Source organism: Sphingobacterium sp. 40-24 (assembly GCF_001899705.1).
GTDB classification, from domain to species: Bacteria; Bacteroidota; Bacteroidia; order Sphingobacteriales; family Sphingobacteriaceae; genus Sphingobacterium; species Sphingobacterium multivorum.
Genome location: NZ_MKWH01000006.1, coordinates 1 through 214,529, shown reverse-complemented (window position 1 = coordinate 214,529; position 214,529 = coordinate 1). Strand labels below are relative to the sequence as shown.

At 39.9% G+C, this 214,529-nt stretch carries 187 protein-coding genes, 4 tRNA genes and 1 riboswitch; of the genes, 69 read left to right on the top strand and 122 right to left on the bottom strand.

Going from position 1 to position 214,529, the window contains the following annotated elements; genetic code table 11:
- Positions 1-13 precede the first annotated feature (13 nt).
- Positions 14-86 (top strand) — tRNA-Lys (locus BGP15_RS02290).
- A 390-nt stretch (positions 87-476) separates the two neighbouring features.
- The gene (locus BGP15_RS02285) at positions 477-1,514 is read left to right on the top strand and encodes a LacI family DNA-binding transcriptional regulator (protein ID WP_286768597.1); all 1,038 of its coding nucleotides are present in this window, start codon (positions 477-479) and stop codon (positions 1,512-1,514) included.
- 95 nt (positions 1,515-1,609) lie between these two features.
- On the opposite strand, the gene BGP15_RS02280 is transcribed toward BGP15_RS02285, so the two are convergent.
- From BGP15_RS02280 to BGP15_RS02265, 4 genes are read right to left on the bottom strand one after another with little or no spacing between them, the layout of a single operon-like run.
- A complete protein-coding gene (locus tag BGP15_RS02280; RefSeq protein WP_286768596.1) occupies positions 1,610-2,455 on the bottom strand; it encodes a hypothetical protein in 846 nt (281 codons plus the stop codon).
- A complete protein-coding gene (locus tag BGP15_RS02275) occupies positions 2,452-2,835 on the bottom strand; it encodes a GntR family transcriptional regulator (protein ID WP_286768595.1) in 384 nt (127 codons plus the stop codon). Before BGP15_RS02275 ends, BGP15_RS02280 begins: the two co-directional genes overlap by 4 nt.
- 1 nt (position 2,836) lies before the next feature.
- Positions 2,837-3,646, bottom strand: a complete 810-nt coding sequence (locus tag BGP15_RS02270; protein ID WP_286768594.1) for a hypothetical protein — start codon at positions 3,644-3,646, stop codon at positions 2,837-2,839.
- Complete coding sequence (locus BGP15_RS02265; protein WP_286768593.1) at positions 3,630-4,481, bottom strand: ABC transporter ATP-binding protein; 852 nt, start codon at positions 4,479-4,481, stop codon at positions 3,630-3,632. The genes BGP15_RS02270 and BGP15_RS02265 overlap by 17 nt, the downstream gene beginning before the upstream one ends.
- Positions 4,482-5,202: 721 nt before the next feature.
- Here BGP15_RS02265 and BGP15_RS02260 point away from each other — a divergent pair.
- On the top strand, positions 5,203-5,679 hold the full coding sequence (locus BGP15_RS02260) for a hypothetical protein (RefSeq protein WP_286768592.1): 477 nt from the start codon (positions 5,203-5,205) through the stop codon (positions 5,677-5,679).
- Here BGP15_RS02260 and BGP15_RS02255 read toward each other — a convergent pair whose 3' ends face one another.
- The 3 genes from BGP15_RS02255 to BGP15_RS02245 are packed head-to-tail and all read right to left on the bottom strand — an operon-like array spanning position 5,680 to position 8,462.
- Positions 5,680-6,456, bottom strand: coding sequence for an enoyl-CoA hydratase/isomerase family protein (locus BGP15_RS02255; RefSeq protein WP_286768591.1), 777 nt, complete (start codon positions 6,454-6,456; stop codon positions 5,680-5,682).
- An 11-nt stretch (positions 6,457-6,467) separates the two neighbouring features.
- Positions 6,468-7,310 carry a hydroxymethylglutaryl-CoA lyase-like TIM-barrel protein gene (locus BGP15_RS02250; protein ID WP_286768590.1) on the bottom strand — a complete coding sequence of 281 codons (843 nt, stop codon included), beginning with the start codon at positions 7,308-7,310 and terminating at the stop codon, positions 6,468-6,470.
- 3 nt (positions 7,311-7,313) lie between these two features.
- Complete coding sequence (locus BGP15_RS02245) at positions 7,314-8,462, bottom strand: acyl-CoA dehydrogenase family protein (RefSeq protein ID WP_070567729.1); 1,149 nt, start codon at positions 8,460-8,462, stop codon at positions 7,314-7,316.
- 153 nt (positions 8,463-8,615) lie between these two features.
- On the opposite strand from BGP15_RS02245, the gene BGP15_RS02240 reads away from it, so the two are divergent.
- A complete protein-coding gene (locus tag BGP15_RS02240; protein WP_286768589.1) occupies positions 8,616-10,223 on the top strand; it encodes an acyl-CoA carboxylase subunit beta in 1,608 nt (535 codons plus the stop codon).
- An 86-nt stretch (positions 10,224-10,309) separates the two neighbouring features.
- Here the strand turns inward: BGP15_RS02240 and BGP15_RS02235 are convergent, their stop codons facing one another.
- Both BGP15_RS02235 and BGP15_RS02230 read right to left on the bottom strand, forming a co-directional pair.
- Positions 10,310-12,238, bottom strand: coding sequence for an acetoacetate--CoA ligase (locus BGP15_RS02235; protein ID WP_286768588.1), 1,929 nt, complete (start codon positions 12,236-12,238; stop codon positions 10,310-10,312).
- A 122-nt stretch (positions 12,239-12,360) separates the two neighbouring features.
- The gene (locus tag BGP15_RS02230; protein WP_115050681.1) at positions 12,361-13,407 is read right to left on the bottom strand and encodes a ferredoxin--NADP reductase; all 1,047 of its coding nucleotides are present in this window, start codon (positions 13,405-13,407) and stop codon (positions 12,361-12,363) included.
- Positions 13,408-13,668: 261 nt separating this feature from the next.
- Here BGP15_RS02230 and BGP15_RS02225 point away from each other — a divergent pair, with 261 nt between their 5' ends.
- On the top strand, positions 13,669-14,385 hold the full coding sequence (locus BGP15_RS02225; protein WP_115050679.1) for a superoxide dismutase: 717 nt from the start codon (positions 13,669-13,671) through the stop codon (positions 14,383-14,385).
- Between the two features lie 53 nt (positions 14,386-14,438).
- Here BGP15_RS02225 and BGP15_RS02220 read toward each other — a convergent pair whose 3' ends face one another.
- Together BGP15_RS02220 and pyrE are read right to left on the bottom strand one after the other, a co-directional pair.
- Positions 14,439-14,837 carry an SRPBCC family protein gene (locus BGP15_RS02220; protein WP_070567739.1) on the bottom strand — a complete coding sequence of 133 codons (399 nt, stop codon included), beginning with the start codon at positions 14,835-14,837 and terminating at the stop codon, positions 14,439-14,441.
- A gap of 19 nt (positions 14,838-14,856) precedes the next feature.
- On the bottom strand, positions 14,857-15,507 hold the full coding sequence (pyrE, locus tag BGP15_RS02215) for an orotate phosphoribosyltransferase (RefSeq protein WP_070567741.1): 651 nt from the start codon (positions 15,505-15,507) through the stop codon (positions 14,857-14,859).
- A 22-nt stretch (positions 15,508-15,529) separates the two neighbouring features.
- On the opposite strand from pyrE, the gene BGP15_RS02210 reads away from it, so the two are divergent.
- From BGP15_RS02210 to gloA2, 4 genes are all read left to right on the top strand, one after another.
- Positions 15,530-16,117 carry an NUDIX domain-containing protein gene (locus BGP15_RS02210; RefSeq protein ID WP_236560231.1) on the top strand — a complete coding sequence of 196 codons (588 nt, stop codon included), beginning with the start codon at positions 15,530-15,532 and terminating at the stop codon, positions 16,115-16,117.
- A 58-nt stretch (positions 16,118-16,175) separates the two neighbouring features.
- A complete protein-coding gene (locus BGP15_RS02205) occupies positions 16,176-16,892 on the top strand; it encodes a 3-ketoacyl-ACP reductase (protein WP_286768587.1) in 717 nt (238 codons plus the stop codon).
- A gap of 120 nt (positions 16,893-17,012) precedes the next feature.
- The gene (locus BGP15_RS02200) at positions 17,013-18,074 is read left to right on the top strand and encodes an NADH:flavin oxidoreductase/NADH oxidase (protein WP_286768586.1); all 1,062 of its coding nucleotides are present in this window, start codon (positions 17,013-17,015) and stop codon (positions 18,072-18,074) included.
- Positions 18,075-18,163: 89 nt separating this feature from the next.
- Positions 18,164-18,556, top strand: a complete 393-nt coding sequence (gene gloA2 / locus BGP15_RS02195) for an SMU1112c/YaeR family gloxylase I-like metalloprotein (protein ID WP_286768585.1) — start codon at positions 18,164-18,166, stop codon at positions 18,554-18,556.
- Positions 18,557-18,620: 64 nt separating this feature from the next.
- On the opposite strand, the gene infB is transcribed toward gloA2, so the two are convergent.
- From infB to BGP15_RS02175, 4 genes are all read right to left on the bottom strand, one after another.
- Entirely contained in the window at positions 18,621-21,770 is a 3,150-nt protein-coding gene (gene infB / locus BGP15_RS02190; RefSeq protein WP_070567751.1) for a translation initiation factor IF-2, read from the bottom strand.
- 103 nt (positions 21,771-21,873) lie between these two features.
- Positions 21,874-23,115: a transcription termination factor NusA gene (gene nusA / locus BGP15_RS02185; protein ID WP_070567754.1), complete on the bottom strand. Its 1,242-nt coding sequence runs from the start codon at positions 23,113-23,115 to the stop codon at positions 21,874-21,876.
- 5 nt (positions 23,116-23,120) lie between these two features.
- Entirely contained in the window at positions 23,121-23,585 is a 465-nt protein-coding gene (gene rimP, locus BGP15_RS02180; RefSeq protein WP_286768584.1) for a ribosome assembly cofactor RimP, read from the bottom strand.
- Positions 23,586-23,822: 237 nt separating this feature from the next.
- On the bottom strand, positions 23,823-24,599 hold the full coding sequence (locus BGP15_RS02175) for an XRE family transcriptional regulator (protein ID WP_070567758.1): 777 nt from the start codon (positions 24,597-24,599) through the stop codon (positions 23,823-23,825).
- A 102-nt stretch (positions 24,600-24,701) separates the two neighbouring features.
- Between BGP15_RS02175 and BGP15_RS02170 the strand changes: the two genes are divergently transcribed.
- Positions 24,702-25,025 carry a GIY-YIG nuclease family protein gene (locus tag BGP15_RS02170; RefSeq protein ID WP_112376125.1) on the top strand — a complete coding sequence of 108 codons (324 nt, stop codon included), beginning with the start codon at positions 24,702-24,704 and terminating at the stop codon, positions 25,023-25,025.
- 68 nt (positions 25,026-25,093) lie between these two features.
- On the opposite strand, the gene BGP15_RS02165 is transcribed toward BGP15_RS02170, so the two are convergent.
- A complete protein-coding gene (locus BGP15_RS02165; protein WP_353681973.1) occupies positions 25,094-27,355 on the bottom strand; it encodes a penicillin-binding protein 1A in 2,262 nt (753 codons plus the stop codon).
- A gap of 518 nt (positions 27,356-27,873) precedes the next feature.
- Here BGP15_RS02165 and rpoN point away from each other — a divergent pair.
- The 3 genes from rpoN (at position 27,874) to BGP15_RS02150 (ending at position 31,462) form a co-directional block, all read left to right on the top strand.
- Positions 27,874-29,340 carry an RNA polymerase factor sigma-54 gene (rpoN, locus tag BGP15_RS02160; RefSeq protein ID WP_286768582.1) on the top strand — a complete coding sequence of 489 codons (1,467 nt, stop codon included), beginning with the start codon at positions 27,874-27,876 and terminating at the stop codon, positions 29,338-29,340.
- A gap of 80 nt (positions 29,341-29,420) precedes the next feature.
- Positions 29,421-30,296, top strand: a complete 876-nt coding sequence (locus BGP15_RS02155; RefSeq protein ID WP_286768581.1) for a carbon-nitrogen hydrolase — start codon at positions 29,421-29,423, stop codon at positions 30,294-30,296.
- A gap of 89 nt (positions 30,297-30,385) precedes the next feature.
- Positions 30,386-31,462: an agmatine deiminase family protein gene (locus BGP15_RS02150; protein ID WP_286768580.1), complete on the top strand. Its 1,077-nt coding sequence runs from the start codon at positions 30,386-30,388 to the stop codon at positions 31,460-31,462.
- Between the two features lie 108 nt (positions 31,463-31,570).
- Here the strand turns inward: BGP15_RS02150 and agaR are convergent, their stop codons facing one another.
- The 3 genes from agaR to proS form a co-directional block, all read right to left on the bottom strand.
- Positions 31,571-32,332, bottom strand: a complete 762-nt coding sequence (gene agaR / locus BGP15_RS02145) for a transcriptional repressor AgaR (protein WP_046675473.1) — start codon at positions 32,330-32,332, stop codon at positions 31,571-31,573.
- A gap of 220 nt (positions 32,333-32,552) precedes the next feature.
- Entirely contained in the window at positions 32,553-33,341 is a 789-nt protein-coding gene (locus BGP15_RS02140; protein ID WP_286753756.1) for a Rossmann-fold NAD(P)-binding domain-containing protein, read from the bottom strand.
- Positions 33,342-33,356: 15 nt separating this feature from the next.
- Positions 33,357-34,829 carry a proline--tRNA ligase gene (gene proS / locus BGP15_RS02135; RefSeq protein WP_286768579.1) on the bottom strand — a complete coding sequence of 491 codons (1,473 nt, stop codon included), beginning with the start codon at positions 34,827-34,829 and terminating at the stop codon, positions 33,357-33,359.
- Between the two features lie 178 nt (positions 34,830-35,007).
- Here proS and BGP15_RS02130 point away from each other — a divergent pair, with 178 nt between their 5' ends.
- The 6 genes from BGP15_RS02130 to purH all read left to right on the top strand — a co-directional run bounded on the left by BGP15_RS02130 (position 35,008) and on the right by purH (position 42,037).
- The gene (locus BGP15_RS02130) at positions 35,008-36,201 is read left to right on the top strand and encodes a hypothetical protein (RefSeq protein ID WP_084823262.1); all 1,194 of its coding nucleotides are present in this window, start codon (positions 35,008-35,010) and stop codon (positions 36,199-36,201) included.
- 70 nt (positions 36,202-36,271) lie between these two features.
- Complete coding sequence (locus BGP15_RS02125) at positions 36,272-37,864, top strand: hypothetical protein (protein ID WP_286753755.1); 1,593 nt, start codon at positions 36,272-36,274, stop codon at positions 37,862-37,864.
- Between the two features lie 162 nt (positions 37,865-38,026).
- A complete protein-coding gene (locus BGP15_RS02120; RefSeq protein ID WP_286768578.1) occupies positions 38,027-38,782 on the top strand; it encodes a hypothetical protein in 756 nt (251 codons plus the stop codon).
- A gap of 11 nt (positions 38,783-38,793) precedes the next feature.
- Entirely contained in the window at positions 38,794-39,717 is a 924-nt protein-coding gene (locus tag BGP15_RS02115; protein WP_286768577.1) for a LysM peptidoglycan-binding domain-containing protein, read from the top strand.
- Between the two features lie 32 nt (positions 39,718-39,749).
- Positions 39,750-40,388, top strand: coding sequence for a uridine kinase family protein (locus tag BGP15_RS02110; RefSeq protein WP_046675464.1), 639 nt, complete (start codon positions 39,750-39,752; stop codon positions 40,386-40,388).
- Between the two features lie 122 nt (positions 40,389-40,510).
- Positions 40,511-42,037, top strand: a complete 1,527-nt coding sequence (gene purH / locus BGP15_RS02105; protein ID WP_046675463.1) for a bifunctional phosphoribosylaminoimidazolecarboxamide formyltransferase/IMP cyclohydrolase — start codon at positions 40,511-40,513, stop codon at positions 42,035-42,037.
- Positions 42,038-42,091: 54 nt separating this feature from the next.
- Here purH and BGP15_RS02100 read toward each other — a convergent pair whose 3' ends face one another.
- Positions 42,092-42,460, bottom strand: a complete 369-nt coding sequence (locus BGP15_RS02100; RefSeq protein ID WP_053003880.1) for a YkvA family protein — start codon at positions 42,458-42,460, stop codon at positions 42,092-42,094.
- A gap of 326 nt (positions 42,461-42,786) precedes the next feature.
- Between BGP15_RS02100 and BGP15_RS02095 the strand changes: the two genes are divergently transcribed.
- Positions 42,787-43,497: a DUF4397 domain-containing protein gene (locus BGP15_RS02095; RefSeq protein ID WP_070567787.1), complete on the top strand. Its 711-nt coding sequence runs from the start codon at positions 42,787-42,789 to the stop codon at positions 43,495-43,497.
- Positions 43,498-43,583: 86 nt separating this feature from the next.
- Here the strand turns inward: BGP15_RS02095 and BGP15_RS02090 are convergent, their stop codons facing one another.
- Positions 43,584-43,889: an FtsB family cell division protein gene (locus BGP15_RS02090; protein ID WP_070567789.1), complete on the bottom strand. Its 306-nt coding sequence runs from the start codon at positions 43,887-43,889 to the stop codon at positions 43,584-43,586.
- 231 nt (positions 43,890-44,120) lie between these two features.
- Between BGP15_RS02090 and lpxB the strand changes: the two genes are divergently transcribed.
- Together lpxB and BGP15_RS02080 are read left to right on the top strand one after the other, a co-directional pair.
- On the top strand, positions 44,121-45,236 hold the full coding sequence (lpxB, locus tag BGP15_RS02085) for a lipid-A-disaccharide synthase (RefSeq protein ID WP_046675460.1): 1,116 nt from the start codon (positions 44,121-44,123) through the stop codon (positions 45,234-45,236).
- A gap of 57 nt (positions 45,237-45,293) precedes the next feature.
- Positions 45,294-45,929: a hypothetical protein gene (locus BGP15_RS02080; RefSeq protein WP_046675459.1), complete on the top strand. Its 636-nt coding sequence runs from the start codon at positions 45,294-45,296 to the stop codon at positions 45,927-45,929.
- A 66-nt stretch (positions 45,930-45,995) separates the two neighbouring features.
- Here the strand turns inward: BGP15_RS02080 and BGP15_RS02075 are convergent, their stop codons facing one another.
- The 3 genes from BGP15_RS02075 to BGP15_RS02065 are packed head-to-tail and all read right to left on the bottom strand — an operon-like array spanning position 45,996 to position 49,070.
- Complete coding sequence (locus BGP15_RS02075; protein ID WP_286768576.1) at positions 45,996-47,075, bottom strand: DUF3810 domain-containing protein; 1,080 nt, start codon at positions 47,073-47,075, stop codon at positions 45,996-45,998.
- 20 nt (positions 47,076-47,095) lie between these two features.
- Positions 47,096-48,154, bottom strand: coding sequence for a nucleoid-associated protein (locus BGP15_RS02070; RefSeq protein ID WP_070567795.1), 1,059 nt, complete (start codon positions 48,152-48,154; stop codon positions 47,096-47,098).
- A 10-nt stretch (positions 48,155-48,164) separates the two neighbouring features.
- On the bottom strand, positions 48,165-49,070 hold the full coding sequence (locus tag BGP15_RS02065) for a histone deacetylase family protein (protein ID WP_286768575.1): 906 nt from the start codon (positions 49,068-49,070) through the stop codon (positions 48,165-48,167).
- Positions 49,071-49,227: 157 nt separating this feature from the next.
- Between BGP15_RS02065 and BGP15_RS02060 the strand changes: the two genes are divergently transcribed.
- The 3 genes from BGP15_RS02060 to BGP15_RS02050 are packed head-to-tail and all read left to right on the top strand — an operon-like array spanning position 49,228 to position 51,955.
- Entirely contained in the window at positions 49,228-49,869 is a 642-nt protein-coding gene (locus BGP15_RS02060) for a YceH family protein (RefSeq protein WP_286768574.1), read from the top strand.
- Positions 49,870-49,875: 6 nt separating this feature from the next.
- Positions 49,876-51,066, top strand: a complete 1,191-nt coding sequence (locus BGP15_RS02055) for an MFS transporter (protein WP_286768573.1) — start codon at positions 49,876-49,878, stop codon at positions 51,064-51,066.
- Position 51,067: 1 nt separating this feature from the next.
- A complete protein-coding gene (locus tag BGP15_RS02050; RefSeq protein WP_286767145.1) occupies positions 51,068-51,955 on the top strand; it encodes a DUF72 domain-containing protein in 888 nt (295 codons plus the stop codon).
- Positions 51,956-52,076: 121 nt separating this feature from the next.
- On the opposite strand, the gene eno is transcribed toward BGP15_RS02050, so the two are convergent.
- From eno to BGP15_RS02005, 9 genes are all read right to left on the bottom strand, one after another.
- The gene (eno, locus tag BGP15_RS02045; RefSeq protein ID WP_046675452.1) at positions 52,077-53,372 is read right to left on the bottom strand and encodes a phosphopyruvate hydratase; all 1,296 of its coding nucleotides are present in this window, start codon (positions 53,370-53,372) and stop codon (positions 52,077-52,079) included.
- Positions 53,373-53,584: 212 nt separating this feature from the next.
- Positions 53,585-54,685, bottom strand: a complete 1,101-nt coding sequence (gene carA, locus BGP15_RS02040; protein ID WP_286768572.1) for a glutamine-hydrolyzing carbamoyl-phosphate synthase small subunit — start codon at positions 54,683-54,685, stop codon at positions 53,585-53,587.
- A gap of 228 nt (positions 54,686-54,913) precedes the next feature.
- A complete protein-coding gene (locus BGP15_RS02035; protein WP_115050671.1) occupies positions 54,914-55,225 on the bottom strand; it encodes a DUF2752 domain-containing protein in 312 nt (103 codons plus the stop codon).
- Positions 55,225-55,581, bottom strand: a complete 357-nt coding sequence (locus BGP15_RS02030) for a TM2 domain-containing protein (RefSeq protein WP_046675450.1) — start codon at positions 55,579-55,581, stop codon at positions 55,225-55,227. The genes BGP15_RS02035 and BGP15_RS02030 overlap by 1 nt, the downstream gene beginning before the upstream one ends.
- Before the next feature lie 529 nt (positions 55,582-56,110).
- Entirely contained in the window at positions 56,111-57,109 is a 999-nt protein-coding gene (gene obgE, locus BGP15_RS02025) for a GTPase ObgE (RefSeq protein ID WP_204991046.1), read from the bottom strand.
- Between the two features lie 36 nt (positions 57,110-57,145).
- Positions 57,146-57,715: an adenylate kinase gene (locus BGP15_RS02020; RefSeq protein ID WP_046675448.1), complete on the bottom strand. Its 570-nt coding sequence runs from the start codon at positions 57,713-57,715 to the stop codon at positions 57,146-57,148.
- Between the two features lie 74 nt (positions 57,716-57,789).
- A tRNA-Arg gene (locus BGP15_RS02015) sits at positions 57,790-57,863 on the bottom strand.
- A gap of 172 nt (positions 57,864-58,035) precedes the next feature.
- Positions 58,036-58,109 (bottom strand) — tRNA-Arg (locus BGP15_RS02010).
- A 27-nt stretch (positions 58,110-58,136) separates the two neighbouring features.
- Positions 58,137-58,210: transfer RNA gene (locus BGP15_RS02005), tRNA-Arg, on the bottom strand.
- A 188-nt stretch (positions 58,211-58,398) separates the two neighbouring features.
- On the opposite strand from BGP15_RS02005, the gene BGP15_RS02000 reads away from it, so the two are divergent.
- Entirely contained in the window at positions 58,399-59,232 is an 834-nt protein-coding gene (locus tag BGP15_RS02000; protein WP_070567813.1) for an alpha/beta fold hydrolase, read from the top strand.
- Positions 59,233-59,338: 106 nt separating this feature from the next.
- Here BGP15_RS02000 and BGP15_RS01995 read toward each other — a convergent pair whose 3' ends face one another.
- A complete protein-coding gene (locus BGP15_RS01995; RefSeq protein WP_070567815.1) occupies positions 59,339-59,674 on the bottom strand; it encodes a DUF3276 family protein in 336 nt (111 codons plus the stop codon).
- Positions 59,675-59,941: 267 nt separating this feature from the next.
- On the opposite strand from BGP15_RS01995, the gene BGP15_RS01990 reads away from it, so the two are divergent.
- The 6 genes from BGP15_RS01990 to BGP15_RS01965 all read left to right on the top strand — a co-directional run bounded on the left by BGP15_RS01990 (position 59,942) and on the right by BGP15_RS01965 (position 65,351).
- Positions 59,942-60,823, top strand: coding sequence for a LiaF transmembrane domain-containing protein (locus BGP15_RS01990; RefSeq protein WP_083296035.1), 882 nt, complete (start codon positions 59,942-59,944; stop codon positions 60,821-60,823).
- A gap of 3 nt (positions 60,824-60,826) precedes the next feature.
- Positions 60,827-61,873 (top strand): sensor histidine kinase, encoded by a 1,047-nt coding sequence (locus BGP15_RS01985; protein ID WP_070567817.1) that lies wholly within the window; start codon positions 60,827-60,829, stop codon positions 61,871-61,873.
- Positions 61,866-62,606, top strand: coding sequence for a LytR/AlgR family response regulator transcription factor (locus tag BGP15_RS01980; RefSeq protein WP_070567819.1), 741 nt, complete (start codon positions 61,866-61,868; stop codon positions 62,604-62,606). The genes BGP15_RS01985 and BGP15_RS01980 overlap by 8 nt, the downstream gene beginning before the upstream one ends.
- A gap of 31 nt (positions 62,607-62,637) precedes the next feature.
- On the top strand, positions 62,638-64,068 hold the full coding sequence (locus BGP15_RS01975) for a serine hydrolase domain-containing protein (protein WP_286768571.1): 1,431 nt from the start codon (positions 62,638-62,640) through the stop codon (positions 64,066-64,068).
- Positions 64,069-64,221: 153 nt separating this feature from the next.
- Positions 64,222-65,196 carry a 2-hydroxyacid dehydrogenase gene (locus BGP15_RS01970; protein WP_112376107.1) on the top strand — a complete coding sequence of 325 codons (975 nt, stop codon included), beginning with the start codon at positions 64,222-64,224 and terminating at the stop codon, positions 65,194-65,196.
- Complete coding sequence (locus BGP15_RS01965) at positions 65,193-65,351, top strand: hypothetical protein (protein ID WP_286768570.1); 159 nt, start codon at positions 65,193-65,195, stop codon at positions 65,349-65,351. The genes BGP15_RS01970 and BGP15_RS01965 overlap by 4 nt, the downstream gene beginning before the upstream one ends.
- On the opposite strand, the gene BGP15_RS01960 is transcribed toward BGP15_RS01965, so the two are convergent.
- Positions 65,348-66,205, bottom strand: coding sequence for a mechanosensitive ion channel family protein (locus BGP15_RS01960; protein ID WP_070567825.1), 858 nt, complete (start codon positions 66,203-66,205; stop codon positions 65,348-65,350). The two genes, BGP15_RS01965 and BGP15_RS01960, sit on opposite strands and share 4 nt — an antisense overlap.
- Before the next feature lie 145 nt (positions 66,206-66,350).
- Between BGP15_RS01960 and BGP15_RS01955 the strand changes: the two genes are divergently transcribed.
- The 6 genes from BGP15_RS01955 (at position 66,351) to BGP15_RS01930 (ending at position 72,048) form a co-directional block, all read left to right on the top strand.
- Positions 66,351-67,217, top strand: a complete 867-nt coding sequence (locus BGP15_RS01955) for an AraC family transcriptional regulator (RefSeq protein WP_286768569.1) — start codon at positions 66,351-66,353, stop codon at positions 67,215-67,217.
- Positions 67,218-67,219: 2 nt separating this feature from the next.
- Complete coding sequence (locus BGP15_RS01950; protein ID WP_046675442.1) at positions 67,220-67,645, top strand: DUF983 domain-containing protein; 426 nt, start codon at positions 67,220-67,222, stop codon at positions 67,643-67,645.
- A 26-nt stretch (positions 67,646-67,671) separates the two neighbouring features.
- Positions 67,672-68,850: a cysteine desulfurase family protein gene (locus tag BGP15_RS01945; RefSeq protein WP_286768568.1), complete on the top strand. Its 1,179-nt coding sequence runs from the start codon at positions 67,672-67,674 to the stop codon at positions 68,848-68,850.
- 81 nt (positions 68,851-68,931) lie between these two features.
- On the top strand, positions 68,932-69,258 hold the full coding sequence (locus BGP15_RS01940) for a HesB/IscA family protein (protein WP_046675441.1): 327 nt from the start codon (positions 68,932-68,934) through the stop codon (positions 69,256-69,258).
- 291 nt (positions 69,259-69,549) lie between these two features.
- On the top strand, positions 69,550-70,557 hold the full coding sequence (gene asnA, locus BGP15_RS01935) for an aspartate--ammonia ligase (protein WP_070568272.1): 1,008 nt from the start codon (positions 69,550-69,552) through the stop codon (positions 70,555-70,557).
- A gap of 237 nt (positions 70,558-70,794) precedes the next feature.
- Positions 70,795-72,048, top strand: coding sequence for a DEAD/DEAH box helicase (locus BGP15_RS01930; RefSeq protein ID WP_286768567.1), 1,254 nt, complete (start codon positions 70,795-70,797; stop codon positions 72,046-72,048).
- 184 nt (positions 72,049-72,232) lie between these two features.
- On the opposite strand, the gene BGP15_RS01925 is transcribed toward BGP15_RS01930, so the two are convergent.
- The 4 genes from BGP15_RS01925 to BGP15_RS01910 all read right to left on the bottom strand — a co-directional run bounded on the left by BGP15_RS01925 (position 72,233) and on the right by BGP15_RS01910 (position 76,732).
- Positions 72,233-72,961 (bottom strand): menaquinone biosynthetic enzyme MqnA/MqnD family protein, encoded by a 729-nt coding sequence (locus BGP15_RS01925; RefSeq protein WP_286768566.1) that lies wholly within the window; start codon positions 72,959-72,961, stop codon positions 72,233-72,235.
- A complete protein-coding gene (locus BGP15_RS01920) occupies positions 72,954-73,580 on the bottom strand; it encodes a histidine phosphatase family protein (RefSeq protein ID WP_286753744.1) in 627 nt (208 codons plus the stop codon). The genes BGP15_RS01925 and BGP15_RS01920 overlap by 8 nt, the downstream gene beginning before the upstream one ends.
- 13 nt (positions 73,581-73,593) lie before the next feature.
- Entirely contained in the window at positions 73,594-74,793 is a 1,200-nt protein-coding gene (gene mqnE / locus BGP15_RS01915; protein WP_070567833.1) for an aminofutalosine synthase MqnE, read from the bottom strand.
- A 103-nt stretch (positions 74,794-74,896) separates the two neighbouring features.
- Complete coding sequence (locus BGP15_RS01910) at positions 74,897-76,732, bottom strand: ABC transporter ATP-binding protein (RefSeq protein WP_070567835.1); 1,836 nt, start codon at positions 76,730-76,732, stop codon at positions 74,897-74,899.
- A gap of 265 nt (positions 76,733-76,997) precedes the next feature.
- Between BGP15_RS01910 and BGP15_RS01905 the strand changes: the two genes are divergently transcribed.
- Complete coding sequence (locus BGP15_RS01905) at positions 76,998-78,158, top strand: pyridoxal phosphate-dependent aminotransferase (RefSeq protein ID WP_120332598.1); 1,161 nt, start codon at positions 76,998-77,000, stop codon at positions 78,156-78,158.
- A gap of 131 nt (positions 78,159-78,289) precedes the next feature.
- A complete protein-coding gene (locus BGP15_RS01900) occupies positions 78,290-79,129 on the top strand; it encodes a prephenate dehydrogenase (RefSeq protein ID WP_286753742.1) in 840 nt (279 codons plus the stop codon).
- Between the two features lie 56 nt (positions 79,130-79,185).
- Here the strand turns inward: BGP15_RS01900 and BGP15_RS01895 are convergent, their stop codons facing one another.
- The 3 genes from BGP15_RS01895 to BGP15_RS01885 all read right to left on the bottom strand — a co-directional run bounded on the left by BGP15_RS01895 (position 79,186) and on the right by BGP15_RS01885 (position 83,554).
- Positions 79,186-80,406 carry a tetratricopeptide repeat protein gene (locus tag BGP15_RS01895; RefSeq protein ID WP_286753741.1) on the bottom strand — a complete coding sequence of 407 codons (1,221 nt, stop codon included), beginning with the start codon at positions 80,404-80,406 and terminating at the stop codon, positions 79,186-79,188.
- Between the two features lie 49 nt (positions 80,407-80,455).
- Positions 80,456-80,839, bottom strand: a complete 384-nt coding sequence (locus tag BGP15_RS01890) for a hypothetical protein (RefSeq protein ID WP_088162243.1) — start codon at positions 80,837-80,839, stop codon at positions 80,456-80,458.
- A 102-nt stretch (positions 80,840-80,941) separates the two neighbouring features.
- Positions 80,942-83,554, bottom strand: a complete 2,613-nt coding sequence (locus tag BGP15_RS01885) for a TonB-dependent receptor (protein WP_286768565.1) — start codon at positions 83,552-83,554, stop codon at positions 80,942-80,944.
- Between the two features lie 436 nt (positions 83,555-83,990).
- On the opposite strand from BGP15_RS01885, the gene BGP15_RS01880 reads away from it, so the two are divergent.
- The 12 genes from BGP15_RS01880 to BGP15_RS01825 all read left to right on the top strand — a co-directional run bounded on the left by BGP15_RS01880 (position 83,991) and on the right by BGP15_RS01825 (position 94,721).
- The gene (locus BGP15_RS01880; protein ID WP_070567849.1) at positions 83,991-84,620 is read left to right on the top strand and encodes a Crp/Fnr family transcriptional regulator; all 630 of its coding nucleotides are present in this window, start codon (positions 83,991-83,993) and stop codon (positions 84,618-84,620) included.
- Positions 84,621-84,678: 58 nt separating this feature from the next.
- Positions 84,679-85,524, top strand: coding sequence for an NAD(P)-dependent oxidoreductase (locus BGP15_RS01875; protein ID WP_286768564.1), 846 nt, complete (start codon positions 84,679-84,681; stop codon positions 85,522-85,524).
- A 118-nt stretch (positions 85,525-85,642) separates the two neighbouring features.
- Positions 85,643-86,386: a dienelactone hydrolase family protein gene (locus BGP15_RS01870; protein ID WP_286768563.1), complete on the top strand. Its 744-nt coding sequence runs from the start codon at positions 85,643-85,645 to the stop codon at positions 86,384-86,386.
- A gap of 33 nt (positions 86,387-86,419) precedes the next feature.
- Positions 86,420-87,670 carry a hypothetical protein gene (locus BGP15_RS01865; protein ID WP_286768562.1) on the top strand — a complete coding sequence of 417 codons (1,251 nt, stop codon included), beginning with the start codon at positions 86,420-86,422 and terminating at the stop codon, positions 87,668-87,670.
- A 139-nt stretch (positions 87,671-87,809) separates the two neighbouring features.
- The gene (locus BGP15_RS01860) at positions 87,810-88,652 is read left to right on the top strand and encodes a VanW family protein (RefSeq protein ID WP_236560236.1); all 843 of its coding nucleotides are present in this window, start codon (positions 87,810-87,812) and stop codon (positions 88,650-88,652) included.
- A 63-nt stretch (positions 88,653-88,715) separates the two neighbouring features.
- A riboswitch (TPP riboswitch) is annotated at positions 88,716-88,808 on the top strand.
- A gap of 82 nt (positions 88,809-88,890) precedes the next feature.
- A complete protein-coding gene (thiM, locus tag BGP15_RS01855; protein ID WP_286753736.1) occupies positions 88,891-89,694 on the top strand; it encodes a hydroxyethylthiazole kinase in 804 nt (267 codons plus the stop codon).
- Complete coding sequence (gene thiE, locus BGP15_RS01850; RefSeq protein ID WP_286768561.1) at positions 89,684-90,316, top strand: thiamine phosphate synthase; 633 nt, start codon at positions 89,684-89,686, stop codon at positions 90,314-90,316. Before thiM ends, thiE begins: the two co-directional genes overlap by 11 nt.
- Positions 90,313-91,152: a bifunctional hydroxymethylpyrimidine kinase/phosphomethylpyrimidine kinase gene (gene thiD / locus BGP15_RS01845; protein ID WP_286768560.1), complete on the top strand. Its 840-nt coding sequence runs from the start codon at positions 90,313-90,315 to the stop codon at positions 91,150-91,152. The genes thiE and thiD overlap by 4 nt, the downstream gene beginning before the upstream one ends.
- Positions 91,139-91,795, top strand: coding sequence for a thiaminase II (gene tenA / locus BGP15_RS01840; RefSeq protein ID WP_070567862.1), 657 nt, complete (start codon positions 91,139-91,141; stop codon positions 91,793-91,795). Before thiD ends, tenA begins: the two co-directional genes overlap by 14 nt.
- A 242-nt stretch (positions 91,796-92,037) precedes the next feature.
- Complete coding sequence (locus tag BGP15_RS01835) at positions 92,038-92,781, top strand: GIN domain-containing protein (protein WP_159333064.1); 744 nt, start codon at positions 92,038-92,040, stop codon at positions 92,779-92,781.
- 323 nt (positions 92,782-93,104) lie between these two features.
- Positions 93,105-93,683 (top strand): DUF1572 family protein, encoded by a 579-nt coding sequence (locus BGP15_RS01830; RefSeq protein WP_286768559.1) that lies wholly within the window; start codon positions 93,105-93,107, stop codon positions 93,681-93,683.
- A gap of 150 nt (positions 93,684-93,833) precedes the next feature.
- The gene (locus tag BGP15_RS01825) at positions 93,834-94,721 is read left to right on the top strand and encodes a helix-turn-helix domain-containing protein (RefSeq protein ID WP_159333066.1); all 888 of its coding nucleotides are present in this window, start codon (positions 93,834-93,836) and stop codon (positions 94,719-94,721) included.
- Here the strand turns inward: BGP15_RS01825 and BGP15_RS01820 are convergent.
- From BGP15_RS01820 to katG, 21 genes are all read right to left on the bottom strand, one after another.
- Positions 94,718-95,524: a porin family protein gene (locus BGP15_RS01820; RefSeq protein WP_083296038.1), complete on the bottom strand. Its 807-nt coding sequence runs from the start codon at positions 95,522-95,524 to the stop codon at positions 94,718-94,720. The genes BGP15_RS01825 and BGP15_RS01820 overlap by 4 nt on opposite strands.
- A gap of 28 nt (positions 95,525-95,552) precedes the next feature.
- The gene (locus tag BGP15_RS01815; protein WP_286768558.1) at positions 95,553-96,443 is read right to left on the bottom strand and encodes an urea transporter; all 891 of its coding nucleotides are present in this window, start codon (positions 96,441-96,443) and stop codon (positions 95,553-95,555) included.
- Positions 96,444-96,453: 10 nt separating this feature from the next.
- On the bottom strand, positions 96,454-97,251 hold the full coding sequence (locus BGP15_RS01810) for an urease accessory protein UreD (RefSeq protein WP_159333069.1): 798 nt from the start codon (positions 97,249-97,251) through the stop codon (positions 96,454-96,456).
- 2 nt (positions 97,252-97,253) lie between these two features.
- Positions 97,254-97,892 carry an urease accessory protein UreG gene (gene ureG / locus BGP15_RS01805; RefSeq protein WP_046675418.1) on the bottom strand — a complete coding sequence of 213 codons (639 nt, stop codon included), beginning with the start codon at positions 97,890-97,892 and terminating at the stop codon, positions 97,254-97,256.
- 12 nt (positions 97,893-97,904) lie between these two features.
- Positions 97,905-98,594: an urease accessory protein UreF gene (locus BGP15_RS01800; protein ID WP_286768557.1), complete on the bottom strand. Its 690-nt coding sequence runs from the start codon at positions 98,592-98,594 to the stop codon at positions 97,905-97,907.
- Between the two features lie 41 nt (positions 98,595-98,635).
- Positions 98,636-99,211, bottom strand: coding sequence for an urease accessory protein UreE (locus tag BGP15_RS01795; RefSeq protein ID WP_286768556.1), 576 nt, complete (start codon positions 99,209-99,211; stop codon positions 98,636-98,638).
- A gap of 3 nt (positions 99,212-99,214) precedes the next feature.
- Positions 99,215-99,802, bottom strand: coding sequence for a hypothetical protein (locus tag BGP15_RS01790; protein ID WP_286768555.1), 588 nt, complete (start codon positions 99,800-99,802; stop codon positions 99,215-99,217).
- 157 nt (positions 99,803-99,959) lie between these two features.
- On the bottom strand, positions 99,960-101,681 hold the full coding sequence (ureC, locus tag BGP15_RS01785) for an urease subunit alpha (protein WP_286768554.1): 1,722 nt from the start codon (positions 101,679-101,681) through the stop codon (positions 99,960-99,962).
- Positions 101,678-102,052 carry an urease subunit beta gene (gene ureB, locus BGP15_RS01780; protein WP_153845819.1) on the bottom strand — a complete coding sequence of 125 codons (375 nt, stop codon included), beginning with the start codon at positions 102,050-102,052 and terminating at the stop codon, positions 101,678-101,680. Before ureB ends, ureC begins: the two co-directional genes overlap by 4 nt.
- Positions 102,053-102,070: 18 nt before the next feature.
- Positions 102,071-102,373 (bottom strand): urease subunit gamma, encoded by a 303-nt coding sequence (gene ureA, locus BGP15_RS01775; protein ID WP_070567883.1) that lies wholly within the window; start codon positions 102,371-102,373, stop codon positions 102,071-102,073.
- A gap of 176 nt (positions 102,374-102,549) precedes the next feature.
- Positions 102,550-102,900: a hypothetical protein gene (locus tag BGP15_RS01770; RefSeq protein ID WP_070567885.1), complete on the bottom strand. Its 351-nt coding sequence runs from the start codon at positions 102,898-102,900 to the stop codon at positions 102,550-102,552.
- Positions 102,901-103,086: 186 nt separating this feature from the next.
- Positions 103,087-105,621: a TonB-dependent receptor gene (locus BGP15_RS01765; protein WP_286768553.1), complete on the bottom strand. Its 2,535-nt coding sequence runs from the start codon at positions 105,619-105,621 to the stop codon at positions 103,087-103,089.
- Positions 105,566-106,159 carry a GNAT family N-acetyltransferase gene (locus BGP15_RS01760; RefSeq protein WP_236560238.1) on the bottom strand — a complete coding sequence of 198 codons (594 nt, stop codon included), beginning with the start codon at positions 106,157-106,159 and terminating at the stop codon, positions 105,566-105,568. The genes BGP15_RS01765 and BGP15_RS01760 overlap by 56 nt, the downstream gene beginning before the upstream one ends.
- 94 nt (positions 106,160-106,253) lie before the next feature.
- A complete protein-coding gene (locus BGP15_RS01755) occupies positions 106,254-107,096 on the bottom strand; it encodes an ABC transporter ATP-binding protein (RefSeq protein WP_159333073.1) in 843 nt (280 codons plus the stop codon).
- Entirely contained in the window at positions 107,093-108,109 is a 1,017-nt protein-coding gene (locus tag BGP15_RS01750; RefSeq protein ID WP_236586027.1) for a FecCD family ABC transporter permease, read from the bottom strand. Before BGP15_RS01750 ends, BGP15_RS01755 begins: the two co-directional genes overlap by 4 nt.
- Positions 108,106-109,107, bottom strand: a complete 1,002-nt coding sequence (locus BGP15_RS01745; protein ID WP_286753728.1) for an ABC transporter substrate-binding protein — start codon at positions 109,105-109,107, stop codon at positions 108,106-108,108. The genes BGP15_RS01750 and BGP15_RS01745 overlap by 4 nt, the downstream gene beginning before the upstream one ends.
- Positions 109,108-109,638: an urease accessory protein UreE gene (locus BGP15_RS01740; protein ID WP_286768552.1), complete on the bottom strand. Its 531-nt coding sequence runs from the start codon at positions 109,636-109,638 to the stop codon at positions 109,108-109,110. It lies immediately after the preceding gene.
- Positions 109,639-109,793: 155 nt separating this feature from the next.
- The gene (hypB, locus tag BGP15_RS01735) at positions 109,794-110,522 is read right to left on the bottom strand and encodes a hydrogenase nickel incorporation protein HypB (protein ID WP_112376082.1); all 729 of its coding nucleotides are present in this window, start codon (positions 110,520-110,522) and stop codon (positions 109,794-109,796) included.
- An 11-nt stretch (positions 110,523-110,533) separates the two neighbouring features.
- On the bottom strand, positions 110,534-110,878 hold the full coding sequence (locus tag BGP15_RS01730) for a hydrogenase maturation nickel metallochaperone HypA/HybF (RefSeq protein ID WP_286768551.1): 345 nt from the start codon (positions 110,876-110,878) through the stop codon (positions 110,534-110,536).
- Between the two features lie 82 nt (positions 110,879-110,960).
- The gene (locus tag BGP15_RS01725; RefSeq protein ID WP_286768550.1) at positions 110,961-111,362 is read right to left on the bottom strand and encodes a hypothetical protein; all 402 of its coding nucleotides are present in this window, start codon (positions 111,360-111,362) and stop codon (positions 110,961-110,963) included.
- Between the two features lie 408 nt (positions 111,363-111,770).
- On the bottom strand, positions 111,771-114,050 hold the full coding sequence (gene katG, locus BGP15_RS01720) for a catalase/peroxidase HPI (protein WP_286768549.1): 2,280 nt from the start codon (positions 114,048-114,050) through the stop codon (positions 111,771-111,773).
- Between the two features lie 266 nt (positions 114,051-114,316).
- On the opposite strand from katG, the gene BGP15_RS01715 reads away from it, so the two are divergent.
- On the top strand, positions 114,317-114,901 hold the full coding sequence (locus BGP15_RS01715; protein ID WP_286768548.1) for a DUF4126 domain-containing protein: 585 nt from the start codon (positions 114,317-114,319) through the stop codon (positions 114,899-114,901).
- 670 nt (positions 114,902-115,571) lie between these two features.
- Here the strand turns inward: BGP15_RS01715 and BGP15_RS01710 are convergent.
- The 8 genes from BGP15_RS01710 to BGP15_RS01675 form a co-directional block, all read right to left on the bottom strand.
- On the bottom strand, positions 115,572-116,027 hold the full coding sequence (locus BGP15_RS01710) for an Hsp20/alpha crystallin family protein (protein WP_070567899.1): 456 nt from the start codon (positions 116,025-116,027) through the stop codon (positions 115,572-115,574).
- A gap of 75 nt (positions 116,028-116,102) precedes the next feature.
- Positions 116,103-116,396 (bottom strand): hypothetical protein, encoded by a 294-nt coding sequence (locus BGP15_RS01705; protein ID WP_070567901.1) that lies wholly within the window; start codon positions 116,394-116,396, stop codon positions 116,103-116,105.
- 238 nt (positions 116,397-116,634) lie between these two features.
- Positions 116,635-116,973: a hypothetical protein gene (locus tag BGP15_RS01700; RefSeq protein WP_286768547.1), complete on the bottom strand. Its 339-nt coding sequence runs from the start codon at positions 116,971-116,973 to the stop codon at positions 116,635-116,637.
- Between the two features lie 12 nt (positions 116,974-116,985).
- On the bottom strand, positions 116,986-117,543 hold the full coding sequence (locus BGP15_RS01695) for an RNA polymerase sigma factor (RefSeq protein WP_201303555.1): 558 nt from the start codon (positions 117,541-117,543) through the stop codon (positions 116,986-116,988).
- A gap of 326 nt (positions 117,544-117,869) precedes the next feature.
- Positions 117,870-118,850 (bottom strand): FAD:protein FMN transferase, encoded by a 981-nt coding sequence (locus tag BGP15_RS01690; protein WP_286768546.1) that lies wholly within the window; start codon positions 118,848-118,850, stop codon positions 117,870-117,872.
- 85 nt (positions 118,851-118,935) lie between these two features.
- Positions 118,936-121,134, bottom strand: coding sequence for a PepSY domain-containing protein (locus BGP15_RS01685; RefSeq protein WP_286768545.1), 2,199 nt, complete (start codon positions 121,132-121,134; stop codon positions 118,936-118,938).
- A 13-nt stretch (positions 121,135-121,147) separates the two neighbouring features.
- Positions 121,148-121,633, bottom strand: a complete 486-nt coding sequence (locus tag BGP15_RS01680) for a DUF2271 domain-containing protein (protein WP_070567915.1) — start codon at positions 121,631-121,633, stop codon at positions 121,148-121,150.
- A gap of 118 nt (positions 121,634-121,751) precedes the next feature.
- Positions 121,752-123,257, bottom strand: a complete 1,506-nt coding sequence (locus tag BGP15_RS01675; protein ID WP_286768544.1) for an ankyrin repeat domain-containing protein — start codon at positions 123,255-123,257, stop codon at positions 121,752-121,754.
- A 424-nt stretch (positions 123,258-123,681) separates the two neighbouring features.
- Here BGP15_RS01675 and BGP15_RS01670 point away from each other — a divergent pair, with 424 nt between their 5' ends.
- Positions 123,682-124,626: an alpha/beta fold hydrolase gene (locus BGP15_RS01670; protein WP_286768543.1), complete on the top strand. Its 945-nt coding sequence runs from the start codon at positions 123,682-123,684 to the stop codon at positions 124,624-124,626.
- On the opposite strand, the gene BGP15_RS01665 is transcribed toward BGP15_RS01670, so the two are convergent.
- From BGP15_RS01665 to BGP15_RS01625, 9 genes are all read right to left on the bottom strand, one after another.
- A complete protein-coding gene (locus tag BGP15_RS01665) occupies positions 124,618-125,679 on the bottom strand; it encodes an acyltransferase family protein (RefSeq protein ID WP_286768542.1) in 1,062 nt (353 codons plus the stop codon). The genes BGP15_RS01670 and BGP15_RS01665 overlap by 9 nt on opposite strands.
- A 67-nt stretch (positions 125,680-125,746) precedes the next feature.
- Positions 125,747-126,847 (bottom strand): family 43 glycosylhydrolase, encoded by a 1,101-nt coding sequence (locus BGP15_RS01660; RefSeq protein WP_286768541.1) that lies wholly within the window; start codon positions 126,845-126,847, stop codon positions 125,747-125,749.
- A gap of 42 nt (positions 126,848-126,889) precedes the next feature.
- On the bottom strand, positions 126,890-129,364 hold the full coding sequence (locus BGP15_RS01655) for a glutaminase family protein (RefSeq protein ID WP_286753715.1): 2,475 nt from the start codon (positions 129,362-129,364) through the stop codon (positions 126,890-126,892).
- Positions 129,365-129,454: 90 nt separating this feature from the next.
- Positions 129,455-131,299 (bottom strand): glycoside hydrolase family 2 protein, encoded by a 1,845-nt coding sequence (locus tag BGP15_RS01650; protein ID WP_286768540.1) that lies wholly within the window; start codon positions 131,297-131,299, stop codon positions 129,455-129,457.
- Between the two features lie 38 nt (positions 131,300-131,337).
- Positions 131,338-133,383 carry a beta-L-arabinofuranosidase domain-containing protein gene (locus tag BGP15_RS01645; RefSeq protein ID WP_286768539.1) on the bottom strand — a complete coding sequence of 682 codons (2,046 nt, stop codon included), beginning with the start codon at positions 133,381-133,383 and terminating at the stop codon, positions 131,338-131,340.
- 2 nt (positions 133,384-133,385) lie between these two features.
- The gene (locus tag BGP15_RS01640; RefSeq protein WP_046675395.1) at positions 133,386-134,060 is read right to left on the bottom strand and encodes a DUF3823 domain-containing protein; all 675 of its coding nucleotides are present in this window, start codon (positions 134,058-134,060) and stop codon (positions 133,386-133,388) included.
- A gap of 10 nt (positions 134,061-134,070) precedes the next feature.
- Positions 134,071-135,891: a RagB/SusD family nutrient uptake outer membrane protein gene (locus BGP15_RS01635; RefSeq protein ID WP_286768538.1), complete on the bottom strand. Its 1,821-nt coding sequence runs from the start codon at positions 135,889-135,891 to the stop codon at positions 134,071-134,073.
- A gap of 4 nt (positions 135,892-135,895) precedes the next feature.
- Positions 135,896-139,057: a SusC/RagA family TonB-linked outer membrane protein gene (locus BGP15_RS01630; RefSeq protein WP_286768537.1), complete on the bottom strand. Its 3,162-nt coding sequence runs from the start codon at positions 139,055-139,057 to the stop codon at positions 135,896-135,898.
- Between the two features lie 200 nt (positions 139,058-139,257).
- Positions 139,258-140,418, bottom strand: coding sequence for an aldose epimerase family protein (locus BGP15_RS01625; protein WP_286768536.1), 1,161 nt, complete (start codon positions 140,416-140,418; stop codon positions 139,258-139,260).
- Between the two features lie 176 nt (positions 140,419-140,594).
- On the opposite strand from BGP15_RS01625, the gene BGP15_RS01620 reads away from it, so the two are divergent.
- Positions 140,595-143,750: a sensor histidine kinase gene (locus tag BGP15_RS01620; RefSeq protein WP_286768535.1), complete on the top strand. Its 3,156-nt coding sequence runs from the start codon at positions 140,595-140,597 to the stop codon at positions 143,748-143,750.
- Positions 143,751-143,752: 2 nt separating this feature from the next.
- The gene (locus BGP15_RS01615; protein ID WP_286768534.1) at positions 143,753-144,532 is read left to right on the top strand and encodes a response regulator transcription factor; all 780 of its coding nucleotides are present in this window, start codon (positions 143,753-143,755) and stop codon (positions 144,530-144,532) included.
- A 52-nt stretch (positions 144,533-144,584) separates the two neighbouring features.
- On the opposite strand, the gene BGP15_RS01610 is transcribed toward BGP15_RS01615, so the two are convergent.
- From BGP15_RS01610 to BGP15_RS01535, 16 genes are all read right to left on the bottom strand, one after another.
- The gene (locus tag BGP15_RS01610) at positions 144,585-146,048 is read right to left on the bottom strand and encodes a glycoside hydrolase family 76 protein (protein ID WP_286768533.1); all 1,464 of its coding nucleotides are present in this window, start codon (positions 146,046-146,048) and stop codon (positions 144,585-144,587) included.
- Positions 146,049-146,210: 162 nt separating this feature from the next.
- Positions 146,211-146,960, bottom strand: a complete 750-nt coding sequence (locus tag BGP15_RS01605) for a YoaK family protein (protein WP_046675390.1) — start codon at positions 146,958-146,960, stop codon at positions 146,211-146,213.
- Positions 146,944-147,444, bottom strand: coding sequence for a hypothetical protein (locus tag BGP15_RS01600; RefSeq protein ID WP_046675389.1), 501 nt, complete (start codon positions 147,442-147,444; stop codon positions 146,944-146,946). Before BGP15_RS01600 ends, BGP15_RS01605 begins: the two co-directional genes overlap by 17 nt.
- Positions 147,431-147,949 carry a hypothetical protein gene (locus BGP15_RS01595; RefSeq protein WP_112376064.1) on the bottom strand — a complete coding sequence of 173 codons (519 nt, stop codon included), beginning with the start codon at positions 147,947-147,949 and terminating at the stop codon, positions 147,431-147,433. Before BGP15_RS01595 ends, BGP15_RS01600 begins: the two co-directional genes overlap by 14 nt.
- Positions 147,950-148,078: 129 nt before the next feature.
- The gene (locus BGP15_RS01590) at positions 148,079-149,509 is read right to left on the bottom strand and encodes a TolC family protein (protein WP_286768532.1); all 1,431 of its coding nucleotides are present in this window, start codon (positions 149,507-149,509) and stop codon (positions 148,079-148,081) included.
- A 7-nt stretch (positions 149,510-149,516) separates the two neighbouring features.
- Positions 149,517-150,878, bottom strand: a complete 1,362-nt coding sequence (locus BGP15_RS01585; protein ID WP_112376063.1) for an HlyD family secretion protein — start codon at positions 150,876-150,878, stop codon at positions 149,517-149,519.
- A complete protein-coding gene (locus BGP15_RS01580) occupies positions 150,868-151,869 on the bottom strand; it encodes an ABC transporter transmembrane domain-containing protein (protein ID WP_286768531.1) in 1,002 nt (333 codons plus the stop codon). Before BGP15_RS01580 ends, BGP15_RS01585 begins: the two co-directional genes overlap by 11 nt.
- Before the next feature lie 68 nt (positions 151,870-151,937).
- Positions 151,938-152,420, bottom strand: coding sequence for a hypothetical protein (locus BGP15_RS01575; RefSeq protein WP_286768530.1), 483 nt, complete (start codon positions 152,418-152,420; stop codon positions 151,938-151,940).
- Between the two features lie 124 nt (positions 152,421-152,544).
- Positions 152,545-153,903, bottom strand: a complete 1,359-nt coding sequence (locus tag BGP15_RS01570; protein WP_286753706.1) for a HAMP domain-containing sensor histidine kinase — start codon at positions 153,901-153,903, stop codon at positions 152,545-152,547.
- Between the two features lie 10 nt (positions 153,904-153,913).
- Complete coding sequence (locus BGP15_RS01565; protein WP_231585309.1) at positions 153,914-154,678, bottom strand: response regulator transcription factor; 765 nt, start codon at positions 154,676-154,678, stop codon at positions 153,914-153,916.
- A 146-nt stretch (positions 154,679-154,824) separates the two neighbouring features.
- Positions 154,825-157,287 (bottom strand): phosphocholine-specific phospholipase C, encoded by a 2,463-nt coding sequence (locus tag BGP15_RS01560; protein WP_286768529.1) that lies wholly within the window; start codon positions 157,285-157,287, stop codon positions 154,825-154,827.
- Complete coding sequence (locus BGP15_RS01555) at positions 157,287-158,780, bottom strand: SusD/RagB family nutrient-binding outer membrane lipoprotein (RefSeq protein WP_112376555.1); 1,494 nt, start codon at positions 158,778-158,780, stop codon at positions 157,287-157,289. Before BGP15_RS01555 ends, BGP15_RS01560 begins: the two co-directional genes overlap by 1 nt.
- A 12-nt stretch (positions 158,781-158,792) precedes the next feature.
- A complete protein-coding gene (locus BGP15_RS01550) occupies positions 158,793-162,014 on the bottom strand; it encodes a SusC/RagA family TonB-linked outer membrane protein (protein ID WP_286768528.1) in 3,222 nt (1,073 codons plus the stop codon).
- Between the two features lie 118 nt (positions 162,015-162,132).
- A complete protein-coding gene (locus BGP15_RS01545) occupies positions 162,133-163,482 on the bottom strand; it encodes an MATE family efflux transporter (RefSeq protein WP_070567951.1) in 1,350 nt (449 codons plus the stop codon).
- Between the two features lie 15 nt (positions 163,483-163,497).
- Positions 163,498-164,322 (bottom strand): siderophore-interacting protein, encoded by an 825-nt coding sequence (locus BGP15_RS01540; RefSeq protein ID WP_070567954.1) that lies wholly within the window; start codon positions 164,320-164,322, stop codon positions 163,498-163,500.
- A 160-nt stretch (positions 164,323-164,482) separates the two neighbouring features.
- The gene (locus BGP15_RS01535) at positions 164,483-165,469 is read right to left on the bottom strand and encodes a helix-turn-helix transcriptional regulator (protein WP_046675379.1); all 987 of its coding nucleotides are present in this window, start codon (positions 165,467-165,469) and stop codon (positions 164,483-164,485) included.
- 185 nt (positions 165,470-165,654) lie between these two features.
- Between BGP15_RS01535 and BGP15_RS01530 the strand changes: the two genes are divergently transcribed.
- Entirely contained in the window at positions 165,655-165,915 is a 261-nt protein-coding gene (locus BGP15_RS01530; RefSeq protein ID WP_046675378.1) for a hypothetical protein, read from the top strand.
- A 67-nt stretch (positions 165,916-165,982) separates the two neighbouring features.
- Here BGP15_RS01530 and BGP15_RS01525 read toward each other — a convergent pair whose 3' ends face one another.
- The 6 genes from BGP15_RS01525 to BGP15_RS01500 all read right to left on the bottom strand — a co-directional run bounded on the left by BGP15_RS01525 (position 165,983) and on the right by BGP15_RS01500 (position 175,953).
- The gene (locus tag BGP15_RS01525; RefSeq protein WP_286768527.1) at positions 165,983-166,822 is read right to left on the bottom strand and encodes a glycine betaine ABC transporter substrate-binding protein; all 840 of its coding nucleotides are present in this window, start codon (positions 166,820-166,822) and stop codon (positions 165,983-165,985) included.
- Position 166,823: 1 nt separating this feature from the next.
- The gene (locus BGP15_RS01520; RefSeq protein ID WP_046675376.1) at positions 166,824-167,651 is read right to left on the bottom strand and encodes an ABC transporter permease; all 828 of its coding nucleotides are present in this window, start codon (positions 167,649-167,651) and stop codon (positions 166,824-166,826) included.
- Positions 167,652-167,653: 2 nt separating this feature from the next.
- On the bottom strand, positions 167,654-168,895 hold the full coding sequence (locus BGP15_RS01515; protein WP_046675375.1) for a quaternary amine ABC transporter ATP-binding protein: 1,242 nt from the start codon (positions 168,893-168,895) through the stop codon (positions 167,654-167,656).
- A 481-nt stretch (positions 168,896-169,376) separates the two neighbouring features.
- Positions 169,377-171,119 (bottom strand): RagB/SusD family nutrient uptake outer membrane protein, encoded by a 1,743-nt coding sequence (locus BGP15_RS01510; RefSeq protein WP_286768526.1) that lies wholly within the window; start codon positions 171,117-171,119, stop codon positions 169,377-169,379.
- Between the two features lie 4 nt (positions 171,120-171,123).
- Positions 171,124-174,390, bottom strand: a complete 3,267-nt coding sequence (locus tag BGP15_RS01505; RefSeq protein WP_286768525.1) for a SusC/RagA family TonB-linked outer membrane protein — start codon at positions 174,388-174,390, stop codon at positions 171,124-171,126.
- Between the two features lie 663 nt (positions 174,391-175,053).
- A complete protein-coding gene (locus BGP15_RS01500) occupies positions 175,054-175,953 on the bottom strand; it encodes an SPL family radical SAM protein (RefSeq protein WP_286768524.1) in 900 nt (299 codons plus the stop codon).
- Positions 175,954-176,253: 300 nt separating this feature from the next.
- On the opposite strand from BGP15_RS01500, the gene BGP15_RS01495 reads away from it, so the two are divergent.
- A complete protein-coding gene (locus BGP15_RS01495) occupies positions 176,254-177,120 on the top strand; it encodes a cold-shock protein (RefSeq protein ID WP_286753699.1) in 867 nt (288 codons plus the stop codon).
- Between the two features lie 115 nt (positions 177,121-177,235).
- Here BGP15_RS01495 and BGP15_RS01490 read toward each other — a convergent pair whose 3' ends face one another.
- On the bottom strand, positions 177,236-178,996 hold the full coding sequence (locus BGP15_RS01490) for an alpha-L-fucosidase (protein ID WP_286768523.1): 1,761 nt from the start codon (positions 178,994-178,996) through the stop codon (positions 177,236-177,238).
- A gap of 12 nt (positions 178,997-179,008) precedes the next feature.
- Complete coding sequence (locus BGP15_RS01485; protein ID WP_286768522.1) at positions 179,009-180,292, bottom strand: Gfo/Idh/MocA family protein; 1,284 nt, start codon at positions 180,290-180,292, stop codon at positions 179,009-179,011.
- A 348-nt stretch (positions 180,293-180,640) separates the two neighbouring features.
- Here BGP15_RS01485 and BGP15_RS01480 point away from each other — a divergent pair, with 348 nt between their 5' ends.
- Positions 180,641-181,510 (top strand): DMT family transporter, encoded by an 870-nt coding sequence (locus tag BGP15_RS01480; RefSeq protein ID WP_204991028.1) that lies wholly within the window; start codon positions 180,641-180,643, stop codon positions 181,508-181,510.
- 170 nt (positions 181,511-181,680) lie between these two features.
- On the opposite strand, the gene BGP15_RS01475 is transcribed toward BGP15_RS01480, so the two are convergent.
- Complete coding sequence (locus BGP15_RS01475) at positions 181,681-183,360, bottom strand: FAD-binding dehydrogenase (RefSeq protein WP_286768521.1); 1,680 nt, start codon at positions 183,358-183,360, stop codon at positions 181,681-181,683.
- 331 nt (positions 183,361-183,691) lie between these two features.
- Here BGP15_RS01475 and BGP15_RS01470 point away from each other — a divergent pair, with 331 nt between their 5' ends.
- Positions 183,692-184,675, top strand: a complete 984-nt coding sequence (locus BGP15_RS01470) for an aldo/keto reductase (RefSeq protein WP_046675368.1) — start codon at positions 183,692-183,694, stop codon at positions 184,673-184,675.
- A gap of 6 nt (positions 184,676-184,681) precedes the next feature.
- Positions 184,682-185,662, top strand: coding sequence for a cyclase family protein (locus tag BGP15_RS01465; protein WP_286768520.1), 981 nt, complete (start codon positions 184,682-184,684; stop codon positions 185,660-185,662).
- A 283-nt stretch (positions 185,663-185,945) separates the two neighbouring features.
- Here BGP15_RS01465 and BGP15_RS01460 read toward each other — a convergent pair whose 3' ends face one another.
- The 3 genes from BGP15_RS01460 to BGP15_RS01450 all read right to left on the bottom strand — a co-directional run bounded on the left by BGP15_RS01460 (position 185,946) and on the right by BGP15_RS01450 (position 188,483).
- Positions 185,946-186,932: a Gfo/Idh/MocA family protein gene (locus tag BGP15_RS01460; protein WP_286768519.1), complete on the bottom strand. Its 987-nt coding sequence runs from the start codon at positions 186,930-186,932 to the stop codon at positions 185,946-185,948.
- 92 nt (positions 186,933-187,024) lie between these two features.
- Positions 187,025-187,507 carry a YdeI/OmpD-associated family protein gene (locus tag BGP15_RS01455; protein ID WP_046675604.1) on the bottom strand — a complete coding sequence of 161 codons (483 nt, stop codon included), beginning with the start codon at positions 187,505-187,507 and terminating at the stop codon, positions 187,025-187,027.
- Positions 187,508-187,526: 19 nt separating this feature from the next.
- Entirely contained in the window at positions 187,527-188,483 is a 957-nt protein-coding gene (locus BGP15_RS01450; protein WP_286768598.1) for an aldo/keto reductase, read from the bottom strand.
- Positions 188,484-188,791: 308 nt separating this feature from the next.
- Between BGP15_RS01450 and BGP15_RS01445 the strand changes: the two genes are divergently transcribed.
- From BGP15_RS01445 to BGP15_RS01435, 3 genes are all read left to right on the top strand, one after another.
- Positions 188,792-189,832: a sensor histidine kinase gene (locus BGP15_RS01445; RefSeq protein WP_286768518.1), complete on the top strand. Its 1,041-nt coding sequence runs from the start codon at positions 188,792-188,794 to the stop codon at positions 189,830-189,832.
- The gene (locus BGP15_RS01440; protein WP_286753693.1) at positions 189,822-190,511 is read left to right on the top strand and encodes a LytR/AlgR family response regulator transcription factor; all 690 of its coding nucleotides are present in this window, start codon (positions 189,822-189,824) and stop codon (positions 190,509-190,511) included. The genes BGP15_RS01445 and BGP15_RS01440 overlap by 11 nt, the downstream gene beginning before the upstream one ends.
- 154 nt (positions 190,512-190,665) lie before the next feature.
- The gene (locus BGP15_RS01435) at positions 190,666-193,197 is read left to right on the top strand and encodes a TonB-dependent receptor (protein WP_286768517.1); all 2,532 of its coding nucleotides are present in this window, start codon (positions 190,666-190,668) and stop codon (positions 193,195-193,197) included.
- Between the two features lie 78 nt (positions 193,198-193,275).
- On the opposite strand, the gene BGP15_RS01430 is transcribed toward BGP15_RS01435, so the two are convergent.
- The 3 genes from BGP15_RS01430 to BGP15_RS01420 all read right to left on the bottom strand — a co-directional run bounded on the left by BGP15_RS01430 (position 193,276) and on the right by BGP15_RS01420 (position 195,154).
- The gene (locus tag BGP15_RS01430) at positions 193,276-193,986 is read right to left on the bottom strand and encodes an HAD family hydrolase (protein ID WP_159333110.1); all 711 of its coding nucleotides are present in this window, start codon (positions 193,984-193,986) and stop codon (positions 193,276-193,278) included.
- Between the two features lie 99 nt (positions 193,987-194,085).
- Positions 194,086-194,535, bottom strand: coding sequence for a DoxX family protein (locus BGP15_RS01425; RefSeq protein ID WP_159333111.1), 450 nt, complete (start codon positions 194,533-194,535; stop codon positions 194,086-194,088).
- Positions 194,536-194,587: 52 nt separating this feature from the next.
- On the bottom strand, positions 194,588-195,154 hold the full coding sequence (locus BGP15_RS01420) for a Crp/Fnr family transcriptional regulator (protein ID WP_070567992.1): 567 nt from the start codon (positions 195,152-195,154) through the stop codon (positions 194,588-194,590).
- Positions 195,155-195,298: 144 nt separating this feature from the next.
- Here BGP15_RS01420 and BGP15_RS01415 point away from each other — a divergent pair, with 144 nt between their 5' ends.
- Both BGP15_RS01415 and BGP15_RS01410 read left to right on the top strand, forming a co-directional pair.
- Complete coding sequence (locus BGP15_RS01415) at positions 195,299-196,360, top strand: hypothetical protein (RefSeq protein WP_286768516.1); 1,062 nt, start codon at positions 195,299-195,301, stop codon at positions 196,358-196,360.
- Between the two features lie 255 nt (positions 196,361-196,615).
- Complete coding sequence (locus BGP15_RS01410) at positions 196,616-197,467, top strand: helix-turn-helix domain-containing protein (RefSeq protein WP_286768515.1); 852 nt, start codon at positions 196,616-196,618, stop codon at positions 197,465-197,467.
- 58 nt (positions 197,468-197,525) lie between these two features.
- On the opposite strand, the gene BGP15_RS01405 is transcribed toward BGP15_RS01410, so the two are convergent.
- Positions 197,526-199,112 carry a glycoside hydrolase family 16 protein gene (locus BGP15_RS01405; RefSeq protein ID WP_286768514.1) on the bottom strand — a complete coding sequence of 529 codons (1,587 nt, stop codon included), beginning with the start codon at positions 199,110-199,112 and terminating at the stop codon, positions 197,526-197,528.
- 263 nt (positions 199,113-199,375) lie between these two features.
- Here BGP15_RS01405 and BGP15_RS01400 point away from each other — a divergent pair, with 263 nt between their 5' ends.
- A complete protein-coding gene (locus BGP15_RS01400; protein ID WP_070568001.1) occupies positions 199,376-199,747 on the top strand; it encodes a nuclear transport factor 2 family protein in 372 nt (123 codons plus the stop codon).
- 181 nt (positions 199,748-199,928) lie between these two features.
- On the opposite strand, the gene BGP15_RS01395 is transcribed toward BGP15_RS01400, so the two are convergent.
- Both BGP15_RS01395 and BGP15_RS01390 read right to left on the bottom strand, forming a co-directional pair.
- The gene (locus BGP15_RS01395) at positions 199,929-200,762 is read right to left on the bottom strand and encodes a universal stress protein (RefSeq protein WP_286768513.1); all 834 of its coding nucleotides are present in this window, start codon (positions 200,760-200,762) and stop codon (positions 199,929-199,931) included.
- 80 nt (positions 200,763-200,842) lie between these two features.
- A complete protein-coding gene (locus BGP15_RS01390) occupies positions 200,843-202,168 on the bottom strand; it encodes an inorganic phosphate transporter (RefSeq protein WP_286768512.1) in 1,326 nt (441 codons plus the stop codon).
- 724 nt (positions 202,169-202,892) lie between these two features.
- On the opposite strand from BGP15_RS01390, the gene BGP15_RS01385 reads away from it, so the two are divergent.
- Complete coding sequence (locus BGP15_RS01385; protein ID WP_286753678.1) at positions 202,893-203,828, top strand: alpha/beta hydrolase family protein; 936 nt, start codon at positions 202,893-202,895, stop codon at positions 203,826-203,828.
- A 106-nt stretch (positions 203,829-203,934) separates the two neighbouring features.
- Here BGP15_RS01385 and BGP15_RS01380 read toward each other — a convergent pair whose 3' ends face one another.
- The 5 genes from BGP15_RS01380 to BGP15_RS01360 all read right to left on the bottom strand — a co-directional run bounded on the left by BGP15_RS01380 (position 203,935) and on the right by BGP15_RS01360 (position 207,937).
- The gene (locus BGP15_RS01380; RefSeq protein ID WP_286768511.1) at positions 203,935-204,600 is read right to left on the bottom strand and encodes a DUF2306 domain-containing protein; all 666 of its coding nucleotides are present in this window, start codon (positions 204,598-204,600) and stop codon (positions 203,935-203,937) included.
- Between the two features lie 170 nt (positions 204,601-204,770).
- On the bottom strand, positions 204,771-205,763 hold the full coding sequence (locus BGP15_RS01375) for a hypothetical protein (protein WP_286768510.1): 993 nt from the start codon (positions 205,761-205,763) through the stop codon (positions 204,771-204,773).
- 18 nt (positions 205,764-205,781) lie between these two features.
- Positions 205,782-206,456: a hypothetical protein gene (locus BGP15_RS01370; protein WP_286768509.1), complete on the bottom strand. Its 675-nt coding sequence runs from the start codon at positions 206,454-206,456 to the stop codon at positions 205,782-205,784.
- Positions 206,453-206,791: a PadR family transcriptional regulator gene (locus BGP15_RS01365; protein WP_286768508.1), complete on the bottom strand. Its 339-nt coding sequence runs from the start codon at positions 206,789-206,791 to the stop codon at positions 206,453-206,455. The genes BGP15_RS01370 and BGP15_RS01365 overlap by 4 nt, the downstream gene beginning before the upstream one ends.
- A gap of 378 nt (positions 206,792-207,169) precedes the next feature.
- A complete protein-coding gene (locus BGP15_RS01360; RefSeq protein ID WP_286768507.1) occupies positions 207,170-207,937 on the bottom strand; it encodes a pentapeptide repeat-containing protein in 768 nt (255 codons plus the stop codon).
- 597 nt (positions 207,938-208,534) lie between these two features.
- Here BGP15_RS01360 and BGP15_RS01355 point away from each other — a divergent pair.
- On the top strand, positions 208,535-209,584 hold the full coding sequence (locus BGP15_RS01355) for a hypothetical protein (protein WP_286768506.1): 1,050 nt from the start codon (positions 208,535-208,537) through the stop codon (positions 209,582-209,584).
- 221 nt (positions 209,585-209,805) lie between these two features.
- Here BGP15_RS01355 and BGP15_RS01350 read toward each other — a convergent pair whose 3' ends face one another.
- From BGP15_RS01350 to BGP15_RS01340, 3 genes are all read right to left on the bottom strand, one after another.
- Positions 209,806-211,113: an IolE/MocC family protein gene (locus tag BGP15_RS01350; RefSeq protein WP_286768505.1), complete on the bottom strand. Its 1,308-nt coding sequence runs from the start codon at positions 211,111-211,113 to the stop codon at positions 209,806-209,808.
- 12 nt (positions 211,114-211,125) lie between these two features.
- Entirely contained in the window at positions 211,126-212,649 is a 1,524-nt protein-coding gene (locus tag BGP15_RS01345) for a hypothetical protein (RefSeq protein ID WP_286768504.1), read from the bottom strand.
- A 256-nt stretch (positions 212,650-212,905) separates the two neighbouring features.
- A complete protein-coding gene (locus BGP15_RS01340; RefSeq protein ID WP_286768503.1) occupies positions 212,906-214,258 on the bottom strand; it encodes a MutS-related protein in 1,353 nt (450 codons plus the stop codon).
- Between the last annotated feature and the right edge of the window lie 271 nt (positions 214,259-214,529).

Sequence of the window (214,529 nt, the reverse complement as noted above, 5' to 3'; positions counted from 1 at the left end):
CAAAAACAGAAAGGATTCCGTAGCTCAGCTGGTAGAGCAATACACTTTTAATGTATGGGTCCTGGGTTCGAATCCCAGCGGGATCACTAAAGAAGAGCTAATCGCGGGATTAGCTCTTCTTGTTTTAAAGATATTAAGATTCGAAAGAAGGGTCGGCCGGGTTCGATCCAATGGAGGCTCAGGGGTGCGCTTGGGAAATGAGGGGCTGAGCCAATCCCAGCGGGATCACTAAAGAAAAGCTAATCGCAGGATTAGCTTTTTTTGTTTAACACTTGCGGAAAACTTCTTTTTCATCAACAACGCTTTTCTTGATCTCCATTTGAAAACATGTTTTTTATCTTATCTTTATAATTTCAAGAATTTTCGGGCTTAATACATTAAAAACACTAACCGATAATTCAATAATAATTCTAGCGCCATCTTACCATCGTATTGACGCTAGAACAAATTACAATCAATGAAAGAGGATCGAGCACATGAAGAGATTTACGTTAAAAGAGATTGGCCAACAGTTAAACCTATCTCCAGGAACCATTTCCAAAGCACTAAACGATAGCCATGAAATAAGCGCAGAAACAAAAAAGTTAATTTTAGATTTCACGCAGAAAATTAATTATATACCAAATTTCTCCGCAAAAAGCTTAAAAACGGGGCGATCAAACACCCTAGCGATCATTGTTCCATTTATCTCAAGCTCTTTTTTCTTTGATTTTTACGAAGACATCTCCCTCATTCTATCGCAGACGAATTATAAACTCATCCTCTTGCAGACTTTTAACGATGAGAAAAAAGAAAAGGAAGCACTGGAACTTTGCATACAAAGCAATATCGAAGGAATAATCATTTCTCCTGTAAAAAATGATTCAAGTTTATCACTCTTGTTTTATATCATGGAACAGATCTGCCCTGTGATTATTTTTGACCGGATAAACCATCAACTCGACACCTTTAAAATCGGAATCCAAAACAACAAAGTCATCTATCAGGCAACAGAAGAAATGATCAAAAACAAACGCGAAAATATCATTCTTTTATTATGCAAAGATATCGGTGGAAATGTAAGCAGAATAAAAGGATATAAAGATGCCCTCTTTAATGCCTCTATTCCTTTTAAAGAAGAAAATATTGTTGAAATATCCTACTCAAGCCCCAAAGATAATATCGATGACGAACTGGAAAGCAAAATAAACACGTTATTAAATATGCCCTCCGCTCCAAATGCACTCCTCTCAACGACAGACACCTTGTCGCTAAAAGTTTTGCACATATTAAATAAATTAGAGGTGAAAATTCCTGATGACATGAACTTAATTGGCTTTAGCAACACCCCTTTTGCCAACAGTCTCAACCCATCTTTAACAACAATCACCCAGCCAACACAGCTTATGGCAGAAAAATCGGTAGAACTTCTCTTGCAGATGTTAAAGAAAAAAAACAAAAAGAATTATTTCGAATTCGAGACGTATTTTTTGGACTGCAGTATCGAACACCGAAAATCTACATCATCCCTTTAAAGAAAAGGTCAAAACCCCACTATGGAATTTTGACCTTTTCAGAAAATACCGATCTCTACTATTAACGATCGACTGCAACATCCACCAATTAAACCTTACTTAATCAATGATCGCAATGCATGTATAGGCAAATCTATTTTAGTATCATTGGATAGATTCCCGTTCAATGTTCCCCATTGCAAACTATCTAAACGGACAGATGATTTTCCTTCAGTTTTGATATTCAGAAGACCTACTTTGGCTTCAGGTCCCTTCCTATTGAAATAAACTTCTGAATTGTTTGCCACAATATCTGCACTTTGATAATTCGTACGCGGAAGTCCCAAAACACTATTCGTTGTGTTAACAAATAAACGACCGACAAGAGAATTCCCCTTACTGTCCGTCCCGCCAAGATCATCAATAGTGGAATTTGTCAGGTTCAGATTCAATGTATTTATAACGGATTTCTCCGCAAGGGAAAATACCTCAACGCTATCACCTACGACAGTCAATTCGTTCAACCTGGCGGACAACTCGTTAATACCCGCATTTTTTAATTTTAAAACCCTAAGATCAGGTGAAAAAATATAGATTGACTTATACCCCCCCTCTCCTCCTGATAAAAGATCTAAGGTAAGATTGCCAGATTGATCGACATTCGCTTTCACAAAGTCGGCTTGACTTTTATTAACTTTAACCATAAACTTATCGCTTTTCACCCAATACAACCCTACACCGCTTGCATTGGTACCTACAATATAAAGCTTATCGAAAGCTGCCAAGGGGAACGACCGGTAATAAACATCCTTTGCACCTGGCTTGGATACCTCCTGCTCAACATCAGCATTATATTTTTTCGCATCCACTCGATTTATACGAACAAGGTAGGACGCGACAAGCATCGGAACCGCGAATAAGCCTATTGCTAATCCCATTATTATTTTTGTACTTAATTTCATGACTCATTTTGATTAAAATTCTGACTTACAAACCGTCTATAACGTTGCTCTAACTCATCCAGACCGATTTCCAATAAATAAATATTACGAAAAAACAAGGGAAGATCTTCTTCTAGAAAAATTGCCTTTCTATATACCTTCACATTCTTCACCGATTCTTGTGTCAGAAAAAAACCGATCCCGCGCTTATTAGCTATAATTTCTTTCTGCTGCAACATATCATAGGTCCGCATAACAGTATTGGGGTTAACCTCCATCTGAACTGCCAATTCCCTTACTGAGGGGAGTTTTTCATCCACTTTCCAGGTCGCTAGCAAAATATGATCACATACGTACTCAGCAATCTGAAGGTAAATGGCTTTATTTGCATTGAACTCCATATTAAATCTCCTTTTCTTTCAACCTTAAAAAAGCAACCGCCCAAATCATTATGGCAAGCAACACTCCTACAGCGCCGATCAATGCAAAAATATGATTTGAATCAGACCAATAGTTATTATCCATTGTACCTACGGTATCCTGGGTCTGAGTCTTCATTAAGTAAACAAAAAGACACATCCAAACTACACAGTAAAGCACAAGAAAAATAGCCGTCTTTACATATTGATAGTTTTGGTAGACGATCCCACCAAGTAAGAAAATTGCATTCAGAAGAATTGGTACAAAACAAAAATAATAAGCCGGTTCAGGGTATTGAACCTTGAAAAAGTACTGCCATAGATCCACACTGACCGTCTCTCCTGATGGCTGTACTTCATTTACAACCACAGAACCAACGCTCCTCAAATAAGAAACAAATGCCAAATCGATCAAATAAAAGACCAATAAATATGAACCAATACTCACGACAACCGTATAGAATAAGCTGACCAGAAACTTTTCCAATTGTGACGCTGGAATCATCAGCTCAAAAATCGCCCGGGTCTTCTTCCCTAAATCAGCAAAATAACTGCTCGAGATAACCGTTACAAAAAAGAGTCCCAAGATACAAAACAACGGTGCTCTGAAATTTAGCAACGAATAAACAGTATTCTTTTTGATATCATCATAATTTGATCCCAAATTAACTGCATAAAAACCAAAAATTACCCCGGCAATAATCCCTATTGACATCAGATAAATTCGCCCAAAACCAATCCATTGTCTTCGAATCAGTCCAAAAAAACGCGTAGCATTAAATAGATTTGACATATTCATCATGTTTAATAAGGTCCGTAATTTTTTCCTTGCACTGTAACACTGCATTAAATAGCAACTCCAAATCCAGTTTCGAATCTTCTGCCGCCGAGTTTGGAAGAATAACATTAAAACCGCCTACTCCTTCTTCGGAATAGAGTGTATCCAAAGGCAACTCTCTTACTTTTTTAAAGCATAAGCGATCAGTAATCACATGCATCGGAGCGTTGAGTGCAACCTTATGATCATCAAGTAAAATAACAGCATCAATAAGATTATCCAGATCACGCACCTGATGTGTGGAGATAATTACACATCGATCATCAGTAATGGCAGAAGCCATGATCTTTCGAAACTGAATCTTAGAAGGAATATCCAAACCATTCGTTGGCTCATCCATGATGATCACTTTTGTGTTAGACGCTAAACCGAAAGAAATAATATATTTCTTTTTCTGTCCATAACTCATGCTTGCTAATTTTTGCTCAATGGGAATATCGAACTCACGAATAAGCTGATCAAAATATACCTGATCGAAGTTGGGGTAGAACCCTGCATTAGCCTTCAGAAACTCTTCTGATTTTACGGCAGGGAGATAAAACTCTTCCGGAATAAAACTAATCTCCCTTAACAAGGAAGGTTCCCTTCGATTAGGGTTATGCCCCAGCACATCAACTTGCCCCGAAACAGGATATACCAAACCGGCAATATTCTTAAGCAAAGTTGATTTGCCAGCACCATTCTTTCCCAATAGGCCATAGATATGCCCCTGCTTCAATTCAAGATCCATATGAAGAAAAAGGGGCCTTGATTTACTATAGCTGAAATTTAGATTTTGGATAGTAACCATACTACTGTATTATTTAATTAATACACTAATATAGAAACGGATTTTGTATAATTCCAAAAATATTTTAAAAAAAACACAGGCAGAGCTTTGCTTACGCTCAAGCATTATTTTAATTTAATAGCGCAGATCGGACATAATAAAACATATACATTCAATTTATATAATAAACATAATACTATGATAAACAAATTGTTATTATAATAAATTATGAAATTCTTAATCAAATAAAACATCATTTTTATCGATGTGCGTTATCCTTAAAAACAACACGCAAATCGCAACCACCTTCAAAAACCCGAAATAGCCGCATTCTCAGCTAAACAAATCAAAACCACACAAACCCTTCGGGAATGACAAACATCACCTCAGAGAGGCTAAAAACAACTAAAAATAAGGCATACAAACGATCATTAATTATTCACAAGCGAATACCTTCGTTCTCGATCATTTGGACGGCCTATTTGGTCCAGCTAATCGTTATTCTCCGCCTGATAGATAAACGGCGAATTACACATAACAACAGCATTAACCAAGAGTTAAAAACAATACAAAGAAACCTAATAACCAAAACAATAAAGTGCTTATATAAAGTAAAAATACATATAAATACAAGTCCCTTTGATCAGAAGACGTAGACAATTAATGAAAAACCAGCATCTATTCTATAAGCTGGTATAGTTTAAAATAGCTTTAAATCTATTTTATTACCATCTTTGTTTTCATGATGAATTACATTTATCCCTTCATTCTAGCGATGCATTCTTTATGGAGATGGGAAGTACTGATTATACTAGCAATTAGTCTTTCAACCTTTTTTTATAAGAAAAAACAGCAGCTTCTATTCTCCCCTATCGATCAATTTCTTGTAAAAACCACGGTTATTTCTTTCTATATTCAGCTAGTTTTAGGTATTAATCTCTATATACTGAGCCCCATCACACAGTACTTCCTACGAAATTTCGACGAAGCAGTCCACCTGAGGCAAATTCGCTTCTTCGGTATGGAGCACAGTAGCATGATGATTATGACTGCAATTTGCCTGACATTGGGTGCCCATAAAAGCAAAAACGCCGATACAAACGATCGACGTTTTAAAACATTATTAATCTGGTTTGGACTAGCTTTACTGATTATCCTTAGTTCTATTCCTTGGGAATTCTCTCCCTTGACAAGCAGACCGAGTTTTCGATCATTTTAATTAGCTATTTTTCCAGTTAGCTTTTCTTTTATTACGCATGGCATCCATTCCCTCCTTGAAATCATTGGTTTTACGCAAATCTGCCAAGCTCTCTAAGAGAAAGTTATACTTATCATCATAATCTTGCTCTTTTAGCCTTCGCAGTGCAACAAAGCCTCTCGATATAGCCAAAGGAGCATTTTTAAGAATAGTTTCTCTCAATTCAACCAAGGCAGTTTCTTCAACATCCAAAATTCCGGACAGAATACCCTTATCCAGCGCATCTCCCGCAGAAAAAGAATCTCCCCTGATACAAAGATCCATCGCTTTTCTTTCAGGCATATATTCCATTAGCAAGGCCAACACCTGAAATGGAAAGAGTCCGATTTTTACTTCTGGCAAAGAAAAACGTACATGTGGCAGTGCAAAAAAATAAGTGCAAGATAATGCAATCAAAAAACCACCTGCAATAACATCTCCCCTAACAACACAGATTGAAGGCTTATCTAAACAGGCAAATATTTCTGCCAAAGACTTTTCAACCTTTGGAATTGCCGGATTACCAATATCTACTGTAGGATCCTCAAAAGCTTTAAGATCCATACCCGCACAGAACACCGGACCTTCAGCCTCTATTTGTACTAAACGAATATCGGGATTGCTATTCGCCAGATTCAATGCATAGGCAATTTCGTTCACCATAGTCGGACTAAAAGCATTTCTTTTATCCGAACGAGCTAGCGTCAAATTGAACACATGCTGCTCAACGTGCACCTTTATAAAATTCAGTTTTTCCATCTCAAAAATCCCTACAAAATCATTTGCCTGAAGCTATGCTCCAATCCGAGTATTTCAGCATCAGTTCCTCGTCCAAAATAACGCAACAAGAGTTCTGAAGGTATATTGCCAACCAAATCATCTTTTGCAAATGGACAACCGCCATAACCAAGCAATGCGCCTTCAAATTTACGGCAACCTGCGAGATAAGCGGCTTCAATCTTAGCAAGACTCTCCGCTTGCCTCGCATGAAAATGTGCACCTATTTCCAGTTTTGGAAAACTGGCTTTAACAAAAGTGAATAATGCTGAAATCTGATTCGCATCGGCTTCTGAAGTTGTGTCTGCCAAAGAAAATTCCCGGATACCCAGATCGTATAATTTCCCAATCCATTCTTCTACCAAAAGTGGGGACCACGGATCCTTGTATGGGTTCCCAAAAGCCATGCTAATATAAATAACTAAAGATTTATGATTAGCGTCTGCCAAAAGTTTCATTTCTTTTACTTGCTGATAAGAAGCCGCCAAGCCCATATTGGTATTTCGACGTTGAAATGTTTCCGATATTGAAAATGGATACCCGAAAAAGTCGATTTTTTCCTCTAGAACGGCTTCTTCTACTCCCCGAAGATTGGCGACAATCGCCAATAACTTCACTTTTTCATTCTTTCTGATTCCTTCCAGGACTGCTTTTGTATCCGCCAACTGCGGAACTGCTTTCGGCGAAACGAAAGATCCAAAATCAATAACATCAAACAGCTCACTTTCGATTAACGTATTGATATGTTTAATTTTCTTATCTGTCTCAATAAAGTTATGAAGCCCTTGAACAGCGTCTCTTGGGCAATCAACCAATACAACTTGATCCCTCATCATATGCTATAAAATATCTTTCTCAATCTCTCTGGCGATCACCATTTTCTGAATACTTGAAGTCCCTTCACCTATGGTACATAGTTTAGCATCTCTAAAAAACTTCTCGGCAGGATAGTCCTTTGTAAATCCATAACCACCAAAGATCTGCACAGATTCATTCGAGACACTAACAGCAGCCTCCGACGCATAAAGTTTAGCCATCGCTCCAATTTTAGAAACACGGTCCCCATGATCCTTTAAATAGCCCGCCTGCCTCGTTAACAATTCGCTTGCCTCTACTTGTGTAGCCATATCTGCAAGTGCAAAAGAAACTGCCTGAAATTCGTAAATCTTTTTCCCAAACTGCTCACGCTCGTGTGCATATTTCAGCGCACACTCGTAAGCTCCGCGGGCAATACCCAAAGAAAGTGCCGCAATCGAAATACGTCCGCCATCCAATAATTTTAAAGCCTGTACAAAGCCCTGTCCTTCCTCACCGATGAGTTGATCCCGATGAATCCGACAATTATCAAAAAAAAGACAGGCAGTTTCTGAGGCACGCATCCCCAATTTATTTTCTTTCTTTCCCGCAGTAAATCCAGGTGTACCTTTCTCAACAATGAAAGCCGACATCCCTTTTTTATCCCCCTTAGCCCCAGTTCGTGCAATAACGACAGCAACACTAGAACTGATGGCATGCGTGATAAAATTTTTAGAACCATTTAACACGTAATGATCACCATCTCTCTCCGCAAATGTCGTCATTCCACCGGCGTCAGAACCGGAACCGGTTTCTGTAAGCCCCCAGGCACCGATCCATTCAGCTGTCGCCAACTTTGGAAGATAACGTTTCTTCTGTTCTTCACTGGCAAAGCTTAATATATGATTTGTGCACAAGGAATTATGCGCCGCCACAGAAAGCCCGATTGAACCACATACCTTGGAGATTTCATCCAAAACGGTAATGTATTCCTGATACCCGAGCCCTGATCCGCCATATTCTTCAGGAACGATTACTCCCATGAAACCGTGTTCGCCTAACTTTTTAAAAACTTCTATTGGAAATATTTGGGCTTCGTCCCATTCCATCACATAAGGTTTGATATGATACTGTGCAAAATCTCGTGCACTTTGTCTGATCATATCCATTTGTTGTTTATTTTCAATAAACATAAGCATGAATATTAAATTTACAATCGGTAATTCAATTCAAATATATCAAAATATTTAGGAATAAAATTGCAAATATTTTAAAATTTTATTTTAAATTTATCTAAAAATAAGAAATTCTTAATTTAACAGTTTTTAAAACCAAGATTATAAATTATGAAGGAGCTACTCGCATTACTTCGCCAAAAAAGAGAAAATTTAAAATTCGGTGGCGGCATCGATAAAATAAAAAAACTGAAAGAAAAAGGCAAAATGTCAGCCTGGGAAAGAATAGAATATCTACTGGACCCAGACCGTGAGTATCTTGAAATAGGCATGTTTGCCGGCGAAGGAATGTACAAAGAACATGGTGGATGCATAAACGCAGGATGCGCAGCGGTACTGGGTTATGTAAAATCCAAACTATGCGTCATTGTCTCCAACGACGCGACTGTCAAAGCTGGGGCATGGTTCCCAATTTCTGCCAAGAAAAATCTACGCGCACAAGAAATTGCTATGGAAAACAACTTGCCAATTATCTATTTAGTAGATTCCGCCGGTGTATTTTTACCGCTACAAGATGAAATCTTTCCGGACAAAGAACATTTTGGACGTATATTCCGTAACAATGCCCGAATGTCCTCCATGGGAATACCTCAAATTGCAGCAATTATGGGAAGTTGCGTAGCAGGTGGCGCTTATTTACCTATTATGTCCGACTACGCCTTTATCGTCGAAGGAACGGGATCTGTATTTTTAGCAGGCCCTTACTTGGTCAAATCTGCGATAGGTGAAACTGTAGATGCAGAAACACTCGGCGGAGCTTCTACCCATTCGGTGATATCCGGCGTAACAGACAATAAATTTCCCGACGACCAAAGTTGTTTAGATGCTATAAAAAATGTTATCGATAAAATCGGTGGAAATCCAAAAGCTAATTTCGACAGAAAGATAAGCCTACCCCCAAAAACTGATCCGAGTAAAATAGTAGAGATTCTTCCCGAAGACAGGACAAAACCTTATCGCATGCAGGATATCCTGAATGCAATTGTAGACGCAGAGACTTTAGAAGAATACAAACCCGATTATGGAAAAACTATTGTATGCGGCCTCGCCCGCATAGATGGCTGGGCTGTCGGGATCGTTGCTAATCAACGCGAGATCATTAAAGCCAAAAAACCTAGCAACACCATGGAAATGCAGATGGGCGGGGTTATCTATAGTGATTCAGCAGATAAGGCGGCGCGCTTCATCATGAATTGCAACCAACAGCGCATTCCACTTGTTTTTTTTCAGGACGTCACTGGTTTTATGGTAGGGAGCCGATCTGAACAAGGGGGGATTATCAAAGACGGCGCAAAAATGGTCAATGCAATGGCCAACTCCGTAGTCCCAAAATTTACATTTATTGTCGGAAACAGTTATGGCGCAGGAAATTATGCAATGTGTGGAAAAGCGTATGACCCACGACTAATCTACGCTTGGCCTACCGCCCAAATGGCAGTCATGAGCGGTGCCGCAGCAGGCAAAACACTGTTTCAAATCCAAGAATCAGCTTTAAAGGCCAAAGGTCAAGAAATTAATGAAGAAGAGAAAAACGACCTCCTTAAATCCATCGAAGACCGGTACAACGAGCAATTGAGCCCATATTACGCTGCTGCAAGACTATGGGTTGATGGAATTATAGCACCTGAAGAAACACGAAAAGTTATCAGCATGGGAATTGAAGCTGCCAACGAAAAACCTATCTTAGACCGGTATAATGTAGGTGTTATACAGGTCTGAGTGGAGTAAAGTTAAATTCGAAAACCCCTCAAACGGCAAACTTCGTCATCTGAGGGGTTTTTAAATTAGCTATTTTATAGCTATATTTAGGATCTTCTCCAGATTTTGCTAATCGCTTCAAAGTCCAACAAAGATTCTCGATTCCGCATAATGTCTACTGACACCGCTTTTTCTACGGGTATCCCCGAAAAGATTTTCTTAATAGGCAGCTCCAGTTTTTTGCCGCTTAACGTATAAGGAATAGCCGCTACTTGAAAAATATCGTCAGGCACATGTCGCGGACTATATTGCTGCCGAAGCACCCGTTTAATCTCACCTTTTAACATGTCATTCAATAAGCCAGTGTCCAATTGAACAAAAAGCAACATATCAGATGATCCATTTTCATGATCTACGCAAATAACCAAACTATCCAAGACCCCCTCGGTTCTATTTAAAACATTATAGATCTCCGCAGTACCAATACGTACGCCGCCACGGTTCAGAGTGGCATCTGAACGCCCGTACATAATTACTCCATCATGGTCAGTAATCTTAATCCAGTCACCATGACTCCAAACACCGCTATATTTATCAAAATAACTATCGAAGTATTTTTTATTCGCCCCATCGTTCCAAAAATAGATGGGCATGCAGGGCATGGGAGCTAAAATAACGAGTTCTCCAACCTCCCCATAAAGTGGATGACCATTCTCATCAAATGCTTCTATCTTAGCTCCTAAGGTGCGGCATTGAATCTCTCCTGCATAAACATCACGCAAAGTGCACCCCGAAAGAAAGGCGCTGCAAACGTCTGTACCACCACTTAATGAGACAATTTGACTTTTTGGAAACTGTACATTTAGCCATTCAAACACATCTGGCGGAAGTGGTGAGCCTGTTGACCCTATTGTTTTCGGCTGATAAGCCATGGATTTTAAATCTTGATCTTGACAGGAGATGAGATAAGCAGCCCCAACGCCAAAATGATCCACCTTACTTTCTTGTGCAAACCTCCATAAACTCAATTTGTCGGGATAATTCGTAGCTCCATCATATATACACAATGTATTTCCCATTAAAAGGGCCGAAAGCGCATAATTCCACATCATCCATCCTGTAGTAGAATACCACATAAATCGATCGCCGTCTTGCACATTTTGATGCAGTCCAAGTGCTTTCATATGTTCCAGCAGCATACCACCAACTCCATGTGTAATGGCTTTAGGCTTCCCGGTAGTTCCCGAAGAATACAAAATCCATATTGGAGCATCAAAAGGCATTGCCGTAAATTGGAGCTTAACTTGTGTAAGATCCTTTTTCAGAATCTCTTCCCAAATAGGATCATCAATCAAAACACAAGCCACTAATGATGGTAGCCGCTGCGAAAGTTGCTGAATACTTTCCGCCTTTTCAAAAAGACGTCCATTATAGTAATAACTGGAATTTGCGAAGAGTACTTTGGGTTCAATCTGCTCAAAACGTTCCTGAATACTTGCCTCCCCAAAGTCGGGCGAACAACAGGACCAAACCGCACCGATGGAATTAGCAGCCAAAAATAACGCAACTGCTTCGATGCCATTAATCAATACACCAGCTACACGATCTCCACTTTGTACACCTAATTCTTTCAAATAGACTTGGAGTTTGAGAACCATGGATTCCAACTCAGTCCATGACACCTCTCTTTTAGCATGCTGTTCAGATTGAAAGATTAATGCAGGACGCTTTTCCGTTGTGTTCCGAAATACGTGTTCAGCATAATTCAAAGTAGCCCCACTAAACCACTTTGTCCCAATAAAGCTTGTGGAATCTGCCGGTAACTCGACAATGTTTGTAGGAGCTGAATGAAATTTTAAATTAAAATAGGCGGCTATACTCTTCCAAAAATTAGCCAGTTCCGTCGTTGACCATGCCCAAAGGTCCTGATAGGATGGAAAGAATAAGCCATGTTCATTCTCCACATATTGTTTAAACTTATTGATCTCAGCTAGAGATTTTTGCTCTTCTGTTGGGCTCCAGAGTAATTTTCCCATAATAGTTAGCTATAAAACGGTTATATTCAAACTTAGGTAAATTTACGTGTATATGCAATTTTAAATAGCTATAACGCCCTATAACAACACACTGTATTTTCGGATTAAATACAGATGTTAAATTATAATACTTCAATAGCCGTATTCATTTCTACCGGATGCCCCGTGCACAAAAGTATCCTTCCTTGTTCAACTTCGCGATCTGTTAAAACCTCATTATAATCCATTCTTACTTTACCTCTTGTACACTGTGAAATACAGGTACTACACATACCGGATTTACAAGAATACGGCAACTTAATTTTATGTTCCAGCCCGATGTCCAAAATAGATTTGTTATATGGCACTTCAAGATTATAGGTTTTACCTTGAAAATATAATTCGATAGCATAGGTCGTTGTATCAACTTCCTTTTCGGTCTCGTCATCATCATCCTCTTCATTTTCGGGCAATAGAAATGTCTCTCGTTTTATCTGATTGGAATCAAATCCCATCCCCAAAAGGGTAAAACGACATAGATCCATATAAATCACAGGACCGCAGGTATAAAACAAGGCATCTTCCTTATTTCCAAACAAATGATCGTTAACAATAGCATGTATATAATCTCTATTCAACCTGGCCTTCATCAAGTTTTTACTATTGGAGTAAATCCACACAATTGTTAAACGATCAGGAAATCGGTCTGCCCAACCCTCCAATTCGGATCGAAACGGTGTTAATTCCAGCGTACTATTACTGTAAATTAACACTATTTTAGACTTACTTTCCGCAAGAAGCGCTGTTTTGAGAATAGCGTACAAGGGTGTGATGCCAATTCCAGCAGCAAACAAAAATAAGGTCCGAATCTTTTCCGGTTCAGGTTCATATACAAACAAACCCTGAGGTTCCATCGCGTTGACGATATCCCCCTCCACAATAGTATGGTGGAGCAGTCGAGATATTTCCCCATTTTCGACACGCTTAACAGTGATGCTTAAGGGCTCATTATTATCCGGCGAACTATTAAAAGAATAAGAACGACGTACCTCACGGTCACCAAACACAAAAGAAAGCGTAATAAACTGCCCAGCTTTATAGGAAGGATAGTCTCCTGCTATAGACTCAAGCTGAAAAGTAAGGTTATTATTAGGTTGGGGGATGATTTTTGAAATCCTTAATGTATACATAGATCAAACTTAGCTAAATTTGATTTTATAAACAATTATAATTCTTTAGCCAACCTGTCCTATAACTGCCATGAAATGCCTTTAAAACAATAGAAATTAGGGGTAGCAAAATTACCGTACATCAAAATTCGAAACAAAGCATGCTGCTCTACAGATGAATTTATAACAATTTTGTTGTATTACAATTAACAGACAATTCTTGGACAATATTTGCAAAATTTCACGTTATATTTATATCAAAACTAATCACAATAAGATTATATGCAAACACGCAGAAACTTCCTTCAAAATGCAGCAAAAGCTACGCTAGGCATCGCTGTATCTGGATCAATATTACAAGATATTGCTTCCGCGAAAGCTACTGAATTACATGCCGCTACCTTAAAGTTTTCCCAAGTAAAATTACCATTCAGTTATGCCGCTTTGGAGCCTAATATTGATGCGTTGACGATGGAAATCCATTATACAAAGCACCATATGGCCTATATTAATGCCGTTAACGAAGCCATTCTTGCTGAAAACATCAAGGAAGCCTCAGAGGAGCAACTTCTAGCAAACATATCTAAGTACTCTCCAAAAGCAAGGAATAATGCTGGAGGAGCCTGGAACCATAACTTTTTTTGGGAAAGTCTGTCCGATAAGCCGAGCCAGCCATCCGAAAAATTATTGACTATGATCAATAAGACATTTGGTTCTCTAGACAAATTCAAAGAACAGTTTGCCGCTGCAGCAACCTCACGATTCGGTTCGGGATGGGCCTGGTTGCTTTTGGATGACTCAGGTAACTTAAAAATTAGCTCTACTCCAAACCAAGACAATCCTTTAATGGATGTTGCAGAGGTAAAAGGTATTCCCATTTTAGGTCTTGATGTATGGGAGCATGCTTATTACCTGCACTATCAAAACAAAAGAGCTGATTATATTAAAAATTGGTGGAATATTGTGAATTGGAAAAAAGTCAATGAAAGACTAGCATAAAAAAAGCTCGATTATTACTAATCGAGCTTTTTTTATATTCGCTATGAACCAACCTACCCTAGCTTTTCTTTTAATTTGTTGACCTGAAAGTCAACCAATTTTTGAAGCGGCCCAGAAGCGATCATTTTCATCATCATGTTGAGATCAGCATCTATGATAAAGGTTGCCTTTGTCACTGTATCAGCAATAACTTGCAATTCCCAACGAAGAGTTACGTCAAAAGGTGCCTTCTCTAAAGGAGTCAACTTAATAAGATGATTCTCAACACGCTCTTCTACGCGAAGAGCCAATTTTGCCATATTCTGTATTGTAAATCGCGCCTCGTCCGTAGTCGAAGACCAATTGTAGATATTTTCAGGCATCAACTGCTCATGATTGTTGAGATCCGCCAAAAACGCATACACCTCGCCGACATTTTTGTTGATTTCTGTTGTATTCTGAATAGTAGTCATAACGATAAATTAATCCTCTTTATTGAAAATTGTCGCCCCAAGTAGCCGGGTTCAATCGCCACTTTTTCAAGATCTCAATATCCTCTTCCAATACATAACTATTTTCAGCAGCGACCTGAATCAAAGCATCATAATTACATAGACTGAAATAAGGACATTTTGCATCAGCAAAATTATCAGTAGCTTGTTGCAATCCATAAGTAAAAATAGACACCAAGCCAACAACATTGCAGCCAGCCTCACGTAACGCCTTTACAGCCACTAAACTACTCTTACCTGTCGAAATTAGATCTTCAATTACAACTACGCGTTGACCGCTAACTACTTCACCTTCAATTAAATTCTGACGACCATGATCCTTAGCTGAGCTTCTGACATAAGAAAATGGTAGTCCCAAATCCTGTGCTACCAAAACGCCTTGTGGAATACCTGCCGTAGCAACTCCAGAAATCATATCCACTGATCCAAACTCTTCTTGAATAAGCTTAGAAAGCTTTTGACGAATGTATGTACGAATCGCAGGATGAGATAAAGTGATACGGTTATCACAGTAAATTGGAGACTTCCAACCCGACGCCCATGTAAAAGGACTTTTAGGTTGCAATTTTATTGCTTTAATTTGCAATAAGGATTCAGCAACTTTTTGTTCAACCTCATTTAAATTATTCATGGCGCAAATTTATAAAATTTATATGAACGAAACCGTGCTAATTTTAGCAGATTTTGTTCCATCGAAAATCAAAAACCCACAAACAATTAGTTTTCAAGAGATTGACCTCCAAAAACTTTTCAAACAATCTGAAATTGATAAAGTTCCAAAAACATATCTCTACATCAACAAGGATTTTGAAACCGTATTTCAAAACTTAAAAAATAAAATTAAGCTCATTAAAGCTGCAGGTGGGCTGGTGAAAAATGGTGATGGAGACTATCTTTTTATCTACCGATTAGGAAAATGGGATCTTCCGAAAGGTAAAGTGGAAGAAAATGAAAAAATGCGGGAAGCAGCTGTACGCGAAGTTGAAGAGGAATGTGGCATCAAAATCAACTACTTAGGAAAAAAAATCACCACATCATACCATACCTATTTTTTGCGAAATGGAGAATTCGTCTTAAAAGCAACGAACTGGTATGAAATGGGAGTCAACAAAGTCCCTAAATTGATTCCGCAAACTGCAGAAGATATCACAAAAGCAGAATGGCGTCATGTGGACCAATTTGAAGACATACGCAACAATACTTACCCTATTATCGAAAATATCCTAAAAAAGGCAAAATAAATTGCCTTTTTTAGGATCATCTGACAGGAATAAAAAAGATCATGCCTATTTTTATATTATGGAAAATATAACAGGAAAAAGAGCCTTAATTACGGGTGGTGCGCGAGGATTGGGGAAAGCGATTGCCTATGCATTAGCGAAAGAAGGTGTTCATATCGCGATTACCGGTAGAAATGAAGCTGCTTTAAAGGATACGGCCACGGAACTTGCCGAGCTGGGCACTGAGGTCACTTATGCCGTCTTTGACGTATCAAATTATAGTGCAGTACAGGAGGAGATCGAGCGATTGAAAAAAACCTTCGGTAGCTTTGACATATTAGTTAACAATGCGGGAGTAGCATCGTTTTCCACTGTGCTCGACATGGATGTTGCCGATTGGACATCGATAATTCAAACGAATCTCCTGGGTACATATTTTGTTACAAAAACTATTCTTCCGCAACTGATTGAAAAAAATCAAGGCGATATCATTATGGTATCTTCGACTGCCGGATTAAATGGCGCAGCCACCACTTCCGCTTATAGTGCATCAAAGTTTGGCGTCATCGGCTTCGCCGATTCTTTAATGCGGGAAGTACGGAAAAACAATATTCGGGTATGTACACTTATGCCTAGTACGATTGCCTCGGATATGTCCAAAGATCTTGGACTTACCGATGGTGATCCAGAAAAAGTTCTTCAGCCTGAAGATTTCGCGGAGCTGATCATTGCTAATTTAAAACTACCAAGAAGAGCCATGTTAAAATCAGCTTCTTTATGGTCTACAAATCCCTAATAATCGAATAGCTATTCATCAGGGTCAAATACAGCCCTTTTAATAGCTTTCTTTTATGATACAAAGAAATTGATCAAGATAGGAGCTTTCATTGCTCCTATCTTCTATAAACAAGCAATTATGAGTCAATTATTTTCATCAGTAAACATCGGAAATTTAGAATTGAAAAATCGTTTGGTTGTATCCCCAATGTGTCAATACTCGGCAAAAGATGGTTTTGCAAATAACTGGCATTTGGTTCATTTGGGCCAATTTGCAATCGGCGGAGCTGCAGCAGTAATACAAGAAGCAACAGCAGTTAGCCCTGACGGTCGAATCAGTGATGGAGACCTTGGCTTATGGGACGACCAGCATATCGAAAAATTAAAAGAAATAACCGAGTTCATTAAAGCAAATGATTCCATACCCGGCATACAACTTGCCCATGCAGGCCGCAAAGCAAGCAGCAATAAACCTTGGCTTGGCAGGAATCAATTTTCACCAACGGACCCTCAGGGCTGGCAAACAGTTGCTCCATCTGCAATAGCTTTCCATGCAGGAGATTATGAACCACAGGAACTTGATGTTTCCGCCATTGAAAATCTGATTGAACAATTTGGAACAGCGACGAAAAGAGCAATCCAAGCCGGCTATGAAATTATTGAACTCCATGCAGCACATGGATATCTGATCCATCAATTTCTTTCACCACTGAGCAACTTACGAAAAGACACTTTCGGCGGGATCTTTGAAAATAGAATACGCTTTCTTATTGAAATTGTGAAAAGAGTAAAACAAGAAATAACAAGCCAAAGTTTATGGGTACGTATTTCAGCAACTGACTGGGCCGAAGCCGGCTGGGACTTAAAGCAATCCATAGCCTTATCACAACAGCTATATGCATTGGGGGTAGACCTGATTGATGTTTCAAGTGGAGGATTGGTCTCCTATCAAAAAATAGATGTAGGTCCAGCATATCAGCTCCCTTTCGCCATCGCGATTAAGGAGCATACCAAGAATAACGTCGCCACTGTAGGTTTAATTAAAACTGCTATTGAAGCATCCGAGATCATTACGCGAAAGCAAGCAGATTTAATCTTAATCGCACGGGGATTTCTTGATGATCCACACCTTCCATTACATTTTGCCAAAGAATTAGACGCTGAAATTCCTTGGCCTAAACAATATGAAAGAGCAAAATAATAGGAGAGACATGGTAAAATAGTCTGTATATGCTCCATATCCTAAATGAACAAAAGATATAACAAATGCCATGAGATAAGTATTGAAAGATGAAATTAAACCTCAACAGGATACATCATATCGCCATTATCTGTAGTGATTATGAACGTTCAAAGAAATTCTATACGGGCATACTGGGCCTAGAGATTGCTAGAGAATACTATCGTGTGGAACGTGATTCCTACAAACTGGACCTCAAACTCAATGATCATTACATTATAGAACTTTTTTCGTTCCCATCACCGCCTAATCGGCTCAGCTTTCCAGAAGCTGCCGGTTTAAGACATCTTGCATTCGAAGTCGATAATCTCGACCTAGAATTAAATAAGCTCGAAAAAGCAGGTGTATCACATGAAGGGATCAGAATAGACGAGTTAACAAATAAACGCTTTACATTCTTCTTTGATCCTGATCAGGTTCCAATAGAACTATACGAACGTTAAAACAGAAAGCGGCATTGATTAAAATCAATGCCGCTTTCTGTTTTATTAGTGTATCACTAAGTGATTACAATTTACGTTTCACTTCAACTTGTTCGTAAGCTTCAACAATATCTCCTACTTGAATATCATTAAAACGGTCAATATTCAAACCACATTCATAACCCATTGAAACTTCTTTCACATCGTCTTTAAAACGTTTCAACGATGCCAGTTTACCAGTATGAATTACAACACCATCTCTGATTATGCGGATATCATTATTTCTATTGATCTTACCTTCTTTAACCATACATCCGGCAATCGTACCCACTTTAGAAATTTTGAAGGTTTCTCTGATTTCAACTTCAGCAACGATTTTCTCTTCAAATTTCGGTGCCAACATACCCTCCATCGCAGACTTGATTTCATCAATCGCATCATAGATGATCGAATATAAACGTACATCAATTTGCTCGTTCTCTGCCAACTTACGTGCGTTTTGTGTTGGACGTACTTGGAAACCTATGATAATCGCATCGGAAGCAGAAGCTAACAATACATCTGATTCAGAGATTGCACCCACTGATTTGTGAATGATATTAACCTGAATTTCGTCAGTAGACAATTTCAATAATGAATCTGATAATGCTTCAATAGAACCGTCCACATCACCTTTAACGATAATATTAAGTTCTTTAAAGTTACCGATAGCCAAACGACGACCGATTTCATCCAAGGTAATATGTTTAGTTGCACGCATGCCTTGCTCGCGTTGTAACTGAAGACGTTTGTTAGCTACAGTTCTAGCTTCAGACTCGCTTTCAAGAACATAAAGCTTATCCCCTGCTGTTGGTGCGCCGGCCATACCCAAGATTTGCACTGGAACAGAAGGTCCCGCCTCTTTAACACGTTCACCTCTTTCATTAGTCAAAGCCTTCACCTTACCTGAATGCGATCCCGCTAAAATAGGGTCTCCAACACGTAATGTACCACTTTGTATCAACACCGTTGTCACGATACCACGACCTTTATCCAAAGCTGCTTCAATTACTGAACCAACAGCACGTTTTTTCGGATCAGCTTTTAGATCTAACATCTCAGCTTCCAATAGAACTTTCTCTAATAATAGGTCAACATTTTCCCCCGTTTTTGCTGAAATCTCTTGCGCTTGGAACTTACCGCCCCAGTCTTCAACTAAGATATTCATCGCAGAAAGCTGCTCACGGATTCTATCAGGATTTGCTCCCGGTTTATCTACTTTAGTAAATGCAAATACGATTGGAACTCCTGCTGCCTGCGCGTGGTTGATCGCTTCTTTTGTTTGCGGCATGACGGCGTCGTCAGCTGCGATAACAATAATAACAATATCTGTTACTTTGGCACCACGGGCACGCATCGCTGTAAAAGCCTCGTGACCAGGGGTATCCAAGAAAGTGATCTTCCGACCATCCTCCAATTTCACCGCGTATGCACCGATATGTTGGGTGATACCACCCGCCTCACCAGAAGTAACGTTCGCCTTACGGATATAATCCAGTAAAGAGGTCTTACCATGGTCGACGTGTCCCATGACCGTTACAATAGGCGCTCTTGAAATCAAGTTCTCTTCTGTATCCGGTTCCTCCAATTCAGCAGTCTCCTCATCCTCAGGTTTGATAAACTCTACCTGATAACCAAATTCATCCGCTACAATGGTTAAAGTTTCCGCATCTAAACGCTGATTAATTGACACGAACATACCCAAACTCATACACGTTGCAATAATTTGGGTTACCTGAACGTCCATCAAATTAGCTAATTCGTTTGCAGTTACGAACTCTGTAACACGCAATACTTTTGCCATCATTTCTTGCTCCATTGCAGCTTCTTCCGCATGTTGAGCAACATCATCACGTTTCTGACGTCTCAATTTGGCACGTTGCGCAAATTTACCAGATTTACCTGCACCACTCAAACGAGCAAGTGTTGCTTTGATTTGATCTTGGATTTCCTTTTCAGTAGGTTCTTCCTTATTCTCAACAGGTCTTCCCTTACCTCTATTGTCAAAACGATTACCGTGTTGCGGTCTCGTACCTTGTCCTGGTCTACCTGAGTGTTGGTTGTTACCTCCTTGTCCCGGTCTACCTGGGTGTTGGTTGTTGTTTTGCCCTTGACGATTGTTCGGGTTGTTGTTAGGACCATGATTCCCACCTCGGTTACCTCCTTGTTGGTCCCGGTTGTTGGGATTGTTACCATCGCGCGGTCCACGGTTTTGATTATTATGACCTTGACCTTGCCCCGCATTTGGGTTTACTGGACCATTTGGATTCGTACGCTTACGCTTACGTTTCTCATTATTATTTCCAGCATTTGAAGATGAAGCCACTGGTTTGTGGGAAGGTCTAGCAGATGGTAATTCAATTTTACCAATGACTTTAGGACCTGTCAATCTTTCCGCACGAGCAGAAATAATTTCATCTCCTTGTTTTTTCGCAGGCTCCACTATTGGAGTTACTGGCACAGCTTTCGGCGCTGTTTCTTCTTTTTTCTTGTCTTCTACCTTCACAGGTTCAGTTTTTGTCTCTACAACCGGAGTTGCTTTTACTTCAGTTTTATTTACTTCGGGTTTTTCTATTTCAGCTTTTGGTACAACAACTTCCGGCTTCTTTTCAATAACCTTTGGTTCTTCTTTTTTCGCTTCAACAATAGGCGCTTTGACTTCGGCTTCCTTCTTTTCTTCCACCTTAGCTTCAGCTTTAGCCTCTACAGGCGTTTCTTTAATGGTTTTTGGTTCCTCCTTAACAGGTTCTTCCTTCTTGACCTTACTTCCGCCTCTATTCAATGCGTCAAGATCAATCTTACCAACCACTTTCATACCACCTTGATGAACGGGCTCCTCCACTTTTGCAGGAGTAGTTTCCTTAACAGAAGGGATTTCTACTGTATTCTTGACCAAGATTTCCTTGGATTCATCATGATCTTCGAAATCCTCATTCTTAGATGATTCCTTAGGAGAAGAGGACGGCGACTCCTCACGACGAATTTTGCCAATCACAATTTGTTTAGCTTCATCTTTCAGTGATTTGTCTCCCTGAAACTCTTTTAACAGCACACCATACATCTCTCCGCTCAATTTAGTGTTAGGCTTTGCTTCTACATCATATCCTTTTTTCACTAAACATTCCACGGCGGTATGTATCCCGATGTTGAGTTCCTTTGCTGCTTTAAGCAAGTTTGTTCCTTTTCCTTCAGTCATCTATAATATAAACTATTTTAATATAATTACAAAAATATGTTTTTTTCCATCCATAAACAATTTATTCCGAATGTTAGATAGAAAAAAATTAACGAGCTGAATTTTATTCAAATTCAGCTTGTAAAATACGTACAATCTCACGAACAGTATCCTCTTCCAAATCGGTACGTCTAACCAGCTCTTCCTCGCTAAGAGACAACACCGACTTCGCTGAATCCAAGCCGACACGCTTCAATTCATCAATAACCCAGCTTTCAATCTCATCGCTGAATTCTTCGATATCGACATCTTCATCAAACTCGTCATTTTCGCGATAAACATCTATTTCATAACCAGTCAATTTACCAGCCAATTTAATATTATGTCCCCCACGTCCAATGGCTAAAGAAACTTGATCCGATTTTAAATATACAGCCGCAGTCTTATTTTCTTCATCGATTTTGATTGAGCTAATTCTTGCAGGGCTCAAAGCACGAGCGATGTACAACGAATGATTTGTTGTAAAATTAATTACATCAATATTCTCATTACGCAGTTCACGAACGATACCATGAATACGAGACCCCTTCATACCAACACAAGCTCCTACAGGATCAATACGATCGTCATAAGACTCAACAGCAACCTTCGCTCTTTCCCCTGGCTCACGAACGATTTTCTTGATCGTAATCAAACCATCGAAAATCTCAGGAACCTCAAGTTCAAATAAACGTTGTAAGAACGCAGGTGCAGTACGTGAAATAATAATCTTCGGATTATTATTCATCATATCTACTTTATGCACAACTGCGCGAATGCCATCTCCCTTTTTGAAATAGTCAGCTGGGATTTGCTCTGATTTAGGAAGAATTAGTTCATTCCCGTCCTCATCCAATACCAAGATCTCCTTTTTCCAAATCTGATAGACCTCACCAATGACCAACTCTCCTTCTCTATCTTTATATTTCTTAAAGACCTCGTCTTTTTCCAATTCCAAAACCTTAGATACAAGCGTCTGACGTGCCGCTAAAATTGCACGACGACCAAAGCTTTCCAATGTGATCTGTTCAATAAAATCATCACCTACTTCCAAATCTTCATCATGCTTTCTAGCTTCCGCTAATTCGATTTCAAGGTCATCATCTTCTGAAAACTCATCTTCAACAACGACACGCGTCCTCCAAATCTCCAAATCTCCGTTATCTGGATTCACGATAACATCCACATTTTCATCCGTACCAAAACGACGACGGATCATACTACGAAAAACCTCTTCCAATACTGTAATAACAGTAGGTCTATCGATATTCTTAAACTCCTTAAACTCTTGAAAAGAGTCTATCAGATTGATGTTGCTGTTACTCATTATTATTAAAATGAAATTACCACTTTTGTTGCTTTTATTTGATCAAAAGGAAGTTCTTTTTCTACCTCTTGTGCTTTTTTACCTTTTTCTTTTATCTTTTGAAGAACATTGATCTTCATCTCGTCTACGGTCAATAATGTACCTTCAACTTTTGTATTATCGTTCAACTTTACCTGAACTGTACGACCTATATTCTTTTGATACTGTCGGATATTAACAAAATTAGCATCAATACCTGGAGATGAAACCTCTAAACGGTAAGCATCATCAATTACATTTTCCTCCTCCAAGTGGAAACCAACATGACGGCTCACCTGTGCGCAATCATCAATATTCACACCATTATCTCCGTCCAAAAGAATCTCGAGAATTTTATTTGGGCGCATCTTCACATTGACGATAAACAAATCCTCGCGATCTGCAATTTTTTCCGCGATGAGTTCAATAACTCTCTTTTCTATATGCTGCATTGTTCTGTTTCTAGAAATGCTAAATTAATTGAATTAAAAAAAGGGGGCAATACGAGCCCCCTTCCTTTCAGATATGCAAATATAGCATTTTATAAAATAAAAAACAAACTTAGATAGATTGTTTTTATATTCAATATACCTACAGTCCCTATAAAAATAAGCTATCGATCGCTCCTCAGTCCTTGCAATCATCTTCACAGCGTGACTAAATAATAAAAATACGTAGATAATTCTCCACTATTTAGAACCATCCACCACTGCATTAATCGTCTTCTGCATTTGCGCCATCATGCTTGTCAGGGTTTCTATGGTTGGCTCCGGAGTAGGTTCGGGCAGCTGTGTACTGATAAAAGCCTTAGCCTTCCACACTTCAAGAATATCAGCAGTCTCTACCCAATAAGGCTCATAGGTCTTATTATCAGAAACAAGCTTCAAACCTTTATCCTCTTTAAATTTAAAAGCAACGCGTTTATACACCACACCATCTTCTTTCGACACGACAATATAGGTACTTCCTGGTTTAATATCATGCCAATTTTCTACGTATTCGGCCACAATAATAGAACCAGAAGGTAAAGGCAACATCGAATCCCCTTTTATTTCAAAAGCACGAAATGTCCCCTGACCAAACATAGGTAGCGAAAACTTTGGCAACTCAGCAACATATTCTGGATCACCATATCCATTTAAATACCCCGCACTAGCCTTAACCGGAACAAGTTCGATATTTTCACGATCATCTGCATCCACAGTCACACTAAGCACCCTTAAATTTGAGGCATTGCTTTTAGGAACCGGCTTCCATTTGTCATCAATAACATCGTTTGCCAACTCATCCATAGTCAAACCATAGAATTCGGCAATCTTCTTTAATAACTCATATTTAGGCTCTGCTCGATCTTCCTCGTATGCACCGACAGACGCACGCTTAATTTCCATAAGATCAGCAAATTGTTGCTGGGTGATTTTTTTTCCTTTTCGAAGGAATTTCAGATTGGACGAAATATTTGACATATTATTTTTTCAAAAAAATATTTTGCAAAAACTAATTTTATTAGTAATATTGTGCCAATAAAATTAGTAAATATATTTTAAACGTCCAAATAATTTAGCATTATGAACAATTTTATTGTATATATATCAACCGACAACAATCGGAAACACTTTAAAATCGGTCTCAGTTCCAACATCTTTAGTACAGTAATGGAACTACAGCAGTCCAATAATTTTATTTTCAACCAGGGCCCTAGCTTAAATCGAATAATCTACACAGAATCTTTCACAAATTCGGAGACCGCCAATAAGAGAATAAGTGAACTGCAACATTTTACAACCATGCAAGTCGAAAGGCTCATCCGTAAATATAATCCTAATTGGAATAATCTTTTCCCTCAGCAACACCAAACGTTCACCAAGAGAGATTCCAACCACGCAGCCTAGCATAAAAAAAGCCACCTTAGTTAAACTAGGCGGCCATCTTTATTTTTTAGATATATCCTTAACTATTATCAGTTTTGACTACCAAGCTCCTCCAACGAGGATGACCCTACGCTACTCGTTCCGCTATCAGCACCTTCAGTATGATTACGCTCAACAGGATGCTCCGTTCCCTCTTCCTCAGGCCCGATAAATCCTTCATCAGCGGGCTCTTCTACTTGTGTCGAATCACTTTGCTCTGGTTCCGGATCACTATAACGCGGAGTTTCGCATTTGTAAGATTTCGTAATTTCAACAGTAGGACTAGGAAACTTACCTTGCGTATACCCCAATTGTTTGTCTTTATAAACAGACTCCATATACACCCCAAATATTGGTAATGCTGTACGAGAACCTTCTCCCGAATGAGAATTTTTAAAGTGAATACTCCGTTCGTCACAGCCAACCCAAACACCTGTCACCAAATCTTTAGTCACTCCCATATACCAACCATCTACATATTCGGAAGAAGTACCTGTCTTTCCTCCGATTTCATTTTCCTTATCAAATAAATCCCATTCCCACAATCCCTGAGATGTACCTCCAGGTTCTTCCATACCACCCCGCAGCATATACGTCATCAACCAGGCATCTTGTTTATCCACCACTTGTTTACGCTCCGCCTGAAAAGTGGCAATAACATTACCATCATGATCCTCGATCTTAGACACCAATAAAGGTGAGACACGCTCACCGTGATTCATCATCGTCGAGTACCCATTCACCATTTCAAAAACAGAAACATCATTAGGTCCTAACCCCACAGAGGCAACAGGATTTAATTTACTTGTAATACCACAACGATGTGCCGCATCAACAACTTTCGCGGGCGTAACCATATCAGTTAACTGAACCGTAACCGAATTAATGGAACGCGCCATAGCATGACGCAACGACATTTCACGATAGGAAAAATTCCAATCTGCATTTTTAGGCTCCCACACCTCAACAGAATCTCCTTTATCAATCTTGATCGTAACAGGTTTATCCGTGATCTTATCACACGGAGACATCCCTGACTCCAAAGCAGCCAAGTATACAAAAGGTTTAAATGTAGACCCCGCTTGTCGCTTCGCCTGCATCACGTGATCATACTTAAAATATTGGTGGTTGATCCCACCCACCCATGCTTTAATTTCACCCGAGTACGGATCCATAGACATCATGCCTGCATTTAACATCATGGCATAATATTTCAAAGAATCCATTGTAGACATATCCTTTTGGATCTTACCACCATCCTTCCAATTATAAACTTCGATCTTCTTCTTTTTATTTAGGAAGTAATTGATGCTATCAGGGGTATTCGCATATTTTTTACTCAAAAAAGCATAATAAGGAGTTTTCTTTGCCAAATTATCCAAGAAGTTGGGTATAACCTTACCTGATAAATCACGCCAAGGCTCCTGACCCTCCCAGGTGTTATTTAGACGTTGCTGTAATTCAATCATTTGTTTCGCCACAGCCTCTTCAGCATGCTTTTGAAGTTTAGAATTTATCGTCGTGTAAATCTTCAAACCGTCTGTATAGATATCATAATTGTTATCCTCAGACCATTTTTCCAACCATTTAGCTACTGCAGCACGTAAGTAAGAATCTCCACCCGAATTAAGATCTTGACTATTTGTATTCAAAACAATCTTCTCCTTAACCAGTTTATCATACTCTTCTTTTTTCAGAAAACCACCTTTATACATTTGACTTAAAACGGTGTTTTTTCGCACAAAAGCATTTTCGGGATTACGAATAGGATTATATAAAGTCGTACCTTTTAACATGCCAATCAAAACAGCAGCTTCGGTCTGATTCAATTGATTCGCTCCTTTCGAAAAATAGCGCTTTGCAGCAGTCTCAATCCCATAGGCATTATTACTGAAGGATACTGTATTTAAATACATCTCCAATATCTGATTTTTGGAATAACGTTGCTCCAATTTATAAGCCGTCATCCACTCCTTAAACTTCGTGATCACTAGACCCGCCACGGGAAGACGCGTCAACAATCCACCGGCCTTATTATAACGAGTACGATAAAGATTTTTAGCTAACTGTTGCGTAATTGTACTCGCGCCTCGTTTATCCCCTTTTAATGTAGAGATAATACCTGATCCTAGACCAAAAAAATCAACACCATTATGGCTATAAAAACGAACATCCTCAGTTGCAATCAACGCATTAGTAACAGACTTCGGAATACTATCAAATGGAATTGGATTTCTGTCCTCGTCGAAATACCGTCCAATTAAAACACTATCTGCCGTGTATAATTCCGTAGAGATATTAACACTAGGCATAACGATATCCTTTTTTGTTGGAGAATAACCAAAGAGCCACAAAAAATTCAATTGTATAGCACACACCAATATAATGATAAAATATACTGCTATAACAAGATAACGAAGAATCCTATTCTTAATACGTTTAAACATAAATGGAAATTTATCTTATATTCAACACATCCGACCAGCAAAAGGTTTTACACCTGTCCAATATGCCTTTTTATCTATTTTCAGGGGCTAAATATACAACTAAATAAATCGCTGTAATCAACTATTTACATTTTTTAACAATAAAAAACACCTGCCAAACAACTGTAAAATACGACATAATTCGAAAGGGTGGATTTTGGAAATTACAGCCACGATTAAACAACAAAAGACCTATAGGTAGAAAAAGGCCTAGTCTCAAATTTCTTTGCAACTTTTTCCCGCGTTCCACAAATATTATACCCATTTTTTATTTATTATCGATTTTATTTTAAAATAATAATGATATTTGTTTAAATTTAGATGTAAAAAAGTCAACTATTAGCATGTTAAAACAAACATTACAACAAAAGCTATTACAGAAATTGTCCCCGCAGCAAATACAATTTATAAAATTGTTGCAGGTTCCGACTGTTTCATTAGATGCGAGAATCAAGGAAGAATTAGAAGAAAACCCTGCGTTAGAAGATGGTAGCTTGACTAATATGACCGATCCTATAGAAGAATACCCCGATAAAGATCCAGATGACAATTTTGACAATGAAGACGGATTCGACTCAGAAGACTTTAGTTTAGAAGACTATATCCAGGAAGATGATTTCAAAGATTATGGCAATGGCTATGACTACGGAGATGACGATGACGACCGAAAAGAAATACCTGTTGCAATTCAGCACTCCTTTTATGAGCAGTTACAACAACAATTAGACCTTTTAGCTTTAGATGACAAGCACTTTTTAATTGGCCAGCAAATTATTGGCAGTCTGGACGATGACGGCTATTTACGCCGGCCCATCATCAATCTTGTCGACGACCTCGCTTTTGGCCAAAATGTAATGACCGATGAACAGGAAGTATTGGATATGCTAAAGGTAATTCAAGATTTTGAGCCTGCAGGAATTGGAGCACGAGATCTGCAAGAGTGCCTATTGATCCAATTACAAAAAAAGGACACACAAAATCCCACAATCAAACTCGCTATTAAAGTCGTAGCGAATTACCTGGAAGAATTCACTAAAAAGCATTATGATAAATTAGAAAAATCTTTAGGCGTTTCATCAGAGGATTTAAAAAACGTAGTCAACGAAATCCTAAAACTTAATCCAAAACCAGGAGATTCTGGCGCAGTAGCAGGCAAGCAACTACATATTATCCCGGATTTCCATATCAGCAATAATGATGGAACACTGCATTTGACTTTAAATGGCCGAAATGCACCTGAGCTCCGCATAAGTCGTGATTACCAACACATGTTTGAACATTACGAGAAATCGGATCAAAAGGATAAAAAAATGAAAGAGGCTGTGCAATTCGTCAAACAAAAACTTGACTCAGCCAAATGGTTTATTGATGCAATAAAACAGCGTCAACAAACCCTACTAAAAACAATGAATGCAATCATGGAATACCAATATGATTATTTCCTCACTGGTGATGATCGTAAGCTAAAACCAATGATATTAAAAGACATCGCCGACAAAATCGATATGGATATATCAACTGTGTCGCGGGTAGCAAATTCAAAATACGTACAAACAGAATTTGGAACATTTCTCTTAAAATCGTTTTTCTCTGAAGCTATTCAAACGGATTCTGGTGAAGAAGTATCCAATAAAGAGGTTAAGAAAATATTGGAGGAGTGCATCGCAAAAGAAAATAAACGGAAACCCTTGGCTGACGAGAAACTCACTGAGATTCTCAAAGAAAAAGGCTACAATATTGCGCGGCGAACGGTTGCAAAATATCGGGAAGCATTGAACATTCCGGTAGCAAGATTACGAAAAGAGCTCTAAGAGCTCTTTTTGTTTTTCCTACCGACCAAATCCAAATTAAGAATAGTATCTTTGTGCTGTATTAAAATAAGCATTAAAGAATGAGCAAAGTAAAAGTTGGAGTTGTACAGATGAGCTGTACCGCAAGCAAACAAGAGAATCTCGAAAAAGCTATCGCTAAAGTAAAAGAAGCCGCTGCAAAAGGTGCGCAAATTGTGTGTCTGCAAGAACTATTTACCTCTTTATATTTCTGCGATGTGGAAGATTATGACAATTTCGCACTGGCTGAAGCTATTCCGGGTCCATCAACGGACGCCCTATCGGCTGTTGCTAAAGAAACAGGTGTCGTCATTATCGCTTCATTATTTGAAAAAAGAGCAGAAGGACTGTACCATAATACAACCGCTGTATTGGATGCAGACGGTTCCTATTTAGGAAAATATCGCAAAATGCATATTCCAGATGACCCTGCGTTTTACGAAAAATTCTATTTTACACCAGGCGATTTAGGCTACAAAGTATTCAAAACAAAATTTGGAAAAATAGGCATCTTAATTTGCTGGGATCAATGGTATCCGGAAGCATCTCGAATTACCGCATTGATGGGTGCCGAAATTTTATTCTATCCTACTGCTATCGGATGGGCAACAGACCAAGATGAAGAAACCAACAAAGATCAATATAATGCATGGCAAACAATACAACGCTCCCATGCCGTTGCAAACGGCGTTCCTGTTGTATCCGTTAACCGTGTGGGATTTGAACAAAATGGTGCAATGAAATTCTGGGGTGGAAGCTTCGTGACGAATGGACAAGGTAAATTACTCTACCTTGCTTCACATGACAAAGAAGAAATTGAGGTCGTCGAACTAGATTTAAATGAATCGGACTATTTCAGAAAACATTGGCCATTTTTGAGAGACCGAAGAATCGAAACATACGCGCCGATCACCAAACGTTTTATTGACGAAGACTAATATTGGATATGCTAGCCATTTCAGTTTCGAAGGCATACCACTGTGCTGAAACAAACTGAAATGGCTTTTTTAATCCCGCTAAAATAAGTATGGAACAAAAAAAAACATTCACCCTGGACTATTTTGACAATTCCCCAAAACAACAGGGCTTCTCTTTTCCTGCAGAATGGGCAAAGCAAGAAGCCTTATGGTTGAGCTGGCCACATAAAGAGGAATCTTGGCCCGGGAAGATCGAAACAATATACAAACCTTATTGCGAATTTATTAAAGCCGTAGCAGCAGGGCAAAAAGTAAGGATTAACGTCGCTAATGAGGAAATGCAAAATTTTGCTATTACCGCACTCAAAGAAGTGACAACAGATTTTAGCAATATCGAATTCTACTTTAATCCGACTAACGATGCTTGGTGTAGAGACCACGGTCCCGCTTTTATTATTAACCAAGCAACAAATCAAAAAGCAGTAGTCGACTGGGGCTATAATGCCTGGGGTGGAAAATACCCTCCTTTCGACCTGGACGATATTGTTCCGACACGTATTGCCACAACATTCAACCTTCCTCTATTTGTCCCTGATATCGTCATGGAAGGCGGTTCAGTTGAGTTTAATGGCGCAGGAACAATCATGACAACAACGGCTTGTCTATTGAATAAAAACCGAAATCCACACCTGACAAAAGAGCAGATAGAAACTTATTTAAAAGAATTTTACGGTCAGGAACAGGTTTTATGGCTTGGAAACGGTATCGTTGGAGACGATACAGATGGACACATTGACGATATTACACGTTTCGTCAACGAAAACACCGTTTTAACAGTTGTCGAGGAAGATCCAAGGGATGAAAACTACGAGATACTTCAAGAAAATCTAGCAACACTTCGTTCATTTAGACTCTTAAATGGAGAGCCACTTCATATCGTTGAGCTCCCAATGCCAGCACCGGTCATCTATGACGAAACAAGATTGCCTGCTTCTTATGCTAATTTCTACATTGCAAACGATATCGTTGTTGTACCGATCTTCAACGATAAAAATGACCAAAGAGCACTGGATATTATCCAAGGCTGTTTCCCTACACGTAAAGTCATCGGTATAAATTCCGTTGACATTATTTGGGGGCTGGGAAGTTTCCACTGTTTAAGCCAGCAGGAGCCGGCACTGAGCTAAAAAAACTATCCATAGAAAAAATGTCCCCAAAAAGTTAAACACTCTTTTGGGGACATTTTTTATGATAAAAAGTCGAGCATAGTTTTGAGTTTTTTTTGTTAAACTGTGTTAAACAACTATGACGTTTACCCCAGCTTTTTCTAACGATTCCACAAAGCTTGTATTTACTTTGTCATCGGTAATTAATATATCAATTTTATCAAAACCACAAATTCGTCCGAAACTTCTTCTTCCAAATTTGGAAGAATCTGCAAGAACGACAACTTTTTGAGCCGTATCGATCATAATGCGATTTAATTGAGCTTCCTGCGCACTTGACGTTGATACCCCGTACTCCAGGTCAATCCCGTCTACACCCAAAAACAATTTACTGCAATAAAAATCCTGTAATAAATTTTCTGCATACTTTCCCGTTACGGATGTTGAGGTCTTGCGAAGCGTCCCCCCCATCTGCATGATTTCAACCGAAGGATATTTGATCAATTCCATTGCAACATTCAATGCCGAAGTCACTACAGTAATATTTCCTTTAGGAACAATCTGCTTTGCTAGCGACTGCATGGTCGTTCCTGAAGCTATAATGATGGAATCATTTTCCTCAATCATTTCAGCCGCTTTTTTCCCGATCCTGCTTTTATCATCCGAACGAAGTTTCTCTTTTTCAAATACGGTACGATCAGTCGTATAAGGATTATATTGTGTTGCCCCGCCATGCGTCCTAAACAACAATCCACTATCTTCCAACAAGGTCAAATCCTTCCGAATGGTCACAGAGGAAACGCCCAATTCCTCACATAGATCAATTACCTGAACTACGCCGACTTCCTTTAATTGTTTTAAGATATATTGATGTCTCTCTACATTTGTCATGGCTCTATTATAATATGCTGTTAAAATACTAATCTATTATCGGTTTGTTCAAAGGAAAACACCAATATCTGGCAAAAATTTCTCGATATTGGTAAATTCCCGCAAATATGACCCTCTACTTAAATTTCCCATAGTAGAATTGATGTTAAAATAATGAAATTATTTAATTTTTTCACCTTGGTAGTCACAAATTCATTTTTCTTTTTAAAATAAAAATGAATTAAAATTGCAAAGGATCAGGCAGGACATATTCATACTCCAGTTCCTCTTGAAGTAATTCACCCCTAACTATTTTTTGAATCGTATTCGTTGCTTCGAATGCAAGTGGCAAAATATAGCCATATTTTTTTGCCGACGCTAGAATTACGTCCTTTTTTTTAGGATGTAAGGGAGCAACAACATTGTATACAGTATGTTTAAGCACATTGCAAGATGCCGCCTCTAACAGTCTGATCACATCATCGATATGAACAAAATTGGCTGGCTGTTCACCCGTCGTACAAATACGTTCGGAAAAATATTTGGCAAAAACACGGTTTTTACCAAACAAACCTCCTAATCGATAAATTATGGTATCAGCCAATCCCAACATGCATGCTTCAGCAAGCAAGAGTTTTGATGAGAGCTCGGTTGTATCTGCATAGAATTCATCAAATACAGCATCTTTATCCGGATAAATTCCAATAGAGCTCAGAAAGACTTGTTTCTTCCAAGTAATGTGCCTGTAAAATGATTTAATATTCAAAAATCTGTTTTCAAGAATCGCTACACTATTTTTCTGACTTGCCGGAATACTGTTTAATACGAAGTCAAATTGAGTAGGTAAATCTATCCTTGCTGGAAAGTTTTCATAATCAAAGTCTAGAATAAATGAAAAAATACCATCGGCATTAAGCCGATGGTATTTTTCAGATGTTGTCGTACTAGCCCAAACCTCATGGCCTTGATACTTCATATGTAGCGCAAAAGATTCTGCAAGCCAACCACATCCCAAAATGAGTATCCTCATATTCTGATAAGACTATTAATAGGCTTTTGCAAAGAGTACACGACGATTTGAAGGCTTCCCGGTAAAGATACAAACACCTTCCTCTTCTTTCGCATCCAGAGGAATACAACGAATTGTTGCCTTGGTTTCTTCTTTTACGCGTTTTTCTGTTTCTGTTGTTCCGTCCCAATGACAAGAGATAAAACCACCCTTACCTTCCAGCACTTCTTTAAACTCATCATACGAATTCACTTCAGTGAAATGCGATGTCCTGAAATTTAATGCTTTTTGGTAAATATTTTCTTGTATAGTATCTAGCAATTGTACAATAGTACCGGCCAAGCCCTCCTGAGCAACCGTTTCCTTCGTTTGGGTATCACGTCGCGCTAATTCTACCGTACCATTTTGCATATCTCTTGCCCCGACTGCGACACGTACAGGAACACCTTTTAACTCCCATTCTGCAAATTTAAAGCCCGGACGTTGAGTGTCCCGATCGTCGTATTTTACGGATATGTCGTTCACCCGTAATTCTTTTGTCAACTGATTCACGAATTCATCGATCTGTGCTTTTTCTGCATCAGTTTTAAAAATCGGAACAATGACAACTTGAATTGGTGCCAATTTTGGTGGCAATACCAATCCTTGATCATCTGAGTGAGCCATAATCAATGCACCCATCAAACGTGTAGAAACACCCCAAGAAGTCGCCCAAACATGCTCCAATTTTCCTTCTTTAGACGTAAATTTCACGTCAAACGCCTTTGCAAAGTTTTGGCCGAGGAAATGAGAAGTTCCTGCTTGCAATGCTTTTCCATCTTGCATCAATGCTTCAATACAATAGGTATCCAAGGCACCCGCAAAACGTTCGTTTTCTGTTTTTCTACCACGTACAACAGGCACAGCCAATATCTTTTCAGCAAATTCCGCATAGACATCAAGCATACGTTCGGTTTCTTCAATAGCCTCTTCTCTGGATGCGTGAGCTGTATGGCCCTCCTGCCACAAAAACTCCGCAGTACGCAAGAAAAGACGTGTACGCATTTCCCATCGTACGACGTTGGCCCATTGGTTGACCAAAATTGGAAGATCACGATAAGATTCAATCCAACCACGGTAGGTATTCCATATAATCGTCTCAGAAGTCGGACGTACAATTAGCTCTTCCTCCAATTTCGCCTCTTCATCCACTACGATCTTACCTGTACCATCGTTTTTTAATCTATAATGAGTTACTACCGCGCATTCGGTAGCGAAACCTTCCACATGCGCAGCTTCTTTTGAAAAAAACGATTTGGGAATGAATAAAGGGAAATAAGCGTTGCTATGACCTGTTTCTTTAAATCTTTTATCTAAGATCGCTTGCATCCGTTCCCAGATAGCGTACCCGTATGGTTTGATCACCATACAGCCTCGTACAGCTGAATTTTCAGCTAGATCAGCTTTGATCACAAGCTCGTTATACCATTGCGAATAATCTTCAGCACGACTTGTTATTCCTTTACTCATATGAAATTGATAAATTATTGTAACATTATTACGTTAAATCCCGTCTGTAATTCTAATACGAAAAGCGTTCAATAAAAAATATTTGTATTTTTGATTACTTCGATTAAACCCCTTCGAGAAATCTGCGTCTAAGATAGTAAATAAGGCTGTATAATCGAAAATAAGGATTTAGGATATTATGAAAAAAAATAGATTATTTATCGGAGCACTTGCCATAACAGGAGCGTTCATGCTTGGTTCCTGCGGTACAAGTAGGCAAATCTATGGCGACGATGTCTATGGCAATAATGGGCAAGCGAGACAAAAGGTTTATCAAAGCCCAGATTACTATTACACAGATGCAGATCAGTCCCAACCAAACGGACAGGCACAAGGTGGTTACTATGATGACGAATATTCTGATCAGGATTACAACAATGATTCCTATGAAGATCTTGAATATGCAAACCGTATCAATCGTTTCTATTACGCTAGTCCGGGCATGACGTACTTTGACCCATTTTTTGATCCATGGTATGGTTATGGTTTCGGTGGTTGGTATGGATACGGCCCTTCATTCGGAATGGGATGGGGATGGAACTCTGGATGGGGTTCATCCTGGTCTATCGGCCTCGGATGGGGTTGGGGATCTAGCTGGGGCTGGGGCTCTCCTTGGTATGGCGGTTACAGACCTTGGGGTGGCTGGTATGGCGGCGGCTATTGGGGATCTGGTTGGTATGGAAACGGTTACTGGGGCGGTGGCTACTGGGGTAACTCAAGACCACGCTATGCATCAAGTAGATCTGTATACAGAGATAACTATAACACGCGCAGTTCATCATCACGAACCCGAACTTCAGGTGGATATGACCGTAACAGTGTTGCTCGGAGTTCTGGAGGATACGACCGTACTGGCGTAGCACGTGATTCTAGAGGCAGAATTACATCCGTTGCTAGTAGATCAAGAAATTCTGATGGCACGGTATCTTCACGGAGTTCTTCATACGATAGAACTGGAGGAAGAACAAGAACATCAGATGGCGTTTCGAACAGAGCTTACTCAGACGGTATGCGTTCAAGAACGTCAGACAGAGTCAATGGCTCCTATCCAAACAACACACGTAGCACCTCTAGCGGATATTATAATAACGATTCCAGATCACGAAACAGTTCGGGAGAGGTATCTCGTCCGATGAGCCGTTCGATGGAAACACGTTCCAGCAACCCAAGCTCAACGTCAAGACCGTCGTATACTCCGCCAACAAGAAGCTATGATAGTGGTTCATCTTCCCGCTCTAGCGGTGGTTTTTCTGGAGGTGGTAGTTCTAGATCTTCGGGAGGAGGCTTCTCTGGAGGCGGTAGCTCAAGATCAAGTGGAGGACGTACTCGATAGTTAAAAGCATTTAAACAGTAGCACGCAGCATCTTGTGTGCTACTGATTATTATTGACGATATTTTAGCATATGACAATCAAAAAATTACTTTTTGGAACTGCATTCGTTTTAGGTGCAGCAGGGACTACTCAAGCGCAATATACGAAAGATGTACTTTTATTCTCCCAAGGGGACAATGGCGGAACAGCTCGTTTTAAGGCCATGGGAAATGCATCTACCGCATTAGGTGGAGATATAAGTTCGATTACGAGTAACCCCGCAGGTTTGGGTTACTTCAATCAGTCTGATATATCAGTAACTGGCAGGTACCTGAACAATAAAAACAAAACCGACTATTTTGGTCAAAATTCAAACAGTAGCAAGAACAATTTCAACTTAGATAATGCTGGAATTGTTTTTCACTTACCAACTTACCGCAATGGCGGGAACTTAGATCGAGGCTGGTTAAATTTCAATGTTGGTATTGCTTACAACCGAAATTACGTCTATAACAACCTGTTAGAATATCGAGGAGTAAATAATACGAGTTCGATATCAGATGCTTATTCAGACCGTCTTTCAGATGTCGGAGGAACTCAAGGCTGGGGCCAGGAAGTCTATAACAACTCTTTGTTATTCGACGTAGACCCCAAAAATGCGGGCGCCTATATCCCAATTACTGTTGGCGGAACTTTTGATGGAAAAAATGGCTTTAATCAAGTAAACTCGATCTTAGAAAAAGGTAGTAAATCCGAATCTGTTTTGTCATTTGGTGCGAATTATAGCAACAAATTGTATTTGGGAGCCTCTTTAGGTTTCACTGCGTTTACGTACGACAATTCCAGCTGGTTTACTGAATATGGTCAAACAATGACCGCCGACCAATTAAAAGCCATCAACAAAGATTCAGAATTTTTAAAACCAACCAATGCCCAAAAGTATGCCATGTTGGATAAAGATTATGAATTATATGATGATTATGCGCAAGCCACTGATGGTACCGGTGTAGACTTTAAACTTGGGGTAATCTATAAATTTACGCCAACGTTTAGCATGGGATTCACCGCTAAGTCACCTACATTTATGAGCATCCGGGATGAATCATATAGCAATTCTGAGTTCCGTTACTTCAGACCAAATGAAGACAAATCATTTAAAGAGTATAGAACCAGTGATGACGCAGGGCACAGTTACTTGGAGTATAACATGAATACACCCTATAAATTGTCTCTTGGGGCAAGCCAATTATTCTCAAGAGGATTAATAACGGCTGATGTCGAATGGGTAGACTATGCCGCTATGCGTTTTAAAGATGTGGGAAATTACAGTAAAACGTTAGAAAAGAACATGAATCAAAACATCAAAGATACTTACCAAGGTGCATTTAATGCCCGAATTGGTGGTGAAGTGATGTTTGATAATGTATTCAGCGGAAGAGCTGGTTTCAATTACAGTGGTAACCCCTATAAAAATGCAGACTACACGAATTATACAGCATCTTTAGGTATCGGCGCTAAACTTGGCCGCGGCATGTATGTTGATTTGACCGGTGCGTATAATGCAGTCAACTACAAAGAAAGCCCGTATTTGATTAATGAGAACTACTGGAATAATGCTAGTCCGGTAGCCGATATAAAAAATCAACGGACTAATGTTGTACTAACAATTGGTTCTAAATTTTAAACAGTATTTTTCTCAAAAAAAAGTCCAGCTATGTCTGGACTTTTTTTTGAGAAAAATATTGTTTAAAACAAACATAAAACACGATAAAATCAGTTTACGCGTGATTATACTTGTATATAAAAGTAACTTTATCTAAGTTTGTCCCCTTGGATTGAAAATTACATGGCAAATCACACAATTTCAAAAGCATTCAATTTCATTTTTACATACCCCATTTGGCGGATAGAAATCGATGCGGAGAATAAATTGATCGCTATAGAGACAAGAAATCCAGATGATACCTTTCCCTATTTTAATGTCATCACTTTTGAAGGAACTTACGTATTACAAGACTTCAAGGCAATAGCCAAAGAGTGGGTCCTAGCAGGAATTCAATGCAAAAAATTAATACTTAAGAAGATCGCCAATAATTCACCTATTGACGCAGGCATACAGGTAATCGATTGCTACAATCCGCAGCTTCAAGAAACCTGGTTCAACTACATATTCATCGGTATGGTTGATCAAGGCGTGCTTATTAGACCAAAAGTAATAGCAGAAGGCTTCCAATTATTTTTGAACCTCCAATCGATGTCGATTGAAAGCAAAAATGAAATTTTCTTTAAACCTTATGCTAGCGAGCTCGTCTATCCTATTATCTACAATGGTGAAATACCCCTTTTTTTGAAGGATTTCCCAATTGATGGTGAAATCTGGATAAATACAGTGAATGACTACTTTATTTGGGCTTTCTATGAAAAAGACAGAAACAATTGTTATCAAATCAGGCTAGTGCAATCCACAAGAGAAACATTGATAGAGTCTATTATTGCAGTTTCCAAGCTGGAACTAAAGCTCTTCAACATTTATTTTCTTATTCACGAACAAATATTCCTTTTGACAGATAATAAACGGGAGTTTGTTTCGTATTTAGTATAATTGCAAAATATATGAAAGTTTTATTCGAATTAAAGACATATAAAAAGATAGCTATTCTATCCATCGCGATATTAGCTATTCAACAAGTTGAAGCAAAAAACTCAACTTCTTTACGCGCTGATTTTATCCCTGATTCAGTAGGAACAGAAGCAATCAATGGTGAAGAATACGTGCTGTTCAAAATTGAAAAAGGAGATAATTATTACCAGTTAAGTAAAAAGTATAAAACGACGGTAGGCCAATTGACCCAAATAAACGGTAATGGAACATTAAGCCTGGGTCAAATTGTAAAGATTCCAACAGGTCGAAAAGCGAAATCAACAGTAAACAATGGCCGTGGAAATACGACAGTGCAAAATCCGCGTAATCCGCAGCAGCAAGAAGGTTTCACGGAATATATCGTTGGTGAGAAAGAGACACTTTATGCCATATCTAAAAGGTTCAGTATTTCTGTTGAAGACATCAAAAAAGCAAATAACTTAAAAAATAATGTTATTGGCGGTGGAATGAAACTCATGATCCCCAATCAGCCCCTGCCTCCTGAACGGCCAAAATTAGTTGAACCTAAAGGAATCGAAATTATAAGCCCCGATTCTACTGACGGTGATGATAAAGAAGAAAATCAAATTTCAACAAACCGCTACGGAATACGTGAAAAGTCCGAACGTGGTATTGGCGTCTGGATTGATGGGCTATCATCTCAAGGTACAAGCAACCTCGCTCTTCATAAGTCAGCTCCAGTAGGTACTATTTTAAAAATTACTAACCCAATGACCAAAAGTGTGACTTATGCAAAAGTGGTTGGTAAATTTAATGATAATGCCGAAAACCAAAATGCAATTGTCGTGTTGTCAAAGTCTGCCGCCGCGAGCATAGGCGCACTTGATAAACGCTTCCAGGTTGAAATTGCGTATGGATTACCTCTAGAAAATTAACAGAATAAAATAGCTTTTATAGCATAGTAAGAATGAATAACAAACCGTATGTCATAGGAATTGCCGGAAGTAGTGGTTCTGGGAAGACTTTTTTTTTAAATAGCTTTTTAAAACATTTTAACCCACATGAGGTGACCTTAATTTCCCAAGATGATTATTACATCCCTGCCAATACTAAAACTCAGGAGGAAAATAGGCTCTATAACTTCGATATTCCGACATCAATCGACAGAGATGCTTTTTATAAAGATATCAAGGCTCTCTTTAACGGTGAGACAATATATAAAGAAGAGTATACATTTAACAACCCTTCATTAACACCCAAAATATTAGAGATTAAACCGGCACCGATTTTAATTATTGAAGGTCTATTCATTTTCTATTATACAGAGATAAATAATTTAATCAATCATAAGATATTTTTAAGCGCTGATCAGGATATCGCGTTAAGACGACGCTTACACCGCGATCTGGTCGAACGGGGATACTTTGAAGATGATGTCATGTACAAATGGGTAAACCATGTTCTACCCTCCTACAACGAGTACCTACTGCCCTATCAGGACACTTGCGATCAGGTCATATTTAACAATACCGATGAACCAGAGCCAATCTGGGAAATCACCAACCAAATTTCTGAAGAGCTAAAATTAAAGCTCAATTTGGTATAAAATTAAAACAATCTAGAAAGGAGAATCTCGTAAACAGATTCTCCTTTCTATTTAAAGTACTTGATTTATTGATATCAAAATTTTAAATACCTATCTTTGCGCCACGAAACAAATCCATCATAATGAACCATCCTGTAAAGATTAAAAATGCATTGGTTTCAGTCTATTATAAAGACGGCCTCGCTCCTTTAGTTGAATTATTAAACAAATACGGTGTTACCTTCTATTCCACTGGTGGAACAGAAACATTTATCAAAGATTTAGGTATAGATGTTGTTCCAGTTGAAGACCTCACCAGCTACCCTTCTATTTTAGGAGGCCGTGTAAAAACATTGCATCCAAAAGTATTTGGCGGTATCTTGGCGCGCCGCCCGCTTGAGTCGGATCAACAACAGCTTGCTCAGTATGAAATACCTGAGATCGATTTGGTTATTGTGGATTTGTATCCTTTTGAAGAAACTGTTGCTTCCGGTGCATCGGAACAAGATATTATCGAGAAAATAGATATCGGTGGAATTTCATTGATACGCGCTGCCGCTAAAAACTTTAACGATGTGGTTATTATCTCTTCCAAAAATGATTACAAAGAATTGGAAGAAATACTAGCAAACCAAGAAGGTAATACGTCGTTGGAACAACGTAAAGAATTTGCTAAACGTGCATTCAATACATCCTCACATTACGATACGGCAATCTTCAACTATTTCAATCAAGAAAATCCGCTTCAGGTTTTTAAACAATCTGAGCAAAAAGCGCAGGTGTTGCGCTATGGTGAAAACCCGCACCAAAAAGGTATTTTCTTCGGCGACTTAGATAAGATGTTTGATAAATTGAACGGTAAAGAGCTATCTTACAACAATTTGGTTGACGTTGATGCTGCCGTTGCTTTGATTGATGAGTTCACAGAGCCTACATTCGCGATCTTAAAACACACAAATGCTTGTGGGGTTGCCTCACGGTCAACAATCAAACAAGCTTGGTTAGATGCTTTAGCATGTGATCCTGTTTCAGCTTTCGGTGGAGTCTTAATAACGAATGGACAAGTTGATGCGGCAACAGCTGAAGAGATCAATAAATTATTCTTCGAAGTGTTGATTGCACCTTCTTATTCTGAAGAAGCGATTGCTATACTTACCGCAAAGAAAAACAGAATTATTTTGGTTCGTAAAGAGGTTACATTACCTGGACAACAGTTCAAAACTTTATTGAACGGCGTCATTCTTCAAGATAAAGACAATACGATTGAAGGACCTGAACAAATGGTTACGGTAACGCAAGTAGAGCCAACTGCTGAACAACTGGAGGATCTTTATTTTGCAAACAAAATTGTAAAACACACCAAATCAAATACAATCGTATTTGCTAAAAATGGTACTTTGTTAGCTTCAGGCGTAGGGCAAACTTCTCGTGTAGATGCTTTGAAACAAGCTATTGAGAAGGCAATTTCTTTCGGTTTTGACCTTAAAGGCTGTGCGATGGCATCTGATGCCTTCTTCCCTTTCCCTGATTGTGTGGAGATTGCTTCGGAAGCTGGAATAGCAACAGTGTTACAACCAGGTGGTTCAATTAAAGATCAATTATCAATTGATATGGCCAATGAAAAAGGAATTTCCATGGTGACAACAGGTGTTAGACACTTTAAGCACTAATTGAACTTCAATAATAAATAAAAAAAGCTACTTTAGAAAAGTAGCTTTTTTTATTTATCTCGTTTCGACAGGAAACTTTGAACGCTTGTACTGTTCCATCTCAGCGCTGAGTTTGCGAATCGCATAACCCACAATGGCCACATCATCTATCCACCCGCCCACGAGAATAAAATCGGGAATTGCATCAATTGGCGAAACCACATAAAGTATCGTTCCAATAATAATCGATAAATTCCATTTGTCCATTTTATACTTCCCCGTAATGGTGTCCTTACACATCGCAATTAATACGTTGAAGTCGTCCATATAGCCTCCTAGATTCCTCGCTTTTGCCTCCGCCTGTACAAATTCAGATTCCGTAATTTTACGATGCCTAAACTGCTCAAACATTCCCTTCGCAATTCTTTTGATTCTATTGTTCATACTTCAAAATTAGGATTACTAGTTTAACAATCCAAATCCTCGCGCTAAACCAAACACGAACCAGAATCAGAATGCGCAGCGAACATAACCAAATCCCTCCCCTCACACCGACTAAATTTTGCCTAGAAACCCTTATTGATCCGCTGTCGGTCCAACCAACTACTTTATATATTCATTTACAAAGGTCATCGGAATAAAAAACGAGGTCTGAATATGGATTTTTATTATTTTTACAAATCGCTGTAGCAAAGTGTCAGTCATCTCCGTATAATAGACAACACAAGCGCAATGTGAGTCACAAAAACAAATTTTAATATTACACGGTTATGAAAAACTATAGATTATTTAATTTTATTGCTATTGCTTTAGCGGCATTCTTTTTAACAAGCTGTCTAAAAGATAACGATGACCAGCCAATTCCTGCCGCATTGCTTACCATGGTTAATGGATACACGGATGCCAATGCAGTTATATATTTTGCAGACGGCGGCCCGCTTCAAAACCCTAATTATCCATTGGGATTCAAGAGTTATGCTCAAATTGGGCTATTTACAGGAGCACGTAGAATTGCAGTCTCCGCTGAATATAACACGAAATTAACGGATACAACTGTAACAATCAAAGATAGCACCATCTATACATCCTTTTTATTTGGAACTAAAGCCAAACCCGTACAGGTGATCACAACAGATCGAATCAATAAAGACATCAAAAATACAGAGTCTGGTTTACGCTTCTTTAATCTTGCTGAAGGTACAGATTTAGTTACCCTGAAAATAGGCGATCAGGCTTCCCCCTCAGAATGGACCAATAGAGCACAAGAAACACAAAATTCAGCAAGTGCCCATCAGGGATTTATTGCTCAAAAGAGTGGCACATTCACTGTCACCGCTCGTGATAAAGCCGGAAAAACTATCGCAACACGTAGCGACATTAAATTGGTTGAAGGTTATTATTATTCATTAATACTCATAGGCAAGGCTAATGATGAAAAGAAACCTTTATATATTGGTCTAGTAGCCCAAGCCGCAAATTAAAATACCCATATCTATATACTATATAACAACGGCCGTCATGTAAACATGATGGCCGTTGTTTCTCATTTTATACCATATCGTAGATCTTAATGATTCTCTTTAGGTGCTACTTTAGTAATCACATAAATATCTTCATTATCTTTTTTCATCTTATACTTCTCACGTGCAATACGTTGTACTTCCTGCGGATTTGATCGAATATCGTTTATTGTTTTAATGATAGCCGCATTTTCCTTAAGGTAGAAGGAGCGTTCACTTTCCAAATTCGCTTTCTGCTTTTGATAACTATACTGCGTGGCAAAGTCATTTCGATCAAAAAACAACATCCACACGAGAAAAGCCAAAGCGGCTAACAAATACTTATTTCTTATTAAGGACCACAATCGTTGCATAAGACAAAATTACTATTTACCTTTTATACTTCGGATATTTTCTTCAAAACTTGAACATCTTTAATTAAAGATATGGAATAATATGCTCGAATTCATCATATACCTAGAATAATCTTATCTTTAACAGTTCAAAAACGATCATTTGAATGAAATATCCATGGTTAAGACTAAACGCAGTTTTAACGAAAAAAAGATATCTCATAAGATCATAAAGAATAAAATCATTGACATATGAAATACTATCTTATTGCAGGTGAAACTTCAGGAGACTTACATGGTGCCAATCTTATTAAAGCACTAAAAATTGAAGACCCCGATGCGACTTTCCAAATCGTAGGGGGCAATCTCATGCAAGCAGAGGCGGGAAAAAAAGCCTTGATACATACTTCAGAAATGGCGTTTATGGGATTTATAGAGGTTTTAAAAAATCTGCCCAAGATATCTAGGAATCTCAAACTTGTTAAAAATGATCTATTGAAAGAAAAACCGGATACTGTCATTCTTATAGATTTCCCTGGCTTCAATTTGAAAATTGCTGATTTTGCAAAAAAAAATGGCATCAAAACATGTTATTATATTTCCCCTAAAGTGTGGGCCTGGAATCAAGGCCGCGTAAAGAAAATCAAACGGATTGTCGACCATATGTTTTGTATTCTGCCTTTTGAGGTAGATTTTTATAAAAAGTGGCGCATGCCCGTTGATTACGTTGGAAACCCGCTGTTGGATGCGATTTCAGCCTATCAATTCAACCCAAAGTTCAGGGAGCAGCATGGATTTTCAGAAAAACCCTTGATCGCCCTTTTACCCGGAAGCCGCGAAATGGAAATTGCCAACCTCCTTCCCATCATGGCCGAACTTCCATTTTTCTTTCCTGTACATCAATTTGTCATTGCCGGTGCGCCTAATTTTGATGAAGCCTACTACAAGCAATTTTTTAAAGGTATTGATATTCCCGTAATTTTCAATCAAACCTACGACATTCTCCATAACGCAGAAGCCGCAGTCGTAACGAGTGGAACGGCTACACTCGAAACAGGTATCTTGAAAGTACCTCAGGTTGTCGTTTATAAAGCTAACCCAATATCGGTATGGATTGCCAAATTAGTCATCAAGGTTAAATTTATCTCACTAGTCAATCTAATTAACAATTTCTTATCAGTACGGGAATTGATTCAAGACGAATGCACGGCATACGATATCTCCTATGAAGTAGGTGAACTTATCAATAACAAAGCTCACCGTGCAAGTGTGATGGAAAACTATGATATTTTAGCCGAAAAGCTAGGTTCTCCTGGCGCATCAGAGAAAACTGCCAAATTAATTGTAAAATATCTCGCTAAATTTTAAACTCTTTTACCTTTTATTTGTCAAACTACTAGTTAGTTACAATTAATTAAAAGTTTTATGAAATTTAAATTTATTCTAGGCTTTTTTCTTTGCTTTGCAATGACCTTCACTGGGAAAGCACAAGAAACACAACATATTTCTAAACTGGAAATTGGCAAAAAAGCGAAAAAAAATATCGATAATAGAGACTCTACTGTTGTCATGCACATCGATACCTTAATCATGAAAGACAATTCTACCCTTTCGTTCTATGGTAAGAAAAATGTCAAGCTAACAATTGGTTATGCTGAAATTGGAAATAAAGCAACCATCTATGGAACAGATGGAAAGAATAATGGTGCAAATTTTGACATCAATGCTAATTTTCAAAAATTAGGTTCTCTTTATATCATTGCAAAGGGAGATGACGCTTTTAATGGCACCAAAACTTTTCCGAATGGTAACGGAGGAAAAATTAAAGTCAATTTAACAACTGGTAGCCTTAAACCTCAGACAACAAATAAAAAAGCGCCTAATTATATTTATGGAGATGTTGCAGCAGGTGGGCGGGCTGTCAATGCAAACACGGACTTGAGAAACATCTATGATCGGATTAAAACCGCTCCCACCGGATTGAGAGGCTTGCCTCAAGGGCAAATTTATTCGGGCAGTGCCGGAACTGAAGGTACATTTGAACTAATTTCAACACAATAACAAAATTCCTTAATCCATAAAAAAGGCGTATTATTCTCTAATACGCCTTTTTTAATGGACTCATTATTATCTACAACCTCTTCTTTTAAGCTCATAGGCCAACACCAACCGTGTCATCCGATCGTATCGTGCTATGCCTTCCTGTTGATTGTTGTGCTTGAGGTATTGATTATAAAACAATCCCATCACATCGTCGACCCAACCTGTGTATTGACTCCAGAAATACCTTTCTTTTTCCATATCGTTCAATACTTTTGCGCTTAATCTTCCCTTGTAATCTTTTCCTAAATCAGGATACATGCCCTGCAGTTCACGTAACATATACAGTGTGGTCTGTAGATAAGCCGAATATCGGTAAAAGATCTGTGGATGTCGCTGTAAGCGAGCAAAAGCGATAAAATTCGCCTCGTCTTCAAAACCAATTCCCTGTTGATGCGCAAGTTCATGCACTGTAGTAAAAGGTAAAAAGGTTACCGGCATGGCTTTATTAACATGTGCTTCATGAGTGAACGGATTAAAATAACCTGAGACACCAAAAAAAGAAACTATCCTGCTATTTATGGGTGATTTTGCCCTAATTTGACCTCTTGACAGGAAATCTGCAAAAGCCGTATCCTTTTGTACCCATGTATTCAAATCCCTTTGAATAGTTTCTTTATGCTCTTCCCATTCGGATGGATCCACATGTTCCCGCAGATTATTTGTACTGTCCAAAAACCCATTCAAAACCACGAGATAATCCGCTAACTTTAAGCTATCAACTTTCAAATTGGCATTTATACTAATTGGTTCACGATAGTAATTCATACCCCATGATAGGTAAAAGAAAAAATAGAGACCTAATACCAAATTGATCATAGCCATAACCGAACGAAAGGAACTTTTCCATCTTCCTTTCCATAAATTTCCGATCAATTTAGCAATTGAATAGAGTAGAAATGCAACGACTAGGACATAAAATAGGTCACCTAAACTAAAGGGAACATACCCAAAAATAAATCTTGGCACATGACTATAGGAACGGTAAAACCCGCGTGCATAAAACGCCTCAATCCATTGGCTATGTTGCTCAACCAAGGAGAAAATAAAAATTCCAATCAGAAGTAATACTACCGTGAAAACAGCTATTTTATCGCGTTTCTCCATTCAAATAAGCTATAAAACGATTAACTTTCGTTCTCAAAATAGACCTTGTAATAATTCATGCCTTTATCCTCATCGTACCCCTTCTCAAGATATTCACGTTTGCCATGAACATAGATATGAAAATTCTTATCCAGCTTTAAAACAGACTTATAAGAAGATTCCATTTTTTTCACCGCTTTATCTGCTATTTCAAAACTTGCCTGAAATGGCGAGTCAAATTCGTCTTCAAAACCAGCTTTAAAGTCCTGAAATAAAGCAATAGCCTGCGGATTGCCCAATACTTCCTCCTCAAATTCTTCTTGGACAAAAGTTTCTTTTTCCTTAAAGTAATTCATGGATTTGTTCATCAAATCAATTTTGTCCGCTTTCTCCAGTTCAAATGTCTCATCTAGTTTTTCCTGAACAAAGTTCTTATAGACTTTTAGATAATTCCCTGTTTGATTGAAGTTATCGTTACGCACGCGCAGCTGTAGAAACTCATCTTTCCAGTATACTGCCTCCTGTTGACGGTTTGTCTGATCGAGAACCAGCACCTTATAACCTTCTTCTTCTTCTACATTGATAATAATACAGCCTTTGTCCAGTTTATTGATATTGATCGCCTCCTGCTCATATTCCAACATAAAAGCACCTTGCTCCGGATATACTTTCAAATAAGTCTCTTTATTCTCCGATTTGAATATACCAATGGCATCATGTTCTTCCCCTTCGATCTGTACATTCTTTAAGGCAACTACGTACACCTCCCCAGCTTTAATTTTTGGATGGCTGGATACCTCATAAAGGTGTTTTGAAATTTGTTGGGAAAAATCGTGAAATGGAAGCTGCTCCTTAAAATACTGTCTTGCAAAATAGAAAATCTCATTCAGTTCCAGCTCTCCATTCGGATGATATAAGCGATATACCTCATTCACCTTTGCAAAAGGACTCATAAAATACTGCATCAATAGTCCAGGTAACACTTCATCTCCTTCAAGAGATACCGGGGCATCCGACAAAATATAAAATTCATCTTGCGCTTTATTGCCTACACGATGAATGGATAACGCTTCAAAAGTTGCATCTTGGTGAAAAAACATATTTCTTATCTTATAAATTATATAAATCTATTGCTATTCTAAAAGTCTGGCAATGTGCATTGACAATATCTTTAATTTCAGGAGAATAACCTCCGCCCATACTTACCTGAATAGGGATATGGTGTTTATGGCACATATGAAAGACCAATTCATCTCTTCGACGGCAGGTACTGCTGCTTAAATTCAATTTCCCCAGCTTATCTGTTTGTAAAATATCTACTCCAGCCTGATAGAAAACGAAATCAGGCTCAAATTTCCGGAACACATCAACCAAATTTTCTTCCAATAAAGTGAGATATTCCGCATCAGTAACCTGATCTTCCAAGCCGATATCCAAATGGGAACGCTGTTTGACAAAGGGATAGTTTTTCTCGCCATGCATTGAAAAGGTAAACACCTGATTATGCCCCTCAAAAATATGCGCAGTACCATTTCCTTGGTGTACATCCAGATCAATAATAAGGATACGACCTGCAGAGTTATGCTTCAACAGGTACCCGGCGGCAGTCGCTTGATCGTTCATCAGGCAAAAGCCTTCACCAAAATCATAACCGGCATGATGTGTCCCCCCTGCAATGGTAAAAGCAACACCATACTCAAGTGCATATGCGGCGCTTCGGATCGTCCCATCTAAGATATATCGCTCCCGATCAACAAGGCTTTGACTTAATGGAAAACCTATTCTACGGATCATTTTCGAATCCAAAGTAAGCTCAAACAACTGCTTTACATACACTGGATCATGGACCAAACAGCATGTCTCAAAGCTTGCTAGTTCAGGACTGAAAAAACTTGACTCATCTGCCAGCCCTTCATGCTTTAATTGTAAAGGAATCAACTCGTATTTCAGCATCGGAAATCGATGCCCCTCTTTGACGGGATGGACAAATTCTTGACGAAAAGCTATCTTAAGCACCTTAAAATCTTCTATTACTCATGCGAAGATAAGAAAAAGATCTTTTGGAGTTGTAGGAGAAAAAGGGCATCTTTGAGAAGGAACAAACTGCAAGCCAATGTTACATTGCATAACAGCATACTTGTATTCAATCATAAATTTATATTCTTCAAGATAAATGGAAACAACTCATTTGCCCCAATTGTCTGCCATGGAACAACGTGTACTAGGCTCACTAATCGAAAAATCAAAAGTAACCCCAGAATATTATCCAATGACAATCAACAGCTTACAAGCTGCTTGTAATCAAAAGACTTCCCGCAAACCGGTTGTACAATATACAGAAGAAGATATTATCGCTACATTGGATATATTAAAGAAAAAGGGCTTAATCTCAACAGTTGTTGGCGGAGGATCTCGCGTAACAAAGTATAAACACAATTTTGCCATACAATTTCCACTGGTTCCTTCCGAATTAACCATTGTCTGTTTATTACTACTCAGAGGTCCAATGACCGCCGGGGAAATTAATTCAAACTCTGGAAGACTTTATGAATTTGAATCATTGGGCGAAATCAATGAACAATTGGAAAAATTGGCACAAGAAGGCTACTTGAAGTCCCTGCCTAAACAAATGGGGCATAAAGAAGTCCGCTATATTCATTTATTAGGAGATATCAACCTGGAAGCGTATGAAAATAGCGTTCCTGCAGGCAGCTCCTCGAACGACCAGACCTCACTCGAACGAATTGGACAATTGGAACAGGAAGTTGCAGCATTGAAACAAAAATTTCAGGATCTCTGGGATGAATTACATTAGTCGCTCATGTCGCAAACAATAGATTCCGAAAACGAAATATCCAAAGCAACCTTGTGGCTGATGACCATCGCCACAGGCTTGGTTGTCGCCAATAATTATTACAATCAACCACTATTGGACCTGATTGCCAAAGACCTACATATTGACGAGGCCATGGTCAGTAATTCGGCCATGTTAACGCAGATCGGATATGCCTTTGGCCTGTTACTGATCGTCCCCTTAGGGGATATGTTTAAGCGAAAAAAAATGATCTTGATCGATTTCTTTTTCATTATTTTTTCTTTAGTCGGTATGGCCATGTCCACTTCTATCCTATCGATCTTGCTATTCAGCTTTATGATAGGTTTCACCTCCGTTATTCCGCAGGTTTTTGTGCCCATGGCCGCCGAGCTTGCGAGCAAAGAAAAGCAGGCTTCAGCGATCGGAATGGTCATGTCGGGCCTGCTGATTGGTATATTACTATCTAGGGTTGTAAGCGGGTTTGTCGGCTCCTACTTCGGATGGCGCGAAATGTACTGGATAGCCTCAGCAATTATGGTCATTACAGCCATCGCCATAGCGATCAAGCTACCGGAGGTACTGCCAAATTTTAAAGGTTCTTACCAGGAATTGATGCGATCAGTCTGGAACTTTGCCAGAAAACAACCTGTATTACAGTTGGCTGCATTTCGTGGAGCTATGGGATTTGGGGCTTTTTCCGCATTTTTTACAACGCTTGTTTTCCATCTTTCGGCCCCACCTTTTTTTGATGGCCCCGCAACTGCAGGAGCCTTTGGTCTCGTAGGTGCCTGTGGTGCGCTTGCCGCTGCTTTTGTCAATAAACTAACCATTTATATAGGCAAAGCAAAAATCATCTTATATGCGATCTTATTGATGTTATTCAGCTGGTTATTATTTACCCTCTTTGGCTATACCTATTGGGGTCTCATTCTTGGTGTTATTCTCATTGATCTTGGTCTACAGTCGATGCACATCCTAAATCAAAGCGATTTCTATGCGCTGAACCTCGGGGCCAACAACCGACTAAACACCGTATACATGGTCAGTTATTTTATTGGCGGATCAACAGGCACTTTTTTTGCTGCACAAGCATGGCAACACTTCCAATGGCCCGGTGTTATTGTCGTAGGCACATGTTATACGGTATTGGCACTGTTGGCTCATCTATTATTTGATTATAAATTAAGAAAAAACTAATATGAAATTCGGCCAAGTTGAACATCCGGAGGAAATCGATTTTACCCTTCCTCCTACTCCACCGGAAACCTTAACCCTATTACAGCATTTCAAAAACGGTCAACCTTTTGAGGTATTTGTAGGCTGTGCAAAATGGAATAAACAAGATTTAAAAGGCTTTTACCCCAGAGGTACAAAAGACGAACTTGCTTATTACTCCACGCAATTTAACAGCATTGAACTCAATGCCACATTCTACAATTCGCCCGGCATAGACCAGGTAGAAACCTGGAAAAAGAAAACACCTTCCAACTTCAAGTTCTTCCCAAAAATCCCACAATCCATCAGCCATTTTAGCAGATTATTAAATACGGGTGATAAAGTGAAGTTGTTTACAGATTCCATTGTTCATTTCGATGAGAAACTGGGAATGGCCTTTTTACAGATGCACGACAATTATAGTCCAAAGGATATGGCCCGTCTAAAACTATTTCTTCATGACTGGCCAAAAGAAGTCCCTCTAGCCTTAGAGGTACGAAATAAAGATTGGTTTTCCAAACCCGAAGTAACAAAAGAACTCTATGCGCTGCTGGAGGAAACCAACGTGACCAACGTACTGGTCGATACCGCAGGCCGTAGAGACATGCTTCATATGCGCTTAACCACACCGACTGCTTTTATACGGTATGTAGGTGCCAACCACGCGTCAGATTACGATCGCCTAGATCAATGGATCGATGTGCTGAAACTATGGCGCGAAAACGGGTTGCAAAAACTGTATTTCTTTATCCACCAGAATATTGAGATAGAATCGCCATTACTGGCAACACATTTTATCAAAAAACTGAATACAACATTCGACTTGGATTTAACCTATCCCAACAAAAACACAGGAAATACATTATTCTAAGACAGGATATCAGTTCCGGTGCTAAAGCCAACTATAGAAAAAATCATTCAGCATATTTTGCCCACAAAAAAAGCCGAAGTAGAAAATACTTCGGCTTTTTATATAAAAAATAAGCTTTCGCTTATTTTTTAGCGTATTTAAAGTTTTTACCGATGAAACGTGCATTACCACCCAATTCCTCCTCAATACGTAACAATTGGTTGTATTTAGCCATACGATCAGAACGTGAAGCAGAACCAGTTTTAATCTGACCGCAGTTCAGTGCTACAGCTAAGTCAGCGATAGTCGCATCTTCAGTCTCGCCCGAACGGTGTGACATCACAGAAGTGTAACCAGAATTTTGAGCTAAAGTAACCGCATTGATTGTTTCAGTCAATGAACCAATTTGGTTTACTTTCACTAAAATTGAGTTTGCTGTATGAGTATCGATTCCTTGTTGAAGACGTTTTGTATTGGTAACAAAAAGATCATCACCTACTAATTGAACATGGTCACCGATTTTGTCAGTCAATGTTTTCCAACCAGCCCAATCATCTTCAGCCATACCATCTTCTATAGAAATAATAGGGTATTTAGCTGTTAATTCAGCCAAATAGCTTGCTTGCTCTTCGCTAGAACGCACAGCTCCTTTATCACCTTCAAATTTAGTATAATCGTATTTACCATCTTTGTAGAACTCAGAAGAAGCACAATCCAACGCTAAACAAACATCTTGACCAGGTTTGTAACCGGCAATTTCAATCGCTTTCAAAACTGTTTCGATAGCATCCTCAGTACCTTCAAAAGTTGGCGCGAAACCACCTTCATCACCTACTGCAGTTGAAAGACCTCTGTCATGTAAGATTTTTTTCAACGTATGGAAAACCTCAGTACCCCAACGCAAAGCCTCAGAGAATGAAGGCGCACCCACTGGCATGATCATAAATTCCTGAAATGCGATAGGTGCATCAGAGTGTGAACCACCATTGATGATATTCATCATAGGAATAGGTAACGTGTTCGCATTTACACCACCGATATAACGGTATAATGGTTGACGTGACTCTTGTGCAGCAGCTTTCGCTACAGCTAAAGAAACTCCTAAAATAGCATTTGCGCCTAAGTTTCCTTTATTTTCGCTACCGTCTAAATCAATCATGATTTTATCGATGGCATTTTGCTCGAAAACATCTACACCTTCTAGCGCTTTTGCAATTTTAGTGTTTACATTCTCAACAGCTTTCAAAACACCTTTTCCTAGATATTTTGACTTGTCACCATCACGTAATTCTACTGCTTCGTGAATACCAGTTGAAGCACCTGAAGGAACAGCTGCACGACCAACAAAACCATTTTGTGTAGTAACATCTACCTCAATTGTAGGGTTACCGCGCGAATCCAAAATTTGACGCGCATGAACATCGATAATTAAACTCATCTCTTTATTAGACTATAATTTATTTTCATTACTTAGTGTAGATAAGACACACTCTTATCTACAGACATTTTTCACAATCAAATATAATAAAAAATGTATTTATTCCCCTATTTATTATGAAATAAAATATGCTCCATCGGCATAACTGTTCAACTAAAAACAATAAAAAACCCTTCAAAATCTGAAGGGTTTTTTATAGAATATTGTGCAATTTAGTTTTTGATCATTGCTACAAAATCATCAAACAAGTAGCGCGAGTCATGTGGACCCGGTGATGATTCTGGATGATATTGCACCGAAAATGCTTTCTGTCCTTTAATACGGATACCTTCAATAGACTGATCGTTCAAATTGACGTGTGTAATTTCGACGTTCTCAGAATTTTGGATATCTTCAGCCACAACTCCAAAACCGTGGTTCTGCGACGTAATTTCACAACGGTTGGCGATAATGTTCTTCACGGGGTGGTTGATACCACGGTGTCCATTATGCAACTTGCTTGTGCGGATGCCATTTGCCAATGCTAAAATCTGGTGACCTAAGCAAATACCAAACATCGGTTTATTTGCGTTTAAAATAGCTTTTACAGTCTCGATAGCATAATCCATCGGTGCTGGATCGCCAGGACCATTGGAAATGAAATAACCATCCGGATTCCACTGCTCCATTTCTTCAAATGTTGTCTTCGCAGGAAAAACCTTTGTATATACATCACGAGCCTCAAAATTGCGCAAGATATTTTTCTTGATTCCCAAATCCAAAACTGCAACACGCAACGAAGCATTTTCATTACCGAAGAAATAAGGCTCAGCTGTCGTTACTTTCGAAGACAATTCAAGACCATCCATTGAAGGAACCTCCGCCAATTGACGTTTTAATTCTTCAACATCCAATGTTTCTGAAGAAATAATCGCATTCATCGCCCCCTTATCACGAATATGTCGCACTAATGAACGGGTATCCACATCAGAAATACCAACTAAATTTCCTTCCTCAAAGTAGCTTTGGATCGATTCATCAGCCATTTTGCGGCTGTAGTTGATGTTATAGTTTTTACAAACTAATCCAGCAATCTGAATTTGATTTGATTCGGTATCATCCTCATCAATACCATAGTTACCAATATGCGCATTGGTCGTTACCATGATTTGTCCAAAATAAGATGGATCTGTAAAAATCTCTTGATAACCGGTTGTTCCTGTATTAAAACAGATCTCCCCAGTAGTCGTACCAATTTTACCAGCGGCTTTACCGTGATAAACTGTACCATCTTCTAAAACTAAAATTGCAGGCAATTTGCTGTAGTTGGTCATTATCGATGTAATATTATAAAAATGTGTATCCTTACTTTTATGAATTTTAAAGCCTTCTTGACTGGATATAAAAAAAGCCCTCAAATGGGCTAAATATCAATTAACAATGCATCATTACGATTGACAAACCGTTTCCTAAGGCACCTACCAGTAAAGACTCTACTTTAATTTTCACGGGAGACAAAGTTACGACATATCACTTATAAAGTGAAAACATTTTTTATTTTTTTATCCTTCCATTGATTGGACTTCCCGAAACCGAATAAAGTCCCTCAAAATCAGCACAGTCAATAATGGGACAAGCATATAAATCAGCGGGTTTTCTAACCAAGCTTCTTGCCATTCCATCCGCAGCAAGGCGATAAAGGCTCTTGTTAACCCACAACCGGGACAATCAGAACCACTGATACTCTTCCAAAGACAGGGAATAAGGATATGGATATCTGTAAAAAGATACAAGCCAATGGCAATCCCGAAATACCCTAGCACCAACGAATATATCCAATGACATTTAAGGTATTTCAGGACGAGCGAAATCATTAATTATTGTTAATTGGACTCTTGATATAATTACCGTTGGCATCTTTATATTTTCCGACAATAATCATAATCAAATCGATTAGATACCAGATACCACATCCCCCCAAGGTAAGCAGCTGAATAACAGCAGTACCAATTTGCCCCAAGTAGAATCGATGCGCTCCAAAAGGGCCGAGAAAAAAACAAAATAACAGTGCTGGTAACCACCTGTCATCCTGAAAGGTGTTGTTTTGCTGTTGAAAAGGTTGGTTAGCATAAAAAATAGGCTGTCTCACACCACAAAATGGGCACACCTCCGCCTTGATATTGATTAACTTACCGCACTCTACACAATACTTTTCGTCTTCTGTTTTCATTTAGATTTAGTTTGGCGATGGAACTGAAAAACAGTCGTCCATCAGGGATTAAATAATAGGTTGAAATTAATAAAAAAACTTAAAAAACATACATTTTTTGGAGCACAATGCTGTGCGCTAGTTCATCTTCCCGTTAAAATGACCTATTACTACAGAACAGCGATCTTTTTGCTTCGTAATCGCAGCTTTTTTCTTTTAATTTTTAGTTGCAGAAAATTAGAAATACGGAGGAATCAAATTCGTCTTTTTAACAGTGCTTGTTCAGTGTTCGTTCAGTGCTTGTTCAGTGCTTGCTCAGTGAAGACTGAATAAACAGTGAATAAATACTGACTAAAAACTGATTGAAAATTGGGATTAGGGATAAGTTGGTGGCTGAATGAGTCAGTTGTAATGCGTTTCTTAAATCAGCCAGTTGCCGTTACCACTAAAACTGGGGGCAATGAAAGTTTAAGGATAGAAATTCGTAATTAACATAAACAGAAAAGGCGCCCCACGGTGTGGGGCGCCTTTTCTGTTTATGTATTTAAACTTAAGAGTTGATTGCTTTCCAGATCATATCTTTCAATGGCAATATATTTTTACCGGTCACCGACGAAATGAAAATATAGGGTACATTTTCCGGCAGCTCCAGCTCCATTTCCTTCTCCAGCTCCTCATCGAGCATATCAGACTTGGTAATAGCCAGCAATTTAGGTTTATCTGCCAACTCGGGATTATATGCAGTCAGTTCATTCAATAGAATGGCGTACTCCTCCCGGATTGTCCGATCTGTATCGGCCGGCACCATAAACAACAAAACAGAATTTCGTTCGATATGCCGCAAGAAACGATACCCTAATCCCTTTCCTTCCGAAGCCCCTTCGATAATACCCGGAATATCGGCCATAACAAAAGAACGGTTATCCCGGTAGCTTACCATACCCAAATTAGGCACCAGTGTTGTAAAGGGGTAATTCGCGATTTCTGGTTTCGCAGCAGAGACCACGGACAACAACGTTGATTTACCTGCATTCGGGAATCCAACCAATCCAACATCAGCAAGAACCTTCAATTCGAGAATCATCCACTGCTCTTTCCCCGGAAGACCAGGTTGCGAAAACCGTGGTGTCTGTTGTGTCGGCGACTTAAAATGCCAATTGCCCAGCCCGCCTTTTCCACCCGGAACCAATATTCTGGTTTCACCGTCTTCTGTGATATCGAACAATACCTCTCCCGTCTCCGCATCCTTTGCAATCGTACCCAGTGGCACTTCCAAGATCTCATCACGTCCGGTTGCCCCGGTACGCAAAGAACTACCGCCAGACTCACCGTTTGACGCGATAATATGTTTACGATATTTTAAATGGAGTAACGTCCAGAGATTAGTCGTTCCTTTCAGTATAATATGTCCGCCACGACCGCCGTCACCACCATCGGGTCCACCAGTAGCGGTGTGCTTGTCACGGTGCAAATGAGCCGAACCTGCCCCACCATGTCCAGAACGACAACACACTTTCACATAATCAACAAAATTCGAACCTTGCGCCATTACAATTTATTACAGTCTAGAAAATACTTATCTTAATTAATAATTATCGATGATATCAGTCAAACTTTTAAAGATAGAATCGATATCGCCGATACCATTCACTTTAGAAAGCTTGCCTTGTGCCTCGTAATACGGCAACACATGAATCGTCTTTGTGAAATATTCATCGATACGCTTCACCAATTTATCCGCATCATCATCCGCACGACCAGAAATTTCCTTACGTTTAGCGATGCGTGCTTTTAATTCATCCTCATTCACATCCAGTGCGATTACGACCGAGATTGATGTATTGATACCTTCTAAAAAAGCATCCAATGCTTCAGCTTGAGCAACAGTACGAGGAAATCCATCAAAAATAAATCCTTTTGCATCCGGATTTTTCTTTACTTCCTCTTCCAGCATTGCTATCGTAATCGAATCTGGCACTAAATTTCCCTCAGCAATAATCTGGCTCACTTGTTGACCAAGTGGCGTTTGACCTTTAATGTGTGCTCTAAAAATATCACCAGTTGAAACATGAACCAATTGATATTTTTCAATAAGCTTTGCAGATTGGGTTCCCTTACCTGCACCCGGAGGGCCAAATATTACAAGGTTTAGCATAGTTTTATTTAAGAAATTAAAACGAGTTAAAAAATAAAAGCCTAATCACAGATGATGACTAGGCTTTTCAGTTGTGCGCTCCAAGGGAGTCGAACCCCTAACCTTCTGATCCGTAGTCAGATGCTCTATCCAATTGAGCTAGGAGCGCAATAAACCATTACGTTTAGAACTCTGTCCCATGTGTTTTGGTGACGCAAATATAGTCAGAATTCGTTTTTTTACAAATTTTTTTTCAAAAAGAAGTTCCCTTTACCATCGACAGCTTTGCAACAACGTTACTAAAAACAAAAAAGCCAATCAAATTGACTGGCTTTTCTTTGTGCACTCCAAGGGAGTCGAACCCCTAACCTTCTGATTCGTAGTCAGATGCTCTATCCAATTGAGCTAGGAATGCCTTTTTAAGATACAGAACCTGTATTCGTGCGCACCAAGGGAGTCGAACCCCTAACCTTCTGATTCGTAGTCAGATGCTCTATCCAATTGAGCTAGGAGCGCTAGGCAACCAAAACAAATCTGTTATCCTTTTCCGTTTTGGTGATGCAAATATCGTTATATTTATCGATTTAACAAACATTTTTTCTCTTTTTTAAACTTTATACAACAACATTTCTTTTATCTCGTTGATAATATTATATTTAAAATATCAACTTTTTTTTTTCAGACACGGACAAATGTTAGCATTCATGAGCAAAAGAGAATTAAAACTCAGTAAAATTCGCATCGGAGATATCAGTATCTCCTATTATATTCGCCCCAGCAAATTATACCCCGCTCCAAAAACAGTCATTTTCATCCATGGTTTTCCCTTCAACAAAAACACGTGGAAACAGCAGCTCCTGCAACTCGACGAAGATTATACAGGCATCGCCATTGATGTTCGCGGACATGGACTAAGCACCAATGGACATGGTTTTTTCTCCGTCGATGTTTTTGCCAAAGATCTAGTGGAATTTATTCGTAAACTCGACCTCAATCATGTCGTCCTTTGTGGAATTTCTATGGGCGGCTACATTGCACTCAGGACCTATGAACTGATCGGCCAACAACTCAAAGGACTTATCCTCTGTGACACGAATTCCCTTTCCGACGACAACAAAAGCAAACAAAAGCGTTTTGATTCCATTCAGGCGCTATTAAAATATGGCAGAAGACCGTTTGCCATTGGCTTTATCGCGAATGTATTTCACGATAAAACAATCCGTGAAAACCCCGAGGCTGTTGAACTCATCAAAAGCTGTATTCGCAGAAATGAAGTCGCCAGCATTTGTGCGACACAACTTGCTCTTGCTTCACGAACAGATACAACCCATTCGTTGAAGACCATTATTATCCCAACACTGATTATAAAAGGGAAACACGACAAGATGATGAGCGAAGAACAAACAAATATCCTTATCGAAAATATACCCGACGTCCGCTATATGGAGTTTGAAGAATCCGGGCACTTGCCGAATCTCGAGGAACCCGAAAAATTCAATGCCGTGCTAAATGATTTCCTGCGAAATATACCATTGTAACCATCACTTTGGTCGCCAAGTGCAACATCGGATATAAAAAACAACAAAAAAAGCCACGTCAGTGGCTTTTATTTCTTTCTTTCATTCAGATTTCGCTCTACAATTACTAGAACGAAAAATCATCTTTTGACCGAACACCCGCTTCTTCAGCGTATGCATCATCAAAGTTAGGCTCATAACGTTTCTCGATTACTTCCTGATTAGACTTGATGTAATTAACTACATCTGTCAAACCCTCAGCGAACTTTTCAAAATCTTCTTTATATAAGAAAATCTTATGCTTAATAAACTGGCCATCCTCAAAGCGTTTCTTGCTTTCTGTGATAGTAATGTAGTAATCGTTCGATCGAGTTGCTTTTACATCAAAAAAATAAGTACGCTTACCTGCTCTCACCTTTTTTGAAAAAACTTCTTCACGTTCTTTGTTTTCAAAATCTCCCATTGGTTGTTATTTAAGTTTAAAGTAATCTTAATCTTTGATAAATATATAATAATTCATTTTAATACACCAAATAATATTAAAAAAAAAGACAATTACGCATAAAAATGGCAGTTCCCCTTCCTAACATAGGCTAGATAAAAATTAAACAACAAGATTTTTTACCGACGAAATCATTACATTTACCGAAAATATAAGTTGTATTACCTAAAGCAAATATGTAGAATATATTTGTGCCTCTATCTTTGAGTCATAAATAGTAAAAACATTATGGAAAAAGAACCCATCATACCAAACAGCAATAATAGCCGCAATATTGTAGGAGCGATTGTGATCATCGTAGGTATATTCTTATTATTGAATAACCTCAATTTAGGAAGCTGGTTTCCGGATTGGTTATTTGGCTGGCAAACGATATTAATCATTATTGGATTGGTCATTGGCATAAATTCCCAATTTCAGAAAAAATCGGCAATTATCCTATTGATCATAGGCGGAGCGAGCCTTATTTCAAGAATGATGCGTACAGACTTTGGTTCTGTAACGGTCCCTATCATCATCATTTCGCTCGGGATCTACTTTATCATGAGCAAAAGGAAACCGCCGATGGTTCCCCCAACTTACCCTAATCCGCCACAAGGCTCTTACGACTGGGATAAGCGAGTCAGTGTACCTGTAGAGGGCGCAACTGAGAGCAACATTACGGATCAGGAATCAAGACCATTTAATGAACAATACGGTTCAAGCCAACAAGCCTCGCCTAATCAGCAGGCTTTTGGCGACAAAGAGAAAGGTTCCTTTCACCAGTCATTTGAGGACAACCTCAATCTGAACAGCATCTTTGCGGGCCAAAAGAAAGTCATTTATTCCAAAAACTTTAGAGGGGGCAATTTGACCAATGTATTTGGAAGCGTAGAGCTAGATTTAACAAAAGCAGATATTCAGCAGCCAATTGTGATCGATACGTTCCAATTGTTTGGCAGCGCACGTATAATTATCCCCCCACATTGGACAGTATTTAGTAACGTCGCCTCGGTCTTAGGCTCTGTCGATGACCGTCGGTTCCAAACGATTTATAACCCCGATACAGATAAAAAAATCTATATAACAGGCACCTGTATTTTAGGTAATTTAACCATAAAAAATGCTTAATAGATGAAAAGCAAGCTGTTCCTCAGTGTTAAAAGTCGACTAATTGGCATTATCTGTGTATCCGTATTTATCGGATATCTTGCATTACAATACCTATTGATGCTTCGTTCTGGATTTGATCAGCAACTTGCATTCAAGGATTCATTTATAAACAGTATGGTGATGATGTTTTGCTGCTATGGCATGTCATCAGCACTCAATTTCTACACCCCACAACCCCGGGAGATTTGGAAAGTACTCATCATCGGTTTAATCATGGGCGCAATAAGCATCGCATTAAGCCGATTCTTGATGAGTTACTTTATCCAATCGACCTTTACCCCATTGCTGGACTTAACATTACCTTATCGGGGCATCGTTAACTTCCTCATTTTGACTTCTGTTGCCATTATCAACATTGTCTGGAATATTCAGGAAGACAATATCAACAATATCAAACGGAAGCAGGAATCCGAAAATTTACTTCGGGAAGCCGAACTGTATAATCTAAGACAACAGTTACAGCCTCATTTCCTCTTCAATAGCCTCAACTCCATTATAGCACTTATTGGCGCCAATCCGGATGAAGCCCGAAACATGACGTTCCAGCTATCGGACTTTTTAAGAGGAACACTAAGAAAAGAAAATAATCAAATTATCACACTTGAAGAAGAACTCGATCACCTTCAACTTTATCTCGATATTGAAAAAGTACGCTTCGGTCATCGACTCAATACATCCATCTCTTCTTCAGAAGAAATTTTTAACAATAGATTGCCTGCCATGATTATTCAGCCACTGGTGGAGAATGCGATTAAACACGGGTTATATAATGTAACGGATCAAGTAGAAATTAAAATAAAATGCCATTCGAATGATGGCCAACTGCTGATCCAGATTACCAACCCATTCGATACCGAAGAACAGTCAAAACCAAAAAAAGGCACTGGATTTGGACTATCGAGTATTCAACGCAGATTATATCTCCTTTATGGAAGAAATGATCTACTGGAAACTCAAATTCAGGACAACATATTTATTAGCACCCTAAAAATACCTCAATATGATTAAAGTCGTAATTATCGATGATGAACCCCTTGCACGCTCCATTATTGCGGGTTACCTAAAAAATGAAGCCGATATATCCATTGTGGCGGAATGTGGTGATGGCTTTGAAGCTGTTAAGGCTATCCATACGCACGAACCGGATTTAATTTTTCTGGACGTACAAATGCCCAAATTGACCGGATTTGAAATGCTTGAACTCGTTGACGACCCTCCGGCGGTCATCTTTACGACCGCTTTTGACGAATACGCCTTGAAAGCTTTCGAAAAGAACGCCTTGGATTACCTATTAAAACCAGTATCACCAACACGTTTCAAAAAAGCTTTAGAAAAATTCAGAGCAAGCTACTCCGCACCTGAGAAAAAAGTTCAACCCAACTACGAAGTGCTTACAGCGCAGGACGAAACAAAAATCGACCGTATTGTTGTCAAAACAGGCACCCAGATCAAGATTATTCCGATTGATACCGTCAAATACCTGGAGTCTTATGACGACTATGTTAAAATTCATACCAAAGATGGCATGTACCTGAAAAATAAAACAATGGCATTTTTTGAAAAATCTTTGGATCCGAATCAATTTGTCCGTATACACCGATCTTTTATCATTAAAGTGGATCAGTTGGCCAAATTGGAACCTTATGAAAAGGATTCGTATATTGCTGCACTGACATCAGGCGAAAAGCTCAATATCAGTAAATCAGGCTATGCCCGATTAAAACAATTGATTGGAATTTAAACATTCCGTAGATTTGTGCCCATCAATCGTTATGAAACATTTTATTACAATAGTATTGCTGGGCATCACATCTTACTCCTTTGCCCAAACGAATCCTGCAGAACAGATCAATAAAGGAGTTTACAATAAGCTGGAATTTTTTATCAATTCCCAGATGACAGACTCCGCCTATAATTTGGCCAGTGACACCTTCAAACAACAATTTAGCTTAGCCAAATTCACGCAAGTACTACAGGAACTCTATCCCTTAGGACGAGTAAAAAGCTCAACGATAAAAGAATTTGAAAAAGGACTTGCAACCTATCAGATGGACTTCGACAGCAAATCGTATGAGGTTCTTTTTGCAACGGACACAACCTTAAAATTCAATACATTAAAATTCACTCCTCTGGCAATCAAGCCTCAAGTTGAAAAAACTATTGTGGTACCTGCCACACAGAAATCAGTCGATAATGACGACCTTTTTGTCGATTCTGTTGCAAATGCTTATTTGAAACAACAAAATACGCAATCACTTGCAATTGGCATTCTAAAGAATGGACAAACAAAAAGCTATTTCTATGGTGAGACTGCCAAAGGCAACCAAACAGCGCCTACAAAAACGTCTACCTATGAAATTGGTTCGTTAAGTAAAGTTTTTACCGCTATACTTTTGTCAAATCTTGTCGAAGAAGGAACGATAACCTTAGATCAGCCTATTGCGCTATTTCTTCCTGATACACTCAAGAAAAATGAAGAACTTTCAAAAATAACGTTTCAAATGTTGGCCAATCATACCTCTGGCTTACCAAGACTTCCTGACAATCTCGACAAAGTCAAAGGATTTAACGAAAACGATCCTTACAAAACATACGATAAAAAAGCACTTTATAGTTTCCTCGCAAGCTTTAAAAATAACAAGAAACCAGGTGAAGAGTATGAGTACAGCAACCTTGGTTACGCCGTATTAGGAGACATTATATGCAGTATCTATAAAAAAAGCTATGATCAGCTCGTAAAAGACATCATCTGCAAGCCACTCGAAATGAGTAATACCTTTCAGGTATTGGATCCTAAAAGAAAAGATACCTTTAAAGTATACAACAAAGATGGTCAAGAAGTAATTCCCTGGTCGTTTGACGCTTTTGGTCCCGCTGGCGGATTAAAATCGACTCTTGAGGATCTGCTTAAATTTGCGAATGCGCAATTCAAGATGCCGCAGACCCCATTGGAAAACGCCATGGCAAACACCAGATTGTTTACTTTTTTTCTGCCTCCAGACACCGACTTGGGACTCGCATGGCATATGAACCTGATTGACGACCTAACGGTCTATTGGCACAATGGCGGAACTGCCGGAAGCAGCTCCTATCTAGCCTTATCGCCCGATAAAAAAAGTGGCGTTATCATCTTGTCCAATTCTGCCATCTCTGCCGATGATAAGGGTAAAGCTATTTTAGATTACATACTCCGTAAAAAATAAAGTTCAAAAAATAGAGAATAATGAGCCATATTGAAACAACAATATGGTTTTTTTTGTTGTTATAGCGATGAGTGATCATTAATTTTGACTAGAAGAAAACACAAATTGGTTTACCAAAATCAATCACAAGAAAGCTAAAGAACAGCTATTTGCATGAAGATATTTATCACTAAAAAAATACCACAAAAAGGTATAGATTTATTAAAATCTGCCGGTCACGATCTAACGATACACGATTCAGCTGATCCCCTATCCGAAAGGCAGCTTATCGAAGCGAGCCAACAGGCCGATTACGTGCTGAATGGTGGGATGCAAAAGTTTGATGCTAATTTTTTCCAAAACTGCCCAAACCTTAAAGCCCTATCCCTCATGAGTGTCGGCTATGACAATGTGGATATCGCTGCCGCAACACAGCATGGAATACCTGTAAGCAATACGCCAGGCATACTTTCGGGAGCAACAGCTGATGTCGCATTCCTTTTAATGCTATCGGTATCGCGGAAGGCATTTTTCAACCACAAGAGAATTTTGCAGGGCGAATGGAAAGGTTTTGATCCAACGGCAAACCTAGGCATCGAGCTCAACAACAAAACACTGGGTATTTATGGACTGGGACGAATTGGCTTTGAATTCGCGAGAAAAGCCAAAGCAGCGTATAACATGGATATTATCTATTACAATCGGAGCCGTAATGAGGAAGCAGAGCAAATTCTTGGCGCACGATATGTGAATTTCGACGATCTGCTCACGCGGAGCGATGTCCTTTCAATCCATGCGGCGTTGACAGCGGAGACTAAAAACCGGTTTGACAAAATGACATTTGCGCGCATGAAAAACTCCGCTATATTGATTAATACCGCCAGAGGCGGATTGGTCAATGAAATAGATCTAACAGAAGCTCTAGAGACTGGCCAACTATGGGGTGCCGGACTTGATGTGACAAATCCTGAACCGATGGATCCGAAAAATCCACTGTTAAATATGGAAAATGTCTGTGTACTGCCACACATCGGGTCTGCTACAGAAGAAACGCGGGATAATATGGCAATGATGGCCGCCAGTAACTTACTGGCAGCAATTAAAGGCGAAAAAATGCCGCAGATTATCAATAAAGAGGTATATCAATGAAACGAAGATTTTTTCAGCTTTTAAACAGCTTAAATAAAGCCATCTTACCAAAATATGGTAAGATGGATCCCTTGAAATTAAAAAAGTACCAGCAGGCTATCATTGCCTACCGGTACTTTGTCCTTTTACACGCCTTGGGAACAGATCAGGACTAAGCTTTTGCAGTCCCTAGGTCGCTTGAATTCGAAACAATGCTAATCTGTGTCGGATTGGAAGATAAACTAATATCGTTCCTTTCCAGCTCCAACATAATCTTTTCCTGCATTGAGTTTCGAGCAGCGACATAATGCTCTCTTTTCGTCCACGCACGAACGGTTAAAACCATGGCACTGTCTCCCAATTCTTTGATAAAAACAGTTGGCTCTGGAGTTGTCAACACATTTTCATTCGAACGGAGAACTCTTAATATAATATCTTTCGCTTCTTTCACATTTTTATCATAAGAGATACTGATGGTATATTCAAACATGCGTTGCACAATTTTCGTATAGTTTTTAATAACCGAATTGGCCAAAGGGCCATTTGGGCTAAAAACACGTACACCATCATCGCCTATTAAAGTGGAATACAAGATATCAATCCTCTCTACAGTACCTGCGGTACCATTTGCACTCGAGATGGAATCCCCTACCTCAAATGGTCTAAACATCAAAATCAGCACTCCGCCGGCAAAATTACTCAGACTTCCCTGCAGCGCCATACCAACGGCCAACCCAAAGGCGGATAAAGCAGCAATAAAAGAAGTTGTCTGTATTCCAATCTGACTTGCGACGGTGAGGAGCAACATCACCCACATGACGATCTTTACAATACTGGAGATAAATGCCCGAATAGAGGGATCTACATTCTTCTTTTCGAAACGTTTATGTAATAAGCGATCTACAAAATTGATCACATATTTCCCAAGAATCAATAGGATAATTCCACCTATAATCCCCGGAATAGACTCAATGACAATATCGGTCAAACGACCAAATCTACTCCCCAAACTATTTAAATTACTTTCCATGTTGTAAAATATATTTTAAACCTCTAGGCACAAGGATTGTTCCAACATATCGTATACCGTATCAAAATATAAAAATCATTGAAAAACACCATAAAAGACCAAATAAACACCACTATTAAAAGAATATTTAGCGTAATTTTGCTATATGAATAGAAAAAATACCATTCCGATTATTGATAGTTGTAGCATTGATCTCAATAACAAAACAACGATTCATATTGATGATCTAAAAGAATATATCATCAAGCATCAGGATATGGTATTTCCTCACAAACATAATTTTTTCCATTTTGTGCTATTCACCAAGGGCTCAGGAGAACACATTATTGATTTCAATCATTACAACATTGAACCTTATCAAATCTATTTTATGGTACCAGGTCAAGTTCATACCTGGAACTTTACAGGTGACGAAGAAGGCTATGTTGTCAATTTTTCCATTGACTATTTTCAGTCTTTTCTCTTAAGAACCGATTACCTGGAACGCTTCAGCTTCTTACAGGGTAAAATTGAGCAGCTTATTTTTGTTATTGCGGAACAATTTCGCAAGCAGGCTATTCACATTCTTGAACAAATTGCTTCCGCAAAAGCGGTAGGTCAATCGGAAGACTATATCCGTACACTTCTGCTCCAATTTATATTGTATATCTCAATTTCTACAGAAAAAGATCATCAAGAGCACAGTACGCCATATAATCACAAAATATTCAATAGTTTTCAGCAATTGGTTGAACAGCAATTCAGATCTACCAAATTGCCCAGTGTGTACGCAGATCAGTTATTTATTACACCCAATCATCTGAATGCGATCTGCAAATCCTACATCGGACAATCAGCAGGTGAAATTATACGAAACCGGATTGTACTCGAAGCGAAGCGACTATTGGTCAATCGAAACTTAAATATCAATGAGATTGCAGATGAGCTGCAATTCAATGACAACTCATACTTTACTAAATTTTTCAAAAAATCCGCTGGGCTCACACCAGAAGAGTTCAGAAAACAACTATAACTATGGAAGAGGTTAAATACGAATTATCTGAATTTAAAGCTGCATGGCAAGCGAAATGTCCAAGATGCCGGATCGGCCATGTATACCAAGGTCCTGCCTATGGTCTTAAAGTACAAAAAATGAATAGCCATTGCGAATACTGTGGACTTCGTTACGAGCGTGAGCCAGGTTACTTTTATGGTGCCATGTATGTTACCTATGCGTTCTCCATAGCAGAAATGGTTACGGCTTGTATGGCAACCTATATCCTGACAGGCAATGATTCTTCATTTATACTGTATGCAACCGTTGCCATCATGAGCGTTGTTTTAATGTCGCCATTCAACTACCGTTATTCCCGTATCATACTGATGTATTGGTTGACCCCGGGCTTAAGATATGATCCAAATGTCAAAAAAAAGGAAGTTGATGTGAAGGCTTCAGCATAACCTTCATTATCCTTATCTTTATCCTGATGAAGGATATCATTTATTTGGACAACAACGCAACAACACGAATTTTGGATGAAGTATGGAATACCATGACCCCCTACTTCATCCAAAACTATGCGAATGCATCTAGTGTTTATCACCAAATGGGGCGTGAAGCCAATGCCGCCGTCCAACTGGCTAGAGCGCAAATAGCTGAAGCACTTAATTGTTCACCAAAAGAACTATTTTTCAATTCAGGTGCAACAGAAAGTATTAATACCGTAATCTGTGGCATATTTGACAAATATCAATCCAAAGGAAATCATATTATCACCGTTTCAACAGAACACAAAGCTGTATTAAGCTGCTGTGAACAACTGACGAAAAAAGGAGCGCAGATCACCTATCTCCCCGTCGATGCACAAGGCGTGATTCGTATAGACGATTTAAAAAATGCGATGAGCTCCCAGACCATACTCGTTTGCATCATGGCGGCAAATAACGAGACAGGAGTATGCACATCGCTAACTCAAATCGCCACTATTTGTAAGGAGAAAGACATCTTATTTTTCTGTGACGCTACGCAGGCTATTGGAAAAATCAACATTGATCTACAAAAAGTCCCGATTGACCTTTTATGCCTGAGCGCGCATAAACTTCATGGCCCGAAGGGAGTCGGCGCCTTATACATCCGTCGCAAATCGAAGCCGATTCAGATTACCCCGCTGCTTGTAGGTGGTGGTCAGGAAAGCGGATTTAGAGGCGGCACGTACAACGTTCCAGCTATCGTCGGCTTTGGAAAAGCCCTGTCTCTGATTAATCCAGCATCTTATGATACGGTCGAACGAAACCGCGATCTATTGGAAGAACTTTTAAGTGATATTCCTGAAATCATCATTCATGGAAAAAATGCATCCCGCCTACCCAACACCAGTTACATTAGTTTTAAACACATCCTAGCCAGCGAAATAATGACTGCCTGTCCTGCTTTGGCCCTTTCCTCGGGCTCAGCCTGTGTAACCGGATCCAGAGAACCGTCCCATGTTTTAATGGCTATGAATGTTTCCAAAGAAGATGCATTATCGGCCATTCGCTTTAGCTTAAGCATATTTACGACTCAAGAGGATATTATACAATGCGCTCAATTGGTCACAGATGCGGTTGGCAAAATCCGCGATCAATCCCCCATCTGGCAACTTTTCAAAGCTGGCCTGATCGATTAATTTATGACATTCTAAAAACTTTAGAACAGGCGAAATATAACAAGATTGTACGTATCTTTGTGCTATACAAAGGATATTACTATGATTACAGTTACTGACAAAGCAAAAACTCGTATCGAGGAAATCATGAAGGATGAGCAATATGACAGCAATTACTTTGTGCGTGTTGCTGTGGAAAGTGGCGGTTGTTCGGGCTTGAGTTATAAGCTGAACTTCGATAACGAAGAAAAAAAAGGTGATCAATTTTTCGAAGATAAAGGCGTGAAGGTCTGTTTGGATATAAAATCGTTTTTATACCTAGCAGGTACAGAACTGGATTATTCCGATGGTTTGAACGGAAAAGGTTTTGAATTCCATAACCCTAATGCGAGCCGGACCTGTGCATGCGGCGAAAGTTTCTCCGTTTAATCAATCACGTCGATCCACCATAAATAAAAGAGCCCTGAAATATTCAGGGCTCTTTTAGTAAGTAACCAAACACTTTTAGTTGCACCAACAAATTATTAGTTTTATAATTAAATATTGACCTACCTTCATTTTGTTAGAATTTTTTTATTTTTTCAACTTTTTAATGGATAAATATTAAAAATCACAACCAAACAGATTAACCAGTGATATTTTCATACTTTTGTAGGAAATAACTGAATAAAAAATAAAACCATGCGTATCAATCCGCACATGGTATTTCATTTAACTCATATGGAGGGAAGAAAACTTTTAAATACCGAAGTTGCTATCAGCTTCGTTAAAGATACATTTGTCCAACAACTAAAGAAAGCATTAAACTTAATTCCGATCTCATCGCCATTGGTGGTTTTAGACGGCACAGGATTAAATGATGACTTAAATGGAATTGAGCGCCCGGTATCATTTCCGATTAAATCATTGAATGAAAAAAGGGCTGTCGTCGTACATTCATTGGCAAAATGGAAAAGAGTCCGTTTAAAAGAACTTGAAATGTTACCCGGGGAAGGCATCGTGACAGACATGAAAGCACTGCGTCCTGATGAAGATTACACCCCTATTCATTCGATATATGTAGACCAATGGGATTGGGAAAAAGTAATCGATAAAGATCAACGTACTTTGGCCTTACTGAAAGATACCGTATTAAAAATTTACGATGCATTACGCTATACAGAACAACAGGTTGAAAGCAAGTATCCACAGATAAAAGCTATTCTTCCAGAAACCATTACATTTATTGCAGCAGAAGAACTTCTGCAAAAATATCCTAATCTAACTGCAAAAGAACGTGAAAATACCATCACAAAAGAATATGGTGCAGTATTTTTATATGGTATCGGCGGGGCACTCAGCAATGGTGTTGCACACGATGGGCGCGCAGCAGACTACGACGATTGGAGTACTGCAAATGAGGCTGGACACAAAGGATTGAATGGAGATATTCTCGTATGGAACCCCATCTTAAATTCAGCCTTTGAGCTTTCTTCCATGGGGATTCGCGTCGATAAAACCGCTTTGGCACATCAAATGGAAATCAGAAATTGCACTGAAAAATCCAAACTGACTTTCCATAGCATGCTTCTCAATGATCAATTACCGGAATCTATGGGCGGTGGAATCGGACAATCCCGTGTCTGTATGTTTATGCTCAAAAAACAACATATTGGAGAAGTTCAAGTCAGTATCTGGGAAGAGGACAAAAAAGAAACATTAAGACAAGAAGGTATTGATATCCTATAAAACAATACTTATGGAAAATTAATAACTCGGCAACTATACCGCGTGTTTCAGTATACCGATAAAAATCAAGGCAAGGTAATCATCTTTTATAGACTGATTACCTTGTTTTTTTAATTACAAAATGCCTAAAAAATTTTCATTCGAGTTTGTTCCTTTCAAAATAGCGGTATTTTGTATTTTTGCTGAATGCAGCTAGAAGCTATTTTAAATAAATTAGGTATCTCATCCTTAAATGAGATGCAAGAAAAAGTAGTGGAATCGTACCAAAAAGATCATGATTTCATCTTACTTTCACCCACAGGATCTGGCAAAACCTTGGCCTTTTCATTGCTCATTTTAGAGCAACTGAAGGAAATCGTTCGGGAGGTTCAAGTACTGATCTTAGCGCCGACCCGCGAACTGGCCTTACAGATAGAGCAAGTGCTTCGCAAGGTAGCCACTGGCCACAAAGTCACCTGTGCCTATGGCGGTCATAGTACCCGTATTGAAAAAAATGAATTCAAGGATGCTCCCGGAATTATTATAGGAACTCCAGGACGCATAAAACAACATATCGAAGAAGGAAATTTTGATCCTTCCGGTATTCATACCCTCGTGCTAGACGAATTTGATAAATCGTTGGAACTGGGATTTCAGCAACAAATGGATTTTATTATTCGACATATACCGGCCATCAGATCGCGGATATTGACTTCTGCAACGATGATGGATGCAATTCCGCCTTTTACACAGATAGAGGAGCCTATTCTTGTCGATTTTTTGAATAATTCACAAAATATACCCCGCATTACAATTAAAAAAGTAGTTGCCCCTGTTCAAAAGAAATTGGAGGCACTACTAAAACTTATCTGCAAGATTGGGACGAAAAAAATGATTATCTTCTGTAACCATCGCGATGCCGTCGATCACATCAGCGAACTACTGGATAATCGCAATATTATTCACGACACCTTTCATGGCGGACTTGAACAGCAAGATCGTGAACTGGCGCTTCTCAAATTCCGTAATCATTCCAACAATGTTTTGATCACGACCGATTTGGCTGCAAGAGGGCTGGATATCCCCGAAGTTGATGCCATTATTCATTATCAGCTACCGCATAAAGAAGATGGCTTTATTCATCGCAATGGACGTACTGCGCGTATGCAGGCAAAGGGTGATGTCTATGTCATCTTAAAGCCGGAAGAAGCGTATCCCTATATAGCGGAGGAAATACCTGAAGAGGAATTTCCCGAATACTATGATCTTCCTGAAAATTCACCTTTCGCCACACTTTATGTTAGTGCTGGAAGAAAAGACAAAGTCAATAAAATTGACATCGTAGGTTTTCTCCTGCATTTGGAAGGTGTTGAAAAAGACGACATTGGTATAATAGAAGTGAAAGATAAGGTCGCTTATGTCGCCGTTAAAAGAAAGCTTGCTCCTTTTATTATCAACAAGGCAGATGGGCAAAAAATCAAAGGACGTAAAGTAAAAATTGGACGTACTTAAAGGTCCAAAACATTGGTTAATTGGAATTCAAGTGTAAAACGGTGGCTTCAATTCTTGTATTTTCTTCTTTGGAAATCAATCGCCAGGTAAGCCTTCACAATACCGTGTAAGGCTTACCTGGCGATTCTGATTTAAAATTTTTCAGGGTATGTCATCGTTCCTGTTCAGGCCAAGCGCCCCCAGGTTAATCCAATTCTTTTAAATACCGGAGATACAATTGCACAGCTTCGCGCTTCTTGGCTGTCAAATGGAAATTAAGATGCTCTGTCAGATATTTGGTATAATCAAAGTCCTCAAATTCTGGGAGACCGGCTATCACATCGGTTGCATGTTCAACGCCATACGCTAAAGCTTCATTGAATTCCTCTACAAAAGAGTCGGGAAGTTTTTTGTTACTTACCCATAAGGCAAAAGCGAAAGGTAATCCGGTGAAGTTAAACCATTCTTCCCCCAAATCATAAACATAGGGTACTGCATTCTTCTTACCGAAAGTACGATCCCCAATTAAAACATAGGCATCTGGCTCGATAGATTCATCAGCGATCAATTCCACATCCTTTTTCCAATAATTTTTTATCAATACACGTGCTAAACCATTTGAAGTGCGCGATTGCTTATCTAAACGTAAAGTTTTTACCTCTTCAATGGGTTTATTGGCAAAAATAAAGACAGAATCGACAGCACCTTCCGTGCCGATACAAAAATCGGTATTAATATAGTACTCGGGTAGACTTAATAAGGCAGCTGTCGGTATAATCCCGATATCAGCTTGATCGTCGATTACTTTCTGTGCACAGGCACTTGGATAATCGACGCTCAAGTCGATTTGCTCCATCACTTTCGATTTACGTATTCCATTCAAAAATGGATAAGTATTGGTATACGATACGGCAGAAACTCTAATTTTATTCATTTATCAATGCTTCTAAGTGTGCGGTATTGTAATGGTCTACAATCTCAAATTGACCATTATCATACAGCAATTTATATAAAGCAGTATTTGTATGCGGGAAATCATCCATATAACGGGCATCGACACCAGTCATTAGACAAAGCATAATCCGTAAAGCACGACCGTGCATACAGACTAATATGTTTTTTTCATCTGTCTGAGCGAGCATATGATCCAAGGCGATTTGTTGACGCGCCATTAATTCATGAGGAGACTCTCCGTTTTCGATACTGACATCCAATTCTCCATTGCGCCATGCTGCGACCAATTTTTCAAAACCAGCTAGCAACTCCGGTGTTTGTTCTTTTCCTTCATAAACTCCCCAGCTTATTTCATCCAAACCAACAAGCTGTTCCCAAGGTAAATCCAAATCAATGAACCCCTGTACAGTTTGATGAGTACGCAATAAAGTGGAGGTATATATCTTATCAAAAGGCACCGTATTGTAGCGATCAAAGAAAGCCTGAGCTTGAGCTATGCCCATTTTATTGAGTGGGGAATTAACACCCCGCCCCTGCACAATACCTCTTAAATTTAGATCAGTCTGTCCGTGTCGTATAAAATAAAATGTCTTTTTCAACGTGCGATATGAGTTATGAATTGACAACAGGTAATGCGTAATAGCTTTTCTTTTGATCAACTTGATCAAAAACAACATCATTATAATCGGTTACCACATTGTAGAGGGTATCTCTTTCAATCGGATGGCGTCCAACATTTTTTATCAGCTCGACAACCTCTTGTGTGGTCATCCCCGGTTTTTGCTCTTCTGCTCCTGCCATGCTGTATATTTTTGTCGTATCATCCAGTGTTCCGTCTATATCATCGACCCCAAAAGCCAAGGACAACTGGGCCGTATCTCTCGATATCATTGCCCAATAAGCTTTAATATGATCAAAATTATCCATGTAAATTCGAGCGATCGCGTAATTCCTGAGGTCTTCAATAACGGATACCTCCGGAATATGGGACATTTGATTCTCCTTGTTTCTAAATTTTAGTGGAATAAAGGTCTGAAAACCACCAGTCTTATCCTGTAGCTGTCTTAAGCGCTCCATGTGATCGACACGATGCCAAAACTGCTCTATATGGCCGTACAGCATGGTTGCATTGGTATGCATGCCCAGCTTATGCGCCTGCTCATGAATATCCAGCCATTGTTCGGCTGTGCATTTATCATGTGCAATCTGCTCTCTGACTTCTGGATGAAAGATTTCCGCACCACCGCCCGGCATAGAATCTAATCCGCAGGATTGCAGATACTTCAATCCGTCGTAATGGCTCAATTTTGCTTTCTTGAAAATATAGTAATACTCTACAGGTGTAAGTCCTTTGATATGCAACTCGGGACGATGTGCTTTACATTTGCGAAAAAAATCGGCATAAAATTCGAGGTTCTGCTTAGGAACAACCCCTCCGGTGATATGAACTTCAGTAACAGCCTCCTTGTCGTACTTTTTCACAATATCCATCATGCCGTCGACTTCCATCTCCCAACCTTCAGCCCGTTCTTTTATTAAGCGGGAATACGAACAGAACTTACAGTCATAGACACAGACGTTAGTCGGCTCGATGTGAAAATTACGATTGAAAAAAGTATGATCACCATGGCGTTTCTCGCGAATATAGTTAGCAAGCACACCAAGGTAGCCTAACTCACCTTTCTCATACAAAAGTACGCCGTCCTCAAAAGTGATACGCTCCTCTCGCAAAACTTTCTCCGCTATATCTCTCAATTCGACAGCTAAATTCTTATCGTTAATCAAGAAATTCAATTTATCTATTGCGTTCATTAAATGTATCTCCTATCTTAAATCAAATGTACCGAAAAGGCAACAAAAGTTATAATAAAAAATGTGACAACAACTAATTTGACATAGCTCTTAGAAAAGGAGCCTAATCTGTAAATTGTTGCATTTCGATTAATTTACGGTATAATCCTTCTTGCTGTATCAGCTCACTATGGCTACCTGCTTCTACAATCTTTCCGGCTTCAATAACCACAATTTTATCCGCATTCTGAATGGTACTTAAACGATGGGCAATCACAACCGTTGTTCTATTGTCCATTAATTTATATAAGGAGTCCTGCACCAACTTTTCAGATTCGGTATCTAAAGCAGAAGTCGCCTCATCAAGAAGCATGATCGGTGGATTCTTCAAGACAGCTCGTGCAATACAGATCCGCTGACGTTGGCCACCAGATAATTTACCGCCCCTATCACCTATGTTGGTCTGATAACCCTGTTCCGTTTTCACAATAAACTCATGCGCATTCGCAATCCGTGCAGCGGCTTCTACTTCCTCTTGACTGGCCGAAAGATTAGCAAATGCAATATTATTGAAGATCGTATCATTAAACAAAATGGACTCTTGATTAACGACACCGATCATGTCCCGTAAAGAATCCTGGTCTAAATCCCGTAAATCAATACCGTCAAACAAAATTTGCCCCCCAGTAACGTCCATAAAACGCGGAATTAAATCAACTAAAGTTGATTTTCCCCCACCTGAAGGTCCCACCAACGCAATAATCTTCCCTTTTTCTATAGTCAAATCGATGTTCTGTAGAATCTCTTTATCTTTGGTATACGAAAAATTCACCTGATTAAAGACAATATTCTTCTCAAAGCTTTTCACAAGCTTCGCGTCTGCGCGATCTTTCACTTCCGTCCGTTCATCGATAAGTTCCAATACACGCTCACCCGCAGCAAGACCATTATGAATACCGCTGAAAGAATCTGTTAACGCCTTTGCCGGACGCATCACCTGTGAAAAAATAGCGATATAGGCAATAAATGCGGGCGCAGTTAAACTCTTGTCACCTGAAAGCACCAAATGGCCGCCATACAAAAGAATAATAGCCACCATAATTACCCCCAGCAATTCGGACACAGGTGAACTTAACTGTTGTCTTTTAGCCATAGCACGACCGATATTGGCGTAACGTTCGTTCTCATTATGAAACCTGTTCTTAATAAATGAAACGGCATTGAAAGCTTTGATAATTTTTATTCCAGACAATGCTTCGTCCAAATAGGAAATCATATTTCCATACGATTCCTGTGCCGCATGCGCTTGGCTTTTAAGATTCTTAACGATTCTAGAAATAAAAAATGCAGAGACGGGAATGACCAAGAGTGAAAAGAATGTCAATTGCGCAGAGATATTAAAAAGCATCACGATATAAGCGATCAATTGCAAGGGCTCTTTAAAAACCACCTGTAAAGTCCCCGTCACAGAATACTGCACGACCTGTACATCAGACGCAACTTTAGAAACAATATCTCCTTTTCGTTGTCCTGTAAAATAACCGACATGTAAATCCATTACACTGTCAAATACCGCTCTACGCAATTTGAGCAAAGTATGAATACGGAAATTCTCCATAATGCGTTGACAGAAGTAGCGAAACAGATTACTGATAAATACGGAGATCACAATTGCAATACAGACCCTTTGCAATGCGCCATAGGCACCAAACTGCTCATTTGCCATCGATGCATAGTAATTGAACCAAGCTAAAATATCTGTGTACGCTTCAGGTTTCACGACTTCAATAGCTGCTTCACAAGCCTCTTTTCCGGTTTTAAAAAGTGTATGGAGTAAAGGAGCAAGTAATGCCAAATTCAACGTGCTAAAAACAACCGTGATCAGCGTGCAAATTACATAGGGGATTGCAAATTTCTCAATGGGTTTAGCAAACGATAAGAGCCTAAAATATGTTTTCATTTATGTTGAACTAAGACAAATTACTTTTACATCAAAAGTAATTCGTCGGTCTCTCCTCTAACTTCCAGATTTTTGACGAGGAAATTGAACAAAAATAACAAATTAATCAAGAAAAGCACATATCCTGGCAAGGGACTATAAAATTGTTGCATCGCAAGAATAAAGCATTCAGCTTGTTCAGCTTGAAAAATCGATAAAAAAATCTCCTTTTAATAGATAATTCCCTAATTTAGCCTTATTCAAATACCAAATTTATTAAAATAAAATGCAAATAGACGTTGCCAAAAGATTGCAGCATACTGAAGAATATTATTTCTCCAAAAAATTAAGAGAAATAGATGAATTAAACAAGCAGGGTGCGCGTGTAATCAACCTAGGAATTGGAAGTCCAGACTTGCCTCCACACCCGGAAGTGATCGAGACATTAAATACGAATGCCCAACTTCCAAATGTGCATGGCTATCAAAATTATAAAGGCGCCCCCGCCCTACGACAAGCCGTTGCAGATTGGTATCAACGTTATTATAACGCGACTTTTAATCCCAATACCGAAATATTACCCTTAATAGGGTCAAAAGAGGGTATTGTGCACATCTGTATGACCTATCTTCAGGAAGGAGACCAAGCGCTTATACCCAATCCTGGCTACCCAGCTTATGCTGCTGCAGTGAGATTGAGTGGTGCTGAAGCGATCACCTATAATCTTACACAAGAGAAAAATTGGCTTATCGATCTAAATGAGCTCAAAAAACAAGACTTGTCAAAGGTTAAATTGATGTGGATAAACTATCCTCATATGCCAACAGGTGCTTCAGCACCCGATGCATTTTATCAAGAGCTGATTCAATTTGCTAAAGAGTATAATATCCTGATTTGCCACGATAATCCGTATAGCTTTATTTTGACAGATACGCCAAGAAGCATTATGAGTATCCCTGGCGCGAAAGATGTAGCCATTGAGTTGAATTCGCTGAGCAAGTCTTCCAATATGGCGGGATGGCGAATTGGTGTGCTCGTGGGTGCCGAAGAACGTATAAACCAAGTACTCCGTTTCAAAAGTAACATGGACTCAGGTATGTTTTTACCTGTTCAGCTGGCTGCGGCAAAAGCCTTACAACTTGATGCCTCCTGGTATGCTGATCTAAACAAAATTTATGCTGAAAGACGTCAACAGGTGTATGAAATTATGGATTTGCTGGACTGTTCTTATCAAAAGGACCAAGTAGGTCTATTTGTATGGGCACGCATCCCTGAAAAATACAAGGATGGTTATGCCCTGAGCGATGCTGTTTTGGACAAATCACGGGTATTTATTACACCGGGTGGAATTTTCGGAGACAAAGGCGATCAATATATACGCATCAGTCTCTGTGCCACAGTAGAGGTGCTCAAAGAATCAATCCAGCGCATTAAAGATAATTTCTAAGACATTCGATATCGGGGCAGCTTAACTGCTTTGAAATTATCGATAGAATAATTGATCGACAAACAACCAGGGTATAAAGCGTTCGGTGTATAACATTTGAACAAAAATACGCTTAATATAATTGTTTACATATGAACATTGCCATTGTAGGCGTAGGCTTGATCGGCGGCTCAGTTGCCATTCGCCTAAAAGAAACAAAATTCTGCGACAAAATTATCGGTGTAGATAAGAGTCAAAAGAACTTAGATAAAGCGATGCACATCGGCTTCATTGACGAAACAGCAAGCTTAGAAGATGCGATTAAGAGCTGTAAAGTATTAGTGCTCACAATTCCTGTCGATGCCATTTTACATGTTGTTCCTCAAATCTTGGATTTGGTTACAGATCAGGTCGTCATTGACATGGGATCGACAAAAACAAATATTCTCAACAAAATCAAGGATCACCCTAACCGGGGGCGTTACGTTGCAGCCCATCCCATGGCCGGAACCGAGTATTCGGGGCCTGAGGCTGCAATAGCAGGCTTATTCAAAGGCAAGATGATGGTGTATGTCGAAGCATTTAAAACGGATGAGGATGCTTTCGAAATCGCCGATGCCATCACCGACCAATTGGAGATGCGCAGCTGTTTTATGAATGCGGACGAACATGATGTACATACTGCTTATGTATCACACATCTCCCACCTGACCTCTTTCGCCCTCGCCTTAACGGTATTGGAAAAAGAGAAATCTCAGGGACGTATCTTTGAGCTGGCAGGATCGGGATTTGAATCTACAGTACGTCTTGCCAAAAGTTCGCCCGATATGTGGACACCTATTTTCAAGCAAAATCGCGAAAATGTACTCGAAGTGCTCGAAGAACATATCAAGCAGCTTCAATCCCTGCACGATTCTATTGCCACGGAGGATTATGACAAATTGCACAAACTTATTACCCGTTCCAATAAGATAAAAAGGATCATTAAATAAAGGCTGCTCTAGTTAGAGCAGTAGGTATAAAAAGTCCACCAAAAGGTGGACTTTTTTTATTCATCTTCCAATTCATTGAATTTATCCAGGTCGGCTTTTGCCCCGATAGGATCACCCAATTTTTCACGAATTGCTGCGCGATATGAATACAAATCAGAATAATATGGATTCAAATCGATCGCTTTCGAGTAATCTGCCAGTGCGCCTGGTAAATCCTCCAACTTTTCATTCAAATCGGCTCGTAATGAATACACATAAAAATCTTCCGGATTGAGCGTAACAAGGCGATCAAAATCCAATAATGCTTCCTCAAAATTTCCCAACCGCTCAAACAAAGATGCCCTTTCTTCGTATACGATCGATGAATCACGATCTATTTCCTCCGCCTTGGCATAGTCTTCCAGCGCACTTTGGTAATTACGATAGGATTCAAACACTTTTGCACGAAATATATAGGCGGCAGAACGATTCTCATCAAGAGCAATAGCCTGATTGAAATCAGACAATGCCAATTCAAAACAGGTCAATTTCAGGTACAAACTTCCTCTAAAAACAAACAGGTTGCTATCCTTGTTGTCGGATTCCGCAATAGCAGAAGAATAAAGACCGATTGCTTTTAGATAGCTATAGCAATGAACATATTCAAGTCCCAATGAATTTATTTCGTCAGTACTGAGCGTCCTAGACTTCGATTCCAGCTCTTGTATGACCAAATTTTCAGCTTCAAAATACGTTAATTCAGCTTGATTTTCCTGCCATTCCAAAACGCTATGGTAATTAAAATCCAGTCTCTTGGCAATCTGATAATCATAGAAAGCACCTTCGTCTTCATCGATGAGTCGATAAACTAAACAACGGCTCGCATAAAAAAATGGCTCCTCTTTATACTGTTCGATTGCGCTTGTAAACGTTGCAATAGCTTGGTCATATGCCGCTATTTTAAAATAATAAAGCCCCAAATAGCTATAGGCAAGTGCATGATTGGTCAAAGCAATCGCCTGCTCAAGTAAAGCGACAGGATTACCATCGCCACTGATTCCGACATTAAATCCTTCCAATGTAGATCTAATCGCGCTCTGTTGGACGGTGTCTAACCAATCAGCGGAAAAAGATGAACTCGCTTCCGGAAAAAATGATGAAATAGGTAAAAAAGAAAACTTAGCAAGAAGTACGGGTACTGGCAGTGTAAAATCTGATTCCACAAAAGTATTGTTTTGTAGAATGACAGCTAGATTTGAAAACATATGCTTCATGCCCAAAACTAAGCTAAATTTCATTACAAAAGAAATCTAACGGGAGATCAGGTATTATAATCGGGTATTCTTATCAACTAATTTCACCTGTCAGGTATAAGTATTTATAGCGGACAATATCCCTCGAATTTGTAAATTTGATTAATTTTTCCTTTTTGAAAACATAATTGGAAACCTTCTCTTCCATCAAACGCAGGAATTCAACAAATTCAGCAAAAAAGTCTTGACGTTCTCCTGGTGTAAACTGGCTGTTTTTTACAATCCAAAAGAATTGCTCTTCATTTACATGGAAAGATACCTCATTTTTCTTTTCTTTTCGAAAAATAAAGATTGGGTCATTTTCTTGGTTAATAAATAAAGCAAAGCCTGTATTTCCACCATCCAAATTAACAACAAAAGCAGAAAAATGGACAGTACCGATCTGTAAATTTTCCAGACAAATTAATTTATGCAACATCAGGTTGACAATTAGATCACCTAAAATTATTAAGTTTTTATTAAAAAACAAAAAAAGGCCCACAAAATAATTGTGGACCTTTTGTATTCGACGTAAATCTTATTAGAATGTAAATTTCACAGATGCATTCCAAGTTCTACCCTGTCCGATCAAAACAAAATTGGCAGTATCAATACCATTCCAAGTATTGTTCACATCTGTCACCAAGTTACTCGAAGTAGCTTCCGAAATATAGAACTTATTCAACACATTGTTCATGTTAACACGGAAACTCATGCTGTTCTTGTCACTTACTTTGACATTGTAAGAAAGACCGGCATCCAAAAGATTAAAAGACGGTAATTTCATATAACGTCCATAAGTTTGGCCATCTATTACTTCTCTACGATAATTCGATGCATACAAACGCTCATAATATCTGTAGTTTGCGTCAACAGACAAACCCTTAAACACTTTATATTTAGCACCAAATCCATAAGAAGTTTGCGCTGCGTTACCAACATGTTCACCGGTTAAGTTAACCTGAGAACGTCCCAATTCGACGCGGTTATCGTTACGTATAACAGAGTTTACTGCACCATCGTATTTCCAGTCACCTATCGATAAAAACCCTGTTAGGCTTAATTTTTCGATTGGGCGGGCCTCAAAATCAACTTCTACCCCTCTATGCACCTGTTTTACACCGTAATTTGTTGTATATAAATAGGCACCTTCGACCAAAATACCAGGATCATTTGTTGGGTTGTATTTTTTCACATCATCTGCCGTCGCTAAACTCGAACTACCCGTAACACGGTTTTCCCAAGTTGTGCGGTAAACATTCACATTCACATCCAAGAATCGAGAAGCAAATTTATAACCAGCCTCTAAACCAAGGATTTTTTCATTTTCAGCATTTTCATTAATATCATTTGCAAAGTTCATGAAAATATTGTTTTGATAAGGCTGACGGGAATAGTACCCCGCATTACCAAAAACACTATGATGTCCCAATGTATAACTTACACCACCCTTCGTATTGTAGCCAAAGTTGTTCACGTCTTTAGAATCCTCATTACCTGGTATGTATTGAAAATAATCAGAACGTTTGTTTTGTTGTTCGGAAACCGATCCTTGGAAAAACGCTGTAAAGCCATTTTTCGCATATTCCAATTGACCGAACAGACCGCCATAACGGATGTATTGATTGTAATCCCAAGCTAAACGATCTTCACGCGAATCAGGTTTGCTTGAGAAAGCTTTCCAAGGATTTGTTGAGTATGTATTGGTAACCAATGGCTTATTAGGGAAATTAACATTACCGCCCAATACAACACCATTTGTATTTCCTAGTGGATCTGTCAATTTACGATAATGTGTACCCTTATAATCTCTCACATCAAAACCCACATTAAAATTCAGGGACTCTGAAAGCTTACGGTTATAATTGGAAACTATACCAAACCACTGATGATTGTTCACATCAGCAGCCAAATATTTGCCTTTGTTGTATTTATCACTTCTTAACGATTGACCGCCCCCAGCAGCTAACGACGCATAAACGACAGTTGACAAAGATGATTTATCATCGATGGTCCAATCCCAGTTCAAGTTGGCTACCGGCTTATGATAAAAGTTCTTTTGCGCATTCATCATCACGCCATTTGCATCCTTATAATTGTCGTTGTAACGTCTGCCATTAGCAAGATAGTTAGACAATTTTGAGGTATATCCTTGGTTGTGCCACTGTGGTGCACCGGTTACCATGAAGTTCAGGTTGTGCTTTTCATTTGCTTTGTATCCAACGGACAAGAAATAACTTTGTCCAGCACCTTCCGTATGATCCATATAACCGTTACCTGACCATTGCGTAAACATAGCCGAAACAGCAAAACCGTTTTTCATCAGACCGGTATTGTAACCTACTGTTGCCTTCATAAACATATCGTTACCAACAGTAGTGCGGACAAAACCACCTTCTTTCATTGCGGTAGATTGTGTCACGTAATTTACGGTACCGCCGACAGATGAAATCGCTAATTTAGATGATCCCAAACCACGTTGAATCTGCACTAAAGAAGCAATATCTGTAAGTCCCGACCAATTCGACCAATATACACTTCCATTGTCCATACCATTGATCGGCTGACCGTTCAACAAAAATGCGGTATTGGACTGATCAAAACCACGTGTTGTCATAGAAGACTCACCAAAACCTTTTGCCTGACCAGTGATATAAACCGACGGGGTATTAGCTAGTGCTGAAGTAATATCCTGTGCGCCTACCCTTTCCTCTAAATCCTGTTTACGGATCGTCGAAACGGCAATCGGCGTCTTTCTTCCCGCAGCAATATCAATAACACCATGACCGACAACAACAACCTCATCCAAATTTGTTGAAGATCCAGCCGTAAAAATTGGATTGATATTCAACGATTCCCCCGATTTCAGCATGATGTTTTCGAAAACAACAGGCGTTTCGCCAATGTAAGTTACCTCTACTTTGTAGGGGCCTCCTTCTTGAAGATTTGAAATTTGAAATTTTCCTTGGGCATCGGCTGAGCCACTTACAACTTGTCCACTTGGGATGTGGGTAATTTTAATGGTTGCTCCTTTAACCGTTTGTCCAGTAGCTTCTTTGACAACTCCTGAAACCGAACCAGTATTTGCTGTTTGACCATGAACGGCACTATAACTAGCAAAAACGAGGGCAAAAAAAAGTAAAGACTTTTTCATGTTAGATGTGATTGTTTTGTTTTTGTGGCGCAAAATTAGGAATTGATTGTCTTTTTAACTAATTTTAACAATAGGATTATCAGACCCTAGCGCTATACAAAACAAATCAGTTTTAAGCTTCCACAGAAAAACAGCTACTTCTAAAACAAAGAGGCAATAAAAAAACAGATTAAATAAAATAAATACAACACATTCATCACATTCTTAAAAAAACACTAAAAATAATCAGAATAACATTTTGTCTGTTTTGAATAAATCAAAATTTATGAATTTCACGATTTTATATGTTAGCTGCTGGATACGCCACACACAGCACAAAAAAACCGGTCTTTCTACACATTATTTCCACCAACATTCTTTTCCACCAACATTCTTTTCCACAGCCACGGGATAAAATAAGCCCGTAAATAATTAACTTTAACTAAAATAATACCGTATGTTGTCAATCCAACAAGCTTATACAGGCATTCTTGAGCCAGAGTTAATTACTGCAATAGCCAAAAACGCACACATCAAAACGTTTCATGAGGGGGATCTCATCATTGATACCAATCAATACATCAAGTCGATGCCCCTTCTCCTAGATGGAGCAATAAAAATTGTCCGGGAAGATGAAGACAAAGGCGAACTGCTGCTCTACTATTTGGAAAAAGGTCAAACCTGTACGATGTCAATAGCCTGTTGTCTCGGAAATAAAAAAAGTGAAATTCGTGCCCTCGCAGAAAAAACAACAACGGTTGCCATGATTCCAAATGAGCTTGTCAACCTTTGGATGGGAAAATACCCCTCTTGGCGAAATTTCATCATATCAAGCTATTCAAGCCGTATGGACGAAATGTTACAAGCTATTGATAGTCTAGCCTTTTCCAATATGGAAGAACGAATCATCCAATATCTGAAAGCCAAAGTAAAGCTGAACAACGACCGAATACTTACCCTTACGCATCAGGATATTGCTTCTGACCTAAACACATCCCGGGTAGTTGTCTCCCGAATTTTAAAAAAACTGGAACAGGAAGATAAAATAGTGCTCCTTCGTAACGAAATCAGGGTATTAGTGGAATGACCAAAACATTTGTATCTTTAATAGACGTAAATTTCAAGAGCTATTAATGTAATTTTAGATGAAGATAGAAAAATTAGGATTTATAGGATTAGGAAACATGGGGCACCCCATGGCTAAAAACCTGGAAAAAGCAGGATTCCCCCTTTCTGTTTATAATAGAAACCGTGCAAAAGCAGCGGGCTTTGAAGAACAATCAATGATCAGAGAAGGTATAGCCGAATTGGTCGAACATGCTGATATTGTATTCTCCATGCTCACCAATGATGAAGCTGTCAGTGAAGTATATGAAAAAATCCTTCAAGGAGATATCAAGGGCAAATTATTTGTCGATATGAGTACCATATCCCGTGAACTCACCCTGTCTATCGCATCCAAACTCAAAGAAAAAGGAGCCGCATTTATAGATGCACCTGTGGCCGGCAGTACCAAGCCCGCGGCAGAGGGCACCCTGATTATTATGGTCGGTGGTGAACAGGAGGATCTTCATCGCGCCCGGCCATACCTCGAGCAGATGGGCAAGTCGATCAAACATGTTGGCGAAAATGGCCAGGGAATTGCCGCCAAACTTGCGATCAACTATTTTCTTTCAACGATCTATCAAGGTCTCGCAGAGACGATCTTATTTTCAGATAAACTGGGAATTCAACGGAGTGATATGCTCGAAATCATCAATGATAGTGCCAGTGGCAGTGGCGCAACAAAAGTCAAAACGCCTTTACTGGTGGAAGAGAACTACAGTCCTGCTTTCGCGCTAGATCTTATGCTGAAAGATATTCGACTGGCGCAACAAGCCGGTGCCGAATATCCCCTCCTCAAGACATTACTCGATACCTACGGGAAAGCACACGACAAAGGTCTCGGACAACTCGATGTTATTGGTATTATTGAATATATAAAGTCGTAACTTCAGGTTGACGACAGCGGAAAAAATGTACATTGAAAATTATATTTAGTTGAGATGGACTCCAAATTAGGTTCATTTCTGATCACACAAAATAATGAGCGGAACAAATTATTGACAGATGAAAACAGTTATGACACTATTGATGCTTACTATGGTCACGATGACTACGCAGGCCCAACAATTAAAACAGGTTTCTTACCAGGATGGTGAACAAAAACTCAACGGCATGGTAACCGCCAATAGGGCAAAAAAAGGCCCTGCTGTCTTAATTCTTCCTGCGTGGAAGGGAATTGACAACGAAGCGAAACAAGCGGCATTGCTTCTTGAAAAAGAAGGTTACATCGCGTTCATTGCCGACATCTACGGTGAGGGAAATATTCCTGCGGACAACACCGCAGCTTCGAAAATTGCAGGCCACTACAAGACGGACTATAAAGCTTATCAGCATCGCATCAAGCTCGCATTAGAACAACTGAAAAAAGAAGGCGCAGATCCGACAAAAATTGCGATCATTGGCTATTGCTTTGGAGGTTCAGGAGCATTAGAAGCGGCGAGAGCCGGCTTCCCCGTCAATGCCGTGATCAGTATCCACGGAGGCCTATCCAAAGCTGCCGATAGACCCAATGGTTCCATTAAAACAAAAGTACTCATTGAGCACCCTGCAGCCGATAAGAGTGTATCAAAAGAAGATTACGATGGGTTGGTCAAGGAATTAAATGAAGGAAAAGCAGACTGGCAAATAATTACCTACGCAAATTCTGGACATACGTTTACGAATCCCGAGTCAGCGGAATATAATCCCGTGATGGCCAAACGTGCCTGGGAGCACACCTTATTATTTTTGAAAGAAGTATTAAATTAAATAGCAAAGTCAGCAACAGCAATATCGACCCAAATGAATTATAACGCGAAACTGCACATTTATCCGATTATCATTCAGTTGTTGATATTGCTGTTTTATAGTCCCATTGCAGCATCGCAAACAGTAAAATCGTTAACAATAGCTAGCCCTACACAGGCAGTTCTGTTTGTAACCAATGAGTCCGATAAATCAACTGATTTTATCATGCGTTTACACGAAAAAAATGCTGCTGCGATTTTCAAGCAAGTACCTTTTAGCACAACAAAGTTACTGGTCACAAAAACCGATGCAAAAAAACTTACATTTAGCGTTAAAAATCAACAATGGACCATCGATGTATTGTCATTGAAACAACGTCATGCCATGATCTTGTTTGATGGCTTAGGCAAACCCAAGATCATATACGATAGTAATACCTATGTGGCAGCAGCCAAATCCATATTAAGCAACAGCACACAAGTTGCGTCAAAGAATCCTTCGTCACAATATAATGCCCAACATTTCTTTGACTCCATTGCACAAGTGCAATTTATTCCATCCAGGCAATATGCAGCGGCTATTATCGCCAATACAGCTCTCCCTCTTTACTACAGTCAGCGTAAAAATCAATGTGACGGCACGTATGTCATGCAGCAGTTTTCCGATGAAAATGAGGTGGAAACTGGAGCAATTGTGACGACTGTATATGAAGAAGGCAAAGAGCTCACATCCAACAATCTTTCCGGCGGAAATAATTATTTCAGCAAAAGATGCTATAATCAGTTCGGACTTATCGACTCCATACAGTACCTTCAAAACAGCAAATGGAGCAACAGCACCATTTACCGTTATCTCCCAAACGCCATTGTTTCCTACGATCCAACATTACAAACAGCGACAATAGACCACTTGAACAGCAAACTCCAGGTTGTAAAAAGTGAATCCATTCATTTTTTATACCAACGGATAGATTGGACCATTTACAGTTATGACAAACAGAATCGCATGAGTGAAGAGCTGTCGGGCAGAAATGATCAAAGGGAAAGTCGGGTCCGTTATGCGTATAGCGATCCGAAAACAAGTGATTATATACTACGCCAAACCTTCGATCAAAATGACCAACTCACAGCGGAAATCAAGCGATCCTACCGGGCCAACGAAACAGTTGATGAATTCTACTTCAAGGGGGTATTGCAACAAAAATCAATTGTAAAAGATTTGGGAAACTGTACGTATGAAAACCTGAACTATAACGGGCATGGGAAGCTCACGGGCAAATACGTACAAACAAGAAAACAGCTATAGACATAGAGCGAAAAGCCAGTATACACCCGATGGAACAAAAGTTCTACCCCCTATACAGTAAAAACACAGGACAAAATCAAAAAAAGCGGCAAAAGATAGATTTCTGCATTAATTTTGATAGCGATAAATAAACATCGTATTGAAAAAAAGAAAACTGATCAGTCAACAGCACCCCTTGCTCTATTTTTTTGCAGTATGGGTAAGAAGGATGCAGCGAAAAGCCGTCTGGCTATTTGACGACAAAAAATACAGCAAAGTTAAATCAGCTGAAAAACTTCCCTTTCGTATTAAAAAGCATCAGTCTGTATTATTAAAAAAGCTGGGCGAAAATAATATGCAATTGCAGATCAACAAAGTGACCAACCTGAAAATTGCAGCAGCACAGATCAATAGCATTCTGATCAGACCGAAGGAAACCTTTTCATTTTGTAAACTCGTGGGGCTCCCCACCGTAAAGAAAGGGTATCTGCCCGGCATGGAGTTATCCTTCGGTGAAGCAAGGGCGGGTATTGGCGGTGGAATCTGTCAAATATCCAATCTCATCCATTGGCTTGTTATCCATAGTCCACTCACCGTCAGCGAACGTTATCATCACTCCTTTGATCCTTTTCCTGACGATGGTCGTGTTTTGCCATTCGGCAGTGGGGCTACCGTATTTTATAACTACCGTGATTATCAATTCACCAACAACACGCCTTACACCTTCCAGATCAACCTCTGGTTTACAGAGAAATGTTTAGAGGGCGAATTGAGGATCGATCAGGAGCTGGATTTTGCATACCATGTCGTTGAAAAAGAACATCAATTTCTTAAAATAGACAATCAGTTCTTTCGTAAAAATGAGATTTGGCGCGAGAAGTTTTTAAAATTTCAGGGTGGAAAGATTTTAGAAACAGAACTTTTGACCAAAAATTTTGCCCGGGTTACTTATACCCCTGTTGAATATATTGAAATTAGTGCCGATCAAAATCCGGCCGATTAATTTAACAAGCTAAGTGATCGAAAAATGATGGATATGAAAAGTCCTCTTTTTTGTTTAAATTTGGTCTGGCTTTGGGGGTATTCTGTATAGAATTGAGATAGTCCCTTTGAACCTGATTCGGTTTATACCGGCGTAGGGAAAAGCAAAAATCCACTGTACAGCATACTCCTTTACTGCGCAGTCTATCGCTCTTCTTCCCTCCAAGGCTACACCGTACATCTTAGCATATGTAAAAAGAATGGAAGATTCAATTATCAATTTGTTAGCGCAGCTGAGGGTCGAAAAACCCCTTGTACACAACATCACAAACCTAGTCGTGATGAACAATACGGCCAACGCACTGTTAGCCCTAGGAGCGTCCCCCGTAATGGTACACAGTCCTTTAGAAGTACGCGAAGTTGTCGATATTGCGCAAGCTCTTGTTATTAATATCGGCACTTTGAGTGAAGATACAGCCGAAGCTATGCTGGTTGCTACCGAACATGCCAATACCATTGGACGGCCATGGGTACTTGATCCTGTTGGTGCTGGGATATCAGCATTCCGCAATGATTTATTAGCCAATCTACTGGATCTCAAACCAACGGTTATTCGTGGAAATGCATCAGAAATCATGACGCTGTACAATTTCAACCAACCGAACACAAAAGGAGTCGACAGCACGACAGCGAGTAAAGATGCGCTCCGATTTGGCCAATTATTGCAAGAGCAAACCGGTTCCATTATCTGTATTTCCGGAGAAGTAGACTATATTCTTTCCGAACAATACAGGGTTGAAGTCTTTAATGGCAACCCTTTAATGACACAGGTAACTGGACTTGGCTGTAGTGCTACTGCACTTATTGGTGCATTTCTAGGTGTTACAGACCAATATGTTGAAGCAGCTGTTGCCGGCGTTTCCATTTTGAGCTTGGCGGGAGAACTCGCAGCCCAAACAGCAGCTGGCCCGGGTACCTTGCAATTGAATCTCTATGATGAACTCTATAAGCTCAATGCAGAACGTCTAAAATCAAAGCTCAAGATCAAATGTTATGCGCATTAATCCGCTTTTTCCCTACCCTTTATATTTGGTAATTTCTGAGCGGGACTGTTATCCTCAACATTGGCTCAATGTCGCCGAAGAAGCCATCATTGGTGGAGTCGATCTTATTCAATTACGCGAAAAAGCTGACGATCCCGCTACATTTTTGGATAAAGCCATGCGTTTGAAAAAACTGACCGATCGTTATGGTATTCCGCTCGTGATCAATGATGCCGTAGCAATCGCTGCCCAAATCGAGGCATGGGGAGTACATGTGGGTCAAAATGATTTGCAGCCGCTCCCTATTCGCGAAAAATATGGCGATAAATTAAACATAGGCTGGTCCATAGAAGATATGCAACAACTGGAAAGTCCACAAATGTACGCCGTCGACCACCTTGGTGTAAGTCCCATTTTTTCTACGAGAACAAAAATGGACACGATTACTGAATGGGGAATTGCAGGTTTAAAACAACTTCGGAGTAGGACGGAAAAACCATTGATCGCTATCGGAAGGATGAATTTACAAACAGCAGAAGAGACCTGGAATGCCGGTGCAGACTCCATTGCAGTCGTTTCGGCCATATGCCAAAGTCAAGATCCCAGAGCTGCCAGTGCACAACTAAAAGAACTATTAAAATGACAAAAGATAAAAAATACCGCGTCCCTAGCGTACTCAGCATTGCGGGGTTCGATGGTAGCGGTGGTGCAGGTATACAAGCAGATACCAAAACCATATCTGCATTAGGTTGTTATGCCATGAATGTGTTAACTGCCTTACCCGTTCAGAACACACAAGGTGTAAGACGTATTTATGACATTCCTACAGCAGCCGTCCAGGACCAATTAGATGCTATTTTTGACGACATCTATCCCGATGCAATTAAAATAGGCATGGTACACCATATTGAACTTGTGGAGCTTATTAGCAGCTATTTAAAAGAATATAAAGGGCCTATCGTATTTGATCCAGTCATGGTCTCGACCAGCGGGCACAAGCTCATTCACGATGATACAATTCAGGCCTGCATTGAACTTCTTTTTCCTTTGGCAACGCTGATTACACCAAATTTAGACGAGGTAAGTGTTTTAGTAGACCAAGTTATTGACGATGTCGAGAGGATGAAAAAAGCGGGAAATAGCCTACTGGCGAAAGGTTGTCAATCCGTTTTGATTAAAGGCGGGCATCTCCAAAGTCAAGAATTAACATCCCTATTGTTCCAGCACAAGAATCCACCAATTGAATTCAAATCTCAAAAAATTAACAGCAAAAATACACATGGTTCCGGTTGTTCGCTTTCTTCAGCAATTGCGAGCCATTTGGCACAAGGCGTTGGTCTCGATAGCGCGGTTGAATTCGCATTGGCCTATATACACGCAGCAATAGCTGGTAGCAAAGACCTCATCATTGGCAAAGGAAATGGGCCATTAAATCACTTCCACAATCCGATTAAACTTATTCAATATGAACTGGACTGATCATGCCTGGGATTCAATAACATCAATTTATTCAGATATACTCACTATGCCGTTTATTGTTCAGCTTAGTGATGGTAGTCTTCCCCTGGATAAATTTCAATTTTACATGCAGCAGGATGCTTTCTATTTAGAAGAATTTGGCCGTGTGCTCGCCTTTATAGGTGCAAAAAGTACGGATAACCAACAAGCATTGGACTATTTCGAATTTGGTCGCAATGCGCTACTTGTTGAACGGGCATTACACGAAAATTACTTTCGGGAATTTGGTTTAAGTCCTGCCGACAAGAGCAACAAAATCGAACCAACCTGCCATCATTATGTTCATTTTCTTAAAAGCGTAGCCGCTTTCGAGAGTATTGAGGTTGCTATGGCGGCAACACTCCCCTGTTTTTGGATATATAAAGAGGTCGGAGATCACATTGTATCGACAGCAAATACACAGGGAAATCCCTATTCCAAATGGATAGCAACTTATAGCGGTGAGGATTTTGCACAGGGCGTTATCAAGGCGAAAAACTACGTTGACAAAATTGCAGCAGAAACTACTGCAACAAAACGGGAGAAGATGCGACAAGTATTTATAACAGCTTCCCAATTAGAGTATCAATTCTGGTTAGCGGCCTACAAACGAAGAGTCTGGTAAACAAACTATTGTCCGATACCGAACAGTTGATGTTCAAAAATGAGCATGAACGAAAATAGCACTCAGGAACAAAACTAGTGTTTAATCAGTATTTTAAACGGATTTAAAGTTTTGGCATTACTATTATACTATAGGTGGCAGTTAACGATAGAGCGTATGCATAAGTGCATAAGAAACGATAAAAAGGGAAATTAAAATGAAACTTTCAGTAAAAATAAATTTAAACTAATAACAGAAAAATAATGAAAAGAATCTTAACCATTGCCTTTATTTCATTTTTATATGTAGCTCAGGCACAAGAACGCGAAACACGTAAGATCACTGCTCCAGATGGCATTTCATCGGCAACTTCATTACGTGTAGATTATATTCACTCTAATCGCAACGAGGTTATTGTTGAAGCAGATAATCCCGAACATTTATCCCTTATCGAAACGACTGTAAAAAACGGTACACTGTATGTACAGTATAAAAGAAACAGTTCAATCAGAAATGCGAGAAACAATCGCGTAACTGTTTACTCAAGCAAGATACCGACACGCTTTTCGGCATCATCCAGCAGTTCGATCTATACCGATGAAACGATTAAGGCAAACAAAATTTCTGTAGACGTATCCTCCTCCGCAAAAATATCGCTTAAAAAATTAATTGCTGATGATATCAACCTTTCAACGAGCTCTTCTAGCAAGTTAACGACAGATGTCAGCAGTAAAAATTTGCAAGTATCGGCAAGCAGTTCGTCTAAGCAGGAAATTGCGGGTAGCGCTTCAAATTTAAATTTGAACACCAATTCATCCGCATCGGTTGACATGAGCCGTTTCTCGACAACAAATGCCCAAGTACAAGCCAATTCGTCTGCAAATGTTACGCTCAGCGTGAAAGAAAACTTACAGGGAAATGTTTCTACATCGGCAAGAATTGCGTTAAAAAATCAACCAAAAAATGTCCAAGTTGACAAATCAACAAGTGGCAGAGTAGTATTGTAATTTTTAGTGTGGTCTTTAAAAAAGACTGTTTATTTATGTTTAATGTTTAGTTAGCTTAAAGGTGATACATACCCCAGTATCACCTTTGCTTTTATTAGCATTTTTGCTCACACTTCTCCTTCTCCTTCTCCTTCTCCTTCTCCTTCTCCTTCTCCTTCTCCTTCTCCTTATAAATTCACACATTTATCACCTCAAAAAACTTTATCAGGAAATTAATGACATCGATAGCAAAACCAGATTTCAGCTAAAAAAATTATTTTAGGTCCCGGTTTCAGGACATTTTTGTATATTAATATTCATATAAATGCCAAACTTTCGACGCAATGGACAATTTTTTAGCGACTTGTATCAAGCAATTTCAATATTATAAATCTTTGGGTGATAAAACATTGGCACAGTTAAGCACTGAACAACTCTTTTGGCAACCCAATGATTCGAGCAATAGCATTGCATTAATTGTTAAACATTTAGGTGGAAATATGCTTTCCCGATGGACCGATTTTCTCACCACAGATGGCGAAAAACAAAATAGAAACCGTGACCAGGAGTTTGAGAACAGTTGGGTAGATCGCGATGAGCTTATTACCTATTGGAATGCTGGATGGTCCTGTCTGTTCCAAGCAATTGAATCCCTCGAAGAAGAAGATCTCGCTAAAATCATTTATATCCGTAATCAAGGACATACCGTCATGGAAGCGATCTTGCGGCAGCTAGCACATTATCCCTACCACATCGGTCAGATGCTCTATATTGGGAAAATATGTTTGGATGATAAATGGACCTCCTTATCGATACCCAAAGGTGGTTCAGCGTACTATAATAGGGAGAAATTCAGCCATGAAAAACAGCAACAACATTTCACGTCGGAGTTTATAAAAGGGAATCAGGACAATTTGTCTTAAATAAGCTTTTTCACTTAGTTAACACAATAATTACTTGATTGGAAAGCATCGGATGCTAACCTAATTTCCGCAAACTTTTAAGTATATTTGTCATACATACAACTATTCCTTTTTTTTGATTTCATTGGTAAGTAGGTTGTCTTTAAAACTATGAAAAATTCGATTAAGATCATCAACAATTACGAGTACAAAAAGTTATTTTTACCGGATGTTTCTGAGCACAATTTATTCAATGAGAATAAAATTCAAGTCTATCGAATCGAGAATTACCTCCGCAGTATCCTGATGCCTGTCATCCCCTATCGTACGACGTTTAATTTTCTCATTTTTGTAACGAAGGGGTCCCTGACCCAACATCTCGAAAGCGCATCCTATACCTTAACCGAAAATCAAGTCATTAACATCAAACAAGGTAATATTACGGCTACGCTGGCAATCTCTGATGATGTAGAAGGTTTTTTCGTGGTTTATGAAAATGAAATTGTAACTGATATTGAGCTTGGCATAAACGATATTAAATTTTTCAATTCCCATCCTTTTACCACACTTAAACCACATGTAGCACATTGGATCCAGCAAATGTTGATGTTATTGGAAGAGGAACTTTTTACCGAGGGCCGCGTAATGGAAGTCTGCATATCCATGATGCAGTGTATCCTATTGAAGGTGATAAAATCGGATATAGAGACTAAGGCGCCGATGAGCCGACAGCTCGATATTGCTTTCCGTTTCCGCGAATATGTACAAAAATTTCATATCGATCATAAAAACGTGTTATTCTATGCCAATTTATTGCATATTTCAGAAAACTACCTCAATAAATGTGTAAAGGAAGCGACAAATAAACCTCCGAAGCAATGGATTAGTGAAATAAGTATCTTACATAGTCAGATTCTGCTGCAGGATGCTACGAGAGATATTGCCGGTATAGCCTTTGAATTGAAATTTCAATCGCCCTCCTATTTCACCAGGCTATTCAAAAAAATCACTGGGTATTCACCCAGTGACTATCGGAAACATAAGTTTATGGCGGGCTAATGCTTTTTACGGTAAGGTAAATTCCAGATTAAATCTACGGCTAAATAATGAACCCCAAAATCTACTTTGTCATAGCCTTTAATTAAGTCATTCATATAACCCAGATCCAATCGCAAAGGTGTCTTTGGAATATCTGTCATGTAATAAAAACCCAAACGGGTCTCTTTATAGCCAAAGCTAGACCAAGTACTAACAGGTTCGTAGAGCTTGCTGATTGCAAAAAGTCCTTCAGCGCTCAACGCCAATTCCTGCTTATTTTTAGCCGAAATTTTGAAATTTAGCTGCGACTTCAAGCGGGTCCTAAATTGAAAATTCTCTTCTGTCTTTTGAAAATCGGCTGTAAAGAACTTTCGGAACTCTTGCCTTAATGTATTTTTCCATTTCAAACGATCATTAAGGGTCAATGTATACGCATATCGTCCATACAACCTAAACTCTTGCTCAACACCTTCGTTATGATATGGGGCAGCCTCATCGTAAACGTTTTGGCGACGATAACTCAACGCATAACTATATTGTTGATTTTTAGCAAATTTATGATAGACCTCATGGTTTAACACCCAAATAGCCTGCTTGTGAAATGGATTTGAATCGTCGGGTGTACTTTTAGTTCCCAAACCAATATAGGTCAATGCTTCCTTCGTTCCAGCACTGTCTAACTTCCTACGCAAGCCCAAAACCGACCAAGATGCGGTCCTTGCTTTTCCTAATCCCGGCGGACTGACTTGTCCGTACACCGTATTTACATGAATTCCCAATAAGAGCATTATTGGGAATAGTTTTATTAAACGAAATTTAAACATACATAAAATTTTAGTTCACAAAAAAGGACTAGGAAGTCCCTTCAGCTGATGAAAACCTATTCACCAACCATTGATCGATAAGTTTGACAGGGTGCATAGCCCACATCGCAAAAACAAATGGAAAAGTCAATGTTGTCCATCCGTTGTGAATCAAAAAATGATCGAAATATGTTGCGATAATTGTTCCGATTAGAACATATACACCATCTCTAACGCGGGGGCCGCTTAGGGCAATTCCAACCAAAACCGCATTGAAGCTAAAAATGCCATTATTGGTCATATCTACAGATTCATGGCCATGGTGTGATATATAAACACTGATGATAACAGCAGCGAAACCGTAAAGTGCGCCCATGGGATTGCTCAGGAAAACCCCGATGAAAAAGATCAATCCAGCAATTAAACTACCCTGAAAAATAACCTGACCAAAGGCATGGCCTTCAATTAGGAAGTCATCCATTTCCTGAATATCAACAAAATGCTCGGGTACAGTCCGCAAGGCCAGTTCTGGAATACTCAACACATACAATGCGATCCAGGTAATTAAGATAAAAGGAAATGTAAATACCGGCAGATTCTTCTTTAATGCAAACCCCATCAAAATGGTGGTCAACGCAGATCCTACGATTAAGGCTCCCCATACCCAAACGTTTGTCTGGAAATAGAAAACCAAAGCAATACCGTAAAGCGTAGCATTAAATCCGAAAAGTCCATCATTGATATGTTCCTCATCAAATTTCATCAACTTGGCCGTCAATACGCCTACGATGTTAGCGAGAACCCCTGCAAAGCCCATAAGTGCCGAATCATAAATAATGGCTCCGATAAATAAGATACCCGTCCAAATGTTACCCTGTAACATAATCTGCCCAAATCCTTTAAAAAAAGCTTTTATAAAAGCTAGGATGTTATTTTTCATTGGAATATAATTAGTTGTTATTCAAAAATATGTTGCCCCATAGTGCGCTTTGCATTTCTTTAAAAAGAAGATAAAGCTGTTCGGCACCGTTACCTAAAACACGAACCATAAAACCGTCATGCTGCAATTCGCTAATCCCAAACGCGACGTCTTTGGTTTCCCCGTACTGTTCATGGAAAGCCTCGATCCAGTCGCTTGGATTCAAGCCGGCACTATTCAGATAGATCAACGTTCCCTGGTGCGTATAGCCTTCCAAAATACCCAGACCTTGTATAGGCATACGATCTGGCTGAAGCAATACATTATCCTTCACCACGAGCCTACCATTGACATAACATTCTGTCAGATTTTGAAAGTGATTGTACATAAACTCTTCACCGGACATTTTCCGGCCACAGGTCACGATTTCACTCAGCAATAAGTGACAATTTGAAGCAAGATGTACAATGTTATGGCTCAAAAAATGAGACGAATGCTGAGGTACGACGGGATGGGGTACATAAGAAAAAACAGCATTTTCGCCTACATTCACTTCCATCGTTTGGGACGAATGACCTTTCATATGAAACAAACGCTGATAAGCCTGCGTTTGTAACTGTAACTTAGACCCCGGAGCAATATCAACTTGAATACGATGGTCATCTCCATCCAACAAACCAGGCGATGAACTCATAATCATCAAGTACGCTGCATTGTCTTTTTGATATTGCCCAACAGGAACGATACGAAACGGTTGTGTCGCATATGCATCTTTTAAAAAGGATTTTCCTTCGCGATGTGCTATCTTAATAGCTAAAGAACAAATCATAATTAACGTAGTAAATTAGGCTCCTCAATATCTTGAAGGAGTGCGTATTTTTTAATCCAGCCTACGATCTCTTCCAAACCATCGCCGGTTTTTAGATTTGAAAACAGGAATGGAGAACCTTTACGCATTTTACGCGCATCATGTTCCATCACTTCTAGGCTTGCGCCCACATAGGGTGCCAAATCTTTTTTATTAATCAACAACAGGTCTGATCTTGTAATTGCCGGCCCACCTTTACGCGGCATTTTTTCACCTTCGGCAACATCAATGACAAAAATGGTGATATCGGCAAGATCCGGACTATAAGTAGAAGTCAGGTTATCACCACCACTTTCAATTAAAATCAACTCCAAATCCGGGAAACGGCTAGCTAGTTCATCTACAGCTTCGAGATTCATACTCGCGTCTTCCCGTATCGCCGTATGGGGGCAACCGCCAGTTTCCACACCGATAATTCGTTCACGGGGAAGCAAACTATTTTTGGCCATATATTCCGCATCTTCCTTGGTATAAATATCATTCGTAATTACGGCAAGATCAATTTCATTCATCAACCGTCTGCTCAATCGTTCCAATAATGCTGTTTTACCAGACCCTACTGGACCACCAACCCCTATTTTAACATATTTTCTATTTTCCATTTTAATTGTTTTTTAAGAAATATAAACTCTAGAATATAATCGTTCGTGTTGCATGCAACGGATGTCAAATCCAATGTTGCATAAGCCCACTAAATTCCGTTCAACGGTTAAGGTCTCTTTGCAGAGATCAAGTATATCATCATGTAAACCAAAAAGTATATCTTGGCCATCCAACTGTCCTAATGGCACAAGTTTTACAGCGTTGGTCACCATCGTAATGGCGGCATTATAATAAAAGCCGTGTAATGCTTCTTCCAAAGGAATTTCTAAAAGTGACGCCAACATGCCATACATCAAACAGTAATGGCTATCTACTTCCTTCTTTTGGATTAATTCACCCCAGGATAGCATAAAATCCTGCTGTTGATAACGACTGAATATTTTATAAATACGTACACCCAGTTTTTTACTGGCATCGCGAATTTCTCTTGGGCTTTTTAATGCTGTACATTCTTGATCTAACGCGATCAATGCATCTATGTCCTGCGAAGAAGTTGCTTCATAGGCCAATTTCATCAAAGCAGCATCATTGTACTTCAGATTATACCAGAGGTTATGACGCACATAGTTGTCCGCCGTAACTTTATCACAGACCAAGCCCTGTTGCACATAAGTCTCCAGTCCATTTGAATGGGTAAACCCTCCAATTGGTAATGTAGGATCTGCGAGATGGAGTAACTTGCCTAGAAATGTATTTTTCATTGACATTATTTTTTATATAAGTATATATCTTCAAGGATTTATCAGCTCCTTGCGTAATCTTCTCTATCATTGGGCATTAAAGCGATACCGGCTGTTGCCGCTTGCAAATTCACAAAGGCCTTGTCGTTGATCAAGAGCGGTATATTCTTCGTTGAAGACTTCATCTTCTGATGATGCTTGGGATCGACATTTGCATTGAGCTGACGTAAAAGTTGGCGCTCGCCACGCTGCGGGTCAAATCCTTGTTTCTTTAGCCATTCGTACATTGACCGTTCATAAGGCATAAGCAATTCATTTGCCTCCACAAATAGAGGCAAATGTTTATTTCCAATTTCGCTGCTTACAAAAGCAGTTCGCAGGAAATCAATTGCCATGACACGGATGACTTCACAAGGTTTGATCGTTACCACAACAATTTTCTCTTCGTCTTCGTACAAGACATCACCATCCTGCAAGCTGGATGTATTACCCAACAATTTGACGGCAATATCCATTCCCTCCGCTGTACGTAAACGTTGAATACGTTTGGTCGACTCATACCATTCAATAGCAAGCAAATCGAGACGCTTAGTGATCTGCTCCCCCTGAATATTACTTGTGATTTCCGTGATTATCATTTTTTAATTTTTAATAAATAGATTTTTAGACAAGCCTAAACCTACTGTAGATCCATTGATTCCCGTAATGAGTTCGTGATCATTGGGAATTGCAGCATCTTTACTATTTCTCTTTTTATAAGACAATTCTGCTACTTTAGCTTTTAATGCCCAGCCTTTTCCCAAGGCGATACCCACAAGCGGGTACACTCTGAATAGATAGCCATCGTATTTACCATCTACCATAGTACCACCGGTAGCGACATGTTGATCGCCCCACAAATAATGCACATCAACCTGGCCAATTAACATAAAATGCTCACTCAGGGGCCAAGTATTGCTATAGAAAGGTCCTATTTCATGCGAATGATCCGTAAAATCCAGTGCTTTATCCTTAACAGAATTGAATCCATAGTTTAGCCCCGCATTCATGTTGTCAGTGAAAAAATAAGCAGCACCCACCGGAGCGGCACTAAATTGATGCCCAGCTGTTGTTTCGTGGTAATTCAGTGCCCCATAAACCATGATACCTCCCTTTTGCGCATAGGCTGATTGTATGGTTAAGCACGCCATTGCTATACAACAGCCTAAAAATGTCTTCAAATTTTTCATTAGCGTAAATCGTATTTTAGCTTAATGAAGCATCATGAGCAATCAGTATTCCCTCTCTTTTATGCGCTTTTGATAAGCCCATGATGATTCATCAACCTATTGTTTTTCATAGCTTATGGCGTGACATCGGATCACGCCATAAAAAGTAGTTATAGGGTTAAAACAAGAAGTATCGTTGTCCCAACGAAACTGTATCAACAGGTTTTGACCGCAAGATCTCGCCGTCAAGACTTACCTCATAATTCTCTGGATTGACGATAATTTCAGGTGTGGCATCATTGTGGATCATATCTTTTTTGGAGATATTCCGACAATTTTCTACGGCAAGTAAGGTTCTTTCCAGTTTATACTCTTCTTTAATTCCCTTTTCCAATGAAATTTTAGAGACAAAGTCAAAACAAGTTTGGTGAACGGCTTTACCTAAACCGCCAAACATGGTTCTTAAGATGATTGGTTGTGGTGTAGGAATAGAAGCATTCGCATCCCCCATTTTTGAAGCGATAATCATCCCGCCTTTAATAATCATTTCTGGTTTTGCGCCAAATAAAGCTGGACGCCAGATCACCATATCGGCAATTTTACCAGGCTCGATAGAACCAACGTACTTCGAAATACCGTGGGCAATTGCTGGATTGATCGTGTATTTCGCGACATAGCGACGTGCACGGAAATTGTCGTTGTCCTTACCTTCATCTTCAGGCAATGGACCTACTTGTTTCTTCATCTTGTCTGCAGTCTGCCAAGTACGTATGATGACTTCACCTACACGTCCCATTGCCTGCGAATCGGAACTCATGATACTGAATACACCGCGATCTTGTAGTACATCCTCAGCTGCAATCGTTTCTGGACGGATACGAGAATCGGCAAAAGCCACGTCTTCCGGAATTTCTTTGCTCAAGTGGTGACAAACCATCAGCATATCCAAGTGCTCGTCAATTGTATTTTTTGTAAATGGACGTGTTGGATTTGTCGATGCTGGCAATACATTTGGATACATCGCAGATTTGATGATATCCGGAGCGTGCCCACCGCCAGCACCTTCCGTATGGAATGTATGGATCACGCGTCCGTTGATTGCCTGGATCGTGTCTTCCAAGAAACCCGCTTCATTCAGCGTATCGGTATGGATAGCCACCTGCACATCATATTGATCAGCAACAGTCAACGCTCTGTCGATTGTTGCTGGTGTAGCACCCCAATCTTCGTGGATTTTAACACCTAAGGCGCCGGCTTCAATTTGTTCAACAATAGGTTGTTCAGTACCGACGTTTCCTTTACCAAAAAAACCAAAGTTCATTGGAAGATCTTCAACAGCTTGTAACATGCGGCGTAAATTCCATTTACCCGGTGTTACTGTAGTTGCATTTGTTCCATCCGCTGGACCTGTACCGCCCCCGATCATTGTTGTAACACCACTATATAAGGCCGTTTCAACTTGTGTTGGACTGATATAGTGGATATGGGTATCAATACCACCTGGAGTTAAGATGTATCCTGATCCACCATGCACCTCCGTAGAAGCACCGATAATCATATTTGGTGTAATATTATCCATGGTATCCGGATTTCCAGCACGACCAACACCAACAATTTTACCATCCTTAATACCAATATCACCTTTCACGATACCCCAGTGGTCAATAACAATAGCATCAGTGATCACCATATCCAGTGTACCTTCATCACGTGTATGAACGGAAGATTGGCACATCCCGTCACGCACGGTCTTACCACCACCAAATTTGGCTTCATCGCCATAGTAAGCGTAGTCTTTTTCGACTTCAATAATGATATCTGTATCTCCTAAACGGATTTTATCTCCACTTGTAGGGCCAAAGATGGCGCTATAATTTAATTTGCTAACTTTTAAACTCATGACACTTTGTTTTTAAAGCCTTGTTCTTTTACTTTTTTCATTGCATTTGCTTTCGCAACTTCGGTTTCGGTATCTCCATTTGCCAAATCATTGTGGCCATAGATCCTTCTTGCACCTGCATACGGAACCAATTCGACATCTTTTGATTCGCCTGGTTCAAAACGTACTGCAGTACTTGCGATAATATTTAAGCGCTTACCAAAAGCTTTCTCGCGATCAAACTCCATCATTTTGTTCACTTCAAAGAAGTGGAAATGTGAACCTACCTGAATGGGCCTATCACCTGTATTTGTCACAGTGATGGTTGTAACTTCTCTACCTTCATTGCAGATCACATAGCCATCTGCAATAAAAAATTCTCCTGGGATCATAGATTATATTTTTAACAATTAGCGAATCGGGTTATGAACAGTAACCAGTTTTGTACCATCTGGAAATGTTGCTTCTATCTGTACATCATGAATCATTTCGGGCACACCTTCCATAACATCTTCACGTGTCAACAATGTTGCACCAAACTGCATCAAATCGGCAACAGTACGCCCGTCACGAGCAGCTTCTAAAAGTTCACTACTGATCAATGCAATAGACTCCGGATAGTTTAATTTAAGTCCTCTAGCTTTACGTTTTTTCGCTAGTTCGCCGGCAAGATGAAGCAATAGCTTCTCTGTCTCTCTAGGTAATAAATGCATATAAATATTATTTAAATTGTTGTTATTCGAATTAAAAACAAGTCACGGTGGGTACAGGTCACGACAAGGTCATACGACTTAAAAAAATCGTTCAAAATCGTGATGAATAGGACAGATTACACCCCTACATAGCGCAAGGTCTGTCTTTTCTCAACCCTTGTAAGAAATGGAAATTTTTACCCCAGAAATGGGATCTTTAAACTTTGGAAAAGAATATATTTTGGCGGAAGGATCAATCGATCCATATAAGGCCTTCTGTTATTCTGAATTTTGAGACGTACAGGATAACAGAATACAAAAAGACAAATTGAAAGCACGCCCCAATAGAGCAGCTTGCTCCATTCATCTTTGAGGTCCATCTGTTCGGTGATATCATAGACATCATGATCTTTAACCGCGGCTAACAGATTTTCCCGTTCTGACTGTCCTAAAGCTTTATCTACATGAGAAGGAAATACAGACAGACTTAGGCGGACGAGGGGTAAATGCTGAACAGTAGAATGTGATGGCATAGCTATTCCTTTCATGAGCAGGGTGCTCAAAAGAAAAACTAAAAAGATTAAACTATACCTCATTCTTGCGTTCACAATACTATTATTTGTTGTTCAAATTTACAACCAAAGCGGGCTACTTGACTAGCACAAATCTTGAATTAAATAGTCCAAATTTGTTGAAAAAGCCCGCTTTGGCGGTTTTAGATTACTATTCCAGCATTAAAAAGAGTAACCCACTGATACCATGACATTTCGCGGTGCACCAGCAAAGGCTCTCGTGTAGTCAAAACCACCTAAAAAGTAATATTTATCGAATACATTGTTCAGATTTAAGGCCATTTTCATCGCACCAATGTGGTAATAGGCAGCAGCATTTACAGTGGTATACGAAGGCCATTGCCCCCAGAGTGCATTTCCTTCGCTATCCTTTCCGATACTGTTATCCATCCTTTTACGATCTACATAATAAACACCGGCACCAAAACCCAAACCTTTTAATGTACTAGCTGAAAACACATATTTCAACCAGGCACTCGCCATATTTTTAGGTGCTCCCGGTAGGGACTGCCCGATTTCAGAAGGAACAGAAGATGATTTTACCTCCGTATCATTATAGGTATAATTGGCCATAATCTGGAACTCACGTGTCAACTGCCCACGCACATCGAGTTCGACACCCTGCGATAGCGCTTTGCCAGATTGTCTATACTCCGGCAGCCCTGAATCGTTGATAGCCCCTGTGGCAATGAGCATATTCCGTCGTTCAATTCGGAATAAGGATAGATCAACTTGCAATTGCTCTTTAAAAAAACCAGCCTTCATCCCCGTTTCCACCTGGAAACTCCGCTCGGCATCAAAGGGTTTATCGGCACCATAATCTTTATAGTTCTGAATAAAATTGGCGCCCACAGGCACAAAGCCCTGTGAATAACTTGCAAAATAGTTAATTTGCTTATTTATTCCATAGGTTACACCAAAACGAGGTAATAAGGCATTTTGCGTTGCATGAAAGCGATTTTGTCCGTCAAGTGTTTCAGAAGAATAGTGCTCATGACGAAGACCTACAATAAGTTTCAATCGCTCGTCAATGCTGATTTGATCCTGAATATATTTACCCGTTGTTTTATAAGGGCTCAAAAAAGGATAAGCGACTCCCGTGCGCCACACATAATTCGTTAGATCATGCGTGGTATAAGTGGGATTGTTCAAATCAAAAGTCAACGGGACGACTTTGCCATCTACAGTTTGCTGCCGCGCCTCCCGCAATTGATTTTCTTTGTCGCCCCGATATTGTGCAAAATCAACTCCTGCAACAAAATGATGATCGACTCTATCGCCCAAAAGATCCCACTTAACATAACCCACAACATTATCTGTATAGTCACGTCCATGACGATCAAAAAAACGCATATTCATAATGGTATTATGTGGCGCATCAGCAAAGGTGTTCATTGTCCGATGTTCGTTGACATCCTCCTGATAGATGGATTTCATGTAGCTCAGATTCAAACTAACATGTTCTGCCAGACGCTGAGACAAGCGGCCGCTTAACGAAAAAGTCTTGGAATTATAAAAATCGGAAGGCTGGCTCAACGTAAATGATCTTGGCAAAGCATAAAAGTTATTTTCCTTAATACCCATTCCCCGATCAAGATAACCGTTGAACTGATTATACACCATATCAATATCCACCACCGTGCCCTCAGCTGGTTTAAAGGTGAACGAAGGAGCCACCATGATTCGTTTCTGGCGATTTACATCGCGGAAAGTCTTTGTATCTTCGTAACCCGCATTAAAACGATATAAAATACGTTTGGCACTGTCCAGAGGTCCACCGAGATCCACAGTTGTTCGCATCGTTTCAAAACTACCACCTGAAAAATTCACATGCCCTCTAAAATCTTCCAAAGGCTTCTTGGTCGTCATATTAATTGTACCACCCGGTACGATATCTCCAAACAAAGATGCTCCTGGCCCTTTCAAAACCTCGATATTTTCAAGATTGATTGTTAAGGGAGAATTATAATAACTGTTACCATAACCATACCCCGAGCGTAAGCCATTGACAAGCCGTACACCCGTTTCATAACCGCTTTTAAAGCCACGAATGACAACATCATCATAGGAAGATGCTTCGGTCACACCAGCCAAATCCTGAACCAATGCCCCTGTGGTGAATGCCTGCTTATCCTCTATAAATTCCTTACTTAAAACAGCAACAGATTGTGGAAGATCTTTTAATTTTCCAGCAAATTTTCCGCCCAACTCCATGTCGTTTGTCAGATAAGAATTGTTGCGTCTACCTGTTACCAATACCTCATCCAAGGTATTATCACCGGCCACCATCAGTAATCGAACTCCTTTTTTTGCATTCCAGCTAGCGGCGTTCAAATCCAGCAATACAGGCTTATACCCAATTGCATCTGCACGTAACTGTATAGGAAAGGAAATTATTCCGGTAAAACTAAATTCGCCCTGAGCATTAGAACTTGTCTGTTGTTGTCCATCGACTAAGGTCAGTGTAACCCCAGCGATGGGATCACCGTTTTCATCCTGAATTTTTCCAAATAATGCTACACCTTGTTGTGCATATACGGCTCCCGGTACGGAAGCGCTTGTCAATAAAGCGAAAGCTAGCGCTTTCATCATGTTGTTCATTAGAATAATTTTTCTTTTTTTTGGATTACCCAAATTGGGTTTAAGCAATACGATCAACGAATAATTCCATGTGTATCGTTGGAAAATTCGATTCATTACAATAGTCCTTTAATTGAAAGCCTTGTTTTCCCCAAAACTCATAGGCTCCTGTCAAGAATGGGTGCGTATGTAAATAAAGCCTTTCTATACTTTTCTCCTTAGCTACAGCGACCAAACTTTTGAACAAGGCTGTTCCTAAACCTGACCTACGGTAACTCGGATCCACAAAAAGCCGGGCAACTTCCACCGTTTTCCTTCTGTCTATATCCAAATGCGGAAAACGGTAGTCATAAGCCGACATACCAACCACGCCGATCAAATTACCCCGATGATCTTTTGCCTGCAAGAATGCAGCAGCTTCAGCCTCAAGATACACTGCTGAAAATGCGAGTAGATCCTTAGGAAGCTTATTGGAATCCAACATCGGAAACAACTGTTTCCGAAATTCAATGACATAAGGTAATACGACATCAATATCCTCCTCTTCAACACGAGATATGGTTATATTTTTCAACTGAGGTTGAGCGGGAAGAGATCCCTTACTCATCCGTTTATTTTCAATCAATATATGACCACTGTCTTTAAATATATTCATAGTGTTATCGCTATTTTAAAATAATCGCCCCGTAAACTGGGCATTTCACCTACAAACCATGATGTTTTTACAAAGGCGCTTACTCCACACTTCATCAGGGTGTATTCAGCTCAGTGACGGTTGCTGGACTATGTTCTGCCCCCTCAATGGGTTCAAATGCCGCAGCACCACTCAGCATCGGAACAAACATCCATTTCTTTTGATTTTCCAAACTAATCAAAGGAAGTTGATAGGTCTGTTCCAATAAATTTCTTACTTGTTCCCGATCCAGACCATGGAGGTCCACGAGCCTATTGTCTTTCATCAGATAAAACTGATCACCAAAAAGAAACGCCATGTTAGGGTCGTGCATTACACATAACACGGTTGTCCCCTCCTTGACCAGCTCTTTGGCGGTCTGCAGAACCGCAATCTGATATTTCAGATCCAAATGATTCGTAGGCTCATCAAGCAATAATAAATCAGGTTGCTGTACCAATACCCGACATAGTAACACCAATTGTCGCTCCCCTCCAGACAACGACGTATAGGGTTTGTCCTTTAAGTGTGTGAGGTTAAATTTATCCAAGATCTGTTCTACTGCCTCGAAGTCTTCTTTACTTGGTGAAAAACGAGAAAATGAAGCCCGTCCCGTCAGAATAACATCAACAACGCTAAAAGGAAATGTGGTCTGATGGAACTGGTTCAGAAAACCCAATTTCAATGAATTAGCCCGACCAACCTTCCAATCGCGACGCTCCGTTTCATTAATAAGAACCGATCCATCATATTTTTTTTCCAGCCCTGCAATAATATTGAACAGCGTAGATTTACCACTTCCATTCCGACCGAGAATAACAGAAAGCTTTCCTTTTGGGAATGACATGGTTACATCATTTAAAATGATATCCTTACCGTAGGCAAAAGAAAGGTTGTTGATATGAATCGAATTACTCATGAATTCCAGTTGATTTCATTACGACGCATCAGGTAAATAAACAAGGGAGCGCCAATAATCATTGTAAATACACCGATCGGAATTTCAAATGGCATGACCGCCCTAGAAAAATCATCGATCAGTAGAAGAAAAGTACCACCAATACTGATATTTGCCCACACAACAATATTGTTATTGGGGCCAAAGATCATCCGGCTGATGTGTGGAACAATTAATCCAAATAGACTTATTACCCCTACAGCTGCAACGGCTGATGCTGTAATTAGTGTAGCTACAGCAATAAATCCCAGCTTCAATATTTTCGGATTGACGCCAACAGCAATTGCTTCTTGATCGCCCAAGGCTAAAAGATTCAGCTTCCAACGAAACAGGATCAGGATAGCCAATCCTATTGTTATCGGCAGAAAAGCATGCTGTACTTTCGACCAGGAGGCCGTATGCAGATTCCCCATTGTCCATTGTACAATAGCTTGTAATTTATAGGGATCACTGATGTATTGCAACAAGGTTAACATGGCTGTAAATACTCCGGAAATAACCATTCCTGCCAATACCATCCCAATAATCGAGGTTTTCAAACCAGCATTTGAAACAAAATAAGTCAACCCCACAGCACATACACCAAACAAAAATGCGGATATATTGACCGGCAATAGCGGAAACAACATAGCCAATGCAGCCCCAAAAGCAGATCCCGAAGAAATACCCAATGTAAAGGGATCAACGATTGGATTCCTAAAAATGGCCTGCAAGATTCCGCCAGAAGACGCTAGAGCAGCTCCGACCATAAAGGTCAGCAGAATCCGTGGTAAACGTACCTGCCACAATATCGTATCCATATTATCCTTCAATACCGCAGTAGGGTGACCTAAATATCCCCCCACTTCCGATCCAATGCGTTGGCAGAGCTCAACAAAACCAATGTTCTGGCTTGAGCCCACCAATAGGGAAAACAATAAAACCAACAATGGCAGAACAACGAGCAATAACAGCTTTTTTAATTGATGCATCATTGAAGTAGTCCTGCTTTACCGTAAAGTTTTTCAAAAGCGATAGCCATATCCTGGTCAAGTTGCTGTTTCGTATAATCCGAAAAACACCAATGCCTTATCTGTTTGGCAAAAAGCATAAATTTGACGGTATGTGGGTCGAATGGAAACGACGGTGACATCACAAATACCTGTTTATTTCGCACTGCAGGTAAGGCCGCGAGTTCCTTTAAGTTATAGACGTCTGCCAATGTAGAATTCCAAAGAATAATGAGGTCCGGATTCCATTTATAAATTGTCTCTGCGCCGACATTTGGGGCTTCCATTTCCAACGGACAGGCGTTAGCTGCGCCCGAAAGGCGGATCGCCATATCAATCAAACTACCACGACCGGATGTCGAAAGTACCCGACCTTTAGACCAAGCGTAATAAACCTTCTTCTGTATTTGATCCTTGGGAGCAGTCATTTTTTTGATCTCCGCCGAAACAAACTGAACAATTTCTTCCGCTCGCGCTTTCTTTCCGAGTAATGCTCCCATCCCTGTCAGTTCATTAAAAATACTTTTTTCATCCTGCGAAGAAAAAGTGAACACTGGAATTCCAAGATCTTCTAGTTGGGAAATATTATCCTGATCGGTATTGAATGTCAAAACAAGGTCAGGGTTTAAGCTCACTATGCTTTCCACATTATTTGCCTGGCCTGTGAAAGTAGGTGTCGCCAGTGTTTTTTGTGCGATCCTATCATCCAATTTGGATAAAAACTTATAGGTATCTTCGACCTGATAAACCTGTTCAGGAATACCAACAAGGCTATTTTCAGCACCCAACATGTAGACTTCATCAACAAGGGACGGAAATAATACAACCACACGTTGTGCCGTATGCGCTAATACCACTTCTTTTCCACGGCTGTCGACAGCTTTCACTTGATTGCTGACCGCACCTGCTTGCCGATTTTGGCAGGCGCTCACCAAACACAAACATGCCAAAAGCAATACAGATATAATACGATTCACTTTCATCTACTTATTTTTTAGGACTTGCTTACGCGGATCAACATGTTCATCTGTTCCGCTTAAATCTGCTTTCTTTTTATTTCTCGCCTGCAGTCGAATCAAATTCTCGGATAACAGTAAGGCTTCCTCCAATTGAATCGAGGTTCCATACTTTGCCAGGACCTGCTCATAGAGCCGCCCATCGTAAGGAAGACGAAGTGATTGGGCATCTGTTACGTTGAATATGGGCAGATGTCTGTTTCCAATAAAATAACCAAAATCTGCAAGCTGCACCAAATCTATTGGATTGAATCTTATGGTCAACGTAGGCTTGACAACCAGGATCGCCTGTAGCGTTTCCTGATGAAATAAAGCATCGCCATGACGCCATTCCGCACCTTGCTCCAATTGCATAAAGATTGTCTTTCCGCCCGTTGTATTGCGTGTTAGGCGCCTTTTGTGGACTTCATACCATTCAAGATACACTTGATCGACTTCACTAAGAGCAAACTCATGCTTTGCTACAATTTTATCTATTGGTACAGGTAGCTCATTCATATTGTAAACCTATCTTCTTCATTTCGTTAACGGCACTGACACAGTTTCCTTCTCCGTCAAATCTATTTCCTCTAAACACAAATAACATGTCAACATATACAGTATAACAATGAAGCGCGGATCATTGCTATACCACTCTTTTTATCAATTGGCCGTTATTTTACTTCAAGCGCCTTATATTGATCTTTTTTCGCCTGAACTCTTTCTTTCAACCAATCACACCAGGTATCAAGACCGTCACCATTTAATGTACTGATTGTAATAACTTCCAAATTGGGGTTCACCTCGCGCGCATCTTTCGTTACCGCATCTACCGAGAAAGGTACATATGGCAATAAATCAGCTTTGGAAACCAACATCAATTCGCTTGTTAAAAACATACGTGGGTATTTTTTCGGTTTATCGTCCCCTTCTGTGGTCGCCAATAAGGTCACGCGGTAATCTTCACCCAAATCAAACGCTGATGGACACAATAAATTCCCAACGTTCTCAATAAACAACAGGTCTATTCCTTCGATATCGATATGATCCAGGGCTTGTAAGATCATTTGTGCCTCAATATGACACATTCCACCAGTGACAATCTGCAATGCATTAATGCCTACCTCACGCATACGAACCGCATCACGTTCGGTTTCCGGATCACCCACCAAAACAGCAATATTCAGATCTTTGGCCAAACGTTTTCCCGTTTCTTGCATCAAGGTAGTTTTACCCGAACCCGGAGAAGAACATACATTGATCACACAAACGTCTTTCAGTCTATCGCGGATGGCTTTTGCGACAAAATCATTTGCTTTTAATAAATGTAGCGTTGTATTTTCACATTGAACCGAACCTACACGGTTACCTAAACTTTTAGGATTTGAAGTATTGTCTGACATGATAAACGATATTAGTCTTGTTTAAAAATTACTTTTGATATATAGAGTTCATTCCCTTGAGCAATTGTACTAGAAGCCTGTCCGCAATCACAGACAAATCGATGAAAATGAACCGGAAAATTTTTCTGACAATGTTCACAATATGCAATGATATCGTTTACAACGACTTCCATTTCCATATCTTGGTATTGCGTATTTTCAGCAATAAAAGCATCAAATGCATTTTGGATCAATACAGGCTGGACGTTGGATAACAATCCTGCTGTGACCTGAATTTTTTGAATATCATCTACCCTAGCCTCATAATGCGAGGTCAACGTATCAAAAATATCCTTTACTATACTTAGCTCGTGCATTGGTATATTTTAAGAAATAAATAAATTTAGAAAAGAAATGACAGTTCTCTTTGCCTGTATGATGTAAAGAAAAGCGTACGCTTTAGCATGGAATTTTGATTTGCTCAAACAGCAAAAATCGAGCGATGGGTATATGCTCTAGATCAAGGGTATGTTCATACCGATAATCTTTCTGTTGTGGGGATGGCAGTAGTTCATGCCATAGCAAATCAACCGTAACCAACCAACGCTCCATCAACCAATCTTGTGCCACTTCGGCGTCCAATTCCGCAACAATGGATTGAAGCGATGGGTAAAGCGAACAAAATTGACTATGATCTTTATGAAAATGGACGATGTGTGTATGGTCCGCATTGTTGGAAGGATGTTTTGCAGATAAAAACTGGGATTCGACACTTTCACTTTTCAGTACAAGACTGTTTGCATTTAAATTCTTAAATGATAACAACAGTGCTGCAAACAGAAAAATAAAGTGCTTCCACATAGCTTTAACCTAACAATGTATCAAAGATTCCTTTGAAACCATTACAAAGTTACTACCGATCAAAGAAGAAAAAGTAGCACAAATCTTGAATTTTATTTCACAAAATAGGAAACACCCAAAGAAAATTCCATAATTCTTCATATATTAAATTAAAATTTGGTTAAAGTGAGATTAAAATGATATTAGAGGCAAAAATTGGTTCTTTTTTGGCTGCTATTCTCATTAAATAAATTGGTCCATGTCGTAGACCATAGCGATAAATATTGGTCAGGTACATCATAAAAAATCTGAGCCAATCTTAGCGCCGGAGCAAAAGGTTAATTTCAGGGTTATCTGGATAAATCTAAAATAACAAGAAGCCAGGTTCGCGTCGGACCTGGCTTCTTGAAAAACTGATATTCTTAACAATTAGCGATGCAGATCAAAACGGTCTAACTCCATCACTTTAGTCCATGCCTTCACAAAATCTTGTACGAATTTATCTTTTGCATCGGCACTGCCATATATTTCAGCAACAGCTCTCAGTTCAGCGTTGGAACCAAAAACAAGATCTGCACGTCCGGCTTCCCATTTTTTAACACCAGATTTACGATCTGATCCTTCAAAAACTTCCCGGTCCGGAGAGATTGCTTTCCAAGCTGTTCCCATATCCAATAGATTGACAAAAAAATCATTCGTCAATTGGCCTGGCCTATCTGTCATCACTCCTAATGCAGAACCATCAAAATTTGCCTGAAGAACACGAAGTCCGCCGATTAATACCGTTAATTCCGGAACAGATAGCGTAAGTGATTGTGCTTTGTCGATCAATAATGATTCCGTAGACACGGTGTAAGCACCTTTACGGTAATTTCTAAATCCATCCGCAATTGGCTCAAGATAGCCCATGGATTCTACATCCGTCTGTTCCTGTGATGCATCCATACGCCCCGGATGGAACGGTACGTTGACAGCATGTCCAGCTGCACGAGCGGCCTGCTCTATCGCAGCAACACCACCTAAGACAATTAAGTCTGCCAAGGAAATCTTCTTTCCGCCCTGTTGCTTTCCATTAAAGTCCTGTTGAATTTGCTCAAGCGCAGTAAGAACTTTTTGCAATTGTGCTGGATTATTGACTTGCCAATAACGCTGCGGAGCCAACCGTATCCGCGCACCGTTTGCACCACCTCTCTTGTCAGACCCACGGAAAGTAGAAGCTGAAGCCCAAGCGGTCGTTACGAGCTCTGCAGTGCTGAGCCCCGCGCTCAATAGGGTAGATTTCAATGTGTTAATATCATTAGCATCGACCAAAGCATGATCGACAGCAGGAATAGGATCTTGCCACAATAATTCCTCAGCAGGAACTTCGGCACCTAAATAACGCTCTCGTGGTCCCAAATCACGGTGCGTCAATTTAAACCAGGCGCGAGCGAATGCATCGGCAAATGCGTCTTGATTTTCGTAAAATTTACGCGAGATCTTTTCATAAATTGGATCAAGACGCAAGGACAAATCTGTCGTCAGCATCGTTGGCCTACGTTTTTTAGTTGGATCAAAAGGATCTGGAATAGTCGAATCAGCTCCTTTGGCTACCCATTGATGCGCTCCTGCAGGACTCTTTGTTAATTCCCATTCATTTTCGAAGAGATTTTTAAAAAAGAGATTGGTCCATTCTGTCGGTTTCTGTGTCCAAATAACCTCCAAGCCACTCGTGATCGCATCTGCTCCTACTCCACTGCCATAGGTACTTTTCCAACCAAGCCCTTGTTGTTCTATGCCGGCTGCTTCAGGTTCTTTTCCGACATTGTCGGCAGGACCTGCTCCGTGTGTTTTTCCAAACGTATGCCCTCCAGCAATCAAAGCGACAGTTTCCTCATCGTCCATCGCCATCCGACCAAAAGTATCCCGTATATCTTTTGCAGCCGCGATAGGATCTGGATTTCCATCTGGTCCTTCCGGATTAACATAAATTAATCCCATCTGTACCGCTGCCAACGGTTTTTCAAGATTGCGCGAATGTTGTTTACCATCTGCATCATCATCGGCAGATAATACACCGTGTGATTCCACTACGCCTTCTGAACCATGAGCATAGCGTACATCACCGCCCAACCATGTTTTTTCAGAACCCCAATAGACATCCAATTCAGGTTCAAAAGCATCCACACGTCCACCAGAATAACCAAAAGTCTTGAAGCCCATAGACTCTAAAGCAACATTACCTGTTAAAATCAATAAATCTGCCCAGGAGATATTTTTACCATATTTTTGTTTGATAGGCCACAACAGGCGACGTGCTTTATCCAAACTCACATTATCAGGCCAGCTATTCAGTGGTGCAAAACGTTGTTGCCCAGACCCAGCTCCGCCTCGACCATCGCTTACCCGATAGGTTCCTGCACTATGCCAAGCCATCCGGATGAATAATGGTCCATAATGTCCAAAGTCAGCAGGCCACCAGTCCTGCGAATCGGTCATCAAGGCATGCAAATCTCTTTTTACGGCTTCTAAATCCAATTGTTTAAATGCTTCCGCATAATCAAAGCCCTCGTCCATCGGATTTGACTTGCTCGCGTGTTGTCTCAACAGATCTACACGAAGTCTATTTGGCCACCAGTCCTGATTTTGAGTTCCCCCTCCCGCAACGGCGTTGCGCATTGTACCATTATGAAATGGGCATTTGCTAATGTCTTTTTCGTTGTTGTCCATATGAAAAGAAAGTTTATTTATATAATATCTTAAGTGATCAAATTGTTTGACTCCCACTTTCATAAAATTACACAAATGAGATCCCACTTGTACATCGAATGATTCGATACACTATAATCAAAATCTATATACACAATATATAATTATATAAAATACTAAAAATCATCTTTTAATGAGCAGCTAGAATATGACGATTTTTGGAAGTCTGAAAAACAAAAGCGATTCTTTTACTATTCTATAATTAGGTTGTATCAAAAATATTGACCATGAATGAGCTATCCACATTTTTGGTAAGTGCTTTTATAGGCTTGAGTCTGGCTGCAGCTACCGGCTTCCGGGTTTTCATGCCGCTATTCTTATTGAGCCTTGGCTGTCGGCTTGAACTGTTCCAGGTTGGCAATGAATTGGCCTGGGCGGGCTCACCTATTGTTTTGGCAGCGACAAGCCTAGCCATGATCCTAGAAATAGCGGGATATTACATTCCTTTTATTGACAATATATTGGACAGCCTTTCAATTCCTCTCGCGACGATAGCAGGTACCTTACTTTTTGCCATACAGTTTGCAGATATTTCACCCTTTTTCCGCTGGGCTATGGCAATCATCGCTGGTGGCGGTACCGCGGCGACCATCAGTACAGCGCTAGCTGGCACCCGGGCAGTCTCGTCTGTTGGAACGGCAGGTTTTGGCAATTTTATGATCTCGACCATGGAAACCATCGGTTCAACCATTTTGACCATACTCGCCATATTTATCCCCTTTATGGCAATTATAGTTGTTATAGGCTTATTCTATTTCTTTTGGCGATTTGGCAAAGAACAACTCAAAAAAAAACTTAAAAGAACGGAGTAGCTTTCACAACATAACATCTAAATAAACTTCACACAGTGCCATACGAGCGACAATAAAGCCAAGCCTCACCAGCACAGGCGTAAGCAAATTTAGCGCAGACAAACCAACTAGGGATATTGTAAACATCTTATAGCCCTAGCTGATCTATAGCTGCGTAAACTCCAAATCCCTAACCTTTATACCTTTCAATCAAGCGAATACCTGGCAGGTATCATGTTATATTTTTCGACAGTGTTTATTCAGTGCTCGTTCAGTGCTTGTTCAGTGATTACTCAGTGATCGTTCAGTGTAGACTGAATAAACAATGACTGAGTACTGTTTAAAAAATGATTAAAAATTGTTGTTACCTACAATCTGGTATTAGTTTGTTTCCGTTTTGAAATTATCTTGATCTAGGCCCTTATTGAGCAATTATGGCACTCGTCAACAATCGAGACAAATTTTGGGAATACTTAGAAAAGTAGTACGGATATAAGGACCATAGCGCCAAACAGCTATTCGAAATTCGTTTACTGTTCACTGCTTTTGGGCACCGGTTGGCGGTAAATTAAGAGACAGAAAAAGGACAGCAAAATTCGATGCTGTCCTTTTTCAACATCAGCTCTTACGCTGATTTAAGGCTACGCACATCAGCAGCCTTGATGTGCGCCCAGATCAAAACTGGTTTTTACTAATCAATAACAACCTCTTGTGGCCGTTTTACTTTTTCAAGATCTTTTGGAAGGATAACCGTCAATACCCCATCCTCGAAACTTGCATGCACATTATCTGTAAGTACTTGTTCATTTAATTGGAATTCACGTTCAAATGCCAATCCATCCTGCTCTTTATAGATATAATCTATGGCATTGTCCTGGGTGTTTTCTGTACATGAAATCTTCAGTATCCCGTCATTTATGCTGACTTGGAATTGTTCTTTCTTACGTCCAGCGGCAAAAAGCTGCACTTCATAGAATTCTTGATTTTCGGCAATATTTACAGGAACAGCTTGCTGTACGCCAGCATTGTGCCCGGCTTCACCATCAAAAAACTGTTGTTGGAATTTTTCAAAGCGGTCTTTGAAATGTTGTCCGCAAAATTTATTATGATTTGAATATCCGTTGGTATAATGATTTCTTTTAAACATGTCTTTAATTTTTTATATTGAATAATACGTGTAAACTGATGTGGGATGAATTTCCTCGTCTTGCAATTTTTAACCTTAGTAAACTGGAACTATTGTTGCTTTCTTAGCACGTTTTTGCCCTTGTAATGGAACAATTGCAACCACAGTGTTATAATGACGGTGAACGTTCGGATATACCGGAGCCCTATCCATTTTGAATGCTTGTCTATCTCTTCTACGCATTCTTGCCGCGGCAAAGCTTCCTATACCAAAGAGAATTGTCCCAAACAACAAGAGCTTAAAGATCGTCCCAATAATCAATGTTGCTAATCCTGCTATTGCCGTAAGCACAATAAGGCGTGGCAATATAAATCGAAGTTTATTTTTCATTTGAATACATTTTTTTAAAAATGATTGCGGATTATATCTATTTTCAGCACATTGCACATAGAATTTTCCTAGATCATTTGTATGTTTTAATTAACTATTTGTTTTATCCAACATCCCTGCTGACAGATCCTCGCGTTCTGTTACTTGTTTACCATCAGGATATCGGCATAAAAAAAGGCGCCTTTATAGAAGAAGACGCCCAACAACAGTTTTTACTTTAAAATTTTTATTCTTTTTTTCAGAACCCGCAACGCCCTCCAAAACGACGCTTCCATTCCTCCCGCAAACGTTCCCTTTCCTCATCGGAAAGATCTTCTCCTTTTTCCATCTGAGGCGGAACATCCCGTCCGAATCGGCCACCTCCCGGTTTACCGAAGCCCCTGCCGAACAAGATTTTCGACAAGACAAAGAGTCCCAGCGCCTGCCAATAGGTAATTGCTTTCAGATTGAAAATATCAACCATTACTGTATTCCACAAATATTGTAGTAATGCTACCAACAAAAAAACACCAACGATGATAGCGACAACCATAAAAGCGAATTTACCCTTCCGCTGTCTTTTCATTCTTCCATTCATAGCTTAATCCTTTTAAAATTTTAATTCTTCATACAAACTTCGCAACCGTATTCTCAGGTGCTTCACTGCATACCCTTTTCGGCTGATAATCGTCTTTAGGTTCTCATTTTCCATGACTGCAATTTCCTGAAGAGTTTTCTCTTCCAGTTCATTGAGCACAAAAACCCGACGTTGTTTTTCCGGCAATTCCTCCAATGCTTTCATCAGCTCATCCCAAAAAATATCCTTAAATAATTTTAGCTCAGGATTATTGGAGTCGTCAGCTAAAAGGAGCTGACGAATAGGAAACGTACTTTCGCTATCCTCGTCACCCGCTATAAGCTCATCAAGCGATTCACTTTTCTTTTTCCGGTAGCTGTCTGTAATCTTATTTCGTGTGACAGCATAGAGCCATGCTCCCGCATTCTCCAATTCGTCCATATTGGTCAAACGGCTAAATTGATACCAGACTTCCTGTAAGATATCTTCTGCATCCTCCGTTTTCTTTACCCTTCCCTTAACAAAACGTAGCAGCTGACTTCCATAAGTCTTAACGATATCCGTAAATGATCTGGAATTTTTTTCTGCCATATGATTTTGGTATGCAATGTCCATAGCAGCATAGACGAACTAGTCAAACTTTTACTTTAAATTATTTTCATGAATCTTTCTTCTTGCTGACTTCAACTTTCTGACCAATAAGCACACTTTCGCTACCGTCTTCTTTCGTATACGCTTTGTTAGGATAAAGATACGAGATAATCAGCTAATAGCTGATGCATTCAACCTACTTTATCGGGAATAAAACAAAACCTTCATGACTTCGCAGACACCAACAGCAATGAAAGCAAACTGAAGGTTCTTTCTGGCCAATAAGATTAGACACTTTCAGAAAAAAAATGATGCTGTGTGGTCTATTACTTCCACCGCTGCTGAATGACTTTACCTTTATCGGTAATAAAAATATAACGGTATGCTGGGAAACGCTGAATTAATTTTTTTCCTTCTTTCTCACCAAGTACCATGATTGAGGTACTGAGGGCATTTGCAATCTCGGCGGAAGGTCCATAAATCGTCACTGAAGTTAATCCCGTAGCTGGATAACCTGTCACTGGATTTATAATATGTGAATACCGTTTCCCATTGATCTCCGCGTATTTCTCATAGCTGCCTGAAGTTGCTACGGCCATTTCATTCAAATGAAGAACTTTGACCATTTGATGGGGTTTGAACGGATTGTTTACACCCACTTTCCAGGCGTCCCCCCGGGGTGGGTTTCCCCAAGCCGAAAGATCTCCGGAAGCATTAACTATACCTGCTTCAATTCCCTTTGCCTTCATTATGTCCCTGCCACGATCAGCAGCATAGCCCTTCCCGATCGAGCCGAAACCGATCTTCATACCGGGCAATTCCAGAAAAATTGTCGAAGATGCACTGTCGAGACGGATGTGTTGATAGCCCACCTTGGCGACAGACCTTTTAACCAGATCTTCCGTAGGCATCGTGGTCATACTACCATCAAATACCCAAACTTTATCCAAGGCAACAATACTAATATCAAAGGCTCCGCCTGAATTTTGAGCATACTGGATCGCTCGCTTTGTTAATTCAAAAACTTCCCGATCCACCTTAACGGGCTTAATCCCTGCATTGCGGTTCACCGCTGCTATTTGGGTTTGCGGACGCCATTCTGAAATCAGGTTTTCTATTCGATCTATTTCGGAGATGACTTCATCGATATGCTGATTTGTAATCGCGCTATCCCGATCTACCAAGCTGATTTCAAAAACAGAGCCCATAAGGGTAACCTGCCGCTTGACCAAGACCTGCGCAATCCCCGAAGTAATGGACACAAAGCAGAGCATTAAAAGCAGGACACATTGTTTATTGTTCTTCATGAGATTGATCCAAAAAGGAATTATAAAGTCGATCTATACCAAAAGTAGTCTTCGTGACGGGATTTACCATTGTACCATCAATTTACTAATAACAATCCGTTAAGATTTGTCCACTTTCTTTGTAGTCGGCAATAGTTTTGCCGACATGCGCCAGGAGAAGTTCATTTAAAGTATGTTCAACATCATGCTGCATACGCAATGCACCACAAAGCAATACACAACCTCCTTTTTCAAGCAATTCGACAAAATATAGCGCATCCCGACGGATCAGGTCCATGACATATTGTGGATTTTCCTCGCGCGAAAAAGCCAGTTCAAGCTGCTGCAGATGCCCTAATTTCAGCTGTTGATCAGCAAAATCCACATAGTGCGCAGTCATTTCATTTCGATGGCGAAAACCTGCATACAGACGCAAAGGAGCCCTACTTTCATTTTCTGAAATCATGCCAAGAAAGGGTGCTACCCCTGTACCATTCGCAATTAAAGCGACTGCATTTGCTGCTTTCGGGAAATGAAAACTTGGATTAACCATGACACGTGCCTGGAGGGTTTGATTAGTTTCCAATCGATAGAGGAAGCTAGAACCAAATCCATCAGGAAACAATTTCACCACGAGCTGCACCATTCCATCTTTGTAGCCGATCGAATAAAAACGTTCACGTTGATCTTGCGCGGGATAGATTGCCAATAAATCGCCCGATTGCATGTTAATTTTACTTGCAGGCTTCAGCACTAAAGTAAAGGTCGTGTTAGTCGCTGAAACAGCAGACTTCGCTACCACCTTAAATTTCGTCAGTCCGACAACTTTAGCACTATAAATAGCTGGTGCAGAAGCGAGTGCAATAGTGGCCTGCGAAGACCAGTCATGTATCCATGAAATAAGTTCATCAACATCCTTATCATTAACGGTATGTAAGTCTGTTAAACGCGAAGCCCAACCTTGTTTTTCTAGTAAACAATCAATTTCGCGCGCATAAGCACAAAAATCGGGATAGGCTTTTGAACCAAAGCCGAGAACCGAAAATTGTACATCTTGTTTTTGTGGATGGCTATTGAGCTTTTGTTCAAATTGAAGTGCATTGGAGGGTGCTGTTCCTAGCCCGTATGTCGAAGTAAACACAAGCAAGTGTTTTGCCTTTGGAAAGCACTGATATTGATTCATTCCGAGCAGCAACGATTTTTGCCCATCCGCCAAGAGCTGTTTATGGATCTGATTGGCGAAAAACAGCGTACTTCCATTTTCCGTTCCGAAAAGAATAACAATCTCCGCTTCTTCAGGTTTATATTTATTCTTGATTTTTGTACGCGTGCGCTTGAATGTAATGACGAACCCTGTATAAATAAAGAACACAATATTCAACGATGCGAGCCCCAGTACAATAGCCCATATAATATTGGTCTTACCCGTATGAAGGTCCAAAGACAACTCTTCGGCCAATGCAGTAAAGGGGTACTTGACTTCTTTATGCAAGCTTCCATTCAACTGGTTGATGGTCAATTCCCGATCGCGAAGCTCCAATACAAAATATTCGTCAGGATCGCCTTCCATAAATGGAAACTCCAAGGTCTTCAAATCAACAAGTTTTGTATTTTGGAATATTGAAAATTTTGCCACCTCCAATTCGATATCTTCCTTCATCTTATTGGGATATTCGATGGTTTGATTCGGCTTCTTTAAGATTTCAATACGTACCAGGAATAAATAGGTACCAGTTAGGGCCAATATCAAAATTGGTATCAAAAATAAACGTCCTGAAACAACGTGGAAATACTGGGCAAAAAAGTCCCGATTGATTTTGGCAAAGAAGTGTCGAACGCCCTGTTGACGCTTAACAATCAGAACAATTCCTGAAATAGTAATAAGAAACAACAGAAATGAAACCACACCAATAATCACCCGGCCGGTCACTTTCAGAAAGAGCGAGCGGTGTAAAGCTGTAACCCATTGAATAAATTGGGACTTATTCAATTGGGGACCAAGCAGACGCCCGGTATTCGGATCAATATAACCCTTCACGGTATTGCCATCAGCGTCTATGGCATCAATACTCACAAATTGATTGTGATCTACCGAAATCGCTATGATTTCGGGATAAACCTTGCGCAAGGCTGTTACGGACTGCGCAAGGTTTAAAGTTTCAATATGTTCAACCCGATAAGGTGGAATTTTTTCGTTGACAGCGTCAACGGCCAATATTACGCCAGTTATCGATAATAAAAGTAAAAAGACAGAAGAAACAATAGCTAAGGCTAAATGTGCATACCTCCAAATAGATACCAGCATTTTTACCCCTCTTTTATTGTATTTTATTTAACTTGACAAGTTTGATGTATCCCTTGCCGTTCGCTTTTTCGGTAATGGCTTCTTTTGTTAAAGGGATTTCAACATCGGCAGTATGATATTTTTGTTCCTCTACAGCAGATTCAAAACGGAGTTTATACCCTTTGTTGAACTTCGATTCGTCAATATCCAAAGTGCGCATGGCACGGTCACCGCCACCAACTGACGCACCCGTCACCGCATTTAGCTTCTCTTTGGTCTTATTTTGAAACTTGTACCATTCCTTGATCGTATTATACCATTGCTTATCAGATCCCAATACGGCGAGTGTTTTTTCGTAAGCTCCACTAGGATTAATCAGTGAAATCACGACGTAGGCTTTCTCACCTTCGTAGGCATTCATTTGGATCATGCACTTATATTTAGCTGCCTGTGCGAAAGAGCTTAGGGCTGCCATTGAAAATAAAAGAGTGGCTATCGTTGTTTTAAATATGTTATTCATCTTCAATTGTATCTAATTTTAAGGTATCCGTAGTCCGTTCAGCGTTACCAATATTTCTATTATTTATCGGGATATTTCATCGATATGATTAGAGATACCACTGGAATACGATGTTGTCTTATTTCAAAAAGTCAAGCTGCACATTGGACTTAGCTAAGAAATCGTTCTCTTTCGCCAGGTCATAAGCTGTTTCATCGAATTCTGTTTTCAATTCCTTTTTTGCACCAAGCGAAACCAATGTTTTTAATATGGAATCGTCTTTAGCTAGGAGAGCTGCCTTATGTAGTGCCGTCGTTCCTTCTTTATCTTGTGCGTTAATGTCTACTCCAAGTTCGCTAGCTTTCTGGATAAGCTTCACATTCTCTTTGGCTACTGCCAAATGATACAATGTACTACCATTTTTTTGCGGAGCAATAACGTCCAATCCGTTCGTCTTAAGGATCGCTAATTTTTCTTTAAACTCATCCCCTTGTGACACATTTCCCTGACCACCTGGTCTGCCCCCCTGTGGCAATTCCTTGTAAGAATTAAACCAATAGAACGCTAAGTTATTGCCCTCCTTATCCAATACCTTGGTATCGGCTCCATTTTTAACCAATGCCGCAGCTACTTCAGGAGTTCCATTTGCTATTGCTTTAGTCAATGCAGATTCTCCTTTTTCATTTACAGCATTCACATTTTTCGCTTTAGTAAGCAGCAACTCGACCAATTTAGTATCTTTACCACTAGCAGCCACCATAAGTGCCGTATTTCCTTCGTTGTCAGCTTTTGCGACATCTACACCTTTATCCAAAAAATAATTGATCACATCCATATCTGGCCTACGAACCAAAGCATGCAGTACCGTAGCACCTTCCTTATTTACCGCCTTAGGATCCAATTTGAACTTTTCAACCAAATAGGTATAAACCGCCAAACCGTTAGAAGCTTGTCTAGAACCTTGAGTCGCAAAAAACAACGCATTGTTGGTTGGCTTTACACCACGGGCGATGAATTTCTCCATAAGCGCGGTATTTCCAAGTTTAGCAGCATAATCCGTTACCGTACGGCCCGACTCATCTTTATCTTGAATAGATAATCCTTTTTTTATGAAATAATCCGTCAATGCCAGGTCCTTGTCTGCAGACGCTGCAAGCATCATCAAAGTTGCACCACCTTCATATTTCTGTTTGGGATTCACACCTGCTTTAAACAAGGCATCATACACAGCAGTATTTGTATTTCCTGTTGAAGCTGCATAAGCGACAATTGGGTAACCATGGCTATCTTGGTAATTGACATCAGATCCCTTCGCTATTAAAAAATCGACCAATTCAGCATTTCCACTTGACGCTGCCCAGTGTAAATAACTACGGCTGTGATGTGTCTTCTTGGTTACACTATTCCCTTCTTGTTCGATCATGAATTTGACGACATCAGTCGGAGCACCATTTAATATAGCCATAGTGACCGGATCAAAGGATGCCGCATTCGGCTGAGAAGGGCTATTTCCTTTGCTGATTTCTGCTTTAACAACGGTCAATGTAGGTTTGCCCTTCCAGAACTCGCCGTTCATCAACGAGTTTGTCTGCGCCTGTGCATAAGATGCAGCGAATAATAAAGCTGCCAAAAGTGTCTTTTTCATTCTTTTATTTGTCTTTTGAAGGTGATGGAGCAACATAACCTATTCATTCCCTACTCAATTATTCTGCAAATTGAGCTTTAATTATTCGATAACACGGGTCGGAATATATCGTGTTGGTTTCATCAGAATATGTGTAAAAGCGTATATTTTTAGAACATGGATGCGTTCCGAATTCGATGTTTGCAACAATTTCTGCATACAGACAAGCCCATGTTTAAAATAGATCAGCTACTTTATTTAAATTAATTCTAAATTAATGCAAATCTAAAAAATATTCCCAAACCACAAAAATTAATCGTGCTAATTTTTATTGATCAATTGCCCTGAAAGGCTTTCGGCTTCATCCGAACAACATCTGAAAGAAGATTGTTAAACTTGTAAATGCACTAAAATTATCTTACTTTACTTAAAATAAAGTGGTATAATGAGCAAGGTAGTTTCCAATTTTTATACAATCAGCGCAACGACTGAACCTGAACATAAAATTTTCTATCGTCTGTATGTACCCGACGACAATCAAATAGTGGCAACATTACTCTTGGTTCATGGCATGCAGGAACATAGTGGTCGGTACGAAGAATTGGCCAGTTATCTGACTACACAGAATTTTGCGGTTTTAACCTACGATCAATTGGGCCATGGAAAAACGGCGCTACAGGTCGATCAATTGGGTTATTTTAAAAAGCATGGGGCTAAAAAACAACTTATTGATGACGCCATTACAATGAGTAACTTCTTACGTGAAACCTATCCGCAACTGCCTCAATTTATTTTAGGGCATTCCATGGGATCCTTTGTCACACGTTGTGTTTTACAAAAAATTGGTCGGCAATTTAAGGGGGCCATTATCGTGGGGACAGGCCAACGTCAAAAAGGATCCATGGCCTTTCGCCTTTTACTCACTCTTCTCAATAGTATTGCCCCTAAAGGAAGAAGTAAATTGATCAATCGCATTTTTGACAAACGTAATAATGCTCGGTTTAAGAACGAGCCTAACCAAAATAACAGCAATTGGTTAAGCATAAGCAAGACAAACCGTATTTCATTTTTGGAAGATCCTCTTTGTGGGGGATTGTTTACCAACAATGGGTTTCATACCGTATTAGACCTTTCCTTGCAAGCGACAGCTATCGAGGCTACCAAGAATATCCCAAAAAACTTACCAATTGTATTTATCAGCGGACAGGATGATCCAATTGGAGATTTTGGCATAGGCGTTGAAAAAAGTGCGGCACAGTTAAGGGCACAGGGACAGACCGATATAACCCTTAAATTATATGCAGGCATGCGGCATGAAATTCTTAATGAAGACTGCAAAATGGAGGTATTCCAGTTCATCAGTAGCTGGCTTCATCGCCATTTACTTTAGTTTCCGACTGTAATATTTCCGAATAGGCTCATCTAAATAGTTAAAGACTAATAAAGATAAAAAAATCAACAACAGCATTCCAATAACAATAATCACAGCCATTTGCTTATTCGATGGGTGATTAAGTTCTACATAGCTCATAAAAATCCAGATAAATGGATAATGAATGATATAGAGCGGATAGGAGATATCACCTAAAAACTTGCATAACTTCTTGACCCCTCCAAACACAGGCTGCCCTCCTATCCCCAGTAAGAGTAATAAAGGAAAATAGAAGATAACGACAATAGGATCAATGTATTTACCATAAGCTTCAGAAAATGGAATAAAAAATACGGCGGCAAGTAGACCTAGAACACCGAAAAAAGGAAGCTTGTTGGAAATGGTCCAGTTCGATCTAAAAATAAGTAGTCCCATTGAAAACGAAAACCATAAACGAATTCCACCAGCCCAAAAGTTGTCTGCTCCAAAACCGACAGCTAAATAGCCCGAACGAAATGATTCGGCACATAGCGCTGCTGCACCAAGGAGCACTATCCCCCAAAGAAACTTTTTTGGAATCCGTACCAGTACCAAAGCATAGGCTATATTGGCGATATACTCCCAAAATAGCGACCATGTAGGTGGGTTTAAATGAAAAAGATTAAAATAGCGTTCTGGTACAACCGGGTATGGAATCAACGTTATCCCACTGATGAACATCCCCATCTTTTGCAAAACAGAAAATGAGCCAGCCAAACTGCTGAATGGATCGTAAATAAATGCGAATAAACCAATCAACGTACCGATGATAACCAATGGGTGCAATCGCAGCAAACGCAAGAGAAAGAATCGTTTTAGACCGATTGCGGCCAGCTTCTGATCGTAGGCATAGGCAATGACAAAACCCGATAAACAAAAGAAAAAATCAACGGCTAAATAGCTATGTGGAATAAAACTATTGCGATAATCCGGTTGTGCAATTTCCATAAAGTGAAACAGGACGACTGCGATTGCGGCTACCCCACGCATGGCGTCAAGAAGTTCAAAATGTTTCTTCGTTTGATGTATCATATTTTTTATTGGCAGCGAAAATTAAGACCGACGAAGATCGGAGATCCGCTGCTAGCTATTGAAAATTCTATTTAGTATTAAACGTTGGTGCCGGTTGCGGAGCAACACTGCTGGTTGCCCCTTCAATTTTGGGCCAGTCCCTATCCCAAACAACCTCATCCAACAATAGCATCCGGCGATTTCCCCCCGTAGCGACACGAGGCTGCTTTGGATCAATACCATGATAGAGTATCCAATCTTTTCCTTTGTCGTCTGTAATAATGCGCGAAGTGTGACCTGTCCCCACAAATTGATCATTTCCTTTTAACAACAGCGTTCCACTCCCCCGCTGTGTAAGGTTGCGGCCTTCTTGATCCACATAGGGTCCTTTCAGATCACGAGAGCGCCCCACAAGAACATGGTAGCTGCTTTTTTCTCCTTCACAACAGGAGCCTTTGGATCCGATAAAGTAATAGTACCCTTTCCGTTTATGAATCACAACGGCTTCAAAATCTCCTGCAGCGACTTTAAATTTCCCATTTAAATCAGGTATACCGGTACCATTTTTATCGAGTTCAACACCATAAGTGCCTTGCGTATTCGCATCGCTAAAACTGCCCCAGAATAGATAGTTCTGCCCATTTTCAGTAAAAAAATAAGGATCTATTGAATTAGGCACATCGATCTCCTTGCTATCAAAAAGTTTACCTTGATCGATAAAGGGGCCTTCCGGTCTAGCTGCTAGGGCTACACCGATGCCGGGATTGGAATCACCCCATGTGGAATAGGCATAATATAAAAGATACTTACCATTTAACTGCACCACATCGGGGGCCCAGATTCCGCCTTCTGCTTTCCAACCCGGTTTAGTTGGGAAGGCGGTTCCGATCCATGTCCAGTTTACAAGATCGGTGGATTGTAGAATAGACACCAGACGTTGTCCCTTTCCGTCGCCCCAATTGTCGGCTGTCCCATATGCATAGAACATTTTGCGCTGTGGATCTCTAACGACTGTAGGATCAGCAAGTATGGGCTCAAAAACCGGATTGCTATAGGTTTTATGCTGAGCCGTGGCATTTGCTATTTGTTCCGACGGCTTCACTGAACCTGTAGCGCTTCCACAGGAGCTCAACAGGTTCAGTACGACAACTCCGCCAATCCAATATCTGAACAACATTGCATTCAACATCTTATTATTCTATTTATATTATTTTCTATATCATAGGAAAAGCTATTTTGCTTTTCCCAATTTCTCTTCCAACATTTTGATAAAATACCCGCCAACAACAGATCGTGCTTTAAATCCTGCTCTTTTAGGACGGTCTGTATAAGTCCAATCCGACATGGGAACGCGATCGGTTGTTTCGTTCATAAAACGGTAGACTGGCTTCAAAAATGCCTCAAAGGTAGGCTTATCATCTGCCATAGTCGCCGTCCAAATAATCCAATCGGTTTTGGTATAAGGCTGACGGTTGTCCAGGGGAAGTCCGTATTTATTTTGTTTGCCGAGATAGTATTTAATTTCAGTTTCACGGATAGAAGGGTCGAAAATATCCATCTTAAGCAATTTATCCCAGACCATATTATACTTTTGACTCCAGGTTCCACTTTTATCAAAAGTTAACTTGTAGTGATCCCCATCTTCGGCCATCTTTTTCCATTTCATCGCCATTGCTTTTGCTTCGGTCAAATACTTTTTCGCCGTAGCCTCTTCACCAAGCATTTGGGCCAGATAACCGTAAGATGCAATACCCAAAATAGCTTTAATGGATAAATTGGCATTATGCGCAAAATGGCCTGCAAAATCATCTGTACACAACTGATTTTCGGGGTCAAGACCTTTATCGACTAGATAATCTACCCAGGTAGACAACACTTTCCAATGTTTTTTGGCATAAGCGGCATTGCCTTCCACCTTCGCTAAAGCATAAGTTAATAGCAGCATATTTCCCGATTCTTCGACAGGCATATCTCCACCGTAAGTTTGGCCATTCGCTAAAGGATAGGTCCCAACATCATGCGCAGCAAAAGGTTTTGTCCACTTATTGCTTTCACTATAATAAAAAATGGCGTTCATTAGTGCTTTTGCCAGTTCTGGATTATAGTAAAGGAAAATCGGAGCCGAAGGATAGGTTACATCAACAGTTCCTATTGACCCATTGCTATCATTTTCCTTGGACAGTAAAAGCAGATCGCCATTGGGTGCTTTTACAAGTTTATGAGCGGCGATTGCCTGTCTATAGGCCAAGGCACATAATGCAGCATAGTCCTCACCTCCGTTGCGCAAAGCTGTACCCCATAATTCGGCATCAAATTTATCAGCAGCCTTTTTGAGAACAGTATACTCTTTGTCGGCCAGTTCAAATTGTTTCTCAATGGAACTATTTCCATTGGTATTCCAATAAGGTCGTAAATTTTGTCCAAAATATTGGATCGAGTACAGGTCATCATAGCCCAACAAGATCTTATCCTGGTAGCTTGATGAGACATCAAAAGTTTGCATCAGTGCCAATTGTTGCCCTCCATTTGGAGAAGAGCTATTTTCACTCTTCAGAAAATTAGAGCGTAATTGATGGCTACTTCCGACCGCTGACTTTGTCTTTGATTTTGCACCTGCCATATAGAAATACCCCCAATCTATCCGTAGGTCGTCACCTTTCTTTCCTAGAACCTGCTGGCTTTTGCTTCCTGTCTTTACAAATTGGAGATTTCCGGAAATAAAGGAACTGCTTGTCGCATCTTGAAGAGGAGAATTCAGTGCCCAATTTGGTGCCGCCTCCAAATAAAGTTGTACCTGGTGTTTCTTGCCATCCTTCGCATGGACTGTATAGGAAAGATAATTTACGGGTCTAGCCATTAAGTCCAATTTATCCAAAAACATCGGCGCAGTAAATGTAATATTTAAGTCCACGGGCCCGCAGTTAAACGAATAATGTGTTTGTGTTGCCTGCACATTGGAAGTGATCTGATTCGCTTCATTGTCGAATTGAATACTACCTTCTTTTTCTGTAAAGAGTCCAAAATCAAAATATCCATTCGCTACCCTATTATAGCAATAACCCGCGAGTATATTTTTTCCTTTCTTCAATGTTTTTACGACATGTTCGGGCAGCTTGACCCGACTATTTTTACCTGTCGAATTGCCTGTATTAGCAACCTCAATACCGTTGACGTACAAAATAGCGTCATCGTCATGTGTAAATTCGATATATACGGATTTGCCCGTAAGATCCTCAGTCAGTTCAACTTCCCTTCTAACCCAAATTTTAGGTTCCTGCCAATCAGTCTCCACATTGGGTTCTTTGTCCTTGGTACCGAATGGCGCTGCCCCCATTTTCCATTGCCGTGCATCAAATGAAGGTTTCATCCAGTCTGAGGCAGGTTCGCTGACAACGTAACTTCCCGTCCAAGCCGCATGTTCGCCCATCCGGGCCAAAGGCAAGAGTTCAGCCTCTTCTTTGCCCAGGAAGCGATAGGGTTTTCCATCCACTTTAAGGACGCCCAATAAGGGAAAGGATTTTCCGGTCCAATGGCGTACAACATCTGCATTCAATTCGTTGCTATAGGACCAGGCACTTGTATTCGGGTCAATTGTTACTAAAGGATAGGCAGGCGCGCGAAGATCATTCTTAAGGACTTGTTTTTGTGCAAACGACGATACCGATTGACATACAATAGCCGTTGCAATTAGTAATTTTAATTTCATTGATTTCGTATAAAATAGGTTTAGGTTGACAGGTATACTTTCAGCTATAAATTTAGGCCGCAACCCGTGTTGCGGCCATATCGCTATCAATTATTTGGTAGGTGCATTATAAAGCGCCTGATGTGCAGCCTTCAATTCTGCTTCAGGCATTTTTACAACTTTACGATCATAAGTCATCAAACCATTTGTTTCTACTTCCACATCTGTTGTCTGTGTATAAACAGCGGCCGACAATCCCATCGGAATTAGACGTGTCAAATCATGGATAAGACGTTTGTAACGCTCCAATAATTCCGTTTTATTCTTGAAACTTTGGTATCCCCAGTTGTCTTTCTGTTGCCATGAATGTCCGTCTATCGGTAATCCCAAACCACCGAATTCACCCAATGCAAGCACTTGTTTAGCACCAAACAAATTTGGATCAGGCATGGCTGCATCCGGATAATTATGGATATCCAAGATATGTCCAGTTTCCATAAAGTTACCACCACTGGCGCTATTTACGAGTCTTGACGGGTCATTAGCCATGGTCCATTCCGTAATATCCTTCGTTTTGAATTGCCCCCAAGCCTCATTGAAAGGCACCCAGATGACAATACTTGGATAGTTGTGCAATACCTCCATAATGGTTTTCCACTCTTTCCGGTAGTAATTCTCAGATTCCTGTGAACGTACTTTATCCCGATTGCCACCTGAAATCTTTCCCGGTTGCATATCCCAATGATTTCCACCAAGATCGCCGCTAGGCATATCTTGCCAGACAAGCATACCTATACTATCACAGTACCGATACCAACGTGCCGGTTCTACCTTGATATGCTTACGGATCATATTGAATCCCATTTCCTTTGTTTTGACGACATCAAACTTCAGCGCTTCATCCGTTGGCGCGGTATGTAGACCATCCGGCCACCAGCCTTGATCCAATGGACCATATTGGAAAGTAAACTTATTGTTTAACATTAAACGTTGAACGCCGTTTTCATCTTTCTGCATGGCTATCTTCCGCATGGCGAAGTAGCTTTTCGCCTGGTCTACGATTTTTCCTTTTCGAATCAGCTGAATTTCCAGATCATAGAGTTTAGGGTTACTCGGCGACCAGGGCTCCAAATTGGGTACCGAAAGATCAAAAGATGTATTGGGTTGTCCTATTTGTTCTTTAATAAGCTTTCCGCCATCCAATGCACGCACCTTTATTTCGTCACCGGCTTGGCTTCCCTCTACGGAAGCTTGAAAGGCCAAGACAGCATCGTCCAATCGCGGCGTCTGTTTGGTACTTACAATATAAGCTTGTGGAACACTTTCTAACCAAACGGTCTGCCAAATTCCCGTCACTGGTGTATACCATATTCCATTCGGCTTGTTCACCTGTTTACCCCGTGGTTGTGGACCATCATCAGTCGGATCCCATACCCGAATGGCTATTTCCTGTTTCGCTCCTTTCTTTAGGAAGCTTGTCACATCCATCGAAAATGGATCAAAACCACCTTCATGTCTTCCGACCAATTGATTATTTACATACACATCACATTGCCAATCTACGGCACCGAAATGCAACAGGACCTTATTTTTATGGACAGACTTGTCCAATGTTATGGTATTGTTATACCATAAGGCTTTATCTTTTCCAACCTCTTTACCAACACCGGACAATGCCGATTCAATAGCAAAAGGAACAAGGATGTTGCCGTCCCATTGCCGAGGAATCTCTTTAGTACCTACCGGAGTGACAGCATATTTCCATAGTCCATTTAAATTCTGCCAGTTATTGGTTCTGATTAATTGTGGCCTAGGGTATTCAGGATGTGGCTTTTGGGCCGTTACTTTCTCGCCCCAGGGGGTTAATATATGTGATCCGGCGGGTTTCCAATCCTGAGCAAAGTTCAATTGTGCTGCCATCATCAAACTGGCAAAAAATAAGGTTTTCTTCATCATAAAAAATCGTTAAGTCATTTATTTATATCGTATTTATATTATTTCACCGTGGGAAAAGCAGCAATGCGCAAACGTGCTGCTCCCATTGGAATTAGTTCAACTTCCTGTACCTCGCTTTTGCTTTCCACGGGGCTCAGAGGCAATACCCCCGTTAACCCGTTTTCATCAATTTTCCACCCATCGATACGTTTCGCTTTCACAAGAATCGAAATAGGTACTGCTTCTGCGTCGAAAGGAAATGCATCTTTAGGCCATGGTCGTTTGACCACTTTTAGGTGGTCAACAGCTTGCAATTGATTTTGTACAAGTCCGTAATTCCAATCACTTGCAGGAAGGATTTCATAGGATGGCCACTTGGATGGATCTGCAGTCTCCTGCCATTTGGAATCTCCTATTGCCGAAGCCTTACTATCTTTTTTCACATAATTCTCTTTGATTTTAAGGGCATAGGTCAATGGTCCACGCTGGATACTCACTGAATTTTTATTGGCTGTCCATGTTTTCAGATCTATGGTCATTGGTAAGGAAAGTTCGACCTTGTCGCCGTCTTTCCACTGCCGTTGAATCCGAATATATTTTGCACCAGCTTCCACAGCTTGGCTTTTACCATTAACCGTTACTTTCGCTTGTTTCGCCCAGGCTGGAATACGGAGATAAAAGGGAAAATCAACCGTTTTACCATGTGTTCCTATTTCAAATCGTAGCGATTCTTCAAAAGGATAATTGGACTCTTGCCGGATCTGAATAGCCTGCTTGTTTCCGACGTTGATTTCAGCCTTTGATGCGGCATATAGTACTGCCGCAACACCGTTATCATTCGTTGCCATATACAAATGCTCAGCATAATATGGCCAGCCCTGACTGTGATTATGCTGACAACAGCGTGAACTGAAGGGATTCATCATTAAAAATGGCCCGTTATTATCAATTCCAGGAGCATGATTATGGCTGTCGCTGATGGTCATATTTGGACTTGTAATATACCTTAAGGCCTTGAAATCTGCTGTTACGGCTGCTGGATAGGTATTGAAAGCGACTTCCTCCGCATGATCTGCCCAAAATGGATCTCCTGTTATCCCAAGAAGGATTTCATTGGACGCCATCTGTTCGAACATACCACAGGTTTCCACCCCTTGACGGGGATCGGTATATCCTGGACGTGCATTTTCATCGGCACCGAACATACCGCCTGGAACCTGACCAAATACCTGCCTGACAAAATGAAAATTAGCGTAGGTCGCATTCAGGTCTTCACTCGATTGGCTTTTCAGATAATAGGTTGCCGGCTCTCTGAAACACTGCGCTACATTAACATTATGCCAATTCGGCAAATCATCTTTCTGGCGCCAATTGGCGGTATTCCGATGGATTTTATCCGCTAAATCCATCAGCCATTCATTCCCCTGTGTTCTATTATAGAGCCAATAAACCGAGAGCAGATTGTCACCACCCCGACTATTTTCCCAATAGTCTTTAAGAAAAAAACTATCCGGCAAATTGGCCTGCCATTTAAAATAATTGGTCATCAAGGTTAAGACACGTTGGTCACCGCTATATTCATAATAAGATTGCAGGCACCACAACATCAACATATTCCCCCAAAGATCTGGTTTGTTGTTACGCAGCATCAATGGCCCAAAGTATCCATCAGGACGCTGGCTTTTTAGTGCGGCTTCCAACCATATCTTTGACTCCGCTAGGATTGTAGGATCTTTTAAGATGTAGCCCAGATTAGCATAACCTTTTAGCCAATAAGGAACTTCTTCCCAGCCATAATCTCCTTTCCCATCCGTGCTTAACCAAGCATTATTTTTTTTGGATAGCCAAGCGCTAATTTCACCCAAATGACCTGTGAGACCATCTTTTTGCAACGCTAGGTACTTCCCTAACCAGCCTTCAGGCACTATACTGCCTACCGGCAATTTCAGCAAGGCATTCTGTCTTAGTGGAGCCCTATTGTTCACGTATTGTGTATTCTTACCTGTCAACGGCAATTGGTTTACGGAAGTTGCTATTCCTGATTGAGCCGACGTAGCTAGGCCAAACCCCAACAATAAGCTTAAAAAGCCAATTCTTTTAATCATTTTTATTTTAGTTTCTTTGGTTCACTATCGTACAGCGCCTCGGTAATCCCATTTACCCGTAACCCTACGCGCGCATACACCGCTGCACTCTTGGTCAAAATATCTTTGATATCCAGTTCCAATTCGACATGGCCGGCATTTAATCCAGTTTTTTCCATCTTATATGTATATTGGCCCAAATCCACAAATTTTGTATCATTGACCAATAAGGTGACTAAATCAATCGTTCTTGAAGCATCTATTGTTTCGATATCAAAAGATGCTTTAAGGATATTTCCTTGTGTGTTATAGGTTATATTACTCATCATGTAGTAGGGTTTCACCTGATAATCCACTGTGGTATTGCCCTTCACATCAACCAGCAACGTATCGGCGCTGCTCACCCATGGTCCATTTCCACTGGTTGTCACCAATTTGTACTTTCCATCGAAAAGTTTCGTAGAAAACGAACCATCTTGAGTTAAATAAACATTAATAGGAGACCGAAATTGATAACCATCCTGCCAGAGTTGAAGATAGACCGATTGATTGGATCCTCTCAGCCCCAAAGGTTTGGAATTATAGGTTACATGTCCGCTTAATGTGCTTTGTGGTGCATCATAATTATCTTTGCCACAAGCAAAAACACCCAAGAGTAAACACAAACCGACTATTAATTTACAAAAAAAAGTTTTCATAAGAATAATGCTATTGATAAGGATTTCGGACTAGCTTCGGATTGTTGTTAATCCAATTTTGGTCAATGAAATTATAATAGTTCTGATATTTAAAATTTCGCGGATAGAGCGTATGGCTAGATTTCTGTTTCTCGAAAACCCACTTGCCATTGTTAGGATCCCCAGGAGCATATATTTTATACGGAAATAGGGCATAGTGCACCGCATTGTAATTATCAGCACTTCCGTTCCAGATTTCATGGGCGATGCGCAAACGTTTCAAATCCCAATAACGATGATCTTCGAAAGCAAATTCAACGCGACGTTCCTGAATGATATCATTTAAAGAAATAGTCGTCAATGCTTGTATTCCCGCGCGCTCCCTGATCTTATTGATATATCCAGTCAACTCAGCTTGCGGTTTACCAAGTTCAAGCCCCGACTCTGCAGCGATCAACAGAAATTCAGCATAACGAAAACGGACAAACCAAATATCCGAACCGCGCCCGCGTGTAGAGGCATCTTTATTTTCGTCAATAAACTTCCGGATATTAAATCCAGTTTTATTGACATACATATCGTTGGAAGTCGTAGGGCCATCCTCACTCGTAACAAGTCCGCCAAATTTATCATTTGAGGAACCAGGCGAACCTGTTACTGTCTTCCATGTACCATTTTCTTTATACCGAACCCCCGCCTGATAAGTTATTTTCGTTCCAGCAAAATCTGCTCCGGAGTAAATTACCGTACCATACAAGCGTGCATCCTTATTGGCAAAAAGATCTTCGGGATTTGTATAATAAACATAGTCACCAGCAGCAGTCTTCGTTTTCAGATCCCCTTTTCGATCATTTGTATATTCAAATGCTTCCACCAAATTGAGTACTGGAGTTACGAAATTGGCATCAATATCACCGCGGACAGATGAGGCTATATTATTATTGGTAAAAGAATGGGTCTCACCAGGATAAGCATAGTCTTTTGCCCAAATTACTTCATTGCTTGATTTTGAGGTTACGGCAAGATAAAAGTTCTTGCCCTTATCCGGATTTGCATTATACAGCGCATAAGGACTATTATTTATAATATCCAAAGCAGTTTCATAAGCTGTCTGATAATATTTAATTGCTTCAGATGCAGGGATGCCCACCTCATTTCCTGCAGTCTTCACGTCTGGAGTTTTATAGTTATACTTGGCTATGGAAGCAGCATATAAACTTGCGCGGGCTTTTAACGCCAAAGCTGTCCATTTATTGGCTCTCGCCGAATTGATGGTTTTCTCTGTACCGAGCATTTTAGCCGCTTCAGTACATTCACTGATGACATAATTATAGCTCTCAGCTTCCGTGGCTCTCGATAACTGCAGTTCGGCCGGATCCATCCCGCTTGTATAATCATATACCTTATCTCCCACCAATGGCACACCGCCCAAACGCTTGATCATATTGAAATACGTCCAAGCACGTATAAAACGAGCCTCCCCTTCTATGCTCTTCTTATTATTATCGTCCAGTGTCGATTGACGGACACCCACAATAAATTGGTTTAAATTGCGGATCAATTCGTAATCATACATCCGCCAAAAATCATTCGGAAACTCCTGCATATTGTTAGGAGAACCACTGGAAAATCCGGCTTCATCTAGCATTGCGAAGGAGCCGTTGTCGCCAAACTGCTGGCCCCAGCTGACTCTTCCGTAATAATTGGCCAACACTGACTTCACCATATTTTGATCTGAAAATATCTGATCATCGGTAAAAATTGCCTGTGATTCCCGGTCCAAGAACTTATTACAGCTTGAAAATGTACATACTAAACATACACTCCATAAAATAACCTTCCTCTTTATCATGTTATTAAAAAGTTAAATTAACACCCACATTTATAACCCGGTTTGTTGGGTATTGAACACCTGAATCACTTGTGATTTCCGGATCGATCTTCATATCACCCAAATTATCTATACTGAAGAGATTCTGCATCATCGTATATATTCGTAATTTTTGGATTCCACGAGCTTTCATCCACTTATCTGGCAAGGTATATCCAATCTGAAGATTTCTTAGTTTTATATAATTGACATTGGTGAGCCAAAAATCGCTATGCCAATAATTACTATGGTTTTGATTTCCGCGAATCAATGTTGGATACTTGCCGGGAATCAATGTACTATTCGGGTTGGTAATATCACTGAGCATCCATTGATTCTCCATGTAATATTGCGGATTATTTCCACCATCGTGGAAAGGGTTCATCGCTTCGTAATTGGGACGATAGGATGCAAATGCTGCTCCTGTCAAATCCATGGCCAGATCAAATCCCTTGAACTGTCCGCCCAGATTAATTCCAAAATTGAAATAAGGAAGTCCGCCTTGCCGATATCCTATTGGCCGCTGATCCAGCTCATTGATCACTTTATCCCCATTGATGTCTTCATATTTTATATCTCCTGGTCTCAAGGTAGAATTACCTTGACGGTCATTGTCTACATCGTAATTGGCAATTTCTTCCCAGGACTGAAACTGTCCAGTAGCATGTAAGCCCCAATTTAGATAGGCGTAGCGGTCAAAAATGGAGTTCCGATACTGATCCCAGGAATTCCCAAACCGGGGTTTATATTGTTCACCATCAATCTGACGGGCAAATGTAAAATTACCACCGACAAAGTAATTGAAATCGCCAGCCTTACTCCGCCACATAATTGAGCCATCGATACCCTTATGCATATCGGAGTTTAGGTTTTCATAAGGCAGACTAAAACCAACCTCATTTGGTATCAATACATCATTTCTGGAGGCCGGTAGACCGCTTCTTTTCCGTCGAAAGAAATCCAAGCTACCAGTCAATCTTCCCTTTAATGTGCTAAAATCAAGCCCCACATTCAACATGTGCGCCTCAATCCAGGAAAGCGTTTTGACAGGAAGTCCACGGGGTTGGGTGCCAATAACATATTTTCCGTCAATCGTCGAACCTTTGGAATTATAGGTATATCCGCTCAGGTAACCAAAAGCATAATATTTCCAATCATCCAAATTGTCATCCCCCAATATCCCGTAAGATCCCCGAAGCTTAACATCATCAAGTACCTTCCGCATGCCATCTGTCCAAAACTTTTCAGAAGAGATCCGCCATCCCGCGGATGCTGAAGGAAAAAATCCCCATCGACTTCCAGGAGCAAACTTCCAGGATCCATCATAACGCGATGAAAGTTCTAAAAGATATTTTTGATCGTAGTCATAATTGACCCGACCTGCAAAGCCGGCTCTTGCTTGCGTATTTACTCCAGTATCATTATAGGTATCCATCGTTTGAAAATAGATCAAACTCAATGCATTTGATGCTGGTCTGTCGTGGACATAAATATCGGGGTTATCTCGTTTTATTGACTCCGCGGCTAATACAGCATTCACACCATGCTTTCCAAAACGTTTGTTATAATTTAAAGTGAATTGTGTTGAAATTTCTTCGATTTGAGCGATAGACCTCTCCCGCCAAGGGTTATCCATGCTAAATATAACTGGATAGGTATCCGTTTTTTCATCATAGCCATACAATTTGTAAGTGAACTCCTGATTATCCATCCATTTATTTGCCAGATAATAGCCTACTGTACCCTTAGCGATCAGATCATCCGTGATCTTATATTCTGCATTAAAATTTAGTTGCATCACCCGCCATTTTTCCTGATACGTACCAGACAGGTCATAATTCAACATCGCAAAATTCGTCTCGGTGTTGGCTGCAGTTTGTGTTGGATAGAGCGGATTGTCGTTAGCAAATGGCCGCGCAGTAGGTAAGTTGCGATAAATGGCAAATAATGCTTGCCAGGTATCATCCGCTCCTGGTACGCCGGGTTGTTTACGTTGTTCAATACGGCCGTTTAAATTGGCTCCTATCTTTAATCGTTTAGATACGCTCGCGTCAATGTTCATCTGTACATTTGTACGATTGAAACCACCATAGTTACGGATAATGGATTGTTGGTCGAGGTGCCCGGCACTTATGTAATAATTGATTTTTTCAGACCCTCCACTCACATTTCCAGAAATATAGGTTTGCGGACTAGTTTTTAAGATATAATCGTACCAATCAAAAGGACGGTAACCTTTTTCCGTCCCCTGCTGCCATTTTTCAAGGTCACTTATTGTGTATTTTGGATCCTTCACACCAAGAATGGCATCCGATTGAATGTAGCTCTTCACATAGGTACTTGCATCTGCAGGTTTAGGAAAACGAAACATACTTTGCCAGCCGTAATAGGAATTGATATTAAAGGTATTGTTATCACCCCGCTTTCCTTTCTTTGTCGTTACAACCACAACACCGTTGGCCGCACGTACACCATAAATAGCAGCCGACGCATCCTTCAAAACCGAAACAGATTCGATGTCATTGAAGTCCAAATTATTGAATTGGCCTTCATCTTTTTGAACACCGTCGATCACATACAAGGGAGTTCCCATATTCCGGATGCTGATCCCCGTCCATGCGCCAGGGCGTCCATCTGACATACGGCTATTGACCCCGGCAATCTTCCCGACCAAGGCTCCTGAGGTTGTTGTAGCGACAGATCTGGAAATATCCTGCGAAGATATAGCGGTGATTGCACCCGTAACAGATTCCTTCTTTTGTGTACCATACCCCACAACAACAACTTCATCGATACGTGCATTTTCATCTTCCAATGTAATGGCTAAATCAGCACTCGCTACGACTTCTTTGGAGAGGTAGCCTACAGATCTTACGGTCAAAAGTTCACCGGCATTGACACCCGTCAGATTAAAATTACCTTTTGCATCCGTTGAAACGGCAGTGCTTGATTTGGATTTCAATGCGACTGTCGCTCCCACGATCGGATTGCCCTCTTTATCCTTAACAACTCCTTTAATTGCTTTTTGCAAAGCAATGCTTTCTGCAGGAACTGGGAATAAATTTGCTCCCTTTGCTAAAGGAATAAAACTGCTCGCACAGCAGAGTAAAGTAGCAGAAATTGGCAGACATTTAAGACCCTTAAACATACCTAGATTGATTAGTTTGTATAATTGATTTGTCCAAAATTAAGGTATATTCAATCGGACAGGCTTTCGTTTTTTCTCAAAAAACTGCCTATTTGTATCAAATAATTAAAACAACCTAAAACGTTTTAAAGTCTATTAAACAGAGAAAGTACACCTCTTTTCAGTGGTATACTTTCAAACCAATCATTATTAAATATGTATTATTTTACCGAAAAACGATACAGGGATTCCGTTTGATATACTTGTCCGGGGTTCAAGACTGTTGTTGGGAAAGCGGGCTGATTTGGAGCGTCTGGAAAATGCTGCGGTTCGAGGCAAAAAGCCGTACGGAAGGAGTCTTTTTTACCGTTCTTCAACTGTACCTGTTCATTCATAAAGTTGCCGCTATAAAATTGAATACCAGGTTCGGTCGTCAGAATATCCATGACCACCCCTGATTTATCACCGATCACATGTGCCGCTTTAAACCAGTCGCCATCTTTCTCTTTACTTAAGACAAAATTGTGGTCATAGCCCTTTCCAAAACTAAGCTGCTGGTCATTGGCATTAATATCTTTTCCTATCGGTTTCAAGGTTGTAAAATCAAAAGCTGTTCCCTTTACCGGTGCTAATTGCCCTGTGGGTATTAGTGTACTATCTACTGGTGTGTATTCATTGGCAAACAATTGAAGTTGATGATCCAGAATGGTACCACTTCCTTCACCGTTTAAATTAAAGTAAGCATGGTTGGTCAAATTGATCACCGTCTTTTTATCGGAAGTAGCACGATAAGCTATCATCAATTCATTATTATCGTTCAGCGTATAAGTCACCTCCATTTGGATGTTTCCTGGAAAACCCTCGTGTCCGTCAGCTAAGGTGTAAGCAAATGTAAGGGATGATTTATCTGACGATTTTAATGTCCAATTGGCAAAATGCACACCTTTAAAACCGCCATGCAGCGTATTAGGACCGTTATTTACCGCCAATGTATAGGTTTTATCATCCAACTTAAATTTGCCTTTGGCGATCCGATTACCAAAAGGCCCTACAATAGTACCAAAAAATGGTTCTTTGGGATTATTATAATCAGCCGCTTTAGAAAAACCCAAAACCACATCGCATAACTCCCCCTTATTGTCAGGCACCCATAATCCCACTAAACGTGCACCAAAATTGGTAAAATAAGCTTGTACGCCATTTTTATTGCTCAGTTCATATAGATACGCCTGTTTTTGATCAATAGTTCCGCTGAACTGCGCGGTATCCATGAAGGCCGATAAAGAATCTGCTTTGGGAGTTTTAGAACCAGTTTGCTGCTGGCAAGACACACTAAAAGCAAGTATTGCAGAAAGACCCAGCAAGGTCAATTTTCCTCTCATTCGTAATATTTTAAAGGGTTTATAATCTTTGTTTAGATAGAACTTACGTCCTTTTCTAGATTTTTTATAATTTTAACGATTACAATCTATAAGCTAAAGTCTTAAATTTTTTAGAAATTTTAAGATTAAATTGTTTCATTTTAGCTCTATTTTGTATCAATAACCAAAAAATGATCATGATCAACCTGAAGCCTTTACGATTGCTATTTATCCTGTTACTCCCTTCCTTGCTATATGCGCAGCCCTACTATTTCAATCATTATCAAATCAATGAAGGTTTGTCAAACAATGCTGTCATTTGTAGCATGCAAGATAGTCAGGGTTTTCTTTGGTTCGGCACAAAGGATGGATTAAATCGCTTTGACGGTAACAATTTCAAACATTTTGATGCCACCCAATCTGGGAAAAACAGCTTGGGTGGTAATAATATCATCTCCTTGAAAGAGGACTTTCGAAAAAGAATTTGGATTGGAACAGATCAGGGAATCTATTGCTACGACCCCGTCGACGAGCAATTTAGATTACTGAGCAAACAATTTGAAAATGCGGACGTACCCGTCATTGTTACCGATCAACGCAAAAGGATCTGGTTTATATCCAATGGAATGCTCTATTGCCATGATTTGGTTAGTCACGCAATTCAACAATTTACAAAATCGGACCTCTATATTACGTCGATCAGCTGCACAAAAAATGGAACTGTATTTTTTGGAACTCCTGAAGGTAAGATCTTCCAGATAGGTTCTTCTGGAAAACCCGCACTCATGCTTGACTTTCAAGCAAAATATGGTCCTAAAGACTGGTTTAGTATTGAGAAAATAATGGAAAACCGCAATGGAGACTTATTGATTGGCACGTCGAAAACTGGGGTTTATAGCTACAATTTTAAAAACAAGTCCCTCAAGTCAATTCTTGGTCCGGACAAGCTGCATCAATTTCTCTATGTAAGAGATATTATACAGCCAAACGATCATGAATATTGGTTTGCAACGGAATCTGGCCTCTTCATTTACCAAATAGCGAGCGGAAATTACATCAACATTCAGAAAGAACAAGAAAACCCTTGGGGGATATCTGACAATGCCATTTATAATATCCTACAAGATAAGGATGAGGGTATTTGGCTGGGAACCTACTTTGGTGGGATTAACTATTATCACAAGAATAATAGTATAATCGAAAAATTCCTCCCACAAGATCGCCCGGGGAGCTTAAAAGGCTCTGTCGTTCGGATTATCAAAAAAGACATCAACCACGATATATGGATAGGCACCGAAAACGGAGGCCTATCTAAATTGGATCCTAAATCGGGTTATATCCAGAACTTCTCCGATAAACAGGGGAATCTGGCAAATAACAATATTCACGGTATTCTCCCTATTGGCGACAAACTACTGATTGGTACTTTCGTCAATGGTCTGGACATTTTTTCGCCAAAGCTTCAAAAAGTTATCTATCACATCGATCGTAACAGCAATGTATCAACATCCGATCTCCAAAGTAATTTTCTTTTTTATCTCTATAAAACTCGAAAAGGAGAAATCATGGCTGCATCCACACGCGGCCTATACCGCTTTGATCTAGAAAAAAAATCTTTCCACCTTATTGATAATGTCCCAGAATACATGTTTTATACAAGCATTTTGGAAGATAAAAAGGGGAATATCTGGGTCGGAACGTGGCGTGATGGACTATTCTGTTATCATCCGACCACACGTTATTTTAAACACTATACGCATCATCAGAACGATCTCAATTCCTTGCCCAACAATAGGGTCAACAGTATATTTGAGGACTCAAAAAATCAAATTTGGATAGCTACCGAAGGTGGGATGGCTAAAAAGAAATCAAATCAGGATGGCTTTGAAAACATTGGCCTGGAAGAAGGAATGCCCAGTAATGTGACACTCGCCTTTTTAGAAGATAAACAAAATAACCTTTGGGTGAGTACTTCCAAGGGCCTGGTACGCTACCATCTTCCCAGTGGGAAAAAACGCATCTTCAACTTGGAGTCTGGCCTACCGACGATTCAGTTCAATTACAATTCATCCTTTAATGATGACAATGGAAACTTTTATTTCGGCACCATCAATGGACTGATACGTTTCAATCCCGAAAGGCTCAACCAAATCAACTACAAGAATCAAATTCCGATTTACATCACTAATTTTTACATCAACAATAGGGCGATCAATCAGTACACCGATACAAATATTCTGTCCAAATCAATTCTGTTCACGGATAAAATCAAACTGAAACACGACGAGTCATCCTTCAGTCTTGATTTTGCGGCATTACACTACCAAGCCCCCCATTCCATTCACTATAGCTACAAAATGGATGGTCTCGACGACAATTGGATAGACATTACAAGCAATCAACGGGCTTACTTCACCAAGCTAGCGCCCGGAAACTATGTTTTTACTGTAAAAGCAGAAGATCCAAATGGCAATACAATCCCCACTTTTGCTAGTCTTAAAATCACTATTCTTCCTCCGATCTGGGCAAGTATACCGGCCTTTGTTTGCTATGCTCTAATCCTTGTGGGGCTGATTATATTTGTTATTCATCATTTCAATGAAAAGATCAAACAACGCAATCGACAACATCTTTTAACCGTACAAAATCTACGCGAGCAAGAACTCTATCGCTCAAAAATCAATTTTTACACCGATGTTGCGCACGAAATACGCACACCGTTGACATTGATCAAGGCCCCCTTAGAGAAGCTTATGGACAAAGTCGATCACAATCCTGTAACCGACAAGCTACTAACGACCATGCAAAACAACACGGAGAAGTTGATTGCCCTTAGCAATCAGCTATTGGATTTTAGACAGGTCGAAACGGAAGGATTCAAATTACACTTTGAATCAGAAAACATAAGCCAAACGGTCCAGGAAATTATCAACAATTTTACAGTCACACTGCAGGCGCAGGACAAGCAGATGGTATCGCACATTATGCCAGATATCATAGGTCAAGTCGATATCGACGCATTCGACAAGATATGTTACAACCTATTGAATAATGCCCTTAAATATTCTTCATCCTATATTGAAGTGAATTTGAATATGGATAAACAGAAAAATATCTTTATATTGACCGTGAAAAACGACGGAGCTTTAATTCCTTCAGAAGAAAGGGAAAGAATTTTTGAACCATTCAATCGCTTAAAACAAAATAAGAATGTTCCTGGAAGCGGCCTAGGCTTGGCATTGACAAGGTCCTTAACGTTAAAACACCAAGGTACCCTGTTATACAGTACAAACGACCTCCAATTGAACGTATTTAGTTTGACATTGCCTTTGAATCACAATACAAACCCATAATTATGAATGCCAAATCCAATTTATTATTAGTAGATGATCATACTGAACTACTTGAATTCATTGCGGATGATCTCAATGAGGATTATCAGATAACAACGAGTTCCAATGGTAGGGAAGCGCTGGATGTATTAGCCACTGAATATTTTGATCTGATCGTCAGCGATGTGATGATGCCAGAAATGGATGGTTTTGAACTCTGTCAAAAAATTAAAGAAGATATCGCATATGCACACATTCCAGTTATACTCTTAACGGCAAAAAATAGTATTGAATCAAAAATTCAGGGTTTGGAGTATGGTGCCGACGCTTATATTGAAAAACCTTTTTCACCTGCCTTTTTAAGAGCACAAATCGCGAGTTTATTAAAGAATAGAGTTAAAGTCAAGGAATTTTTTATTAAAAATCCGATGTCGCAAATACAGCAAATCGGTCAAAATCAAAGTGAACAAGAGTTTTTGTTGAAGATTGAAGAAATCATCATGCAACACCTCGATGACCCACAGTTTAATGTCGATCGGATGGCCGATATTCTCTGCATGAGTAGACCTACCCTCTATCGCAAAATTAATATGGTATCGAGCCTATCGCCCAATGAACTGATTAATTTAACGCGGCTCCGAAAAGCAGCAGAACTGCTCATCCAAAAGCAGCATAAAGTCTACGAAATTTCTAATTTACTAGGCTATAGCTCCGCGACTCATTTCTCTCGTAATTTTCAGAAGCAGTTTGGACAGAGCCCTACTGAATTTCAAGACGCCCAAACTGCTTTATCTAAATCATAACGATGCAGACAATTCTATCCCAACCAAAATAAGTGCCTCATTAGGGGAGCATCTATTTTGGTTGTTCAACTTGCGCAAGTGTAGCATACTGTGCCGCAAAAGTGAACATAAACATTCCCTCCAGATCATTCTTGCTTTTATCTTTTGCCCAACCTCCGAGCAAATCATTTGGCAAAAATCCTTCGCTCAAGAAATGCGTATAGCCATAATCCAAGTTTTCCTGAAAAGACTTCACATACATCCCAGCCTTACTATAATTCGGTAATATAGTGGTATAGCCTCTTAACAAAACACCGTTAAACCAGTTATTAAAACCGTCTGTCGCATACGTATAATGCTCAGGAATCTGCTGCCCTAACTTTCCAAAATAAGTAAAAGTCGCATCGGCCAGTTTCTTGCCATCTTCTAAATAGCTTTTAGCTTTCGTAACACGATATAAGTCTGCTGCTCCGGAAATCATCGTTCCACTATTATAGGAAAATGCAGTTCCGACGGCTTTTCTGAGTTCGGTATTTTTTCGGTATCGCACACCGTTGACCGTTTCATAAGCTATCGAACACTCTGGATAACAATCACCCATCATATCCGCATAGACACCTTTTTCATTAAGAAGATTTGCCTTTTGCCAGTCGTAAATCCTTTTAGCAAAACGGAGATAAAAATCGGCCTTCCGCTCTTTTTTAGCAATACGGGTTAGTTTATCTTTCTGATCGATCGAATGTGCAATAATTTGGTCTCCTTTGTTTTTATAGATTTCATACAATGTAACAAGCGGACTAATGATCGGTGCATTACTACAGGCATGCTTCGTTACATATCCTGGTCCCCATGGAATTCCGCCATGCTCTTTCCCTTTCTCATCCAAAGTACAATCCCAACCATCAAGAACATAAGCCGTAAGGTACTCCGCTTCTTGCAAATAGCGATCTTGCCCGGTCAAATGATAAGCTTCCAATAATTCCCGTACCAACCACATCTGATCATCATAGACGTTCAATACGCCCGTTACATTTGCTTTTCCTTTTTCTCGAACGCGATCGACAGCATACACTGTCCATTCTTTATGCTGCGTAAACGACGTTAGCGTAAAGGTCCCTAAATAATAGGCTGCATTTGCATGAAGCTTAGCCAATAAATCTACATAGCGGGAATAATACATTTTATAAAGCTTGCCGTTATCTACCTTCTGTTGCTTTTTCAAGCCACTCAACACAGCGTTTACAGCTTCTATGGAAGCAGAATACATCCATACACTAGCTGTTTCTTCGGATCGAACCTTCGTAAATGGGTTATAAAAACGATGCATTTTGAAATCTTCACCGGAAAAATAGACGTCCATTGATCGATCAATCAATTGGATTGCACGTAAAAGATTCTGCTGGCTTTTATTTTGATCATGTACTGATCTTGGGGTTTGCATTTCTTGCGCGCAAGCCTGTTTTACGCAGAGGGGTGATACTGACAGCGAAATTAGAGAAAGTGCCCAAAAAGGCCGGATGGAAAAGAATTTGATCATGATACGGTTTTAAATTGATTAAGTAGTCTTTCATTCGCTTCGGTAGAGCGTGATAACTGCGGATGAAGATAAGCATTTTTTGGACAAAAAAAATCGCATTTTTTGAAATGCGATTAAACTATTTGCCCTTTTGCTTAGCTAACCAAGAACTTGCTCAGTCAACTAAGCTGCCACTGGTTGACGATGACGATTCACAAATTGCTTTTTCAACAGATACAATTTGTAGTGATCGTATAAACCGATGACTAAAAGAACAAAACAAACCACGTAAAATGTTTTATTTGATAGGTAAGTGAATGAAATACCGCTCACAAGTCCGCCAACGACATACGCGCTCACGATGCTCAATAGCAAATGGAATTTGTCGACCAATGCCTTATTGCTCCGGTTAGACTCCTTGGTGAACATCGAAATCAATATGGCCAAATCTGTCGTTAGCCCGGTCAAATGTGTTGTTTTCACAACAGAATTCGATATGCTCGCAGTCAAACCGTTTTGTAGCCCCATCGCAAAGAGCAATGCACCGACAAGTATCTCAGTTTCTTTCAAAGAATCCTCATAAAATACATCAAGATATATCCCAACAAATAATATACTCAATATTTCCAATACCAAGGGAATGGAATGTGTCAAATAGGAGCTAAAACGTCCTTTACCATGAATGATGATCAAATTAGAAAGCATACTCCCTACTAGAAAAAGTAAAATCCAAAAAAGCACCACAGCACCTTGGTACCAATTCCCTTTCGCTATCTCCTGTGCAAAAACAGCATAATAACCCGTTACATTCGAAGTAAACGAGAAAAAGACAATGACAGATGCGACATTGACCATTCCTGCAGAAAACGCGGTAATTCCCCCCAGCCTAATGTTATCTTGAATCGTCCTATGGTTACTATATTTTCTCAGCATACTTTTCCTTTCCTCCTTTTTTCAGCACGATACGTGCAATTCCTTTCGTCTGCATATCCAAATTAAGATGCAGCACCAACTGGTTTTTATTCAACTTTTGGATAACGAAACTCTCTATTAGCTCGTCATTCTTACGAAGCTCAAGAATATGGCCTCGTCCCTTCAAAAACCAATTGTATTGTTTGTCCTCATGATGGGCAATAAAATTTTTATCACCCATTTTTTCAAAATGCCATAATCCATCCTGCAGGGGTGGAAGGTGCGCGATTGCAGCATCTTTTATTCCTTCATGGATAACCGCCTGTTTTTTGAATGTTGGAGACTTCTCCACTTTCTCAAAGTACCAACCCTGCTCTTCCCACTCCCCTTCTAAAAGCCGCTCAGGGTTTTCATAAAACATAACCATTGAACTAGCCCCTAAAAGCAAAAAGGACAACAAGACAAAGTTGAATTGTGCCAATATTTTTCTCTTAATAATTAACATCCCATTTCTTGTTAAAAAATAAATCCGCCAAGACATTTCTGCCGGTTTTGTTTGTCCCGGGTTTTTCTACGATCGAGACATTCTTCTGCTTACTTTTACTCAAGTGAAGCAAAGCCCGTCCGACGTCAAAAAAATGCCTTGTTCTTTTTTCAAATTCATAATCTGTGGGAACCTTGACTTCATCAATCCGAGCTCCGCGCAAATAATGTTGTAAATAATTGAGATTGTCAGAGCCGATAATATCTGTATAGATATTTAGCTTACGATTTTCATAACGATGACAGATCATCTGGCAGGCTTTCAAAAAATCTTCTGATTGCAGCTTATTAAGCTGATCTTCCAGTGTAATCCCTAATAACTCACTAATCGAAGTACTGCTCTTATTGCCATAGACCAAAATAATGTCTAGCTCTTCAGCTGACGATTGTTCTATACTATGAATCACAAAAAAGAGCGAATCAATCGTAAAATCACTTGGAATCAATACACGCGTTGCCTTTGCCATATCCAATTATTTTTATACAAAATTAACAGGTCATCATGGCAACCGAATGAATCTGAAATTAACTTTCTATTAGAATTTTAGGACTTGTATTAAAATGAGATTAAAAATAAAATGTAGATTAAAATGAGATTAAAATTTAGTTCCGGCCTTGTAGTATAACTCTGCCAGTGCCTTCCGATAGTCCGTAAAAAGCTTCTCTTGCTTGATACGCATTTCAATCAGCTTGTTTTCCCTGCTATTGACAACAAACAAGGTTGATTCACCCAGCTCAAACTTATTTAATTCACCCTTAAGGAGCAATTCCTGGTTACTTATATTGATCGATTGAAGTTCAATCTGTTTACTGTAAGCATTTAAATCATTGTACTTTTTAACGACGTCATTGTAAATATTTCTTTCAGTCGCTACCTGCTCAAATCGTAGTTGATCTTGCTTAATCCGTACCTCTTTGAGCTTCCCTCGTTCGGCGCGAATAAAAAGTGGAAATGCAAATTCAAAACCTAGCTTATAGTTCTGCCAATTAAAATCATACTGCGGTGGTACAAAATCATTTAAACCGCGACGGCTAGAAATGAGCGTACCCGACACATTCAATTTAGGTTTAAGCATTTCTTTTCGATAACGTTCTTCAAATAGCAGTTGCTGATTTTTACTAGCCAACTTGATCATTTCGGGATGAGCAATTTTTGCCGAATCCAGTAGTGCCTCGATCACACGATTATCCGGCAAAATAACTTGGTCTTCGAGCTTATGTGGTATGGCGTGATCGGGAAGTTCAACCGGAAATTGTTGATCATTCCACAAATGATTGGACAATACAATTTTCGCATTTTTAAGTTCTACCTCATACTTTGAAAGTTCTATCCGTCGTTCTTTTACGATGACCGAAGCTTCGATAGAATCGATTGCAGGTTTGTCCCCCAGCATAGTCTGCTCACTGATTGCGCTAAACCGCTGATCCGCTAATTTAACGCCCTCTAATAAAAGTTGGTATTGCTGGTAAGCAAAATACCAGTTCCAATAATCTGAAAGTGCCTGAAACCAAATGGCATTAATTTGCTTGATCTTTTCGCCTTCCAGATAGCTGATCATCGCCTTTGCCTGCTGTAACGTATTCCTTCGGCTATCGACGATTAAACCTTGCCCCAAAGGAATACTTAAACCGATTGCAGAGAGCCCCGCATTATTCGTTCGGGATTGTGGGTTTGTATATTCACCTACATTTCGATCATAAGCTATTTTCAGATCAGCTCCTGCTAACCAAAGTGGGATTTTCAACTCGCTATTCCACTGATTGTAATAATCCGTATGACCGAAATGCTTATTTTTAAAGCTCGAATTTAGTGTTGGATCAAACTTCCCTAACGCTTGTGTTACTTGGGCTTTTGCAGTTTCACTCAGTAGATTTACTTGTTTAACAATGGGATGATTAGCCATTAAAAGCTCTTCCATGTCATCAACTGTAAAAGTCTTCGGTGCTCCATATTCCTTTTCCTGAGCCAAAAGATGAGAATAGAAAAAAAAGCAGAACACGATAAAAATAAAATTCAATTTATTCATATAACAATTACTTTTTCTCACTTTCTTTTGGTTCTCGTTCCAAACTCGGGGGAAAACCATTCAACTGTCGCCATATCTCATACCACAAAGGAACTTTGTTTAAAATAACCCTTCCATAAGCACCTGAACCTTGGTTTAACTGGATTGGCCAAGGCTCGTCACCCTCAGGAACCGGATCGGTCGCGCGTATCAAAATCCTAAATCGACCATTCGTACTGCTCACTTTATCGATGACTGAAACTTTTCCGGCAAAGGTACCCACCGCGACAGAAGGCCATCCGGAAAATTGGATCGATGGCCAGCCATCAAATTGCAGCCTTACATCACTCTCCGGCTCAATCAATGGTACATCCATCGCGTTTACATAAAGCTCTACGGCCAGCAGTGGTTTTTTAGGTTGCAATGTCGCAACGGACTCCCCTTCCTTCATATTTTCACCGATTCCAGCTTTAAAGGTTTTTACAATAAAACCATCTTGTGGAGCTCTCACGACATATAATCCTCGTCGGACATCGATATTGGAGATCTCATTTCTCAGTTTAGCGATATCGCCCTGTACTGAGGCCTTGGAAGAAAAAGCGGAACTTAAATCAGATTGCGCTTTCGCTAATGACTCATTATACTTTGCACGGATGTTGTTTAATTCGATGCTCGCATTTGTTAGTGATTGTCTTGAATTTGATAATTTGTTATCCGCACTTACTACTTTAGCTCGATCATTTTGTAGATTTAAGCGTCTTGTCTCAATATCCGTTAACGAAAATAAGCCATCACGATACCCTTCTTCGTACCGTTTAAGCCGCTTTTCACTGGTCTCAAAAAAGCTCATAACAGCGACAAGTTCTGCACTATCTATTTTTACCACATTTTGTGCTTGAACCACCTTATTTTTAGCTGATGCAAGCTGAAAATCCAGCCCATTTTTCAATGCTTCAATCTGTGCTTGGGTAGCTTGCATCTTTTGATTAGCGGCATCTTCTCCACTCCTTTTGGCATGCAATTGTTCTTCTAATCTCACAGGTAGCATGGGATCAAAATAGGATTGTGCAGTCTCCGAAAGGACCAAAATTGTGTCACCTTTCTTCACTTCCTGCCCTTCGGTAACTGCCCAATACTCGATGCGGCCACCAATCTGATTTTGGATAGTCTGCGGTCTATCTTGTGGACGTAAAGCAGTAACCGTTCCTACTCCGAGAATTGTTTGCCGCCAGGGGAGAAAAAGTGCCAGTACAAAAACAATCCCAGATAACACAAGGATCCGCCCCAAAACTAAGGATCCCCGCTCTTTCAATAAGCTATCAACAGCATCATGAGAAAGATCTCTCCAAGAGAGCGTTGTCCGATTCGAATGATCCTTATTAATCAACATAAACCGCAGCGTCCTCCTCCAACGCAAGATCGGTTACAGCCGCCAGTTTGACAACTCCCGTAAGCATATCAAAAATCGTATTTAAGTTAGTCATCAGTTTTTCAATGGCATAACCAATTTGAACGATCACAACTTCAGCAGCTACAAATTGGCCAAAAGTCATTTGCCGCTCGACAACAAAATAGGATCCAAGCAAGAGCATCGCTCCAAACAACAGGGTCCGAAGCAGGACAGAACCTAGAAAAAAACGCTTTAAAACCTTAAAATGATCATTCCTCGCCGCTAAATATTTACTGACAATGGAATCTGTTGTTTTTGTCACTTCATTCATTTTCATCTCATCACCGCGATAATGGTCGATTTGTCCGGCAACAGCTTCCAAATAAGCTACCATTTCATATTTGTATTCAGACTCTTCAATACTTGTTTTCAAGCCTCTTTTATAATATAAAACAAGTATCGTAATGACAGAAAAAATGACAATAAGGCCAAAGGCCAAAAATGCGGGATGATAAAAAGATAATAAAACCACGCTGAAGAAAATTGTCACGACCGCGGCGATGATATCGATCAAAAGTTTGATAATTCCCTTTTGAATAATGATGACATCAAAAAATCGGTTGACCAACTCCACTAGGTTTTTTCCAAGTAACTCTTTAGGTTTAATTCTTGGCAGTCGATACGAAAATTCAATCGCTGATTTTAGAAAGATTTTCTGCTCCAAATACTCGACCAAGGTCAATTGTCCGATCAATAATACTCCACTCACGATCACGCCAAATAACACAAAAGCAATTAAGATATAGGTAGAGCTATACATCGCTCCATTGCTTAAAAAATTAAAGATTGCTGTTATCCCTATTGGAATAGTCAAACTAAAAATACCGATCACAATAGCGTAAATAAATATATAATTGATCGTTTTCCGTTCAGTATGTAATAGGCTTGCCAACCGCTGTAAGGGGGATGGTCCGCCTTGTATATGCCCCATAAAAATAGATAGAAGATAAGTTAGAAATGATAATTTCAGCTAAAACAATAGTAAAAAACTCCCAGCGATCATTCAACTAGTCCGGTTGCTCTGTTTCCGATACTTGATTGCTCTTTAAATATAATCGTAGAACAAATTTGGCCCTCAACCTTACGGAGTGCATTAGCGACATTAAAAAAATTGCGTGTTTTCTTTTTGTAGATATAATCTTGTGGTATTATGATCTCATTTACAGACTGGCCTCTAAGATAATGCTGCAAATAATGACTGTTATCGGTACCCAAGATATCTGCAAAAATACTGAGCCCACGGTTTTTATAGCGCTGATAGATTACGCTGCAGCCTTTTAAAAAAGAATCCGATTGAAGTGTCTCCAGTTGATCTTCCAATCCAATTCCGAGTAATTCACTCGCAGAAGTACTGCTTTTATTGCCATACACAAGGATAATATCGATAGAATCTGCCGTTGACTCTTCAATACTTTGACGCACAAAATGAAGGGAGTCAACTGTAAAATCACTGGGTATTAATATACGCGTTGTTTTAGCCATGCTTTTTTTTAGCAAAGTTAAAACGCACATATGGCAACGGAATGAATCTAAAATTAGCTTTCCATTAGAAAGCTCGCAACTGTATTAAAATGAGATTAGAAATGCCATCTAAATTAAAACTACATTAGAATCGAAGGTAAGTGGGTAGTTCAATTTCTACAGTGGTGCCTTCACTCACAACAGAATTGACTTTCAATGTCCCACCATGCAGCTTAATAATATTTCTAGCTAAGGGAAGTCCTATACCATAACCATCTATCCCACTCGTATTGGAAGCTCTAAAATAGGGATCGTAAATATGGTCCAATTCACGGGAAGGTATTCCGATACCTTTGTCTTTTATTAGAATAAAGACTTTATTGTCCAATGCACCCAAAGCAATGTATGCTGTTCTATCCGATGAATACTTACATGCATTGCTGATAATATTGGATAGCGCAAGTTGTAGCAAAATTGCATTTCCATTCACCTTAAGTCGCATACTATCATCTGGTAATAGACTGAAATCTGTAATAATCTTAAACTTGTCGTTGATGGCCTTAACTGTTAGTTCTGCATCCATCACAATCTGATCAATACGAACGGGGCTAAATGCAGTCGCATTATTAACAAAACCTGTACGCGCCAGCAATAAAAGTGCTTTTGTTTTCTTTTCCAAATGCTCTGCCGACTCAATGATCTTAAATAATGTTCGTTGGTACTCCGCTGTTGTTCGCTCTTTGGATAAAGCAAGATCTGCCTGTCCTATGATGGATGTCAAGGGTGTATTTAGCTCATGTGACGCATTGCTGATAAAGTTCTTTTGTGTTTCGAAAGAAGTTTCCAAGCGCGTCAACATCCGATTAAAGGTGAGTGCCAGGCCATGAAGCTCACCTTTATATTTATCCTCATCCAATCGTTTATAGAGATTTTCAGAACCAATCTCCTGCACCTCTTTCATCATGGTCAATATGGGCTTTAAAAACGAGCGCTTCATAAAAACCGAAACAACGAATATAAAGAGAATTCCCAAAATCAGACTTATAATAAGGAGATTACGAAGATAGGCCAAATGGTGTGTATAAAAGTAATTTTCAGCAGAAGCGCCCACGATATACTTTCGACCATTTTGCGAGAAATATTTGGTTGAATAGAATTGATTGCCCGACTTGAAATTTGAGCTTCCGTTTTTATTGATTTTATCCCAAAGCTCTTTATGGAATCCCTGGCTTCTTACAATAGCACCATTGCTATCAAATTCCACCAAAAATTCATGCTGATTATTGAGATTTTCAATAAAATCAAGGCTCCACTGATCAGTTTGGGAGGCAGATTTACTATTCAGAAATTTCTCTGCAGCAATATTTCGCCGCAGGTCCAGCCGCTTATAAAAATCTGTAAAAGCAAAATTCGTAATGGAATAAAAAATAAAGCCAACAAAACAACTCACATAAATGACTAGAATTGCAATGAGATAAGTAAGCTTTCGGTTATAATTGTGCATGTTTAAATATTCAGTCTTCTATTTTTAAAACATATCCCATACCAATAACCGTATGGATCGCTTTTTTGCTCGTTACTTTTTCAATCTTTTTTCTCAGATAATTCACATAAACATCGACAACATTTGATCCGATATCGAAATTTATACCCCATATTTTGTCCAAAAGCTCCGTGCGCTCAAATACCTTTTTGGGGCTCTGAATAAACAACAAAAGCAAACGATACTCGGTACTTGTCAAATTGAGTTCCTGCCCGTCACAATAGGCTATTTTTTTATAATCATCGATACGCAGAAAACCATAACTAAATGTGTCTTTCGAAGGTAGCAATTCACGTTGCGTTGCCTGTACGATAGACTGTTGTCTGCGGATCAATGAACGTATCCGAGCCTTCAATTCAATTAGCTTAAAGGGCTTGGAAAGATAGTCATCGGCACCATTATCGAGTCCGAGCACCACATTTTCTGGAGTACCAAGTGCAGTCAGCATCATAACAGGTAAATCGGTATACCCCCACTGTCTGATCTGCTTACAAATATCCAGGCCATTGGTTCCCGGCAAAAGAATATCCAATAGCACAAGAGAGACATCTTGCTTCGCCAAAAGCTGTTCCAGACCTTCCGAACGCCCCAGATGAATGACCCTATAGCCATCCTCGCCTAAGCCTTGTACGATCAAATCAGCAACATCCTGTTCATCTTCAACCAAAATAATTTTTTGCTCCTCCATATTCGTCATGATGTGTAGCTCTCTGTAATGAACTACGATCCAAACCATAAAAATAACGTTTTGACACAAGAGACACAAATCCCATTTTTGCCCGAATCCACACAAAAAGATCCTTGCTTTATTTTGCAAAAGCGAAAGCGCTGTGTTCATCGATCGTGAAACAGCGCTTTCGTCCTAGTATTTAATTGGTTCAGTTATAATTTTACTTTACCCATCAACGGATCCGTCTTACTTGATTTACCAGTCTCTATATGTCCAGCATAGCAGAATTTGACCGCATGATCTTCTGAACACGTTATTTCGATATCATACCAACCTTCACTCTTGCTGCAATCGATTTCAACCAAAGCAGGATCATCCTTGCGCATTGCCTTCGCATGGAAAAGATCATAGGAACAGTCTTTAAGATATAAATCCCAATTTAGCGACTCTGATTGTACACAAAGAATAGGCTTTCCAGCAACTACTTTCGTATACACATCAATAGCTGGAATATGTGACTTTGCGCCTTCAATCGCACGATAGAAACCATTAGGGCCATGCAATGCAAATGATATGTACTCTCCTACAATTTTATCGAGTTCCCATTCATACGCTAATTGATCCCCTTCCCGTACCGTAAAATTCCAAACTTTACCCGCCTGATGGCCATCATACGCCACATAGGAAATAACATAATAAGGCATGCCCGCTCCCGCTTTAGCTGTATTGAGCCTTCTTTCCAAGGTTGAGCTGATGGAAAGCATCGTTGGTGTATGTCGTACTTTTAGCTGCAATTCATAAGGTAAAGCACAAGCATCCTTCCATCCCTGCTCTTGCATCTGCATAGCTGCATGATACTGACCTGTCGATTTGATTTCCTCCAGTTTTTGGCTGTCGATTTTCACAAAATCTGTTGGGAGTTTTTTATTCCTGGCGGAAAATATACGTTCAACATACCCGTCTCTGTCTACCGGATTAAGCCTTGTTTTGGAAATGTTATCTACAGGACGAAAAGAAGTTGTTAAGTCGCCACAGACCATTCTTCGCCATTGACTGATGTTTTCTTCCCGTATCACCTTACCCGTTTTCTTCTCCAAAAAATATTCTAAAAATTGAAGACAGGAGGTGTGGTCAAAAACTTCGGAATTGACCCAACCACCCTTAGACCAGGGTGAAGCTATCACCATTGGTACGCGATAGCCCAAACCAATAGGACTTTCAAAACTTACATTATTACTATTTCTCCTTTTTCGCTCCTGTTCTAGCGTAACATATTCATCCGAAGTGTCGATTTCTGACACGGCACCCTGATCTTTGTTCGTGCTCAATGGCGGAACAAAAGGAGCGATATGATCAAAATATCCATCATTTTCGTCATAAGTTAAGATGAAAATCGTCTTTTTCCAAACCTCAGGGTCTTTGGTCAATATATCGAGGACTTCGGATACGTACCATGCCCCATACCAAGGTGAGCCCGGATGATCCGAAAAACGACAAGGTGCCACTAACCACGACACTGTAGGTAATTGGCGATCTTCAACATCTTTTCTAAACTGATAAAAAACATCTCCGGCTGGCACCTCAACTTCCTGCCGCTTTCCACCTTCCTTATAACTTAATTTATCAAGTTTGTGAAAGTTGGGATCAGCTAGATTAGTCACAAATGCATTGTGATGGATATCTTTTTCGAACTGGGATAGCTTTTCAAAATTCTCGGGCGTATAATGAATGACATCCCTTTTCAAATCCTCCAATTCCGCTTTGGCTTTGTGCAGCAATTCTTCTTTTGGATTTGTTTCCAAAAATTTATGCAGCTCTTTTACCCGTTCTTTCATCCACTGATAATGTGCCAAATGATATCTTACACCATATTGTTGGTGAAACTCCAGGTTGTTATCTGTAAAATTGGCCAACCAATCTTCCTCTTCTCCTTTAAAGCCTACTGGTAAACTTAGTTCATTTTGATAAACTTTCCACGAGACCCCTGCTTTTTGCAGTCGTTCAGGATAGGTTTTCCATTTGACATCCTTGTAGTTGATCTGACCATTGTCTACATGCGCAACAGATTCGGGATTACGGGGTTCTTCGCGCACTGTACCAGTCCAAAAATACGATCGATTAGCGCTCGTTCCCGTCAGTGAAGAACAAAAATGCTGGTCACAAATTGTAAATGCATCTGCAAAAGCATAATAAAAAGGAATATCCGCACGGTTATAATAACCCATTGTTAAAGGCATAGCCTTATATTCTGAATTGCCAGAGCTCTTTGCTTCCAACCAATTATCCATTTTCCCGTCATGACGAGCAGCAACCATATCACGCCAACCATGCGGAAGCGACCCCATCCAAGTCGATTTACTATTGACGATATCTAAATGGAAAGGTGCAAAATATGCACCTTCCTTATTTCCTTGTATCCATACAGGTAGACCATTCGGCAATTTCATCGCGCGGGGATCGTTAAAGCCACGTACACCCTTCAAAGTTCCAAAACAGTGGTCAAACGATCTGTTTTCCTGCATCAAAAAGACAACATGTTCGGCATCCAAAAAAGTTGATCCTTTTGGAGCTTCAATCGCCAAGGCTTTTTGTATTGATTCAGGCAGCCAGTTTATGGCGACTGTACTCCCTGCCAGCATGGCTGCTTTTTTTAAAAATACCCTCCTTGAATCCATTATTTCAACCACCAAGTCTGTAAATTAATATTGTCATTTCCGCCAAATTGTGATTTGATCGCATCAGATACATTCGCCGTATTATTATTGTACTCATCTTGAGGATACATCCAGCGATAGGCTGTTTTCACATTCGCCGATTTACGGAAACTCGGATATCCCGTGCGCAAATGATCAAAATAAGCCGAGTATCCCCCCTGATGAAATGAGCGCAGGTATTTCTGCATCAAGATACGTTCGAGCTTTTGCTCATTGGAGCTAGCCCCGTCAAGACTTACCGAATTTTGTTCAAGATATTTGGCAGCTTGTGCTTCATTTGTATAAGTTCCTATATTTTTCGCATACTTTTCATAAAATTTGAACGATGCCTGTACTCCTTTGGTATACGTTGCATTGAGATCGCCCGTTATCCAACCTTTCAAAATGGCTTCAGCCAAAATAAACTGCATCTCCGAACAGCCCAATAAGACCAATGGCTCAGCTGTGGGATCTTGATAAAATCGTTCGTGGACTTTCGATAATTTACCTAATACAGCTTTTGCATTCACCTGTGCATAAGGAACAATCGGATCTCCGCCTTCATAAGCCGTAAAGTCATTAATCGCTTTACCCGCTTCTTTACCCAGTCTTGTTTGTGTAGCGACGGCAAATAACCGCGGATCTTTCAGGTCCTGCAATCGTTGGATAAAAGTGGAATCCATATACATTCCCGATCCATAACCGCTAGAGTTAAATTCAGGATAGCGATTACCCTCTTGATTCAAAAAGATGAGTTGCCCATCTTCACCACCACCAACATCAGTGATTCTAGACTCATTGGTAAATATTTTTGAAAATTCTGTTGCTGCATTAAATGGAAGATCAGTCGTTTTCTTCGAAAGCGTCAATAGTACTTTTAGGCGAAATGAATTGACTAACTTGTTCCAATTGCCACTATTTCCACCATAAATAATATCCCCATTTATGGTGTTATTGTTCTTCTTCAGAATAATACTTGCTTCCTCGAGCTCCTTCAATACACCCACCAAAACGTCTTTCTGTGTATCGTATTTCGGCGCAAAAATTGCTAAATTTTCACCCTTTGCTGCTTCTGAATAAGGGACATCACCAAACGTTAAGGTAAGATTATAAAAATAATACGCACGGAAAAATTTTGCTAATGCCAAATAACTTTCAGCGCCAATACGTTCAGCTTCTTCGGTCATCTTGGTAATATTGCGAAGATTACCATATTGCTCAAAGCTTCCCCTTTGCCAATTATAAATTTGATTCGCATTTTCACCATCTGTTTGCACAATCATTTTCAAGGCATATAGTGGTGAGGTACCGTGCCAGGTCCGAAAAGCATCCCATTCTACCTTCGTCAATAAAGCTTGCGGGTGGGTTGTTGTCGCTTCATTTGGATTAACATTTACTTCCGTCAATTTCTGACAAGAAGTCATGATTGAAAGAGAAAAGAATCCAAGAAATATATGTTTATTAAATAATTTCATCGTACTACTTTATTAAAACTTAAAATCTAGAGAAAAACCAATGTATCGCGTGGAAGGATCTTGTAAGTTTCCATCGTTTCCAACACCAAAATCAGGATCGATATAAGGTACTTTCTTCCACATAGCCAAATTATAGCCAAATAGTGATGCATTTAAGGCCGTAAGCTGTTTTAATTTAAACACCTTATTGACATCATAACCTACCGACAGTCTACGTAGTTTTACAAATGATCGATCAAATACATTGGCAAACAGTTTACTTTCAGACTCTGTAACTCTGGCCTGATAAGGATAATTTTGACTCCAAGCCTGCCAATCAACAGCTTTTGTATTACTTGTATACGTTCGGGTATCTGAAGTAATATTACCGTTCACGTCGCGGGTAAGCTCACCTCCTGTTACGATCACCCCATCTGGCACAAAAACTGGTTTCCCTGCATCGTATTGTTCCTGACGATATAAGACCGAAGAAGGATGCTTTCCACCCCACCACATTTTTTCTATGGTTGTCGAGTTCATCACGCCGCCAATAGATCCGTCGAAATCAAGATTTACCTGAAATCCCTTAAATTTAAACTGGTTTGCAAAACCAAATTGCCAGTCCGGTTGAAAGTAACCTAAATACTGTGGAAATGGATTTTTGGTCGGCATACCCGTATTCGGATTCAAGATAACCTTACCATCAGCCGATTTTTCCCAGACAGTACCATAATAGCTGTCTGCACGATCGCCTTTTTTAAGATTACCGTATTTCGCTTGGTTATTGTAAATTTCTTCCAAACGCTGAATTGCACGGGACCAGTTTACAGTCGACGTCCACGAAAATTGTTCATTTTTAATTATATTTCCTGTCAAAGAAATTTCCAGTCCTTTTGTACGGTATTTATTTCCATTCACCTTGCGCGAAGTAAAAGCGGATGCTTGGGAAATACTCAAATCGATAATCTGATTTTTATCAACAACATTATAGTACGTTACATCAGCCGAAAGCCTATTTTTAAAGAAAGCCATAGAAGCACCAATTTCTAAAGAAATGGACTGCTGTGGAAGGATATCAGGATTAATAATACCTGCAGGATAGGTTACTGATGGCGTCGAACCATAGGTAACATCTTTTTTATAAGTCGCAGCAATGCTATAAGGATCCAGATCAGAAGATACCGATGCCCAGGAACTGTACAATTTAACAAAGTCAATTTGCGCTGGCAGTTTAAAATAATCGGAGATAACACTACTTAGCGAAACCGATGGATAAAAGAATGACTGATTTGCTTTTGATAATGTGGAAGACCAGTCATTTCTTCCCGAAAAATTCAGATAGGTGGACTTAAACACATTTAAGTTTACCGACGCATAAGCACTTCGGATTATTTTCTCAGTTGTTGTATTTGTTGCCTTAACTGGACCTTGGGTATTGCCTAAGTTGTAGACAAATGGTACAACTAAACCATCAGTAGTTTGATAAAGCTCACGATAATCTCTTTTGAAAGTGGAAGATCCCGCATTAACGGTTACACCGAAATTATCAGACAACTGCTTAATATAGGTTGCTAAGACGTCCGCATCAAAATTGAGCTGCTTGCTATCCCAGTTTTTATAATCCCCATTCCGTGAATCGCCATAATTCATGTAAGACTTGGGACTCTGCATGTCCTGGAATAGATTTTTTTGTCTTGCTGCAGCACGACCTTTGATGGTAAATTCAGGTGAAATACGCCAAGTTAAAGCAGTCTGCCCGGCCAAAATATCCTGATCGTATACTTGGTTCAGCTCATTAGCTGCAAAATAAGGGTTGTTGTACCAAGCATAGTTATAGTTTGCTTGACGATAGCCTTCCTGTCCCGGAATATAGAGGTGATCCTTTAATTCCTGTCCATTTACATCATTTCCCATCCACAACAGAATCGTATACATATGATTTTTAGGTCCATATCCATACCTTGGATAATTTGGAGATTTCACTTTGTTATAGGATAAGTTAAGATCTAATTGTACCTCAGGAGTAAAACGGTAAGAGGTATTCAAATTTAATCCACCTGTAGAAAGCTTTGTATTGGGCACCTGACCTTTTTGATAGGCATATTTTCCTGTTCCAAATATGCTTACCTTTTCCGAACGATACGATAATGTCGCATTATTCTCGGTAATCAGTCCAGTTCCAAGGAAATCCTCTAAATTGTTATGTGCGACCCAATCAATCGGCACTCTTTCGTAACGTGACTTATCATTATACTTGGTTCCACTCACATCGCCCCACCAAGGAATCACTTCACCAGTTTGCTTATCACGAATCGGACTGTTCCATTGTGCCACCTTTATTCCGGAGTTCAATTTGGGTCCCCATGTCATATCTCCATCTGAAATCCCCCCATCAGCACCATCCCAAAACTCATATTTACCGTTGGATCCACTTCCGAACTCCTTTTGCGACTCAGGAAAAACTGTAAATCCAACAGAAAACATATTACTGGTTCCAACCGAAAACTCCAGCCTATCACTTTTTGCACTTTTGGTTGTAATTAAGATCGCGCCATTTTTACCGCGCGATCCATATAAAGATGAAGCAGCTGTTCCTTTCAGCACATTGATATTTTCTATGTTTTGACTGGACATGTCGTAAAAATCAGATTCTACAGGAATACCATCTACGACAATAAGTGGGCTCTTACCACGCAATTGAAAAGATGGTGCCTGAAAAATCCCCGTTGGATTATTAACGATAAGACCAGATACTTGTCCCGTTAGCGCTGTACCAATATTCATTGTTTTAGACTCTTTAAGTACGTCTAATTTGACTTCTTGGGTAGCGTAACCAATTTGCTTCTTTTGTTGCTTGATACCAATTGCCGTGACAACAACCTCATCCAACTTTGAATCATCCTTTTCCAAAACCACCACAAGATCCCCATCTGTAGCAGTTATTGTAGCTGTTTTATATCCTAAAGAAGAAACACGGATTTGGTCGCCAACCTGACCTTTCAGATTGAATTTACCATTAAACTCTGTACGCGTACTCTGTTTGCTGGTTTCATTGATGATCGTGCCGCCGTCAATAGGTTTGCCGTCCTGATCCTTAACAATCCCTTTAATAATAGCTTGATCGGCAATTTCGAGCTTGGTAGTTTCATTCGCAAAGTTTGCCCATACGCTATCGACATGTGCCGCATTCAGCAATGCAATAGCTAAGGTCACCTGAGCTGTTTTCCTAAATTGAGGTAGTTTAATAGGTTTCATTATTTTGAATTTTGCCCAAAAAAATGAAACCTATATTACTAGAAGATGAGTAGTATATTAACAATGCAATCTTAAAGATTGCTTAACTTAACATTAACATCGTTCGCGCTGCAATGTCTTATACATCAGTTTGCATATTGAGCTTCCGCGTGATTCGTCGAACCGCATAGATGACTATAATGAAAATAATCCAGTCTATCGCCGCGCTCGCTACATAAATGCTGTGTACACCAAAATATTTTGGCGCAATAATTAAGATAGGAATATAAAATACAACCTGTCGCAATACACTAATAAAAGTCGCAGGCTTGGCATGATCAATGGAAGGAAACCACACCATCGCCATAAAAATAAATGGAAGAACCAATAAAACACTCATGTAAATTCTGAAATCCATTAGCTGCTGTATTGAAAAAATCGCTCCTGGGATCATGATCGATATCACAGCAACGGGATGCAGCATCACCAGCAACCAGAACGGGAGCAGAATCAGCAGCCCAGTAATGGCAAATAAACGGTACGAATTGATACTTCTCGTATACTGCCCAGCACCATAATTCATCCCCGTTACAGGCTGCAAAGCCCGCATAAGCCCCCATAGTGGGGTATTTAATAAAATATAAAGCCGATTGATCGCCGTAAAAAACGTAATATCCATATTATTTCCGTAATTGGCCAATGCGTTGAAGACAACAATATTCTGGATTACAATCATGACCATCATGACAAAGCCGGGCATTCCTAATGAAAGCGTTTCTTTTAAAATCGATAAATCCCAAGATAAAGACCAAAACTTTGTTTTGAACGAAGCCTTTCCCCCGGCGTAATACCATACACCTAAAAATGTGTAGATGATCATCGATATATTGGTTGCCCAAGCTGCTCCTGAAACACCCCAACCAAAGTGTTCTATAAAAACCGGTTTAAGTAGGACATCAACAAGCAATCCTATTGCAATCATCCAGGCCGCAGTTTTCATACGACCCTCTGCACGAATAATCATGTTGAGGGACAAACCATAAATCCAGAAAAAACTACCCAATATGGTTGCTCGAAAGTAATCCACCCCAAGAGCCAATAAATCACCTCTACCCCCCATCATGTAGACTAATTTGTCGGCAAATGCATAGCAAGGGAGCGTAATTATAAGAGAGAAAATAATAGCCAAAAAATGCACCGTACCAAATGACCTATGTAATTTCTCCTGTTGATCCCCACCTATCCAAATACTAATTGCTGCCCCCATACCTGTTCCGATCAGGGTACCAAAACCTTGTGCAAATTGGGCTAAAGGATAGGTTACACCGACAGCTGCCAACGCTGTATTGTTAATCAGATGACCAACAAAAATACCATCCAGAAAATTGTTCAGACCATACAGGACCATTGCAATCACGGCAGGCCACGACATCTGCCACATCACCCTACTTAACTTACCGTTTAAGATCAGTTGTTTCTGTTTCTCCATAACCTATCGTAAACGTTAGGCCTGGATTTCTTCACTCTCACTACGGCGATCTGTAGCAGATTTATCTTCAGCAACTCCAGCTTTCCAATACGAATAAGCATAAAGCTCCTCTCTTCCCCAACCGAGATCCTTACGCAAATAATTGCGAATCTCCTTAACTGTCGAAAATTCAGCAGCTACATAAGCAAATTTATCCGCTACAGGCAAGGATCTGATCTTCACCAAATCCGCCAAAAGGCTACCTTCCTGTGGCGTATCATTATGTAACCAAATAAAATCAATAGCAGCCTTAGTCTTCAATTGCTGTATATCTTCGCTACCATGTACTTCAATCATACAGATTCCCTTTGCCAAAGGTGGCAAATCTTCTAAGATTGCCCCCAGAACAGGAATTGCAGTTGCATCCCCAACAAGGAGATAGTTAGCTGCAACTTCATATAGAGACGTCTTACCTGCTTTCATCAGAATCCCAAGCACGTCGCCAGGTTTTGCAGCCATAGCCCAAGCTGAAGCTGGCCCCTCATCACCATGGGCAACGAAATCAATCCATACTTCATTTCTATCAAGGTTGATACCGCGATGTGTATAAGTTCGAACTGTTGGCCTAATCGCCTCATCCATCGGCTTCCACTGCCCTCGTTCATAATCAAATTCTGGAAAATAAATGCGATCTACATGCTTTGGCGGAATCAAGATCTTGTTATTGACTCCGACGGTCGTATTAGCGATTTGATCTACACCATCACCAGTCAAATAAACACGAATATAATGTGGCGTCAGGTATTCTTTTCTACTTACAGTCAGGGCGAGCTGTATTACTTTCATTTCAGTTTTTCCCATGATTTTCTAATTACGTACATATTTGATCAAAAGACCATTATTAAGAATCTTTCTAAACAAAGGTAATTATTCGACTTTTATCAAACCCGATTCATGCGCTATTAAAACTTCCGTAAGAAGGAATAAAAGGTCCGTAAAGTGTAAAAAAAACTATTCCACATTACAAGGTATTTTTTAGCTTACTCGGTGGGATTCCAAATTTACGTTTAAAGGCGTCCGAAAAATGGCGTTGATTTTTGTAACCAACCAAATCAGAAACTTCACCGATTGTTCGATCTTCATCTAAGATCAGTTTCTTGGCATGTTCCATTTTTGCGTCATGCCAAAAACCAAAAACAGTCGTACCAAATAGCTCCTTAAAACCTTTTTTCAATGTGAATTCATTGGTACCCACCAGATGCGCGAGATTGACTAGTGTACTATTGGTATCCATATTTTTTAGTAGAAACTCACGAACGGCATATATCTTATCGATATCGGCTTTTTTTAACGAAACTGCTACAAAATCCTCTTCCTGAAACTGTTCCAATTGAAGAAGCAAGAGCTCCATAATCTTTGCTTCCAGGAAAATTTTCTTAAAAATTCCCTTTCGTTGACAATTGATTACATCGTCGATAATTTCATACATATCGTGGGTAATCCGTCTATGCATATTGGTCAGCAATCCCGATTTACCACGGTCAATAGCATTCCGAAAATCTGCAAAGAATTTAGAATCTTCGGGCAGGAATCTTTTAAAAAATTCGGGCGATAAGTTTATTTCACATAACTGAAACTCCTGATTCCCCCACTCCATTTGACCACACATTGAATTTCCGTAAATAATATTATGCTGGTATGTCTCAAAATTTACACCTAAGGGCATCATTTCGCCACTCGCCTGACTATTGCCTTTTAAGGCAAAGTGCATTTCAACTGTTTCAAAATCACTTTCAAAACGAAACCGCATCCGTTTAAATAACTGTGCATGACCGTAACCAATATGAATACCATCGAAGAAAACCTCCTTATAAAAACCTTTTCCAAATGTAGTATCTAAATGTGTTACAGATTCATAAATTCCAGTGTCGACAGAAAAGTAGGTACTTGGGTAAGTCCGCTCCAATAATAAATTGGGTGAATCAATATCATATAATCTTAGTGCCATTTTTAATTCCTTTTAGGATTCAAATAGTCTTACGCACATTAGGCAATATACCTTAACAGAAATATTCCCTTCGACGGACATTTTACTCCTTTATGCAGACCCCATAACAATAGAATGCCTGCTATCTTTGACTAAAGTATAAAATTATTTAGAATCATTCTTAATTATTTGAAAAATAATTCACTATGGATACAAATAGAAATCAGGATATGGCAGACAACTTTCCACTCATCCAGGATAGCATTTATAATAACATCAAGATTGCCAATCCAAATGCAACGAAACATGACATTATTTTAGCCGCAGAAAAAGCGAAAGTCTTAGATTTCGCCTGGGAATTTCCAAAGGGGCTCGACACATGGATTGATGATAGCAGATATCCTTTATCCAGCATACAACAACAACAAATTCAACTGGCCCGTAAATTTTTAAGGGCATTGTCGTAATGACAATGCCCTCCTTATGCTATGCCGGGTAGCGTACTGGGGGAGCATAACTATTTATCACCTCAGTTTACAATAACCAGCCCTTTACGAGATCGTTATGTTTCTTGACCCATTCTTTTGCCGTAAATGCTTTGTCCTGGCTTCCCTGCATTTTTGACAACAAATCAGCCATTGTTGATTCATCGAAGTAGACTTTGGAGAAAAATCGGGCTAGCTCAGGCTGCTCAATGTTAAAGTTTCCCCGTGCAAAAATTTTAATTTGCTCGGCATCACCCAATGTCTTTTTGGGGTCATCCAAAAACTTCAATTTCATTTTAGCAAACATCCAATGCGGCTGCCAGCCAGCTACCACAATCCAACGTTTTGCTTTGATTGCATTTTGCAATTCCGTGATCATAGCTACGGTAGATGAGTTCACATGCTTATAATCGAGGCTATAAACTTTGATCACCTGATCCACGGCACGTGTTATTCCAGCCCCTTTTTCTATTCCAATGATCCGTTTATCAAACTCTTTTTCATGTTTTTTCAACTCTTCAATTCCATCAATTGTTACGTAATCCGGTACAACAAGTCCATTTCGCGCATGGTTATAACTCGTTCCAAGCTCTTCAATATTGGGGAATTTAGCCACTTTACTTCCATGGGTCAATGGCAGCCAGACATCCATATATAGATCTGTATCGCCATTGTTCATGGAGGCTAAGATCATATCTGGCGTAGCCCGCTGGACAACAACATGATATCCCTTTTCTTCCATAATAACTTTTGCGACCTCTGTCATTGCGACCCCTTCGGCCCAGCCATCGACCATACCGATATGAATAATATTTTTATTCCGACCTGTGCTGCATGACGCAAGCAACAACACCATCAGACACAATACCATACTTTTTATTTTCCTCATACTATGCTTTCTTTTTTACAAAGCCCTGCGTGATTCGATCCAAAATAATAGCGAGAATCACAACGGACAAACCACTTTCAAAACCAAGACCAATATCCAAGTTATTAATACCCTCAAGCACTTTTTCTCCCAAGCCACCAGCAGCAATCATTCCGGCAATAACAACCATCGATAAAGACAGTAATATGGTCTGATTGATCCCTGCTAAGATTGTTTTTGTAGCCAAGGGCAGTTCTACTTTAAATAAGATCTGACTATTGGTCGCGCCAAATGAACGTGCAGCTTCAACGATATCTTTTGGAACCGCATCAATCCCTAAAGTCGTCAAACGGACGGCAGGTGGCATAGCGAAAATAATGGTCGCAAAAGCTCCCGGGACTTTACCGATACTAAAAAATAACACCGCTGGAATCAAGTAAACAAAGGCAGGCATCGTCTGCATTAAATCAAGTAAGGGCCGAATGATTTTCGCTGCTAGTTTATTCTTCGCGGCCCACACACCCAAAGGAACTGATATAACCAAGGCTGTCAAGGTAGCGACCAATACCAGCGCCAAAGTCTCCATCGTTGCAATCCAAAATCCCATCAGATAGATCAATGTTAATCCCAACAATGTCGTCAGTGCGACCCCTTTCCCAGATTTCCACCAGGCTAATGCTGTAAATAATGCGATGATAATAAAAAAAGGTATCGTTGTTAACACCCATTCCAGTCCAATAATGGATGCATTCCCTGTATTTTTTATCAGGTTAAAAAATGGCTCTAAATGATCTGTCAGCCAATTGACGGCTACAGCGATGTATTGTCCTATATCGATTACTTTATTCATTTCTACTGATTATTTGCTTTCTCTTTTAATTCAATAATTTCTTCTTCATTATACTTTGTCGCTTCGATAATCAACGATGTCTGTGTTACGATCCCCAACAAACGATTATGTTCATTCACTACAGCGATTGGCGACCGGATCTCCGATATCAGGGGCAACATTTCTTCAACGGTCACCTCTTTTGATACGGTTGGAACGTTGGCATGTATAATGGATTCTACGGTGGGTTCCCTACGCTTTGCCGATTGAATGACTTCACTCATATGAACAAAACCAAGGAAAGTATCATGCGCATCGACTACAGGGAGAATTTCAATTCCTGTCGCCCGCATTTTCCGCAGTGCCCCCTCAGGGCCATCTTTTTTGAAACGTACAACAGTAGGTTTCTCAAACATCAGTGAACCTGCCGAAATGATCGACTTGCGATCCACTTTTTCAACAAAGGCTTTAACATACTCACTTGCTGGATTTGTCAAGATATCTTCCGCAGTACCGATCTGTTCGATGACACCATCTTTCATAATAGCAATACGATCGCCCAATTTGATCGCTTCATCGAGATCATGGGTAATAAATACGATTGTTTTTTGTAGATTATCCTGCAACTCCAGTAACTGATCTTGCATTTCTGTTTTAATCAGGGGATCCAGAGCTGAAAATGCCTCATCCATCAGTAGTACTTCAGGATCATTTGCAAGTGCCCGAGCCAGTCCAACCCGCTGTTGCATACCACCCGATAACTGAGAAGGTAGCTGTTGTTCAAATCCACTGAGCCCGACGACATCAAGCGCTTGCTGCGCTTTAGATTCCCGTTTGTCCCGTTCTTCCCCTCGTAGTTCTAAACCGAAAGCAGCATTGCTCAACACGGTATGATGTGGCAACAGACCAAACTTTTGAAAGACCATACTCATTTCTGTTCGACGGACTTCAAGAAGATCTTTATTATTTTTCCCTGTTATATCCTCACCATTGATATAAACCTTTCCTGATGTCGGTTCGTTCAATCGATTCAGACAACGGAGCAGGGTAGATTTCCCACTTCCCGAAAGCCCCATTATAACGAAAAATTCCCCCTCGAAGATTTCAAAATTAGCTTTGTTAATCCCAATAGTACAGCCCGTTTTCGCTAAAATATCCTTCTTCGAGAAACCCTCGTTCAGTAAGTGCAGAGCTTGTTTCTTTTGCTTTCCGAAAACAAGTACCAAGTCTTCAACTTTTACTTTTACCTTGCTTGTTTTATCCATTCTTTAATTTTTTTAAACATAAATAAACCAAAAGGGCATAAGTGATCCACTAAGGCCATACGCCTACGCTATTTTCTTACAAATAAAAAATATCCCTACAGTTGAGTCCGTTTGATCGAAATCTTACTCGTACAGTTCAATCAACTTATTAACTAACATACTTTACTCTCGGTTCGGTAAGAGCAATGATGAAAAAGAAACTAATCTTTTAAAGACGAAATGCTCCATTTATAAAGCATCTCCAAAATATACTTCAACAAGTATAACGAACAACCTAGGCTGTGCCAAAGGCACAAAGCCATAGCGGAATAAACTCACGCCATTCTGTCTTTTGACGATACAAAGGTACGAAAAATAAATTAAACGCATTTTTCACAACCTATATAGTTAAAATACAGCTAGTTAAAAAAACATATCGTAATATTAAAAATACGATCAGCGGGAGAAGCACTCGACCACTGATCGCATTTTTTAAGGTGTATTATTCTCCCCAGTTTGGATTTTGGGTAAGGTTAGGATTTAATTGTCGTTCTTGGACAGGAATTGGATATAAATAGTCTTTCTTTTCATCGAAAACTTTTTTGATATGCGCATTAATAATCACATTTCCTTTATTCCCATTTTCCAATAAGATTTCCGAGCCCAATTTCAATAGCTGAATTCCCGAGGCACTCGGCTTGTCACCTTCATAAATCCAAACGTCATCTTTACCATCATTATCTAAATCAAACTTGCCTGTACCCGGAAAATACATCCCTTTAAATTGTCTCGTGACCAACTGGCCGCTTTTCCATCTTAAGATATCATCCCAACGAAAAGATTCCATCACCAATTCAATACGGCGTTCTCTTCTTATTTCCAATAGTACCCCCTTCATATCACCAACTACATTCGGATAGTCTTTCGCTAAAAATGCATCTGGATTTGATTTAGCCGCCTGCAGATTTAGATTTGGCATGCCTACACGATCGCGCAATAACTTAATTGATTTGTCCAAATCGGCCTGGCTCAATGTGCCTAACTCTGCTTTCGCTTCAGCATAATTTAATAAAACCTCGGCATACCTAAAAATCGGCATATCATTTTCAGAACGATTGAAGTTATCATACTTTACATCTCCCACAAATTTGATCAATTGATATCCCGTCACTGAATTCCCAAAGTTCGGAGCAACAGCAGCGGCACCTCCAATACGCTTATAACCCGGCGTACGAATCGTCTGGCTTAGACGTGGATCGCGATTTAGGACCTCCTCCTTAAACGTCATTGTTTGGTAATTTGATTTATCGGTAAACCTCGTTCCATCTTTCATCAGGTAAGAATCCACCAAATTTTTATCCAATCCGGGTTTTCCGTAGGAAGCTGTAATCGTATAATAATTTACATTGTGCCAGATTTGCAAAGCATCCGAGAATTTCCGCGCTAAAATAACCTCTTGTGACAAACTATTAACACTATAAAACAATGCACCATAAGAGTCTGTTCCCGCGGCATTGTATACGCTGTATTGCGCTCCCTCCATAAGCTTGCTGGCTGCATCGGCCGCCTTCTCCAACAGGCCGTTTGCATCGGGTAAATTAAATTCTGTATGATATTTACGAAATGTTCCTTCAAAAAGTGCGACCCGGGACTTTAAGGCCAATGCAGTCCATTTGGTCACTTTTTCATCACTTTTGGTAGCCGGTAGATTGGCAATCGCATAGTCCAGATCAGCGAGAATGTTTGATACAACCAAAGTTCTCGGATCCCTCGCCTTCTTAAGTTGTTCTTCGTCATTTTGATCAATGACCTTGTCATACCAGGGCACATCTCCAAAACGTTTCAGTTTATCGAAATAAAAATATGCCCTAAAAAAGCGCGCCTCGGCAGCATAGGGCGCAGCAGTCGTTTCTGAAACTGTATTAAAGCAATTCGCCAAAAAGTAATTGATATTACGAAGATTTGCCCAAGTCCATCCACCGCCACTTATCGGAACCTGTCTTTTTCCGGTCAATTCATCATCCAATGTTGTCTTAACGATATTATCGACCGATTCGTTATAAACTCCTTCGGCCGAAGGTAGTGCGGCATCGTAAAATGACTTTGTAAATAACGCCAAATCCTTTTCTGTTTTAAAGGAAGCCTCAGGAGTAACTGACGATTCAGGCAAACGTTCCAAATAATCTTTGCTACAAGCCATCATGCCACAGCTCAACAATGCATATATATATACTATCTTTTTCATACTATTAAAATGTTAAATCTAGACCAAATGAAAATGTTTTAGAGATTGGATATGATCTTCCGTTGACCTCTTGAGCCGACTGTTCGGGATCAATATATTTGGAACGGAGCTTAGTCGCAGTCCAAATATTTTCACCAGACACATAAATCCGCGCATTGGCCAATTTCACGCGCTTTAGCCAGGCCTGAGGAACCGTATAGCCTACGGTTAGATTTTTTAGTCGTATATAGGCCAAATCCTGTAAGTAACGATCCGATTTGACGTTCAAAGATCCACGATCATTCAAGGCAATATAGCCTCTTAACAATGGATAATAGGCATCTGTATTTTCAGGCGTCCAAATATCCTGTTCAAAATCCTTCGGCACAAACGAATAGTACGGTCTTGAGTATGGTCCCCAAAACTTATCTGCATTTGCTCCAGGCCACCAATGTTGTCGACCTATCCCCTGAAAGAAGGCCGAAATATCGAATCCTTGCCAATTTGCCCCCAAATTAAAACCAAATGTATAACGGGCTCTGTTGTTCCCAATGATCACTTGATCCCCAGGGTTCATCAATGTATTGTCTCCAGCATCAACCTTTCCATCCGGAACGCCATCCTTTCCACCAATATCAACAAATTTCAAATCTCCAGGATGAAGCTTGGACCAGTCTCCCGGTGCTGCCAATCGTTGTTTATCCACATAATCCTGGTTAACTTTCCAATTGTCGATTTCCGCCTGAGACTGAAAAAAACCATCAGCCTTATACCCCCAAATTTCGCCCAAAGTCTGGCCGACATAATAGTTACTTAGCAGCATTTCCTTATTGTCAAAACGTGTGATCTTCGCTTTAGAATCCGACAATCCCAACCCAATATTATAGCCAAAAGATTTTCCATCCAAGTCAAATTGATCACGCCAAGCCACAGAAACCTCCCAGCCTTTATTTCTTAGGTCTCCAGCGTTTGTCCGAGGCGACGCCGAACCAAAAACCGCTGGCAATGTTTTTCCTGGGATCAACATATCGAGCGTATTTCGAATAAAATAGTCAGCAGATACACTCAATCGAGTTCTAAAAAATTCGAGATCTGTTCCGAAATTTAATGTATTCGTTCTCTCCCAGGTTAAATCAGCTGAAATTGGAGTTGGTGCACTCAGGTATTGTGTTTTTGTACCATTGGTTATGTAATTGGACAATCCTGCATTCAACAATTGGATGTAACCATACTCAGCAGCTTCCTGTGCGTTACCCAACGCCCCATAGGAGACTCTAAATTTAGCTTCATTCAAAACCGGCTTCAGATTAGCCATAAACGACTCTTCCGAAATCCGCCATCCGCCCGAGAAAGAGGGAAAAAAACCATATCGCTGACTGGATGGAAATTTAGACGTTCCATCGTAGCGACCATTCACCTCCAACAGGTACTTCCCTTTATAATTGTAATTCAACCTTCCAAAATAGCCTCGTAATGCCCAGGTATTTGCATTCCCGAGTAACTGCATTTGACCAGTCCCCAGCGCAAAATCATTCAGGTCCTCCGACAGCAAATTAGTATGCGTACCGCCGATTCGTTTGTACCCTGTGGTTTCCTGGTTAAAGCCTACCGTGGCGGCAAACTGATGATCTCCAAATTGCTTGCTATAATTGGCGAATAGGTTGAGTGAATGTTTTGGCCTATTGATGATCGCTTCGGTATAGGTATCATTTCCCAAGTAATTGATCACACCAGGAAAAACAGACCAAGGAGCGGCCGTTCTTCTATTCCAGTTATGGATCGGATTATAAGTAAAGGTATAATTACCCGTTAAGGTCAAGTTTGGCGCCAACTGAAATACAGCCTCAAACATATTGATAAACTCATATTTATCCTCGCCACCTTTTGACTTTCCATGCAACAAATCTGCATATATACCATCGCCAATATTATAATTGTTCAGTTCCGTCCTATAGGTTGCGGTACCATCGGGATTCATGGGCACATAAGATGGTAAAGCGTGTACCGTTGTTGAAATAAAATTATTGTTATTATCTGGACTTGTCGCCCATCCTGGATAGGTGTAGTTTTGGTAATTCAGCTGGGTATTTGCACTTACCTTCAACCAAGGGGTCACCTGCGCATTTATGCGCGATCGAACATTATAAGCATCGAATTTATCTTGGTTAATTTTCATTAGCCCCCCTTTTTCATAAAGTCGCCCCGACACATAGTAATCAATTTTTTCACTACCGCCAGAGAAATTTAACGAATGTTCCATTGAGGTCTGTGTTTTTCGATACATCTCGTTCCACCAATCTGTATTGCCATAATATACATATTGATCTTTTCCATTTCTATTCTGAACCACTACGGAAGGCAGACTAGGATCTGTTTTTCGTTTCAATAGTTCAGCATAGTCATCTTCTGTATATCCCGTATAACTATTACCGGTGGCACGAATAAAAGCTTCATCATTTAGTTTAGCAGCATCATAACCGCTCGTCATAAAATCTGTCCGCACCGTCAGTCCATACCAACCAAAATTATTACTATAATTAATGTTCATTTTTCCGGCCTTTCCTCTTTTAGTTGTTACGAGCATAACACCAAATGCCCCACGAGCGCCATAAATCGCTGCCGCAGAAGCGTCTTTTAAAACCGATATCGATTCAATATCACGCGGATTGATTGTATTGATATTACCCGGAACCCCATCAATGAGAATAAGGGGTTGTGCATTAGCTGAGTTTATCGAAGCAAAACCCCGGATATTAACATTTCCTTCCCCTCCTGGCCTACCATTGGTAAATGTAATATTCAAATTTGGTATTGCTCCCTGCAAAGCTTGAGTTGCATTGGCAACTGGGCGATTTTCAAGTATCTTCGCATCAATCTGAGTAACAGCACCTGTTAAGTTTACCTTTTTTTGCTTACCATACCCGACAACAATTACTTCATCAAGGGATTGATCTGTCGAAACCAGCTGAATGGTTAAAGGTATTGCCTCTACTTTTACGTGCTGTGTTTCAAAACCGATCATCGACAAGCGCAATGTATGCCCAGTTTTCCCTTCGATGACAAAAGCACCTTCTTGGTCAGTTTGCGTAGTTTTGCCAGTAGTTGAATTAAAAATTGACACACCCGAGATAGGTTCACCGGTTGCTGTTTTTACAATGCCTCGAATAGGCCCCTGAAATTTGGCGGAAATTTCAACATCCGGAATAGATGTCAGAAAGACAGGTTTGCTCTTGGCCCACGCGCCGAGAGACATCCCGATCATTACAGGAAGTAATACGTGTTTCGTTTTCATGAATTTGGTTTTGTTTTTCTTCGGTTACAAAGAAAGGTTATTTAATATTTGTAAATTATTAACAAAGCATTACTAAACAATTAAACGACAATTGGTTAAATCAATATTAAGATAATACAATTTTAACACGAAACAGAATGTCTTTTTTAATTTTTTAATAAAACAAAGAACCAATCAGTTTGACATAATGAATCAAAACACTATCAATCACCATGTTAAATAATATTAAACAAATAATATTCACAAAAACCTTATACGAAATAAAATGTAACATATTTGAAACAATACAATACAAAAAACAACAAAGCGAGGGATCACTTATTTCACAAAACGCTTAAACAATTAGGTTAATTATTTTCTTCGTTTTAACGTAAAACTTCGTCATAAAAAATCCTTTATCCAATACATTTGTTTTCTATCGGTCTTAGTCAGGGCGAAAACATACAATTAAAAGCTAAAATTCAAACAGTTAGCATACCTAAAAACCTGTATTTATTACGGAATAAGATTGCTTTATTAAAAAGATTAGAATCAAGACCATCACATTCAACTTAAATGGCCTATTTATAAGGAAAAAACGCAAAAGGCTCAACTTAACACACATCACAGAGAAGGAGAAAAAGCTACTTTGGTATTGATCAACCGCCAAAAATACCCAGGAATTTATAAGGGATCATTATTCGTCAGCCGGTCCCTAAGTCCATATTGCAGACATAGTCCCTTAACCTTTTCCGCAAATGCCTGTCGATAATAGCTAGGAAGTTTGCCGTCCGCACCAAACAATCGTTGATATTTTTCCACGAGTTGTGGATAGTGTTTTTCAACCGCACGCATAACCAACGTCCGATTGTCACCAGGATCAGAACCATACAAGGCCAAGGTTGCTGGAAAAATATAATTTGCATCAATGGATCGAAAAGTCCCAAACATCTGATCAAGATGAGTTCCGGTATCCGAAATAAAGGGCAACAAAGGCATTAAACTTACGCCACTACACAATCCCATCTTACGTGCTTCACTCAATGTATTCAAACGAAGCTCAGGCGATGGTGCACCTGGTTCAAATATGCTGGCAATTTCCATATCGATGGTTGAAAAGGAAAAAGTAATAAAAGCGCGATGTGTCAATTTACCCTGCAGATCCAATGGGAGTATCGCTTCAGCATCGATCTGCTTCAACAAATCAAAATCCCGACTTACTAGATCCGATTTGGTGATAATATGCACTGGGAAGCGATAATGTACTATAATTTCCAATAATTGGCGCGTCAGTAGCTCGGTTTGCTCAAATTGCAAATAAGGATCCGTTGCAGACGACAATACAATTATTCCATATTGTTTTTTACGGGCACGAAGCGCTAGGGCTCGGTCCAACAAATCCACCGCATTGCGCTTTACACTTAGCTTTTCGGCCATATTAATACCATATTTACTACCTCTGATATAACAATATAAACAATTGAACGAGCATCCGCTATAAGGATTGACGGTGTAATCGTCAAGAAACCAAGGATCTCTTTGTTTTGTTTTATTGAGAATAGATTTGACAATTACAGACTGCATAGGATACGTTATATTATTGAACGATTTTATAGAACAGATTTCAACAGACTAAGTTAGCTCAAAATTACGCCTAGGCGACAAAAAATGCTATGAAATTATTCTCTCAATCGATTTTTCAAAACGCCTTTTGACTCCTGTCCAATTCCGTCCCACTAATTTGATTGTCGCTTTCTATTGAAATTACGAACATTTTGGCTGTTTAGAAAGCGTTCTTAACCATGTAGACTAAGAATCCATCGGATCCGTTAAAAGTCTTTCACGGCAAATAATTACAAATATTTCATTTTCAATGCATAATAAATGCATTTATTCATTACCTTTATGCTATTGAAACAAAACTCAACTCCAGCCATGTTTATCGGCGCTGTCAAATGGTTCGACAATAACAAAGGATTTGGTACTCTTGCGTTACCTTCCGGAGAAGAACTCTTTGTGCATATACGCAGGTTTAAAGTTCCTCCAGAACATGTTATTCAACCTGGAGAAGTTATTGTCGGAGACAAGAAACCTGACCCAAAAAGAAGCGGTTATCTCGCTCAGAACTGCAGGATTCTCAAAAGGCCCGAAGACTGGAAATTCGTCATCTCGCTCCTCGACAAAGAACACACCGTGCTCCTCCCCGATAGCCACGGTCGAGAACAAAAGCACAACTTAACCTCATTAACAGCAAGACAACTTCTAAGAATCCAGCCCAAAGAACATATATTGGCTATGCTTACCGCTAATTTTGATGTTCATTTCGATAGCTCGATTTTCATTCCTTATGCTGAATTGATAGACAAAAGCATTACCGGTGTTTTTGAGAAGGAGGCAGCTTGCGATCTACTTTCCAAGGTGTTCGAATACTTTGGAAAACATGTCTCGCATCAAATTCTATTTCGTGTATGGAAGGAAAGCATGTTTAGGTATATCGGCTATCCGGCAGAAGGCGACTACGAAATACCTGAACTTGTATTTAATCTGAATGCCACGGAAATCGATTGTGATGATCTTGCGAGAATCATCACGTATAGCTTTGGCAAATCTTTTTGCAGTGATTTTGTAAATGCTTTATTTGAAGACATAGAAACAATGGACAAAAAAGATATCGAACCTTTGTTACCGTATCTTGAGTTTTTGGAGAATGAGGATTCTATTGAGAAAATACAGACTCTTATGCAAGACTAGCTGAATCGAATGCCTGCCTAAAAATCCCTGTTTGATTTTTTTGGGAATATCATCAATTAAGGCAGAAAGCACAGAAATTGATGATTGAAAAACCTGTAGAATAGACAGCAACAGCCTATTCTACAGGTTTAAATCGAAGTGCACTGAGACTGACCTTGTCACCATCACCTTCAAGAAATGAAACAGTAACGCTGTATCTTCCTGGGGCTTTAAATTTCATCCATCCCCATGGGTACCAATTATACCCAGAAGCGGCGGCTTGTTGATTCTGCACGATCTCTCCAGTCGAGTTTTCAATCTTCCACACCACTCTCCCCTGCCCCGTATAATTTAGATCAACTTGATAATAGCCTGGCTTAACAATGTCTATAGCATACGTTAGTTTACTTTGACCAGTCCATTGCCCTACTTGAACCACATGTTTCCATTCACCGAATTTCTCCATCCAGGATTTCCCGGTTTTATGGCATCCTTCAACTTCGGCAAAGTCTACAGGAAGAATTGTCTCCATCGCCGGATCGACACCCAACATTTTATCAATAAGAGGTGTCCCCTGCATAACGACCTCAATCACAGAAACCAGTGGATCTGGAGCTACCGATGGGATATTGATCTCCAACCATTTTCCATCGGTCGTATAATTTAACTTTTTCTTCCCATCTGCGTTTAAAAGATTGATCGACGTTATCCCTTTTGTTAGGCCCGGAACAAACAACTTTCCATTAGTTGGCCAGTGATAGACCAATAATGAAATTTTACGTCCTTGTACAGTAGCATCCCCCCAAGGCAAAGCGTGCCCCCAAGGTGAAGCTTGCGCACCATAAACGGCCGCTGGATACTTTCGGATCCACGCACCAGCACCACGCAAAGCTAAGCTCGCTGGCTCAGGAATAGTCCCATCTGGTTTAGGCCCAACATTTAACATGTAAGTCCCGCCCCGGCTAATAGTCGACAATGTACGAGACAAGATTTCACGGGCACTCTTCCAATTATTGTCGTACCAAGCATACCCCCAAGAGTCATTGGTTACATCGACTGCCTCCCAAAGACCTGGAACATTCTGCCGTGGTACTTCCATATCCCCCAAAGTAGAATAATCACCAAGTCCGTGTCCAACACGTCCCGACACGTAAGCCCCAGGTTGATTTTTATGAACCAATTCGACAAGTTTTTGGGCGTATTTCTTATCCATCCCACCAGGCGTATCGAACCAGACCAATTCTATCGGCCCATACTGCGTCGTAATCTGGTTCACCTCAGGATAGCATTTCTCCCAAAAATAATCGTCAAATGTTTTCGAATGACCGACTGCGTCCACCTTGGGACCTCCATTTCCGCCGGGATAAGTCCAATCCTGATTTTGCGAATAATAGAAGCCAAAACCGATCCCCGCTTCCTTACAGGCTTTCGCGAGCTCAATCATCGGATCACGTTTAAAATCGGTCGCCTCAACAATATTAAACGAATTCACTTTCGAATGAAACATCGAAAATCCATCGTGATGTTTGCTCGTAATCACGATATAGCGCATCCCCGCATCTTTTGCAAGCTGTACGATCGCCTTAGCGTCAAAATGATCTGGATGAAATGACGCCGCCGCGGCCATGTAGTCAGCGACGGGGATATTGGCCATGCTCTTGTTCATGAGCCATTCCCCTATGCCATAAAACGTTTTCCCCTTCCAGGTATTTGCCAGCTGCGAATAGATTCCCCAATGGATAAACATCGCATATTTGCCGTCACGGAACAGTTTCCCTCTATTTTGGGAAATGGAATTTTTTCCTCCTTGACCATCCCACATTTTTTCCATCTGTTGCGCCGAAACTTGCTTTGCAGACAATGTCGCCAGAGCGAGACCCAATACGATACCTTTCATACCCATATTTCCTTACACTTTAGGCAGATTATAGCCATTATGATAAACTTTCACTAAGTACCCGTCCGCATCTTTATCATTGAAACTGCGCTTTTGTTTGTCCCAAAACAATTTCTTTTTAGAACGGTATGCAATATTTCCCATCTGTGAGAATATCGCAATATGAGCCCCCGCTTCTATCGGAGCATGAAGACCTTCTACTGATTTCTTTCTAACAGCTTCAACGAAATTAACCATATGCTTGTCCAGTCCATTGTCCTGCGAACGTTGGAAAGAGACAGCGTCCATTCGTCCTTTCTCGGGAATAACTTCCCAGCCTTCACGATTAACGACCAAGGTACCATTATTACCAATGAAAGCAACGCCGTGAGTCTTCTGATAAGGGCCCAAATCTATACCTGTCGCCTGTTCCCATTGAACATTAAATCCATCAAACTCATACACCGTTGTTAGACTATCTGGTGTTTCAGCGGCGTCGTCGGGATAAGCAAATTTACCGCCAGCAGCCATTACCGAAACAGGATCTGACACTTTCATTCCGATCAGCGCATAATCCAACATATGTACACCCCAATCGGTCATTAGGCCACCCGCATAATCCCAATACCACCTGAAATTGAAGTGAAAACGATTGGGATTAAATGCACGTTTTGGGGCTGGCCCCAACCATTTATCATAATGTACTCCAGTAGGAACATTAGCGTCTGCCTGAACCGGAATACTCTTCATCCAACCTTGATAAGCCCAAGCCTTAACAAGGCGTATCTTTCCCAATTTTCCGCTATGAACAAAATCCATCGCATCTCTAAAATGTTGTTGGCTTCGTTGCCACTGCCCTACCTGTACAACACGTTTATACTTTTTAGCAGCTGCAACCATAATTTCACATTCCCGAATGGAGTTGCCAATCGGTTTTTCGACATATACATCTTTTCCTGCCGCAACAGCATCAACCATTTGCATGCAATGCCAATGATCGGGCGTAGCGACAATAACAACATCAACGTCATTTGCTTTCAGAAGATCTTTATAATCGATGTAAGTCTTCACATCAACATTGCGTTTCTTTAATTCCTCAGCGCGATTCTTCAAAACATTTTCATCGACATCACATAATGCCGTACACTGCACGCCTGGTACTTTCAAGATAGCGTTCAGATTAGACCAACCCATACCGTTGGTACCGATCAGTCCCACACGGACCGTATCAGCTTGAAAACCGAATACTTTCGTCTGTGCAAAAAGTGCCGATGCCGCCAACAGACTCGTATTTCGAATAAATTCTTTCCTCTTCATTGTTTAGTTTGGTTTATATTGATATTGCATATTCAATACTAGGAAGACGATTATCTTGGGCATCCCCCTAGTGAGATCACTAATATAAGATTTAGTCTTTAGGATGAAGAATATTAATCCAACAAAATGGCTGAAATAAAGGACTTTGAATACCGTAGATAATTTCTATATTTGTTAAAAACTAGCATAAAACCATGGACCGAAGAACTTGTCTTTCTCCACCAGCAAAATAACATAGCGCAATGTCAAACGAATAATGATATCTGATCAGGAGCAAATTCGGATGATACAAGGATTAACTATTTATTTAGCTTTTAAATTTCCCTTTATGGGAAAGACATTTTTTTTATGAAAAAATCATATTTAGTACTTCATACCGCGGTACTGCTCGCAGGCTTCACCGGAGTTTTCGGCAAACTCATTACCCTCAATCAGATACCACTCGTGTGGTTTAGGGTTTTACTTTCAACACTTATTCTTTTCGTTGTCCTCAAATTATTCAAGATTGAGCGATTAAAATCGACAAAAGATATACTGAATATTGCAAGAGGTGGATTATTGCTCACCATCCATTGGATATTTTTCTATGGAAGTATCAAGTTTTCCAATATTTCCATTGGCGTAGTGTGCTATTGCCTGACCAGTTTTTTCACAGCCATTCTAGAACCTATCATCAATAAAAAAAGATTTAGTGCGGCGCAGCTGATGTTAAGCATGTTGACCTTGATCGGAATCAGTTTAATCTTTCATTTTGATAGCTCTTATCAAGTGGGCATTATTTTGGGTGTAATTTCAACTATTTTCGCGGCCCTATATACCATCTACAATGAGCGATTGGTCAAACAATATGATAGTAAATTACTCAACTATTATCAAATGCTTAGTGGAACCATTGTATTGGGACTTGGACTGCCTATTTTCTATTATTTATTTCCCACCGAACGTTTTATACCAAGCTTTTCTGATGGGATCTATTTAATCTTGCTGTCTTTATTTTGTACGGTTGGTCTTTATGTTCTTTTTGCCGAATCACTCAAGAAGCTATCTGCATTTACGGTCAATTTGAGTTTCAATCTTGAGCCCATCTATTCGATTATCATTGCTTTTTTATTCTTCAACGAAGGCAAACAAGTCAATGCTTCTTTCTATGTGGGGCTCGCTTTTGTACTTGTTTCTGTTCTTCTTCAAACGCTGCGTTCTATCCAGAAAAAAACTTAATAATTTCTTACTCTGATCTGAATAGGCAAACATCGCATTGATTGCCTACTAGAAATGTTGTTTTAACGTTAAATGTAACCACCGATGGCTTGGGCCGACGCTATCCGGCAACAACATCGGATGGAAAAGCTGGCATTATAAAGAAAAGGATCGACTTTCATAAACATTTTTTAGGTAAATGCTGCCTTTGGCAAACGCGCAATATGTTGTCCGGCTTTCATGCCTGAGAATATACAACCGCCCAAGAAAGTACCTTCTAACGCTCGATAACCATGCATGCCGCCACCACCAAATCCAGCCACCTCGCCTGCTGCATACAAACCCGCTATCACCTTGTTATCCTTTGTTAGTACTTGCGAATGGAGATTCGTTTTGAGACCGCCTAAGGTTTTACGCGTCAACACATGGAGACGTACCGCAATGAGCGGTCCATTTTCCGGCGCCAGGATTTTATGGAGGGCTGCCACCCGACCTAATTTATCACCAAGGTAGTTTCGTGTATTTCGAATGTAATTTACTTGCGTATCCTTTGAAAACTTATTATCGACCTCCCGGTCACGCGCTTCAATTTGCGTTTTAATCGTTTCATAATCCAAAAGATCTTCGCCTGTCAAACGATTCATACGAGCGACCAGATCCTTTAGATTGTCCGAAACAATAAAATCAGGTCCCTTTTCCTTAAAAGCCTCAACTGGTCCAGGTGCATTTTTCCCAAAAATGCGTTTCAAAAATAACCGATAATCCTTGTCGGTAATATCTGGATTCTGTTCTGAACCTGAAAGAGCACACTCCTTTTTGATAATCTTCTGTGTCAGGATAAACCAGGAATAAGAAAAGCCTGTTTCTTGCAGGTGCCTGAGTGTACCCAAGGTATCAAATCCAGGTAAATAAGGAGCTGGAAGCCTATTACCGCGGGCATCAAACCACAATGAAGACGGCCCAGGTAAAATACGGATGCCGTGCATAGGCCATATTGGATTCCAATTTTCAATCCCTTCCGTATAATGCCACATGCGATCGCGGTTTATCATATGAGCCCCAACCTCTTCGGCAATTCCAATCATTTTTCCATCGACATAGGCGGGAACACCTGAAATCATTTGCACTGGTGCTTTCCCTAATCGTTCAGGCCAATTTTCGCGTACCAATTGATGATTTGCTCCAATCCCTCCCGAAGCAATAACGACCTGATCTGCATAATATTCAAACGCTGCAAGAATATTTCTGTTGGTAGCAACACCCCTTGCTTTGTTATCATCTTCCAAAACATCGCCCGCAATTCCGATGACCGCGCCATCTTGCGTTAGCAATTTTGTCACGCGATGTCGAAAGCAAAACCGCAGCAAACCTTTTTCCTGCGCAGCAAAAGCTTTATCCACAAAAGGTTTCACAACGCCAGTTCCAGTCCCCCAACTAACATGAAATCTAGGAACGGAATTACCATGCCCCGAGGCCGATCCGTCACCGCGCTCAGCCCAACCGACCATAAACATCAGCTTAATACCGAGCTTAGCGACGTAAGCAGCCTTCTCTTCCGTCGCAAATTTCAGGTAGGCCTCTGCCCATTGTCGCGGCCAATAATCCTCCTCGCGGTCAAACCCTGCAGTTCCCATCCAGTCCTGCCGAGCCAGTTCAAAAGAATCCTTGATGCCCATGCGACGTTGTTGAGATGAATTGACAAGAAAAAGCCCACCAAAGGACCAATAGGCCTGACCACCAAGATTTTCAGCTGTTTCCTGATCCACAAGAAGCACTTTCTTACCAGCATTGGTAACCTCCATTGCTGCTGTAAGCCCTGCTAAACCCGCTCCGATAATAATCACATCAGGTTTAAATTGTTCTGTTTGCATAGATATTCTTTTACTGAACGGTTATCCCAATAAAAATGTAAGTGCTCACAAGACCTACCACACTATATAAATCTACTAGTTTGTGTAGGAATGTACAAGAAAAAGTTAACAGAAATCTGCTGGCGCTTTTCAAAAAAAGACGCTAGTATTATATCACAAAAATAATAGAATAACCTAATTTAAATTATTTTAATAATAAAAAATAGCGTTATAACTTTGTGCCATCAATCATTCAGATAATAGTAGGCATCCTTTCGAACAGATTTATTTGGTAAAAAAAGGTGCATCAGAACGACAAATAAAATTTAACAAGAGACATAAAAAATAAAAAATGGAATACAGAAAATTAGGAAAAACAGATTTAGAATTATCAGCAATTACGTACGGAGCTTTTGCAATTGGCGGCAACATGTGGGGCGGCAATGAAAAGAAAGATTCTATTGATTCTGTGAAAGCATCGATCGACAACGGTGTCACTACATTAGATACAGCCCCGTTTTATGGCTTTGGTTTGAGTGAAGAAATGATCGGTGCGGCAATTCAAGGTTATGATCGGACCAAAATACAGGTATTGACCAAATTTGGTTTGGTATGGGACGGTAGTAACCAAGGAAAAGGTGAATTTTTCTTTGACGCAGAAGAAGCTGGTAAAACTATTCCAGTTTATAAATATGCATCAAAAGCTAGTGTAATTCAGGAAGTAGAGAATAGCCTAAAACGCTTACGCACCGACTATATCGATCTACTACAGATTCACTGGCCAGATAGTACAACTCCGATTTCCGAAACGATGGAAGCCTTGGATCTTCTTTTACAACAAGGTAAGATCCGTGCTGCCGGCGTCAGCAATTATAGCGTTGATCAAGTTTCAGAAGCACGAAAAACCCTCAATATAGCGAGTAATCAAGTTGGTTACAGCATGCTGAACCGAGGTATCGAACAGGACCTTGTTCCTTACGCAAAGGAAAATGATCTGGGTATCATTGTATATAGCCCTATGGAGCGTGGTTTGTTAACCGGTAAATATTTCAATACTGGTAAATTAAAAGAAAACGATCACCGCAATGGTTATTTCCAACAATTTGATCTGGCCAAGGTAAAGACCTTCTTGGATACCATCAGTCCAATTGCCGCAAACAAAGGTGTCACGCTTTCCCAATTGGTATTACGCTGGACTAGTTTGCAGCCGGCGATCACTGTGGTCTTGGCAGGTGCCCGAAATGCAGAGCAGGCCATCGCAAATGCGCAGGCCATCGACATCACGCTTACCGCAGAAGAACTATCCTTTATCAATCTTGCATTAGCAAAAATTTAATATTCAATGATGAAAAAATTCAATCAGTTGACAGTACTCCTCATGGGGGTACTGTCACTCACAGCATTGCAAAGCAATGCGCAAAATAAAACACTGTTGGTAGACCCAACAGATAGTACATGGCATCATGCTGCTTATGGTAAGAACGACGAGATCGGAGCTGCCAATTTAATATCACCAAAATTGGTGCTACAGTCATTAAAACTTGTCAAAAAGGGAAAAACTGTCCCTCTTGCTGTCCCTGTAAACAAACAGCTCCCAGCTTTCCGCCACCGTAGTTTTAACTTGTATAATATACAACCCGGAGAACAGGCTGGTGCAACACTTGGTCCCAATAAATTCACTTTCAACGACGAATTGGTAAATGCCTGGACCGGTGTCGGCACCCAATTGAACGGTATTGGACATATCGGAATCAACAATATCTACTACAATGGCAACAAAGCGCAGGATTTCGTTACGGTAGAAGGCGTTAAAAAACTTGGAATAGAAAAAGTCCCACCACTGGTAACCCGTGCTATTGTCTTGGATATGACAGCCTATTATGGAAAAGATATCGTTCCCGGTGGTACAGAATTTACCGTTGAAGCCATTCAATCGGTGTTAAAAAAACGAGGGATCACGATCAAAAAAGGTGACATCGTCTTATTCAACACGGGCTGGTTGGAATTGATCGGCAACAACAACCAACAGTTCCTGGAAACTGAACCCGGTATCGGCATGGATGCAGCAAAATGGCTAGCAGATCAAGGTATCGTTGCTTTTGGTGGTGACACGTGGGCATCTGAAGTATATCCAAACCCCAATACCAACGAGGAATTTCCAATCAATCAGTTTTTATTGGCCAAACGTGGCATATACAATCTTGAATTAATCGATACACGCCCCTTGGTAAAAGAAAAAGTCTGGGAATTTCTATTTGTCCTTGGACAGCCCTTATATGTAGGATCCACACAGGTCAATGTCAATCCAGTAGCGATCTATTAATTGCTTTTAAGATCAGTTCGGTACACCTCTTTATGGCACCAACTTAGAACTCATTGCTCCAATGGGTCCATTCAAAAGAAGAATACTTAATAAAACCTTCATAACTTCGCAGACACTAACAGCAATGAAAGCAAACTGAAGGTTCTTTGTGGCCAATAAGATCAGACACTGTCAGAAAAATTAAGCCTATTTGGAAGACCAAAATCATAACTATCTTCCAAATAGGCTTTCCATTATACATGCTTCATCCTTAAAGACTACAGCTTATCAGCAAAGCAAAATATTATTGCCTTATTGTCGAAAAGTTATCGATGATCTGCATCAGGACCAAGGCTTCCTCAATCGGAGATGGATTTGGCCCGATGCCGCTAAAATAGTCTACCGCACGCGAAATCATCGGCAATTGAATATTTTCGGGATGGTCAAATCTGAATTCCTGCTCTCCATCCCCTGTTTTGATAACAATTGAATTTCCAAAAATGGAAAAAGTAATATGACCAAGGCTTCCAACAATTTCACAACTGTCTACCTGATTTTCTTTGGCAACATTAAAACACCAACTTCCATTAAAAACAAGCTGGTTATTAAATAAAATGGTCCCTGTGGTCTGATCGGCAACAGCACTGTCCTTATCCTGAATTAAGCTAAAACCATCGTATGAAATCGGCATTCCAAAAAAATAGAGCATCAAATCCAATTGATGAGGGGCTAAATCAAAAAAGTAGCCGCCGCCCGAAACAGCAGGATCAGTACGCCAATCTCCGCCACTTTTAGTTACCAGGTCGGGCGTTCTGCTTTGCCATAAACGGAGTTGCACCGTCCTTAGCTGGCCAATTTCACCGTTTTCAACAAGCTCTTTAACCTTTAGAAACAAAGGCAATTGTCTACGGTAATGCGCAACAACCAATTTCCCGTTCCTGTTTTTTACTTCCGCCAATAATGATTCAGCCTCTATCGCATTTAACGTAACGGGCTTTTCAACGTAAACAGATTTCCCTTTACGAAGGGCTGATAGTGCATACGCGAGATGAGAGGACGGTGGCGTTGCGACATAAATCGCATTGAGATCGATATTATCAAGTAAATCGTCAGCGTCTGAATACCATAGGGGTACCTGATGTCGCTTAGCATAATCAGCAGCTTTCGCCGCATCCCTTCGCATGACAGCCATTAGCTGACTATTATTTATCCGATTAAACGCAGGTCCACTTTTTTTTTCTGTGACATCACCACAGCCGATGATACCCCATACTATTTTAGGATTGTCCATAAGTATATTCAAATTATCACTAAAATTCTAACCAATCCTCCCTATATCTGGCCGTAATTACAGGACATACATGGAAGTACTGGTCTGAGTTCTTAGGGCTTTTCACGCCCCACAAATCGATTTTTACCCAATAGAAAACCGATCGCCCTTTCGATGTTTTTTCTTCGACTATCCGCAGTTTTTAAGTTAGAAATATAACGGATAATTTCCTTTTGCTTTGATGGAGACAATCCATCAAATACCTTTAGTGCATCCTTATTTAGCGCAAATGCTGCTTCGAGTTCTGGATGAGGCAAAATAGTCCGGTCTTCCGGATCAAAAGCGATTGTTATGGTTAAGGTCTCGCCGATTCGTTTCGGCGAGTTCGCCAATATAACCGTGTTAATGTACAGTCTCCATTCCCCCTGAAATCGCAGCAAGGTCTGAACATAATCTTTTTCATTAACTTTTCCCTTCACAGGAATATAACCTTTGTTCATTCCCGCATCCTTAAATAGGTTTTCCAGAATATCAGCAGGAACAAAAACAAAAGGATTGATACCGATAATTTCCAATTGTGCTTCAAAAGCAAACATGACACGATCAATTAGGTGATTAATTATACTTCAGAATAGCATCAATAAGTGCCAATTCATCCGCCGTAAAGTCTAGCCTGTCCAGGGCCTTGAGTGAATCAACCAGTTGCTCACTATTTCTCGCCCCTACCAAAACGGAGCTTACACGTTCATCTTTCAACAACCATGCAATTGCCATTTGAGCCAATGTTTGGCCTCTTTGTATCGCCAGATTATTCAACCGGTCTATCTTCTCCATCAATTCAGCAGTGATCATGTCACTTTTCAAAAAATGCTCTTTCGAAGCGCGCGAATCTGCCGGAATGCCACCTAAGTATTTATTGGTCAACAGTCCCTGTGCCAAAGGAGAGAAAGCGATCGCTCCGATTCCTTCTGCCTGCAGCACATCCAAAAGCCCCTCCTCAGGTGTCCGCACCAACATCGAATATTTAGGCTGATGAATAAGGCATGGTGTCCCCATTGCACGCAATAACGCAGCAGCTTTCTGAGCAAGATCAGGAGGATAATTGGACAAACCCACATAGCAGGCCTTTCCTTGATGAACAATATCTCGCAATGCGACCATCGTCTCTTCCAACGGTGTATTCGGATCCGGTCGATGATGGTAAAATATATCCACATAATCGAGCTTCATCCGTTTTAAGCTCTGGTGTAAGCTGGCCATCAAATATTTACGACTTCCCCAGTCACCATACGGACCCGGCCACATGGTATATCCCGCTTTAGTGGAAATTAAAAGTTCATCACGATAGCCCACAAAATCGCTACGCAATATATGTCCAAAGTTCTCTTCTACACTTCCCGGAGGCGGACCATAATTATTGGCAAGGTCAAAATGGGTAATCCCGTGATCAAAAGCGGTCACCAAGGTTTTGCGGAACACCGCTTGAATATCGGTTTCACCAAAATTTTGCCAAAGCCCCAATGAAATGGCTGGCAAGAGAATGCCACTCTTCCCACAGCGTCTGTAGGGCATATGCTGATATCGGTTTGGATTGAACGTCACGTTACAAAGTTTATACCTGCAAAATACAAAACTATTTCCAACAGTCCAGCCTATTTCCCGTTTTCGTGTTCTTTCCTGAACCTCTTTTTAACATCATTTCATTTAATAGCTGCTCATGTTTATAACACCATATCGATTGACAACAGATCATGATAACCTTCGGAGAACAGCTTTGATGAATAATTGTTTTTACCTATAAACGTATTTATATTGCATATAAAAAGCAATTTATCTAAGTTTGGTCTTATCCAAAAGTAAGGGGATTAATTAGATATAACATGATCGGCAGATTCTTCAGAAAATTCTATTTACATATTGTCATCTGGACCATATTACTGCTTTTGCCCTTTATTACGTACCTCTACCAGCCGGATAAAATCGCGGATTTCAAGCCTTATTCGGCATTATCGCATTTAGTAAATATTGTGTTCCTGGCTACTCATTTTTACTTGCACTGCTACGTTGTTGCACCTACCTATTTTTTTGGTCGCAGAAAGATCTTTGTACTATTAATGGCACTTGGATTCGCCACCTATGTAGCACTGAACTACTGTATAGTCTATTTTAATCCAGATGGGGAGCTCGCTCATCTGACCAAGGAAAATATTCTTTTCGTACGATTAGTTATCGGCCCGGGCATTATTTACTCACTCTGTATGATCACCTCTTCGATGATCTTTCTCTACGATGAGCAAGCCCGACAAAAGGAGCTCAACAAACAGATTGCGCTTGAAAAAACAACGGCAGAACTAACGATGTTAAAACTTCAGATCAGCCCACATTTCCTATTCAATACGCTCAATAATATCCGTTGGCTCATTCGTAAACAATCATCAGATTCCGAAGACACTATTGTTAAGTTGTCCGAAATGCTACGCTACATACTTTACGAAGTAGACGGCCCCAAAGTCGAACTTTTTAAAGAGATCGACCATATGCGCAATTTTATCGCCTTACAGACCCTTCGTCTTCCTATTCAAGGAAATGTGGCACTAGATATCGAAGACAGAGTCAAAAATAGAATGATCCCCCCATTACTCTTCATCCATTTTGTGGAAAATGCATTCAAGTATGGTGTGGATAGCAAAACTGAACCACAGATACAGTTTCAATTTCAGGAGACTCCAGGTGGCATTATCTTTATATCCCGAAATAGCATTTTACAACATACGGAACCGCGTCCAAACGAAGGGATAGGACTGACCAATGTACGCAGACGATTACAATTATTGTATCCCAACCGACATGACCTCAGGATCGGAAAAACCGATGCTGGAGATTTCGAAGTGACTTTAAAACTGATGACCGATGAAGATTAAATGTATATTAATCGATGATGAACCCTTTGCGCTCAACATTTTAGAAGACGACTTATTGAATTTTGAGCAAATCGAAGTCGCCCGTAAATTTAATGCGACGGCCGAAGCTGAAGACTATTTAAAAGATCACGCTATCGATCTGATTTTTCTGGATATTGAAATGCCCGATCAATTGGGTACGCAGTTTATTCGCGAACTCACCCCACGCCCCTTAGTTATCTTCACCACGGCCTATCACCAATATGCTGTTGAAGGTTTCGAGCTAAATGCCGTAGATTATCTGCTTAAACCCATTTCAAAAGAACGACTCGCAGCCGCAGTCCGAAAAGTGGAAGAAAGTATGCTGCTCCGTGCAAAACAGCTACCCGAACAGGATCATATTATCGTCAATGTAGAATACAAAAAGACGAAAATTTTCCTCCATGAAATCAGCTACATCGAAGGCTTGAAAGACTATGTGAAAATATACCTGGTCGACCGTGAATCGCCACTTCTTACGCGCAGCAACCTCCGAGGGATGGAAAAAATATTACCTACAGTCGATTTTCTACGCATACATAATTCTTTTATTGTCAACAAAAATCGTATTGAACAGATCGGTCAAAGCAAACTCACCTTACCCGAAACTGCCCTTCCTATCGGTAAAAAATATATTAAAAATATCGAACAGTTTATCTAATGCTACAGGTACAAATTGAATCGATACAACTATCCGTTCGTCTACACATTCGCCGCTTCGGTCTACAGATGATTGCATAGCTAAAAAATCCTTTTCAAATTTGCGTACTATCGAACAGCTTAATCCGCGTAGCCGATAGCATAGCAAAGAAAAAATGAAAAGATTTATAGCAATAGCATTAATGGCAACTGCGGTTGCTTCTGTACACGCTCAAGCCCCTGCTGGCGGTCGTCCTGCTTTCGCCATGTCCGAAGGCCAGCTCTCCGGCCAAATTGTGGACGACAACGGGAAACCGATCGCACAAGCTTCCGTGAATTTATTGAAGGTCATCAAGGATCAAGCTACAGGTAAAGAAAGGGAAATTCTCGTAAAAAGTACCAGCTCTTCAGAAAATGGAAAATTCAATTTCGCAGCCATTTCACCAAAAGAAAAATGGAAGCTAAAAATTAGCTCTGTAGGCTATGCACCGATCGATCTAGCTGTAGACTATAGCGATAGCAAAACAACAACCAAAGATCTCGGCGCGATCAAACTGGAAAATGACAACCGTAAGCTCGATGAAGTCACCGTGACTGGCCGCAAGGCATTACTCGAAATGGATATCGACAAAAAAGTCTTCAACGTAGAGAAAAATATCGTCGCGGCCGGTGGTACAGCAATCGATGTACTCCGCAATATGCCTTCTGTACAAGTAGATATCGACGGTAATGTAAAATTGAGAAATGCAGCGCCAACGATTTTTGTTGACGGAAAACCGACCACGCTTACACCGGATCAAATTCCGGCTGATGTCATTGATAAAATCGAGATCATCACAAATCCATCTGCCAAATACGACGCTTCTGGAAGTATGGCCGGTATCCTCAATATTATTCTGAAAAAAAATAAGAAAGCCGGATACAATGGTATGGTCACCTTAGGTGGCGACCGCTTTGGCGGGACCAACTTTATGGGTAGTTTAAATCTGCGTCAGAATAAATTCAACATCTCACTGACGGGAATGAATATGCGCATGCGGACCAACACCGAGGGCGACAGCCACCGTACCAGTACAATTAATGGCATAGAATCGACAGTAGATCAAGATATCGAGGGCAAAACAAAAGGTATGATTACCTTTGGCCGGCTTGGCGTAGATTACGACTTAAGTCCCAAAACAACGCTATCTGTCGCCGGAGTGTTGGTTCAGGGTAAATTTAAGCCTAATGAAAATTCAGCAATTTCCACCACTTCAGGGGGCAGTACTTCAATGAGCGATCGCATTTCCGAATCTGAAAGAAGCTTTAAACCACGTGGCCTGCAAGCTGGTCTCGTCCAAAAATTCAAAACTGAAGGCGAAGAATTGTCTGTCGATTTCAATTACTTTGGCGGTAATAACACCTCAAATGGTCTATATACGACCAATTATCGCAATGCCAGCGATGAGGTCAGCGGAACGCAGATCCAAAAAAACAACGGCTCCGGCAACAATAAATTTATGACTGTGCAGGCAGATTATGTCAAACCGTTCAAAAATGGCATGAAACTCGAGACCGGTGTGCGTGCCCAGATCAATAAACTCAAAAACCTCAACACGAATTCCTTAAAAGCAGTGGATAAGGAGGATTTTGAAAATATCACCGCAGCTTCAGCGAACTATAATAACAAAAACAGCGTCTATGCAGCTTATGCCTCACTTGGAGGAAATCTCAAAGACTGGGTATCCTATAAAGTTGGGTTGCGCGCAGAAAGCTCAACGTACGACGGCGAACTTTTGAATACAAATGAAAAGTTTCACAACAAGTACCCCCTTAGCTTATTTCCTTCTTTGTTCCTGAGCAAAAAGCTAACCGAAAAAGACCAAATACAGATGAGCGTAACCCGTCGTGTCAACCGTCCGAACTTCTTTCAGCTTATCCCTTTTGTTGACTACACAGACAGCTTAAATATTACACGTGGTAACCCCGATCTTGTACCAGAATTCACCACTTCGGGCGAACTTTCTTACAGTCGTACACATGGAAAAGGTACATTTTTGGCAACGGTATACTATAAATCTACAAACAACCTAATTACACGTTACCTGACACAGGAACTCAATCCGGTGACGAACAAAATGGACTTCATTAATACCTATATCAATGCCAATTCCAGCAAAAATTATGGGGCCGAATTCACGTATACCAATAATCTCAAAAAATGGTGGGATCTGACAGCAGACCTCAACTTCTACAATTCTAAAATTGAAGTTGATGAGAAAACACCATCGGAAGGTATGTGGACAGTATTTGGAAAATTGAACAATACATTCAACTTACAGAAAAACTGGAACCTACAGCTTGCTTTTGAATATCAAGGTAAAACAAATATGCCAGTTACACAGGGCCAGACATTCGGCCCACCAATGAACCAGGCACAAAGCTCTTCCCAAGGCTATATCAAACCATTCTATGGTATCGACTTTGCCATCAAGAAAAGCTTCTTGAAAAATCAGGCTGCCTCCGCAACATTGGCCATCAATGATATCTTCAGAACACGTGGCAATACCATTGTTTCATCGGGTGAAGGATTCTCTCAAACCTATTATCGACTTTCCAATCCGCAGTTGATCAAATTGAATCTTTCCTACCGTTTCGGAAAAATGGATATGAACATGTTTAAGAAAAACAAAAACCAGAATTCAATGGAAGGCATACAAATGCAATAGCATGTGGATCATATCGCAATCAAAAGCGGGTATTTCCTACAAGAAATACCCGCTTTTTTATTCAACAGTGTCAAAGAACTAGACAACTGTATTGGAGATATTCTTCTTTTCAAGTATTGGAACAATTTCCAGTAGATCATCAATCACATAATCGGGATTTGCGGATTTGAGTTGAGCCACATTATGTGCACCGGTTGTGATACCGATACTTAAACCACAACCTGCTTGCTGCCCCTCCTGTATATCGATAATAGAATCTCCAATCTTTACGACAACACCTGGATCAGCAATTTCAAATTTTTGCATCGCTAATTCAATCATATCTGGATAGGGTCTGTTTCGAGGCACATCAGACGCTGTAATTAATGCATCTACATCCTTTCCTACTTTCCAGTTAAGCTTTTCTAAAAGCGACTCCGCAGTTTTTCGGTCATATCCCGTATTCAACACACGTAAGATATCACGGTCTTTCAATATGGCAAAAAGCTCCTCAGCATTCGTATTTGGATAAATTTCTTCTACTTCATAAGCATGCTCCAGCTCCCCTAAAAACAACGTAAACATGCGTTGTGCCAATTCATCATCAACAAGATTCAGGCTATTTTTAAGTACTGTTTTGATCGCTTGTAACTTTTCCTTACCTGCGCCATGCGCCAATACTTCCGTTAATGTAAGTTCATAGCCTCCTACCGTATTTATTGCATTTCTAAGCGTCTTATACACAATATTATTTTCGTTCACTGTCGTACCTGCCATGTCAAATACGATCATCTTAATTGCTTCTTTCATTTGATTAAACCTAAAAGTTTAGCAAAAATAAAAAATTGTTAAATAACACTAAACAATCCCATATTAATTTAATGCTATATTTTAGTTAAGAAACTTGATTTAACGAATCGCAAAATAATAAGTCCAAGCGATAAGCAAGATTTGAAACGGAATACGAAACCACAAATAGTTTGGACCAGGTCCATCGAAAGTAGCCGTCTCATAATTTATATGCTTCAAGTTTGCCCGGATATTTGTGGGCAATATCAACAGAAAAAAAACCAGCAAAAGTATCCCAGTCATACGGCTTACCTGTGGAACAAATAGCCCAATAGCAGCAAGGGCTTCCAACAGTCCGGTTGCATAGATCATTTCCTTTTTAAATGGAATAAATTCGGGCAGCATCAAGGTCATTCCCTCTGTATATAATAAATGCCCCAATGATGTAAACAGCAACATAACGGCTAGTGCTATTTTGCCAGAAAAAAAATAATCCACCGTGCCTTTCAACAACAGGGTACTTAAATTGGAGACAACAAAGACAACGATCAATACAAAAAATGGTTTCATCTTTTTTATAACAAAAATAGGTACCCTTCTTTTTGTTATCAATGAACATTTGTTAATAAATGCCTTTTCTGATTCGGCTCAATGATTGCGGTCTAATACCAATATAAGAAGCCAGATATTTTAAGGGAATATTGCGAATCAGCTCGGGCTGCTCACGCAACAAATTGATATACCTGGTTTTTGCCGAATCTTCGAGTAGCGTCAGTTCCCGTTTCATTTTTTTTAGAAAAATGTCCTCAACCGCTTTCCGACCAATTAGATTCCCAACCGTTGTTGTTTGATATACCGCATGGAGATCCTCAAACGATATCCGCCATAAAATACAATCCGTTATTGCCTCGAGATGATACGATGAAGGCTGCTGTGTCAAGAAGGAATCGTACCCACTTACAAAAGAGTTTTCAAAAGCGAATCCAAAAGTAAAATCATAGTCCAGTTTTGGGATATTGAAACGTACAATTCCTTTTTCAATAAAAGATAAATACTGTTCAGTTTTTCCGATTTCCAAAATCAGTGATTTTTTTGGAAACTCCATCTTAACAAGCTTAGCGGAAAATACTTCCCAGTCCGTATCATTCATGACAACGAGCGATTCGAAATATTCTCTGATCTTGTCCATGATCCTTATTTTTTAGGAGCAAGATAAAAACTTCTGTCCAAATATAGCGTAATGATTATTTACTATTTAATCGATTATTTATTTCAACAAACATACGGTCTATTTTACCAAAAAATATTAACTTAAATACTATAAACTTTAATCATGCTTATTCTTAACGAAAACGGTCCAGAACGTTGGCCTGCCTTTAGAAAATTAGGTTTTCGATTTTCTTTTATTTTCATTTTGTCGTTTATTCTTGTTTTCAACAACGGCACTTATCCATTATATGGCTATATCAGCTCTCCCCTCAACCATTTTATGCAAAAGTTGACTCCCTGGTTTGCAGAAAATATATTGGGCTATTCTTACGACCACAGCATCTTCATCAACGGAAGTGGGGATACCTCCTATGCCTGGATATCCTTATTGATCTTATTCCTACTAGCATTAGTCGGGGCAGCTTTATGGTCCATATTAGATCGAAAAAGAGCGAACTATAGGATCCTTTTTTACTGGTTAACCACAGCAATACGTTATTATGTTGCTTTTATGCTCATCAACTATGGTCTCATCAAAGTCTTCTATATGCAAATGCAGCCGCCGAGGTTAACACAACTCCTGCAGCCATTGGGCGAATATTCCCCCATGGGCCTCGCATGGACTTATATCGGTTATTCTCAAGGCTACAATATACTCATCGGTTCAATTGAAATATTATCTGGCCTATTGCTTTTCAGAAAAATGATGGTTTTGGGTGCACTTATTACGGTTGCGACAAGTATCAATATTATGGCTGTTAATTATTTTTATGATGTTCCTGTCAAAATGGTCTCCACAGCACTCCTGCTATTTTCCATATTTCTACTGCTTCCCTACTTAAAAGCATTGTGCGAAATTTTTATTTCAGGAAAACCTGTACAGTTACTTCCTATTCAACAACCCCTATTCAATAAAAGCTGGAAAAGAAAAAGTTTGTTTATCATCAAATTGGCCGTGTTACTTCTCTTTATAGTGCAACAGGGCATGGGCATATTAAGTACAAAAAAAATGATCGCTGAGTACCTAACGAAGTCACCACTATATGGAATCTACCGTATTGATCAAGCGGGAACACCACGCAAAACAATCCCCGAAAATTGGCGACTTATTGTTTTCGAAATTGATAACAATAAGGTCTTAATACGCAACACAGACTATAGCCCGCAAAGAGAGCGTTGTAATTGATGCTGCGGGGAAGAAAATCACCTTAAACAATTATCAATTTGATTATCAAATCAACCAAGATGGAAATATTCTTCTGACAAAAGCCTTCGATGACCATACAGCGCAAATTAAACTGATTAAACAAGACGTGCAAACTTTCGAATTAAAGCAGCGCAAGTTCCATTGGGTACAGGAATATCCCTATAATCGTTAGATAAGAATCGCAAAATTGAATAAACAAATCGTGCATTTAACGCCTCTCAGACCAAAATAACTATGTTTAATACTGCAAACATAACAACATGCGACGAACAGGTAGAGCATCTCGGTTTTTTATATCGAATGCGGAATATCAGAGTACACACCTGCCATATGCTCAAAAGCAAAGAGGTGCTGACCCTTATCTTAATACACTCGGGAGGAGGTATCCGTCAGATTGATCAGGGGCAACATAATATAATGGGTTATCAAATTCATTTAATGTTCCCTGGTCAGTCAAGTTCTTTCTATTTTTTCAAAGAAACCGCTGTTTATCATTTTAGAATTCCCTGGCAAAATTTTCAAAAATTATGTCATACGCTTTCAATCAACATAAAACTTCTTAAAGATTATCCGATACTTCAGATCGCAGCATATGAATTTGAGAGGCTTCGCTATGAATTCGATAAGATCCGTGAGGAACTCTATCGTTATCAGCCACTATTATCACTCATTTTATCACGTTTGGGTACTAGCTTACTAGAGATTAACCGCTCCTTAACCAAACACATCGATAATTTAGCACCATACACTTATCCAGCCATCCTGAATCGCTTTCTTGAATTAATAGAACTTCATTATAAACAAGAACACCATGTCGCTTATTACGCAAATTTATTGAATATAACTGCAACAACTCTTTGGTTGCAAACAATGCAATACATGGAGACTACCCCCCTCAAATTGATTCATAATCGTTTGTTAAAGGAAGCTATGCACCTGCTGCGTTTGGGGGCCAATCCAATCAAGACCACCCTGATTGAATTGGGTTTTGAGGACTCCGCTACGTTCTCTCATTTCTTCAAAAAACAGACAAATATGTCACCTTCAGCATATCAAAAGAAACATTTACCGCATAAAAAAACATAAAAATGGCTCCAACGTGATATACATGAAGCCAATATTTATTAAGAAAACCGCATTATAACTATCTTTTTTTCAATATGATATTATCCAAAAATGCGTTTTCCGTTCCTACATTGGTAAATCCGATCCGAACTATTTTTTTATTCGGATTGATCTCCTTGCCAGTGACAAAATTAACCGCCTGTTCTCCACCTCTCTTTCCTGAATCAGCTATTAAAGTCTTTAAAGTCGATAACTTTCCTGTTACGACAGCAACATCATCCACTTCCGCCTGAACTTTACCTCCTTTACTCCAATAGCCAAGCTTGAAGTCTTGTTGAGGATCCAAATAAACATATTGCTCTATTTTTTGACCCGGCGCAAGTACGACCGCTTTACTGCCTTTTTCTCCACGCCCTTCTTCGATGACCGCTGCTCCTTCCCAAGGTGCAAGGCCAGCCTTGCCCTCAAAATCCGGATTCGGCAGTTCATTACCATCCTTTAAAGGCCAATTATAAGCCCGAATATAATCGACCTCCATATTGACTCCGCCTTCAGAACCATAGGCTCCAAGAAATACATTCAAAAAGTGGTTGGGTGAATAAATCTGATTTTTATTCGTATACTCCTTGATCAGGTCTCCATTGATATAATGTTTAATACTGGTAGGTGTCCATAATACCCCATGTGTTACCCATTGTCCCACATGTTCATACCCCTCCGCAATATGTGTAGCAAGATTACGTTGAAATACCCCTTTTTGATCGACATGTCCATGTATCACAAATTGAGCTGTAATATACTCGAAAACGTCTATTTCAAAAAGCTGTCCCTTGGGACGAATGCCTTTAATTCCGTCCACTTCAGATCCTTCTTGAAGATAATAACGAATATCTGGTCCTGGTGAATCAAACCAAAAAGCTGTATTTGTTCCCTTTGGATTACCCTGGCGGTTGCGTCTCACCTTAACTTCAAAGTACCCACCTTTGCTGTTGTCCAATAGATTTTCATTGGACTTCCAATCGTAGGTTTGGATGGATGAAATCTTTTGGTTGCCACCCTCCGTAAAAATCCGCTTGGGAATGGTATCATTGACATACAGATTGATCGCTGATCCATTTAACGTATAAGCCGGTTGTGGCAAACGATCATGCAACATTTCATCCTTGGATTTTTCATTCAGATAGTTCAGGGACGAGAAATAGTTGGTCGTCCATTTATTCCGATTAAGTAACTGATCGTTAAATTCATCCTGCCAATAGACTTCCATACCAATAGGAACAGCTCTTGAGCTTGGATTCTTTTGCTCCTCATCGAGTTCAGTATCATCCAGCTGCCACTTCTTGCTCGTATACACTTTTTCATTCGCCAAGGATTTTCCTGTAGCAGATTCTATCCAGATATAATAGGTCGTTTCAGGCTCCACCTGCTGAATATAATAACGTTTGGCACCTTCTGCTAATATCGCATTGGCTGTTTGCGGTTTCTTATTCGTTTTTGCCCAAAAGACTTTCGCTCCGGACATGCTCGGTTGATTATCCTTCGTGTCTACACGGATCCAACTCCGGGTACCCAATAGCTGTAATGGCACAGTTGACCTTGTCGTTTGGGCTGATAACCCTAGCACTGACATTACCTGAATACCCGCAAGAAATAGATATTTTTTCACAATTTTCTTATTTTATAAACGAACAAACTATAGTCAATCTGCTTACGAACAGACTATAACCTTACGATAATAACGAGAATTATCAGCATTGACAACTCTGATCAAAACGCAACCGTTTGTTCAATTTAGCGATTCCAACAAATTGTGGGTCAATAACGGTTTATCTATCCTTACGGCAGATAAGACAGTTAAATTATGTATATTGCTTTAAGCGGTTTGGTTTGACAATTCCGTCAGATACATCGATTAATTTTTAATACAACATGAATACACTAGATAATTTTAATCAGCCTGCAGATCTTGCGCAACATTGGGTTGATGCCTGGAACCAACACGATCTAGATACAATTATGCGACACTATAGTGAAGACATTGACTTTCGCTCCCCCATTATTCAGAAAATGGGTGTGAATACGGCGGGAAATATAAAGAACAAAGAAGAATTAAAAGCTTATTTTAAAAGCGCACTGGAAAAATATCCAGAACTTCATTTTGAGCTTTACCACATACTTACGGGCGTAAACTCCATGGTACTTTTCTATAAAAGCGTCAACGATTCGCTTTCCGCGGAATATATGGAATTAGACGTACATGGAAAAATATGCAAAGTTTCAGCGCACTATAAGGGACTATAGTGAAAAATCTCCACAGGACGATGACTTGTGGAGATTTTTAGGTTAATTTAAGGTGATACTGATTGCCTGCTGGCTCAAAATTGGTTTCTGAATTATCAATCCATCATTTTGTCATTGAAAAAAAGCCGCTTGGAAAATCCAAAACGGCTTGATATATAGCGTAAAAAAGTTTCGACATAGACTATTCATGCAACACCAAAATCGCTTTAACCGATCGGTTCAGAACTTCATTCACCGTACTACTTGCAAATAAACGATAAATCATATTATGGTTGCGTTTGACCAAACATAGAATATCGGTCTGATTGTTTTCCACAAAATCAATGATCGCATACGATGGGCGTGTATCATCCTCATCCACATAGTTAAAGTTGATAGTTACGTTAGGAAGCAACTGACGCATTTTTTTCTCCCCATTACGCACCAGCTTTTCGTCCAAATCCCTTTCTGAAACATGTAGAATTTCCAACTTCTTGGGGTCCGAAAGTTTTAAAATACGATTGAGCGCTTTGACATCACGCACAGACAATTTTGTGGTTTTGTAATCCGTTGCCAATGTAATGACCGGAATAGCGGACAGATTACTTTCAGGAGGTACAATCAAGGTCGGAATACGCAATTTTGTAACAGCCATACTTGCATTACTACCGACAATTTCTTTAATGCCCGTCGCCCCAGTGATTCCCATCACCAAAAAAGAAACATCGGTATATTCAACATACTTTGTGACTACATTACGCAGATAACCTACTTCGACAACAGATCTCACTTTAAGGCCATTGTATTTATTTTCCTGAACCACCTGATCAGTCCATTCTTGCAAAGCAGCTCGTTTTCTAGCGTAATAATCTTCTATAAAGATCGCGTTATAAGTACTGTTGTTGATCCCTTCTGTCGGGTGTATGGCGTGTACAACAGCAATTTCCATATGCAAACGAGAAGCCAAAGACAAGGCATAACGCAAAGCATGACTTGCATTGATTGAAAAATCAGAGGCAACGAGAATTTGTTTCATTTTTTAATTTTTAATATTAAACTGCCAATAGCCATGTGTACAAAGTCAATGGATGACAAAAACATTCAGATAACAATCAACTAAATAAAAAGATGGAAGAATACAAATAGTAATAAAGCCAAGCCAATCGACACAGGTAAAGTAAGTACCCAAGCAAGACCGATACTTTTGAGTGTTCCTTTGTTTAAATTGCTCTTTCCTCCAGAAGCTACCATTGAACCAGCAATACCACTTGAGAGCACATGCGTTGTGCTAACGGGCAAACCCAATACGGTACTGATACCAATTGTCGAAGCTGCGACAATCTCGCTTGAGGCCCCCTGAGCATAACTCAAATGTTCATTTCCTATTTTTTCACCTATTGTTATTACAATACGTTTCCAACCGATCATTGTTCCCAAACCTAGTGCTACCGAAATCGTTAAGATCACCCAAATCGGTGCAAAGTCCGTAAGATGTTTCAATTCACCCAACTTACGATTGAGCTCCAAACGATTTTCAGCATTGATATTGATCCGTTTATTACGCTCCAATGTAGCAATCGATTTGACCAAACCTTCAACCTCTTTTCTGAATTTAAACGTCCCAGCTTTATCCGTTACACTTTTATCCATCAAATGCAACTTGACTTGCTCAATCTCTTCATGGACATGTGCAAACATCGTTCCTTGAACAACATTACTGGAAGCAATTGTCTGCAACACGATTTCCGTTTGATCGAGCGTTTTAATGACAGCCGCATCTGGTACGGAATGGTTTATTGCAAAACGGGCAGGAAGAAATGCAATTAAGATCAACATAAACAGCCCTACTCCTTTTTGTCCATCATTGCTACCGTGAAAAAAACTGACCAATGTACAGGTCAGTATAAGAATACCCCGTACTAAAAATGGGGGTCTGTCATCTTCTCCTTGTGGGATGTGAAAAAGTGCTTTATAACGGACGACATGCTTCAAAAAGAGCATCAGTAATACCGCTAGACCAAAGCCAATCAAAGGTGACAGAATCAAAGAAAGACCAATTTCCTCGGCCTTATGCCAATTGACACCGCTGCCACCGTAATACCAGGTGAAGCCTATACCAGCCCCGATAAGGGCACCAATCAAGGTATGTGAACTCGAACAAGGAATACCAAAATACCAAGTCCCCAAATTCCAGATAATAGCAGCCAATAATACAGAAAGGACCAGACAAGCGCCTACGGAAACCGGGAGTGCCATTAAGGTATCCAGCGGCACCAATTTAAGGATTCCCATAGCCACGGCTATTCCGCCTGCAAAAACACCTAGAAAATTCCAAAAACCAGACCAAGGAATGGCTACAATTGGTTTAAGTGCTTTGGTATAAATGACCGTTGCAACAGCATTCGCCGTATCATGAAAGCCATTGACAAATTCAAAGGCCACAACGGCAAATAAACAAAGGGCAAAAACAATAAGGAGTCCAGTAACTAAGATCGGTTTCCCCTAAGAGAGGAATCATGTTGCAGAAAATGTGCATAGTATTCTTTCATAAGATTTATGGTTGTCCTTGCTTAGTTTTTCTTACTTGCTGAGTTTTCCTTAAGGAAAACTACCGCAGGAACAATCGCTTCATTCAGCTCAAAAATAATTTTCAGATGTTAACTTTTGATAAAGGATATATTACGTTATACAACAAGAAAGAAAAACTTAAAACACTGTTAACGAATCTTATTCCGTCGCTATTTTATTTCTCACAAATTTCTTAATTTTCAGGAAGCTAATACGGACTTTATAGGGACCTCATTTGGACTTCATTCGGATGAAAGCGAATAAAGACCGAATGAGGTCCGTGGAAATAACGATTATAAAACAGATTAAAATCAAATTTGCCCACTACTTTTTACCTACAAAATATAGGTAAACCGAGACCTCGTATAAGACCAGCGGTAAAGCAAGAACCGTATTAGACCTTTTGTAAACCTTTTTCAAGAATGGACATTGCTATCTGCAAAAAACCAAGCAGACGATTCAAGGGAATTTTGATCCGCCATTTACGGCAAAAACAGGACAATTTACCGATTCAAACCTACAGTCCACCGAAAAGCACAAACTTTTTAAATTTAAACTCGTTACTTTAGACAAAAATAAATTTAACACCGAATTAATTATGCCTAAATCCTCCTCATTAAACTGTTCCCTGACGAACTATGCTCCCTTACAGCGGATTACACTTCGTACGCTACCTTTTCTCGTCGCCATGTATTGCCTGCTCTTCGCGCAACATGCAAAAGCCCAATCTTTAGACTGGTCTACAAAAGATATTGTATTTAAGAGTGAGGGTATTAAGTTAACAGGAACCATACTTCAGCCTCGCCGTGCCCATGCGGCCATTGTCCTTATCCATGGTTCTGGACAAGAGAAAAGGATGATGGAGTTTGCCTCATATTTGGCTCAAAACGGTATTGCTGTATTTACTTATGACAAGCGCGGAGTTGGTAAATCTGAGGGAACCTACGCTGGCCCTGAGGTCGGTACAAATAATATCGACTCTGCCAACCTCCACCTGCTGGCCAAAGATGCACAAGCAGCGGTAAAAGCATTCCATCAGCAACTCGGGAAGGCGAACATTCCAATGGGACTACTTGGATTCAGCCAAGCGGGATGGATCATTCCCTTAGCGACTAACCAAAATCCTTTGATCGACTTTTTTGTTTTGTACAGTGGAGCAGTTATCCCTGCCCGTGAGCAGCTCCGCTTCCAGTTCTTTACGAATGGAAAAAAAGATTTTTGGGATAAACATACGGAAGCCGATGCCCGACAACATGTGGCGAATGATCCGGATCGCTATCAATTTACAAATACCGATCCCATGACACCACTTAAAACGATAACAACTCCAGGGCTCTGGCTTTTTGGATCCAAAGATATCCAAATACCTGTAGGTTTATCCATTGAACATCTCAATGCACTTAAAGTACAAGGAAAGCCTTTCGAATATTGCCTATTTCCTTTATTAGATCACAATACAAGCCTTTCGGCATCTAGCGAACCTAGCACTATTGCATTGAACTGGATCAAAAGTAGGAGTAAAAAAAAGTCATAAAAAACTTCTTGACAAGGGTTCATGAACATAAGATTAAGCATTAAAAAAGGCCTAAATAAAAAACTTAGGCCTTTTTTCAATCAATTCAAATGTTTAACTCGCTGGATTAATGCAAATCTGCACGAAGCACTTTATTTTTGTTCAATGCTCTATTGGAATAGATGATATACAAGGTGCCGATGATGGTTGGCGTAATCCAAACCAGCGTTGAACCTAGCTGAATCCCGGCAACTAAAAAGGCAGTCACCGACGCAATCAATGCACCTACCATACGACCCAAGTGACTGACCAGCCAGCCATTTTTCTTTTCTTTGAAACTTTTAAACAGCTGAAAATCCCGAATACTCATAAATGCACCAAAACCACCAAAAAAGACATATAAAACAGAATTTGCCACCTGCTGTATTAATCCAATTAAACCAAGACATAACATACCAACCGATGCAAGCAGCATCGTAGCCGAAATAAGTTTGTCTTTCCAATCGGCCTGTTGTTTAATCTTACTGCGTAAAGTCAACGCGCGATTACCCGCCAGAATGAGATAGATGGTAAAGATACCGATCAAAAATAAAAATGTGTTTTCGTGGCCCGGCATTCTCGCAATAACAAGTGAAATTAAAGAACTAATCACCATCGCATAGGAAAATATGATCCCCGTCTTCTTATGCCCTGCTCCTCCCTTTTTTACAGCCACACTGATCAGGCCGGTAATCAATCCTACCCCACCAAAAAACGCGTGAATGTAGATCAATGTCTTAATTGTTTCTTCCATAGTTCTTCTTTAATTGTTTTTAGCTAATAATGGTATTGAAGCAAAAAGGCTAATTAATGGTTATGCCATGTTTAAAATAGATAGACAGGAAACTGCGCTATGATGCCGTTTGCGACAATAGCCCAAATGTAAAAAATATCCTTTTAATTATCCAAATGTTTAAATAAAAATCATTCTTTTTCCTCACGGACGAGAAAATCATAAGAGTACCAGAATTTCAGGTCCCCATAGGAATTAAGGTTTCCTAGACTATAGCTAATGGGGTAGTCAAAGCTATTCTGTTGCAGTTCAAGTTCATTTTTATAATCAATGACAAGTTTTTTAATAGCGTCCAAACCTGTAGCGCGTCTAATAAAACTAGTTTGACGTCCACCACGCAAATAAACCAGCACATCGGAACGATTTAACACCGTTTCGTCGGTTTTTGTCAGAAATTGATTGTACAGCAATTTTTCCAATACGTTTTTAAGATCACCACGTGGAAAATCACTTTCTCCCATCATAATCAAGTGGGTACCATAGTTGACTGACGAAACATAGTAGGGATTATATCCTGATTTTTTTAACTTCCCTAGTGCATCCTTACTAAAAGCCTGTTCATAGTCTTTCAGATCCGCATGGAGACTAAATGTAATATGTTCTCGACGCAATAACAGGCTATTAGCTCTTTTTATAGTGGTAGAATCATGGTGACGAACCAATTTGAGTACACTATCTACGTCAGGGCTATTATTAAGATGGTAGCGTATCGCTCTATAATCGAAAAATGCCCCTACAGACGACTGCCTCAAAACAGCCGGTTCCCCCTTGCTTTTCTTAGCGAAAGCTCGCACAGCATCAAATCCAGGAATGATACGGATTGGAGCTAAAGTTGGCTGTGTAGAAGAAATTGTGCTCTTGAAAGGTTTATAATTGCGAAGGGAAGTTAGTTTTAGTTGCGGCGTAGTATCTTTTAATCCCCAAACTGTCCCCAAATAGAAGTTTTTATCTGTAGTGCCATCCACGTAGATCTGGCTAACCGAAAACCCGACGGAACGCCCTACAAATTGATACCTTTTAGCCATTGTTACATCACCGATCTCCCTAGCGTCAAAATCACTATCTTCTTTGTCACAACTGGACAAAAAACAAATGCTTAATAACAACAGGAAAAGATATTTCATAATTTAAAAAATTAATCGTCAGCTCTGGTGCAGCACTTCGATCTCATCTACCCGTCGGACAATGGCCTTTAGATTCTTCTCAAAGATAGACAAAATTCCTAATCCAATATACATAAAAATAAGAATAACAACACGATACAAAGCTAAAGGAACATAATTAACGATCCATTCCGAAGAAACCAACCCGATGATCAAAACCATAATCGGTATTGTTAAACCAAGATAATTGCGATAAACGCAGTATTTGTTCTCTCGAGGCCGATGCCGCAATAGGTATACTGGAATATAAAAAACTAGTGTACCAATCATCCCTAATTTTAATCCCGTCCAAAAAGCATCTGCATCGAGCGGCACAAAATAATAGAACAATGTGAAGTACACGATATAAATTGCACTATGCCAATGCTTGACGAACTGTAAAAAATCAGCAGGAAATTTATTGATCTGTTTTCTTTGCAGATTCAATTCATAACTAGCTGCAATGCTTCCAAACCCTGCCTCTCCAAAACTGGCATAAGCGAGATCAATGGCTCGATTAAAATACATGCCGGCATCTGAAGACATCAGTTCCTCTACCTTACAGGCGAAGTGATCCAAAATTTCAAGTTGAACATCAACATAATGATATCCTTTAGAACGGATAAAATCCATCAGAATACCTAACTCCGCTTTGGTCAATTTCTTTTCTGTCATGATACAATTGGTTTCGTGTTCAAAATAACCTGCAACTTCTCCACAAAGGTCAACGCATCTTTCATTTTACTTATCTGCGCTTTTTTTCCTTTCACTGTCAGGGAGTAATACTTTCTTGCTCTTCCATCGACAACTTCTATTGCTGTATCCAGAAGTCCTTCCGCTTCTAGCTTATGTAATGCAGGATAGAGCGCTCCCTCAGTCAGGATAAACTCCCCTTCTGTTAAGAGTTTTACCTGCTGGGTCATTTCATAGCCATACATTCTTTCCGTTCCAGACAATAGCTTCAGAATAATCGTTTGTAAAGTGCCTTTTAATAGCTTCGTATCTTTCATTCGTTCATCTTAAAAAAGTAATTAAATATACCTAATTTTCTTATATATACAAAAACATAAAAAAAACTATGATACAGCAGGTTGCATTTTAACTTCCATCATCAGATTTGGCCTTTGCACGGCCTTTTGACTGCACCGTTTCTACCCTGCTTTTGCCTTGCTTTTGGAATTCACCTAGCAAATCCCTATGAATCGCCCAGTCTTAACCTAGTTCACTAGGTAAACACAAGGTTTCAGCTAAGTGTTTACTAGGGACAAGAGCGAACAAAGGTAATGACAGGAGCGAATAAAGGCATAAGCAGGTCGGGAGCGAAAAAGCCGCTAGAGCTGGGAACTCCAAACGGCTTTGCATTAACAATTATATATAGAATGATATGATTATCCTGCTTTTAATAGATCAACAATAAGACGATCTCTATTTTCATTCAATGAGGGGTAAAACTGATTTAGATCAACCAATATAATTGGCATCCCCCTATTTTCGGGCTTATACAAGACATTATCCACCAAGTCCCGACAGAAAACCAACGATTCATTATCCGTAAACACTTCTCTTGACCTTTTGAGGAAACTATTAAAAAAACGTCTGGGATTAGTGATGATTTTAAGATGCTCTTGGTTTGGAAAAACTGTACTGGAGAGATCTAGCCCTCGAGAAAATATAACGTCCTTTAATTCTGCATGACCAAAATTTACCAAGGGAGTCTTTAATGGTTTGGCTTTTTTGAGAATAAAAAGATTGGTGGAATATAAATCTTCTGTAAAAGGAATTCCATAAAACCATGAAGAACTGATCTTTCCTTTAAATACCACATGAATCAAATTCGTCCCGTCGAAAGTTGTTTTGTCAAATGTATTGTAAAGGAAGGACGATTTTTCAATTTTTAGATTTCCAATGATGGCTTTCGAAAAATCATTCGCTTCGAATGTACTTTCCATCCAAAGCCCAGATTCCTGAAAAACAACAGACTGAAAGTTACAGTCTACAAAGGTACAGCGAATGAACTTACAATCACGAAACATGGAGTTCATGAAGCTTTTCCCTTTTATCTTGCAATCGATAAAAGAACAGTTTTTTAAGACTTTGTGATTGAATTCAAAACTTTCAATCTCACTTTGCTGGAATATTTTATTAGTCAGTGCCATGCTAAAAATGATTAATAGGCTAAAATTTCATAGTAGTTGCATTTCAAATGGATATTTAACGGCCAAAATCTCCATTTATACATTGATGACAACGGGAAAGACAAAACGTCCTAAAGGAATTTTGACTTTTTTTATTTTTTTTATCCCAGCCTAAAACAGCCAAGACATAAAACATGTCGTTGCAAACTAACGATAGGAATATATTAGCCAGCCATTCTTCAACTGAACAATAAGCACAAAAAAAGCCGCAAGGACGGGGAGTCCTTTACGGCTTACTACCTATGAAAAACATTTACCTTACGTGTAAGGCACTATCTACTATGACAATTAAAATTAAAATGTCGCACATAAATCTGCAGCACAATAAATTAACAAATTAAGATTGGCTCATTTCTTACTCTACAAAAGTGTCAGAATTTGTTTCGGCATTTCTTGGATCCAAATATAAAGTCCTCGGTCAGCGATTCAAGCCTCCGTTTACAATTCGCCAAAAATGATTTACGATTCGTTTATTGTACTATTTTAATCGGCTGGTTAATTAGCCCATTACTGCTATAAGAAAAAAAAGTATATTGGTGGACGCAATTAAAACTGTTTATGAAATTGATAAAAAATATCTTGGTAGTGCTTGTACCGCTTACCTTATTCAGCGGCATAACCTTTTCCCAAAGCAAAGAGGAGCTTAAAAAAAAATATGAAAACAGCAGTATAGATGAAGAGCTCAAGAAGAAGATGGCTACGGAATATGTCTTTCCCGATAGCCTCATCTTACCCCCTTTACACTATACCAATTCCTATTATGTCTTGGACTCTGCAGTTAATGATTTCCATTCTATTTCCATTGATGTTATTGTACAGGATGACATTCCCGACCATTATTCATTTTATATTTCACCTTTTAATATATCCCTAAACAATATGCCTTTATATTGTGGTATTCAATCTTCCGGTGGCGGTATCAGTGTTAAGACTGGCAAAGAAGAGGATATCAAATTTAATGGCATCTTTTCGCGCTGGTTTGAACGGACAAAAAAAGCCTTAAAAACTACAGGATATTATGCTAGTTCGGATGCGGAGGGTGATTTTATCAGTGTCCGGAATACCGTAGGCTGGCACAAAGGCTCCTATCGCATCACACTAAAAAAGGAAGGCTATATCGCGGGTAAGGCTATCCCAGATACTATTAAGCCTAAAGAAACCTATTTCAGTTGGGGCGATTATGAACATTCCTGGGTCACTATGTATGTCGAAGATTTAAGCACAAAAAAAGTGGTCAATGTAGGATCCCTAGCCTTCCCGGGTAAAAAGATTCAGATGAAAGGGCATGTCACATCGTTCTTAGAGCAATACAAGTATTTCATCGATTTTGCCCAAAGGCCGAGGGATCTTGAGGGATTAAATGTCATCCGATACGACAAATTACCTAAAGTAACCATTGTTCAAAAAAATCTACGCATTAATGGTAAATTGGACAAGCTTGAAAAAGTGCCGACTTACCATAACCGTACACACAACCCCGAACAAAGTAAAGTTGCCGGTGAAATCCCTATTCTATCCAAGGATAGTTATAACCCTACGACCGGTGAACTGACACTCGAAACGGGCGTGTTTGTAAAATGGCCCCCCAAGAAAGAGGACGGCAAATAGCCGGCAATGAATTATGATAAAATGCCATCATCGTCTACGACGACAACTTTGATGGCCGCAGTTTCAACAGCGATCAGGATTACTATTTTTAGGTGGAGGATTTTAATGAAAATAGTCGTTCGAAACAGAGCAAAAAATTGCTCCATATTGAATAACGTATAGAATGCCCTATCCCATCGGGTAAAAAAAGAGTCTTCTCATCACAATGATGAGAAGACTCTTTACTTAATCACAAACCAAGTTTGACTTTTTGCTGGTATATTGACCTCAAAGATCCCTTCCGAGGCTGCATTTAATGGCATTGTCCTACTGTTTTGATCTTGCTCAACCACTTGCACATTTCCTTTCAGTCCGGTATAGTATAAGTTGACCTTAATTTTTCGTGTTATCGCTTCGTCCAATGGATTATAGATCATTAGTAATCCTTTTTCTTTTCCCGCTGGATTCACGTGCAAAATAGCATCATAATCCATCCCGTCAGGACGTCTCACATGGATGATATCACTGTCCAAAACTTCACGGTGTTTCTTGTAAAAATTCACCCATTTGGTTACTACATTTTTCGTCTCTGGGGAGTCATAAAGCTGTGGTCCACGATAACAAGCCTGTACACCTGCGCCAAATAGATTGGCCAAGCGTTGCTCGTAATGCGGTAGGTGATCCTTCAAAGGCTCTATCGTTGCCTCTTTGCCGCCACCTTGGTATTCTACCAAAGGAACAAACATCCAGCCCATGGTTGGAGCTTTAGCCCAGGTACCATCGAAGATATTCTGTCTTTCCACAATCTCCTGTTGTGTCCTCGGAAGCGACCAGTTCGCCTCACGGTAGCCCATTCCGACTTTGTTTCCACCATTAAAGAAATACATATCCGGAATATTCAGGTAGATTCCCTTTTCACGGCACCATTTGTAAAAATCAGTGATCCGTTTAAACTGATTCCATTGCGAGTCTTTTTCATTGTGATGTCCGGGATGATCGGTGGCGTAACACCAATCCCCTGGATAAGAGCCATAATGCTCAAATACACCCAGTCCCGAACTTTCATACAGGTTATACAGCTTTTTGAAGTAAGCCTGGCCCCATTCACTCTCAATACAGGGTGAACTTCCAAAGCGAGGATGCATGCCTTCAGGTAGCACAACGTCATTTTTAGCATCAATATGCCGACTGGCCAGGAGCGAATAGCCTCCAAGTTCAATTCCTTTGCTATGCGCATAGTCAGCAAGCTCTTTCATACGCTTGAGATTTTCGGGAGAATCATCTTCGGCATTGAATCCAGACCAAAAGGTCATAATAACCATTTCAAAACCAACCTCCGCTGCTTGATCAATTGCCTTTTTTACCGACTCGTTGTCCGAACTCCGTACATGCATCAATATTGGATTTTCAGTTGCCCATGGCGCCATAGAGCGCAGCATTTTTCGATATCCAAGGCTCTTACGTTCGCGTTCCCAGCTATCGTTCAACAGCTCCCAAACCCGATAGCTTGCAAATTCTCCACCGGCAGCAACCTGTTGTTCGGGTCCCATTTTAGGTGCAACTTACAACAGACAGGGTGTCTCCCGGTCGTAGTGGACCTGTGTGGTATATAGCGGGTCTTTTTTCCACTCCAGACTCGAGGAATAAACGACTTCCTCGCTCATACCGCCAAATGTATAATCTGTTTCCACGGTGATATTAGGGTATAACCAACGGCTTCTATGATCTACCGAACTTTCGGGCTCAAATACAGCCAATTGCTCACTCTTAAAGCTATTAACCACAATTTCCCGGTCCGACTGATTCTGCACAGTAATCCACTTACTAAAGATCGGCATGTCATCATAAAGATCATAATGAACCTGTACCGTAACGTTTTTCATATAAGCAAGTTTACTGGACAGATCGCCTGCAAATTGGGATGAAAAATCACCGTATGCCCAAAAACCTTCTATTTTGGAGCGACCTTCCTTTGTAGAAGCCTTTCCATCTTTGTTCCCGCCGTTTGGATCCATTTTTCCGACACGAACCAACTGTATCTTGTCACCTGACTTTAGCGAAAGATGACCGACGGTATGCCATTGTTGTCCATCCAAAGAGGCTTGTGCCAATAATTCTTTATCCGCTATTTCATATCTAAACCATAGCTGATCTGCTTTACCAACTTCGAAGGTTCCGTTATCGCGTTTGCCATCAAAAAAGACTACTTTGCCTTCACTTGCTCGCCAATAAAGTCTGGGGCTACTATTCGTTAGTGTTAGCCCAAAACCCAATCCCCAATCGTTGGATTGATCAGTACCTTTATTCATCTTGGCGACGAGTACCTTTGCGTCTTGAGGAACCGCTCTTTCAGCAAATACTGCCGCATTCTCCAGTGCCATAATCTCGCCCACTTTTCCTTCATTGACAAAGGAATTACGTGCATGTGATTTTGACACCATCAACTTCCAGTCGGACGCTAAACGCTGAAATTTATCTTCCAACAGCAATGATCTGTTTTGGTCACTTTTGCTCTTTGCGGCAAGAGCATCGATCGCCTGTTGATCCAATGTATAGTTAAATGTCAGCTCTTTGCCCGGCACTGGCCAGGGCATCTCTTTAGGCATCCAGTTTGGCCTCTTTTTCCAGCCAAAACGGGGTTTTGTATCTTCAATTTTATAATCATGGAACTTAAAAGCCATGGGATTAGCCTTTAAACTCGGTATCCATTCTTTTAGTAAGTAATTATGTACTTTTTGTCCTTCCAATCCACCGACATCAAAGGTAAACCCATCGATTGTTACACTGGCTTCAGATCGGATCGACCTTAGAAATGCTGTATTTCCAGTCAATTCGTCCAAACCAATACTGGCTACATTTGGAAAAGTCGTAAATGTACGGCTGACCAAGCCATTGGAAAACACCAAATGACCTTCTTTCGTCTTGAAGAGCCCTGCTTTCGCATGGGGAGTTCCTATTAGCCAGTCTCCAGACAGGCTGTTGCTTTCTTTGTTAAATAGCGGCAGCTGCTGACTATAGCTCTGCTTTGCCTGGCCCAACACGCCTAGTAGACACAGGATATAGAGTTGTTTTTTAAAGTAATTCATCTTTTTAGTTTGCCAATACATTTACTGACGCGACTTTCAGATACTTGCTTAAAACTTTGATTTTATTTGCTTTCAACAGTATTACCGAGCCCCATTGTTTATTTGGTTCGTTCCCCATTACTTCGTCAAGTCTACTGGATCCAAAGATATCTGCAATTTTACCACCTAAAAAAATGCTTAAACAATTGATTCGGTTTGACCAAAAGTTTACCATAGACTATAAAACTGAAACAAGATAATCAATATCACAATAATCTCATTCTTTTTGTATTCCCAAATCAAATTCCCTTAAAATCTCAAATACCCGTTCTTTGCGCAATAACCACATGCCTAACTTTTCTTCGGCAACACCATCCAAAAGTCGGTATGTAAAAATAATTCCCTTCTGTTCATCCAACTGAACCCCCAAATATTTCAGCGCAATACCATCTTTATACAGTATAGGACAAATTTCCGTAATATGTGAGGACAATAAGAATACGCTGTTCTTGTATCCTTTCAAACAGTTGACTAACTCCAGGGTTGCTTCACTGGCATCACTATGGTTTGTCCCCTTGAATAGCTCATCCATGAGAATAAACATTTGTTTACCGGATGCCAATAATTCCGCCAAATGTTTAACCCGTAATACTTCGTTAAAAAAGTGACTTGCACCTGCATTTATATTATCACCTAAATTTATGGTCGCCGATATTCCATCAAAAAGTACTGTTTTCATCGCATCTGCTGAAACCGGAAAACCAAGATGTGCAAGATAAACGCAGCTTCCAATTGTCTTCAACAAGGTAGATTTGCCCGTCATATTTGCTCCGGTCAGATACCAAAGGTTGTTTTCTTTTTTTATTTCTACATCATTTTTAATGGCATCTTCAATAAATAAATTATAAGCTCCACGTATGGTGATCATATCCTCTCCCCCTGTCTTTTCCTCAATTTGAGGAAAAACAAGATTCTTTCCTTTGATACTTTTTGCTACACTGAACAAAGCATCCAAATGATACAAAACATCGAAAATCTCACGTATTGCATTTCGTTTTATATTTCTAAAAAGATAATCGTATTTGATCATCAGCTCCTTAGAAAATTTGTTATTCAGCAACTGCTTAAACTCATCCCGATCGATATCTTCCAAAACACAATCTACGTGCTTACGATATTCTTTGAGAATAGCTAAACTATGACCTTCTGATTTTGCAGATGCTAAAAAAATAGCAAGACCATCTGTAATCTTAGCGATCTCGTGAATAGATCGCTTAATAAGTATCTCGCGTTTTTTAAAATCCAAAGACAAAAAATTCGTTGACACCATTTCGAGATAATAAGTAGCCCTGGAAGGTGAATAGGGTTCTTGCGGCAGAGACAAATATTGCTCCAGATCCTGCATCATATACTTATCCAATAGATCCGAAATCTCAACTTTTTGCATAAAAAGAATTAGATGCTGTCTGCTTTCTATTTCCAATTTAGAGGAAAGAGGTTTAAGAAAATAACTATACAACATATCCCGCCCACCTAGCGTAACTGTACAATCGAAAAAATCGACCATATCCTTATACCTATTGTTGGTAACATTTAAATCCGCTAAGGTTTGCTTGTCAACGATCGACATAATTTATTTATTGTGGCTCTTTCCTTAAACTTACTCAAAGTCATTATAATTAGCAACACTGTAGCAGAATCGTTATACAGCGAAATAAATTTTCATAATCATGAGATTACTAGCGATTATTCTAGAATATTAAAACGGAAATATTTAACTAATGAGCCAATCAGGAAAGATATAGGTTCTTAAGCATTTAAATGGATCATACCGAAAGTTTGGGGGGTAAAGTTTTTAAGCATACAGTTTCATTACTCTATATAAGAAGAATGTGGTGTCT

Excerpts from the sequence above, each read along its gene's own strand:
- BGP15_RS02285 (WP_286768597.1), top strand. The coding sequence starts at position 477 with ATGAAGAGATTTACGTTAAAAGAGATTGGCCAACAGTTAAACCTATCT.
- BGP15_RS02280 (WP_286768596.1), bottom strand. The coding sequence starts at position 2,455 with ATGAAATTAAGTACAAAAATAATAATGGGATTAGCAATAGGCTTATTC.
- BGP15_RS02275 (WP_286768595.1), bottom strand. The coding sequence starts at position 2,835 with ATGGAGTTCAATGCAAATAAAGCCATTTACCTTCAGATTGCTGAGTAC.
- BGP15_RS02270 (WP_286768594.1), bottom strand. The coding sequence starts at position 3,646 with ATGTCAAATCTATTTAATGCTACGCGTTTTTTTGGACTGATTCGAAGA.
- BGP15_RS02265 (WP_286768593.1), bottom strand. The coding sequence starts at position 4,481 with ATGGTTACTATCCAAAATCTAAATTTCAGCTATAGTAAATCAAGGCCC.
- BGP15_RS02260 (WP_286768592.1), top strand. The coding sequence starts at position 5,203 with ATGATGAATTACATTTATCCCTTCATTCTAGCGATGCATTCTTTATGG.
- BGP15_RS02255 (WP_286768591.1), bottom strand. The coding sequence starts at position 6,456 with ATGGAAAAACTGAATTTTATAAAGGTGCACGTTGAGCAGCATGTGTTC.
- BGP15_RS02250 (WP_286768590.1), bottom strand. The coding sequence starts at position 7,310 with ATGATGAGGGATCAAGTTGTATTGGTTGATTGCCCAAGAGACGCTGTT.
- BGP15_RS02245 (WP_070567729.1), bottom strand. The coding sequence starts at position 8,462 with ATGTTTATTGAAAATAAACAACAAATGGATATGATCAGACAAAGTGCA.
- BGP15_RS02240 (WP_286768589.1), top strand. The coding sequence starts at position 8,616 with ATGAAGGAGCTACTCGCATTACTTCGCCAAAAAAGAGAAAATTTAAAA.
- BGP15_RS02235 (WP_286768588.1), bottom strand. The coding sequence starts at position 12,238 with ATGGGAAAATTACTCTGGAGCCCAACAGAAGAGCAAAAATCTCTAGCT.
- BGP15_RS02230 (WP_115050681.1), bottom strand. The coding sequence starts at position 13,407 with ATGTATACATTAAGGATTTCAAAAATCATCCCCCAACCTAATAATAAC.
- BGP15_RS02225 (WP_115050679.1), top strand. The coding sequence starts at position 13,669 with ATGCAAACACGCAGAAACTTCCTTCAAAATGCAGCAAAAGCTACGCTA.
- BGP15_RS02220 (WP_070567739.1), bottom strand. The coding sequence starts at position 14,837 with ATGACTACTATTCAGAATACAACAGAAATCAACAAAAATGTCGGCGAG.
- pyrE (WP_070567741.1), bottom strand. The coding sequence starts at position 15,507 with ATGAATAATTTAAATGAGGTTGAACAAAAAGTTGCTGAATCCTTATTG.
- BGP15_RS02210 (WP_236560231.1), top strand. The coding sequence starts at position 15,530 with ATGAACGAAACCGTGCTAATTTTAGCAGATTTTGTTCCATCGAAAATC.
- BGP15_RS02205 (WP_286768587.1), top strand. The coding sequence starts at position 16,176 with ATGGAAAATATAACAGGAAAAAGAGCCTTAATTACGGGTGGTGCGCGA.
- BGP15_RS02200 (WP_286768586.1), top strand. The coding sequence starts at position 17,013 with ATGAGTCAATTATTTTCATCAGTAAACATCGGAAATTTAGAATTGAAA.
- gloA2 (WP_286768585.1), top strand. The coding sequence starts at position 18,164 with ATGAAATTAAACCTCAACAGGATACATCATATCGCCATTATCTGTAGT.
- infB (WP_070567751.1), bottom strand. The coding sequence starts at position 21,770 with ATGACTGAAGGAAAAGGAACAAACTTGCTTAAAGCAGCAAAGGAACTC.
- nusA (WP_070567754.1), bottom strand. The coding sequence starts at position 23,115 with ATGAGTAACAGCAACATCAATCTGATAGACTCTTTTCAAGAGTTTAAG.
- rimP (WP_286768584.1), bottom strand. The coding sequence starts at position 23,585 with ATGCAGCATATAGAAAAGAGAGTTATTGAACTCATCGCGGAAAAAATT.
- BGP15_RS02175 (WP_070567758.1), bottom strand. The coding sequence starts at position 24,599 with ATGTCAAATATTTCGTCCAATCTGAAATTCCTTCGAAAAGGAAAAAAA.
- BGP15_RS02170 (WP_112376125.1), top strand. The coding sequence starts at position 24,702 with ATGAACAATTTTATTGTATATATATCAACCGACAACAATCGGAAACAC.
- BGP15_RS02165 (WP_353681973.1), bottom strand. The coding sequence starts at position 27,355 with ATGCCTAGTGTTAATATCTCTACGGAATTATACACGGCAGATAGTGTT.
- rpoN (WP_286768582.1), top strand. The coding sequence starts at position 27,874 with ATGTTAAAACAAACATTACAACAAAAGCTATTACAGAAATTGTCCCCG.
- BGP15_RS02155 (WP_286768581.1), top strand. The coding sequence starts at position 29,421 with ATGAGCAAAGTAAAAGTTGGAGTTGTACAGATGAGCTGTACCGCAAGC.
- BGP15_RS02150 (WP_286768580.1), top strand. The coding sequence starts at position 30,386 with ATGGAACAAAAAAAAACATTCACCCTGGACTATTTTGACAATTCCCCA.
- agaR (WP_046675473.1), bottom strand. The coding sequence starts at position 32,332 with ATGACAAATGTAGAGAGACATCAATATATCTTAAAACAATTAAAGGAA.
- BGP15_RS02140 (WP_286753756.1), bottom strand. The coding sequence starts at position 33,341 with ATGAGGATACTCATTTTGGGATGTGGTTGGCTTGCAGAATCTTTTGCG.
- proS (WP_286768579.1), bottom strand. The coding sequence starts at position 34,829 with ATGAGTAAAGGAATAACAAGTCGTGCTGAAGATTATTCGCAATGGTAT.
- BGP15_RS02130 (WP_084823262.1), top strand. The coding sequence starts at position 35,008 with ATGAAAAAAAATAGATTATTTATCGGAGCACTTGCCATAACAGGAGCG.
- BGP15_RS02125 (WP_286753755.1), top strand. The coding sequence starts at position 36,272 with ATGACAATCAAAAAATTACTTTTTGGAACTGCATTCGTTTTAGGTGCA.
- BGP15_RS02120 (WP_286768578.1), top strand. The coding sequence starts at position 38,027 with ATGGCAAATCACACAATTTCAAAAGCATTCAATTTCATTTTTACATAC.
- BGP15_RS02115 (WP_286768577.1), top strand. The coding sequence starts at position 38,794 with ATGAAAGTTTTATTCGAATTAAAGACATATAAAAAGATAGCTATTCTA.
- BGP15_RS02110 (WP_046675464.1), top strand. The coding sequence starts at position 39,750 with ATGAATAACAAACCGTATGTCATAGGAATTGCCGGAAGTAGTGGTTCT.
- purH (WP_046675463.1), top strand. The coding sequence starts at position 40,511 with ATGAACCATCCTGTAAAGATTAAAAATGCATTGGTTTCAGTCTATTAT.
- BGP15_RS02100 (WP_053003880.1), bottom strand. The coding sequence starts at position 42,460 with ATGAACAATAGAATCAAAAGAATTGCGAAGGGAATGTTTGAGCAGTTT.
- BGP15_RS02095 (WP_070567787.1), top strand. The coding sequence starts at position 42,787 with ATGAAAAACTATAGATTATTTAATTTTATTGCTATTGCTTTAGCGGCA.
- BGP15_RS02090 (WP_070567789.1), bottom strand. The coding sequence starts at position 43,889 with ATGCAACGATTGTGGTCCTTAATAAGAAATAAGTATTTGTTAGCCGCT.
- lpxB (WP_046675460.1), top strand. The coding sequence starts at position 44,121 with ATGAAATACTATCTTATTGCAGGTGAAACTTCAGGAGACTTACATGGT.
- BGP15_RS02080 (WP_046675459.1), top strand. The coding sequence starts at position 45,294 with ATGAAATTTAAATTTATTCTAGGCTTTTTTCTTTGCTTTGCAATGACC.
- BGP15_RS02075 (WP_286768576.1), bottom strand. The coding sequence starts at position 47,075 with ATGGAGAAACGCGATAAAATAGCTGTTTTCACGGTAGTATTACTTCTG.
- BGP15_RS02070 (WP_070567795.1), bottom strand. The coding sequence starts at position 48,154 with ATGTTTTTTCACCAAGATGCAACTTTTGAAGCGTTATCCATTCATCGT.
- BGP15_RS02060 (WP_286768574.1), top strand. The coding sequence starts at position 49,228 with ATGGAAACAACTCATTTGCCCCAATTGTCTGCCATGGAACAACGTGTA.
- BGP15_RS02055 (WP_286768573.1), top strand. The coding sequence starts at position 49,876 with ATGTCGCAAACAATAGATTCCGAAAACGAAATATCCAAAGCAACCTTG.
- BGP15_RS02050 (WP_286767145.1), top strand. The coding sequence starts at position 51,068 with ATGAAATTCGGCCAAGTTGAACATCCGGAGGAAATCGATTTTACCCTT.
- eno (WP_046675452.1), bottom strand. The coding sequence starts at position 53,372 with ATGAGTTTAATTATCGATGTTCATGCGCGTCAAATTTTGGATTCGCGC.
- carA (WP_286768572.1), bottom strand. The coding sequence starts at position 54,685 with ATGACCAACTACAGCAAATTGCCTGCAATTTTAGTTTTAGAAGATGGT.
- BGP15_RS02035 (WP_115050671.1), bottom strand. The coding sequence starts at position 55,225 with ATGATTTCGCTCGTCCTGAAATACCTTAAATGTCATTGGATATATTCG.
- BGP15_RS02030 (WP_046675450.1), bottom strand. The coding sequence starts at position 55,581 with ATGAAAACAGAAGACGAAAAGTATTGTGTAGAGTGCGGTAAGTTAATC.
- obgE (WP_204991046.1), bottom strand. The coding sequence starts at position 57,109 with ATGGCGCAAGGTTCGAATTTTGTTGATTATGTGAAAGTGTGTTGTCGT.
- BGP15_RS02020 (WP_046675448.1), bottom strand. The coding sequence starts at position 57,715 with ATGCTAAACCTTGTAATATTTGGCCCTCCGGGTGCAGGTAAGGGAACC.
- BGP15_RS02000 (WP_070567813.1), top strand. The coding sequence starts at position 58,399 with ATGAGCAAAAGAGAATTAAAACTCAGTAAAATTCGCATCGGAGATATC.
- BGP15_RS01995 (WP_070567815.1), bottom strand. The coding sequence starts at position 59,674 with ATGGGAGATTTTGAAAACAAAGAACGTGAAGAAGTTTTTTCAAAAAAG.
- BGP15_RS01990 (WP_083296035.1), top strand. The coding sequence starts at position 59,942 with ATGGAAAAAGAACCCATCATACCAAACAGCAATAATAGCCGCAATATT.
- BGP15_RS01985 (WP_070567817.1), top strand. The coding sequence starts at position 60,827 with ATGAAAAGCAAGCTGTTCCTCAGTGTTAAAAGTCGACTAATTGGCATT.
- BGP15_RS01980 (WP_070567819.1), top strand. The coding sequence starts at position 61,866 with ATGATTAAAGTCGTAATTATCGATGATGAACCCCTTGCACGCTCCATT.
- BGP15_RS01975 (WP_286768571.1), top strand. The coding sequence starts at position 62,638 with ATGAAACATTTTATTACAATAGTATTGCTGGGCATCACATCTTACTCC.
- BGP15_RS01970 (WP_112376107.1), top strand. The coding sequence starts at position 64,222 with ATGAAGATATTTATCACTAAAAAAATACCACAAAAAGGTATAGATTTA.
- BGP15_RS01965 (WP_286768570.1), top strand. The coding sequence starts at position 65,193 with ATGAAACGAAGATTTTTTCAGCTTTTAAACAGCTTAAATAAAGCCATC.
- BGP15_RS01960 (WP_070567825.1), bottom strand. The coding sequence starts at position 66,205 with ATGGAAAGTAATTTAAATAGTTTGGGGAGTAGATTTGGTCGTTTGACC.
- BGP15_RS01955 (WP_286768569.1), top strand. The coding sequence starts at position 66,351 with ATGAATAGAAAAAATACCATTCCGATTATTGATAGTTGTAGCATTGAT.
- BGP15_RS01950 (WP_046675442.1), top strand. The coding sequence starts at position 67,220 with ATGGAAGAGGTTAAATACGAATTATCTGAATTTAAAGCTGCATGGCAA.
- BGP15_RS01945 (WP_286768568.1), top strand. The coding sequence starts at position 67,672 with ATGAAGGATATCATTTATTTGGACAACAACGCAACAACACGAATTTTG.
- BGP15_RS01940 (WP_046675441.1), top strand. The coding sequence starts at position 68,932 with ATGATTACAGTTACTGACAAAGCAAAAACTCGTATCGAGGAAATCATG.
- asnA (WP_070568272.1), top strand. The coding sequence starts at position 69,550 with ATGGAGGGAAGAAAACTTTTAAATACCGAAGTTGCTATCAGCTTCGTT.
- BGP15_RS01930 (WP_286768567.1), top strand. The coding sequence starts at position 70,795 with ATGCAAGAAAAAGTAGTGGAATCGTACCAAAAAGATCATGATTTCATC.
- BGP15_RS01925 (WP_286768566.1), bottom strand. The coding sequence starts at position 72,961 with ATGAATAAAATTAGAGTTTCTGCCGTATCGTATACCAATACTTATCCA.
- mqnE (WP_070567833.1), bottom strand. The coding sequence starts at position 74,793 with ATGAACGCAATAGATAAATTGAATTTCTTGATTAACGATAAGAATTTA.
- BGP15_RS01910 (WP_070567835.1), bottom strand. The coding sequence starts at position 76,732 with ATGAAAACATATTTTAGGCTCTTATCGTTTGCTAAACCCATTGAGAAA.
- BGP15_RS01905 (WP_120332598.1), top strand. The coding sequence starts at position 76,998 with ATGCAAATAGACGTTGCCAAAAGATTGCAGCATACTGAAGAATATTAT.
- BGP15_RS01900 (WP_286753742.1), top strand. The coding sequence starts at position 78,290 with ATGAACATTGCCATTGTAGGCGTAGGCTTGATCGGCGGCTCAGTTGCC.
- BGP15_RS01895 (WP_286753741.1), bottom strand. The coding sequence starts at position 80,406 with ATGAAATTTAGCTTAGTTTTGGGCATGAAGCATATGTTTTCAAATCTA.
- BGP15_RS01890 (WP_088162243.1), bottom strand. The coding sequence starts at position 80,839 with ATGTTGCATAAATTAATTTGTCTGGAAAATTTACAGATCGGTACTGTC.
- BGP15_RS01885 (WP_286768565.1), bottom strand. The coding sequence starts at position 83,554 with ATGAAAAAGTCTTTACTTTTTTTTGCCCTCGTTTTTGCTAGTTATAGT.
- BGP15_RS01880 (WP_070567849.1), top strand. The coding sequence starts at position 83,991 with ATGTTGTCAATCCAACAAGCTTATACAGGCATTCTTGAGCCAGAGTTA.
- BGP15_RS01875 (WP_286768564.1), top strand. The coding sequence starts at position 84,679 with ATGAAGATAGAAAAATTAGGATTTATAGGATTAGGAAACATGGGGCAC.
- BGP15_RS01870 (WP_286768563.1), top strand. The coding sequence starts at position 85,643 with ATGAAAACAGTTATGACACTATTGATGCTTACTATGGTCACGATGACT.
- BGP15_RS01865 (WP_286768562.1), top strand. The coding sequence starts at position 86,420 with ATGAATTATAACGCGAAACTGCACATTTATCCGATTATCATTCAGTTG.
- thiM (WP_286753736.1), top strand. The coding sequence starts at position 88,891 with ATGGAAGATTCAATTATCAATTTGTTAGCGCAGCTGAGGGTCGAAAAA.
- thiE (WP_286768561.1), top strand. The coding sequence starts at position 89,684 with ATGCGCATTAATCCGCTTTTTCCCTACCCTTTATATTTGGTAATTTCT.
- thiD (WP_286768560.1), top strand. The coding sequence starts at position 90,313 with ATGACAAAAGATAAAAAATACCGCGTCCCTAGCGTACTCAGCATTGCG.
- tenA (WP_070567862.1), top strand. The coding sequence starts at position 91,139 with ATGAACTGGACTGATCATGCCTGGGATTCAATAACATCAATTTATTCA.
- BGP15_RS01835 (WP_159333064.1), top strand. The coding sequence starts at position 92,038 with ATGAAAAGAATCTTAACCATTGCCTTTATTTCATTTTTATATGTAGCT.
- BGP15_RS01830 (WP_286768559.1), top strand. The coding sequence starts at position 93,105 with ATGGACAATTTTTTAGCGACTTGTATCAAGCAATTTCAATATTATAAA.
- BGP15_RS01825 (WP_159333066.1), top strand. The coding sequence starts at position 93,834 with ATGAAAAATTCGATTAAGATCATCAACAATTACGAGTACAAAAAGTTA.
- BGP15_RS01820 (WP_083296038.1), bottom strand. The coding sequence starts at position 95,524 with ATGTTTAAATTTCGTTTAATAAAACTATTCCCAATAATGCTCTTATTG.
- BGP15_RS01815 (WP_286768558.1), bottom strand. The coding sequence starts at position 96,443 with ATGAAAAATAACATCCTAGCTTTTATAAAAGCTTTTTTTAAAGGATTT.
- BGP15_RS01810 (WP_159333069.1), bottom strand. The coding sequence starts at position 97,251 with ATGATTTGTTCTTTAGCTATTAAGATAGCACATCGCGAAGGAAAATCC.
- ureG (WP_046675418.1), bottom strand. The coding sequence starts at position 97,892 with ATGGAAAATAGAAAATATGTTAAAATAGGGGTTGGTGGTCCAGTAGGG.
- BGP15_RS01800 (WP_286768557.1), bottom strand. The coding sequence starts at position 98,594 with ATGAAAAATACATTTCTAGGCAAGTTACTCCATCTCGCAGATCCTACA.
- BGP15_RS01795 (WP_286768556.1), bottom strand. The coding sequence starts at position 99,211 with ATGATAATCACGGAAATCACAAGTAATATTCAGGGGGAGCAGATCACT.
- BGP15_RS01790 (WP_286768555.1), bottom strand. The coding sequence starts at position 99,802 with ATGAAAAATTTGAAGACATTTTTAGGCTGTTGTATAGCAATGGCGTGC.
- ureC (WP_286768554.1), bottom strand. The coding sequence starts at position 101,681 with ATGAGTTTAAAAGTTAGCAAATTAAATTATAGCGCCATCTTTGGCCCT.
- ureB (WP_153845819.1), bottom strand. The coding sequence starts at position 102,052 with ATGATCCCAGGAGAATTTTTTATTGCAGATGGCTATGTGATCTGCAAT.
- ureA (WP_070567883.1), bottom strand. The coding sequence starts at position 102,373 with ATGCATTTATTACCTAGAGAGACAGAGAAGCTATTGCTTCATCTTGCC.
- BGP15_RS01770 (WP_070567885.1), bottom strand. The coding sequence starts at position 102,900 with ATGAAAGGAATAGCTATGCCATCACATTCTACTGTTCAGCATTTACCC.
- BGP15_RS01765 (WP_286768553.1), bottom strand. The coding sequence starts at position 105,621 with ATGAATCGAATTTTCCAACGATACACATGGAATTATTCGTTGATCGTA.
- BGP15_RS01760 (WP_236560238.1), bottom strand. The coding sequence starts at position 106,159 with ATGAATATATTTAAAGACAGTGGTCATATATTGATTGAAAATAAACGG.
- BGP15_RS01755 (WP_159333073.1), bottom strand. The coding sequence starts at position 107,096 with ATGAGTAATTCGATTCATATCAACAACCTTTCTTTTGCCTACGGTAAG.
- BGP15_RS01750 (WP_236586027.1), bottom strand. The coding sequence starts at position 108,109 with ATGATGCATCAATTAAAAAAGCTGTTATTGCTCGTTGTTCTGCCATTG.
- BGP15_RS01745 (WP_286753728.1), bottom strand. The coding sequence starts at position 109,107 with ATGAAAGTGAATCGTATTATATCTGTATTGCTTTTGGCATGTTTGTGT.
- BGP15_RS01740 (WP_286768552.1), bottom strand. The coding sequence starts at position 109,638 with ATGAATGAGCTACCTGTACCAATAGATAAAATTGTAGCAAAGCATGAG.
- hypB (WP_112376082.1), bottom strand. The coding sequence starts at position 110,522 with ATGTCAGACAATACTTCAAATCCTAAAAGTTTAGGTAACCGTGTAGGT.
- BGP15_RS01730 (WP_286768551.1), bottom strand. The coding sequence starts at position 110,878 with ATGCACGAGCTAAGTATAGTAAAGGATATTTTTGATACGTTGACCTCG.
- BGP15_RS01725 (WP_286768550.1), bottom strand. The coding sequence starts at position 111,362 with ATGTGGAAGCACTTTATTTTTCTGTTTGCAGCACTGTTGTTATCATTT.
- katG (WP_286768549.1), bottom strand. The coding sequence starts at position 114,050 with ATGGACAACAACGAAAAAGACATTAGCAAATGCCCATTTCATAATGGT.
- BGP15_RS01715 (WP_286768548.1), top strand. The coding sequence starts at position 114,317 with ATGAATGAGCTATCCACATTTTTGGTAAGTGCTTTTATAGGCTTGAGT.
- BGP15_RS01710 (WP_070567899.1), bottom strand. The coding sequence starts at position 116,027 with ATGTTTAAAAGAAATCATTATACCAACGGATATTCAAATCATAATAAA.
- BGP15_RS01705 (WP_070567901.1), bottom strand. The coding sequence starts at position 116,396 with ATGAAAAATAAACTTCGATTTATATTGCCACGCCTTATTGTGCTTACG.
- BGP15_RS01700 (WP_286768547.1), bottom strand. The coding sequence starts at position 116,973 with ATGAATGGAAGAATGAAAAGACAGCGGAAGGGTAAATTCGCTTTTATG.
- BGP15_RS01695 (WP_201303555.1), bottom strand. The coding sequence starts at position 117,543 with ATGGCAGAAAAAAATTCCAGATCATTTACGGATATCGTTAAGACTTAT.
- BGP15_RS01690 (WP_286768546.1), bottom strand. The coding sequence starts at position 118,850 with ATGAAGAACAATAAACAATGTGTCCTGCTTTTAATGCTCTGCTTTGTG.
- BGP15_RS01685 (WP_286768545.1), bottom strand. The coding sequence starts at position 121,134 with ATGCTGGTATCTATTTGGAGGTATGCACATTTAGCCTTAGCTATTGTT.
- BGP15_RS01680 (WP_070567915.1), bottom strand. The coding sequence starts at position 121,633 with ATGAATAACATATTTAAAACAACGATAGCCACTCTTTTATTTTCAATG.
- BGP15_RS01675 (WP_286768544.1), bottom strand. The coding sequence starts at position 123,257 with ATGAAAAAGACACTTTTGGCAGCTTTATTATTCGCTGCATCTTATGCA.
- BGP15_RS01670 (WP_286768543.1), top strand. The coding sequence starts at position 123,682 with ATGAGCAAGGTAGTTTCCAATTTTTATACAATCAGCGCAACGACTGAA.
- BGP15_RS01665 (WP_286768542.1), bottom strand. The coding sequence starts at position 125,679 with ATGATACATCAAACGAAGAAACATTTTGAACTTCTTGACGCCATGCGT.
- BGP15_RS01660 (WP_286768541.1), bottom strand. The coding sequence starts at position 126,847 with ATGTTGAATGCAATGTTGTTCAGATATTGGATTGGCGGAGTTGTCGTA.
- BGP15_RS01655 (WP_286753715.1), bottom strand. The coding sequence starts at position 129,364 with ATGAAATTAAAATTACTAATTGCAACGGCTATTGTATGTCAATCGGTA.
- BGP15_RS01650 (WP_286768540.1), bottom strand. The coding sequence starts at position 131,299 with ATGATGAAGAAAACCTTATTTTTTGCCAGTTTGATGATGGCAGCACAA.
- BGP15_RS01645 (WP_286768539.1), bottom strand. The coding sequence starts at position 133,383 with ATGATTAAAAGAATTGGCTTTTTAAGCTTATTGTTGGGGTTTGGCCTA.
- BGP15_RS01640 (WP_046675395.1), bottom strand. The coding sequence starts at position 134,060 with ATGAAAACTTTTTTTTGTAAATTAATAGTCGGTTTGTGTTTACTCTTG.
- BGP15_RS01635 (WP_286768538.1), bottom strand. The coding sequence starts at position 135,891 with ATGATAAAGAGGAAGGTTATTTTATGGAGTGTATGTTTAGTATGTACA.
- BGP15_RS01630 (WP_286768537.1), bottom strand. The coding sequence starts at position 139,057 with ATGTTTAAGGGTCTTAAATGTCTGCCAATTTCTGCTACTTTACTCTGC.
- BGP15_RS01625 (WP_286768536.1), bottom strand. The coding sequence starts at position 140,418 with ATGAGAGGAAAATTGACCTTGCTGGGTCTTTCTGCAATACTTGCTTTT.
- BGP15_RS01620 (WP_286768535.1), top strand. The coding sequence starts at position 140,595 with ATGATCAACCTGAAGCCTTTACGATTGCTATTTATCCTGTTACTCCCT.
- BGP15_RS01615 (WP_286768534.1), top strand. The coding sequence starts at position 143,753 with ATGAATGCCAAATCCAATTTATTATTAGTAGATGATCATACTGAACTA.
- BGP15_RS01610 (WP_286768533.1), bottom strand. The coding sequence starts at position 146,048 with ATGATCAAATTCTTTTCCATCCGGCCTTTTTGGGCACTTTCTCTAATT.
- BGP15_RS01605 (WP_046675390.1), bottom strand. The coding sequence starts at position 146,960 with ATGCTGAGAAAATATAGTAACCATAGGACGATTCAAGATAACATTAGG.
- BGP15_RS01600 (WP_046675389.1), bottom strand. The coding sequence starts at position 147,444 with ATGTTAATTATTAAGAGAAAAATATTGGCACAATTCAACTTTGTCTTG.
- BGP15_RS01595 (WP_112376064.1), bottom strand. The coding sequence starts at position 147,949 with ATGGCAAAGGCAACGCGTGTATTGATTCCAAGTGATTTTACGATTGAT.
- BGP15_RS01590 (WP_286768532.1), bottom strand. The coding sequence starts at position 149,509 with ATGAATAAATTGAATTTTATTTTTATCGTGTTCTGCTTTTTTTTCTAT.
- BGP15_RS01585 (WP_112376063.1), bottom strand. The coding sequence starts at position 150,878 with ATGTTGATTAATAAGGATCATTCGAATCGGACAACGCTCTCTTGGAGA.
- BGP15_RS01580 (WP_286768531.1), bottom strand. The coding sequence starts at position 151,869 with ATGGGGCATATACAAGGCGGACCATCCCCCTTACAGCGGTTGGCAAGC.
- BGP15_RS01575 (WP_286768530.1), bottom strand. The coding sequence starts at position 152,420 with ATGGCTAAAACAACGCGTATATTAATACCCAGTGATTTTACAGTTGAC.
- BGP15_RS01570 (WP_286753706.1), bottom strand. The coding sequence starts at position 153,903 with ATGCACAATTATAACCGAAAGCTTACTTATCTCATTGCAATTCTAGTC.
- BGP15_RS01565 (WP_231585309.1), bottom strand. The coding sequence starts at position 154,678 with ATGGTTTGGATCGTAGTTCATTACAGAGAGCTACACATCATGACGAAT.
- BGP15_RS01560 (WP_286768529.1), bottom strand. The coding sequence starts at position 157,287 with ATGGATTCAAGGAGGGTATTTTTAAAAAAAGCAGCCATGCTGGCAGGG.
- BGP15_RS01555 (WP_112376555.1), bottom strand. The coding sequence starts at position 158,780 with ATGAAATTATTTAATAAACATATATTTCTTGGATTCTTTTCTCTTTCA.
- BGP15_RS01550 (WP_286768528.1), bottom strand. The coding sequence starts at position 162,014 with ATGAAACCTATTAAACTACCTCAATTTAGGAAAACAGCTCAGGTGACC.
- BGP15_RS01545 (WP_070567951.1), bottom strand. The coding sequence starts at position 163,482 with ATGGAGAAACAGAAACAACTGATCTTAAACGGTAAGTTAAGTAGGGTG.
- BGP15_RS01540 (WP_070567954.1), bottom strand. The coding sequence starts at position 164,322 with ATGGGAAAAACTGAAATGAAAGTAATACAGCTCGCCCTGACTGTAAGT.
- BGP15_RS01535 (WP_046675379.1), bottom strand. The coding sequence starts at position 165,469 with ATGGCACTAAGATTATATGATATTGATTCACCCAATTTATTATTGGAG.
- BGP15_RS01530 (WP_046675378.1), top strand. The coding sequence starts at position 165,655 with ATGGATACAAATAGAAATCAGGATATGGCAGACAACTTTCCACTCATC.
- BGP15_RS01525 (WP_286768527.1), bottom strand. The coding sequence starts at position 166,822 with ATGAGGAAAATAAAAAGTATGGTATTGTGTCTGATGGTGTTGTTGCTT.
- BGP15_RS01520 (WP_046675376.1), bottom strand. The coding sequence starts at position 167,651 with ATGAATAAAGTAATCGATATAGGACAATACATCGCTGTAGCCGTCAAT.
- BGP15_RS01515 (WP_046675375.1), bottom strand. The coding sequence starts at position 168,895 with ATGGATAAAACAAGCAAGGTAAAAGTAAAAGTTGAAGACTTGGTACTT.
- BGP15_RS01510 (WP_286768526.1), bottom strand. The coding sequence starts at position 171,119 with ATGAAAAAGATAGTATATATATATGCATTGTTGAGCTGTGGCATGATG.
- BGP15_RS01505 (WP_286768525.1), bottom strand. The coding sequence starts at position 174,390 with ATGAAAACGAAACACGTATTACTTCCTGTAATGATCGGGATGTCTCTC.
- BGP15_RS01500 (WP_286768524.1), bottom strand. The coding sequence starts at position 175,953 with ATGCAGTCTGTAATTGTCAAATCTATTCTCAATAAAACAAAACAAAGA.
- BGP15_RS01495 (WP_286753699.1), top strand. The coding sequence starts at position 176,254 with ATGCATTTATTCATTACCTTTATGCTATTGAAACAAAACTCAACTCCA.
- BGP15_RS01490 (WP_286768523.1), bottom strand. The coding sequence starts at position 178,996 with ATGAAAGGTATCGTATTGGGTCTCGCTCTGGCGACATTGTCTGCAAAG.
- BGP15_RS01485 (WP_286768522.1), bottom strand. The coding sequence starts at position 180,292 with ATGAAGAGGAAAGAATTTATTCGAAATACGAGTCTGTTGGCGGCATCG.
- BGP15_RS01480 (WP_204991028.1), top strand. The coding sequence starts at position 180,641 with ATGAAAAAATCATATTTAGTACTTCATACCGCGGTACTGCTCGCAGGC.
- BGP15_RS01475 (WP_286768521.1), bottom strand. The coding sequence starts at position 183,360 with ATGCAAACAGAACAATTTAAACCTGATGTGATTATTATCGGAGCGGGT.
- BGP15_RS01470 (WP_046675368.1), top strand. The coding sequence starts at position 183,692 with ATGGAATACAGAAAATTAGGAAAAACAGATTTAGAATTATCAGCAATT.
- BGP15_RS01465 (WP_286768520.1), top strand. The coding sequence starts at position 184,682 with ATGATGAAAAAATTCAATCAGTTGACAGTACTCCTCATGGGGGTACTG.
- BGP15_RS01460 (WP_286768519.1), bottom strand. The coding sequence starts at position 186,932 with ATGGACAATCCTAAAATAGTATGGGGTATCATCGGCTGTGGTGATGTC.
- BGP15_RS01455 (WP_046675604.1), bottom strand. The coding sequence starts at position 187,507 with ATGTTTGCTTTTGAAGCACAATTGGAAATTATCGGTATCAATCCTTTT.
- BGP15_RS01450 (WP_286768598.1), bottom strand. The coding sequence starts at position 188,483 with ATGCCCTACAGACGCTGTGGGAAGAGTGGCATTCTCTTGCCAGCCATT.
- BGP15_RS01445 (WP_286768518.1), top strand. The coding sequence starts at position 188,792 with ATGATCGGCAGATTCTTCAGAAAATTCTATTTACATATTGTCATCTGG.
- BGP15_RS01440 (WP_286753693.1), top strand. The coding sequence starts at position 189,822 with ATGAAGATTAAATGTATATTAATCGATGATGAACCCTTTGCGCTCAAC.
- BGP15_RS01435 (WP_286768517.1), top strand. The coding sequence starts at position 190,666 with ATGAAAAGATTTATAGCAATAGCATTAATGGCAACTGCGGTTGCTTCT.
- BGP15_RS01430 (WP_159333110.1), bottom strand. The coding sequence starts at position 193,986 with ATGAAAGAAGCAATTAAGATGATCGTATTTGACATGGCAGGTACGACA.
- BGP15_RS01425 (WP_159333111.1), bottom strand. The coding sequence starts at position 194,535 with ATGAAACCATTTTTTGTATTGATCGTTGTCTTTGTTGTCTCCAATTTA.
- BGP15_RS01420 (WP_070567992.1), bottom strand. The coding sequence starts at position 195,154 with ATGGACAAGATCAGAGAATATTTCGAATCGCTCGTTGTCATGAATGAT.
- BGP15_RS01415 (WP_286768516.1), top strand. The coding sequence starts at position 195,299 with ATGCTTATTCTTAACGAAAACGGTCCAGAACGTTGGCCTGCCTTTAGA.
- BGP15_RS01410 (WP_286768515.1), top strand. The coding sequence starts at position 196,616 with ATGTTTAATACTGCAAACATAACAACATGCGACGAACAGGTAGAGCAT.
- BGP15_RS01400 (WP_070568001.1), top strand. The coding sequence starts at position 199,376 with ATGAATACACTAGATAATTTTAATCAGCCTGCAGATCTTGCGCAACAT.
- BGP15_RS01395 (WP_286768513.1), bottom strand. The coding sequence starts at position 200,762 with ATGAAACAAATTCTCGTTGCCTCTGATTTTTCAATCAATGCAAGTCAT.
- BGP15_RS01385 (WP_286753678.1), top strand. The coding sequence starts at position 202,893 with ATGCCTAAATCCTCCTCATTAAACTGTTCCCTGACGAACTATGCTCCC.
- BGP15_RS01380 (WP_286768511.1), bottom strand. The coding sequence starts at position 204,600 with ATGGAAGAAACAATTAAGACATTGATCTACATTCACGCGTTTTTTGGT.
- BGP15_RS01375 (WP_286768510.1), bottom strand. The coding sequence starts at position 205,763 with ATGAAATATCTTTTCCTGTTGTTATTAAGCATTTGTTTTTTGTCCAGT.
- BGP15_RS01370 (WP_286768509.1), bottom strand. The coding sequence starts at position 206,456 with ATGACAGAAAAGAAATTGACCAAAGCGGAGTTAGGTATTCTGATGGAT.
- BGP15_RS01365 (WP_286768508.1), bottom strand. The coding sequence starts at position 206,791 with ATGAAAGATACGAAGCTATTAAAAGGCACTTTACAAACGATTATTCTG.
- BGP15_RS01360 (WP_286768507.1), bottom strand. The coding sequence starts at position 207,937 with ATGGCACTGACTAATAAAATATTCCAGCAAAGTGAGATTGAAAGTTTT.
- BGP15_RS01355 (WP_286768506.1), top strand. The coding sequence starts at position 208,535 with ATGAAATTGATAAAAAATATCTTGGTAGTGCTTGTACCGCTTACCTTA.
- BGP15_RS01350 (WP_286768505.1), bottom strand. The coding sequence starts at position 211,113 with ATGGGACCCGAACAACAGGTTGCTGCCGGTGGAGAATTTGCAAGCTAT.
- BGP15_RS01345 (WP_286768504.1), bottom strand. The coding sequence starts at position 212,649 with ATGAATTACTTTAAAAAACAACTCTATATCCTGTGTCTACTAGGCGTG.
- BGP15_RS01340 (WP_286768503.1), bottom strand. The coding sequence starts at position 214,258 with ATGTCGATCGTTGACAAGCAAACCTTAGCGGATTTAAATGTTACCAAC.